This window comes from Streptomyces canus (assembly GCF_001514145.1).
In the GTDB taxonomy this organism is placed as follows: Bacteria; Actinomycetota; Actinomycetes; order Streptomycetales; family Streptomycetaceae; genus Streptomyces; species Streptomyces canus.
Genome location: NZ_KQ948672.1, coordinates 1 through 195,375, shown reverse-complemented (window position 1 = coordinate 195,375; position 195,375 = coordinate 1). Strand labels below are relative to the sequence as shown.

Genomic DNA, 195,375 nt, shown 5'->3' with positions numbered 1-195,375 from the left:
CCGGCGTCGCCGGCTTCCAGGTCGACGGCGTCGGTGATGATGCCGGAGCCGATGCGCAGCGCGAGGCGGGCGGCGATCTCCTTGCCCTCGGCGGAGGACGGCACCAGCACGGCGGCCGGGGAGACGGCCTCGACGGCGGCCTGCAGGGCGTCGACCTTGGGTACGACCAGGTAGTCGGTGTACTCGGAGGCGTCGTGGGTGAGGACCTTGACGGTGCCGTGCTCGCCCAGCACGGCGGCGGTGCCGGCGGCACCGGCACCCAGCGCGACGGCGACCGGCTCGCCGATACGGCGGGCCAGGGTCAGCAGCTCCAGGGTGGGCTTGCGGACGGCACCGTCCACGTGATCGACATAGACGAGAACTTCAGCCATGGGAAAGCAACTCCTACCGGATCAGATGAACTTCTGGCTTGCGAGGAACTCGGCGAGCTGCTTGCCGCCCTCGCCCTCGCCCTCGTCCTTGACGATCGTCCCGGCGGTGCGGGCCGGGCGCTCCGTGGCGGAGTCGACCGTGGTGTAGGAGCCGGCCAGGCCGACCTGCTCGGCCTCCAGGTCCAGGTCGGACAGGTCCCAGGACTGCACCGGCTTCTTCTTGGCGGCCATGATGCCCTTGAAGGACGGGTAACGCGCCTCGCCCGACTGGTCGGTCACCGACACCACGGCCGGGAGAGAGGCCTCCAGCTGCTCGGTGGCGGAGTCGCCGTCGCGGCGGCCCTTGACCGTGCCGTCCTCGACGGAGACCTCGGACAGCAGGGTCACCTGCGGGACACCCAGGCGCTCGGCCAGCAGCGCCGGGACCACGCCCATCGTGCCGTCGGTGGAGGCCATACCGGAGATCACCAGGTCGTAACCGGCCTTCTCGACGGCCTTGGCCAGCACCAGGGAGGTGCCGATGGCGTCCGTGCCGTGCAGGTCGTCGTCCTCGACGTGGATCGCCTTGTCGGCGCCCATCGACAGCGCCTTGCGCAGCGCGTCCTTGGCGTCCTCGGGGCCGACGGTCAGGACCGTGACCTCGACGTCGTCGTCGGAGTTCTCGGAGATCTGCAGCGCCTGCTCGACCGCGTACTCGTCGAGCTCGGAGAGCAGACCGTCCACGTCGTCCCGGTCGACGGTCAGGTCATCGGCGAAGTGCCGGTCGCCGGTGGCGTCGGGCACGTACTTCACAGTGACAACGATCCTCAAACTCAAGGTCTTCTCCTGATTCTTGCGGTGGGGAAAGCATCAGCGTCCGCTGCGCCGCAGCCGTACGCGATACGAGTAGTGCTCGGGCAGGAAGTGACTGACGGCCAGCTCCACGAGCCGTCCGGCCGCCGACTGGTAGACCCGGTCGATGCGCAGCAGCGCACGGCCCGGCTCGCACCCGAGGTGTCCGGCGATCCCGGCGTCGGCCGCCGCGACCGTGATGCTCTGCTCGGCCTCGGCGATCGGCTCGGGCAGCCGCTCGTCGAGCAGTCCGATGACGGTGGTGGCACCGGCGGTGCCGGGCTCGGCCAGTTCCGGGACCGACTCCAGCAGCCGGCCCACCTCCGGCGGCAGGAACACGGAGGTGTGGCAGAACGCGGTGTCCTCGTGCAGCCGCAGGAATGCGACCTTGTGCACCCGGTCGCTGTGCAGGCCCAGCCGTCCCGCCGCGTCGACGTCGACTCGTTGGTGCATGGGGGTGACGACCTGCATGCGGGTGTCGATGGACAGGCCCATCAGGTCGTCCACCGAGCCGAACTGACGCAGGTACTGCTCCTCGCGGGGGGTGGCGAAGGTGCCCCGGCCCGGCACCCGGTGCACCAGCCCTTCGGCGACGAGGTCCTGGAACGCCCGCCGTACGGTCTGGCGGCTGATCCCGAACCGGTCGGCCAGCTCGGCCTCGGTCGGCAGCCGCACCCCTTCCGGGAAGTCCTGGCGCAGGATCGCCGCCCGCAACTCCCGTGCCAGCCGCAGGTAGATGCTGTCCCGCTGGGCCTGCTCAACCATCCAGACCACCCCGCGCCACCAACTGGGCCGCGATCACGTTGCGTTGGATCTCGTTGGTGCCCTCACCGACGATCATCAGCGGTGCGTCCCGGAAGTACCGTTCGACGTCGAACTCGGTGGAGTAGCCGTAACCGCCGTGGATGCGGACGGCGTTGAGTGCGAGCTCCATCGCCGTCTCGGACGCGAACAGCTTGGCCATGCCGGCCTCCATGTCGACCCGGCGGCCGGCGTCGGCCTCTCTGGCCGCGTACAGCGTGAGTTGGCGGGCGGCCGTCAGCTTGGTCGCCATGTCGGCGAGGTAGGTGCCGATCGCCTGATGGCGCCAGATCGGCTTGCCGAAGCTCTCGCGTTCCTGGGCGTAGCGCAGCGAGTCCTCCAGCGCGGCCCGCCCCACACCGAGGGCACGGGCGGCGACCTGGAGCCGGCCGGTCTCCAGCCCCTTCATCATCTGGGCGAAGCCTTGCCCCTCCGTGCCGCCCAACAGGGCTTCGACGGGCGCTCGGTAGCCCTCGAAACTCAACTCGCAGCTCTCCACGCCCTTGTAGCCGAGCTTGGGCAGGTCACGGGAGACGACAAGGCCGGGACCGTGTTCGGCGAGCAGTACGGAGATGCCCGTGTGGCGCGGGTCGGCGGTCGGGTCCGTCTTGCAGAGGAGGGCGATCAGCCCGGAGCGGCGGGAGTTGGTGATCCAGGTCTTCGCCCCGTCGACGACGTACTCGTCGCCCTCGCGGCGGGCGGCGGTGGTGATCGACTGGAGATCGCTGCCGCCACTCGGCTCGGTCAGCGCCATGGTGGCGCGGAGCTCTCCGGTGGCCATCCTCGGCAGACAGCGCCTCTTCTGCTCCTCGGTCCCGAAGTGGAGGAGCAGCTTGGCGACGACGGTGTGTCCGCCCATCGCCCCGGCCAGGCTCATCCAGCCGCGCGCGAGTTCCTCGGTGACCAGGACGAAGCAGGGCGTGGAGACGGGGTTGCCGCCGTACTCCTCGGGGATCGCCAGGCCGTAGACGCCGAGTTCCTTCATCGTCTCGATGAGCTGCTCGGGGTAGGTGTCGCTGTGCTCCAGCTCCCGGACGACGGGCCGGACGTCCCTGTCGACGAACTCGCGCACGGTCCGTACGACGAGACGCTCGTCGTCGGAGAGGATGTCCAGGACGCTCATCGCACGGGTCTCCTCCGGTCCAGGGTCTCAGACGACCGCGTCGGCACGCAGCGCCGCGATGTCGTCGGCGGTACGGCCGAGCTCCGCGAGGATCGCCTCGGTGTGCTCGCCCACCGCCGGCACCGGGTCCATGCGGGCGGGCAGTCCCGCGAGGTCGGCCGGGGGCAGCAGCGCCTCCACCGTGGCCCCGCCGGGAACGGCGACCTCGTGCCAGCGGCCGCGGGCGGCCAGGACCGGGTGGTCGAGGAACGCGGCGACGTCGTTCACTCCGGCGCAGGCGATGCCGATGTCCTCCAGGTCCTTCAGGACCTCCGCGGCCTCGGAGCATGCGATCCGCTCGGCGACCACGGCGTTGAGTTCCTCGCGGTGGGCGACCCGGGCGGAGCCGGTGGCGAAACGCGGATCCTCGGCCAGCTCGGGCCGTCGCAGGAAATGCGCACAGAGGGCGAGCCACTCGCGTTCGTTCTGGATGGAGAAGAGCACGTCCTTGCCGTCGGCGGCGGTGAAGGCGCCGTACGGGGCGATGGTGGCGTGCTGGGTGCCCAGACGCGGCGGCTGGCTTCCGCCGTAACGCGTGTAGTTGGCCGGCTGGCTCATCCACTCGGCCAGTGCCTCGAACAGTGACACCTCCACCGGGTGGGCCCTGCCGGTGGTGGCCCGGGTGTACAGGGCGGTGAGGACGCCGCTGTAGGCGTACATCCCGGCCGCGATGTCGGCGACCGAGATCCCGACCCGCGCGGTCTCCTCGGCGGTCCCGGTCAGCGACACCAGGCCCGTCTGGCACTGTACGAGCAGGTCGTACGACTTGCGGTCCGCCCACGGCCCGTCGGTGCCGTATCCGGAGATCGTGCACGGGATCAGCCGCGGCCACCGTCCGGCGAGGACGTCCAGGCCGAGGCCCAGCCGGTCGGCCGCGCCCGGAGCCAGGTTCTGTACGAACACGTCGGCGCCGTCGAGCAGTTGGTGCAGGATCTCGAGGCCGCGCGGATCCTTGAGGTCCAGCGTGAGCGACTCCTTGGACCGGTTGAGCCACACGAAGTAGCTGGAGTGGCCGTGCACGGTCGTGTCGTAGCGGCGGGCGAAGTCACCCTCGCCCGGCCGCTCCACCTTGATCACCCTGGCGCCGAGGTCGGCGAGCTGCCGGGTGGCGTAGGGCGCGGCCACGGCCTGCTCCAGGCTGACCACCGTGATCCCGGACAGGGGAAGCTGCGGCACGCTCATGGGGCCTTTTGTACGGCCAAATCCAAGAGGGTGTCAACGGCCGCCGCAGCCCCACGACCTGTGCCCTTCGCCACCTCGGGACTGTCGGCGAGATCACCCCCGCCACTTTGTACGGCCTTTCGGCCGAGGGCACGGCTCAGCTCTGACGGCCCGGATGGCACAGGACCATGACCGCGCGGGCGACGAGCTCACCCGCCCCGCCGAGCTCCTGGCGGTAGCGGTCCGTGATGTCCCGTACGGCCTCCACGAAGCCGGGGTCGACGGCGCGGGCCCGGGCCGGGGCGGGGAGTTCCTGAGCCATCTCGCGTCGGCGCGCGAGCAGCGCGATGATCTCCTCGTCGAGACGCTCCAGCCGAGTGAGTGAGATGTCCTCGACCGGGGCGGTGGCCTGGTTCGTCGTCACGCTGAATCTCCGTTCGTCTGCGCGAAACGCGGCACTGTCCTTCACCGCTGGTCCTTCAGGACCTTGCCCGCGGCGGTCGGCGGCAATTCCTCGCGCCTTGGACCCGGCGCAACAGGTAGGTGGCCTCGGCGCCGCTGCTCCGGCCGATGTCGTGTGCCTCGTCCGCGCGGCAGCCGGTGTCGAGCGGGCACCAATACCCCGCTGGAAGCCCAAGGCCGCGATGATCCCGGAGGCGAGGCGCAGTGAGCCGTGGACGACCGCCTCGGCGTCCCGCACGGCGGCGGGTGTCTCGCCGGGCACCGTCGCGATGTCCGTGGACGAGGCGGTCACGTCGATGAACGGCGTTCTGGTCAGGCGGACACGCCGTGGGCTTCGAGGGCTCGTACGAGGGGGGCGAGTTCGGGGTTGGTGGCCGCCTGGTCGAGGGCTTCGCGGAGGGCCTTCTCGTTGGTGGGGCGGGCCTGTTCGAGGAGGGTGCGGCCGGCGTCGGTGACATCGGTGTAGATGCCGCGGCGGTCGGTGGGGCAGAGGTAGCGGGAGAGCAGGCCGCGGTCCTCGAGACGGGTGACCAGACGGGTGGTGGCGCTCTGGCTGAGGACGACGGCGTCGGCGACCTGCTTCATCTGCAGATGCCCGCCCTCGCCGTCGTGCTGGCGGCCCAGGACGTCGAGCAGGGAGTACTCCCGCACACTGAGGTCGTGTCCGGCCTGCAGGGCGCGCTCGATGTGGGCCTCGATCCGCCCGTGCAGCAGGGAGAGCGCGCACCAGCCCTGGGCGAGGGCGGTCAGTGCGGGGTCTGTGGCGGTCATGGTGCCTGTTTCCTCCGTCCCGGTACGGGTACGCCCAGGATATTGCATCGCTGAAACTTTCAGCGTCTGCTTCTATAGTGCGCGCGCAACTATCAGAACCCGCACCCGCAGAGAGCGACACCGATGACGACCCGGCCCTCCACCACGACCCTCTGGCGCCCGACCGGCCCCAAGGAGCTGGACCTGGTCCGGGAACTCGACTGGCGTGCCTGGCCGCCGAGGCTGCCCGAGCAGCCGATCTTCTACCCGGTCCTCAACGAGGACTACGCGATCAGGATCGCCAGGGACTGGAACGTCAAGCACGACGGTGCCGGCTTTGTGACCCGCTTCGAGGTCGGGTCGGACTTCCTGAGCCGCTATCCCGTCCAGCAGGCGGGTGGCCGCACCATCCTCGAACTGTGGGTCCCGGCCGAGGAGCTCGACGAGTTCAACGCGCACATCGTCGGCGTGATCGAGGTCGTGCACGAGTTCCGCTGACCCTCTGCGTTCCCGCTACGACCGTGCCAAGTGCCGCATCGTCAGCGCCAGTTGGAGCCGCAGTCGGCCCTGAGGTGTGCGCAACGGCCAGCCCAGCAGATGCTCCGCGTGGGACAGCCGGTCCTGCAGGGTGGAGTGGTGGACGTTGATCTCGGCGGCAGCCGCACGCAGGCTCGCCGTCGAGACCACGGCGTGCAGCGTGCCGAGCAGCCAGGGCGTGGCCGCCCCCGCCGCCTCGAGTGCCTGGACGTCGGGCGGCGGCTCGGCACCCGGTGCGACGAGGTCGGCCAGGAGCGCGACGCCGCCCAGTTCGTCGGCGTACACGATCTTCGGTCCGGGATCCTGAGCCGTGCCCTGCGCGGTGAACCGCAGCGCGGTGCGGGCGTCCGCCCAGGACCGCGGCAGATCGAGCACGGGCACGGCGGGACCCACCCCGACCCGCCCCGCAGGCAGTTCGGTGTCCGCCCGCCCGGCCACGATCCGGGGCCGCCCGTCGAACGGAGCCAGCGCACGCGCGGATGCCGTGATCTCCAGTCCGAGCCCACGCGCCGCGTGCAACCGAGCGGCCTCGGGAGCCGTGGCATCCAGCAGGGTCTCGACCAACGCCGGGTCATCGACGGGCGCGCGTCCCCGCGTACGGTCCAGTACGAGCCGTACCGCCCCCGCGGCCCGCTCCAGAATCACCGCGTCGACCACACTGGGTGCCGCCTCGGTCCGCTCCAGCCACAGAGCGGCAGTCCCACCGGGCGCGAGTGCGGTCGTGGGCCAGCCGGGATCCGGCGGCACCCCGGAGTCCCGGCGCGTCCCATCGGCTTCGACGCGAACCTGCACCCGCCGCTCGACATCGACCAGCCGGGCAGGCACTCCGGCCAGCACGGCGGCCCCCCGCACCAACGCCTCCAGCCCCGCGCGGGCCTCGGACAGCCGATCGAAGTAGGCGATGACCCGGACGGCGGCACCGGCATCCGGATCCAGCGCGGTGAGGCGCCCGGCCAGCTCTTTCATACGCCCATGGTGCGCCATGGGGAACGCGAAGCGCCCCCGTGAGGCGCGGGACTGTGACATGGGTGGCTCCGCCACGGGCAGACATGTGCGGATCCGCCCAGATCCGCCGCGCGGGCGCGCGGGCAGCGACGACTCGGCCGCAGCCGCCCGATGTCCGCACGGGGCGCTTCCTTCCGCGCCTCGGCCGGCGCCACCTCTAACTGCCCAGCAACCTCCGCAGCCACTCCACATGCGCCGCCCGCGCCGCCTGGGACAACGCCGCCTGCGGAGCGAACCCGTCGAACCCGTGGAAGCCTCCCGGCCACACATGCAGCTCCGCCACCCCGCCCGCCTGCCAGATGCGCGAGGCGTACGCGACGACCTCGTCCCGGAACGTCTCCGCAGACCCCACGTCGAGGAAGGCCGGCGGCAGCCCCGACAGGTCCTCGGCCCGGGCCGGGGCCGCGTAGGCCGGAACGTCGGGACCGCCCCGCAGGTCACCCAGCAACGCCGTCCAGCCCGTCTCGTTGGCCGTCCGGTCCCAGACACCCAGCCCCGCCATCTGATACGTCGACGGACTGTCATTGCGGTCGTCCAGCATCGGGCACATCAGCAGCTGCCCCATCGGCCGCGGCCCCTTGCGGTCCCGGGTGAGCAGCGCCAGCGCCGCCGACAGCCCGCCACCCGCGCTCGCACCGGCGATCACGATCCGCTCGGGGTCGCCGCCCAGCTCCTCGGCGTGCTCGGAGGTCCACAAGAGCCCGGCGTAGACGTCCTCGACCGGTGCCGGATGCGGATGCTCGGGCGCCAGCCGGTACTCCACCGACACCACCACCGCGTCCAGTTCCTTCGCCCAGGCCAGCGGACCGTCCACCCCGACCCGGTTGTTGCCGAGGACCATGCCGCCGCCGTGGACGTGGTAGATCACCGGCCGCCCGGTGCCCGCGGACGAGGGACCGGTGGGGCGGCAGATCAGCAGCGAGATCTCGGGGGCGCCCGCGGGTCCCGGCACCGACCGGTCCTCCACCTCGAAGAACCCGTCCAGCGTCAGGTCCAGGTCGGCCAGCATCTCGATGCCCGGTCCCTGGCGCACGATGTCGATCTCGTCCAGGGTGAGGCCGGGCGAGATCACGTCCTTGATCAGATCCAGGGCGGCGCTGAGCTCGGGGTCGAACGGGGGCGGCACATGGGTCATGGTTTCTCCTCACGCGGGGCGCGGCGGCTCGTGGCGTCATGATCGGGGCAACGGAGTCCGTCCTGGATGCCGCCGTACGGCGGAACCTGCCCGCCGTACGGCGGGTGGTGAGCGGCGAGATTCCGCCGTGCTCCTGTGTGACCTGCGATTCCTTGCCATCGCGTGACCTGTTGTTCACCTTTTGTAGGTGGAAGGGATCCCCAGTGGTGACAACGCTGTCGATGCCCCCCACGCATCAGGAGAACCAGTGAACGTCTCTCTCACCGTCTGGCTGCTGACCATCGTCGCCCTGTGCGTCCTGGTCGGCGCCGACTTCTTCATCGGCCGCAAACCCCACGACGTGTCGGTCAAGGAAGCCGGCATCTGGACCGTCGTCTGGGTCGTGCTGGCCTGCCTCTTCGGACTCGGGCTGCTCCTCTTCGGCGGTGGGAAACCCACGGGCGAGTTCTTCGCGGGATACATCACCGAGAAATCCCTGAGTGTCGACAACCTCTTCGTGTTCGTCCTGATCATGGGGAAGTTCGCGGTGCCCTCGCAGTACCAGCAGCGGGTGCTGATGGTCGGCGTCGTGATGGCGCTCGTGCTGCGTGCCGGGTTCATCGCGGCCGGAGCGGCGATCATCTCCGCGTTCTCCTGGGTGTTCTACATCTTCGGCGCCTTCCTGATCTGGACCGCCTGGAAGCTCGTCCAGGACGCCCGCAAGGACGGACACGACGAGGAGTACGAGGAGAACAAGCTGCTGAAGATCGTGGAGAAGCGATTCGGCGTGGCCGACCGCTATCACGACACGAAGCTGTGGATCGAGGAGAACGGCAAGCGGGTCATGACCCCGATGCTGGTCGTGATGCTCGCCATCGGCTCCACCGACGTGCTGTTCGCCCTGGACTCCATCCCCGCCATCTACGGGCTCACCCAGGACCCGTACATCGTCTTCACGGCCAACGCGTTCGCCCTGATGGGCCTGCGCCAGCTGTACTTCCTCATCGGCGGCCTGCTGAAGAAGCTGGTCCACCTCAGCTACGGCCTCTCGATCATCCTCGGCTTCATCGGCGTCAAACTCGTCCTGCACGCCCTCCACGAGTCCGGCGTCCACGTCCCCGAGATCAGCATCCCGTTCTCCCTCGGCTTCATCGTCCTCGTCCTGACGGTCACCACACTGACGAGCCTGCGGGCCGCGAAGAAGCAGGGGGAGGCGGAGGCGGAACGGGTGGCGTGAGAGGCGTGGTGGCCGGAGCACACACGCGCACGTCTCTCCCTTGACTTCGAGAGCGCTTCAAGTTCTACCGTCGGGCTGGTCGGCGGAAGTCCCGTGAACGGAGACGGACATGCGTGTGGGCGTGCACATCAACCGGTTCAACCACCCCGCCGGCGCACCGGCTCTCGGTGCCGAACTCGCCGCCACGGGTGCCGCGGCGGAGGCGGCCGGCGTGAGCTGGTTGTCGGTGATGGACCACTACTTCCAGATGGAGTTCAACGGCGGCGCCGAGGACCCCATGCTGGAGGCCTACACGACCCTGAGCTTCCTCGCGGCCCACACCGAGACCGTACGGCTCGGCGCGCTCGTGACCGGAGTGACGTACCGCCATCCCGGACTGCTCGCCAAGATCGCGACCACGCTCGACGTGCTCTCCGGCGGCCGGGCCACCCTCGGCATCGGAGCCGCCTGGTACGACCGCGAGCACGAAGGGCTCGGCGTGCCGTTCCCGCCCCTCGCGGAGCGCTTCGAACGGCTGGAGGAGACCCTGCGGATCTGTCTGCAGATGTGGGACCCGGCGGCGAACGGCCCCTTCGAGGGCACCCACTACCGGCTCGCCGAGACCCTGTGCGTACCGGCCCCGGTCAGCCGCCCGCACCCCGAGATCATGATCGGCGGCAGCGGCGAGAAGAAGACCCTCCGCCTGGTCGCCCGCTACGGCGACGCCTGCAACCTCTTCGCCACCTCGCCGGAAGAGGTCACGCACAAGCTCGACGTGCTGCGCGGTCACTGCGACACCGAGGGGCGGGACTACGACGAGATCCGCAAGACCGTCGCCTACATGGGCGAACCGGCCACCGAGGGCGACCTGGAGGCCTTCACCCGGGACATCACCGGCTACGGCAAGCTCAACATCGACACGGTCATCCTCGCCCCGCGCATCGACGCCCCCGCGGAGTGGATCGAACGCTTCGTCGCACCGGCCGTGGAGCGGCTCGCGGAACTGGACTGAGGGCTGGTCCGGCGGCTCATGCCGACTTCACGCGAGGGTGCCTGATCAATGCGGGTGAGCGGGGTAATGGGGGTCCCCCGCTCGAGCGAGGCCGAGACCGGGGGAGCGTGCGGCTGCGAGGCGGAGGAGGGAGCCGGCAACTGGGGCCCCTCTGGGGGAGTGCGTACGAAGCCCTGCGACTCGGCATGCTCCGCCGGACCGGCCCTAACCCGCCCGCGCGGCGGAGGGCCGGCTGCGGGAGACGACGCGGGTCCCGCAGCCGTCGGTCACGCGGACCTGCAGCGAGCCGCACGCGCAGCGGGTCCACACCGTCCCGCCCGTCGCCGTGGCGTGCCGGGACACCACCTGGAAGGGCTCGGCGCCGTCGGGCCAGCCGCAGTGCGGGCAGACGGCGCGGATCGTGCTGGTCATGGTGACTCCTCGTACCTCGTGGCTGTTCACGGCCGTCGCGACACAGCCCAGGGTGCAGCGGAGTCTTCGTTCACGTCCAGGTTGACTTCCTGGATCCGACCTTGAAGCGTGGGCTTCATGATTGACCTGCGCCGGCTCCACGTCCTGAGGGCGGTCGCCCACTACGGCACGGTCACCGCGGCCGCCCGTGCCCTGCACTTCACCCCGTCGGCCGCCTCCCAGCAGATCCGCCAACTCGCCCGTGACCTGGGCGTCGACCTCCTCGAACCCCAGGGCCGCGGGATCCGTCTCACCCCGGCCGCCGAGAGCCTGCTCGCGCACGCCGACGCCATCCAGGCCCGCTGGGACCAGGCCGAACTCGATCTGCGCGCCGACCACAGCGAGCCCGCCGGACCGCTCAGGGTGAGCGGTTTCCCGGTCGCCGTGTCCGTGCTGCTCGCCCCGATGGCGGTCCGGCTGCGCGAGCGGCATCCCCGACTGACCGTCGGCATCCAGGAGTCGGGCGTGACGGAGAGCTTCGACCTGCTCTTCGAGGGGGAGATCGACCTGGCGGTGGTGGAGGCGACCCCGTACAACCCGCCCATGAGTGACGTCCGCTACGACCAACAGCCCTTGCTGGACGACCCCTTCGACCTGGTCGTCCCCGCGGACCACCCCCTCGCCGGACGAGAGCGCGCCGACCTCGCGGACGCGGCGCACGAGGACTGGATCGCCCCGGTCCCCGACAGCCCCTGCCGCCCCCACGTGCTCTCGGCCTGCGGCGCGGCCGGCTTCACCCCGAGCGTGGTCCACCACGCCCTGGACTGGAACGTGACGGCGCACCTGGTGGCCCACCGCCTGGGCGTCGCCCTGATCCCCCGCCTGGCCCACCTGACCCCCCACCTGCCGATCGCAAGGGTGCGCTGCGAAGGCAACCCCCATCGAAAGCTCCTCACCTGCACCCGCGGCGGAGCGCACGAACGCCCGGCGGTCGCGGCGGCACTGGGAGCTCTACGGCAACTGGCACCCTCGGCAGTGGCGTGAGGAGGCGCGCCCCGAAGGGGCGCGGGGCTGTGTCGACATGCGGCTCCGCCGCGTGGGCGCGACCAGCCCCCACAGACCCGCAGACAAACGAGAAGGGGCCGGGACGCAAGACCCCGACCCCCGTTTCGCGCCGCAGGTCAGGCGGCAGCGACCTCACCCGCGTTGCTGTGCAGCTGCGCGACGACCTCGGCCAGCTGCGCGGCGACCTCGGCGTCGTCGGCCGGGTGCGTCTCGGCGAAGCGCACCAGCGAACCCGGGATGGACAGCTTGACTTCCTCGAGCACCTTGCCGCCGGCGATACCCACGGACTTGCGGGTCTCGTCCTGCGCCCACACACCGCCGAACTGACCGTACGCGGTACCGACCACGGCGACCGGCTTGCCGCCGAAGGCGCCGGCGCCGAAGGGACGCGACAGCCAGTCGATGGCGTTCTTCAGCACGGCCGGGATGGTGCCGTTGTACTCGGGGGAGAAGAACAGGAACGCGTCGGAGGACTGCGCGGCCGCACGCAGCTTGGCGGCGGCCGCGGGGACGCTGCCCTCCACGTCGATGTCCTCGTTGTAGAAGGGGATCTCGCCGAGGCCCTCGAAGAGCACGACCTCCGCGCCCTCGGGGGCGTGCTTGACGGCCGCCTCGGCGAGCTGGCGGTTGGTCGAACCGGCGCGAAGGCTTCCGACGAGCGCGAGAATGCGAACAGACATGCGAACTCCAAGGGAGGGTGAAACATTGCCGTAATGATGCGGACCGAGGTCCGCTTAAAGTTGTACCCCCATAACCGGACCCCGGTCCAGTTTTCTTCCCGCTGCTTTACGCTTAGTTCATGTCCGCCGTCCTGCCGCCCCTGCCCACTCCCCCCGATGCCCATGAGCCCGAGCTGCTCCAGCTCGGCCTTCCCGAGGACGAGCCATGCCTGCGCGCCGACGCCGCGCGCAACCGGGCCCGGCTCCTTGAGGCGGCCACCCGCCTGGTCGCGGAGCACGGGGCGGCCGGGGTCACGATGGAGGCGGTGGCCGCGGCCGCGTCGGTCGGCAAGGGCACCGTCTTCCGCCGGTTCGGCGACCGCACCGGGCTGCTGACGGCACTGCTCGACCACTCCGAGCGCAACTTCCAGGCGGCCTTCCTCAGCGGACCCGCCCCGCTTGGGCCCGGCGCACCGCCCGTCGACCGGCTGCGCGCATTCGGCCACGCGCTCCTGCGCCGGTCCGGCGACGAGATGGACCTGATGCTGGCCGCCGAGCCGAGCCCGGAGCGCCGCTTCACCCCCGCGCCCCGTCGGGTGCACCACAGCCATGTGACCCTGCTGCTGCGCCAGGCACGCCCGGAAGCGGACTCCGAACTGCTCGCCCAGGCCCTGATGGGCTACCTCGATCCCGCCACCATCCATCACCTCACCCGGAGGTGCCACATGCCGCTGGAGCGCCTGGAGAAGGGCTGGGACGACCTCGTCGCCCGGCTCACCTGCGCCGATCCGCCACGGTGAGTTCGGGCCGTGACCCGGTCCGGTACACCGTCACAGCTTCTGCAAAGATGACGACCGTCATGGTGCAGATACCGAAAACGCCCGCGCCCGTTTCCCCGGCGACGCGCTCGGTTCCCACGAGCGCCGACGTGGCCCGCCTGGCCGGCGTCTCCCGAGCGACCGTCTCCTACGTCCTCAACAACACCAGCGCCGTCCGGATCAGCGAGCCCACGCGCCGCCGCGTCCACGAGGCCGCGAAGGAACTCGGGTACGTGCCGCACGCGGCCGCCCGCAGCCTGCGCGCCGGCCACAGCCGGATGGTCCTGATGCCCGCCCCGTCCATCCCGGTGGGCCCGCTCTACAGCCAGTTCATCAGTGAACTCCAGTGGGCCCTGGGCCGGTTGGACTACACCGTCGTGCAGTACGGCAGCGTCGGCCTGCAGGGCGACGCTGCCGCCCGCGCCTGGGCCGAGCTGCGCCCGGTCGCGGTCCTGGTGCCCGGCACGGGACTCGGCCCGCAGGGTGTGGCCCTGCTCCGGCGCTCCGGTGCCCGGGCGGTGGTCACCCTCGGTCCCGACGCGGTCGAGGGGGCCCACGCCCTGCTCATGGACCACGCGGGCGTCGGCCACAGTGCCGCCACCCACCTGTACGCCCGCGGCCGGCGCCGCATCGGAGTGGTGGTGCCCGAGGAGTCCGGCCTGGAGGCCTTCTCGCTGCCCCGGCTGGCAGGTGTGCGCAGGGCCCTGCACGGCACCGACGCCACGCTGACCGAGCTGCCCCTCGCCTACGAGGAGCAGGCCGCGGCCAAGCTCGCCGTCCGCTGGCGTGACCTCGGCCTCGACGCCGTGTTTGCGTACAACGACGAGTACGCGATGCTGTTAATGCGGGCCCTCCAGGACGAGGGCATCCGCATCCCGGAGGACACGGCGGTGATCGGTGCCGATGACCTGCTCCTCGGCCGGCTGCTGCGCCCCCGGCTGAGCACGGTCCACCTCGAGCTGCCGTCCGGCCGCGACCTCGCCGAACTGGTCGACCGCGCGGTGCGCGAACCGGGCGCCGCGACCGAGACGCACACGGTGCTGGGTGCCACGGTGGTGCACCGCGACTCCAGCTGACGCAGGGAGGCCTGCCATGCGCACCACGGTCGGGATCATCGGCGGCGGCCCCGCCGGACTGCTACTCGCCCGGATGCTGCACCGCGCGGGGATCGACTGTGTGGTCCTGGAGAGCAGGACGCGGGAGTACGTGGAACACCGTCAGCGTGCCGGGATGCTGGAGCAGGGCACGGTCGACGCCCTGCGCGCGTGCGGCGCCGCCGGGCGTCTGGAGACCGAGGGGCTGGTCCACCAGGGCATCGAGCTGCGGTTCGCGGGGGAGCGGCACCACATCGACTTCCCCGTCCTCACCGGTGGCCGTACGGTCACGATCTACGCCCAGACCGAGATCGTGAAGGACCTCGTCGCGCTCCAACTGGCCGAGGGGCCACCGCTGTTGTTCGAGGCGGAGGCTCTGGCGGTCGAGAAGCCGGAGAGCGACGCCCCCGTCGTACGATTCCGGCACGGGGGCCGCGAACAGACGCTGACCTGCGAGTGGATCGCGGGCTGCGACGGCTTCCACGGCATCTCCCGGGAGGCCTTCCCGGCGGCGACGAGCCGGACGTACGAGCACGACTACCCGTACTCCTGGCTCGGGATCCTCGCCGATGTCCCGCCGTCCTGCGAGGAGTTGATCTACGCCCGTGGCGAGCGCGGCTTCGCTCTGCACAGCATGCGCTCGCCCGTCGTCTCCCGGCTCTACCTCCAGGTCCCGAACGGTACCGATCCCGACGACTGGTCCGACGAGCGGATCTGGGACGAGCTCGCCGCCCGCTTCGCGATCGACGCCGACTGGACCCTGGAACGCGGCCCGATCACCGCCAAGTCGGTGACTCCGATGCGCAGTTACGTCCACGAACCGATGCGGCACGGCCGTCTCCTGCTGGCCGGCGACGCCGCGCACATCGTGCCGCCGACCGGGGCCAAGGGCCTCAACCTCGCCGTGTCCGACGTATCCCTACTCGCCCGGGCCCTGACCGCGGTGCACCGCACGGGATCGACACAACTGATCGACAGATATTCAAAGTTGTGTCTTTCTCGTGTGTGGCAGGCCACGCGGTTCTCGTACGACATGACTAGGATGTTGCACGCTCAACCAAATGGGGATGCGTTCGAGAGCCGGATGCAGCTCGCACGGCTGCGCCGCATCACCGCATCCCACCACGCGGCCGCCGAACTGGCCGCGAACTACACGGGACTACCGCTCCCCGTGTGAGTCCCACCGGTGATCGAACGGAGAGCCGTCATGTCATTGCTCGACCCCAAGAGCTGGCAGCCCCACCCCCTGTCGGGACCTGAGTACGCCGTCACCGAGCCCGCCACCGGCGACACGCTCGCCACCGTCACCCTCGCCGGCGCCGAGGACGTGGAGCGCTCCGCGGCGGCCGCCCGGGCCGCCCAGACCGAATGGGCCCGGCTCCCGCACTTCGTGCGGGCCGGGGTGCTGCGCAAGGCCGGTGACCTGTTCTCCGCCCACGCCGACGAACTGCGCGAGTGGCTCGTCCGCGAGTCCGGTTCCATCCCCGGCAAGGCCGACTTCGAACTGCACGTGGCCGCCCAGGAGTGCTACGAGGCAGCCGCCCTCGCCTCTCGCCCCGCGGGCCAGGTCCTGCCCAGCGAGGCACCCCGCCTGTCCTACACGCGCCGGGTCCCGGTCGGCGTCGTGGGCGTGATCGCGCCCTTCAACGCTCCGCTGATCCTCTCGATCCGCTCCGTCGCCCCGGCCCTGGCGCTGGGGAACGCGGTGATCCTGAAGCCGGACCCGCGCACCGCGGTCTGCGGCGGCCTCTCGCTCGCCGCCGTCTTCGCCGAGGCCGGGCTGCCCGAGGGGCTGTTCCACGTCCTGCCCGGCGGCCCCGACGTCGGCCAGGCCCTGGTCGCCGACCCGCGCGTCCCCGTCATCTCCTTCACCGGATCGACCGCGGCGGGCCGCGCGGTGGGGGAGGCCGCGGGACGCCACCTCAAGCGGGCCCACCTGGAACTCGGCGGCAACTCCGCGCTGATCGTCCTGGAGGACGCCGACATCGAGGCCGTCATCTCCACGGCGGCCTGGGGATCCTTCTTCCACCAGGGCCAGATCTGCATGACGACCGGCCGCCACCTCGTCCACGCCTCGCTGTACGAGGAGTACGTCGAGCGCCTGGCCGCCAAGGCCGACTCCCTCGCCGTCGGCGACCCCAACCGGGAACAGGTCCACCTGGGCCCGATCATCGACGACAACCAGCTCGCCAAGGTGCGCGGCCTGGTCGAGGCCAGCACCGCCCAGGGCGCCAAGCTGGTCGCCGGCGGTACGCACGACAAGCTCTTCTACCGCCCGACGGTCCTCGCGGGCCTCGACGACAGCACGCCGGCCTACGCGGAGGAGGTGTTCGGCCCCGTCGCACCCGTACGGTCCTTCAGCACGGTCGACGAGGCCGCCGCCCTGGCCGCCACGGGGCCGTACGGCCTCTCGCTCGGCATCGTCACCGGGGACGCGGCCCGCGGTCTCGACCTGGCGGAGCGGATTCCCACCGGCATCGTGCACATCAACGACCAGACCGTGAACGACGAGGCGGTCGCGCCCTTCGGCGGTATCGCCGCGTCCGGCACCGGCGCCCGCTTCGGCGGTGAGGCCAACGTGGAGGCCTTCACCGACGTGCGCTGGACGACGGTACGCGCGGACGTGGCGACCTACCCCTTCTAGGGTTACTCGCCGTTCTGCTCGGCCTGGGCCTGCTGCTCGGCCACGGCCTTGCGGACCTCGGCCATGTCCAGCTTGCGGGCCTGCCCGATGACGTCCGTCAGGGCGGATTCGGGCAGCGCGCCCGGCTGGGCGAACACCGCGACCTGGTCGCGGACGATCATCAGCGTCGGGATGGACTGGATACCGAAAGCCTGGGCCAGCTCCGGCTGCGCCTCGGTGTCCACCTTGCCGAACACCAGGTCGGGGTTGTCCTCGGCGGCCTTCTCGTAGACCGGCGCGAACTGGCGGCAAGGACCGCACCAGGACGCCCAGAAGTCGATCAGGACGAACTCGTTGTCCGTGACCATCTGGTCGAAGTTCTCCTTGGTGAGCTCCACGGTGCTGCTCATGACGTGATCCCTCTTCCTGGTCTCGGAGCGAAGCCGTCGGCACAACACGGCCTGTGCGCCGGGTATTCCACAGCGGTCACCACTCGGTATTGCGGCGCGCGTACCCCTGGTGGCCCGAGCGCACACCACCCACCAGACTGGGCCCATGACGGAAACGGAAAACATCGCCTCCAGTACCTACGATGTAGTGGTGCTCGGTGCCGGGCCCGTGGGGGAGAACGTGGCCGACCGCACCCGTGCGGCCGGGCTCTCCACCGCGGTCGTGGAGAGCGAGCTGGTCGGCGGAGAGTGCTCCTACTGGGCCTGTATGCCCAGCAAGGCCCTGCTGCGGCCGGTGATCGCCCAGGCCGACGCGCGCCGCCTGCCGGGCCTGAGCGCCTCCGTACAGGGACCCCTCGACACGGCCGCGGTTCTCGCACGCCGGGACTACTTCACCTCGAACTGGAAGGACGACGGCCAGATCGGCTGGCTGGAGAGCATCGGCGCCGACCTCCACCGCGGCCACGGCCGTCTCACCGGAGAGCGCACGGTCACGGTCACCGGTCCCGACGGCGTACGGAAGGTGCTGACCGCCCGGCACGCCGTGGCCGTCTGCACCGGCACCCGGGCCGTCCTGCCGGACCTGCCGGGCCTCGACGAGGTCAAGCCGTGGACCAGCCGCGAGGCCACGAGCGCCCAGGCGGCGCCCGGACGGCTGGTCGTGGTCGGCGGGGGAGTGGTCGCCACCGAGATGGCCACGGCCTGGCAGGCACTCGGCTCGCAGGTCACCCTTCTCGTGCGCGGGAAGGGCCTGCTCAACCGCATGGAGCCCTTCGCGGGCGAACTCGTCGCCGAGGCGCTCACCGAAGCGGGCGTGACCGTCCGCACCGGCACGTCGGTCGAATCGGTCAGCCGCGAGAGCGGCACGGTCGTGGTCGTCACCGCCACCGGCGACCGTATCGAGGCGGACGAGATCCTCTTCGCCACCGGACGCGCCCCGCGCACCGACGACATCGGCCTGGACACCATCGGCCGGGAGCCCGGCACCTGGCTGGAGGTCGACGACAGCCTCCGGGTGACCGGCAGCGACTGGCTCTACGCGGTCGGCGACGTCAATCACCGCGCGCTCCTCACCCACCAGGGCAAGTACCAGGCGCGCATCGCGGGCGCGGCGATCTCCGCCCGGGCCTCCGGAGTCCCGGTCCAGGCGGACCCCTGGGGCGCCCACGCCGCGACCGCCGACCACGACGCCGTACCCCAGGTCGTCTTCACCGACCCGGAGGCCGCCGCGGTGGGCCTCTCCCTGGCGGAGGCCGAACAGGCGGGCCACCGGGTCCGCGCCGTCGACTACGACCTCGCTTCCGTGTCGGGCGCCGGCCTCTACGCCGACGGCTACCGAGGGCGGGCCCGCATGGTCGTCGACCTGGAACGCGAGATCCTCCTCGGCGTCACCTTCGTCGGCCCCGGCGTCGGCGAACTGATCCACTCCGCGACGATCGCGGTGGCAGGCCAGGTCCCGATCAGCCGGCTGTGGCACGCGGTCCCGTCGTACCCGACCATCAGCGAGGTGTGGCTGCGCTTGCTGGAGGCCTACCGGGACAACTAGGGCAGCGCGAAGCCGAGGGACGCGGCCGCCTGCTCCGGTGTCGGCTGCGTCCACCGCTCGGCCATCGCCTGGTTCGAGGACAGCGAGCGCAGCTCGGCGCGGTCGAGGTACAGCATGCCGTCGAGGTGATCCGTCTCGTGCTGGACGATCCGTGCCGGCCAGCCGCTGAACACCTCGTCGACCGGGCGGCCGTTCTCGTCCTCGCATGTCAGCCGTACCTGAGCGGGCCGCGCCACCACGGCCTGCCAGCCCGGCACGCTCAGGCAGCCCTCGAAGAACGCGGCCCGTTGTGTGCCGATGGGCTCGTACGACGGATTGACCAGCACGCGGAACGGCTGCGGCACCCGTCCACGCGCCTCCCGCACCTCTTCCGGTACGGGCGCCGGGTCCTCGACGACCGCGATGCGCAGCGGCACCCCCACCTGCGGGGCGGCCAGGCCCACGCCCGGCGCCGCGTGCATGGTGACACGCAGGGCCTCGACGAAACGGGACAGGAGCGCGGTGTCCAACTGGCCGTCGTACGGCTCGGTGGCGCGCCGCAGGACCGGTTCGCCGGCCGCCACGATCGGCAGCGGGCCGTCCGTGGCCAGGAGTTCCTCGACCAGCTCGGCAAGGGGCGCGCGATGACTCGGAGTTGCCATCGCGCCAGGATGCCATGGCACCGAGCGAGCCGCGTGCTTCCCGTGTGATGCGGGTCACTTCAGGTGCCGGGAACTCGATGCCCTCTTCCTCCGACTACTGGACCGCTACCGTCCCCAGCCCTCGGAGAAGCCGCCGATGTCCCTCGCCCCCTCGACGACCACCGACGAGGTACCCCAACCGGCCGCCTCCGCGCCGGTCCCCAGCAGATGGGCCCCGCTGCGCCCGCTCGTGCTGCGCCTGCACTTCTACGCCGGCGTGTTCGTCGCGCCCTTCCTCCTCATCGCCGCCGTCACCGGCTTTCTGTACGCCGGTGCCTTCCAGGCCGAGAAGATCGTCTACCGGGACCAGATGACCGTCGCCGCCGTCGGCGACAGCAAGCTGCCCATCTCCGAGCAGGTGGCCGCCGCCCGCAAGGCCCACCCCGAGGGCACCGTCTCGGCCGTACGTCCTTCTCCCGAGGACGACGCGACGACCAGGGTGCTGCTGTCCGGGGTGAAGGGAGTCGACCCGAACCACACCCTCGCCGTGTTCGTCGACCCGTACACCGGCAAGGTCCGCGGCGCGCTCGAGCAGTACGGTTCCACCGGCGCGCTGCCGCTGCGCACCTGGATCGACGAGTTCCACCGCGACCTCCACCTCGGCGAGAACGGCCGCCTCTACAGCGAGTTCGCCGCCAGCTGGCTGTGGGTGATCGCGGGTGGCGGCATCGCGCTGTGGTTCTCCCGCCGCCGCGCCCTGCGCAAGGTCCGCGGTACCAGCGGGCGGCGCCGCACTCTCGGACTGCACGGCAGCGTCGGCGTCTGGGCCGCGGCCGGCTTCATCTTCCTGTCGGCGACCGGACTGACATGGTCGACGTATGCCGGCGCCAACATCGACGAACTCCGCACCTCCCTCGGCCAGTCCACGCCCTCGGTCTCCGCGGCCGCGGGCGGCGACCACGCGGGCCACGGGGCGTCCACCTCGGCCGGAGGCGCCGAGCACGGCGTCGGCCTCGACAAGGTGCTGGCCGCCGCCCGCGCCGAGGGGCTCGGAGACCCCGTCGAGATGGTCCCGCCCGCCGACGAGTCGTCGGCCTATGTCGTACGGCAGGTGCAGCGCAGCTGGCCCGAGAAGCAGGACGCGGTCGCCGTCGACCCGACCACCGGCGAGGTCACCGACGTGCTGCGGTTCGCCGACTACCCGCTGCTCGCCAAGCTGACCCGCTGGGGCATCGATCTGCACACCGGAGTTCTCTTCGGGCTGGTCAACCAGATCGCCCTGATGCTCCTGGCGCTGTCGCTGGTCCTGCTGATCGTGTGGGGCTACCGCATGTGGTGGCAGCGCGGCCGCGGCTCCGCCTTCGGCCGGCCGATCCCGCGCGGCGCCTGGCAGCAGGTCCCGCCGCAGATCCTGGTGCCCGGCGTGGTGGTCGTCGCCGTCCTCGGCTACTTCGTGCCGCTGCTCGGCATACCGCTGGCCGGCTTCATCGTCGCCGACGTGATCCTCGGCGAGGTCGCCCATCGGCGGGGCAGGAAGGGCGTGGCGGCATCCTGAGACGTACGGGACGTTCCCCTACTTGTTCAGGGCGGCGAGCTCCTCGTCGGCCCGCTCGGTGATGAGGCTCAGTACGCGGCCGGCGACCGCGAGGTCCTCCGCGGGGATGCCGGCGTAGACCCGGGCGGTGAGGGGGGCGGTCTCGGCGGACGTCGTCTCGAACAGCGCCCGCCCGGTGTCCGTGATCCGCACCTGGGACGGCTCATGGGAAGCCAGCAGTCCCGCGGAGATCAGCTCGCCGACCACGGAGTGCGCCTCCGGCATGTCGATCTTCAGCGCGCCGACGAGGTCCTCGACGATGCGGTCACGCTCGACCGGGCCCTCCGCGACGGCGGCGAGCCGCAGGGTGACGGACTGCTGGAAGGTCGCGCCGTGGCGGGCCAGGACGTTCTCGAGAAGTGCACGGGCGGCGTAGTGGGCCAGGGCTATGACGCGGGGGTTGAGGACGGGAGTGGTGGTGGTCATGACTGCTCCTCGAGGTTCTCGTTCGTCGGGTCGAGAGGTGCGTCGAGCAAAATCGCCAGCTCGCGCTTGAACTCCCGCGTGCGCGCGCTGTCCAGGCCTCCGAGAGGTGCCAGCAGTTGCTCCAGGAGCCCCTGGACGACCTTGATGGCCCGCAGGGTCCGCTCACGGCCCTCCTCGGTCAGCGCCAGTTGCACCGCGCGCGGGTCGCGGGGGTCCCGGGTGCGTTCCAGAAGCCCGGCGCTCTCCAGGGAGCGCGCCAGCTTGGAGACGTAGAGCGGTTCGAGGCCGGTCTGGTCGGCGAGGCGTCGCTGGCTCGGGCGTTCGCCGCCGCGCTGCATGCCGTACAGCGACGCCACCAGCGAGTACTGGGCATGGGTCAGGCCGAGCGGCGCCATCGCGCGGTCGACCGCGACCCGCCACTTCATCGACAGTCGCCAGACCAGGAAACCGGGCGTTGCGCCCTCGGAAGTCGTACTCATGCTCGATACAGTACATGGCTACTATATCCATGGCTACTATTTTTGGGCAGGGCGCCTGACGGGAATTGCCTCACGGGTCTAGGTTGGGCGCCATGAGCAATCTTGATCGCGAGCCGGTTCCCGCCCTGTGCGGCGGCCGCGGCTTCGTGGTGGCGGAACCCGTGCGCGAACTCCTCAGCCCTCGGCGCGTCAAGCTCGGCGAGTCCAGTGAGGTACGACGGCTTCTTCCCAACCTGGGCCGCCGCATGGTCGGCGCCTGGTGTTTCGTCGATCACTACGGCCCCGACGACATCGCCGACGAGCCCGGCATGCAGGTGCCCCCGCACCCGCACATGGGCCTGCAGACGGTGAGCTGGCTGCACGAGGGTGAGGTGCTGCACCGCGACTCCACCGGCAGCCTCCAGACCATCCGCCCCCGTGAGCTGGGCCTGATGACCTCCGGCCGCGCGATCAGCCACTCCGAGGAGAGCCCCAAGTCGCACGCCCGCTTCCTGCACGGCGCCCAGCTCTGGGTCGCCCTGCCGGACGGCCACCGCCACACCGACCCGCGCTTCGAGCACCACGCCGAGCTGCCGCAGATCACGGCACCCGGCCTGACGGCAACACTCATCCTGGGCGACCTCGACGGCGCACGCTCACCTGGAACGGCGTACACCCCCATCGTCGGCGCCGACCTGGCCCTCGCCCGCGGCGCGGACGTACGCCTGCCCCTGGTACCGGACTTCGAGTACGCCGTCCTGTCCATGTCCGGCGAGGCCCACGTGGACGGGGTGCCGCTCCTGCCCGGCTCGATGCTCTACCTCGGCTGCGGCCGCACCGAACTCCCGCTGCGCGCCGAGTCGGACGCGGGCCTGATGCTCCTGGGCGGCGAGCCGTTCGAGGAGGAGCTCGTCATGTTCTGGAACTGGATCGGGCGATCTCAGGAAGAGATCGTACAGGCCCGTCAGGACTGGATGGAAGGCTCCCGGTTCGGCGAGGTGAAGGGGTACGACGGGGCGCCACTGCCTGCACCGGAACTGCCGCCGGTGCCGTTGAAACCGCGGGGAAGGGTGCGCTGAACTGCAGAAATGCCTGAAGTCACGTGGATGACGAGCGGGAAGCGGTCGGGCCCTGCTTCCTGCTCTTGGGTCGCTGGCGGGAGCGCGGCAAAACGGGTGTCGGGAGTGGTTTCGGGTGGCGGACGATTCCACGGTGTGGCTGTCTGCGGGTGGCTGTGGCAGGACGTTTGCTGACCTGATGCTGACTCTTCTGACGCCTAGTCAGCTGTCGCTAGGGTGCTCTTTTCGCAGCTCCGTCGAGTCCGGTGGTGTTTGCGGGTTCAGTGTGGGCCGGACTGACGCTGACTTTGGGACTGAGGGCGGTCTCGCCTGGACCGAGGCGCGAGGCATTCTCCGCGTGACGTTGTAGGGAGATGACAAGACTGCGCGATTGCCGTAGGGCGCTTCTCGAAGAAAGCCGCAGAGGCGGCTGAGCGGTACCAGCAGGTTCTTCGTCCGCTGGTGGTACACGGCTCAGATACAGTTTCACCAGCGAAAACAGCTCCGATCGCCGTAAGCCGCGGACGGCTGGTCCGGGTATGGGCCGGATCTTGGTCGGTCAGCGCTAAAACGGCATCGTCCGGCGGAGATCCTTCGCGAGCGCTTCCTGACTTGCTTCATCAGCGACCCGAGTGGCCCGACGCCCCGGAGGAACTCCATGAGGTGCTGACCGCGAACGCCGTTCCGGACAACGACATCAACAAGATGACGCACGAGAACGCGATGCGCTGGTACTCCCTCGACCCGTTCGCCCATGTGCCCTGAGACCAGGCCACCGTGGGGGCTCTGCGCAGGGCCGCGGGGGACCACGACGTGTCCGTCAGGCCCCGCAGCCATCAGGTCGTCGCCCCGGCCGAGAAACTCGCCGTCTACCGCAGGAAGGCCGCGGCGGCGCTCGTGGCCGCGCAGCGGAAGGAAGGCTGACCGGCGGCCGGGCGGCCCACCGAACCGCCGGCCACGGCCGGCGGGCCTCAGCCGCGCCGTTCCCCTGCGCGTACCAGGCCGGTCTCGTAGGCGATGACGACCAGTTGGGCCCGGTCGCGGGCGCCGAGTTTGGCCATGGCCCGGTTGGCGTGGGTCTTGACGGTGACGGGCGTGACGAAGAGGCGTTCGGCGATCTCGTCGTTGGCCAGGCCGGAGCCCACCAGCGTCAGCACCTCCCTTTCCCGGGGGGTCAGGGTGGCCAGGCGAGCGGCGTCGACGAGGTCGCCGTGGGAGGGCTGGGTGAGGACACGGGAGATGAGGCCCTTTGTGGCGGTGGGGGAGAGCAGCGCCTCGCCGGCGGCCACCAGGCGGACGGCGTCGAGCAGTTGCGCCGGTTCGACCCCCTTGCCCAGGAAGCCGCTCGCGCCGGCCCGCAGGGACTCGATGACCAGGTCGTCCTCCTCGAAGGTGGTCAGGACGAGGACCTTCACCCCGGCCAGGTCCTCGTCCTGGGCGATCAGCCGGGTCGCCTCGATACCGTCGACTTCGGGCATCCGGATGTCCATGACCACGACATCGGCGCGCTCGGTCCGGGCCAGTTGCGCCGCCTCCCGCCCGTTGGAGGCCTCAGCGACGACCTCCATGTCCGGCTGGGCGCCGATGAGCAGCCGGAAGGTGCCGCGGAGCAGGGCCTGGTCGTCGGCGAGAAGGACGCGAATGGGCATGAGTGGCCTTTCCTCACGGGGCGTCAGACAGGGTGGGGGCGAGCGAGAGGGGCAGTTCGGCGACGACCTGGAAGCCGCCCTCCGGCCGGGGTCCGGCGGTGACGGTACCGCCGATGGCGACGGCCCGTTCGCGCATGCCGATCAGACCGTGACCGGTGCCCGCGCCCTTGGGCGCGCCGGGGCGCCCGTCGTCCGTCACGGTGACCCTGAGCGCGTGCACGCCGTAGGCGAGGATGATCTCGCTCCGGGTGGCCGAGGCGTGCTTGTGGGTGTTGGTGAGGGCTTCCTGGATGATCCGGTAGGCGGTCAGCTCGGTGGCCGGCGCCAGCGGCGAAGGATCCCCGGTCCGGGACACGCACACGGGGAGCCCGCTCGCCCGGAACCCGCCCACGAGGCTGTCGAGATCGGCCAGGCGTGGGATGGGGGCCCGCGAGTCCGGCGCGTCGTCGGGCTGGCGCAACAGGCCGACGGTGGCGCGCAGTTCGTCGAGCGCGGCGCGGCTGTTGTCCTTGATGTGGGCGAGCGCCTCGTAGGCCTGGTCGGGGTTGGCGCGCATGAGATGGTGCGCCACACCGGCCTGGGCGTTGACCAGGGTGATGTGGTGGGCGACGACGTCGTGCGGATCGCGCGCGATGCGCACGCGTTCCTCGGTGACCCGGCGCCGGGCCTCCACTTCCTGCATGCGCTCGGCACGCTCCACCCGTGCCCTGGCCGCCGCGAGGTTCTCACGGCGGCTGCGGACGGCGCGGCCCAGCGTGGTGGCTCCGATCGCGAAGTCCAACCGCAGCAGACTGGCCCCCGCCACCACGGACTCTCCGTGGGTGGCGGCGTACACACCGGTGATCGCCACGGCCGCCGCTGTCCCGACCGTCCACGCGGTGCGCCGGCTGCCGAGGAGAGCGAGGGTGTACAGGGCGACCAGGCTCGCCACCGGGGTCGGCGCGATGTGCGAGGCGACGGCCATCAGCGTGAGGTCGCCCGCCACCGTGAACAGGGCGACCGCCAGTGGCCAGCGGCTCCGGAAGGCCAAGGGCACGCATGACAGTGCTGTCCATGCGACCTCATGCCACCGAGGCTCCTGCCAGCCGTCCTGACCGACGGCGGTCGCCGCCGCGGCAATCACGACCAGAGGCACCGCGGGCAGAGCGTCTGTGATGCGGTCATGACGGGCCAGCCACTGTCGCCACACCATGGGCAGTTCCATTCCCTCACTCTAAGCAGCGCCGGCCGGTGGAAGGCGAGGTCAGCACCCTTCCACCGGCCGATGTGCGATGTCGGTCCGTCGTGCTGACGGTCAGCGGGCCAGGCCGGTGGTCTCCGGCTCCCGCACGGCGTGCAGCGGGTGCCCGAACTCCTCGACGGGGCCTTCCACGGACACGTTGGGCAGCGCGCGGCCCAGGCGGCGGGGCAGCCACCAGTTGGCCCGTCCGCACAGGTGCATGAGCGCCGGCACGACGACCATGCGGATCAGCAGGGCGTCCACGGCGACGGCGACGGCGAGGCTGACGCCGAACTCGGAGATGACGCGCATGCCGCCGAACACAAAGGAACCGAAGACACACACCATGATCGTCGCGGCGACCACGATCACCTTGCCGGTCTCGGCCTGCCCGACCCGCACGGCCCGGTGGCTGTCACCGGTGTGGGCCCATTCCTCGCGCATCCGGCTGACCAGAAAGACCTGGTAGTCCATGGACAGGCCGAACATGATGCCGACGACCAGGATCGGCACGAACGACTCGATCGGTCCCGTGGCGCCGAGTCCGAGCAGTCCGGCACCGAAGCCGTACTGGAAGACCACGACGATCGCGCCGAAGGCGACGCCGATGCTGAGGATGTTCAGCAGCGCGCCGACCGCCGGGATGAGCAGGCTGCGGAAGGCGATGGTCAGCAGCAGGAAGCCGAGGGCGGCGATCACCAGCACGAAGATTGGAAGCTTGCTCATCAGCACCGACGCGAAGTCGTCGTTGCTCGCGGTGACACCGCCCACGTAGACCTTCATCGACGTGCCCTGCTCGGCCTCGGGGATCACGTCGTCACGCAGGTGGTGGATCAGGTCGGAGGTGGCTTCGGACTGCGGGGAGGTCGTCGGGACGACGGAGACCACTCCGACGGTCTGCCCGTCCGTCATGGGCGCGGCGTTGGCACTGGTGACACCGTCGACCTTTCCGAGAGCGGTGACCAGCTTCGCCTCGGCTGCCTTGTCGGCGGCGGTGGGTGCCTGGACGGCCAGGACGAGCGGGCCGTTGAAGCCGGGGCCGAAGCCGTCGGCGATCATGTCGTACGCCTGACGGTTCGTCGAGGACGTGGGCAGGTTGCCGTCGTCGGACGCGCCGAGGCGCAGGGAGAGCGTCGGGAACGCGAGCGCCGTCAACACGGCCAGGGCGACGAGACCCAGAGTCCTGGGCCTGGCCTGCACCCGCTCGGCCCACCGGCCCCACACGCCGGTGCGGCCCGAAGAGCGCGGCTGTGTCCGGCCGGCCATCTCGCGGCGCTCCTTGCGGCTGAGGACGCGCGGACCGATCATCCCGAGCAGTGCAGGCAGCAGGGTGATGGCCGCCAGGACGGTCAGCACCACGGTGACGGCGGCGCCGATCGCCATGCCGTTGATGATGCCGACGTTCAGGGTGAGCATGCCGAGCAGCGCGACGACGACGGTGAGCCCGGCGAAGACCACGGCCCGCCCTGAGGTGTTGAGGGACTTGGCGACCGACTCGGCGACGCTCATACCGGCCATCAGGTTGGCGCGGTGCCGGTTGACGATGAACAGCGCGTAGTCGATGCCCACGCCCAGGCCGATCAGCGAGCCGAGGGTCAGCGTCGTGTCGGAGAGTGTGATGACGTGGCTGAGCAGCATCACCGTGACCGCGGAGGTGCCGACGCCGATGACGGCCGTGATGATGGGCAGCGCCGCCACCCAGACCGCCCGGAAGACGAACAGCAGCACGATGAAGGCGAGGACCATGCCCATGGCGTCGGCGACCGCGTTCGGCTCCGGGTTGACGGTGAACGCCTGCCCGTTGAGGGCGATGTGCAGGCTCCCCGTCTCCGGTTCGGTGGCGAGTTCCTTCACGTGGTCGATCTGGGCGTCCGAGACGTCCTGGTCGAACGCGACCGTCGCGTAGGCGGTCCTGCCGTCCTTGCTGATCTGTCCCTTGCCGACGGGTGCGTAGGGGCTGGTCACCACGGCGACGCCCGGCGCGTCGGCGATGCCCTTGAGCGTGCCGGTCATCGCCTTCTCGACGGCGGGCTCGGTGACCTCGCCGCCGTCCAGCTGCCAGACCACCCGGCCGCTCTTGCCCGCGGCGCTGTCGGAGGCCTGCCGCAGCAGGGCCGTGGCCTTGGCCGAGTCGGTGTCCTGTGAGGTCGGGCTGTTGCCGAAGGCGCTGCCGGCGGCGCCGACCCCGGCTCCCAGGGCGAGCAACAGACCCACCCAGACCAGGACGACTGCGAGCCGGTGCCTATGACACCAGCGGGCGAGAGGGGACATCGACGTGCCTTTCCAGAAAATGCCATGCGACGGAGCCGGTGATCACGGCCCACCCTCACGCTCGCAGTTCTCCGGACTCTCGTCATTGGCCGTTCGCAGACACTTGCGTCTACTGCGATCGCAGCAGACGCGGTGGCGAAGAATGGGGGTGCCCCCTGTGGGCGGAGCGGAAGCCGCTGGTCCAGAAGTGGTGAGCAAACCTGAGGCGCGAGCCGAGGCGGTGAGATCGTCGACACGCCGCCGGGCAGGCGACCGATACGCCCCGACACCCCTACACCCAAGGCTGTTGTTGGTCGCCGCGCCCGTCCCCGACCCGGTCGCCCAGCGCGAGCACCGGGAGGAGCGGCGCGGGCTCCTGGCGCGTGAGCGGGCGGAACAGGGCGCTGCTCAACGCGTCGACCACTGCAGCGACCCGGGACAGTTCGGCACGGCCTGCCTCACATCGAGTTCAATGGCCCTGCCCGGCTTCCGTCGGGACGGGGTCCGTGCTCTCCCGCAACTCGCCGAGTATGCGCGCCTGCTCGGCCCGGTAGCGCTCAATGGCCGCGAGTTTGACGCCTTCGTATCCACGGACCGCATCGGGCAGTTCCGCGAGCCGGCGAACCTCGGCCAGGTTCTCCTCGTTCAGGAGCACGAGCGCGGTCTTGATCGACTCCCGGTACTCGGCGATGAGATCGCGCTCGATGCGTCGCATGTGCTGGAGTCCGAACACATCGAGGCGGCTTCCCCGAACGCGCCGCAGCCCACGCAGCAGTTTGAGGACCGGGCGGAACCAGCTTCCGAGAGCGACCTTCCTTTCCATGCCCAGGGTTCGCAGGACGGGCGGGTGCAGACGGTAGGAGCGTCGGCTCCCGCTTCCGAATGCCGCGGTGATGTGGTCGTCCACGGCTGGGTCAATGGCGAGTCGTGCGACCTCGTACTCGTCCTTGTATGCCATGAGCTTGTGGAGACAGCGGGCGACAGCTTCGGTCAGCTCGGTCGAGCTGTCGGCGGCAGCGCGCTCCGTGGCCGCCACCGTCTGGACGAAGTCGACGTAGGCGCGGGCGTAGCGCCTGTCCTGGTAGTCGATGAGGTCGGCCACACGCACCGTGAGGAGGCGATGCAGCTCCGATTTCTTATCATCGGTGACCAACGCCACGAGCTCGGTGGTCCCGGCGGGCAGCCGCAGTTCCACGTCTGGGAGCGTCGGGTCGGCAAGCGTGGCACTCAGCGCCTCGGGGTCGGCGACCGCCTGGCGGCCTCGCCGGAAGGCCTGCACATTGCGTTCCACGGCGACTGCGTTCAGGGTGATGGCCTCTTCGATGGCCGAAGCCGACATCGGCAGCAGCCCGGTCTGGTAAGCGGCGCCCACCAGGAGCATGTTGGCGTACTGCTCATCGCCGAACAGCTGCTCGGCCAGCGCGCCGGAGTCCAGAGCGATGAGCTGGCGCATCGCGTCGTGGACGGCATGACGTACGACATCGGGAGCCGGGAAGCCGACGGCGGTGTCGACCACCATCTGCCCGGTGGGTATCTCGGTCGTGGTCATGACGGCGACGGTGCGGTCCGCGGAGGCGACGGAGAGGTACTTCGGGTCGGTCGCGACGAGCGGATCGCACGCGAGGTAGAGGTCGCACTGCCCCTCGGCGATCTTGGCGCCCTGTTCGACGACACCCTCGGTGATCTTGATGTCGGAGACGACCGCGCCGCCCTTCTGGGCCAGTCCGGTCTGGTCGAGGCTGCGGGCGTGGCGGCCGTCGATGACGGCCGCGGTCGCCAGCACCTGCGAGGTGGTGACGATGCCTGTTCCCCCGATCCCGGTGATCCGCATGCCGAAGGAGTCGGCGCCGACCGCGCGGGCAGGCTCGGCGATGTCGGTGGCCCCCAGGGCGGGAAGCTCGGCGCGCTTCGGCTTGCCTGCGGGTGTGATGGTCATGAACGCCGGGCAGTCGCCGTCGAGGCACGAGTAGTCCAGGTTGCACGAGGACTGGTCGATCCTGGTCTTGCGGCCGAACTCGGTCGGGACCGGGTGGACGGACAGACAGTTCGACTTGCGGCCGCAGTCACCGCAACCCTCGCAGATGCGCTCGTTGATCCACACGCGCGTCTTCGGCGCCTCGGCCTTGCCGCGCCGACGCGCACGCCGTTTCTCGGCGGCGCATTCCTGGTCATGGATGAGGACGGTGACACCGGCAGCGGCCTTCAGCTCCGCCAGCGCCTCCTCGATCTCGGCCCGGTCGAGAACCTTCACCGACTTCGGAAGCCGGGCCCGGGGGATGCGGGCCCTGTCCTCGGTCGTGATGATCACCTTGGCGACGCCTTCGTCGAGGAGCGTGGCGGCGAGCCGGTCGACCGGCAGGGCGCCGACGGCGTCCTGGCCGCCGGTCATGGCGACCGTTCCGTTGTAGAGCAGCTTGAACGTGACGTTCACCCCCGCGGCGACCGCTGCTCGGACGGCCAGACTGCCCGAATGCATGAAGGTTCCGTCACCGATGTTCTGCACGAAGTGGTCGGCGTCGACGAACGGCTCCAACCCGATCCACTGAGCACCTTCCCCGCCCATCTGGGTCATGCCGACGACCGAGCCGACCTGTTCGGGATCCATGAACACGACCATGGAGTGGCAGCCGATCCCAGCGCCGACCAGTGAGTCCCCGCCGGCGGTGGTCGAGGTGTTGTGCGGACACCCCGAGCAGTAGTACGGGCTGCGGGCCAGAAGCGGCAGCGCCAACGTCGTACGCGCTTTGGGCCGCTGACGCCATGCGCGGGCGGCTTCGATGCCGAGCGGAGCGAGCACCCTGGACAGTCCGGTGGCGATGCTGTCCACGTCGAGCTCTCCTGAGCGACTGAACAGCGATCGCCCGTCCTGGTCCTGTTTGCCGTGGACGACCGGGGCGTTGGGGCGGCCGTAGAGGATCTCCTTGACGGCGGTTTCGAGGAACGGCCGTTTCTCCTCGACGACGACCAGCTGGTCGAGACCGTCCGCGAACTCGATGACGGCGTCGCGTTCGAGGGGGAAGATCATGCCGAGCTTGAGGATCCTGATGCCGTACCGTGCGAGGTCTGTGTCGGTGAGGCCGATGATGCGGAGGCCCTCGCGGACGTCGAGGTAGGTCTTGCCGGATGTCAGGATGCCGATGGTGTCCGACGGCCCGTGCTGGACCAGGCGGTTGAGGCGGTTGAGGCGGGCGTACGCCACGGCACGAGGGAGGCGGATGTCGTGCAGGCTGCGTTCGAGGGCCATGAGGTTGGCGCCCAGGAGCATGGAGCTCGGCTTGTGCGGGCTGGGGCTCCCGTCGCCCTCGGTGCCCGTGATCCGATCGCGTGCCACGACGGCCGTGGACGCTGAGTCCGCCACGGCGGTGGTGATCTTCAGGCCCGACCACAGGCCGCTGAACCGGGAGAGGAACTGCGCGTGGAGCCCGAAGTCGAGGACGTCCTGGGCGTCGGCCGGGTACAGCGTCGGGATCGCCAGGTCCGCGAGCGTCGCCTCGCTGGCACACGGCACGCTGGACGACTTGGCTCCCGGGTCGTCGCCGACCAGCGCGACGGCACCGCCGGAAGGGCCGGTTCCCACCAGGTTAGCGTGGCGGAGAGCGTCGGAGGCGCGATCGAGACCGGGGGACTTGCCGTACCAGATGCCCACGACGCCGTCGCACCGCGAAGCGCCGACCTGGCCGGCCAACTGGCTGCCCATGACGGCGGTCGCGGCGAGCTCCTCGTTCAGACCCGGTTTGTGGACGATGTCGTGCTCGTGCAACAACGCCCCGCGTCGGCCCAACTCGATGTCGTAGCCGGCGAGTGGTGATCCCTCGTATCCCGAGACGAATGTCGCGGTACGCAGTCCGTTCGCGTTGTCACGCCGGGAGCGGTCCAGCAGAACGCGGACGAGAGCCTGGATCCCGGAGAGGTGCACGACGCCTTCCTCGCGGCGGTAGCGGTCGTCCAGACGGAAGCGTCGGCTGCCCAGCTGCCCGGTCTCGGTGATGGGTGCAGTCATCGTCCTCTTCCTCACAACAATCTGGGGCTACTAAAGGTCCCGCCCGTCTGCGCGTGCGGAGAGACGGCTTCCTCGCGGTCAGGCTGGTTCGCCCAGCCGAGCAGTCGCCCAGCCGAGCAGCGCGCCGCGGAACGCCGATACCAGTCGGCGCGTGATCTGAGCGGGCGGCAGTGAGAGCGTGTCACGCAGGTCGAAGATCTCCCGAGGGTCGAAGAGGACGTTCCACAGGAAGGCGGCCTCGTCCTCGACGCCGGCGAGCTCGCCCACCCCGAGAATCGCCACGAGTTCGCGGATGGGGCGGGCGAGGGCCTCCGCCTGGCCTTCCAAGTACGGCTCCTGGGCCTTGTACCGCGCGAGGAACCCTTCCGAGGACCGGCGGTGTACCAGCGCCGCGCCTTCGGCGAGGATGAGGTCCACCCAGAAGCCGCAGACACTCTCGAGCAGGGCCAGACCGTTGCTCGGCTGCTCGAGACTGTGATCGCGGAACTTGCTCACGATGTCCCGTCGGTAGGCACCGAGGGCGTCGTCCGCGGACTCGAAGTGCCGGTACGCCGTCGCGACCGACACATCCGCCTGCCGAGCGATGTCGGCGAGGCTGATCGGCTGCTCGCAACGCTCGAAAAGCTCTGCGGCGGCCTGGATCAGCTTGGCGTTGTTCAACCGCTGATCCCTGCGCATGCGCGTCCTCTTCATGTATGCGGCTCATTTCGTGGGCGCCTGCTTGGCCTGCGTGCGCATGCCCTGTTCGGATTCCGCGATCCGCGCCAGCTCGGCGGCGATGTCGTACGCCTTCTTCAGGGGCACTGCGACGACGCCGTCCGCGTCGGCCACGACCACGTCACCGGGGTTGACGACGACACCGCCGATGGCGACGGGCGTCCCGACGGCTCCCGGGCCGTGTTTCCACGGCCCAGCCGGCGTGACCGAACGCGACCACACGGGGAATTGCTGCTGCCGGATCTCGTCGCGGTCCCTGACCGCTCCGTCGACGATCGCTCCCACGGCTCCCCGTGAGGAGAAGTACTGGCTGAGGATGTCGCCCATCACGGCCCGGCCCGGGTAACCGAATCCGTTGATGACGAGGAAGTCGCCGGGTTCGATGTGCGCGACGGCGTCGATCACGGCCAGATCGTCTCCGGCGACCGTCAGCACCGTCAGGGCGCTGCCCACGGCACGGCAGCCGTCCCAGAGAGGTGTGATGCCACCGTCGGGCATACCGAGGCGTCCGAGTGCGTCTCCGATGTTCGCGACCGAGTGCCGCTGGAACTGCGCGAGCAACTCCCCGTCAGGGCGCTGCCACTTCGGGCCGACCTCGATGTTGGGCGAGCCGGCCGATGTCGGCGCGTAGGTCATTTCTGTCCTTCCCCTGTCACGTGATGGATGGGTGCCTGGACGACGTCGATCTCGAGGGAGGCGTCCGGGAGTCCGTGTGCCCGGCCTGTGACGGTGATCCGTCCCGTTTCCCCGGTGGCCCGGACGATCGCCAGGGCACGTCCCTTGAACGACGTGGCGGAATCGTCGAGGAAGCTCTCCTCGGTGGCCGGAGCTCCCGTACCGAATCCCTGGAGGACCCCGGGACCGTCGACCCGGATCGTGATCTTTGTGTCCCGGGCCGGGTTGAGCACACCGTTGCCGTCGACCAGGGTGATGCTGATGTGGGCCAAACGCTGGGGATCGGCGGTGAGTTCGGAGCGGTCCGTCTCCAGGCTCAGGCGCGTGGGCTCGCCGGCGGTGCGCAGCGCCGAGCGTCCCACTTCCGCTCCGTCGCGGTACGCCACGACCTCCAGGACGCCGGGCTCGTAGGGCACGTCGGCTTCGGCGACGAAGTTCCGCTCGGTACCGACGGGCACGGTCGCGACGGTGGTGCCGTTGAGCCGGAACTCGACCTCCTCGGCCGCCGCGTACGCCTCGACATGGAGCGGCGAGCCGTCAGGAACGTCGAAGGTCCAGCTGGGGGAGACATCGGTCCAGGTCCAGGCCCTGGGCTTGATGACGTAGCCGTCCTCGCGGGGGCGTCGCACGGCGAGGTAGGGCGTCCGTGTGAGCCCGTAGACGATCTCGCGGTAGTACGAGATCGGGTGACGCTGTCCGACGATGTCGATGTCCCCGCATTCGGCGGTGAGCCACGGGTAGGGGGCGCGGTGTACCTGCTGGTCCTCGGGATAGACGTGCCGACCGGTTCCCACCTCGCCGAGGAAGTCCCATGCGGTCCAGGTGAAGTCGCCGATGACGTGGGGGTTCTCGGTGACGAGCTGCCACAGCCGGTCGATCTTCGTCGGGAAGGTCTCCGAGCCCACGACGACGCGGTTGGGGTACGCCTCCTCGTCCAGCACGTACCGGCTCTCGCCGTAGTTGAGCCCCACGACGTCGAGAACGGAGGCAGGTTCGGCGAGTCGCTCTCCGACGACCGGCGAGGCCATGAGGGCGTCGATCAGATGTGTCACCTGGCCCAGGTAGTCGTTCAGGCCCCGGACAGGGGCGGCGTCCTGGCCCAGTTCGGCCTTCAGCGCGGGGATCTTGTCGCGGGCGATGTACATGCCCTGGAGCGCGTGGGTGACCAGGCGGGTGGGGTCCTGCGCGCGCACTCGGTCGGCGATGTGGCGGCCCAGGCGCGTGCCGTGCGGGGTTCCGGCTTCGATGATCTCGTTGCCGATCGAATACATGATCACGCTGGGGTGGTTGAAGTCCTTCGCCACGAGCGAGTCGACGTCGCGTTCCCACCACTGCGGGAATCTGCGCGAGTAGTCGTCACCGGACTTCGCGACCGTCCACACGTCGAACAGCTCGTCCATGACGAGCATGCCGAGGCGGTCGCACGCGTCGAGCAGGGCGACGCTCATCGGATTGTGCGCGGAGCGTACCGCGTTGAAGCCCGCGGCCTTCAGCATCCGCACCCGCCGCTCGGCGGCGTCGGCGAAGTCGGCGGCACCGAGGATGCCGTTGTCGTGGTGGATCGCACCGCCCCGGAGCTTGACGGTCTCGCCGTTGATCCGCAGGCCGCGGATCGGGTCGGCGGTGACGGTGCGGATACCGAAGTGCGTGGAAGCCTCGTCGAGCGGGCCGCTGTCGTCGGAGAGGCGCACGGACGCGTGATAGAGGTGGGGTGATTCGACGCTCCACAGTGACGGCCGTTGGACGTACGCCCGCTGGTGGGTGGTGATCCTCTCGCCCGCCAGGAGCGTGACCCGGGCCCGGTCGGACGTCACGACCTCGCCCCCGGCGTCCAGGATCTCGAGAAGCACTCCGACGACGCGGGTGGAGACGTCCTCGTTGACGATCTCGGTCGCCGCCACCACGGTGGCGAGATCGGCGTCGATGTCCGGCGTGGTGAGTCGCAGCCCGGTCGGGGTGACGTGGACGAGGTCGCCGACGAGGACGCTGACGGGGCGGTGGAGGCCACCCCCCGAGTACCAGCGGGAGTCCTGGTGTGCCTGTGCGTCCACCCGGACGGTGTTGGCCCGGCCGTACTGCAGGAAGGGGTCCGCGCTGACGTGGAAGCGGGAGTATCCGCCTGCCCACTGTCCGGCGAGAGCACCGTTGATGTAGACCATCGCGTCGCGGTAGACACCTTCGAACTCGAAGGTGACTCGTTTCGACGCCCATTCCTCCGGCACGTCGAACTGCTTCTCGTAGGTCCACTTTCCGTCGCGGAAGTAGCCCGTCTGCGGTCCACCGGAGTTGTCCGCGGATCGCCCTCCCCCCAGCATGGCGTCGTGCGGCAGGGTGACTTCTTCCTCACCGGCGCCGGCGACCACGATCGCCTCGTGAACGGACACGAGGGGGCCGACGCGCCAGGCGTCGTTGAACGGGATGCGGATCATTGGAACTTCCTTGCTCGATCGTTCTAGAGGGTCGCGGCCGTGGGGTCCCAGTTCTCGTCCAGGGGAGCCGGCGATGCCACGGTGGATTCGAGGGTCAGCGGTGTCCCGGCCCGTGCTGCCTCCGCGATGGCGAGGAGCACGTCGAGAACGTGGCAGGCGAGAGCGCCGGAGGCGCGTTCCGGTACGTCGTCGCGTATCGAGCGAGCGAGCTCCAGCACCCCCACGCCCCGGCCGCAAGTGGACCCGACAGCGGGTACGTCTTCCGGTTCCGCATGGAGAGGGACGAACCTGCCTGTTCCAGCGAAGCGGTTGGGGTCGGGAATCTCGAGTGAGGCTTCCGTGCCGTGCAGTTCGAGGAGGTCGCGGCGGATGCCCGAATCGAAGCTCGTGACGAGGGTGGCCCGAGCGCCGGAGGCGAACTCGAGCAGAGCCATGTGCTGACTCGGTACGCGCACGTCGAACTCGGTCCCGGCTCCCGCGCCGACGAGGACGCGCCTGACGGCTCGTGCGGTTGAGGAAACCGAGCTCACGCGCCGGACGGCACCCAAGGTCTGCACGAGCGCGGTGACGTGGTACGGCCCCATGTCCAGCAGCGGTCCGGCTCCCTGGTCGTAGTAGAAGGCGGGATTCGGGTGGGTGCCTTCCGGTCCTGGGGACTGCATGATCGCGAGCGCGCTCTTCGGTTCGCCGATGCGGCCCGCGAGGACCGCTCGTTGTGCCGCCTGCAGGGCACCACCGAGGAACGTGTCGGGCGCGCAGGCCATGCGAAGTCCTCTCCGGCCGGCCTTGTCCAGCAGCAGTCGTGCGTCGCGGCGGGTGGTGGCGAGGGGCTTCTCGCTCCAGACGTGCTTGCCGCTCGCGAGGATCCGGGCCGACACGTCGAAGTGGGCAGCGGGGACGGTGAGGTTCAGCACGATCTCGATGTCGTCGTGGGCCAGGAGCTCGTGGACGAGCAGGTGCCGCAACCCGAACTGCCGCGCACGGGCACGGGCACGCTCCTGATCGAGGTCCGCTATCGCGACCACGTTCAGATCAGGGAACCGCGTCAGGTTCTCGAGGTAGTGGCTGCTGATGACGCCGGCGCCGATGACGCCGACACCCACTCGCTTGGAGTTCACCGGTCGACCTCCACCAGGTGACGCAGGCTCTGCTGCACGGCTTCGAACGGGTCGCCCGCGTAGTCGTCCAGTTCCACGACGCGGACCGCGTCCGGTGCGGCCTTCAGGATGTCCGCCACCGGCATCGCACCCTGGCCGACCGGCTGCTGCTCCAGGAGGGTTGTGGTGTACGGGCCGTCCTTGAGGTGCAGGAACCTGACGCGCGCCCCGAGCCGGGAGATCAACTCCACGGCGGAAGCGCCACCGACCTCGGCCCAGAAGGTGTCGAGTTCCAGGACGACGTCCTCGTCCAGCGCCTCCGCGAAGACTTCGAGGCCGGTCCTGCCGTCGAAGTCCTGACGGACCTCGTGGTCGTGGTTGTGGTACCCGATGGTGACGCCCTCATCCCGGGCAAGCCTCGCGACGCCGCTCAGACTCGCGGCCGCCGCTTCGATGTCCGCCCGCGTGGTCCAGCGCTGAGCGACGATGTGCGGTTCGATGAGCGTGCCGATTCCGAGCTCTGCTGCCGCGCGGACAGCCGCGGAAGCGTTTCCATCGACAAGGCTCGCGTGTGCGCTGAGCGGGCGCAGCGGTGTCTCGGTCAGCGCACGCCGGTACGCGTCGCGGTACTGCTCGAACCTCCACAGCTCCACGTTCTCGAATCCCATCGAGGCAACACGCGCGAGTGTCCCCGGGAGATCGGTCTCGATGGCGTTGCGCAGCGTATAGAGCTGCACTGAGTACAGGCGCTCCGTCATCCGCGTTCTCCCTGGTCCAGTCCGAGTTCTCCCGCATGAGCCGTTGTCACCGTCTCGGCGAGGACGGCGAGCGCTTGGTCGACCGGTTCCACTGAAGAGGGCAGGTTCAGGAAGCCGTGCAGCACGCCGGGCACCGTGACATGCCGTACGGGTACGCCCGACTTCACGAGTGCGGCCGCGAATGCCTCGCTGCTGGCGCGCAGATCGTCGTACTCGGCGTCGAGTACCAGGGTGGGACAGAGTCCGTCCAGGACGGCGCTCGCGGGGAAGGCGTAGCCGTGCGGATCCGGTGTGCCGCCCAGGTAGTTGGCCGTCATCCCGGCCACGTCCTCCGGCAGGATCCGGACCATGCGCGGCAACGGCGCGAACGCTTCGGCCAGTGCCGGCGCGAGGGGCGGGGAGACGGCGTGCATGGTCGCATAGACCAGTACCAGGGTGGTGGGCAGCCAGTTGTCGTCGTCCCGCAGGCGAAGCACGGCTCCTGCGGCGAGGTTCGCCCCCGCGCTCGCACCGCCGACGGTGATCCGCGCCGGTTCGATGCCGAGCACCGCGGCGTTCTCGCGCACCCATCGGACGCCCGCCACGACGTCGTCGTGCGGCACCGGATACGTCACGCCGTCGACCGCGAGCCGGTAGTCCACGCTCACGACAACGGCGTCGGTCCTGGCGCACACCTCGCGGGCGGTCCAGTCGGCCTCGTGCATGTCGAGGTCGCCGAAGACCCAGCCGCCGCCGTGCACCCAGACCAGGCCGGGGCGAGGCCGCTGCGGTGCTGACGGCGGCCGGTAGACGCGGACGGCTATCGGGCCGTGCGGGCCGGGAATGCTCTCGTCGCTGGTTTCGACGGAGGGCATTGCCGGTGCCGCCTTCCAGGTCCGGTATTCCTGCAGGCGCGGTTGCACAGCCGGATCGGCGAGTGCCTCGCGCCAGGACGGGAGGTCCTCGATCAGGCTGAGCCGTGCGGAGATGCTGGGATGCAGGGCCATCAGGGTCAGGTCTCCAGGGGTGCGGGGGGAATCGGGTGCAGCGCGCGTAGGCGGGAGGAGGTGGGGGATGTCCGCTCAGCCTCGTGGCCGGCCGGAATTGCCGGGCGGGCAGGCCTACTTCACGCTCCCGGCCGCCAGTCCGGAGCGCCAGAACCGCTGCAGGACGAGAAACGCGACGATCAGAGGGATCACCGAGAGGAACGCGCCGGTGATGGTGATGTTGTAGGGGATGCCTTGGTTCACCCCTTCCCGCCAGTTGGCCAGCCCGACGGTGACCGGCTGGAGTTCGTCGCTGTTGAGCATGAGCAGGGGCAGCAGGTAGTTGTTCCAGATGCTGACGAACTGGAACAGGAAGATGGTGACCAGCGCGGGCGACATGATCGGCATGGCGACCCGCCAGAAGATCCGGGCCTCGCCGGCCCCGTCGAGTCGCGCGGCTTCGATCAGTTCGTCCGGTACCGACGCTCCGGCGTAGATGCGTGACAGGTAGACCCCGAACGGGCTGACGACGCTGGGCAGGAAGACGGCCCAGTAGGTGTTGACGAGGTGGACCTGGCTGAACATCAGGTACAGCGGCAGCGCGAACATGACGTCCGGGATCAGGACGGCACCGAGGATGACGTTGAAGGTCAGGTCGCGACCGCGGAAGGGGTACTTGGCCAGCGCGTACCCGGCCATGGCGGACAGCGTCGTGCTCACCGCCGCGCCGCCGACGCTGTAGAGGGCGCTGTTCAGCAGCCACCGGGCGAAGATGCCGTCCTGTTCCTGGAAGACGTCACGGATGTTGGTCCACAGGTCGAAGTGGGAGAACCACAGCCCGTTCGTGGTGAACAGGTAGCCGCTGTTCTTCGTCGCGGTGACCAGCAGCCACCAGACCGGGATGAGCGTGTACAGGGCGAAGAGCGCCATGACCGCGAACACGCCCGCCCGGCCGGCCAGCGATGACGTACGCAGTCGGCCGGGAGGCCCGGCGGCGGCACGTGCTGCTGAGGGAGTGACGGTCGTCATGCGAAGGTGCCCTTCCGCTGGGTGAACTTGAGGAAGCCGAACGACAGCACGAAGGTCAGCAGGGCGAGGATGACCGACTGGGTGGCCGCGTAGTTGTAGTTGTTGATGTCCGCCGACTGCTGCGTGGCCAGGATCGGCGTGTAGGTGGGGGAGACGGTCGGGGCGACCTGACTCAGCACCGCGGGCTCGTTGAACAGCTGGGCGGTACCGATGATGGAGAACACCGTGGTGAGGATCAGCGCAGGCCGCACCGCGGGAATCTTCACGTGCCAGGCGACCCGCCACCCGGAACAGCCGTCCATCACAGCGGCTTCGGTCAGTTCGCCGGGGATCGCCTGCAAGGCCGAGTAGATGATCAGCATGTTGAAGCCGGTCCAGGCCCACGTCATCATGTTGCCGATCGAGGCGAGCACGAGGTCGTCGGACAGGAAGTTCACTTCGAGCCCGACGTGCCGCAGGGCAGCGGTGAACGGGCTGACGCTCGGCGCGTACAGGAACGACCACATGATCGCGGCGATCACGCCCGGCAGCGCGTAGGGCAGGAAGTAGATCTGCCGGAAGACCTTCTTGAACACGGCGCCACGCGAGTCCAGCAGCAGCGCCAGCAGAAGCGCCAGGCCCAGCATCACCGGCACCTGCACGATGCCGAGCGTGAACACCCGCAGGAACGACGACATGAACCGGCTGTCGTGCAGAGCCGTCACGTAGTTGCCGAACCCGGCGAAGACAGTCGTCGACGGTCCCAGTCCGAGGCCGCTGCGGTGCGTCCTGAAGAAGCTCTGGTACACCGCGTATCCGATCGGTGCGAGCATCATCGCCGTGAACAGCAGCCCGAACGGTGCCAGGAAGAGGACCGCGGAACGAGTGTGGCCACGGCCGGGGGTGCGCTTCGCTGCCGAGCCGGCGACGGGGTGGGCGAGAGCGTCGCCAGGCGTTCTTGTCGCCATGCCTGCTCCTTGCTCGAGAAGTGGTCCCGTGACGTGGGGACCGGCTGGTCATTGGTGCTGGTCGGGCTGGTCGTCGCCCTGCGGGGGCGCGGGCGGTGGTGGCACGGGGGAGGACGGACCCCCGCATGTCGGGGCCGAGGGCGTGGAGCGGCGGCGCCGGCGCCCGGCAGGTGAGGAAGGCCGCCGGGCACCCGCCGTCGTTCTCCGCGCGCGTCACTTCCCGACGCTCAGCCCCTGGCTCTTCATGGCCGCGACGGTGCTGTCCTGGACGGAGGTCACGGTCTTCGGGATGGTGCCCTGTCCGGCTCCGGCCTTCTTGAGCCCGTCCTTCATGTCGGACTGAACCTGGCTCATCGTCGGGCCCCACACCCAGCCCGTGCTCGTGTTCGCGGCCGCTGTCTTGAACACGTCGTAGATGTTCTGTCCGCCGAAGTACGCCGACGGCTGGTCCACGGCAGGCAGCTGCTGTCCGCTCTTCGCGGCCGGGTAGATGCCCGTGTTCTTGATCAGATTGGTGACACTGTCGCTGTCGGTGCTCATCCAGGTCGCGAACTCCGTGGCTTCCTTCGGGTGCTCGCAGCCCTTGAGCACCACGGTCGCCGAGCCTCCGCGGTTACCGGCCGCCTGCTGCCCGGCGGACCACTGGGGCATGGGCGCCACGGCCCACTTGCCGGACAGCTCGGGCAGGTTCTTGGAGATCAGCGGAGCCGCCCACACGGCGCTGACGAGCGACAGCAGCTGCCCGTCCTGCACCTTCTTGAACCAGGCCGTGTCCAGCATCGGGTCACTGGTGACCAACTTCTTGTCCAGCAGGCCCTGCCAGTACTGCGCGACCTTGCTCGTCTGCGGGTTGTCGATGGTCACCTGCCACCGGTCGTTCGCGGTACCGAACCACTTGCCTCCGGCCTGCCAGGTCAGCGCCCCCAGGTCATAGGCGTCCTGCGGCGTGGTCGTCAGGTAGGCCGAGGGGTTGGCGCTGTGCACCTTCTGCGCGGCCGCGGCGAAATCGTCCCAGGTCTTCGGGGGCGAGATCTTGTACTTCTTGAACAGGTCGGTGCGGTAGTACATCGCCATGGGCCCGGTGTCGACGGGGATGCCGAACACCCTGTCGCCGACGCTGGACATCTGCCAGGTCCACGGCACGAACTTGTCCTTGGCGGCGTCGGCGTACTGGGAGATGTCCTCCAGTGCGCCGGTGGCGATGAAGTTCGAGAGGGTGTCGTAGCCCACCTGTCCGAGACAGGGTGCGTTGCCGGCCTTCACCGCGTTCTGCATCTTGGCGTAGCCACCGATGCTGCCCGCGGGGATCTGGCTGTACTTGATCTTGATGTCCTTGTGCGTCTTGTTGAACAGCGCTACGGACTTGTCGAGGCCGACCGCCGCCCCCCAGAACTCCACCGTCACCGGCTTGCCGCCGGAACTCGAACCGCCCGAGTCACCGGACCCGCTGCAGGCGCTGAGCGTGACGAGCGAGGCAACGGTCAACATGACCCCAGCCCCCTTCACCCACCGTGAAGCCATGGGAACTCCTTCCGTCGGCCGTCCGCCTTGCGGAGCTTGCCGGTTGATCTGCGAGCGGCGTGTCGCGCACGGAGTCGTTGAGAGCTTCCCGTCATCGGGGACTCATCCCTACGAACACTGCCGAACGGCTTGCGATTGGGGTTTCACTTGAGGTGTGCGCCAGCGCTTGTTGGCCCGTCTGGCCTACGTGATGTGCTGGCCCCGCGGAGCAGGGTCCGAGGTTCGGAGTGCTTGCGTTCGAACCGAGCTGCTCACTCTGAAGTGCGAAGCGAATCTCAGTTGCGTTGACTATGGGGCCGGGTGTGCCGGCTGTCAACGCTTTCTCGTCGACTTTTGGTAAAGAGCTTGGCTCGTCACTGAAAGGGTTGCTGGGCAGCACGGACTTCGGGACCTCTGTGACGCACTCGAGATCTCCGGGGGTCATGCGTATGGGCGTTGTCGGTCAGGCCGATATGTGATCGAAATCGAGGGGGCAGTGCTAAAGCGCTTTGATGACGTGCGTAAAGCGGCGCAGACCTTCTTCGAGTGCCGCTTCGTCCGTGGCGAAGGACAGGCGTACGTGTCCCTCGCCCGACGGGCCGAATTCGGACCCGGCGCGTACGAGCACGCCTCCGTCGGCGAACCGTTGCACGAGTTCGACGGAGGGCAGGGCGCTGTCGATACGGGGGAATGCGTAGAACGCTCCGAGAGGCCGGACGACGCTCACCGCGTCGAGACCGTCGAGGTGCCGCATGACCAGATCTCGGCGGTGCTGGAAGCGCGCCGAGAGTGCGTGCAGATCCTTGTCGGGAATGCGTAGCGCCTCGATGGCCGCGTCCTGGACGAAGGTGTTCAGAGGCCCGTTGATCGTCCGGTGGACAAGGTTGATCTTTTCGGCGACAGCGGGGGCGGCGCAGATGAAACCGATGCGCCAGCCGGTCATCGAGTACGACTTGGAGAAAGTGCCGGAGAGCACCACGCGGTCCCGCACGGAGATCAGTTCGGATGCCGAGGTGAACGCGATCCCGTCGAAGACGATGTCGCTGTATGCCTCGTCCGACAGGAGGTAGAGGTCGGGGTGATCGCGGAGAATGGCACCGACTCCTTCGATATCGGCTTTGGAGAACACCATTCCGGTGGGGTTCACGGGATTGCACAGGATGAGCATCCGGGCACCGGGTGCCGCCGCCGCGAGTTTGTGCAGGTCGATCGAGCCGTCAGGTCGAGTAGAGATCCACTCGACCTCGGCCCCTGCCATGGCTGCGTGGTCCGCGTACAGGGAGTAGGTCGGTTCGGGGAGCAGCACTCGATCGCCCGGGTTGAGCAGAGCGAGGACGGTGGCGGCCAGGCCGGCGCTGCCTCCGTGAGTGACGATGACATTCGCAGGGTCGACCCCGGCGCCCTGGGAACGCGCCAGGTAGGAGGCGATTTCCTGGCGGAGATCCGGAGACCCCGTGATCTGCGAGTAACGAGTGCGACCGGCGCGCAACGCCTGGACGGCAGCTTCCACCACTGGCTGCGGGGTGTTGCTGTCCGGTTCACCCATGGCCAGAGAGATGGCGCCCGGCACCGCGCCGCCCAGCGTTTTGGGCCGCCTCGACGCTGCTCTGATGCGTTCCGGGAGAGAGCCGGCGGTTCGGGAGGGGAGGGCGCTCATCCGATCTCCAGGGAGTCACGAGATATAAAGTGCGAGAACGTTCTCACATCGCGATGGGCGGTTCAAGGGGTGGGGCGCGGCTGGATCTGCCGGAGGCAGGTGGTGGCACATTGCCCAAGCGGGTGCGCGGTGGGCGCTGTGGACGGGCTGGGGTCCGCTGGGCATGCCTGAAGCCCACCGGAGACGCCGTGGGTGGTTGGTTCCTGGTGCTGAGCTACGGCAACCGCGGGGGAGCCGCCCCTCACCGGCTGCCGATCGTGCGCCTCAGGCGCCGGCCCAGCCCTGGAGAGCCCCGTAGTAGGCCGTCGTCAGACGGCTGATCGCTTCCTCCTCCGGGAGGCCGGTGCTGATCAGGTCCAGGATCTCGCGTGGATCGAACATGGCGTTGTACAGGAACAACGCGTGATCGAAATGCTCGTCCGGCACGTCCAGGTGCCGCATCACGCTGCGAATGGGGCGCTCCCAGGCGTCCCGGACCGGGGTGATCACCTCATCGTTGCTGCGCAGGCGGGTGAGGAAGCCCGTGCGCGATCGGATCTGGACCATGGCGGGGCCGTAGCTGCGGACCAGACGAGCCCATTCCCGCACCACGTCCTCGAACAGGGCCGGGCCGGTCTTGGGGCAGTCGTGGCTGTAGTTGCGCAGCTGGACGATCACGCCGAGCAGGTAGGCCTTGAGGAGTTCCTCGACCGACGGGAAGTACCGGTAGGCCGTGGCCAGCGACAGGTCGGCCCGCTCCGCGACGACCCCCATGGTCATCGCGCCGGGCTCGGTCCTGAGGGCTTCCCCCACGGCCTCCAGGAGCTTGCGCCGGTTGCGGACCGCGTCGCGGCGCATGCCGCGCCCAGCACCCTGTTCCTCGTTCTTGACCGTCAGGGGGAGCCTCCCGGGATGCCTCATCGGAGAGAGGTGTCTCACCTCTGGGCAAGACGATAGTGAGGTCCGTCCGAGTCGCTCAAGCGGCGGGGCCCCGCCCGGTGCCGGGATGTGCGTGAAGGGCTTGGCCGATCTTCCTCGGTGTCTCCCCCCGGGCCACAGTCCCGGAGAGCTGGGCGAGCAGATCTCAACGCGGGAGGATCGTCACCTCGGCCCGGTAGAAACGGGAGCTGTTACCCCTGGTGTGGAACGGCACGTAGTCAGGGCTGGGGCTGCCGGCGCCATGGGAAAGATCCAGAAGTTTCTCCTGACACGGCGGATCAGTGACGGGAACCTGAAGCCGCTGCCCTGAGTAACCCGTCCGTCCCGCAGCGCGGGGTGCGCGAGGGGCAGGTGGCTACTTCAAAAGGCTCGACCGGCGAGTGTGCGCTCGCCGGGGATGTGCACACGCCCGCCGACCGCTCCCATGGCCGTGGGGGCGGTCGGCGGGCGTGATCGGCGCTGCCGTCGTACGGGTTACGCGGCGCTGCCCTGGGCTTGGGTGGAGATGTCGGCCCATTCCTGCCAGGTCTTGAGGCGCTCGGCGTAGACCTGGGGGACGAGGTGGAGGGGGGCGGTGCCGAAGAAGACGCGCAGGGGCGGGTTGTCGGAGTCGACGATCTTCAGCAGGGCGGGGCCGGTTGCGGCGGGGTCGCCGGACTCGACGTCACTCCAGGCGGCGGCGACGGCGGTGCGCAGGTCGTCGTAGGCCGGCAGCTGTGTGGCAAAGGTGGCGGAGGAGCCGGCCCAGTCGGTTTCGAAGCCGCCGGGTTCGACGAGGGTGACCTTGATGCCGAAGCCGGCGACCTCCTGGGCGAGGGCCTCGGTCAGGCCTTCCAGGGCCCACTTGGAGGCGTTGTAGCCGCCCAGGTTGGGGAAGGAGGTGACACCGCCGACGGTGGAGATCTGCACGATGTGGCCGCTGTTCTGGGCGCGCAGGAGGGGCAGTGCGGCCTGGGTGACCCACAGGGCGCCGTAGAAGTTGGTCTCCATCTGGCCGCGGACCTGCTGTTCCGTCAGCTCCTCGACCGCGCCGAACAGTCCGTGCCCGGCGTTGTTGACGATCACGTCCAGGCGGCCGAAGTGCTCGTGCGCCCGCTGGACTACCTCGAACGCGGCGGCCTTGTCGGTGACGTCCAGCTTCAGCGGCAGGACCGCGTCACCGTGGGCGGCCACCAGATCCGCCAGTGAGTCGGTGTTGCGGGCGGTGGCCGCGACCTTGTCGCCACGCTCCAGGGCCGCCTGGGCGAACTGACGGCCGAAGCCACGCGACGAGCCGGTGATGAACCAGATCTTGCTCATGGGAAAGCTCTTCTCTTCGAGCTGAAGTCTTATGGGAAGACTTTACATCTAGCTGAGACTGAGTATCAAGTCGAGTTGCGGGATCGGAATCGCCGGGGCAGTAAGAGTGGCCGCTGCCCATGCCTTGGTCAGTCGCGAAGGACCATCAGTGCCATGTCGGGGCGCCGCCCGCCCTGTTTGTCCGAGCGGTGCCCCGACACGTTCCGGTCAGACGCGGCGGCGGGTGAAGCGCTGGTTGGGGTTGCCGCTGTAGGTGTACTGGGCGATGCGCGCGCCGTCGGCGGTGGAGTACTCCCAGACATCCATGGCCAGGCCGGACTCCCGGTTGACGAGGCTGATCACGCCACCACCGTGATCGACCACGCGCCACTGCTGGCTGGTGGCGCCGGTGTCGGCTTGCTGGACGACATCCGCGCCGGTCGCGCTGCCGGTGGGCTGGAGGAACAGGCCACTGTGCAGTGCCATGACGCGGACGTGGCCGTTACCGGCGTCGACGAACTCGAACTGCTGGTTGGGGCGACTGCTGGTGGTCCGCTGGACGAATAGTGCGCCGGCGGCGGTGGAGGCCCCGTTGATCTCGGCGGCCTTGCCGCTGTGCTGGGCCAGCAGGGTGTAGAGGCCCGGGCCACCGGAGGAGTCGCCCAGCTGGGCTTCCCACCTGGTGTTGGACCCGGACGCGTCAGCGGGGAGGCGGTCCCGTGCGGCGGTGTCGCCGTACATGGTCCAGCGGGCCCAGTCGACGACGGTCCTCGGGAAGCGCTGGTCGCTCCAGAAGCTGGTGTGGCTGCCACCGACGAAGGTGAGGAACGCCTTGGGCCAGGTCATCTCCGAGTACGCCTGCCGGGCCGAGGAGTACGACGTGGTCGAGTCCCGGTCACCGTGGACGAACAGGACCTTGGCCGAGACCGAGGCGGCGGGGTTTCCCATGTCCACGCAGGACTGCGGGTTGGCGGAGACGATCCGGCTGTCGGGCCAGGAGGTCAGCAGACCGTGGGTGACCATGCCGCCCAGGGAGTGGCCAGAGACGCCGACGCCGTTGCCGGTGTTGAGGTGCCCGGCCAGCGGTCCGCTCGCGTTGAGCGCGAGGGTGTTGGTGAGGATCTGCGAGACGTCCTTCGAGGTGTTGCCGTTGTTGACGTCGGTGAAGTTGTGGTTGAAGTGCGGGGCGGGGACGACGAAGCCCGCCGAAGCCAGGGCCCGGATGATGAACAGGGAGTTCTGCGGGCTGCTTCCGTAACCGTGGGTGAAGTTGTAGACGGGGAAGACCCCGCTTGCGACCGGGGCGTCCGTCACCGGGCTACCGCCGGCCGTGCCGGTGGCCGGGTAGTAGACGTAGGTGGTGCACGGGCGGCCGCCGCGGGTCCAGTTGTACCGGCGCACGCCGACCGCGAACGGCGTGGTCGGCGCGGTGCCCAGCGGCCCGGCGGCGGCCGGTGCCTGTCCTGCCCCGAGCAGGGACAGGCCCACGCCCGTCGCTCCGGCCGCGCTCATGCTGAGGAAGGTCCGTCGTCGCAGGGTCATGGTGACTCCTTGGGTGCGGAGATGGGTGGGGGGTTCGGCGTTCGGCTGGTCCCGTGGCCGAGTGCGTCCCGTCGGCGACAGCGGCCGACAGGTCGACGGTGCGCACGGCGCAACTGCCACCGGGTGAGCGAAGCACTGCTGTGAAGCGCTGATGATGCGCCGGTGCCGTCGTCGTCCCGGCGGTGTGACTTCGGTGAAGCAGGCTATGAGGTGGTCACGTCGTGTTCGCTCTGCTGGGCATGACGTCGATGACTGCCGTGACCGGTCCTGCGGCGGTCGTCCCGGTGACTGTCACCTCACCGGGCCTGTCGATCGCGCCGGGTGGCAACGGCTGCCAGCGGACGGGGACATTGGTGATCTTGTTGTTGGCGGTGGTGAGCATGCGGACGGAGGAGGGCAGCTTCGGGGCGGCTCCCACCACGGTGGAGGTGTGGACGGTGTCCTGGAGGATGTGCTTGGCGCGGCTGGCGTTGAAGACGTTGATGGACGCGTGCGGCTCCCACGTGTTCGCCAGTCCGGGCACGGCCCGGAACATCGGCTGGTAACCGGCCGGCTCCCACACCAGTGCCTCTGAACCTCGGTTGTCGACCACGTCGTTGGCGGCCTGGAACACCCTCCGGATCGCGTCCGCCTGTCCCTGAACGGTCCGCGGGTACGGCGAGTTGGGCAACGGCGAGCCGTCGCCGCCCGACGCGGGGTAGGCGGTTTCTGCGATGTCGATTTCGTAGTCGGGGTAGGTGGTGGCCATGGTGTTGAGGTTGAGATCCAGCGCCTCGGGCGTGCCGTGCCATTCCGGGTAGTACGAGACGGCCAGCACGTCGGGGTTCTGCCCCTTCGCCTTCACCCGGGTGAGGAACTGGTGCCAGAACTCCATGGTTTTGGCGAGCTTGTCCTTGTCGACGATCACGTGTATCTCGACCTTGGAAGTCGGTGACGCGTCTCGGACGGCCTTGATCCCGGCCGCGGCCAGGGTGGTGAACCGGTCCCACGACTGGTCGTAGAGCTGCCGCTCCACCGGGTCGGTCGACCGCCAGTACTTCCACAGCAGGCCACCACCGGGCTGGGACTGGTAGATGTCGGCCTGGTCGACGAAGTACGGCGGATTCGTCGTGCCGATGCGGGCCGCCTCGCTGCCGTACATGAAGCCATTGATGATCTCGTTGCCGACGGCCACCTTCTCCGGCGTGGTGCCCTGCCGGATCAACCGCTTCAGATAGTCGGTGGTGAAGTCGTACACCGTCCGGGACAGGTCCGCGAACTTCAGCTCGGCCCAGGCGCGTGGTTTCGGTTGCTTGCTCGGGTCCGCCCACGAGTCCGCGTAGTGGAAGTCGATCCCCAGGCCCATGCCCCGCTGCTTGATCCACTTCGCTGAGGCCAGCGAGCGCTCCGGGCCCTGGCGCGGTACCGGCGTCGGTTGGCCGGTGCTCTCGCTGCGCGGCTCGTTGAATATCCGCAGCCGGCTGTACGCGATGCCACGGTCCTTGGCCACGTCGAGCAGGTGTGGCCCGGCGCCGCGGTTCTCGGCGAGGGGGTCGACCCAGTACTGCTGGTCCTGGACGTCGTCCATCCAGGACAGATCGGCGCCGAGGGTGAGGTCGTCGCGCAGGTAGTTGAAGACCTGGAGCTCGCTGACACCTGCCCGGGCCCGGGCAGGGCCACCTGTGAACGTCAGCCGGACGAAGCGCGTTCCCGGCCGTGTGAACAGGTGCACTTCCCCTCGCGACACGGCTCGGTTGTGGGACCTGTCGGCGATGGTGTTCCACCGGCGACCGTCGGATGAGGCCTCGATGACGTACTGGTGGGCCACGCCACGGTCCGGGAAGAGCACCTTGACCTTGCGCAGGTTGTCGTAGGTTCCACCGAGGTCGGCGGTGAGCCACTGACGGGCGCCGGCACGATCCGGGTGCCAGGACGTCGCCGGGTCGCCGTCGATGGCCAGACGGGCGTGGGACGAGGCGGTGGCGGCCGTCGCCGAGGCCCAGGGCTTGGCGGCGATATTGCTTTCGATCGGCTTGATGTCCGCGGTTCCGAAGGTCGCGTGGGCCGGCTCGGGCACCATGAGTAGATTCGCGGACACCATGGTGACCAACGTTGTCGTGACCGCGATGGCGCGGGGGAGACGCGTTCTGCTCATGTCCTTCTCCTGACGATGTCACGTACGGGCGGCATGGGCTGTTCCGTACGCTCTGCCGGTCGCAAAGGCCGGCAGAGCACGGAATGTCAGTCAGCCGACATCGAGGTAGTCGACGTTGGGCAGTCCGGCTGCCGTGGTCGGATCCCACCGGATGGTGTTGCTGCCGGCGTTCAGCGAGACGGTCACGGTCTTGGTCGTCCACGTCGTCCACGCACCGGTGGACTCGAACGACACCGTCCCCACCGTGGATCCGTTGACGACCAGGTTCGCCGGCCTCGCACCGCTGGTGGCGCCGTTGGCGAACCGGATCCCCAGCGTCGCCGTACGGGCGGTCTCGGAGTGCACGGTGAACTCCGCGAAGGCCCCCGCGGTGGCATTGCCGTTGCAGAACCCGCTACCGGAATAGCCCGCTTGGTTCGAGTCGATCGTGCCCTGGCACTGCGCCGGAGCGGTCTCTGCCTCGTAACGCCCCGGAGGTGCTGGTGTGCCGGCCGAGGTCTTGACGAGTGAGAGCTGGTCGACGGTGACGCCGCCCGAACCCGACGCCCGCACGGTGACGGTGGCGGCCCCGCCGGGCAGCTCGATGCCGGTGAGCTCGCGCTTGGCCCAGCCGCTCGACGACGGTATGCCGAGGGTGCGTTGGCTGCCGTCGGCGCCGGTGATCACGACCTGCCCGGCGCTGCCCCGAGCGTGCAGGGACAGGGTGTAGGTGCCTGCGGGCACCGACTCGATCCGCTGCTCGACGCCGCCGCTGTTGCTCACCTGGAGGGCGAAGCGGGACCCGTTCGCACCACCGTTGACGTTGGTCACCGAACCGCTGAGGTTCCGCCATCCCCGAACGCTGGAGACGATGACGCGGTCGGCCTGGATGTCGGGGTTGAGGATGTAGTTGTTCGCCGGTCCGACGCGCCACTCCCCGGTCGTGGCGTTGAACTGCCACTGGCTCACCGAGTGGAACTGTGGCCTCGCGCCGGTCTTGGTCACCGGCATCCACTGGTTGTACCCGATGCCGTTCCAGGCGAAGTCGGCCCAGCGGTCGCCGGCGAAGATCACTGTGTTCTGCTTGGTGCCCTTGACCGTCACGAAGAACCCGGTCTGGGTCACGTGGCTGTAGTCCATCTCGGTGCCGGGAAGCGTGTACTCGCCGGTGTAGGAACCCTGGATGTTGCCGCTGGTCGACTCCAGGACGTGCGCCACCGAACTGTTCCAGCCGTGCAGGTCCGACGCCGCGTGGTAGTACTTGCCGTCGAGTTTGAACATGGCGTTGCCCTCGCGGCCGGAGGAGTTCTGGCCGATCTGCACGCCGGGCTCCGCCCGCAGTGAGTCGGACTCCCTGAGCTTGCTGACGAAGGCGCGACCGCGGCCTTCCCGGTTGGAGAAGATCAGGTAGTCCTTGCCGTCGTCGTCGGTGAAGACGGTCTGATCGCCGGTGCCGGTCGTGGGCGAGTTGGTGATCTGGGTCTGGAAGTAGCCGTAGTCGAAGGCGTCGGTGGGGGAGTCACCCTGGAGGAACAGGACCCCGTGCCCGCCTCCGACGTAGGCCTGGGTGGCGAGCACGTACTTTCCGGTGTTCTCGTTGTACGAGACCCCGAGCCGCCCGACCCATCCTGCCTGCCCGAGGGTGGCGCCGTTCTGGATCCGGGTCGAGCGCGTCGCGACGTTGTTCTCGAACTTCCAGTTCACCAGGTCCTTGGACGAGTACACGGGGATCGAGACGAAGCTGACGTTCCCGTCGTACTTAGTCGTCGGATTGGCGCGGTAGAGCTCGGCGCCGGTGTAGTGCACGCCGTACCAGTAGTAGGTGTCACCGAACTTGAAGACCCCGCCGCCCTGCGAATAGATGGGGTTGCCGCTGGTGTCGTTCCAGAAGGTGTTGTTCGTGATGGTCTGGAACGTGCCTTCGTCAGCGGCCTTCAGATCGGCGGCGGCGGTCATCAGCGCCGTCTTCGCGTCGGCGACGTCCGACGTGGTGGCCGAAGTGTCGCCGGCGACCTCGGCCGCGGCGGTCAACGCCTTGGCGAAGGGCTTCCAGGAGTCAGCCGTGTACTTCGTCGGAGTGCGCGTCTGGTAGTCGGACACCAGGTACTCGAGGCCGCGATCCACCACCGGTCCAGCAGCCGCCCCCTGGTCCTGGAGCTCCGTTGCCTGTCTCTGCGGCGCGGGTGTCTCCGCCGCGGCGGTGCTCGCCGAGAGTGGTGCCGATAACGCCACGGACAACAGCGCGGCGGCAGCCAACTTCCAGTACTTCGAGACGACATGCGATCTCTGCTTCACGGGGTCACCTTCCGTCGTTCTCAAAGGCGCCGAGATCCGGCGCACTTCCGCTGAAGGGCAGTCCCACGTCGGCGCCCTTGTCGATCAGGGCACTGTTCGCCGCGAGACGGAGGTGGGGCAGCACGGGCAGGGCCCCGTCGCTCTGGCGGGGCGCGTCCCAGCCGGACGTCGACACACTGCGGAACTGGGAGTCCGACAGGGGAACGCCGAGGTTCCAGGAGTTGTACGCGGCGTTCGTGCCGCTCATGTTCGACGTCGCCGTTCCCGTGTAGGCGACGTTGTTGCGCAGGGTGCCCCGGCCGACGGCGGCGCCGCGCGAGTCGATTCCCAGCATGTTGAAGTTGGGGTGGTTTCCGTAGCCGGTGTTGTTGAAGAAGTCGTTGGCCACCGGGTGGTGGTTGGCGTAGAAGCCGGCCGCCTTGTTGAGGAACGCCACCGAGGAACGGACGGTGTGCTTCGGCGCGTTGGCCTCGTAGTCGCCCCCGTAGCCACCGGACTTGAAGCCGGCTCCGTTGCCGGAGGGCGTCGTCGTCCCCGGAACGTACCCGTTGCGCCAGGCCCACGAGTTCTCGATGAGCACGGGAGAGTAGGTGGAGATGAGGTCGAAACCGTCATCGGCGTTCCACCACGATCGGCAACCCCGGAACACATTCGTGGGGCGGCCGGCCGGCGTGTAGTGCGAACCGAGTCCGTCGGCGTTCTCGCCGGGCCCGTCGACGCTGCGCGGGTCGTAGTTGTCATGCGCGTCCGAGTTGAGGACGAGGTTGCCGCCCCCGCCGCTGATGAACAGGCCGGTACCCATGTGGTGGTGGGTGTTGATCTGATCGAAGACGTCGTTGCTGCCGGAGACCCAGATCCCCCAGGACTCGGCGTTGCGGTTGTTGTTCTGGGGAACGCCCTTGACCTCCAGTCCTTTGAGGTGGATCCAGCTGCCGGTGACGTCGAAGCCCTTGATGCGGCAGTTATCCGTCATCCGCGAGAAGTCGAAGACCGGTTTCTCGCCCGGCTGGGCCCAGTACCGGATCGGGATGCCCGAGCTGCCGCTCTTGTTGAGAGTGATCGCGTCGACCTTGGCGGTCTGGCTCGAACAGGCGCTGTTCGCGCGGGTGTAGGCGTAGGTGCCGCCCCGGAAGTAGACCGTGTCGCCCGCCGTGGCGACGGCCTGTGCACGGGCGATCGATGCCCACGGAGCGGCCTGCGTACCTGCTGCTCCGTCGTTTCCGTTCGGGGCGACGTAGTAGGTGTTTCCGGCCGCCGCGGCGCTCGCGGACGCCGAGCCGGGGATCATGGCGACGGAACTCGCCGTGACCAGCGAGAGCAGGAGGGCAGGGGTGCCGAACTTCGCGGTTCTCACAGTGTCATCTCCCGAGTCAGATGTCGTCCCGTGCGGCAGTGGGGCTCGTGCCTGCCTGGAGTACTCAGCGCAGGCGAAAGCTGTTTTCGAAGCGCGGGACCAGGCGCGTGTCTTTCAAGAACTTCATGGCGCCGGCGGCCACGTTGGCGATGAGGCGGCGCGAGTCGATCAGGAAGACCCCGACCAGTGGGATCACTGACACGAGGGCTCGGACCGTCCTGTCGGCCGGCGCCCCGGAGGGCTCCCGACATGTACGGAGTGATCATCAGCGTCCGCTCAGCCGGGCGGAATCGGCGCGATGTGGCGTTGCCTTCAGGGAGTTGGTCGCGCCGAAGACCGAGGGCACGTGGCGGGTGGCCGACCAGTCGGCGGCTTTTGGCAACGTATTGGCCGTCCCCGGCCATGAACTTGCTGCCCAACCGGCTCAGTTGGATGCTCCAGACGTGGCGGATGTTGGGGCAGATCACCGCGCGCTCCTGGGATTTCCGCAGGCTGATGCGGGGATTGCCTCACCCGTCGTACCAGAGTCCGGGCCCGCCTTCGTCGCACGCCGCGGCCCGGTCGGAGCCAAGCCGCTTCCGCACGCCACCGTCAGGTAGGGACGACTGCGACCTCGGTCTGCGGCACCGCTGTCATTGAGGGCACCCGCGAACCGACCGGTCCGGTTCGCGCCCACCGCCGCGTGCTACCTGAGATACGCGGCGAGCGGGAGGTTCTGGCGGCGCACGTCACCGGCGACGAGCCCTGCGATCCGCTGGGCGCCGTAGGTGTCGAAGTGGGTGTGGTCGTTGCAGAAGAAGGTGCCCAGGGGACCGCTGCCTCCGTAGTCGCCGTTGTTCGGGCAGAAGCGCAGGCTGTTGTAGAGCGAGACACTGAGCGTCTGCAGGTCGATGACGGGGGCCCTGGTGGCGGATCCGGCGGCGAAGGTCTCGGCGACGAAGCCGCGGTTCTTGGTCGCTGTGCCGCCGGAGCAGGTGATGGCGGCCACCGGGGTGAGCAGCACCGGGTGTGCGCCCCGGGCCAGGGCGGCCTGCGCCATCATGGTCATCAGCTGTTGGTACCTGGCCGGGCCGACGTGCCGGGGGCAGGTCGAGGAGGAGTCGTTGATGCCGAACTGGATGAACAGGTAGTCGCCCGCCTTCATTCCGGTGCTCGAGTTCAGCATCGCCTGCCAGCGGGACGAGTACGAGGTGGAGGTGAGGCGGCACTCGCCGTCCGAGCCCTTGGTGCTGCTCACGTTCCCCTCGTACAGCCAGGTCTGGATGCTCCGGCCTCCCACGGCCTGGTTCTTGACGGTCACGTCACTGTTGAACAGGGCGTCGAACTGGCTGCCCCAGCCGACCGGACAACGGCCGGAACTCGGGTTGGCCATGGTGGAGTCGCCGGCCAGCCACACGGTGACCGGCGCGGCGACCGCCCGTGTGGCCGAGGTCTGGGTGCCGGAGGCACTGGTGCAGTTCGTGGTGACGCGGCCCGCCGCGGATGCGGCGTTGACACAGAGGATCGACAAGGCGATCACGAGCGCGGTCGTGATGAGAATCCGTAAGTTCCTCAACGGGTCCCTCCTTGGGACTGGCGCCGGGCGGCGGTCAGCGCAGGTAGGCGGCCAGGGGCAGGCGCTGCTCGCGGATGCTCTGGAGCACCAGCCCGCCCATCTGGCTCGCGCCGTACTGCGAGAAGTGGGTGTTGTCGGTGACACCGTCGACGGACGAGCGCAGGAAGAGCTGCGCGGAGGCGGACGGGCCGAGGGACTCGACCAGCGTCTTGCTCTTGGTGGTCAGATCGATCACCGGAACCCTCTGGGCCGTCCCGACCGAGCGCATCTCGGCGGGCAGGTTCACGCCGACGCCGTTGACGTGCAGGGCTGTTGACGTGAGCCGGCTGCCGTCGAACAGCCGGCGGACCGGCGGGGTCACCAGGACCGGGACGCCGCCCTTCGCACGGACCTGCGTGATCATGGAGGTGAGGTTGCTCCGGAAGGCCGACGCGCTGGTCTGCTTGTCGTTGTGGCCGAACTGGATGAACACCGCGTCGTTTGCCTTGACCTTCGACAACAGCGCTGGGAGGAGCGCCGAGTTCCTCAGAAAGCTGCCCGAACTCTCCCCCGAGTCCGCGTAGTTGGCGACCGACGCTCCTGGCCCCACCGCCGGCGTGATCATCTGGCCCCATCCCGTGTACGGGGCCGCGGGCTGGTCGCACACGGTCGAGTCACCGGCGAGGTAGGCGACAAGCGGCTGGGTCGCCGGTTTCACGGAGACGGCCGACACCTGCGGGTTGGTGCCCGCGAACCGGATGTCCAGCCCGGGGTTTCCGGTGCCGCCCTGGCCGGTCGGCTGCCCTTCCGGCTGCCGTACGTTGACCGTGAACGAGTACGTGGCGTTGGCACCGGCCGCCGTTTTCGTCGCCGGAAGCATCAGGCGCCGGGCCTCCACCCACATGTCGGTCTCGGCGGCAGTGGCACCGCCGATGGAGACCGTCACGTCGTAGTTGCCGGGTGAGACCGCGTAGTGACACTTGATCGGCGCAGTGCCGGAGCAACCGGCCGGCAGCGCCCGCGTGGCCGCTTCGGCGTGCGGCGCACCGGTGCCGACCAGCGTCGCAAGAGTCAGCAGACCCGCCACTCCCAGCTTGACCCCGTGCCTTTCGAGACCTGATGTCATGCCCATTACAATCACCAATCCCCATCCTTGACCGGAGAGTTGCCCGGGTTGAGGTCCATGGCCCGTTGCTCACGCCTGGGTGAAGCCGTTCATGATCGCTGTGGGCCGTTTGCTGGAGGAGTCCCAGGCGCCCATGTTGTAGCCGGTGAACGGGGACATGCACTCCGGCTCCCAGTAGAAGATGCCCTGCCCGCCGTTGGCCTTGAGGGCCTTGATGTAGGCGACCAGCGAGGCCTGGGTGGCGGAGACCCGGTCCACCCGGCCACCGAACTCGCTCTGCAGGAACGGTTTGCCGTAGGCGGCGGAGATCTTCTTCATGTTCGCCACGATCCCGGGGGCGAGGTCGGCACTGCCGTAGGACGAGAACACCGACATGTCCCACTTGCCACCGCTCGCCGCGAAGCGGCTGAAGAACGTCGTCATCACGTCGTACTTCTGCGGCTGGGCCAGGTGGATGCACACCGTAGAGTTCGGCGACACCGCCTTGACCTGGTCGTATGCGGCGTTGAGCAGTCCGGTCATCTGCGCCCCATTGGAGACGCTGCCGACGGGGCGGCAGATCCCGCTGTTGATCTCGTTGCCGATCTGGACCCAGGTGGGGAGCACGTCGTTGCTCCTCATGACCGTCATGGTCTGGTTCACGTACGTGCCCATCGCGGTGCGCATCTGGCTGTAGCTCATGTTCCGCCAGGCCGCGGGCGGGTTCTGCACGCCGACGGAGTTCCAGGTGTCGCCGAACATGTAGTCGAGCATGATCGACATGCCGGCGGCCTTGACCCGCTTGGCGAAGGCGGCGACCTCGTTGATGCCGCAGTGCCCGTTGGCCGGGTCGTTGGACGGGTTGACGAAGGTACGCAGGCGTACGGCGGTGATGCCGTAGCCCTTGAGGATCGTCAGCAGGTCCTGGGTCTGCCCGCTCGCGTTCTTCCAGGAGTAGCCGCGAGCCTCCATCTGAGGTGCCCAGCTGATGTCGACGCCCTTGACGAAGCTCGCGGCGGCCTCGGCAGGCGTCTCGAGTTCAGCGAACGCGGCGGCCGTGACAAGTGCCCCGGCGGTCGCGGTGGTGGCCCTGAACAGGGTTCGCCGGCTGATGCGCCCGGCAGCTGGTGTGGGGGGGTGCGGGGACATGGTGGGTCCTTTCCTTCCGCCGGCCGTGGGTGAGACGTCGCGGTCGGCGGAGAGCTGATCAGTGAGAAGGAGACTTCCCGGAGCGCGGCGGGTGATGGGGGCAACTGGCGCTCAGGCTCAAGGAGTTGGTGTAGCGCGTGCGATCCAGCCGATGCTGCCTCCCTCGGTGCGGCGACAACTGAGGCAGGACTGTTGCGAGTGGCACGTGTCGGAGGGGGCGGCCTTGGCATGCCAGGGACGCTCCTCGAGGTCGGAGCTGTGAGCGATCACAGAGGTGTGGCGACGAAAGTGCGCAATCGCATCACAATGAACCGGAGGTGCATCACGCAGCTTCTCGATCGGGCACGAAGCTGTCAACCATTGCTCACCGATCCAATGGAAGAAGCGGTGCGATCCTGTGGGCGGGTGCTTGCCGTGCCTCGGCTGTGGGCCGTCTGAACCGGTTGGAGTCATCCCAGTTCAAGTGCCCTTTCAGAAGGAATGCGGCGACGGGGAAGAGGCTGCGTACGGGCGTCTCGTCGGCTCGCACTCGAACACACTCGAACAGGGAAAGCCCACAGAATGCTTGACGGGCTATCAGCGGATTCCTACCCTCGCAGCGAATGGGAGCGTTCCCACGATGGGTCAGGCCGCCCTCTCCGTGTCTTCACATCACCCCCCCACACATCGGAGGTCATCGTGACCGATCCGCACCGGCATCCGCGCACGGCATCGCCCCCGAGGCGATGCCAACGCCGTACGAGCAAGCGGCTGTTCCGCGGCCTGACGGCCGCGACCACACTGGCCCTCTCCGCACTCACCGGAGTGCCGCAGGGCGCGCACGCCGCCACCGCGCGGCAGGCGGAACGCCTGGATCGGGGCCTGACCAGCGTCCACACCGGCAGCGGGAACCTGGTGTCGTGGCGGTGGCTGGCCACTGACCCCAACGACGTGGCCTTCAACGTCTACCGTGGTGCCACCAGGCTCAACTCCGCGCCCCTGAACAGCTCGACGAACTACCTGGACGCCGGCGCCCCGGACTCGGCCGACTACACGGTGCGCGCGGTGGTGAACGGCATCGAGCAGGCGCCGTCCGAACAAGCCCTTCAGTTCCGCACCGGGTACAAGGACGTGCCGATATCCCCGCCGCCCGGGGGCACTTCACCGGGCAACTCGCCGTACACCTACGAGGCCAACGACGCCTCCGTCGGCGACCTCGACGGCGACGGCGCCCTGGACATCGTTCTGAAGTGGCAGCCGACGAACGCCAAGGACAACTCCCAGTCCGGGTACAACGGCAACACGGTCGTCGACGGCATCAAGCTCGACGGGACCCGGCTGTGGCGTATCGACCTGGGCCGCAACATCCGCTCCGGCGCGCACTACACCCAGTTCCAGGTGTACGACTACGACAGCGACGGCAAGGCCGAAGTCGCCATGAAGACCGCCGACGGCACGAAGGACGGCACCGGCGCGGTCATAGGCAGTTCCTCGGCCGATCACCGCAACTCCTCGGGCTACGTGCTGTCCGGCCCCGAGTACCTGACGATGTTCAACGGGCAGACCGGCAAGGCGATGCAGTCCGTCGACTACGTCCCAGCCCGAGGCACGGTGTCGTCCTGGGGCGACTCGTACGGCAACCGCGTCGACCGCTTCCTCGCTGGAACGGCGTACCTGGACGGCGCCCGTCCCTCCCTGATCATGGCCCGCGGTTACTACACCCGCACCGTGATCGCTGCCTGGGACTGGCGGAACGGGCAGTTCACCCGCCGGTGGACCTTCGACTCCAATGCCAACAGCGGCTACGCCGGCCAGGGCAACCACCAGCTGTCAGTCGCGGACGTGGACGGAGACGGCAAGGACGAGGTCGTCTACGGCGCTATGGCCGTCGACGACAACGGCAACGGACTGTGGACGACACGGAACGGCCACGGGGACGCGATGCACGTAGGCGACCTCGACCCGTCCCGTCCGGGTCTGGAGGAGTTCAAGGTCGACGAGGACAGCTCCAAGCCCTCCTCCTGGATGGCGGACGCGAGGACCGGCCAGATCCTCTGGTCCACCCCGGCCGGCGGTGACAACGGCCGGGGCGTGTCCGGTGACATCTGGTCCGGCAGCGCGGGCGCCGAGTCGTGGTCGTCGCTCGTGAGCGGCGTCCGCAACCCCAAGGGCACGGTGGTCGCCAGTCGCAAGCCCGGGTCCAGCAACTTCCTGGCGTGGTGGGACGGCGACACCACCCGCGAACTCCTCGACGGCACCCACATCGACAAGTACGGCACCTCCGGCGACACCCGCTTGCTCACCGGCTCCGGGGTCCACTCCAACAACGGCACCAAGTCGACGCCGTCCTTGTCCGGCGACATCCTCGGCGACTGGCGCGAGGAGGTCATCTGGCCGACGTCCAACAACACGGCCCTGCGGATCTACTCCACGCCCCACCAGACCAATACGCGAATCACGACCCTCCTCCACGACACCCAGTACCGAACGGCCCTGGCCTGGCAGAACACCGCCTACAACCAGCCCCCACACCCCAGCTTCTTCATCGGCGGCAACATGCCCACGCCACCTCGCCCCACCGTCGCGCTGCCGAACAGCCTCTGAGCTGGACAGCCGACTTCCCTGATGCTTGAGCGAGTTCAAGCATCAGGGATCTGGTGTTCGTCGAACGAGTGGAACCTGGCACGGGTAACGCAGCACTGGCAGTGGTGCACGCGCCACGCTGATGGTGTTCTTGGAGCGGGCGGCGCGGAGCGTAGTCACCTGGCCGTAAACACGTCTCAGTCCCAGGGCTCTATCTCTGACCAACCGGCATCCGCAAGACCTCCTCCGACCGGGATCCCGGTTCTGCGTGAGAGGGGTTCAGTCGCTTGCCCGAGACCTCACCGACCATCCCGCGCAGCTCACCTCATGCCGTGCCCGCAACCGGCGAAATTCTTCGCACGTCAACGGCCTCGCTAACTAGCGAAGAGAGTTGCACGTCGTCGGGCTCCTGCCGACACTCACCCGCAGAACGCCGGTGACTGTCGCAGCCATCCGGCCCGGTTCGGCGTATCGATCGCACGCCTCCTGCGAGAGGAAGATCTACCGGGCCACGTTCCGCTCCCCGGGCCGCAGTCGGGCTCAGTCCCCGAAGACAATGGTGGTGAGCCGGTTCCACCCGAGGATGTCCAGGCGCCGGCTGACGAAGAACGCGGGCACGCCGAGCGTGCCGCGGCGGTGCTGGGTAGCGGGCTGAAGCAGCTGCGGCAGGTGCGCCACCGCGGTGTGCAGTTCCGGTATCGGGCTGGGCCGGCCGGATCAGATGGCCCCGTTCCTCCTTGGCCAGGCGCACTGCGGTCGCTGCATGGGAAGGCATCGCAGTCCTCCGATTGCCGAACGTGCTCCCAGACGCGGAGCAGCGCGGCTTGTCCGGCTGGTGGGCGCGCAGTTGACCAGGTCGCAGACCAGGCGGCATCGCCATCCGGCCCAACTGCGCGCCCACGAGGATGCGGAGGTAGCACCCGTCGCCGAGACTCGGGTCCCTGCTACATGCCGGCCGGAAGGGCGGAGCCGACAACGCTGCTGTTGACGCCGCTCATGATGCCGTTGATGATGCCTTGCTGGGTCACCGCGAGGGAGCGCCTGTCGAACAGCCCGAACCCGTACCGGCCGGTTGCACCGTTGTCCCAGTAGATGCTGGACGCCCCGTACTTCTTGGCGGTGGCCGCAACGGCCCGTGCGAAGTCCGCACGATACCTGTTGTTCGAAGAATCGAACGACGACTTGTCGATCGCTCCGTATTCGCCGACGACCACCGGATATCCCTTCGCGACGAACACGTCGTGCATCATCTTGAGTTGGGCGTCCAGGTAGTCTTCCTGTCCCCAGGTCGACTTCCGCGATGGATTGGTCGCCGCTCGTCCCCACTGCGTGATGGTGCCGCTTTCCTCTCCGGCGAAGTCCCACGGAGCGTAGTGGTGGACGGAGATCATGATCCTCCGTTCACTGGCGGGAATGGAGGGAGAGCGATACTGGTCGGACGGAAGCCTGAAGCCGTAATTCCCCGCGGTGTAGTCGATGTTCGTGTTCCAGCCGGCCACGAGCAGCCACCTCGAACTGTTGTTTCCGCCCGTTTTCCGTACGGTGTCCACGAAGATCTGGTTGTAACTGTTGATGTTCGAGTAGCACGGTTGGGTCGGACGGCCGTACTGCCCGTCGAACTCCTCGTTCATGGACTCGAGGATCAGGCGCTGGTCGTAGTTCTTGAACCTGTTCGCGATCTGCTGCCAGGCCTTCTCGTACTTGGCCTTGATCGTCGTCTGGGAGGACGAATCGCAGATCAACCAGGAACCGCTGACGTTCTTGTAGCCGTCGCCGTGCATGTTGATCATCACATGCAGGCCCCTGTTGTAGGCGTAGTTGACGACCTCCTGGACCCTGTTCAGCCAGGCGGCGTTGATGGTGTAGTTCGGGCCGGGTCCTATGTATCCCAGGTAGGAGACCGGGATCCGGATCGTCTTGAACCCTGCCGCTCTCACCTTGTCGATGAGGGCCTGCGTCACGGTCGGCTGGCCCCATGCCGTTTCGCTGGGGTATCCGTTGGTGGTGGCTTCGAGTTGGTTCCCCAGATTCCATCCCGCGCCCATGTCGGCCACGATCTGCGAAGCGCTCGACTGTGCCACGGTATCGGCCGACGCCTGATGGGCCGTGCCGTACACAGCTGCGGCAACCGCCAACAGGACGGCAAGGAGAACGACTCTGATCTTCCCTGCTGGTGAAGCCATGGGCTTTCCTCTCTTGCAGTCTTGAGGGTGTCGAACCCTCAAGTGGACCTTTCTGACCGAGCGGGAGCGGCCTGAGCCGCCCGGCTTCTCGGGGGTGTGTTTTCTGGGGCCCGGGTCAACGTGCGCAGTTCGTGGGCGCTGCGGCTGACGCGCAGGCTTCCGGCAAGTGGTTCGGTGCAGCGAAGCGCTCGTGCTGTGACGAAGCCCCGGCCTCCCACTGGTGCGCGTCCGCGGACGGTCAGGCCATCCGGTCGGCCCGGGTGGGCTGCTCACGGCATGCGCGTCCCGGGGGGCCGTGCGTCGTTGCTTCTCAGCTCAGGGCGGATTCCCACGTGGTCGTGCCGGAGGTGGCGTCGGAGCGAAGGCGGCCGCGGGCCGCGGTGTCGCCGTACAGACTCCACCGCATCCAGTCCACGAAGGTGTTGACGGTGCGGGAGTCGCCGAAGTAGTTGCTGTGGCCGGCGCCGCGGAAGGTGAGGAACGCCTTGGCCGCGGGCAGTTCCCGGTACGCCTGACGGGCGGAGGAGATCGGGCACGTTCCGTCCCGGTCGCCGTGCGTGAACAGGACCTTGGCGCGGACCGACGGGCTCGGGTTGCCCATGTCCACACAGGACATGGGGATCGCTGCGGTGATCCGCGCGTCCGGCCAGGCCGTGAGCAGGCCGTGGGTGGTCATGCCGCCCATCGAGTGGCCGGAGACACCGACTCCGACCGCGGTGTTGAGGTGGCCGGCCAGCGGGTCTCCGGCCGTGTTCAGGGCGAGGGTCCGGGTGATGACCTCGGAAACGTCCTTGGACTGGTTGCCGTTGTAGACGTCCTGGCCACTGAGGTTGGCGAAGTGGGGGGCGGGGACCACGAAGCCGGCCTCGGCCAGAGGGCGGATGATCGCCAGGGAATTCTGCGGGCTGCTGCTGAAGCCGTGCATGAACTCGCAGACCGGGAAGACGCCTTGGGCGACGGGTGCGTTGGTGACCGGGGAGCCACCGGGAGTGCCGGTGGCGGGGTAGTAGACGTAGGTGGTCCACCGGCGGCTGCCGCGGCTCCAGGCATATGGCCGCACGCCGACCGCGAACCGCTGGGTCGGAGCTCCGGCGCTTGCGACGGCACCTGCTTGCCCTGTGCCGAGCAGGGACAGGCCTGCGCCCGCGGCTCCGGCTGCGCTCAGGGTCAGGAAACTACGCCGTTGCATGGTCATGAAGACTCCTGGTGTGGGGGGTGCGGAGCGCTGCTCGGTCAGGTGCCGGGAAGAGGCATCAGTGATGCCGGCGCGGTCGCACTGACCGAGGTGGTGGGGTCGTGGCCGTGGGGGTGGTCAGGTGGGCGTATCAGGAACGGTGGGGGACGTTCCGGTCCTGCCTGTGGCAGCGACCGTGGTGGTGATCGATGTGGCGTTGCCCTGCGGGCAGAGACACGGTGACGGCGAGCCGGTGACCACCTGTGCCGCGCCTCTGGGAGCGTTCCCACATCGGGTTGCAACAGTCAGAGTCCCGATCGGGTGCCGGTCTGTCAATCATCGGCGCCCAACTCTGTTGTCTTCGACGCGCATTCGACAGATCGAGGGGCGGGCGACGCGGTATCGCGTCTCCGTACATCGCCCCGTCACGCTCGCGACGGTCCCTCGTCAGCCGTGACCGATACCCGCACTCATGCCGGCGATCGTATGGGCCCGGATGTCGAGGTGCGGTCCCTCCGCGAATCGGGTCACCACGGCGCGGACATGGTCCTGGGCGGGCTGGAGCAGCCCGTCGTACACCGCGACGCAGACTTCCCGCGCCCGTGACCGGGGCCAGTCGGATGGCAGCAGCCCGATGGGGAGCAACGGGTCCAGGATGGGGAAGTGCCGGTAGGCGTGCAGGACCTCGGTCCGGGCGCGCACCGCGTCGGCACCGGTGACGCCGTCGGCGCTGATGTGCGGAAGCAAGCCGCTCCAACGACTGATGAACGCGTGGTAGTGCTCGGCGATGCCGGTGAGGTCCCACGCCTCGACCGGGTTGCGGTCGACAGCCGTGTCCAGTTCCTCCTGCCGCGCGCGGAACACGGTCACCGCTCCCCGCGCCAGGTCGGCCACCTCGATCCGCCCCTTGGGCGTCAGCGGATGCGGCGACACCCAGAGCGCGTCGTACAGCGGCGCGAACCCGCGCCAACGCAGCGCGGTGCGCAACGCCCGCCGCCGCGTGCTCTCCTGTTCCGGAACGGAGAAGGCGATCAGTGTCCACCGTCCGTCCCACGAGTCGGGCTGAGTGGTGAAGGTGGCGATCGAGCTGGCGCCGCTCCACAGATCGACGGCGGCCTGAGACGTGAGCCGGTAGGAGCTGTACCGCCCTTGCCGGCTGCCCTCCAGCACCCCACGGCGCATCAGCCTGCTGATCGTCGTACGGGCCGCGCCCGGGGTCACATGGAACTCGCCGAGCAGTGCCACGATCGCCGCCGACGGCAACCAGGACCGGACCGGGAACGTGTAATCGGCGATCAACGTCACCGCGAGGCCCTGTGGCGAGACGGTGCTCTGCCAGCCGGGCGACCGCACGGGGCCGGCGGCGCCGTCACCCTCGTCGGAGAAGATCTCCTCGAGGTGGGACAGGTTCGGCAAGGTCGGCTCCGACGCGGTGGACAGGATCGGCACCACTTTAACGGCTGGGAGATCGTCGGGTGGAGCTCCGACGGGATCGGCCCACCCGGCGGAACCTCCGCGCACCGGTGAAGCGAAGGCGCCCGGACAGTGCCCCGCGGGCTCGGCACCCTTGCCTCCCGCTGCGCCTCGCGCTTCCGCGTCGCCCACGTACTGCTTTCGCACGTCGAGGCCGGGAGTCCGTCCGCGGAGGGAGGTGACGGTGCGCTACGGCCTCAGCGAGGCCGGCAATGGATGGGAAGGGCTTGGCATCCCATGGTCGGCGGGCGCATCCGTCACCGCCGGGTGAGGGTGGACGGCGCCCCGGCGGACTGGTCCCCCTCGTCGCTCAGGCTCAGGGTGTCTCGGGCGGTCATCGTGACGACGTAGACATTGCCGTTGGGGCAGGCCAGTTCGGCCGACGGGTCGGTGGGTTGGCTGGTGACAGCCTTGAGGACCATTGAGGCCTTGCGTACCTCCCGCAATGTGAGGGTTTCGGTGCATCCCAGCTCAAGGCCGGTGTTCACTTCGGTCACGTTGCTGACCTGCTTGCCCGCCAGCTCACCCTGTTGTGCCGCGTGGAGAGTAAGAGTGACGGTGAACCGGTCGGTCCGTGGCTGACTGACACTGTCAGGGGTGGGATTGCCCGGCCCGGTGCCGACCCATGTACCTGCCCAGGCCGCGGGAAGCGATGTGGCAGCGGATGACGGCGAAGGTGTCCCGCCGGACGCGTCATCGCCGGAGAAGTGCTGCACGACGAACGAGCCTGCCGTCGCCATCAAGGCCGCGGCCGTCGTCCCGGCGACCACCCGGCCGGTACGGCTTGACACCCACCGTCGCACGGCGTCGGAAGGCGGCAGGACGGCGGTCCCCGCGTCGGGCGGAGCCGGGCCGAATTCGGGCTCATGGGACACAGCCGGAACAGATGGCGATGGCACTCTCGTGGAGACCAACGCGTCCGCCTCCTCCTCGCGCACGGCGAGATCTTTTTCCAGTGCCTCGGGCAGCAACTGCGGCCAGGTACCGCACCGGCCGCCCAGGCGTTCCAGCAGAACGCTCACATCGGCGGGCGTGGGCCGGTGCTCGGGGTTCTTGGCCAGACAGGACCGCAAGAGCGGGATCAGGGCCGCCGGTACGCCGTCGAGGTTCGGCTCCTGATGCACGATGCGGTAGAGCAGCACCGCAGGCGAGAACTCCTCGTTGGGGCGGGAAAACGGGCCCCGGCCCGTTGCCGCGTACACCAGCACCGCAGCCAGCGAGAACACATCACCGGGCGCACCCGATTCCCCGGCGCTCGCCTGCTCCGGCGCCAGATAGCCGGGGGTACCGATCACACCGCCGGTCCTCGTGTGACGCGTGTCCTCCCTCGCGCGCGCGATCCCGAAGTCGATGAGCAACGGACTGCGGCGGCCCAGCAGCACATTGGACGGCTTGACATCCCGGTGGGCCAGCCCGGCCCCGTGTACCGCTCCCAGCGCCCCGAAAAGCTCGGCCGCCAGTGCCAGTACGCTCTGCTCGGGCAGCGGGCCGTACTGCCGTACCCACTCCGCCAGGGACGGCGCGGCCACGTACTCGGTGGCGAGCCACTGCGGGCGCTGCCCCACCGGGCTGTAGTCCACCACCGCAGGCGTCCACGGGGAGCGCACCTGGTCGCTGTTACGGATTTCCCGCGCGAACCGCTCCTCGAACCCCGGCTCCCGTCCGAATTCGGCGCGCACCGTCTTGAGCGCCAGCGGACGCCCCGACACCGTCCGGGACAGATACACCCGCCCCATTCCGCCCTCACCGAGCCGCGCCAGCAGTGGATAACCCCCAACAGCCCCCGGATCAGACTCGTCCAGCAATTCCACGCCCCGCGCCCTCTCCCATGTGCACCGCCGATCAGGTTCAGCCCCCGGACCAGCACAACCAAGCACCGCATCCGTGGCGTCCGCGCCAAGCATCACCTTTTACACCCGCAACACACTATTCTCAGCGAAACTCCTGGCAGCGCGAGCCCCCTCACCAGCCGAAAGGCCAAGTGGACGGTCAGGTGGAAAATCCGGGCCGGGGGGCGGACAGGGTGGACGGTCTTCCAGCGAATGTGCCGGAAGTCACGGCGGACGCGGGCGAGGGAGAGTCCACCCGGGGACCCGGCCTTCCAGCAGGCTCGTGAGTCCCACCCACTCGGGTCCGACCCGGCGACCTGGACCGCGCTGCGAGCTGTGTCCTCAGGCGCGGATGCGGACGCGATACGTCACGTCCGGAAGAGCTACGGCCGGTACGGGCCCCGGGGAACTGAGCAGTGGACCGCACAGCTCTGCGCGAACTCATCCACGGCCACCTCGTCCGCTTTGAGGAGAGCAGAAACGGAGCAGCGTCAGGACGCCCGCCTAGTCCGTGCATCTGGTGTGCGTTCCGTTTCGGGATCGCCATCGTGCTCGTACGTGTCTGGTACTCGCTCGCCGCGGTCCACAGCACTTGCGTCTACGGCGATCGTGGCAGCCGGGATGGCGAGGAAGGCGTGCACTCCCCGGTGAGCGGGGAGTGCACGCGGCGTAGCACAGCGAGTGGGGTCGGATCACTCCGTCGCGAAGTGTCCTGAAGAGGACTCTGTGGATTCTGCGGCACATGCGGACGGCGTGTCCGGCCGTGTGAGCACCCGGCGTACCTCGTCGGCGAGTGCGGGAGCCGCGTCCGCGTCGGCATCGGCGATCCCGACGCCGTAGCGGAACCGCACGGTTGCGCCGTCCTCGACGGTCACCTCCTCGCTGAAGAACGGTGCCGGGTTGAGGCAGGCGAACTCCTCGGTCCGGGCGAACCACTGTGGCGGGTGACTCGGGTTGGCCGCGTCGTCGACCATGAGCACCAGCGACTGCGCGTCCGTCTCGTCATGGCGGCCCGCGAAGCCCATCCACTCCATGCGCCGCCCGCGGACCTCGTCGCCGCCCAGGCCTTCCTCGGTCACGAACTGTCCGCCGGTGAACGACCGGGGGCCACGCCAGAACAGGCCGCCGTAGCCGGCGTTCTCCCGCCCCTTGGTGGTCGGGGACCCCATGGAGACGTCCGTTCCGGAGACGTTGGTCATCTGCGTCTCGAACGTCAACGCCCAGGCGTCCGGGGCGATCAGGTGCGCCCGCAGCGTCCTGCGTTCCGTGAAGAACAGTGCGCCGGACTGGGTGATCCAGTCCAGGTCGTGAGCGAAGGTTGCCGTATCGGCGTCTCGGTTCATGGCGGTGATACGGCGGTGGGCCTGGGTTCCGTTGTTCTCCAGCTGGACGTAGAAGCGTCCGTGGATGTACGTGGGACCGCCCCAGAAGTTCTCCTCGCCCACGTGGGGCAGGGACCAAGCGATGCCCTTGTGCCACACGTGGTCGTGGGGACGGAACAGGCTGACCACCTTGCCGGCCCGGGTGCGCAGGGGGTGGATGTAGGGCTTGGGCGATTCCAGTTGGACGGTGTCCGGCCGGTACATGTAGCGGAACAGCTCGGTGCCGCCGTCGCGGACCGTGACCGAGGTACCCAGGTCGTGGCGGATCTCAAGAGTGTTCATACGAGGGCCTCCTTGACCCGTGCCCACGGCACGGCGCCGCCGTCCATGCTGAGCGCGAACGGATCGTCGTCGGTCAGTTCGCCCGCGGCGACGCGGACACCGCGGAAGGCGGAGGCGTAGGTCGCCGCCGCGAACTCCAGCGTGCGGCGCGCCTCTTGCAGGCAGACACCGGGTTCCTGTCCGCTCTCCCAGGCGTCGAAGACGGCCTCGATCTGGAGCCTGTGGCCGCTCGTGATGTCCGGCTGGGCACCGTCGGTCCAGAGGTCCGCGAGATCCTCGTGGCCGGGGGCCGGGGTGAACCGCCAGTGTTCCTCGCGGTAGCCGTAGAGGTGTTCGAGTTCGACCGTGGCGTGTTCGAAGTCGAAGCGCAGGCGCGAGGTCTCCCGGGGGGACAGCAGGGAGTTGACCACCGTGGCCAGGGCTCCGCTGTCGAACCGGACGGCGGCGATCGAGACGTCCTCGGTGTCCGTGGGCCGGGCCTGACGCTCGGCGAGGGCGGCGATCTGGGACCAGGGGCCGAGGACCGACAGCATGAGGTCGAACTGGTGGATGCCGTGTCCCATCGTGGGGCCGCCGCCCTCGACGTCCCAGCGTCCCCGCCACGGCACCTCGAAGTACGAGTCGGGCCGGTACCAGAGGGTCTCGCAGGTGGCGACCAGCGGCCGGCCCAGTGCGCCGGCGCGGGCCAGCCGGCGCAGGCGTACCGCTGCCGCGCCGTAGCGGTGCTGGAAGACGGTCAGAACCTTGGAGCCGGTCTGCTCCTGCACCGCGGCCAGTTGGTCCATCTCACGCAGGCTCAGGGCGGTCGGCTTCTCCACCAGGGCGGTGACGCCGGCCCGCATCACCATGGATGCCAGCGGTACATGGGTCTGCGGGGGCGTACAGATGTGTACGAGATCGAGGTCTTCGCTGTCCAGCAGAGCCTGCGGGTCGTTGAAGACGTGCGGCACGGAGAATCGGTCGGCGAACTCGGCGGCACGGGTGGGGTCGAGGTCGGCGACGGCGACCAGCCGGGCACGTTCGGAGAGTTCGGTGAGGGCTTCGGCATGAGCGTGGGCGATACCGCCGGTGCCGATGATGGCCACGCGGTACGGCGGCCGGGGGCTGGGCATGGGTGTTTTCTCTCTCTTGGTTCCTGACCCACGTCTCGTGGGGCTGCCGGGGGCCGCGGGCAGCGGCGACGGCCCCCGGCAGGAGGTCACTTGGCCGCGTCGATCTCGCCCTGGAGCTCCTTGATGAAGGCCTTCGCGGCGGCTTCGGGCGAGGTCTTCTTGAAGTAGACCTCCTGGCTGTAGCGCTGCAGCTCCGGTTCGATGCCGCTTCCGCCGTTGGGGGTCACGACCGGCGACTCACCCGGGGTCACGGCGTTCATGTAGTCGGCCGCCGCCTTGTCGGTCCCTGCCAGAGTCGGCTGGAGGTGCTTCAGCATCGCCTTGTTGGCGGGGATGCCGCGCTCCGTCTTGAGGATGTCGGCGGCCTTGGGGTCGTTGAGCATGAAGTTGATGAACGCGGCCGCCTCGGCCGGGTGCGCGCTCTGGCTCGAGACCGCCCAGTACATGGAGGGCTTGAAGAAGTTCGCCTTGGTGTCGCCGACACGAGGCATCTGCAGCAGTTGCACATGGGCGCCCGCGGCCTGCTGGATGGCGGTGATTTGGGTGTTGTACGCCCCCATCATGGCCGCCTTGCCGGTGGCGAAGCTGCCGGCGGTGACACCCGCGGTCAGGTCCTCGACCATCGTCGACGTGTTGACGCTGGCCCCGGAGGAGAGCAGGCCCAGGCCGTACTTCCACATGCCGGCGAGCGTCTCGGGCTTCAGGGAGACATTGCCGTCCTTGTCGAAAAGGTTCTCACCGTGCTGACGAGCCCAGTACTTGACATCGCCGGCGGAGAAGCCGGGCGCGCCGGCCGCACCGTGGATCTTGCCGCCGCTCTTGTCCGTCAGCTCCTTGGCGGTCTTGGCGTAGTCGTCCCACGTCCACGTCTTGTCGTCGGGAACCTGCACGCCGTACTTCTTGAACAGGTCGGTGTTCACGAGGACGGACATGACGCCGACGCCGACGGGAAGCGCGTACTGCGTTCCGTCGATCTGTCCGGTGGCCAGAGCCTGGTCGTCGAACTGCGAGGAGCTGAGGATCTTCTTGGCCTTGCCGAGGTCGTACAGCGCTCCGCGGTCGGCGTACGAGGCGAGGTACAGCTCGTCCATCTGGACGACGTCGGGGGAGTCCTTGGCCGCGGTCGTCGTGGCGAGCGCGTCCCAGTAGCCGTTCCAGTCCTTGTACTGGCCCTTGACCGTGATGTTGGGGTACTTCTTCTCGAACGCCTTGATGACCTCGTCGGTGAGCTGGGCGCGGGCGTCCGCACCCCACCAGGTGGCACGGATGGTGACCGGCTTGTCGCCGAGCTCGGGAGCGGAGCCGCTGCTGCCGCCGCTGCAAGCGGTCAGTACGAGCGAGAGTGAGGCGACCGCCCCGATCGCGACGCGTCTGAAGGGGCTGGGGTTCATGTGGTTCTCCTGTGGCTGATACGTGGGTCGGATCGGTTGCTGCGGTGCGCCCGAACGGCCATGACTCGGTCGCCTCCGCTTGTCCGGCAGTAGCCCCCGCGGTTACTTGCCGCCGGTGGTCGCGATGCCTCGCAGCAGGAAGCGCTGCCCGGCGAGGAAGACGAGGAAGACGGGAACGAGCGACACGACGCTCATGGCGAACACCGAGCCCCAGTCCGTCGCGCTCTGCTGGTCGACGAAGGTGCGCAGCGCGAGAGGCGTGGTGTACATGTCCGGGTCGGTCAGGTAGATCAGCTGGGTGTAGAAGTCGTTCCAGGTCCAGATGAAGGTGAAGATCGCGGTGGTTGCCAGGGCCGGGACCATCAGCGGCAGGATGACGTGGAAGAAGATCCGCGCATGCCCGGCGCCGTCGATCCGCGCCGCCTCGTCGATCTCGCGCGGGATGCCACGGATGAACTGCACCATGAGGAAGATGAAGAAGGCGTCGGTCGCCAGGAACTTCGGCACGATCAGGGGCAGGAACGTGTTGACCCAGCCGAGCTCCGAGTAGAGGACGTACTGGGGCACGATGATCACGTGGATCGGCAGCATGATGGTGACGAGCATGATGGCGAACCACACGCGCTTCGCCCGGAATTCCAGCCTGGCGAAGGCGTACGCGGCCAGGGAGCAGGCGAGGAGGTTCCCGAGGATCGCGCCGGTGACGACGATCGCCGAGTTGATCATGTAGTGACTGAACGGTTGGGAGAAGGCGTTCCAGCCGTGGCTGTAGTTTTCGAAGCGCGGGTGCGTCAGGGCGAGTCCCGCACTGCGGAAGATCTCACTGTTGGGACGCAGCGAGCTGACCACCATCCACAGGACGGGGTACAGCATCGTGAGGGCGCAGAGGGCCAATAGGCAGTGCTTGAGAGGGGCGCGCACGGCGCGCCTGACCCGGCGTATCGCGGGCGGGCGGGGGGCGGGCAGCGAGGGGGGTACGGCTTCGGTGCGGTCAGTCATCGTAGAACACCCAGTACTTTGAGGCCCAGAAGTTGACGGCGGTGAAGGCCGCGACGATGAGGAGCAGGAGCCACGCGAGCGCTGACGCGTATCCCATGTCGAAGTGGCCGAACCCGCGCTGGTACAGGTACAGCGAGAAGAAGAGGGTGGAGTCGGCGGGCCCTCCGGTACCGCCGGAGACCACGAAGGCCTGGGTGAAGGTCTGGAAGGCGTGGATGATCTGCAGCACCAGGTTGAAGAAGATGATGGGCGTCAGCAGCGGAATGGTGATGCTGCGGAACTGGCGCCAGCGCTTCGCGCCGTCGACGGAGGCTGCCTCGTAGAGGGAGGTCGGAATCTGCCGCAGCCCGGCGAGGAAGATCACCATGGGTGAGCCGAAGGTCCAGACGTTCAGGACGACGAGGGTCGACAGAGCCGTTCCCGGCTCCGAGATCCACCCCTGTCCTTGGACACCGACGAGGGCCAGGGCCTCGTTGACGAGGCCGTTGGTCCCGAACATCGCGCGCCACAGTACGGCGATCGCCACGCTGCCGCCGATCAGTGACGGCAGATAGAAGACGGAGCGGTAGAAGGCAAGACCCCGTACTCCCTTGTCCAGCACGAGGGCGAGCCCGAGGGCCATCGCCAGCTGCAACGGGACGGAGACGAGGACGTAGCTGAACGTCACTTCGAGCGACTTGTGCAGACGCTCGTCGTCGAGCATGCGCGTCCAGTTCTCGGCTCCGTTGAACTGGGGCGGCTGCAACAGGTTGTACTTGGTGAAGCTGAGGTAGAGCGAGGCCAGCATCGGGCCGAGAGTGATCCCGAAGAGCCCGACGAACCAGGGCAGTAGGAAGAAGAACGCCGCCTTGTTCTGCTGTCGCGCGCCCCGTTGGGACCCGCGCAGCCGGCGTAGTTCGTTGATGGAGCTCACGGCACTGCTCCCTTGAGCGGCGGCATCGGCACACAGTGGTGCGGGCCCGTCCCGGGCCACGCGTCAACCGAAAAGTGATCGTTCACTTTGTGGGTTGCGAGGACCATAGTGAACGATCACTTTTTGCGTCAAGAGTGTGTAGTCTCTGACTTCACCGAACGTTGGCGGAAGGGTGGGGGAAGCGGATGGACGGCGCTGACACGGCGCGACGACGGCCTACGATCACTGATGTGGCGCGGCTCGCCGGTGTGTCACCCCAGACGGTGTCGCGGTATCTGCGGTTCAACGGCGGACTGAAGCCGGCGACCCTGGAACGCGTGGAGAAGGCCATACGGGAGCTGGACTACCGTCCCAACCTGGTGGCGCGGTCGATGCGCACACGGAAAACCGGCCGCCTGGCGATCCTCATGCCCGCGATGGCCTTCAACCCCTCTCGCATGCTGGCGGGTGCCGGTGCGACGGCGCAGGACGCAGGGTTTTTCGTCGATGTCGTGAGCGCCGGGGGCGGCGTACGTGCCAGGAGCGACCGCCTGCTGGAGCTCGCCGATTCGGGACAGTACGAGGGCATCCTCTCCCTCGCTCCCGTGCTTCCCGCCGTGGAGAGCAAACTGCACCAGAGGACGACCGTGGTGATCTCGGCCGACTTCGACGACGAGATGCGCGGCATCGGTCAACTGGCCGACGCCACGCCCCTGGTGCGGATGATCGAGCACCTGGCGGCGCTCGGTCACTCCCGGTTCCTCCATGTGGCCGGCGACGCCCAGTTCGCCTCCGCGAGGGCGCGCAAGCAGAGCTATCTGGAGACCGTCGAACGCCTCGGGGTCGAGTCCGTCGGGGTCTTTGACGGAGACTGGTCGGGAGAGTCCGGCATCGAGGCGATACGGTCGCTCCCGAGCCATGCGCGGCCGACCGCGGTGATCGCGGCCAATGACCTCGTCGCCGCCGGTGTCGTCCGGGGCGCCCGCGAGCGCGGCTGGGACGTGCCCGGCGACCTCAGCGTGACCGGTTGGGACAACGCCGGGGTCGGGCAGTTCATGACCCCGTCTCTGACCACTGTCGACGTGGAGCTCGAACAACTGGGCAGTACGGCCATGGCCAAGCTGATCGCGGGTCTGAGAGACAGTGCGCCCGAGACGACTGAGGGCTCCCTGTTCCGGATCATCTGGCGGGAGTCGACGGCCGAGCCGCCTGCGACAGGGCGTCTCAGCCGCGGGCGGTGACCAGCGCCGCCGCCGGGGTGGGCGCGGAGCAGGCGGACCGTGCCCGTCCGCTGCGCCTGTACCGCCCATCCGGCCCAGCCTTGGGTGCGGGCCGAACCGGCCGCGAACACCGCGCGTCATCAGGTGCGCATCGCCCTCAGTTCGCGTAGACGTCAAGCCGGCCGCACATCCCGAACTTCCCACGGGCAGCGGGCTGTTCAGACCTCACGGCGGCATCTGCGAGGTGAGGGGAATCCCCCCGCTCCAGCCAGTCGAGCTGCGCCCCGGTGGCCGCGGCGGAGGCCTCGGCGCCGTGTCGCCACCGCTCGCGCCACTCGGCGATGCGGGGCCGTACGAGCGCGGCGGCAGCACGGTGGAACGCGGCCAGGGCCTGTGGCCCGTCGGCCTCCCGAAGTGCACGGTAGCCCTCCAGAGCGAGGTCCCGCCGGGCCCGGGCGACGCGCTCCTGCTCCTCCTCGGGCGCGTCGGCCGGGATGGCGGTGGCGCGGGCGTACGTCTCCGGATCGGTCAGGTACTCCGGGGGCAGCGTGAGGACCGCGTCCCCCGCCTCCGGCAGTCCGCTGTTCTGCATCAGAACGGTGATCCGCAGATCGCCCTCGTTGACCAGCCGGTGGATGGTGCCCGGCGTGAACCAGGCGACCGTGCCGGCCTGGAGGGGGGTGACCTTGTACCCGGAAGAGGTCAGCGTCTGCACGGCCCCGCGTCCGCCGGTGACGACGTAAGCCTCTGAACACGCCAGGTGCATGTGAGGCGTGCCGCCGCATGCCCCGTCGGCGGCAGGCCAGTCGTACACCGACAGATGCGAGATGGCGACGCCCCCGGGCAATCCGGTGTTGGTTGTGTTCATGCGTGTGTCAACTTTCCAGGTGTGTTCAGTAATCGCTTTCTATCTCTCTTGATTTACGCGCCGATCGCCCAACCGGTCAATGTTCTGTCTAAACTCAGACCCGAATGGTGAAGTTGCGAGGAGGGCGATGTGAAAAATGCGTTGGCAGGCAAGAGTGTCTATGCCTTCGGCGACAGCATTGTGTACGGACACGTGTATCCGCACAGTTTCGTGGACGTAGTCGCAGAGCGCGAGGGCATGGCCCTCACCAAGTTCGCCCGGAACGGCGCGACCATAGGCGTCGATCCCCATGCTTCCGGAGGACGGATACTCACGCAGGTCGAGCAGGCGACCGACGTCGCGCCGGACTTCGTCATCTTCGACGGAGGCACCAACGACGCGCAGTCCATCTTCCGGGACCGCGCGTACACCCTCGGCGCCTATGCCGAAGAGCTGGAGAAGACGCTGCACGCCATGGAGCGGAAGTGGCCGACCGCCCGCATCGTGTACGTCGCCGCCCACAAGCTCGGATCGCGGGACTGGGACACGCAGGTGGCGCTGCGCGAGGCGACCCTGGAAGCCTGCCGCAAGCGGGACGTCGCCGTTGCCGATGTCTTCGGAGAGACGACGTTCGACACGCGCGACGACATCCAGCGTGCGAAATACACTTTCGACGACCTGGTCAACGGTTTCCCTGGCACAGAGGGATCGGGAACGCATCCCAACGAAGCCGGTATCACCACTTTCTATGTGCCGGTGCTGAGTGCCACGCTGTATCAGATTTCATCACGTTGACCAGTCGGCAATCGGAGCTGCCTGGCCGATATCGGCCAGGCAGCTCCGATTCCTCTTTATCGTGACGTCATCCAGAGCTGAAAATCATGGCGGACGAGGAAGCGCTTACTAGGTCGGAAAGCTTGCCGAAATGCTCCCGCCACCACCCTGGCGCCGGCTGTCACTGGCCGAATCCGGTGCCGCGCGAGATCCGGACGTCGTCCACGTGCACCGCCCCGCGCTCACCCCCGTTCGAGTACCACGCGACCTTCGCGATCCCCGGCATCGAGGTGCGGAACGCCGCGTCGTTCAGCACACGGTGTCCGTCGATATCCAGGTCGAAGCGCTGGTTCACGGTGTCCACGGTGAGCGTGACCCGGTACCACTGTCCATTGGTGTACGTACCGAGCACCGTGTCCGTGGTCCCCTTGTACGCGTGGATCTGGCCGCGGGCGAAGGCGACGCTGACGGCTGGGGTACCGGAGGCGTTGTACAGGTAGGGCAGCCCGAACCAGCCGGCCTGTGTGTCGTTGCGCATCACCTGTGTGTCGATGGTCACCACGCCCTGGAGCGGGGTGCTGAAGAGGCGGGCGAGGTTGGTCCCGTCGGTCCCACCGCCTTCGATGGTGCGGGTGAGCCGGACGCTCTTGTCGGTGGCGGATGGCGTCTCCACCACGGAGACGTCGTTGTTGGTCGAGATGACTCGCCATCCGTTCGTCCCGTTGGCGAGCGCGCCGGTTGCCAGGCCGTCGAACGTGTCCGTGAACGCGATGTCGGGCGCGCCGCGCTCGAACGCGCCGATCTCCGGACCGTTGCCGATCGGCGTGGTTGCCCCGGCGTAGTCGAGGCCGCCGTTGCCGGTGACTGTGGCTCCGGCGTCGACGAACACCGATCCCGACTGGAGGGCGAAGTTCGCCGCCGTGCCGAGCCTCGGGCCGTTCTCGTCGCCGTACGGCCCCGTGACGGAGGCATTCACGAACTGCGGAGCGCCGACCACGGCGTTCGAGTCCGACGCCGGCCGAGTCGTCAGGTTGGACGAGTATCCGTTGTTGTTGTAGGTGATGCTCGACGGTTGTATGAACTGAGGCGCGGACTGACTGGAGACGAACAGGTTGTTGGTGAAGGTGGCCTTGCCGGAGACACCGCCGGTCACCATGTTCTGCGAATTGGTGTTGGCGATGGTGTTGTTGTAGATGTTCGCCACCGTGCCGCTCTGCTGCGACATGTGGATGTTCCACCGCGTGCTGCCGGTGATGACGTTGTAGCGGAGCACCACACTGCCGAACTTGACCGCGGAGTTGCACGCGCACAGCAGGATGCCGTCGCCGTTGTCGTGAAGGTAGTTGTACTGGAACACCTGGTTGGTGGTGCCGATGTCGGGGTCCAGGGCGTTCTGGTCGGCACCGCCCGAGGAGAGGTGGGTGCCCATGATCTCGTTGTGCTGGACGGTGACGCTGTCGGCCATGTTGGTCTCGACGCCGGAGACGCCGACCCGGTCGATCACGTTGCCCTCGACGAGTCCGCCGCGGACGCCGGTGAGGTAAATGCCGTTGCAGCCGTAGGGGGTGTTCGCCTGCGTGATGTAGTTGCCGCGGAACGTGACGTCGGTGTACGGCGTGTAGGCGGGGTCGGTGGCCGTGGCGCGCTTGCCCCAGCCGGTGAAGACGGCACCGGGCGCGTCACCAGCGTACTGCTTGGTGACGATCCCGCTGAACGAGGTGTTCTTGATGGTGGAGTTCTCCACGGTGATGCCGTCGAGGACCGTCGGGGCGCCGGGCGCGGTGATGTCCTGGACGCCGGTGAGGAAGGCGATGCCGCCGGTGTCCTTCGAGCGGTCCCAGCCCTGCGCGAAGGTGATGCCCGGCTTGTTGTCGGCGGTGCTGCCGCCGACCCATTTGACCTCGCCGGTGACGTCGTGCACGTCCACCGATTCGATCACGAAGTGGTGCAGGGTCTGGCCGTTGTCACCGTGCACGCCGATGCCGCGGAAGTCGCCGAGCTTCGACCCGTCTGTCGTCCCGGTGGGTACCGCGTTCGACACGTCGAGGTTGCGGATCTCCCAGTACTGCTGGTTGTTCAGCCGCACCGCGTCGCCGACCGCCCCCTGACCGGCGATCTTCGGCTTGGCGCCCGTTCCGTAGCTGTCGATGGCGATCGGGGCGCCGTCGGCGCCGGACCCCTTCGGCCAGAGCTGGCCGGTCCAGCTGTCACCGGCCTCGAAGCGAATCGTGTCGCCGGGCTGGAACGTCGTCGCGTTCACCTTGCTCAGCGAGCGCCAGGGCGCGCTGCTGCTGGTTCCGGCGTTGCTGTCGCTGCCGCTCGTGCTCACGAAGTACGTGGTGCTCGCGGCGAAGGCCCGCTGCGCGGGGATGAGCACGATCGACGCGAGCACGACTGCCAGCGCGCACAGTGCGGCGGCTGTCGCTCGTGACACAAGTCTTCGGTTTACGGTCATTGTCCTCTTCTTGTCGTCCGTGGTGGTGAGGTACCGGCTCCTGTCGTGACGCCTCCAGCCGAGACGTCGCGTAACGATTCGGGGCGCCGGCGGCTCGGGACCGTACGGTGGACGCACCAACGGGTGCGCGACGACATGGGCACTGGTCCGGCCGGACACGCCCCATCGGGGGCTGAGCTCGGCGGCGGTTCCAAGAGTCGTGCTTCCGATGTCACAGTGCCCTCCCGGATGTGCAGCGGGCTTTCGCGAACGTCATGCCTGCCCCTCGGGGCCGCATCGGGAAAACGTATTCCGCGCAGTGTGCCCAGCGGTGATCGAGTGCGTCAAGGTTTCGAGCAGATGAACGTCAGCGTTGTAGAGGCCCCTGCCGGAAAACCGACGGCGCCATGCGACAGCGAGCCGTGCGGCAGCCCGGCTGCTTCGGTAAGGCGCTTGTCACTGGCTGCTCAACCCGTCGCCCGGCGGGGGCCAGCAGCGCAGGCGGATCTCATGGCCCCCGGCGCACGGGGGGCAGGCCGGGGGTTCGGGCCTGCCCCACCCAAGGGCTCGGTTGCTCAGTCGGTCATGCCACCTTGACCAGCTTCCAGCGCTGGTTGCTGCCGCCGTTGGTGTACCACTGGTCGATGGGGGTGTTGTCGGTGGTCCCACCCTTGTACACGTCCACCTTGTAGCCGTTCGACCGGGACTCGATGGTGTAGCTGCCGTTGTCGCCCGGGGAGATCAGCCACTGCTGGCTGACGCTCCCGCTGGGGGTCTTCAGCTGCAACTGGGTGCCGGGCCAGGTCGAAGCCGCGTTGATGTCGAGGGACTTGCCGCTGGTGACACCCGTGACGGTGAGGTAGCCGCCGTTGGTGTAGGCCAGTTTCCACTGCTGACTGCCGCTGTTCCCGTCGGTCTTCTGAACGACGGGCGTGCCGTCGTTGGTTCCACCGTTGTAGGCGGTGAGCACCTTGCCGGTGCTGGCGCTGATGATCTTGTAGGTGCCGGACAGGTCGCTGACCGGCTCGTGGGTGACGGAGAAGTTGGAGTACTCGACGGGGTAGTAGCCGGCGGTGCCCAGGCCGGCCAGGCCAGCACCGTAGCTCGTGTCGGTGACCGTGCCGACGGTGTTTCCGTCGATCTTGGCGATGATGGTGCTGTCCTGGAAGGTCAGCGACAGGTTGTGCCAGGTGCCTGTGTCGGGAGCGGTGACGGTACCGCTGGCAAGGGTGGTCCAGTTCCATGCTTTGTTGCCGGCGGTGTCGGTCTTCAACAGCGACCAGGATCCGGTGTCGGACAGGCGCAGGTGATAGGCGTTCATCCCCCCGGCGCTGAACTTCGTCTGGGTGCCGACACGGCCGAGGAGCTCTGCGGAGCTGCCGCTCTTCTCCAGCAGGACGTCGGAGCTGACCGTGTAGTTGCTCCAGCCGACGTCGCCCATGAGGGTGTAGGGCTGGAGGGCATTCGTGGCCGGATACCACCAGACGATCGGCTTCTGGGGTGCGGTCTGTCGCAGGCACTGGCCGGTGCGGCCGCCGGTGCAGGGGGCGGCCTGGAACGCGCCGTTCATGGAGGCGAAGTACTTCGCCTCCTGCCCGGTGCTGTAGCCGGCGAAGGAGTCCGAGTAGGGCATGACGAGCCGGTTGCGCGCGGGCGAGGTGGCCGTTCCGGCACCCTGGCTGGTGGTGGTGGTCACGGTGTAGACGTGACCGGGGTCCAGGGTGAGGGTGTACGTGCCGTTGCTGGCGGTCAGGTCACTGTTCTGCACCATGCGCGGGGTGGCGCCGCCGGGCTGTGACAGGTCGGTGGACCACACGTGCAGGGTGCCGCCGGGCAGGCCGCTGGCGATGCCGAGGGTGACCGTCTGGGACGCGGTGGCGTCCATGGTCTCGAAGACGGTGCTCCAGGCGCTCTTGTCGGGCGCGGCGTAGCTGACGTAGCTGCCGTTGGCACGGTCGCCGCCGAGGTAGCCGGAGGCGGTGTCGAGGTACTTCCAGCCGGGCGAGGTGAACTGCGTGGTCTGGGCGATGGACCAGGCGGTGCGGGACACGCTGTAGGCGCCGGACCAGGGTTGGTTGGCGGTGATCAGGCCCTGGTCGTGGAAGAAGAGGTTCTGGTAGTCGGAGGCCAGCATGGGCCAGTTGATGTACGCGCTCATCTTGGCGTCGAGGTAGCCGCGGTTGATGGCGCGGGCGACCGGACCGGCCCCCGTCTCGGCGTTCTCGGAGCCGTTCTCGCTGGCCCAGATGGGCTTGCCCAGCGACTGGGCGTCGGCGGAGGAGGAGCAGGTGGTCATCGCGGACGCGTACGTGCAGGGATAGTGCGCGCCGACGATGTCCACGGCGTTGTTCAGGGCGCTGTCGGTCTTCATGGCGGTGGCGATGTTCCAGTTGGTCTCATCGCTGCCGACCAGCTTGGTCGAGGTGTAGCCGTTCGCCGTCAGGGCCGACTTCAGGTTCTCGTAGAAGGAGGCGCTGTACGTCTTCTCGTTCTGGCCGCCGAGGTAGTCGATGCTCAGGCCGTGCTGCTTGGCGCAGCCCATCCAGTCGATCAGGTAGTTGATCCCGTCCGTCGAGTAGAAGTTGCCGTTCCCTATCCAGCCGGGGGCGCCCCAGGCCAGGGCGAAGAGCTTGAGATTGGGGTTACGGGCCTTGGCCTGCTCCATCACCCACCACTCGTAGCCGGCGTCGCAGTCGATGTCGCCCTTCGTGTGCTCGAAGCTGATCTCGGAGCCGTCGGTGGAATTGACGTCGCCGCCGACTTCGACCTTGAGGATCTGCAGGGCGGCGCCGTAACCGGGCTTGAACAGGTAGTCCAGGATCTGGTTGCGCTGGGTGGCCGGGTAGTCGACCAGGAGGCGGGTGTTGCCACCGCCGCCGCTGATCGCGCCGACGCCGTCGAAGGTGCGTCCTGCGCTGGTGCCGTCGATGGTGATCGCCGTGTTGGTGACGGCGTACGCGGGCGACAGTGCTCGGCCGGTCAGCAGGGCCAGTCCCATGAGCAGGGCGGCCAGGGCCGCCAACCGTCTGAAGTGCCTGTCAGGCAGGCCAATGACGTGGTGCACGGGAGATCCTCCTGGGAGGGAGTGCGGGTGTGGGTGCGGCTTGCACTGAGACTCGGTGCGACCTGTCGCGTGGATCGCAGAGGGGGCCCGCCTGGTGGAGGCGTCTTTTCTCAGTGGGAAATCGTATTCCGCGCAGTGTGCCCGTCCGTGATCGGAGGCGTCAAGCGTCGGTCAGCGGGTAAAAAATGCGGCTTTGACGTGGCAGGTTCTGTTGCCCGAAGGCGCCGTGCGCGTCGGCGGGAGTGACTGGCTCAGGGCGGTTCAGACGACGCGGATCGCGGTGCTGTCGCGCACCACGACCTGGCCGCGCATCATCAGATGCTCTGATTCCGTACGGTCCGCGAGTGCGAGGCGGACCGCCTCGGCACCTGCCTGCGCAAGCGGCAACGACACGGTCGTCAGCCGTGGTGTCACGTCGGTCGCGAGCTCGATGTCGTCGAAACCGGTCACCGATACCTCGTCCGGTACTGCCACCCCGGCAGTACGGAAGGCGGACATCGCGCCGATGGCGATGGTGTCGTTGGCGGCGAGGACCGCGTGGGGCGGCTCCAGCCCCTCGGCGACCAGCCGCCGCGCCGCGTCGAACCCTCCCTGGCGGCTCACCGTGCAGTGTGAGACCCGGATGTGCCGCTCCTCGACGCCGCCGTCGCGGAGACCCGCGATGAAGCCCGCGGTACGGGCCGAGACGTTCCCCTGCCTGCGCGCCCCGGCGAGGATCGTCACGTGCCGGTGCCCCGCCCCGGCGACGTAGGTGGCCAACTCCTTCGCAGGGCCGTGATTGTCGAAGCTGATGGAGTCGAACGGCATGTCGGTGTCACCGACGATCACCACCCGGCCGCCCTCGCGTTCGTAGCCGAGCAACTCGTCGAGCAGGCGCCCGCCGAGGGCCTTCGTGTCGAGGCGGCTCGAGGTCAGAATGAGCGCACGCGGCCGCAGGGCACGCTGCAACCGGACGGTTTCGAGCTGGCGCTCGGCGGTGCCGTGGGTCGACGAGACGGTCACGAACGCACCTGCGTCGCGCGCTCGCCGTTCCATCGCCGCGGCGACCAATCCCATCGACGGGGTCGTGAGATCGTCGCCGACGACCGCGATCGAGTCGTTCGCGCGCCGCATCGCCCGGGCCGCGGCGTCCGCGGTGTAGCGCAACGCGGCCGCGGCGGAGACGACCCGCTGCCGGTACTCCTCCGCGACCGTCCGGGAACTGCCGCCCAGCACTCGCGACGCGGTCGAGACCGACACACCGGCGGCCGCCGCCACGTCACGCAGGGTGACGGTCGGCCTGGCTGAATGGGGCATCGCGCCGTCCCTCCCGCACCACGAAAACGAGCCGCCGTCGACGCTACCCGAGGATGTCCCCGGCCAGGCCGCCGAGGCGTGGACGAAGGTGCCGGTGACCGACTCAGGACACGGTCGGCCGGACCGAGTGGTGGGGCACGGTCGCTCGGACCGTCTCGGGATACGGTCGCCCGGCTGGTAGGTGGTCCCGTCGGCCCGGTTGGATTCCGTCCCGACGGTCACTCCCTGGGCCGGTGCGCTGCTGCGTCGCACACGCCTTGCGCGCTGGGCGGCTCGGGGCACAATGTGCGGCATGGAAGATGGAGCGGCAGCGCCTGCAGGGCGTCGCGGGGAGGCCGTATCCGAGGGGCGTCAGGTGACCCTGCACGATGTGGCGCGGACAGCGGGCGTCTCACAGGCGACGGCGTCGCGCGTGCTCAACGGCAGCGTCCGCAACGTCCGGCAGGAAAACGTCGACCGTGTGCTCACCGCGGCCGCGGAACTGGACTACGCACCGCACCTGTCCGCCCAGGCGATCGCGCGGGGTTCGACGAACATCGCCGCGCTGGTCGTCAGCGGTGTCGACGACCCGTACTTCTCCTCCATCGCGGCAGGCGTGACGCAGGCGGCCGAGGCCGCCGGACTCATCGTGACCATGGCGGTCGCGGACCGCTCCCCGGAGCGGGAACTCCAGATCGTCGGGACGCTGCGCGGCATGCGCCCCCGCGTCATCATCCTGACTGGCAGCCGCGTCGACGGGGCCGATGCCCGCGACGCACTCGTCGAGGAGCTCCAGGCCTACCGGGAAGCGGGCGGCAGCGTAGTCCTGATCAGCCAGCACGACCTGCCGTTCCACACCGTCAGCATCGACAACTACGGTGGAGCGCGGCAGCTTGCCCGCGCGCTGGTCGGGCTCGGCTACCGCCGGTTCGCGGTGGTCCGGGCGGGGACCCACCTCAGGACCTCCCGTGACCGGTGCAGCGGTTTCGTGGAGGGCCTGCGCGAGTTCGGCTTCGACGTCGACGAGCGGCTGGTGGTCGATGCCGAGCTCAGTCGCCGAGGAGGGTGTGAGGCGGCCCGGGAGCTCGTCCGGCGGGGACTGGACGGCACGGAACTCGTCTTCGCGGTCAGCGACGTCATGGCGATCGGTGTGATGACCGCATTCCGTGACGCGGGGCTTGTCCCTGGCCGGGACATCGCCGTCGCCGGCTTCGACGACATCGGCCCGGCGGTGGACGTCGTCCCGGAGCTGACGTCCGTGACCGTTCCTCTGCAGCACGTCGGGCTCCGTGCGATGGAGCTCGCGCTCTCCGACGACGACGCCCCGCGGATCGTACCGGTCGCCACGAACGTCGTTCTGCGGGCAAGCACACCCCCTCGATGACCGTGCCGGCTTTTCGCGCGGTGAGCGTCGGCTGTCCGGCCCTGAGCTGCTCCGCGACCCGGCCGACACCCTCGTGGCCGGCGACGGTCTTCCGGCATGCCGAGCGCGCCGTAGCCGATGAGCACGGCGCCGTCATCCGGAGAAATCCCGCTCACACCAGAGCACGACGTGTAGCCGAGCCGGGCGGCAGACCATGACCCGGTCCGGAGCGGGCTCAGAGCGATAGCCGCGAGCGGGCCGCGGTTCGGGGAAGCGCCCCAGCAGCTGTTCCAGGACGAGGCGGGACTCCAACCGGGTCAGTGGTGCGCCGAGGCGGCTGTGGATGCCGTGGCCGAAGGCCATCGGGAGTGGCCTGTTCGTCGAGGACGTCGGCCACGACTTCACGGGCGCGTGCTTCTTGCCTGCGGAGCACTGCAGGAGCGAACCTGCGCCTCAGACCGTGCGTACGAGAAGGGTCAACCTTTCGGGGCAGGTGCCGGCGTCGCCGGCGACCTCTTCGTAAGCGCTGCCGTCCGCGAGGACGGACTGGGTGCGGCCGAGCAGGTCCTCCGGGGCAAGTGGACCTCACCTCGCATCGCTGACGCGCTGCGAGGTGGAGCGTCTGAGCGAAAATCCCTTGCGACCAAGGGAGGTGATCGCTCTACGGTTGCTCCCCGTGACCATGGAGATGCCCTACCGGCCACTTCCGATCGACCAGTCCGACGTGCGCTACCTCCACGGACCCGATTCCGCACCACAGCTGGGTGTGCCCGCTGGTGAGACGGTCGAGTTCGAGTGGAGGGACAGCGAGGTCTACCCGGGAACCTTCCGGAAGTTCTGGGTACACGTGCCTGCACAGTACGACCCGGCGGAACCGGCATCCTTGATGGTGTTCCAGGACGGGTGGTGGTACCTGGACCCCGCGGGGGACGTACGCGGCGCGATCGTCCTGGACAACCTCGTCCACCGCGGCGACATCCCCGTCACCATCGGCGTGTTCGTCGATCCCGGCACCTTCACCGATGCGGAGAACCCGAAGAACCGCAACAACGAGTATGACGCCTTCGACGACCGGTACGTCACCTTCCTCCTCACCGAGATCATCCCGCAGGTTGCGGAGCGCTATACCATCACCCAGTCACCCGAAAGGTGGGGCATTTGCGGCGGGAGCAGCGGCGGCAACTGCGCCTTTACCGCCGCGTGGTTGCGGCCGGACAAGTTCCGCCGTGTCATCGGGTACCTGTCCAGCTTCGCGCAGATGCCGGACGGCAACCCCTATCCGGACCTCATCTCCCGCGTGCCTCGCAAGCCGCTGCGCATCTTCATGCAAGGCGGCCACCGCGACCTGCACTGGAACGAGCCACAGTGGAACTGGCTCGCCGAAAACCTGCGCGTGGCAGCCGCTCTCGCCGAAGCGGGCTACGACTTCCGCCTTGTCCTGGGAGACGGCGGACACAGCCCCAACCACGGTGGCGTCCTGCTGCCGGACGCGCTGCGCTGGCTGTGGCGGCCCAACGACGATTGATCGATACCTGCGTCATCCGGGTGCAGCCCATCTCACCGCAGCCGGCGCCAGAGAACACTCGCTTGACCAAGGGCGTCGTCGTGTTTGCCTACTCGTCCGCTATCGACCTGTCCAGCTGACACTCGCGCTGCGGTGACACCTGCACCGGCTCGCGGCCTCCTTCGGCACAGGCGTGGCCGCCACGGTCTACCGCTGCATCCGCGAGGCCGTGGGCCTCCGCCGCCCTGCCCGGTGTCGTACGCGACATCAACGCGGCCCGCACCCACGGCGTCATCGACGTCTACGCGTGCCCTTCCGCGGCAGACTCCGCGACCTTTCTGTCGGTCACCAGGCCGTCAATGTCGCCCGCGCGCACATCCGCGCCGTCGGCGAACAGGCCGTGGCCACCCTGAAGCTGACGTCTCCTGCGCAAACTGCAGTGCAGCTGCCGGGATCCCGTCCTTCTGATGCTCAGTATCAGATTGAGCCGCTGCTGTATTCTTTACTCATGACCGACTCTGCCCGCGCCTCCGCCCAGTCCGCGACCAAGCCGCCCGGCCTGCGGGAGCGTATGCGTGCGACGGTCCGGAAGGAAGTCGTCGAGGTCGCGCTCCGGCTCTTCATCGAGCAGGGATTCGACGGGACGACCGTCGACCAGATCGCCGGTGAGGTCGGGCTGTCGCGTGCCAGCCTGTTCCGGTACTTCGGCACCAAAGAAGACATGGTCCTGCAGGGTTTGGAGGAGACCGGCCTTCAGATCGCGGAGGCGTTCGCCGCCCGCCCCGACACTGAGCGTCCCTGGGAGGCGCTGCGCAGGGCGTTCGACGTCCTCACGCAGGCGAACGAGCAGGCTCCCGAGCAGACACTCGCCTACCTGCGCATGCTCCAGGAGACTCCGTCACTGCGCGCCCGGCACTTCGAGAAGCAGTTGAGCTGGCAGGCGATGCTGGAGCCGGAGATCGCCCGGCGGCTGGGCGTCAGCGCCGACCAGCCGGAGGAGGTCGGGCCGAACTCGCTTTCCGGAGCCGCGCTCGCCTGCCTGGATGCGGCCGCGACGGGCTGGGTGGCCTGCGAGGGCGCCGTGCCCCTGGCCGTCCTGCTCGACCGCGCGATGGACACGCTGACGGAATAGGTTCACCAGGGCCCCCGGCCTCCTGGAGCCACTGCGACGCGCTCCACCGTGGCTGCCCCGGGGTTTGCCGCCGACAACTCGCCTGGGGGCCGCGCTCGGCCACCTCCGAGCGGACCCAGCGATGCGCTGACCTGCCACGTGGTTCAGGAAGCGGTGTCGGTGTCATGTGTCTCGCCGAGGCCGAGGCCGAGGCCGAGAAGCGCGGTGAAGCGGGCTTCGGCCCGGTCGATCTCACCGAGCTGAGTGAGGATCGATACGGGGGTGGAGTCACCGACCACCTTCTGCATCAGTGGGGTGCGGTCCAGGATCGCGTCCCGGATCGGTTGCAGAGCGCGCGGCGCGTGATGGAAGACCTGCCCGAGGGCGTAGGCGTGCTGGGACTGCCGGGCGGTGTGCGGCTTGCGGGGGGCCTCGAAGGCGTCGAGTGCCTGGCGGACGGCGACGTGGTCGCTCAGGTCGACCCCTGCCAGTCGGCGGCCGATGAAATAGCCGTCCTCGGTGGCCATACCGGCGCCGTACCCGGCGTACGGGGAGGTGGGATGAGCGGCGTCGCCGACAAGGGTGGCGCGGCCCTTGGACCACTGCTTCAGCGGCTTGCGGTCGCGGATCACCCAGCGCTGAACGTGTGCGGGGTCGGTCGCGGCGATCAGCTGGGGGAGCGGAGGGGCGAAGGCCTGACCGAGGATGGTCGCGGTCGAGTGCAGGTCCCCGGTGAATTCCCGGCTTGCGTCGAACGCTTCGAGTACCCACCACTGGTGGCCGTCACGTCCCTTGTCGCGGATGGAGGTCCAACTGCCCTGCACCGTGCGGGTGTGGGAGAGGACGCACATCCCGGGCTCGGTCTCGACGCTGTGGTCGAAGGTGTAGCCGCCGAAGATGTGCAGGTTGTGCTCGCGCTTGGGGCTGTCGCCCCACAGGGTGCGGCGGACCAGGGAATCGATGCCGTCCGCGCCGATCACGAGGTCCGCCTCGTGGACTCGTCCGTCCGCGAGGTGCAGTCGAACACCGCTCTCGTCCTGTTCCACGCGCTCCACCGTGTGGTTGACCCGCAGGACTCCCTTGGGGAGCGCGTCGAGCAGCCGCTCGTACAACTCGGGGCGCAGCAGGCCGACGAAGCCGCCGCCGTAGTCGCGGACAACCTGCTCCGGAAGGGTCGCGCGGACCCGGCGGCGGCCGCGGGCGTTGCGGAACTCGGACGTGCAGGGCGCACCCAGGTCCTCGGTGTTCACTCCGAGCAGCCCGAGTGCCTTGATGGGGGGCGGCCACAGGTTGAGGATGTTGCCGGCGGGTCTGGCCTGCGGATAGCGCTCGAACAGTACGACGTCGTGGCCGGCCTGATGGACCGACAGCGCGGCGGCCATGCCACCGGGTCCGGCGCCGATGACGGCGACGCGGCCGCGCTGGGCGGGAAGCTTCTTCATGGTGGATTCCTCAGCCTTGGTCGTCGTTGACCTGGTGGTTGATGAGGGGCGGGCTTCTCCCGTACAGGGCCGGTGCCCGGCCAGGAAGCTTTGGGGTGTGCGCGGTTCACGGGCGCGTTCGCGGGCGCGTACGGGCACGAGGGACGGCCACCGGTTCGGCACCCGGTACCACAGTGTTGGAGACGGTGCCGATGCCCTCGACGGTGAGGGTGACGGTGTCGCCGGGCTTGAGCGGTGACGGGTCCTGGCGGCCGCGTACGCCCCAGAGTTCGGCGAGGCAGCCGCCGTTGCCGCAGGTGCCGGAGCCGAGTACGTCGCCGGGGCGTACGTAAGTGCCCCTGGAGGCGTAGGCGGCCATCTCCTCGAAGGTCCAACTCATATTGGACAGCAGGTCCTTGCCGACGACCTCGCCGTTGATCTCGGCGGTCAGTGCCAGGCGGAGGAATCCGTCGCTGTCGCGGTAGGGCTCCAGTTCGTCCGCGGTGACGAGGCAGGGGCCGAGGGTGGTGGCGGTGTCCTTGCCCTTGCAGGGGCCGAGGTGGACCTGCATCTCGCGGGACTGGAGGTCGCGCGCGGACCAGTCGTTGAAGATCGTGTAGCCGATGATGTGGTCGCGGGCCTGCTCGGGGGTGAGGTCGCGGCCCTCGCGTCCGATGACCGCGGCGACTTCGAGTTCGAAGTCCAGTGCCTGGCTGCCGGGCGGCACGGGGACGTCGTCGTGGGCGCCGATGACGGCGTAGGGGTTGGTGAAGTAGAAGGTGGGCGCGTCGTACCAGGCGTCCGGGGCGCCCGGGACTCCGTCGATGCTGCGTCGTACGCCCTCGACGTGTTCCTCGAAGGTGACGAAGTCGCGTACGGACGGCGGTTGGAGCGGCGGCAGCAGTCGCACCTGGGAGACGTGCGGCCCGCGCGGCACGTCCAGGCTTGCGTTGCCCGCCTCGCGCAGTGCCTCGGGACCGGCCTGGATCAGGTCGAGGAGTGTCCCCGTGACGGGGCAGGGGTAGAGGGTGCCGTCGTCCTCGACGGTGGCGAGACGGCTGCGGCCGTGCTGTTCGTACGTGGCGAAACGCATGGCTTTCCTAGGCTGCTGGGTGGGTTGACACAGGCCGGGGGCCCGGCGGCATGGCAGGCGGGGGAGTACGCCGAGCCCCCGGAGTCAGGGGGTCAGACCGGCGGAGCGACGAAGACGCCGCGGTCGACGTCGTTGAGCATCTCCTTGGCGACCATCTCGTTCATCGGGTTGGACGTGCCCCACTGGTCGGCGTTCTCGGGCTTCGTCAGGTCGTAGATGTGCGGGTGCCAGGTGTCCTCGTCCAGCTGTTCGAGCTCGGTGGTGTACTCCACGGTGTTGCCGTGCGGGTCGAGGAAGTACGTGAAGGTGTTGTCGCCCGCCATGTGCCGCCCGGGGCCCCAGATCTTGCGGGCGCCGGAGCGCATCACGCGGCCGGAGCCGCGCATGTACTCGTCGATGCCGCGCATCTCGAAGGAGAGGTGCTGCAGGGAGGTGTGCGGACCGCTGGCGATGGCCATGGAGTGGTGCTGGTTGCTGATCCGCATGAAGTGCATGACGTCGCCCATGTGCGGCAAGGTCATCGTGTCGGACAGCCGGAAGTCGAGGTGCTGCTCGTACCAGGCACGGGTGGCGTTGATGTCGGGGGAGTTCAGGACGACGTGCGAGAGACGGACGGGGATGGACTCCTTCTCCTCGATACGACGGTGCCGGCGCGCCTCGACGTCGGCCGAGACCTCGATGGTGCGGCCGTCGATGTCGAAGAAGCGGAAGCCGTAGCCGCCGCCGGGGGTGTCGACCTTGCCCGGCTGGGAGATCAACTGCACCCCACCTGCGAGGAGTTGCTCGGCAAGCGTGTCCACGTCGGCGGGGTTCGCCGCGCCGTAGGAGATGAGGTCGAGGCGCTTCTCCTCGGCCTTGCGGAGCCGGACGATGTACTGCTCGGGGGAGCCCTCGGCGGCCAGGAAGGAGATGCCGGAGTCCTCGGCGACCTTGGTCAGGCCCCAGACGCCGGCGTAGAAGTCGAGTTGCTTGTCGTAGTCCGGCACGGCGAGGTCGACGTGGCGAAGGTGGGTGAGCAGACGTGTGCTCATGGTGGGGGTTCTCCTCTGTGAGGTTCAGACGGTTCCGACAAGGCGGAGCAGCGCTGCCGCATTGCCGCCGCGTACGGCGTGGAAGTGGGGGGCGGGCAGGTCCGTGACGTCGCGCAGAGCGCCGAGCGGGTCGTCGGTGCCCATGTCGAAGGGGAAGTCGGAGCCGAGCAGGACCCGGTCGGGGCCGGCCACCCGGATCAGTTCGCGCAGCACGTCCGGGTCGTGGACGAGGGAGTCGAAGTACAGCTGCTTGAGGTAGCTGCTGGGCGGGTGCGCGCAGCCGCGGGTGTCGGTGCGGGCGAGCCAGGCGTGGTCGGAGCGGCCGATGTGGGTGGGCAGATAGCCGCCGCCGTGGGCGGCGACGATACGCAACCCCGGGTGCCGGTCCAGGACTCCGGAGAAGATCAGATGGGACAGCGCGACGGCGTTCTCGGTCGGCTGGCCGACGGTGTTGGACAGGTACCACCGATTGAGGCGCTCGTCGAGCGTGCAGCCGAAGGGATGCAGGAAGAGGATCGCGCCGGTTTCCTCGGCCCGGGCCCAGAACGGCTCGTACGCGGGGTCCGACAGTTCGCCTCCCGGCGCGTGGCTCGAGATCTCGACACCGCGCAGGCCCAGGCCGAGGGCGTGATCGAGGGCTTCGACGGCGAGGCCCGGATGCTGGAGCGGGACGAGGCCGAGGCCGTGCAGCCGCTGCGGAGCCTGGGCGACGTGCGCGGCGGTGCCTTCGTTGGCCAGTTCCCACACCGTACGGGCCAGGTCCTCGTCGGCCCAGTAGTGGTAGTGCGAGGGAGACGGCGAGACCAGCTGGACGTCGACCCCGGAGGCGTCCATCGCGGCGAGCCGGGCCTTGACGTCGGTCAGCCTCGGGAAACAGTCCCGGAACATCGGGCCGCTGACGGCGATGGCCTCGGGGCCGTTGCGGCGGGCGTCGAGATCGCGGGCCGCGGCCAGACCGGGGTGCCCGGCGACGGCGTCCTCGACCTGAGGGAGCAGGACGTGCGCGTGGACGTCGATCGTGGGTGCGCTGTTCTGGTGACTCACGGGGTTCACGGGGTCTCCTGCAGGGCGGACATCGTGCGGCTCATCAGACCGGGTGCGTCGGCGTCACGGACGCCGTCCAGCTGCCACTGACCGAGTTGCACGGATGCCTCGACCACCATGCGGACACGGTTGATCCGGCGTTCGTAGAAGCCGGTCAGCAGGGCGTCGAGGGAACTCCAGTCCTGCTCCTGGCTCAGCATCTCGGCCAGTACGGAGGCGTCTTCCAGCGACATGGCCGCGCCCTGGGCGAGCGTGGGAGGACAGACATGGGCCGCGTCACCGATCAGGACGACCAGCCCGCGGTGCCAGGAACCCTCGACGAGCAGCCGGTCGAACCAGGTGTAGTTGACCTTGGCGGTGTCGGTGATGCTCGCGGCGATCTCCGGCCACGCACCCCCGTAGGGCGCGGCCAGCCGTCGCATCTCGTCCGCGTACGAGGCCGGGTCGATGGAGGCGCGGTCGCGGTTGGCCTCGACGAGGTAGGCGTAGATGGTGTTCTTGCTGGTCGGGCAGTAGCCGGCGATGTAGCACGGACCGCCGTAGGCCAGGGTCATGCGCTCCACGCTGTCGGGGCGGGGCACGGGGACGCGCCAGATGGCCATGCCGGTCGGTTCGGGCTTGTCGCTGATGCCGATCATCGCGCGCGTGCGGGAGCCGACGCCGTCGGCGGCGATGACAAGGTCGTAGCGGCCCTCGGTGCCGTCGCTGAACCGGGCGGTGACGCCGGACGCGTCCTGGACCAGTTCCTCGGCGGTGGTGCCGAGGCGTACCACCGCGCCGCTCTCGCGAACGGCCTCACACAGGATCTCCTGCAGCCGGGGCCGCTGCATGCCGAAGATCGAGGGCAGGTCGTCCCCACCGGTGCGGAAGTCCTGCTGGACGTGGAACACGGTCCCGTCGGGCGCGGCCATGCCGACGGCGTCGACGGCGTAACCGCTCTCCCGGACCTCGTCCCATACGCCCACTTCGCGCAGTACGCGCAGCGCGTTGCCCTGGAGGGTGATGCCGGAGCCGAGCACGTTCCAGTCGGGTTTGGCCTCGATCAGTTCCACAGCGATGCCCGCCCGCCGCAGCAGCACGGTCACGGCGTTGCCGGATGCGCCGCCGCCTATGACGAGGACGGTCGGGGGACGGGGGTCGTTCATGGGTTCTCCCTGAGATGGTGCCGCGCGACTGCGAGCGGCAAGGGGGTGTCGCGGGCCGGGCGGGCGAGGGTGGCGTAGCCGTCCGGCCGCGGCCCGCCCGGCCGTCCAGGGCGTTACTTGACGGCGATGGGGTTAACCGGTGAGCCGACGGACCCGGTGATGGGCAGCGGCGCGGCGGTGAGCCAGAACGCGTACCGGCCGTCCCCGGCGCAATGTGCGGCGAGGGCGTCGAGGTCCCACATCTCACCGATGAGCAGGCCGATGTGGGGGATGGCGACCTGGTGCAGCGGCTGGAAGGCGTGGTCGAACTCGTTGGGCCGCACCTCGAAGCCCCAGGTGTCGGTGGCGATCCCGGCGATCTCGCTCCGGTGCAGCCAGCCGGCCGTACTGAAGCTCAACCCCGGCGCCGGTCCGCCCGCGTAGTCGCCCCAGCCTTCGTGGCGGGCGCGGGCCAGCCGTCCGGTGCGCACGAGGACCAGGTCACCACGCCCGACGGTCACGCCGTGCGCCTCGGCTGTTGCGGTCAGGTGCTCCTCGGTGATGGCGAAGCCGTCGGGCAGTTCGCCGTCCTGGCCGATGACCAGGCCCACGTCGAGGAGGACGCCTAGCCCGGCGACGTGCGGCGCCATGCGCTCGATGCCGGTGACCAGATCGCCTTCGCAGGTGACGACCTTCTCCGCCGGGCGGCCGTTCCACGCCTTGCCGTGATCGAAGATGTGCCCGAGCCCGTCCCACTGGGTGGAGCACTGCAGGGGCATGGCGATTACGTCGTCGGCGCCACCGAAACCGTGCGGGAAGCCCTGGCCGCCCAGAGCCGCGTCGGTGCCGGTGGCGAGCATCGTGTGCACCGGGTTGGTACGCCGCCGCCAGCCCCTCTGCGGGCCGTCCATGTCGAAGGCCTGTGACAAGGAGAAGCTGATGCCGTCGCGGATCAGGGCCGCGCCCTCGCGGCGCTTGGCCTCGTCGAGGAAGTTGAGCGTGCCGAGCACGTCGTCCTCGCCCCAGCGGCCCCAGTTCGAGTACGCCTTCGCGGCATCGGCGATCGCCGCCTCGGGATCCGTACGGTCGATACGGTCGGCGCTCATCTGGCTGATCTGGCTCATCGGGCCACCTCCGTGACACAGCGGGTGCGCTGGGCGCCGAGCCCGGTGACCGACCCGTCCATCACGTCGCCGTCGCGCAGCAGCCGGCCCCAGTGGATGCCGTTGCCGGCCGGGCTGCCGGTCAGAACCAGGTCGCCGGGGAGGAGCCGGGCGACCTGGGAGATGTACGAGACCAACCGTGCGACACCGAAGATCATGTCCTTGGTGGACTCGTCCTGCATGGTCTCGCCGTTGAGTTTCAGTGTGACCTGCAGGTCGGACGGGTCGGCGATGGAGCCGGCCGGGACGATCCACGGGCCGAGCGGGGTGAAACCGGGGGCGTTCTTGCTGCGCAGCCAGTCGGTGCCGATCGGGGGCATGTCCCGGCGGAAGACACTCGCGCGGTCGGTCAGGTCGTTGGCGATGGTGTAGCCCGCGACGTGCTCCAGCGCCTCCTCCACGGTGACCCGGTAGGCGGGGCGGGAGATCACCGCGGCCACCTCCAGCTCCCAGTCGGGCTTCTCGGCCCAGGCGGGCAGCACGACGTCGTCGTAGGGGCCGCTGATCGTGGTCGGCAGACCGATGAAGACGTACGGCAGATCCTCGGCGGCCCTCTTGTCCATGACCGCCGCGACCTCGGCGCGGGCCTCCTCGACGGTGCCCGGGGCGTCCGGGGCGCGGTGCGCGACCGCCAGGTCGATCACGTGCTGCCGGTAGTTGGCGCCGGACTGGAAGATCTGCCGGGGCTCGACGGGCGCGTGCACCGTCATCTCCGCCAGCGGCCGCCAGTCGCGCGTCGGGTCCCCGGCGAGGGTGTGCAGCCGCGGCAGCTCCTCGTCCCAGCGCTCCAGGAGCGTGAGCGTGGTCAACGCGGGTGCGTCCAGTGCCGTGCGCAGATCGAGTGCTCGGCCCTCCGGTGTCACGAGGCTCGGGAACCTGGTCCCGCCCGGTGCCGAAAGGGTGCCGATGGCGAACGGTCCGGAGAAGGGGGTGAAGGGTGCCGACGTGGCTGCGGATGTCACGGAGATTTCCTCCCGATTGCGGTGCCACTAATCTGGCCCGGTAGATTGCAATCAGGGAAATCGATTTCATGTATAGGTGAATCCAGCCGGTGAATACCGATGGTGCCGGCTCCGGAATTGGGATGCTTCGTGAACTTGGCCAGCCTGGACCTCAACCTCGTCGTTGCCCTGCGCGCCCTCCTGCAGGAGCGCAACGTCACCAGGGCCGGCCAGCGCATCGGGCTCAGTCAACCCGCGATGAGCGCGGCCCTGGCCCGGCTGCGCCGCCACTTCGACGACGACCTGCTCGCCCGGGTGGGCGGAGGGTACGAACTGACCGCCCTCGGGCGGGCCCTCCTCGACCGGACCACCACCGCGTGCGACCTGCTGGAGCGCGTCTTCGCCAGTCAGGCAGAATTCGACCCCTCCCGCGAGGAACACGAGTTCACGCTGATCGCCTCGGACTACGCGGTCGCCGTCTACGGCACCGAGCTCGCCCGCACCATCCAAGCCGAGGCACCGGGCATCCGGCTCAGGTTCAAACAGGTACCGAACGAAATCATCGATGACACCGGGTCGCTGCTCAGCACCGTGGACGGGCTGCTGCTGCCCCACGGCATCATTCGTGGCTTCCCCATGGTCGAGCTCTACCAGGACAGCTGGGTCTTCCTCGTCGCGGACGACAACCCGGAGGTCGGCGAGCGGCTCACCCTCGACGACCTGGCCCGAATGCCCTGGGTGACGTACCAACGGGCCTACGACGCCCCTGCTGCCCGCCAGATCGCCATGCTCGGCATCGAGCCGCGCGTGGCGGTCTCCGTCGACAGTTTCCAGCTGATGCCACTTCTGGTCGCGGGCACCCGCCGGGTAGCTCTCCTTCAGAGGCGTCTCGCCGACGAGCTGGACGGACTCGCACACGTCCGCATCATGGAACCGCCCTATGACGCCGTGCCGATCCAGCAGGCCCTGTGGTGGCATCCGGTCCACATGCACGACGCGGCGCACATGTGGCTGCGGGAGACGATGGCCCGGGTCGCCGAGATGATGGAGGCCGGTCGGCCTGCGCAGTCCCCTCCGCCGGAATGAGGGTGGGGCCATGCCCTGCAGAGGCGGATGGCACTCCCAGGCCCCAGCCGACCCGGACGGGCGGCCGCCGCGTGGACCCGATGTGAACAGCTGCTGCGACTCTGGCCGGTTCGCCGGGCCGTGCCCGCACCGCAGGTTCCGCTCCGCCGTCAGGGAGGAGGGCCGCTGCTGCCCCGCACGACCAGTTCGGGCCGCAGCGCGACCAGGATGGCGTTCGGTCGGCGGCGACCAGGGCCTCTCGCCAGGCGCGTTCGCGGGCTCGGGCCGATGGCTGGTCGCTCGGCCCTGCGACGTCCCACACGGTGTCATGGCCGAGAGCAAGCAGGTGCTCCGTGGCCTGGCGTGCTCCTGTCGTCTGTTCGAGTCCGATCACCGGGCCGCCCTCCTGCTCGATGCCGACGTCGAGTGCGACCGCGGGCCGGTCGGCGGGAAGGTGCCGCCATGCCTGTGCGGTCCAGTCGTGCCGCGCCGCGAGCGAGAATGAGGCCGGCGACTGCTTGGGAGACGAGCCCCTCCACGACGGCTCGGGCGGGCAACGGGTCGCTGGAACGCAACGTGGTGATCTGCACGGCGTAGCCGGCCTGGCGCGCCGCCTGTTCGACGCCGAAGACCGTGGCCGCGGAACCGTACTGGGCGGTGTCGAAACTCACCACCGACAGCACCTGCGACCTGCCGGTCACCAGTGCGTGCGCAAGCCTGTTGGGTCGGTAGCCGAGTTCGGCTGCGATGGCGAACACGCGGACGCGGGTGTCGTCCCCGACCCCGGGCCGCTCGTTCAGTACGCGGGAGACGGTCATCGCCGAGACACCCGCTCGCCGTGCCACCTCGCCGATCACCACCGGTCGGTCACTGGCCGTGGCGGACGACGGGATGCCGTTCGCGTCGGATCCGGCACCAGGTCGAGGAGCGTTAACGTTAACGTGCCGTCTTCACAAGCCCTTGGTGGGACATCAATTTTTTAGCCTGGCGCCTGTTGTCATGGCTGCGGCATGACTTTATCTTCTCGTCTGGAAGAAGCGGAACCAGATCATCGAATTTTCCGTCGAAACGCTTCGACGGGAAATTCGACAAACGCGCTCGCCATATCTGCGCTTAGGGAGCGGAATGGCTCACCATCTCACGGCCGTCGAATTCAATTCGATTGGCCCTCGCGTCACGCGCACCGTTCCCGGCTCCGGTCGGCGCGCTCGATCATCGATCCGATCACAGAAGGTGCGAACGGAGCGATCGACAAGTCGTCGTTCGACTCGGCGAACAACGGATATCGTGCTGACTTCGCGCACACCGTCGCGGCCACAGCCAAGAAGTACGGAGAAGTCAGCGTCTACTGGGACAACGGTGCGAACGGACAGTACGGGTTCGGCCTGTTCGACCGACGTTCCTACACCGTGACCCAACCGGGCATCGTCAACGCCATCATGAGCGGCGTTGGGCAGTGACCACGGCGTGGGCCTGCCGTCGGGAACGCAACAGATGACCGGCCGTCGCTCATCTGGAGTCCGAGAGGTCTCAACTCATCAACGCAGGAACCCTGTTGGCTTCCCATCCTGTTCGTACTCGGTCTCCCGAGGGTGTCGGCGACCGCGCGGCCGTCCACACCCCGGGACCGCAACTCGGAGAGGTTGAATCCAAGGGGCGCGAGTCGCCCGACGTACGCGATGGCCGGCATGCGGCGATCACCGTTGAGGGGAGGTGAGGACGCCGCGTGACAGGGCGACGGTGACGGCAGCGGTGCGGTCGTTGACACCCAGTTTGACGAAGGTTCGCAGCAGGTGCGTCTTCACCGTCGCCTCGCCGATGTACAGCTGCCGACCGATCTCGGCGTTGGACAGACCCCGCGCGACGAGGCCGAGTACCTGAACCTCGCGTGGGGTCAGCTGCTCCCCGGCCGGAGCCTGAAGGTGAGTCACCAGCCGGGCGGCCACCGGCGGGGCGAGGACGGTCTCACCGCGGGCCGCCGCCCGGATCGCGTCGGTCAGGGTACCGATCGGGGTGTCCTTCAGGAGGTAGCCGGTGGCGCCGGCCTCGATCGCGGGCAGGATGTCGGCGTCACCTTCGTAGGTGGTGAGCACGAGCACGCGAATGCCGGGATGCTCCTGACGGATGCGCGCCGTCGCGGTGGTGCCGTCGGTACCGGGCATCCGCAGGTCCATCAGGACGACGTCCGGGCGCATCGCGGCGGCGAGGACGATCGCCTCGTCGCCGGAGCCGGCCTCGCCGACGACCCGCAGGTCGTCGTAGGCCTCGAGCATGCCGCGGAGGCCGAAGCGTACGACGGGATGGTCATCGACAATCAGGATCTGGACAGTCATCGAGCCGGTTCCGCCCGCTCAGTGGTCGGGTGTGGAGCTGAGATCAAGCACAGGCTGCAGGCTACGCGCCGCCTGCTCGGCCGGTGCCGGCGGCAGCTCGACCCGCACCGTGGTGCCCTGGCCGTGAACCGATCGCACCGTGCAGGTTCCGCCGAGGCTGGAGGCGCGGGTGCGCATGCCGAGCAGGCCGTATCCGCCCCGGACGGTGGCCGGGTCGAAGCCCTGGCCGTCATCGGTCACCGCCAGCGCCATGAGGTCGGGATCCTGGCGCAGCTCGATCCGCACCGCCGTCGCGGCGGCGTGCTTGGCGACGTTGGCCAGGGCCTCCTGCGCGGTGCGCAGCAGGGCGATGTCGATGCCGGTGGATGTGCCGGACCGCTCACCGACGATCGAGACCTCGACGCGCGTACCCGTGTCGCGAGCATGCCGGGCGGCGAGCCGGTCCAGCGCATCCGCTAGCCCGCGGCCGGTCAGGTCGACCGGGGCCGATGCGGCGATCAGCGAGCGTGCCTCCGCGAGGTTCTCGCGCGCGGTCTTCTCCAGGATGTCGAGCTGGCCGTCGGCGGCCGTCGGATCACGGAGCAGGGTCGTCCGTGCGACCTGGGCGAGCATGAGGATGCTGGTGAAGCCCTGTGCCAGGGTGTCGTGGATCTCGGCAGCCAGACGTTCACGTTCGGCATGGACGCCTGCCTCGTGGCCCGCACGTTCCAGTGCGGCCCGCGTCCGGGTCAGTTCCTCGATCAGCGCGGCCCGCTTGCGGTTCTGCTCGCGGATGCCGGTCAAATAGGCGCCCACGAGGATCGTCACGGCCATGGGTACCAGAACGGTCACGCCGACCATCGCCAGCGTGTAGCGGCTGACTCCCGCCCGCGCCACCATGGCCCAGGCGAGCTCGGCGTAGAGGACCAACAACAGCGGTAGGCGCACCCGCCACCTTGCGACCATCACGAACAGCTGTGGGCAGAGCGCGAACAGCAGTGCGCCGGCGATCGGGGCGATGGCGAGCAGGAGCGGGAACGCGACCGCCAGGACGGCGAAATAGGCCGCACCCCAACGCTCGTCGCGGTTTTCCATGGCCCGCGGAGCGACCAGGGCGTAGCAGGCGACGATGACAGCGAGGGTGCCGAGGGCCAGCAGGCGTTGTCCGAGCGCCACCGAGACGTCGGCCGCTATGGCGACGGCAAGCGGTATAGCGACGGCGCCGACAAGGACATGCCATCCGACGCGGTAGCGGTGTCCGAAGTCGACGGTGCTGCGCACTGCCACGACCTGCCCACCTTCGCCCACCGAGATCTGGCCGCCAGTCTACGGGCGCCCGGATCCACAGTGCCCGACTCGGTGCCGAGGAGCGTCCACGCACCAGTGGAGCCGTGGGTACGTCGATCGGTTGACGACGGGGTCCAACCAAGCGTTGTCGCCGCCGCGGCCACAGAGCCGTCACGCTCGATGTCGAGCACTTCGGCTCCACACCTGGAGATACCCCATGAAGAAGAACTGGTTCGTCCTCGGCCTCGGCGCACTGCTTGCCTTTGTCGGCGTCGGCTGGACCTTGCAGGGACTCGATGTCATGAAGGGCTCGGCGATGAGCGGCGTGACGCTGTGGGCGGTCGTCGGGCCGGTCGTGGCGATCGTCGGTCTGGTCGTGCTGAGTGTCGGCCTCGCCCGGCTGCGCCGGGTGAGCCGATAAGCGCCGATCAGATGTCCGGTATCGACATGGAGACGCGGAAGACAGATCGGCCGGCACCGGGAAGACCGCCCAAGCAGTGGTACGGCGAGCTTGCCGGCGTCGCGGCCACCGCACTCGCCCTGGGCCTCGGTGAGTTGGTGGCAGCCGCGACGGGTGGGCCCTCGGCGCCCCTGGTGGCGGTGGGGGGCGTCGCCGTGAACGCAGCGCCGACCCCGGTCAAGGAGTTCGCCGTCGCGGTGTTCTACACGTACGACAAGCTGGCACTGCAGGCGGGAATCGTGCTGGTGTTGGCGGTGTTCGCCGCGTTCATCGGTGTACTGGCCATGCGCCGGCTCTGGTACGGGCTGGCCGGCGTCGCCGTGTTCGGGATGATCGGTGTACTCGCGTCAGCCACCCGGCCCAGCGCCACGTGGGCGTACCCGCTGCCGACAGTGGCCGGTGCACTGGCCGCTGCCGGCCTTCTGGTGCTGCTGCGCCGGACCCTGCCGCGCCGTGCCGCGGTATCGGCGCAGGACCTGGGGGACGACACCGGCCTGGGGGACGACACCGGCCCGGATACGGACGTGGCGGCACAGGGAACCCACACCCCCGTGCGGGGAGCCGGCTCACCGTCGTCGGACACCGGCAAGTCAGTGCTGGACTGCGCGGGACAGCCACCGGGCCGACGACGGTTTCTCGCGCTGGCGGTCGGGGCGATCGGCGCGGCCGCGGTGGCCGTACCGGGCGGACGTCGGCTCTGGGCACAGCGGGTGGCCGCGGCCCGGGCCGCGGTGGTTCTCCCGACGCCGTCGAGCCCGGCAGCACCCTTGCCCGCCAAGGTCTCCGTCGGCGTGCCTGGGGTGGATCCGTTCGTGACCAGGAACGCGGACTTCTACCGGATCGACACCGCTTTGACGGTGCCGCAGATGGAACCGAAGGACTGGCGGCTGAGGATTCATGGCCGGGTGAAACGGCCGCTGACGCTGACGTACGAGCAATTGCTGGCACGGCCGATGGTGGAGCGCTACATCACGCTGGCGTGCGTGTCCAACGAGGTCGGCGGCGAGTTGGTCGGCAACGCGCGGTGGTTGGGGGTACCGATCAAGGATCTGCTGGATGAAGTCGATCCTGTTGACAGCGCGGATCAGGTGGTGAGCCGTTCCGTGGACGGCTACACCGCCGGCACACCGACGGCAGCGTTGCGCGACGGGCGAGACGCGTTGCTGGCGGTCGGCATGAACGGGGAGCCACTGCCCATCGAGCACGGATTTCCGGTCCGGATGGTGGTGCCCGGGCTGTACGGGTACGTATCGGCGACGAAGTGGCTGACGGAGCTGGAGCTGAGTCGTTTCTCGGACTTCAGCGCCTACTGGGTACGCCGGGACTACGCGGCGCTGGCTCCGGTGAAGACACAGTCGCGGATCGACACACCGGCCGCGGGCAGGCGTCTGAAGGAAGGTCTGGTGGTGGTGGCCGGGGTGGCATGGGCGCAACATCGTGGGGTGTCCGCGGTGGAGGTCCGTGTGGATGACGGGCCATGGCAGTGGGCACAGCTCGCGGCGGTGCCGTCGGTGGACACATGGCGGCAGTGGAGCTGGCCGTGGCAGGCGACGCCCGGCGAGCATCGGCTGCAAGTACGCGCCACCGACAACACCGGCCAGGTGCAGACAGGACAGGTGCACGAGCCGTTGCCCGACGGGGCGACCGGCCGGCACACGATCAAGGTCACGGTTGCCTGAGCATTCCCCGCCGGGCGGGAGTTCCCGCCTGACTCGGAATCGTCAAAGGGCTGCGACCGTCGGCGCCGTGGGCGACTGGGCTGCCGACGGCGGCCCTCGTACCCACGGACACCGAGGTGGCCCGCCGACGGATGACCTTGGGTACTGAACAACCGCTCGCTGCCGGCAGGAGTGGGAGATCCACAGTGGCTCGCAAGCCTGCCCCGACCTGGTCGGCACCGGGGGCGGCGGTCTCGCCGTCGAGCCGGAGCCGGGGCCCTAGGGGCGACCGCGCAGGTACGCGCAGGCGGCGGAGGCGCCCGCCTGCGCGGGTGCCCGGCGGCCCCGGCCCTCCCTCACATACCGAGCCGCGCCGCGATCACCGGCGCAAGCCGGTCCGCGATGACGCGGTGCCCCTGGTCGTTGGGGTGGACCGAGTCCGTCAGGTCGCCCGAACCCAGCCAGCCGGTGGTGTCGACGAAGGACACCCGGGAGTCGCCGCCGTCGACGGCCGCCTTGACCGCCGCCTGGGTCTGCGGGACGTACCGGCCGCGGAAGGTCTCCAACGCGAAGATCCACGCCTGGGGGTACGCGGCGCGGACCTTGCGCAGCAGGCTGGTGTACGCCGTCTGGAACTGCGCGGAACTGACCCCGTGCCCCACGTCGTTGGTGCCGAGGTTGATGACGACGGCGTTCGCCTGGTACCGGGAGAAGTCCCAGTCGGGGGTGGCCGCGTTCGGGTTGAGCTTGGTGAACTGCCGTTCCAGGCCGACGCATCCGTCCGCCGCGGCGACCAGGCAGGCGCCGCCCTGGGCGATCTGGGTGTGCTCGGTGCCGAGCCGTTCCCCGATCAGCCAGCCGTACGCGGTGCGGGCGTTCTGCGACGACGTCGTCCCCACCGTGATCGAGTCGCCGACGAACTCGATCAGCTTGCCGGGCGCCGACGGTGCGAATGTCGTGGCGCCGCTGTCGAGGACCAGCCCCTGGAAGACGGCGTCACCCCGGTAGGAACCGGCGACCACCTGGTAGTTGACCTGCAGGGTGTGGTTGCCGGCGGACAGCGGGGAGGGCGTCAGGTTCACCGTCCCCTTGACGTCGTCGTAGAACTTCACCGGGCCGTTGTCGATCCGCGCCCAGAAGTCGATCGTCCCGCGCTGCTTGAGCTGGACGGTCCGGCCGGTGAAGCCGACCCGGTAGTAGGCGCCGGCCCAGTACGGGGTGTAGGCGGTGGAGGTCCTGGTGTCCCAGCGGCCCACGAACTTGATGTTCGGGTCGCCGGGTTGGCCGGGAGCGGCCGCCAGGGTGGATGCAGGGTCGCCGAGTCGGGCGGCGATGACGGGGGCGAGGCGGTTCGCGAACTTGGTGTGGCCCGCCTCGTTGGGGTGCCCGTTGCCGTCCTCGTAGTCGGTGCCGTCGGTCAGCCAGCCGGTGGTGTCGACGTAGTGCACCCTGCTGTCACCGGCGTCGGCGCGGGCGGTGACGGCCGCCCTGGTCTCGGTGACGTAGCGCTTCTTGAGCGTCTGCACGGCGAAGAGCTGTGCGTTCGGGTAGGTGGCGCGAAGGTCGGCGAGGAAGGTGGTGTACGCCGACCGGAAGGCGGCGCCGGTCACGCCGTGGCCGATGTCGTTGGTGCCCAGGTTGATGACGACGGCGTCCGCCCGGTAGCGGGAGAAGTCCCAGTTCTGGCCGCCCGTGCTCGCCGTCCTGAAGAACTGCGTGCTCAGGCCCGTGCATCCGGACTGGGCGACGAGGCAGTGGCCGGATCGGGCGATCTGGGTGTGGCGCGCCCCCAGATGCTCGCCGGTCTTCCAGGCGTACGAGTCGAGTGCGAGTCGGTCCGTGAGGGCGCCGGCGGTGATGGAGTCGCCGACGAACTCGACGAGCCGGGACGGGGTGTTCGGCGCGACCGTGTGCGCGCCGGGGTCCAGCACCAGGCCCTGGAAGACGGTGTCGCCGGAGCGGTACGCAATGCGCAGGGTGTGGGTGCCGGCGGACAACGGCTGGGGAGTGAGGTTCACCGTGCCTCGCACGCCGGGGTGGAAGACGTCGGGGCCGCCGTCGATGCCGGCGTACAGGTTGACCGCGTCTCTCGCCTTGACCTTCACCGTGGTGCCGGTGAAGGCGGTCTGCAGGTAGGCGCCGGTCCAGGAGGGCACCGCCGCCGTGCCGGCGCTGGTGTCCCAGCGCCCGACGTAGACGATGTTGGGGTCGGAGACCGAGCCGTCACCCGGCGCGGCCTGGGCGGGGGAGCTCCCCGTCCAGGACAGCAGGCAGGCGATGAGAACGGCCGTGACGAGCGCAGCGAGGGTACGGGCGAGGCGGCGTAAGGAGGTGGCGTGGGGGGTGGTCTGCACAGGGGTCCCTTTCGGCGTGGGATGGGAGCGCTCCCAGAAGCAGCCTTTCGAGAGAAGCAATGAAACGGTTCAGCGTCAAGGGTTCGCGTGAGGCAGGCAATTCACCGGCAGGCAGTGGAGGTTGATCGAGCCGTTCTCTGCCGATCGGCGAGTACGGCCCGTACCTCGGACGGTTGTGGGAGCAGTTCGTGGGGGTGATCCGGCGGTTCCGTTGCAGTAGTCAGTGGCGGGAGATGCCGGGCGAGTTCGGCCTGTGGTCTACGGCCGCTTCCGGGCCTGGAGGGACGCCGGCGTCTGCACCGCACTGCTGGAAGGCGTGATCGCCGAGGCCGACCGCCAGAGGAAGACGGACTTGTCTCTGGTCAGTGCGAGCTGCACCACCGCCCGGGTCCATCATGACGCCGCCGGGATGAGCATCGGTGAGGAGGTCATGGACGCCGGTTGAGGAAGTCGCCGCCGACCCAGGAACAGTCCCGGCAAAAGGGGCGGCCCGCCGGTGCAAGATGGGCGTCGGTCGGCGACGTCCTTCAGCAGCTGCTGGCTGTGCCGTCAACCGGGTGGCCTTCCGCCAAGGCTGTGACCGTGAGCGGGCTACTGGACGCATGTCGCCGGGAGGCGCCTTGGCTGGCTGGTCTTGAAGACTTCGTTCCGGCGGATCCTCGTCAGGCTGTGCTTTCGCGGCTCGGTGACAAGATGACGTGGCGTTGGCGCGAACAGCACCGCCTTGCGGGTCACACGGCCATGGGCTGGCATGAGGGAGCCGGCGCCTCTGGGAGGCGCCAGCCCGGGTAGGGGGGAGGAGGATGCTGCTCAGCGGCCTTCTACGCCGGGCCCGTTGATGGAGATGCCGTCAGTGGTGGCGACGGGGCCCGGGTCGGGGATCACGAACATGCTCTCGGTGGTCAACTCGGAGCGGAACTGGTCGCGCATGTTGATGTGGCGGTGAATCAGCGGGGAAAGCTGGCAGAGCTTGTTCTCGGAGATGACCTGACCCTGCGCGCGGAGTTTGGCGATGATCTTCTGGATGTAGTCGTGTTGAAGATGGCCACGCAGTTGCGCATGAGACCCAGGGCGCCGAGCCGGTCTTCGAGGCCCGGCTAGTACTCGGGGAAGGGGCCGTCGAGTCGTGGCAGATGCGCTTGGCGGGTTCGTGGCGCTCATAGTGAAGGCGGCTCTGGGCCTCGATCCGCCGCCGGAAATCGGGGTTGTCGTAGAGGCCCAGCATGGCGGGTCTTCGCGATGCGTCCGAAGGCGATGATCGCTGTTCCGAGGCTGGTGGGCTTGCCGTTGATGGTGAGGATCCGCAGGGCGGTGTGTGCACTGACGGTGCCGTAATGCATCAAGCCGATCACGTGAAGGACCTCCTCTCAGTGTTCGTCGACCGGTGCGAGGTCGATGTGTCGCTGTGTCGCGTTTTGGAGAGGCGTGATGGGGGTGCGGCGCGGCCGGGGCCGCGCCGCGTGGTTCAGCGGCCCCGGCCCCACAGCAGCGGCCGTCTCCGTGGTGGGTGCCGGCGCGGGACGCGTGGTCGGTGCGCTGCTGCGGCGGGCCTTGCGGGCGTCGACCCGGATGACCAGATGGGAGTGCGGGACGTCGTAGTGGCCGCGCGGCACGGGCGCGGGGTCGGTGAGGGCGGTGGCGAAGGCGAAAAAGTGCCGGAAGCTGTAGACGACCATTCCCTCGGGGATGTCCCTCTGCCCGGCTTTCTTGATCCGCTTCCACTGGTTGGCGATGTGGTAGTGGGGAAAGGTGCGCGACGGGTCGCCGGGATGACGCAGCACGTAGCCGTCGACGGTGCCGTGCTTGTCCGCGTACCACTCGATGGTCCGCCGCGTGCGGGCACGCAGGGGCACGTCCCGGTATTCGTCGGGCCGGCGGTGTTTGAGCCGGTCGTACCGACACGTGGTCCGATTGACCTGTTCGGTGATCCGGTAGACGTCGTCGGCGACGATGTTGTTGACGTTCACGGCGAACGCCTCACCGTTGCGCATCCCGCATCCCGCATCCCGCATCCCGCATCCCGCATCCCGCATCCCGCATCCGCTCATCCGGTCGGTGACGAGCGTGAAGCTGTCGTCGTCGGCGGAACGTATCTGCTGCAACTGGGCGGGTGAGGGGATCACCACCCGCTTGGGGTCGTACTGCGGCGCTTTGATGCCGGCCACCGGGTTGCCGTCGAACAGCCCCAGCCGGTGCGCGTCCAGCAGGATCGCCTTGAGCTTGTCGAACGCGTTGGACTGCGCCGCCAGTCCCACCCCGTTGCGCTCCATCGTCTGGAGGAAACCCTCGACGACCTTGTGGTCGAAAGTCTCCATCCGACGGCTTCCCAGCTGCGGCAGCAGATGAATGTCCAGCAGCGACTCCAGGTGCCTCACAGACGCCGGCCCCAGGTCACGCTGGGCGGCCTTCCATCCCGCCGCATACTCCCCGAACCGCATCGCCCCGTACGTCGCGACCCGCTCCGCCCTCACCCGCCCCCGCGGAGCAACCTTCTTCCCGTTGTAGATCTCCACCAACCGCTCGGCGGCCCGATCCTGGGTCGCGAACCCCGACTCCTCCCTCTGACCCCACCCGCCGCCCGGTAACGGATCTTGTAGAAGTGCGGACACTTCGACCACCGCGACCGCCGATGCTCACACTCCTTAAAAAACGAACCCATCCCACGCTTCAACACAACCGAAGGCATGACCTGCTGACCCCATACGCCCGATGCTGACAGTTTGCTGACCGCCAGAGCCTCAGATCGTTGCTGACCTGCGAATATGCGCACAGGGCCAGCTATGTTCTGGAACTGGATCGGGCGGTCCCAGGAAGAGATCGAACAGGCGCGGGCGGACTGGATGTCGGGTTCCCGCTTCGGTGAGGTGAAGGGGTACGACGGTGATCCGCTGCCCGCTCCGGAACTTCCGCCCCTGCCGTTGAAGCCGCGGGGGAGGGTGCGCTGACCTGCGCGGATGTTGTCGGCCGCCTGCTGGAGGGCGGCCGCGGGCAGCTGTGGCAGACCTCTCGCTGACCTTTGCCGACTCTTCTGACCCTTGGTCAGGCCAGGTTGGGCAGGTCCTCCCGAAGCCCAGTCGCTTGCGCGGAGCTTCGCGGGTTTGATGGCGGCCCGGGTGAACGCTGACCTGACGCGTAGTTGAGCCAGGTGCTGGTGCTGATCGGCGGGCCTCGGTCACGTCCGCGGAAGTGGTGTATCGACGGCCACTCGGTGATCTCGTTTTGAGGCTATGCGGTGAGTTCGGTGGGCAGGGTGGTGTCGTTGGTTTCTGACTCGATCGGGTGGAGGCGGGCCTTGCCAGCTGGTCGAGTCCCATGTAGCGGCGGGCCTCGGTCCACTCGTCGTTCTGCTCGGCCAGCACGGCGCCGACCAGGCGGATAACGGCGGCACGGTCGGGGAAGATGCCGACCACGTCGGTGCGGCGGCGGATTTCCTTGTTCAGGCGCTCTTGCGGGTTGTTCGACCAGATTTGCCGCCAGATCTCACGCGGAAACGCGGTGAAGGCCAGCAGGTCGTGCTGGGCGGTGTCCAAGTGGGCTGCGGCCTTGGGAAACTTGGCCTCCAGTGCGTCCAGGACGTGCTGCATCTGGGCCTTCACGGCGTCGGTGTCGGGTTGTTCGAAGACGGTCCGCAGCAGCGTGGCCACCCACGGCTGGGCCGATTTCGGGACCTGGCTGAGCAGATTGCGGGCGTAATGAGTGCGGCATCGCTGCCATCCTGCTCCGGGCAGGACCGCGCCGATGGCGTCAACCAGGCCGGCGTGCGCGTCCGAGATGACCAGCTGGACGCCGGACAGGCCGCGGGCGATCAGAGAGCGCAGGAAGGCCAGCCAGCCGGCGCCGTCCTCGGCGGTGGCGACGTCGATGCCGAGGATCTCGCGGTGACCGTCGGCGTTGACACCGACCGCGATCAGGGCGTGGACGTTGATGATCCGGCCGCCCTCGCGGACCTTCTGGGTCAGCGCATCGACCCAGACGAACGCGTAGGGGCCCTGATCCAGGGGCCGGTTGCGGAAGGCAGCGACCTGCTCGTCGAGGTGCCGGGCCATCGCCGAGACCTGCGACTTGGACAGCTGAGTGACGCCGAGCGACTCGGCGAGCTTCTCGACACGGCGGGTGGACACGCCCAGCAGGTAGGCGGTGGCGACCACCGAGATGAGGGCCTGCTCGGCTCGGCGACGTCGTTCCAGAAGCCAGTGCGGGAAGTAACTCCCGCTCCTGAGCTTGGGGATGGCGAGTTCGACGGTGCCGGCCCTCGTGTCCCACTCGCGCGGGCGATATCCGTTGCGGTGGTTGACCCTCTCGTCGCTGACCTGCCCGTATTCGGCGTTGCAGAGAGCGTCGGCCTCGGCGGACATGAGGGCATCGGCGAACGTCTTGATCATCGCGCGCAGCAGATCGGGACTCGCCGCGGCGAGGTTGTCCTCGGCGAGGGCGTGCAGGGGCAGACTGTCGGGTGCGGTCATCGTGCTGATCTCCTTCGAGGCTTCGACACCTCGAAGATCAGCCGGTGGCCGTTCATCTATGCGGGCATCATCCTGACGCCGGAGCAAACCCCCGGATCAGGTCGAACCCGTACACCATCTCCATGGACGCAACCCGGGCCTCGCGCTGCGTGTGCGGGCGTTGTCCAGGGCTGGAAGGTAGTTCCGCCTGGCCGGGCGCACAGTCAATCGCACCTTCGGTGTCTGCCGCGACGAGGGCGGTGTGCAAGCCGGGCGCCGCCTCGAATCGGCAGAGCGGTGGCCTTGACAGGGGGCCCGCGGGTCGGGCTTCCTTAGGGCTGTTGCGTATCAAGATACTGTTGTGTAATTAGCAACAGGCCTATCTCTGGTGGGGCGGCTCCCCGAACGGCGGCCGCGATGCCCGGCGATGGAATGGCTCTGTTTCCCCTATTACCGCGGAGTAGCGCTACAGATGACTCGCAAGCCACCTGCCGAGGACCCCGGCGACGCCCGACTGCGGGTCGGCCCGCCGAAGGAGTACGCCGCCGGTCTCCCCGCGGTCACCTCCTCGTTGCGGCATGCCGGCGAACAGATGGGGGCCCGTCGCAGCCTCCTCACTCTGCTCCGGGTCAATCAGAAGCAGGGCTTCGACTGTCCGGGCTGTGCCTGGCCCGAGCCCGACCACCGGCACAGGGCGGAGTTCTGCGAGAACGGTGCCAAGGCGGTGGCCGAGGAGGCCACCGTGCGCCGGGTGACCCCGGACTTCTTCGCCGAGCACACCCTGGAGGATCTGCTTCCGCGCAGCGACTACTGGCTCGGGCAGCAGGGACGTCTCACCCACCCCATGTACCGCCCGGCCGGCGCCGACCGCTACCGGCCGATTTCCTGGGACGACGCGTTCGCCGTGATCGCCCGCGAACTCGACGCGCTCGACAATCCGGACCAGGCCGCCTTCTACACCTCCGGACGGGCGAGCAACGAGGCCGCGTTCCTCTACCAGCTCTTCGTGCGCGCCTTCGGTACCAACAACCTGCCGGACTGCTCCAACATGTGCCACGAGTCCAGCGGCTCGGCCCTTGTGGAGACCATCGGCATCGGCAAGGGCAGCGTCAGCCTGGAAGATCTCTACGAGGCCGATCTCATCCTCGTGGTGGGCCAGAACCCCGGCACGAACCACCCCCGGATGCTCTCCGCGCTGGAGAGGGCCAAGCAGCAGGGTGCCCGCGTCATCGCCGTCAACCCGCTGCCCGAGGCGGGACTGATCCGGTTCAAGAACCCACAGAAGCCCTCCGGTGTCATCGGCGGCGGCACCAAGCTGGCGGACCAGTTCCTCCAGATCAGGCTGGGCGGCGACCAGGCGCTGTTCCAGGCTTTCAACCGCATGCTGCTGGAGGCGGAGGACGAGACGCCCGGCACCCTGGACGCCTCCTTCATCGAGCGGTACACACATGGCTTCGAGGAGTTCGCCGAGCACGCCCGCAAGGCGTCGTGGGACGAGATCCTTCAGGCCACCGGGTTGCCCGAGGCGGAGATCCGGGAAGCGTTCGACCACGTGCTGGCCGCCGAGAAGATCGTCGTCTGCTGGGCGATGGGACTCACCCAGCACAAGCACTCCGTGCCCACCATCCGCGACGTCGTCAACTTCCTTCTGCTGCGCGGCAACATCGGTCGCCCCGGCGCCGGCCTCTGCCCGGTGCGCGGCCACTCCAATGTGCAGGGCGACCGCACGATGGGCATCTACGAGAAGCCGGACGACCCGTTCCTGGACGCGCTCGGCGCCGAGTTCGCGTTCACGCCCCCGCGGCACCACGGGCACGACGCCGTCGACAGCATCCGCGCCATGCGCGACGGTGACGTACGGGTCTTCGTCGCGCTGGGCGGCAACTTCGTCGCCGCGGCCCCCGACACCGAGCTGACCGAGCAGGCGCTGCGCCGTTGCCGCCTCACCGTCCAGATCTCGACCAAGCTCAATCGCTCGCATGTCATCGCCGGAGAGCAGGCCCTCATCCTTCCGTGCCTCGGACGGACCGAAGCCGACCTGCGGCCCAGCGGGCCCCAACTGGTCACGGTGGAGGACTCCATGGGCATGGTGCACCTCTCGCGAGGGCGGCTCGCGCCCGCGTCCGAGCACCTGCTGAGCGAGGTCGCGATCATCTGCCGGATGGCAGCGGCCACCCTCGGGGAAACAGGTCCGCAGATGCCATGGGGCGACTTCGCGTCGGACTACGACCGCATCCGCGACCGCATCGAACGCGTGATCCCCGGCTTCGAGGACTTCAACACCCGGGTACGGCAGCCGGGCGGCTTCGCCCTGCCGCACCCGCCCCGCGACGAGCGCCGGTTCACGACCGCCACCGGCCTGGCCAACTTCACCGCCAACCCGCTGGAGAGCCCCAAGGTCCCGCCGGGCCGGCTGTTGCTGCAGACGCTCCGGTCCCACGACCAGTACAACACCACCATCTACGGCCTGGACGACCGCTACCGCGGTGTCCACCAGGGCCGCCGGGTCCTCTTCCTGCACTCCGACGACCTCGCCGAGCGCGGCCTCGCCGACGGGGACCTCGTCGACATCGTCAGCGAGTACGGCGACGGCGTGGAGCGCAGGGCGCCCGCCTTCCGGACCGTGTCGTACCCGACGCCCCGAGGGTGCTGTGCCGCCTACTTCCCCGAGACCAACGTCCTCGTACCGCTGGACTCCACGGCGGCCATCAGCAACACCCCCACGTCGAAGTCCGTCGTCGTCCGGCTGGAACCGCGATCCGCCGACTCATAGCCCACTTCTCGCCCGGCGGATGTGCATCGGCCCGCCGGCCGACCGTTCCCTGCCGGAGAGGCGGTGACCGATGATCGGCCCGCTGTACGACCCTGCCCCGATGGCCCGCTTCGGCGACCTCCTCGCCACCGATCTCCGGGACGTGACCAGCGATCCCGCGGCCCTGGACTCCACCGGTTTCTGGGCCGTGGTCGCCGACTTCGAGGGGCGCCTGGTGTGCGCGCGTTTCGGGGACGTACGCCGTGCGCCCGTGCCCGCCGCCGAGCCCGCGGCGTGGCGCGGCCCGCATCCGGACACCTGGACGTCCTCCCTCGACCGGACCGCCTGCATCGCCGGGGTCCGGCCCCGCGGCGGAGCCGCATAATCGATGCTGCCGCGAGCACATCGCGGCCGGTGAGGTGTACCAGGCGAACCTGTGCCGGGTCCTGTCCGCGCCGCTGCCCGACCCGGAACGGGCGGACGCCGACGCTCTCACGGCGTTACTGGCCCGGGACAACCCGGCGCCTTACGCCGGCACGGTCCGCCTTCCGGCGCACGGTGTGGAGATCGCCACGGCCTCGCCCGAGCTCTTCCTCCGCCGCGACGGCCGTACGGTGGAGTCGGGCCCCATCAAGGGCACCGGCCGGACCGCCGCGGACCTTCTGGAGAGGGACCACGCCGAGAACGTCATGATCGTCGACCTGGTCCGCAACGACCTGGGACGTGTGTGTGCCACCGGCTCGGTGACCGTTCCCGACCTGTGCGCCGTCGAGGAGCACCCCGGCCTGGTGCACCTGGTGTCCACCGTGCGCGGCGAACTCGCCGACCACGCCGGATGGCCGGAGCTGCTCGCGGGAACCTTCCCGCCCGGCTCCGTCACGGGCGCCCCCAAGTCCAGTGCGCTGCGCATCATCGCGGCGCTGGAGACCGCGCCGCGCGGCCCGTACTGCGGTGCGGTCGGCTGGGTCGACGCCGACCGCTCCACGGCTCAACTCGCCGTCGGTATCCGCACGTTCTGGATCGACCGCGCTGCTGTCGGCGGCCCGTCACTGCGCTTCGGCACCGGGGCGGGGATCACCTGGGGTTCCGACCCCGAGCGCAAGTGGGCCGAGACGCAGCTGAAAGCCCGGCGGTTGCTGGGGGTGGCGTCGGGCGGGTATCTGCCCAGCCCCGGAACGCCCTCGCGCGCAGGCTGCTGACTGCCCTCCCTGCCGGGTCTTGTCTCGCTGCCTTCGTCGTCTTCTGGGGCGTGCTGAACGATTCTCCCGGCAGCCCCCTTCACCCTGGTGATGGTCGGCCTGTGTATCGCACACACCCGAGATCTGCGCCAGGATCCGCTCATCATCCGCGGGCCCATAGGCGAGGAAGCCATCGAATCTGCCGTCATCGCCGGCCATGAGAAGTACGACGGCGACTTCGAACTCCGCATCGGTCCCTGCGCGCCCTCCGATGGCACGGAGGCCGACCACTCGCAGCAGTCCACACAACCTACGCAGTCCACTTCCACCTCCGCTCCCTGAGCCCCGCCGGGCGTTCGTGCTGCTCCGGCCGCGATCCCGACCGGCTGCGGGAACCTTGTCGCGCTGCTTGACCCCCGGTCGGCACTCAACGATGCTGTGTTGCGACACGTGAGATGTGTGCCGTAATGAGCAACATCTGATTCAAGTCTCGACCAGCCGAGGAGTGGCCATGACGCACCAGGTCCGTGCTGTCGTCGCGCGGGGCAAGGGCGCCCCCGTCAGCCTGGAAACGATCATCGTGCCTGACCCGGGTCCGGGTGAGGCGCTGGTGAAGATCGAGGCCTGCGGGGTCTGCCACACCGATCTGCACTATCGCGAGGGCGGCATCAACGACGACTTCCCCTTCCTGCTGGGCCATGAGGCCGCGGGTGTCGTGGAGTCGGTGGGGGAAGGGGTCACCGACGTCGCGCCGGGCGACTTCGTGATCCTCAACTGGCGTGCGGTGTGCGGTCAGTGCCGTGCCTGCCGGCGCGGGGAGTCGTGGTACTGCTTCAACACCCACAACGCCAAGCAGAAGATGACCTTGCTCGACGGCACCGAGTTGTCGCCGGCGCTGGGTATCGGCGCCTTCGCGGAGAAGACACTGGTCGCTGCCGGGCAGTGCACCAAGGTCGACCCGACCGCATCGGCGGCCGCCGCCGGTCTGCTGGGATGCGGCGTGATGGCGGGCATCGGCGCGGCCATCAACACCGGCAACGTCGGGCGAGGTGACTCGGTCGCCGTCATCGGCTGCGGTGGTGTCGGGGCCGCGGCGATCGCCGGGGCGAACCTGGCGGGGGCGGCGAAGGTCATCGCGGTCGACATCGACGACCGCAAGCTGGAGACCGCCGTGAAGCTGGGCGCGACCCACACCGTCAACTCGAAGAACGCCGACGCGGTGGAAGCGATCCGGGAGCTGACCGGCGGCCACGGCGCCGACGTCGTCATCGAGGCGGTCGGCCGCCCGGAGACGTACAAGCAGGCGTTCTACGCCCGCGACCTCGCCGGCACGGTGGTCCTCGTCGGGGTTCCCACGCCGGAGATGAAGCTCGAACTGCCGCTGTTGGACGTCTTCGGCCGCGGCGGCGCCCTGAAGTCCTCCTGGTACGGCGACTGCCTGCCCTCCCGCGACTTCCCGATGCTCATCGACCTCTACCTCCAGGGCAGGCTCGACCTGGACGCCTTCGTCACGGAGACGATCGCGCTGGACGACGTCGAGAAGGCCTTCGAGCGGATGCACGGCGGCGACGTGCTGCGCTCGGTGGTGGTCCTCTGATGGCCGCCCGCATCGAACACCTCGTCACCTCGGGAACGTTCTCGCTGGACGGCGGCACCTGGGACGTCGACAACAATGTGTGGATCGTCGGCGACGACAGCGAGGCGATCGTCGTCGACGCCGCGCACGATGCCGACGCCATCGCCGAGGCCGTCGGTGACCGGCGCCTCATCGCGATCGTGTGCACCCACGCGCACAACGACCACATCGACGCCGCTCCCGAACTCGCGGCGCGCACGGGCGCCCCGGTCCTGCTCCACCCGGACGACCTGCCGCTGTGGAAGCAGACCCACCCCGACCGGGCGCCGGACGCCGAACTCACCGACGGCCAGGGCCTGGCGGTGGCCGGTGTCGAGCTCACCGTGCTGCATACGCCGGGGCACGCCCCCGGGGCGGTCTGCCTGTACGCCCCGGCCCTGGCGGCGCTCTTCAGCGGCGACACGCTGTTCGCCGGCGGGCCAGGGGCGACAGGGCGGTCGTACAGCCACTTCCCTACCATCGTCGAGTCGATCCGGGACCGGCTGCTGACGCTGCCCACGGACACTGTCGTGCACACCGGCCACGGGGACACGACCAGCATCGCCGCCGAGGCCCCGCACCTGCAGGAATGGATCGACCGCGGCTTCTGACGCCCCCCGTGCGACCTGTTGAGCGCCCGCCCTCGGCTCGCCGCGCCGCGAGCCGATGCGGCGGGCTGCTGTTGCTCTATGCGAGTTGAGTTTTTTATAACGCAACGCAATGAACGGCCTCGGAGTGGCCTCTGAATGCCTTGACAAGGGTTCAGGCCAACCTCAGACTGGTGTTGCGCTTACCGCAATCCGTTTCGTTATACGCACCCGAGGTGTCATGATGATTCCCGCGTGCCGTCTTGAGGATCTCCCCCCGGGCGAGGCCCACCGGCTCGACATCGATCCGCCGGTCTCGGTGTTCCACACCGACGACGGCGAACTCTTCGCCATCGACGACACCTGCACCCACCAGGATGCGTCGCTCGCCGACGGCTGGCTGGAGGGCTGCGAGGTGGAATGCCCGCTGCACGCCTCGAAGTTCGACCTGAGGACCGGCGCGGTCGACGCCCCGCCGGCCAAACTCCCGGTCCGGACGCACGAGATCCTCGTAGAGGACGGCATGATCTATGTCCGCGTGTCCACCGACGCGCCCAACCTGCCGCCCTGCATCTCGGCCCGGCTCGCCGGGGGTCCCGCGTGAGGACGGTCGCCGTGGTCGGCGCCTCGCTGGCCGGACTGTCGGCGGCGCGCTCACTGCGCAAGCAGGGCTACGACGGCCGGCTGGTCGTCATCGGAGACGAACTCCACCGCCCGTACGACAGGCCCCCGCTGTCCAAGGAGTTCCTGGCCGGCACACTCGGCGAGGCCGAACTCGCCTTGGAGGCCGACGGCGAGGACCTCCGGGCGGAGTGGCTGCTCGGCGTCCGTGCCACCGGACTCGACCACGCGGCGCGCACCCTGCGGCTCGCCGACGGACGGAAGGTGCAGGCCGACGGCGTCGTCATCGCGACGGGCGCCGCGGCACGCACACTGCCCGGCTCCGAGGGTCTGGCCGGAGTGCACACCCTGCGCACCCTGGACGACGCCCGCGCCCTGCGGGACGAACTGTCCCGCGGAGGACGGCTGGTGGTGATCGGTGGAGGCTTCATCGGAGCCGAGGTCGCTTCCACCGCGTACGCCCTCGGCCTCGACGTGACCGTCGTCGAGGCCGCCCCGACACCGCTCGCCGGACCGCTCGGCGAGACCATGGGTGCCATCGTCTCCTCTCTCCACACCGACCACGGCGTACGGCTGGAGTGCGGTGTGGGCGTCAAGGGGCTGAGCGGGGAGACCCGCGTCGACGCCGTCCTGCTGGAGGACGGCCGCGGCATCCCCGCCGACATCGTCGTCGTCGGTGTGGGCGCACGCCCTTATGTCGAGTGGTTGGAAGGCTCCGGCATCGCCCTCGACAACGGCGTCAAGTGCGGCGCCGACGGCCGCACCAGCCTGGCCGGCGTGGTAGCGGTCGGCGACTGTGCCAACTGGTACGACCCGCGCGCGGGTCACCATCGCCGCATCGAGCACTGGACCGGCGCGCGGGAACGGCCCGATGCCGCGGTCGCCACCCTGCTGGCGGGCGGTGCGGTGGATCCGGGGGTGCCCCGGCCGCCGTACTTCTGGTCCGACCAGTACGGCGTGAAGATCCAGTTCGCGGGTTACGCGGTCGGCGCGGACACCGTCACCGTCGAGGCCGGCACCGCGGACCACCGCGACGTCCTGGCCGTCTACCGGCGGGCCGGGAACCCGGTCGCCGTGCTCGGGATGAACCAGCCGCGGCTGTTCACACGCTGGCGCAAGCAGCTCGCCACAGCAGCCTGACGCGGCCCGCATCTTGACACCGCCCCGGCGGCATCCCATGCTGCGTTGCACATAGCACGCAGCGTTGCTCTATGTACAACACCGTCCGGAGTCGCTCTTCCCGGCGCGTGAATGACCCCTCCACGACGTTCTCCCGAGGAGTGCACCGTGACCTCGACCAGCCTGCCGGACAGCCTGATCGCCACTCTCCCCGGGTCCTCCTACACGGACCCGGAGTTCTTCGCCCAGGAGCAGGAGCACATATTCGAGACCATGTGGTTCTGCGTCGCGCGGGCCTCCGAGCTGGCCAAGCCCGGCGCCTTCCGCACCGTCGAGGTGGGCCGCGAGAGCATCCTCGTCACCCGGGCCCGGGACAACGGCATCCGTGCGTACTTCAACGTGTGCCGACACCGCGGCGCCAAGCTCTGCACCGAGGAGACCGGCGAGGTCAAGCGGGCCTTCCAGTGTCCGTACCACGCCTGGACGTACGATCTGAACGGCAAGCTCGTCGCGGCGCCCAACCTCACCAAGATGCCCGACGTGGGCCGTACCGAGTACGGACTGGTGAGCGTGGCCGTGCGCGAGTGGCTCGGCTATGTGTGGGTCTGTCTCGCGGAGAACCCGCCCTCCTTCGAGGAGGAGGTCATCGGTGAGGTCGTCGCCCGCCTCGGCGACGTCGAGTCGATCGAGCGCTACGGCATCGACAACCTCTCTGTCGGCAAGCGGATCGTCTACGACGTGAAGGCCAACTGGAAGCTCATCATCGAGAACTTCATGGAGTGCTACCACTGCGCCACGATCCACCCCGAACTCACCGAGGTGCTCCCGGAGTTCGCGGACGGCTACGCCGCCCAGTACTACGTGGGTCACGGCGCGGAGTTCGGTGACGAGGTCCAGGGCTTCACGGTCGACGGCTCGGAGGGGCTGGACCGCATTCCCGGGGTCGCCGACGACCAGGACCGCCGCTACTACGCGATCACCGTCCGGCCCCAGGTCTTCATCAACCTCGTGCCCGACCACGTGATCTTCCACCGGATGTACCCGGTGTCCGCGGACCGCACGATCGTCGAGTGTGACTGGCTGTACCTCCCGCACGTCGTCGAGAGCGGCAAGGACGTCAGCCGGTCCGTGGAACTCTTCCACCGGGTCAACCAGCAGGACTTCGACGCCTGCGAGCGTACGCAGCCCGGGATGAGTTCGCGGATGTATGCCAAGGGTGGCGTGCTGGTGCCCAGCGAGCACCACATCGGAGCTTTCCATGACTGGGTGAACGAGCGCCTGGGTACCCCTCAGGGGTGACTCAGCCCAGATAGCCCATCCGGTGACTGATCTCCTCGGCGCCCTTGATCAGCACCGGGGCGAGCTCGCGCATCCGCTCCTCGGTGAACCGGTACGCGGGCCCGGAGGCCGTGACCGCCGCGATGGCCTCTCCGTCCCGGTCGAGGACCGGTGCAGCCATGGCGTGCAGGCCGAGCTCCAGCTCCTCCTTGGTCCAGGCGTAGCCGGCGTCCCGCGCCTCGGCGAGGTTCTTCTCGAGCTTCGCCTTCGAGGTGATCGTGTGCGGTGTGACCTTCTTGAGGCCGGCCTCTGTCAGCAGTGCGGCGCGTTCCTTGGCGGGCAGGTACGCCAGCAGGATCTTGCCGCTCGACGTCGCGTGCAGCGGGGTCAGTTGGCCGACCCAGTTGTGTGCGGTGACCGCGCCCGGGCCGCGCACCTGGTAGAGGTTGATCGCGTAGTGCTCCTGCATCACCGCGATGTTGACCGTCTCGCCGATCTCCTCGGCGAGACGCTCGCACACCGGGCGGCCCTGCTGAGTGATGTCGATGCGCCCCGTGACCGCGCCGGCCAGGCGGACGATGCCGAAGCCGAGGCGGTACTTGCCGCGCTCGCCGGCCTGCTCCACCAGACCGCGCGCCTCCAGAGCGCCGAGCAGCCGGAAGGCGGTCGACTTGTGCACCTCGATCTCGCCCGCCACCTCACTGACGCCCGCCTCGCCACGCTGAGCGAGGATTTCCAGGACGCTGATGGCGCGGTCCACCGACTGCACGCCGCCGGCATGTGAATTCGACGTTTCAGTGTCAGGGCTGTAGTTGCTCACAGTGAAACTATACTCGTAGTAAACAACACCGCTGCAAGTAACGTTCCCGAAATCAAGATCCTGAAGTTGCGCTCTTCGCAACCTGGTGCGTATGGCGCTACCGGGTTTAGCATGCCTCGCATATCTACGGAGCGAGCGAGACGAGGCACCATGGCTCCTCAGCAATACGACTTCGTCATCGTCGGTGGTGGATCGGCCGGCAGTGCACTGGCGAACCGGCTCTCCGCCGACCCGGGCAACCGGGTGCTGGTCCTGGAGGCCGGCCGGTCGGACTACCCGTGGGACGTCTTCATCCACATGCCCGCGGCGCTGACTTACCCCATCGGCAGCCGGTTCTACGACTGGAAGTACGAGTCCGAGCCCGAGCCCCACATGGGCGGCCGACGGGTCTACCACGCCCGCGGCAAGGTGCTGGGCGGCTCCAGCAGCATCAACGGCATGATCTTCCAGCGCGGAAACCCCCTGGACTACGAGCGTTGGGCCGCCGATCCCGGCATGGAGAGCTGGGACTACGCGCACTGTCTGCCGTACTTCAAGCGCATGGAGAACTGTCTGGCGGCCGATCCGGACGACGAGTTCCGCGGCCACGACGGCCCCCTCGTCCTCGAACGAGGCCCGGCGTCCAACCCCCTCTTCGGCGCCTTCCTCAAGGCCACGCAGGAAGCGGGTTACGCCCCAACGGACGACGTCAACGGCTACCGGCAGGAAGGCTTCGCCAAGTTCGACCGCAACGTCCACCGCGGTCGCCGGCTCTCGGCGTCGAAGGCCTATCTCAAGCCCGCGATGAAGCGGCCGAACCTCACCGTCAGGACCCGCTCCCTGGTCACCCGCGTCCTGTTCGAGGGCAAGCGGGCGGTCGGCGTCGAGTACCGGCGAGGCCGGGGCGCACTCCAGCAGGTCCGCGCCAAAGAGGTCATCCTGTGCGGCGGCGCGATCAACTCCCCGCAGCTGCTGCAGCTGTCCGGCGTCGGCAACGCCGGGGAACTGCGCGCGCTCGGCATCGACGTCGTCCACGACCTGCCGGGTGTCGGCGAGAACATGCAGGACCACCTGGAGGTCTACATCCAGTACGCCTGCAAGCAGCCCGTCTCGATGCAGCCGTATCTCGCGAAATGGCGTGCCCCCTTCATCGGCCTGCAGTGGCTGTTCCGCAAGGGCCCCGCAGCCACCAACCACTTCGAGGCGGGTGGCTTCGCGCGCAGCAACGACGACGTGGACTACCCCAACCTGATGTTCCACTTCCTGCCCATCGCGGTCCGTTACGACGGCTCCGTGCCCGCCGGTGGACACGGCTACCAGGTGCACGTCGGGCCCATGTACTCCGACGCCATCGGCTCGGTGAAGATCAAGAGCAAGGACCCTCGGGAACACCCGGCGCTGCGCTTCAACTACCTGTCCACCGAACAGGACCGCCGCGAGTGGGTCGAGGCGATCCGGGTGGCCCGCAAGCTGCTCAACCAGCCCGCCCTGGCCCCCTACAACGACGGCGAGGTCTCGCCCGGCCCGGCCGTGGAGTCGGACGAGGAGATCCTCGCGTGGGTGGCCAAGGACGGCGAGACGGCCCTGCACCCGTCCTGCACCTGCAAGATGGGCACCGACGAGATGTCCGTCGTCGACCCCGCCAGCATGCGGGTGCATGGCGTGGAGGGCCTGCGGGTCGTCGACGCGTCCGTGATGCCGTACGTCACCAACGGCAACATCTACGCCCCCGTGATGATGGTCGCCGAGAAGGCCGCCGACCTGATCCTCGGCAAGGAGGCGCTCGCGCCGTCGAAGGCCGCGTACTACCGCCACAGTCACGTCCAGAAGCAGGCGGAGTAGGAGTTGGGCGCCACAGGGCTCCGGGCGCTGCTGAACAGCGTCCGCTACGAGGTGCTGCCCGCGAAGTCGACCGAGGACAAGGTTCTCGCCCATGTCCCGCGCGATGTCGTCGTGACCGTGACGGCGTCGCCGGTCAAGGGCCTGGAGCCGACCCTCGACCTTGCCGGCCGGCTCGCCGCGCACGGCTACCGGGTCGTCCCGCACGTGCCCGCGCGGCTGCTGCGGGACGACGTCCACCTCAAGGAGGTCACGGCCCGGCTCCGCGAGTCCGGCGTGGACGACGTCTTCGTCCCCGCCGGCGACTCCGACCCGCCGGCGGGAGTCTATGACGGGGCCCTGCCGGTGCTGCGTGGGCTGAGCGAGCTGGGCAGGCCCTTCGCCAGGGTCGGCGTCACCGGCTACCCGGAGAGCCATCCGCTCATCCACGACGACCTCACCATCCAGGCGATGTGGGACAAGCGCGAGCACGCCACGTACATCGTGAGCAACCTGTGCTTCGACCCGCGAGTGCTGGGAGAGTGGCTCGGTCGTATACGGCGCAGGGACGTCACCCTGCCGGTTCATGTAGGCGTCGCGGGACCCGTGCAGCGGGCGAAACTGCTGGCGATGGCCACGAAGATCGGGGTGGGGGAGTCGACCCGCTTCCTTACCCGGCACGCCTCGTGGTTCGTGCGTTTCGCGGCCCCCGGTGGTTATGGGCCCGAGCGGCTGCTGTCCCGCATGGAAGAGGCCCTCACCGCGCCATCGGCGGGGGTGGCCGGGCTGCATCTGTTCACGTTCAACCAGATCGCCGAGACGGAACGGTGGCGCCGGGCGCTGCTGGACCGGGTGGACGGCTGAACCGGGAGAAGGATGACAACGGACACCGAATCGGCAGCTGACCCGAACGTTCACCAGCACCTCGGGTGATGTCCGCCGGGACCGGCTGGGGCACCCCGGCCGGCCGCCGGTCGTCCTGCTGCACGGCACGCCCTTCTCGTCATACGTCTGGCGCGCCGTGGCCCGCTCGTGGTCGCCCACGACTTCGGCGGTGCCGTCGCGTTGCGGGCGCACCTGCTGCACGCCGCCCTGGTGCTCAGTACGTCACCTCCGCCGGCGGTACCGGCTGGGGCGAGGACGACACCTGGATCCCGGTGGTGAAGGGGCGCGAGCTCGCAGCTCTCGTCCCCGGCGCGCGTTTCCGACCCGCCGCGCTCATCGCGTCTCTCCAGCAGCCCCTGTGACCTGTTCCGGTGCCCCCGGCGTCGTATACGAGAAGGGCGGGACCGGAATCCGGTCCCGCCCTTCTCGTATACGGTTCAGCGGAAGACCACCGTGCGGTTGCCGTCCACCATCACGCGGCTCTCGCTGTGCCACTTCACCGCGTGCGCGAGGACCTGCGCCTCCACGTCCCGCCCGACCGTGACCAGGTCGCCGGGGTCGAGCGAGTGGTCCACCCGGACCACGTCCTGCTCGATGATCTGCCCCTCGTCCAGATCCGACGTCACATAGTGCGCCGTCGCGCCGACCAGCTTGACTCCGCGCTGGTACGCCTGGTCATAGGGGCGCGCGCCCTTGAAGCTGGGGAGGAAGGAGTGGTGGATGTTGATGGCGCGGCCCTCCAGCTGCTTGCACAGGTCGTCGGAGAGGACCTGCATGTAGCGGGCCAGCACCACCAGGTCGACGTCCAGTTCGCGCACGAGTTCCATCAGCCGTGCCTCGGCGTCGGCCTTGGTCTCCTTGGTCACCGGGATGTGGTGGAAGGGGACGCCGTACGTCTCCGCGAGCTTCTCGAAGTCGCGGTGGTTGGAGACGATCGCCGGGATCTCGATGTTGAGCGCGCCGGTGCGCCGGCGGAACAGCAGGTCGTTCAGGCAGTGGCCGAACTTCGACACCATGATCAGCGTCCGGGTCGGTGTGGCCGCTTCGTTCAGGGTCCAGGAGATGCCGTAGGCCTGGGCGACCGGGCCGAACCTGGAGCGCAGAACCTCCAGCTTGAAGTTCGGATCGGAAACGTCGAAGTGGACCCGCATGAAGAAGCGCCCTTGAAGTCGGTCGTCGAACTGCTGGCTTTCCAGGATGTTTCCGGAGTTCCTCACGAGGAAGCCGCTCACGGCGTGAACCAGTCCCGCGCTGTCAGGACAGGAGAGGGTGAGGACGTACTCACGGCCAGGTTGCGGGCGAGGGGACATGTGCGGCCTCCGTCGGTGCGTATTGCACAACAAGGTGAGCGATACGCAACATGGTCGGCGCGGTGTCGCCCGTGGTCAAGGGTGGGCGAGTAAAGCTGCGCATGGTGAAATCGTCATCCGCCAACCTCTTGACGCCGGTCTGTCCATTCGCCACTGTGTTCCACCACAAGCAATACGGTGCACGATGCGCAACGATTCCAATGAAAGGCTCGGCGCGTGGCAGACCTGTATGTCGATGGCGAATGGCGGGATCCGCTCGCCGGTGGGTACCGGGACATCCGATGTCCCGCCGACGGTACCCTCGCGGCGACCGTCTCGGAGGCGACCCGCCCCGACACCGAGGCCGCGATCGCCGCGGCCCGCCGCGCCTTCGACGCGGGCCACTGGCCGAACACCCCGGAAGGTGAGCGCGGCGCGCTGTTGCTGCGCACCGCGGACATCATCGAGCGGGACGCCAAGGCGTTCGCCCGCGCCGAGTCCCTGGACACCGGCAAGCGGCTGGTGGAGAGCGAGTACGACATCGCCGATGTCGTCTCCTGCTTCCGCTACTACGGCGGCCTCGCGGGTACCGACGCCGGCCGCGTGATCGACACCGGCCGCGACGACGCCGTGAGCCGGGTCGTCTACGAGCCGGTCGGTGTGTGCGGGCTCATCACCCCCTGGAACTACCCTCTGCTGCAGGCGAGTTGGAAGGTCGCCCCGGCGCTGCTCGCCGGAAACACGATCGTCCTCAAGCCCAGCGAGCTCACCCCCTCCAGCTCGATCCTGCTGATGAAGGCCCTGGAGGAGGCCGGGCTCCCCGCCGGCGCGGCCAACCTCGTCCTCGGCACCGGGCCCGAGGTGGGCGCGCCGCTCTCCGAGGACCCCGCCGTGGACATGGTCTCCTTCACCGGGGGCCTGGAGACCGGCAAGCGGATCATGGCGACGGCGGCCGCGACCGTGAAGAAGGTCGCGCTGGAGCTCGGCGGCAAGAACCCCAACGTCGTCTTCGCCGACGCCGACTTCGAGACGGCCGTCGACTTCGCTCTCACGGCCGTCTTCCTGCACTCGGGTCAGGTCTGCTCGGCCGGCGCCCGGCTGATCGTGGAGGACTCCCTGCACGACCGGTTCGTCGACGAGGTCGTCCGCCGGGCCCGGCAGATCCGGCTCGGCGGCCCCTTCGACGCCGAGGCCGAGACGGGAGCGCTGATCTCCGCACAGCACCTGGCGAAGGTCGAGGAGTACGTGGCCGCGGGGATCGCCGAGGGCGCCGTACTGCGCTGCGGCGGTGCACGACCGGATGATCCCGCGCTGGGAGACGGCCACTACTACCCGCCGACCGTGCTCGACGAGTGCACGCAGGACATGCGAGTGGTGCACGAGGAGTCCTTCGGACCCGTGCTGACCATCGAGCGCTTCACCGACGAGGACGATGCCGTACGCATCGCCAACGACACCGAGTACGGTCTCGCCGGAGCCGTGTGGACGCAGGACGCCGGGAAGGCCCAGCGTGTCGCCCGGCGGCTGCGCCACGGCACGGTGTGGATCAACGACTACCACCCCTACGTGCCGCAAGCGGAATGGGGTGGCTTCGGGCACTCGGGCGTGGGCCGGGAGCTGGGACCGACCGGCCTGAACGAGTACCGCGAGCCCAAGCACATCTGGCAGAACATCCAACCCCGGCCGCAGCGTTGGTTCCGCGGCTGAACGCCGAAAGAAGGTCGAACGTGACCACACAGACCGAGGTGCCGCAGCGGCGCGGCACGCCCCAGGACTCGGGCTCCACGCCGGTCATCTCCGTGCGCAGGCTGTGGAAGGTGTTCGGGCCGAAGGCCGACCAGGTACCGGACTCCGAGGAGCTGTGCGGCCTCACCCGCCGCGAGCTCATGGACCGCACCGGATGCACCGCCGCCGTACGAGACGTTCACTTCGACGTCTCGCCCGGCGAGGTCTTCGTCGTCATGGGCCTGTCCGGCTCCGGCAAGTCCACGCTGGTGCGATGTCTGACCCGGCTGATCGAACCCACCGCCGGCGAGATCGTCTTCGAGGGCGAGGACATCCGTCAGGCCGACGAGAAACGCCTGCGCGACCTGCGACGCCGCAAGTTCTCCATGGTCTTCCAGCACTTCGGACTGCTGCCCCATCGCCGCGTCCTGGACAACGTGGCGTTCGGTCTGGAGATCCGCGGCATGGGCAGGGCCGAGCGCACCAAGCGGGCCCAGGAGGTCGTCGAGCTGGTCGGCCTCGCGGGTTACGAGAACTCCTACCCCGACCAGCTGTCCGGCGGCATGCAGCAGCGCGTGGGCCTCGCCCGGGCACTGGCCGGCGACCCGGACGTGCTCCTCTTCGACGAGCCGTTCTCGGCGCTCGACCCGCTGATCCGCCGTGACATGCAGAACGAGGTCATCCGCCTGCACCACGAGGTCGGCAAGACCATGGTGTTCATCACCCACGACCTCTCCGAGGCCCTCAAGCTGGGCGACCGCATCCTGATCATGCGCGACGGCAAGATGGTCCAGTGCGGCACCGGCGACGAACTCGTCGGCGCCCCGGCGGACGACTACGTCCGCGAGTTCGTGAAGGACGTGCCGCGGGGCGATGTGCTCACCCTGCGCTGGATCATGCGCTCGCCGGAGGACGGGGACGCCCTGGACGGCCCCGAGCTCGGCCCGGACGTCGTGGTGAAGGAGGCCACCCGGGCGGTGCTCGCGGCCGACAAGCCGGTCAAGGTCGTCGAGAACGGCAAGCTGCTCGGCATCGTCGGCGACGAGGAGATCCTCGCGGTGGTCGCCGGGCAGGAAGGCGACGCGTGATGACCGTCGTCATGGAGAAACCCGAGAAAACAGAGGCAGCGGAACCGGCCGCGCCCGCCAAGAGCGTGCGCAAGGTCAGCCGGCCCGTGATGATCGGCGCGATCCTCGTCGTCTGGCTGGTGCTTTTCGCCCTCCTGCGCGGCAAGCAGACCCTGTCCCTGGCGGTGGCCGATCTGACCGATCTGCACCGGTGGATCAACGACTTCAACGACTCCATCGGCGCCAACCGCAACTCCAACCCGCTCTTCCTGTACTTCTTCAACGAGATCCGGCTGGTCATCGACAACCTGGTGACGTTCGTCCAGCACCTGATCTCCCAGCCGTCCGGGGCCCGCCCGGTCCCGGAGATCGGCTGGCTCGGCGTCGTGGGCCTGGCCGGATTCGTCTCCTGGGCCGTGGGCAACTGGAAGGTCGCGCTGCTGGCCGTGGCCGGCTTCACCTTCTTCGGGCTGCAGGGCCTGTGGCAGGAGAGCATGGACACCCTGGCGCTCATCCTGTGCGCGGTGTTCGTGGCCCTGCTGTTCGCCATCCCGCTCGGGGTGTGGGCCGGTCTCTCGGACCGGTTCAACCGGCTCATGACGCCCTTCCTGGACCTCATGCAGACGATGCCGACCATGGTCTACCTGGCGCCGCTGACCCTGTTCTTCCTCATCGGCGGCGCGTCCGCCACGATCGCCACCGTGATCTACGCGGCCCCGCCGACGATCCGCATCACGGCGCACGCCATCCGCAACGTGTCCAGGACGACGGTCGAGGCGGCCGACTCACTGGGCGCCACGCGCCGCCAGTCGCTGCTGAAGGTCCTGCTGCCGATGTCCAAGCGGACTGTGGTCATGGGCGTCAACCAGACCATCATGGCCGCCCTGGCCATGGTGACCATCGCGGCCCTGATCAACGCACCGGGCCTCGGCGTGAACGTCCTGCAGGCACTGCAGTCGCTCGACGTCGGCACGGCCTTCAACGCGGGCCTCGCTATCGTGATCATGGCGATCGTGCTGGACCGGGTCACGACCGCGGCCAGCGCACGCGAGGAGCACGCACGCAACTCCAAGAACCGCTTCGAGAAGTGGCGCAGGCCCCTGCTCGGCGCCGGCGCCGTGGTCACGGTGATCCTGATCTACCTGTCGCGCACCTACCTGTGGGCGGCCGACTTCCCCGGTGACGGCACCGTCGGCAGCCATATCGCGAGCGCGACGGACACCGCGGCCACCTGGGTGCAGGACAACCTGTCGGGCCTGACCAACGCCTTCCGCGACGCCATCACCAACGGCCTGCTCAACCCGTTCCAGACGCTGCTCACCGACTCCCCGTGGTGGCTCGTCGGCGCGGTGCTGGTCGCACTGGCGGTGGTGCTCGGCGGCTGGAAGTCCGGGATCACCACGGCGGTGTGCGTGGGCCTGCTGGTCGCCACCGGCGTGTGGTCGGACGCCATGACGACGATGGCCTCGACGATCGTCGCGACGGTGCTCGTGATGATCCTCGGCATCGTCTTCGGGGTGTGGATGGGCCGCAGCATGACGGCCGACCGCATGATCCGGCCCACCCTGGACGCGGCCCAGGTCATGCCGCCGTTCGTCTACCTCGTGCCGTTCCTCGCACTGTTCGGGCCCACCCGCTTCACGGCCATCGTCGCCGCGATCGTCTACGGGGCGCCCGTCGCCATGAAGATCATCGCCGACGGGATCCGGGCCGTGCCCGCGACCACCGTGGAAGCGGCCACTTCCGCCGGGTGCAACACCTGGCAGATCATCACCAAGGTTCAACTGCCGATGTCACGCAGTGCCCTGACGCTTGCCACAAACCAGGGTCTGATCTACGTGCTGTCGATGGTTGTTGTGGGCGGCCTGGTAGGCGCGGGCGCCCTCGGCTACGACGTCGTGGCCGGTTTCTCGCAGGGAGAGCTGTACGGCAAGGGGCTGGCGGCAGGACTCGCCATCGTACTGCTCGGAGTCATGTTCGACCGGATCACTCAGGCAGCGGCGCGACGCGCAGGCGCTTAAAGGAGCACGACACCATGGCAAGACACTGGCGAGCCGGCGCGGCCGGCCTGGCCGTCCTCGGCCTCACCCTCACCGCGTGCGGCGGGGCGAAGGTCGGAGACAGCTCCTCCGCAGGCTCGGGAAGCTCGGGCAAGTGCGGCACCTTCAACCTGGCCATCAACCCGTGGGTGGGCTACGAGGCCGACGCGGCGGTCGTCGCGTACGTCGCGCAGCACGACCTCGGCTGCACGGTCAACAAGAAGAACCTGAAGGAAGAGATCGCCTGGCAGGGCTTCGGCACCGGCGAGGTCGACGCGGTCCTGGAGAACTGGGGCCACGCGGACCTGGTGAAGAAGTACATCGACCAGCAGAAGACCGCCGTGGACGCCGGCCAGACCGGCAACGAAGGCCTGATCGGCTGGTATGTGCCGCCGTGGCTGGCCAAGGCGCACCCGGACATCCTTGAGTGGAAGAACCTCAACAAGTACGCGTCGAAGTTCAAGACGTCGGAGTCGGGCGGCAAGGGCCAGCTCCTGGACGGTGACCCGTCGTACGTCACCAACGACGCGGCGCTGGTGAAGAACCTGAACCTGGACTTCAAGGTGGTGTACGCGGGCAGTGAGGCCGCCCTCATCACGGCCTTCCGCGACGCCGAGAAGAACAAGAAGTGGGTGATCGGCTACTTCTACGAGCCGCAGTGGTTCCTGTCCGAGGTCCCGCTGAAGAAGGTCAGCCTGCCCGCGTACAAGGACGGCTGTGACGCCGTCGCGGCGAAGGTCGCCTGTGACTATCCCGTGTACAAGCTCAACAAGATCGTCAGCGCGAAGTTCGCCAAGTCCGGCAGCCCCGCCTACAACCTGGTGAAGAACTTCAACTGGACGAACGACGACCAGAACGAGGTCGCCAAGTACATCGCGCAGGACAAGCTGTCCGACGAGGCGGCGGCGAAGAAGTGGGTGGAGGCCAACCGCGACAAGGTGGACGCCTGGATCAAGTAGCGCCGGAGCCAGGGAGCAGGAAACCGGTCGGATCATGCCCGGCGGGCGGTGCGCACACCACGTGCACCGCCCGCCGGGCATCGCCTTGTTCAGGCCTTGTCACGGGCCTTGTCGCGGTGCGTGTCCCGGCTTGTGTTCCGGCCCGTTTTCCGAGGTCCCGCAACTCTTGACACCCACCGGCGCGACAGGCACATTGAGTTGCGCAACCTGAATCAAGTTGCGTAGACAGCAACTCGATCGGCTCGACTGGTGAACAAACCGGAGGTGCGGCGATGGCGGGACCGCGTGTGGTCATCATCGGAGCGGGAGTCGTCGGCGCGGCTCTCGCGGACGAGATCTCGGCGCGGGGCTGGACCGAGGTGACCGTGGTCGACCAGGGGCCGCTCCCGGCCACCGGAGGCTCGACCTCGCACGCCCCAGGCCTGGTCTTCCAGACGAACTCCTCGAAGACCATGACGGAGCTGGCCCGCTACACCGTCGAGAAGTTCTGCTCTCTCGACGTCGACGGCAAGCCCTGCTTCCTCCAGGTCGGCGGCCTCGAAGTGGCGACCACGCCGGAGCGCCTCACCGAACTGCACCGCCGCCACGGCTGGATCACCGCCTGGGGCATCGAGTCGCGGATCCTGAGCGCCGACGAGTGCGTCGAGAAGCACCCGCTGGTCGACCGTGACAAGGTCCTCGGCGGCCTCCTCGTCCCGACCGACGGCCTCGCCAAGGCGGTCCTCGCCGTCGAGGCACAGATCCGCCGGGCCACCGAGCGCGGTGTGCGCTTCCTGGCCCGCCACGAGGTCCTGGACGTCCTGAAGGCCGACGGCGAGGTGACCGGCGTCCTGACCGACCAGGGCGAGATCCCCGCCGACATCGTGGTGTGCTGCGCCGGCATCTGGGGCCCGAAGATCGCCCGCATGGTCGGCATGAACCTGCCGCTGACCCCGCTGGCCCACCAGCTCGCCTGGACCGGCCCGATACCCGCCCTCGCCGGCCAGACGGAGGAGGCGGTCCGCCCGATCCTGCGCCACCAGGACGCCGACCTCTACTACCGCGACCGCTACGACGGCATAGGCATCGGCTTTTACGGCCACCGCCCGATGCCGATCTCCGCGGACGACATCCGCGCCTTCGACGAGAACGCAGAGATGCCCTCGGTCCTGAAGTTCACCGAGGATGACTTCGAGCCGGCCTGGGCGGAGACCCAGTCCCTGCTCCCCTCGACGCGCGAGGCGAAGGTCGAGGAGGGCATCAATGGCCTGTTCTCCTTCACTACCGACAACTTCCCGCTCCTCGGCGAGTCCCAGGACGTCAAGGGCTTCTGGGTCGCCGAGGCGGTCTGGGTCACCCACTCCGCGGGCGTCGGCCGGGCCATGGCCGAATGGCTGGTCGACGGGCACTGCTCGTCCTTCGACCTGCACGAGTGCGACCTCAACCGCTTCGAGCCGCACCAGCTCTCCCCGGAGTACGTCCTGGCCCGCGACTGCCAGAACTTCGTCGAGGTCTACGACATCCTCCACCCCCTCCAGCCGTCCGGCGCCCCGCGCCCGATCCGCACCAGTCCCTTCCACACCCGCCAGCAGGAGCACGGCGCCTTCTTCCTGGAGGCGAGCGGCTGGGAGCGCCCCCAGTGGTACGAGGCCAACGCGAAGCTGGTCGAGGGCCGCAACATCCCCACCCCGAACGACTGGGCCGCGCAGTTCTGGTCGCCGATCGTCGGTGCCGAGGCGCAGGCCACCCGCGAGTCCGTCGCGATGTACGACATGACGGCCCTCAAGCGCCTTGAGGTGAGCGGGCCCGGCTCCGCCGAGTTCCTGGAGCGCCTGTGCACCGGCAAGGTCGCCAAGTCGGTCGGCTCGGTCACCTACACCCTGCTGCTGGACCACGACGGCGGCATCCGCAGCGACGTCACCGTCGCCCGCCTCGCCCCCGACCTCTTCCAGGTCGGCGCCAACGGCAACCTGGACCTCGACTGGTTCAGCCGCCACCTCCCGGCCGACGGCACCGTCCAGGCCCGCGACATCACCCCCGGCACCTGCTGCATCGGCCTGTGGGGCCCGCTGGCCCGCAAGGTCCTCCAGCCGCTGACGGACGAGGACTTCTCGGGCGACGGCCTGAAGTACTTCCGCGCCAAGCGTGCCTACATCGGCTCGGTGCCCGTCACCGCGATGCGCCTTTCGTACGTCGGCGAGCTCGGCTGGGAGCTCTACACCACCGCCGACCAGGGTCTGAAGCTGTGGGACACCCTGTGGCAGGCGGCGAGGCCACTCGGCGGCGTCATCGCCGGCCGCGGCGCCTTCAACAGCCTCCGCCTGGAGAAGGGCTACCGCTCCTTCGGCACCGACATGACGTACGAGCACGACCCCTACGAGGCCGGCGTCGGCTTCGCCGTCAAGGCCGACAAGGAGGACTTCATCGGCAAGGCGGCACTGGAGCGGCGCAAGGCCGACGTACGGCGCAAGCTCACCTGCCTCACCATCGACGACCCGCAGGCGGTCGTCCTCGGCAAGGAGCCGGTGTACGACGGTGACCGCCCGGTCGGCTACGTCACCAGCGCCGCCTACGGCTACACCATCGGCAAGGGCATCGCCTACGCGTGGCTCCCGGCCGAGCTCACCACTCCCGGCACGCCCGTGCAGATCGGCTACTTCGACCAGCGCGTCGAGGCGGTCGTCGCCGAGGAGCCCCTGTTCGACCCCACCATGTCCCGCCTCCGTGGCTGACATCTCGCGTCGACTCCGATGGAAGGAACACCGCCGGTGAACGCACAGCTGCTCGACGGCAAGGCGACCGCCGCCGACATCCGCCGCGAACTCGCGGAGCGGGTGGCCAAGTTGACGGCCACGGGCGGCCGCCCGCCGGGCCTCGGCACGGTCCTGGTCGGCGACGACCCGGGCAGCCGGGCCTACGTCGGCGGAAAGCACCGCGACTGCGCCCAGGTCGGCATCTCCTCGATCCGCCGGGACCTGCCCGCCGACGCCTCACAGGAGCAGGTCGAGGAGACGATCGACGAGCTCAACGCCGACCCTGCCTGTACCGGCTACATCGTCCAACTCCCGCTTCCGCGCCACCTGGACGCAAACGCCGTACTGGAACGAATGGACCCGGCCAAGGACGCCGACGGACTGCACCCCGTCAACCTCGGCCGGCTCACCCTGGGCGTCGAGGCACCGCTGCCGTGCACCCCGCGCGGCATCGTGGAACTGCTCCGCCGCCACGACGTACCGCTCGCCGGAGCGCGCGTCTGTGTGATCGGCCGGGGCATCACGGTAGGACGCCCCATCGGCCTCCTCCTCACCCGCCGCTCCGAGAACGCCACCGTCACCCTGTGCCACACCGGCACCAAGGGTCTCGCCTGGCACACCCGAGAGGCGGACATCGTCATCGCCGCCGCCGGCTCGCCCGGACTGGTCACCAAGGACATGCTGCGCCCCGGCGCCGCGGTCCTGGACGTCGGCATCACCCGCACCGACCAGGGCCTGGTCGGCGACATCCACCCGGACGCCGCCGAGGTCGCCGACTGGATCGCGCCGATGCCCGGCGGTGTGGGCCCCATGACCCGGGCGATGTTGCTGGCCAACGTCGTCGAGGCCGCTGAGAGGAACGCCACCGCCGTATGAACGCGCACGTCCCCGAGCACCCGCAGAATCCGCACCTTTCAGAAGACGGAGACGTCCGATGAGCCCCCGCATCCCGGGCGCAGAGCTGCCCGACCACCCCGACTTTCTGTGGCGCAATCCCGAGCCCAAGCGGTCGTACGACGTGGTGATCGTCGGCGGCGGCGGACACGGTCTGGCCACCGCGCACTACCTGGCGAAGAACCACGGCATCACCAATGTCGCCGTACTGGAGAAGGGGTGGCTCGCGGGCGGCAACATGGCCCGCAACACCACGATCATCCGCTCCAACTACCTGTGGGACGAGAGCGCCGGCATCTACGAGCACGCGCTCAAGCTGTGGGAGGGCCTCGGGGAGGAGCTGGACTACCCGATCCTGTTCTCCCAGCGTGGCGTGCTGAACCTGGCCCACAGCCTCCAGGACGTCCGCGACAGCGTGCGCCGGGTCGAGGCGAACCGCCTCAACGGCGTGGACGCGGAGTGGCTCGACGCGGACGGTGTCAAGGAAGTCTGTCCGATCGTCAACATCTCTCAGGACGTGCGCTACCCGGTTCTGGGCGCCACGTACCAGCCGCGCGCGGGCATCGCCAAGCACGACTACGTCGCCTGGGGCCTGGCCCGCTCGGCCGACGCCGCCGGCATCGACATCATCCAGAACTGCGAGGTCACCGGCCTCGACGTGGTCGACAACCGGGTAGTCGGAGTCCAGACCAACCTCGGCCCCATCGCGGCCGGCAAGGTCGCCCTCTGCTCGGCGGGCCACACCTCGGTCCTCGCCGCCATGGCGGGCATCGAACTGCCCATCCAGAGCCACCCGTTGCAGGCGCTGGTCTCCGAGCTCCTGGAGCCGGTGCACCCCACGGTCGTCATGTCCAACGCCGTCCACGTGTACGTCAGCCAGGCGCACAAGGGTGAGCTGGTGATGGGCGCGGGCATCGACGCGTACAACTCGTACACCCAGCGTGGTGCCTTCCACATCATCGAAGAGCAGATGGCGGCGGCCCTGGAGCTCTTCCCGGTCTTCGCCCGCGCCCACGTGCTGCGCACCTGGGGCGGCATCGTCGACACCAGCCCCGACGCCTCACCGATCATCGGGCTCAGCCCCGTCGACAACCTCTATCTCAACTGCGGCTGGGGTACGGGCGGTTTCAAGGCCACCCCGGGCGTCGGCTGGGTCTACGCCCACACCATCGCCCACGACACCCCGCACGCCCTCAACGCCCCCTTCTCGCTCGACCGTTTCACCACCGGCGCGCTCGTCGACGAGCACGGCGCTGCCGCGGTGGCCCACTAGGGATCCTCAAGGAGCCGAACGACATGCTGCTGATCCCCTGCCCGTGGTGCGGGCCCCGCGACGAGGCCGAGTTCCACTACGGCGGCCAGGCCCACGTGCCGTACCCGGAGAACCCGGCGTCCCTCCCCGACGAGGAGTGGGCCCGCTACCTCTTCTTCCGTGACAACCCGAAGGGCCCCTTCGCCGAGCGCTGGAGCCACGCGGCGGGCTGCCGACGGTGGTTCAACGCGGTACGGGACACGTCGACGAACGAGATCCTGACGGTGTACAGGTCGGGCGAGAACCGCCCGGCACCCGTTGAGCCGAGGTCGGCTGTCGCAGCCTGTCCGGCGCTTGAGGACGAGGCCCCTTCAGGGCCGACGGGGGTCCAGGGGGCAGAGCCCCCTGGCGGGGTCGAAGGGGCGGAGCCCCTTCAGGACGGGACGGGTAGGGGCGGCGGGGGCGAGGAAAGTCCTTACCGCCACCCCACCCGCGGCCGCATCGACCGCGACACCCCCCTCACCTTCACCTTCGACGGCACCGAATACCAGGGCTACCGAGGCGACACCCTCGCCTCCGCCCTCCTCGCCAACGGCGTCATCCAGGCCGGCACCAGCATCAAGCTCGGCCGCCCCCGAGGCATCTTCTCCGCCGGCGTCGAAGAACCCAACGCGGTAGTCCAGATCGAGGAACCCTTCCCGGAGCCCATGCTCCCCGCGACGACCGTCGAGCTCTACGACGGCCTGGTCGCGAGCAGCCTCCCCGGCCAGGGACGCCTCGCCACCGAACCGGACCCCGCCCGCTACGACGCCGTACACGCCCACTGCGACCTGCTGATCGTCGGTGCTGGCCCGGCCGGCCTCGCGGCAGCGGCGGCCGCAGCGAAAAGCGGCGCCCGCGTCATCCTCGCCGACGACCAGCCGGAACTCGGCGGGAGCCTCCTCGGCACGGCCCAACACCTGGACTGGGTACGGGAGGTGACGGAGCAGCTCGACGCCGCCCCCGAGGTCCGTGTCCTGCGCCGCACCACCGTCTTCGGCTACTACGACGACAACCACCTCCTCGCCGTCGAACGCCGTACCAACCACCTCGGCGCGGCCGCCCCAGAGAACGTCTCCCGCGAACGCGTCTGGCGCATCCGTGCCCGCCGGGTCGTCCTCGCCACCGGCGCCCACGAGCGTTCGCTGGCGTTCGCGAACAACGACCGCCCCGGCGTGATGCTGGCCTCCTCGGCCCGCACCCACGTCAACCGCCACGGCGTTCTGCCCGGCCGTCACGCTGTGGTCTTCACGACCAACGACAGCGCGTACGCGGCGGCCCTGGACCTCGCCTCGGCGGGCCTGGCCGTCGCGGCGATCGTCGACACCCGCCCCGAACCGGGGGAGTGGGCCGAGCGCGCGAGGGCGGCCGGTATCGAGGCGCTCGCCGGGCACGCCGTCACCGGCACGCAGGGCGAGGCCCGCCTCACCGCCGTGACCGTCGCCCCGTACGGAGAGTCCGCGGGGCAGCGGGAGTTCGCCGCCGACCTGCTGCTGGTCTCCGGCGGCTGGAACCCGGTGGCGCACCTGTTCAGCCAGTCCGGCGGCAAGCTGCGCCACGACGAGACGCTGGGCTCCTTCGTCCCCGACACCTGCCGCCAGGCCGTCGAGGTCGCCGGCAGCGCGAGCGGCGTTCTCGACCCGGCCACGGTCCTGGCACAGGGCGCGGCCGCCGGTGCCCGCGCCATCGAGGCCGAGGGCTACCCGCCCGAGGCGCCCCGCCTCCCCGAGGTGCCCGCGCAGCCGCGGCCGACGCCGCCGATGCACGTGTACGTCGTCCCGGGTGCCGCGGACGGTCCCCGCTTCGTCGACCTCCAGCGCGACGTCACCGTCGACGACCTGGCCATCGCGACCGGCGCCGGTCTGCGCTCGGTCGAGCACACCAAGCGCTACACGACCGCCGGCACCGCCAACGACCAGGGCAAGACCTCCGGCATCCTGGCCAGCGGCGTCGTCGCCGAACTGCTCGGCGTGGACATCTCGGCGCTCGGCACGACGACCTTCCGGCCGCCGTACACGCCGGTGTCCTTCGCCGCTCTGGCCGGCCGCGACCGGGGTGTGCTGAGCGACCCGGTCCGCACGACCGCCATCCACGAGTGGCATGTCGCGCACGGCGCCCTCTTCGAGAACGTCGGCCAGTGGAAGCGCCCCTGGTACTACCCGCGAGACGGCGAGGACATGGAGGCGGCCGTACTGCGCGAGTGCGCCGCCACCCGCGAGAGCGTCGGCTTCATGGACGCCTCCACCCTCGGCAAGATCGACGTGCAGGGCCCGGACGCCGGAGTCTTCCTCGACCGGCTCTACACCAACATGATGAGCACCCTGAAGGTCGGCATGATCCGCTACGGCGTCATGTGCCGCCCGGACGGCATGGTCTTCGACGACGGAACGGTCATCCGCGTCGGCCCGGAGCGCTTCCTGGTCACCACGACGACGGGCAACGCCGCCGCCGTACTCGACTGGATGGAGGAGTGGCACCAGACCGAGTGGCCCGAGCTGAAGGTCCACTGCACCTCCGTGACCGAGCAGTGGGCCACGGTCGCGCTCGTCGGTCCGAAGTCCCGTGAGGTCCTCGCCTCCCTCGCGCCCCAACTTGCCGTGTCCAACGACGACTTCCCGTTCATGGCCTGGCGGGAGACGACCGTTGCGGGCATCGAGGCCCGGGTCTGCCGGATCAGCTTCTCCGGCGAACTCGCCTTCGAGATCAACGTGTCACCGTGGCAGGGCCTCGCCCTGTGGGAGGCCGTGTACGAGGCCGGCGCCCCGTACGGCATCACCCCGTACGGCACGGAGACGATGCACGTCCTGCGTGCCGAGAAGGGCTACCCGATCATCGGCCAGGACACCGACGGCACGGTGACTCCGCAGGATCTCGGCATGAGTTGGGTGGTGTCGAAGAAGAAGCCGGACTTCGTCGGCAAGCGGTCCTACGCGCGTGCCGACGCCGTCCGCCCCGACCGCAAGCACCTGGTCGGCCTGCTCCCCGAGGACCCGGGCACCTTCCTCCCGGAGGGCACCCATCTGGTCGCCGACGGTGTGCTGCCGGCCCCGCCGGTCCCTATGCTCGGCCATGTCACCTCCAGTTATCGCAGCGCCGCACTCGGCCGGACGTTCGCGCTCGCCCTGATCAAGGGCGGCCGGGACCGCATCGGCGAGCGGCTGTACGCCCCCGTCGGCGACCAGCTGGTGCCGGTGACCGTCGCCGGTCCTGTCCTCTACGACCCCGAGGGAGCACGCCGCGATGGCTGACACCGCCCTTACCGTCCCGCTCCGCAGCCCGCTGTCGCAGGCCGCGGACCGCCTGGCCGCCGCGACCCGCTCGTCCGGGGGTGCGATCAGGCTGGCCGAACTCCCCTTCCTGGCGCAGCTCAACGTGCGCCTGGACGCCAAGGGAGCGGCGGCGGCAGCCGTCGGGCTCGCGCTGGACCTCCAGCTTCCACTCCAGCCGAACACCGTCGTCCGCGCGGGGGAGTTGACCGCGCTGTGGCTCGGCCCGGACGAGTGGCTGCTGGTGGGACCGCCGGGGAGCGAACGGGACCTGGAGAGCCGGATCCGGGAGGCCACGGGCGACGAGCACGTCTCCGTCACCGACGTCTCCGCACAGCGCACGACGCTCCTCGTCGCGGGCCCGCGCGCCCATGACCTGCTGGCCCACGGCTGTTCGCTGGACCTGCATCCGCGGGTCTTCGGCCCCGGCCGCTGTGCCCAGACGACACTGGGCCGCACACAGGTCGTCCTGGTCGCCCGGGACGAACCCGGGGCCGGATTCTGGGTCCTGGTGCGCTCGACGTTCGCCGGCTATCTGGCGGACTGGCTGCTCGACGCGGCGACCGAGTACCTCTGAGGCTCTGAGGAAAACCCGACGGGCCCGCACCCCGTCGGCCCCTGTGGGAGCTCCGCTGAGGAGCTCCCACAGGGCTTTGCCCAGCACGTTTCGTCATACGCATCGAAAATGGGACGCCTGTGACCGCCACCGCCACCGCCCACACCACCGGTGACCCACTCGGGCTGCCACGCCCCGCCAGGACGCTGGTCATGGGTGTCGTGAACGTGACGCCGGACTCGTTCTCCGACGGCGGGCTGTCGTTCGCGGCCGACGCCGCTGTCACGCACGGTCTCGCGCTGCTCGAACAGGGCGCGGACATCGTGGACGTGGGCGGCGAGTCGACCCGCCCCGGCGCGGTACGACCGTCGGTCGAGGAGGAGCTGCGACGCGTCCTGCCCGTCGTCCGGGAACTCTCCGCGGCGGGCGCGATCGTGAGCGTCGACACGATGCGGGCGGAGGTCGCCGCACGCGCGCTGGACGCGGGTGCGCGGTTGGTCAACGACGTCTCGGGGGGCCTCGCCGACCCCGCGATGCTGCCGCTGATGGCCCGGGCGGGCACGCCGTACGTGCTGATGCACTGGCGTGGCCACTCCGCCGGCATGCAGGCGAACGCCGTCTACGACGACGTCGTCACCGATGTGCTCGACGAGCTGCGGCTGAGGATCGACGCCGCGCTGGAGGCGGGGATACCGCCCGACTGCCTGGCCGTCGACCCCGGCCTTGGCTTCGCCAAGACGCCCGACCACAACTGGGAGCTGCTGGGCCGCCTGGGGGACTTCATGGCCCTGGGACACCCCGTCCTCGTGGGCGCGTCACGCAAGTCTTTCCTTGGCAGTCTGCTGGCCGACCGTACGACGGGACAGCCCCGCCCCGCGCGGCTGCGCGATGCCGCGACCACCGCCGTGTCCGTACTCGCCGCCGCCCAGGGCGTCTGGTGTCTGCGCGTGCACGACGTCGCGTCGACGGCGGACGCGGTACGTGTGACGGCCCGCTGGGGCGTCGAGGCGGCGGCGTCGGAGCGGTGGCCGCTGGGCTGAACGCGGCGGAGGCCGGAACGCGGCGGATGTCGAACGCCGCTGGGCCGAGCGCCCTTGTGGACCTTCAGCCCAGATAGCCCATCCGGTGGCTGATCTCGTCCGCGCCCCTGATCAGCACGGGTGCGATCTCGTGGATGCGTTCCTCGGTGAAGCGGTACGCGGGGCCGGAGGCGCTGAGCGCGGCGATGACATCGCCGTCGCGGGAGCGGATCGGGGCGGCCAGGGCCTGGAGTCCGATCTCGAGCTCCTCCAGCGTCACGGCGTACCCACGCTCCCGCGCCTCGGCGAGGTTCTTCTCCAGCTTCGTCCTGACGGTCAGGGTGTGCGGCGTGTGCTTCTGCACCGTGGACGCCGCAAGCACGGCATCGCGCTCCTCCGCCGACAGATGGGCCAGCAGGATCTTGCCGCTCGACGTGGCGTAGACCGGGGTGAGCTGGCCGACCCAGTTGTGCGTGCCGACGGCGCCCGGACCGCGCACCTGATACAGGTTGACCGCGAAGTGCTCCTGCAGGACGGCGATGTTGACGGTCTCGCCGATCTCCTCACTGAGCCGCTCGCACACCGGACGGCCCTGCTGGGTGATGTCGAGGCGGTCCGTGACCGCGCCGGCCAGGCGTATGATCCCGAAGCCCAGCCGGTACTTGCCCCGCTCGGTCGTCTGCTCGACGAGTCCGCGCGCCTCCAGCGCCCCGAGCAGCCGGAACGCGGTCGACTTGTGGACGTCGATCTCGGCGGCCACCTCGCTGACGCCCGCCTCGCCGCGCTGGGCGAGGATCTCCAGGACGCTGACGGCGCGGTCGACGGACTGCACCCCGTTCACCGCGGGCCCCGCTGTTTCGCTATCTGCGGTGTAGTTGCTCATAGCGCAACTATATGCACGGGTCTCCGTGGGGCTTCAAGGGGATTCACGGGCCCTGTGGAGGCCGTGGGAGACGGGCGGCGACGGCTGGATCCGGCCGCCCGCATGGTCGCACGGCCCACCGGGTCAGCGGAAGACCACGGTGCAGTGGCCGTTCACCAGTACCCGGCTCTCGCTGTGCCACTCGACGGCGCGGGCGAGTACCTGGGCCTCGACGTCACGGCCCATGGCGACCAGCTCGTCAGGGGCGCGGGAGTGGTCCACGCGCACGACGTCCTGCTCGATGATCGGGCCTTCGTCGAGGTCGGAGGTGACGTAGTGCGCTGTGGCCCCGACGAGCTTGACGCCGCGTTCGTGCGCCTGGACGTACGGCTTTGCGCCCTTGAAGCTGGGGAGGAAGGAGTGGTGGATGTTGATGGCGCGGCCGTCGAGCTGCTTGCACAGGTCGTCGGAGAGGATCTGCATGTAGCGGGCCAGCACCACCAGGTCGACGTCCAGTTCGCGCACGAGTTCCATCAGCCGTGCTTCGGCGTCGGCCTTGGTGTCCTTGGTCACCGGGATGTGGTGGAAGGGGATGCCGTAGCTCTCCGCCAGTGGCTCGAAGTCGCGGTGGTTGGAGACGATCGCGGGGATCTCGATGTTGAGCGCGCCGGTGGACTTGCGGAACAGCAGGTCGTTCAGGCAGTGGCCGAACTTCGACACCATGATCAGCATGCGCGTCGGGGTCGACGCGTCGTGCAACTGCCAGGTGATTCCGTATGCCTGGCTCACCGGCCCGAAGCCGGTGCGCAGGTCCTCCAGGGAGATGCCGGGGTCCGAGACGTCGAAGTGCACCCGCATGAAGAAGCGGTTCTGCAGTCGGTCGTCGAACTGGTGGCTCTCCAGGATGTTGCCCGAGTGGCTCACGAGAAAGGTGGTCACGGCGTGGACGAGGCCGGCCTGGTCGGGGCAGGAAAGGGTGAGGATGAACTCACGGCCGGGCCGCGGTCGAGGAGACATGTCTTCCTCCGTCGTCGAGTGGTGCGAATTGCGCAACATGATGAGCAATACGCAACATGATTGATGGGTGCGACCGCGTGGTCAAGGGGTGATCCTGTGGAAGTGGCCCCGGCGTTCCTCGACGCTGTAGGCGCAGCCGTCTGCGCAGGCGTGCTCCAGCTGGCCCCGAGGGTCTCGGGATCGGTGACGGTGCGCGGCGTGCTGCGCTCCAGGGGTACCGCGAGTCTCCTCGCGAGCTTGGAGTCGGGCGGACGGGCCGGTTGTGGGTGGTGGTGGCCGAGGCACCGAGCACCTTCGACGGCGTGCCCCGCTCCTCCGTCTGCTGGACGAGCCGGCGCCTCTCCAGGGCGGTGGCCGGCCGGGGCGCCGCTCGAAGGCGTACGCCAAGGGCGGCGTGCTGGTGCCCAGCGAGCACCACATCGGCGAGTTCCACACCTGGCTGCAGAACAAGCTCGAGGTGCGGCTCACGCGCTGACCCCACCCCAGTACCGCCCGCTCACCTGCTGTTGTGGCCCCTCCGGCAGGTGGGCGGGCCATTGGGGTGTCCTCGAGCGCCGGCGCCGCAACCGTGAACTCTCGGATTCCCCCTCGCATGTAAGTTGCGAATCGCGCAACGAAGAGCATCATTAGAAATTGATTTGCGACACCTCCCTTGACAACGCCCGCACCGCACCGAAAACATGTTGCGTATAGCGAGTGTCGTTGTGTTATGTGAGACAACTCCCCGTCTGGAGCCGGCATGAGGAGCATCACCGTCGTCGGAGCGTCGCTGGCAGGACTGAGCACGGTCCGCGCGCTGCGGGCAGAGGGATATGACGGCGAGATCGTCGTCGTGGGGGAGGAGCGCCACACCCCCTACGACCGGCCCCCGCTGTCCAAGGACTTCCTCAAGGGGGACATCGACGTCGAGGGGCTCGCGCTCGGCGACGCGGACGAGTACGAGGTCCTGGACGTGCAGTGGCTGCTCGGTGAGTGCGCCGTGCGGCTCGACCCCGTAGCCCGCACCGTCACCCTGGCCGGAGGACGGCATGTGCGCACCGAAGGTGTCGTCATCGCGACCGGCGCCGGCCCCCGCACCCTCCCCGGCACCGACGGGCTGGCGGGCGTCCACACCCTGCGCACCCTGGACGACGCCCGGGCCCTGCGCGCCGAACTGCTCGACGGCCTGCCCCGGGTCGTCGTCATCGGTGCCGGGTTCATCGGCGCCGAGGTGGCCTCCACCGCGCACCGGCTCGGGCTCCACGTGACCGTCGTCGAGGCGCTCCCCGTGCCCCTGGAGCGTCAACTCGGGCGTGAGATGGGGCTGGTGATCTCCTCGCTCCACAGCGATCACGGGGTTCAGCTGCTGTGCGGAACCGGTGTGGCGGAACTGATCGGCGAGGACCGGGTCACGGGCGTACGGCTGGCGGACGGGCGGGTGCTGCCCGCCGACATCGTCGTGGCCGGCGTGGGCGTGCGGCCCAACACCGACTGGCTGGCCGGTTCCGGAGTGCAGGTGGCCGACGGCGTGGTGTGCGACTCCGGCTGCTCGACCGGCATCCCGGGCGTGGTCGCCGTCGGTGACGTCGCCCGCTGCCCCAACCCGTTCACCGGGCGGCACGCCCGTATCGAGCACTGGAGCAACGCCACCGAGCAGGCGAAGACCGCCGCCCGCACCCTGCTGACCGGTGTGTCGGCCCCCGCCCCGCCGACCGCGCCGTACTTCTGGTCCGACCAGTACGAGTCCCGCATCCAGGTCGCCGGGTACGTGGCCCCCGGCGCCGAGCCCGAGGTCGTCGAGGGCGACGTCGACAGCCGCACCTTCACGGCCCTCTACCGGCGTGAGGGCACTCCCGTCGCCGTCCTCTCCCTCAACCAGCCGAAGATCTTCAACCGGCTCCGCCGTACCCTCGTCCCCGCCGCCGCGGCCGTCGTGTCATGACCTCCGTGCCCCAACTCTCCCTCGAACCCGCAGCGGAGAACGACACGAGCATTCCTCGGCACCTGCGTTACACCTGGGACCACGAGTGGCTCGTCGTGGACGAGGGCAACGCCACCGTCGGCATCACCGCGTTCGCGGCGAAGGTCCTCGGTGACGTCGTCCACCTCCGACTGCCCGCGGTCGGCTCCTGGGTCGAGGCGGGGGAGAGCTGCGGACGGATCGAGTCACTGACCGCCGTCAGCGGCCTGTACGCCCCCGCCTCGGGCCGGGTCCTGGAAGTCAACACCGCGCTGGCCGACGACCCCGGTGTCGTCAACGCCGCCCCTTATGCCGACGGCTGGCTGTTCAGGCTGCGAGTCGAGAACATCGCCGGCGCGCTGACCCCGGATGCCTACGCCGCCCACTGCGCCCACACCCAAGGAGATCGCCGATGACCCTGTTCAACCAGGCCCTGCACGAGCTGGACCCGGAGATCGCCGCCGCGGTCGACGCCGAGCTGGAGAGGCAGCAGTCCACCCTGGAGATGATCGCGTCGGAGAACTTCGCGCCGGTCGCGGTCATGGAGGCGCAAGGTTCGGTCCTGACGAACAAGTACGCGGAGGGCTACCCGGGCCGGCGCTACTACGGCGGCTGTGAGCACGTCGACGTGGCCGAGCAGATCGCGATCGACCGGGTCAAGGAGCTGTTCGGCGCCGAGTACGCCAACGTGCAGCCCCACTCCGGCGCTTCCGCCAACCAGGCCGCCCTGTTCGCCCTCGCCCAGCCCGGCGACACCATCCTCGGCTTGGATCTGGCGCACGGCGGTCACCTCACCCACGGCATGAAGATCAACTTCTCGGGCAAGCAGTTCAAGGTCGTCCCGTACCACGTGGACGACGCAGGTCTCGTGGACATGGCCGAGGTCGAGCGGCTGGCCAAGGAGCACCGGCCGAAGGTGATCATCGCCGGGTGGTCCGCCTACCCGCGGCAGCTGGACTTCGCGGAGTTCCGCCGGATCGCCGACGAGGTCGAGGCGTATCTGTGGGTCGACATGGCCCACTTCGCCGGGCTGGTGGCGGCCGGGCTGCACCCGAACCCCGTCGAGTACGCCGACGTGGTCACCTCCACCACCCACAAGACGCTGGGCGGCCCGCGCGGCGGGATCATCCTCGCCAAGCAGTCCTTCGCCAAGAAGCTGAACTCCTCCGTCTTCCCGGGCTTCCAGGGCGGCCCGCTGGAGCACGTGATCGCGGCGAAGGCGGTCTCCTTCAAGGTCGCCGCGTCGGAGGAGTTCAAGGAGCGCCAGCGCCGCACGATCGACGGCGCCCGCATCCTCGCCGAGCGTCTGACGGCCGACGACGCCCGGGAGGCCGGGGTCAACGTGCTCTCCGGCGGCACCGACGTCCACCTCATCCTCGTCGACCTGCGCGAGTCCGAACTGGACGGCCGGCAGGCCGAGGACCGCCTCCACGAGGTCGGCATCACGGTCAACCGCAACGCCGTACCGAACGACCCGCGCCCGCCGATGGTGACGTCGGGGCTCCGGATCGGCACGCCCGCCCTGGCCACCCGCGGCTTCACCACCGAGGACTTCGCCGAGGTCGCGGACGTCATCGCCGAGACGCTGAAGCCGTCCTGCGACGTGGAGTCGCTGAAGGCCCGCGTGAAGACGCTGGCCGACAAGCACCCGCTCTACCCCAGCCTGTAACCGACACCCTCCCGCAGGGGCGTGCCGCATTTCGCGCACGCCCCTCCAAGTCGCACGGAGTATGGCGTGGCAATCAGCGTCTTCGACCTGTTCTCCATAGGCATCGGACCGTCCAGTTCGCACACCGTCGGTCCGATGCGCGCCGCCGGGATGTTCGTTGCCCGGCTGAAGCAGGACGGCGTGCTCGCCCAGACCGCCGCGGTGCGGGCGGAGCTGTTCGGCTCCCTCGGCGCCACCGGCCACGGTCACGGCACCCCCAAGGCGGTGCTGCTCGGCCTGGAGGGCAACCAGCCGCACACGGTCGACATCGCACGGGCCGACCTGGACGTCGAGCGAATCCGCTCCACCGGACGCATCCGCCTCCTCGGCACCGAGATCGGTACGGCCCACGAGATCGACTTCGACGCCTCGACCCAGCTGGTCCTGCACCGTCGGCGATCACTGCCGTACCACGCCAACGGCATGATCCTCTTCGCGTACGACGGCGACGGTGTGCCGCTGTTGGAGAAGACGTACTACTCCGTGGGCGGCGGCTTCGTGGTCGACGAGGACGCGCTCGGCGCGGACCGGATCAAGCCCGACGACACGGTATTGGCCCACCCGTTCAGCACCGGCGACGAACTGCTGCGCCTCACGAAGGAGACCGGCCTGTCGATCTCCGCGCTGATGCTGGAGAACGAGAAGGCCTGGCGCACCGAGGAGGAGATCCGTGCGGGCCTGCTGGAGATCTGGCGGGTCATGGAGGCATGTGTCGCACGGGGGCTGGGCCGCGAGGGGATCCTCCCCGGCGGTCTGAAGGTCCGTCGGCGGGCGGCTGCGGCGGCCCGGGCGCTGCGCAGCGAGGGCGACCCGGCGGCCCGAGCCATGGAGTGGGTGACCCTCTACGCGATGGCCGTGAACGAAGAGAACGCTGCGGGTGGCCGGGTCGTCACCGCCCCGACGAACGGTGCGGCGGGCATCATTCCCGCCGTCCTGCAGTACTTCCTCCACTTCGTGCCGGGCGCCGACGAGGACGGCATCGTCCGCTTCCTCCTCGCGGCGGGCGCCATCGGGACGCTCTTCAAGGAGAACGCGTCCATCTCCGGCGCCGAGGTCGGCTGCCAGGGCGAGGTCGGCTCGGCCTGCTCGATGGCCGCCGGTGGTCTCGCCGAAGTGCTCGGCGGCAGCCCCGAACAGGTCGAGAACGCTGCCGAGATCGGCATGGAGCACAACCTCGGTCTTACCTGCGATCCCGTAGGCGGGCTCGTCCAGATCCCGTGCATCGAACGCAACGGCATGGCCGCGGTCAAGGCCGTCACCGCCGCCCGGATGGCGCTCCGCGGCGACGGCCGCCACCACGTCTCCCTCGACAAGGTCATCAAGACCATGAAGGAGACCGGCGCCGACATGAAGGTCAAGTACAAGGAGACCGCGCGCGGCGGCCTCGCCGTGAACGTCATCGAGTGCTGAGGAGCCGGACGGAGCGGACAGGGACGAAGCCGGAGAAAGGGCGGCAGCCATGCTCATCGACATCCACGGTCGCGTCGCCATCGACCTGCGGGTCTCGCTCACCGATGTGGGGGAGCAACCTGCGCCGCACGTACCGCATGCCGGAAGAGGGCCTGCGGTGGCCGGCCAGGCCCGATCGCCCCTTCTGCCGCGCCTGCGACCGCACTCGGCTCACCGCCGACGGCAGGCGTGCACCTGCCTGTTCGCACGGGACGAGTCCGATCTGCGCGGGGCGTTGCGCTCCGGGGTGCCGGACGAGGACATCGCGGGGCTGGAAGCGCGCGATGCGGGGAAGAGGGCCGGCTCCGGCCTCGACGAGCCGTCCATCCTCCAGCCCGGCCGGCCGATGTCGGCCGGCGGCGGCTGACACCCCGGGCGTAGAGCGCAACGACGTCCACAGACAGAACCAGGAGTGAGGCCATGGGACGGGTCACTGAGCGACGGCGTGTGGTCCGGGTACGGGACGGTGCGGTGAGCACGCGTCCGGACACACTGGTGGCGGAAGAGCCAATGGAGATCCGGCTCGGCGGCAAGCCGCTGGCGATCACCATGCGCACGCCCGGTGACGACTTCGCGCTCGCCGCCGGTTTCCTGGTGAGCGAGGGCGTCGTGAGCCGGGCCGATGACGTGGCGAACATCGTGTACTGCGCGGGTGCCACGGACGACGGTTCGAACACCTACAACGTGGTGGACGTGCAGCTCGCCCCCGGTGTGCCGCTGCCCGACATCACGCTTGAACGGAACGTGTACACCACGTCGTCGTGCGGCCTGTGCGGCAAGGCCGGCCTGGACGCCGTACGGACCACGACGAGGTGGCCGATCGCCGACACGCCACCGGTCCGGGTCACCCCCGGGCTGCTGGCCGCCCTGCCCGACCAACTGCGGGCCGCGCAGAGGGTGTTCGACCGCACCGGCGGACTGCATGCCGCCGGACTGTTCTCGCCCGAGGGCGAACTGCTGGACCTGCGGGAGGACGTCGGCCGGCACAACGCCGTCGACAAGCTGATCGGGCGCGCGCTCCAGTCCGGCCGACTGCCGTTGTCCCGGAGCATTCTGCTGGTGTCCGGGCGGGCGTCCTTCGAGCTGGCGCAGAAGGCGGTCATGGCGGGCATCCCCGTCCTGGCGGCGGTCTCGGCGCCGTCCTCCCTCGCGGTGGACCTGGCGACGGAGACCGGGCTCACTCTTGTCGGCTTCCTGCGCGGCGGTTCGATGAACGTGTACGCGGGCGAGCAGCGTCTCGACCTGTATGCCGGGGCCCCGGACGGAGGGCCGGCCAGGTGACCAAGTCCGTGACCCGTTTCGACGGGCTCCGCAGCCGTACCCTCAGCCCCACCGCCGGCCCCACCCACAGCGACACCCTCGTCGGCCCGCCCCGATCGCGGCCACCCGGCGCCCACAGCCGGCCCCGCCGCGTCGCCATGCTCAGCGTGCACACCTCACCCCTGCACCAGCCCGGCACCGGGGACGCCGGTGGGATGAACGTCTACATCGTCGAGCTCGCCAAGCGACTTGCCGTCACCGGTATCGAGGTGGACATCTTCACGCGGGCGACCTCCACCGCGCTCCCGCCCGTCGTCGAGCTCGCCCCCGGCGTCCTGGTCCGGCACGTGGACGCCGGGCCCTACGAGGGCCTGGCCAAGGAGGACCTCCCCGCCCACCTGTGCGCCTTCACGCACGGCGTGACCCGCACCTGGGCCGACCACCACCCCGGCCATTACGACCTGGTCCACTCCCACTACTGGCTCTCCGGCCACGTCGGCCGCCTCGCCGCCCAGCGCTGGGGCGTCCCGCTCGTGCACGCCATGCACACCATGGCCAAGGTCAAGAACGCCAACCTCGCCAAGGGCGACACCCCCGAGCCGACGGCCCGCGTTCTCGGCGAGGCTCAAGTCGTACGGGCGGCCGACCGGTTGATAGCGAACACCGAGAAGGAGACGGAGGAACTCCTCCGTCACTACGACGCCGACACCGGCCGGGTCGCCGTCGTGCATCCCGGTGTCAACCTGGAGCGTTTCCGCCTCGACGCCTCCGGTGTCGAGGCCGGCCGGGCCGCGTCCCGGTCCCGCCTCGGGCTGCCGCAGGACGCGCTCATCCCCCTGTTCGTGGGACGCATACAACCGCTGAAGGCCCCGGACGTCCTGCTGCGCGCCGTGGCCCGGCTGCTGGAGCAGCGACCACGGCTGCGTGAGCGGATGGTGGTGCCGGTCGTGGGAGGGCCCAGCGGCAGCGGTATGGCGAGGCCCGAGGGACTGCAGAAGCCGGCCGCTCACCTCGGCATCTCGGACGTCGTGTTGTTCCGGCCGCCGGTCGGTCAGGACCAGCTCGCGGACTGGTACCGGGCGGCGTCCGTCCTGGTCATGCCCTCCCACAGCGAGTCCTTCGGCCTGGTGGCCGTCGAGGCGCAGGCCTGCGGCCCCCCGGTGATCGCTGCCGAAGTCGGCGGCTTGCCGGTGGCGGTGCGGGATGTTCGCCGAGGCCGGTGAGGTGTTCCGACAGGAGCCGGCGGAGTCGGTGCCCGGCAACCCGGCGGACGCGCCCCCCGGCGACCCGGCGGACGCGTCCCCGGCGATCCAGTGGATGCCCCGTCGGCGATCTAGCGGGTGGCCCCGGTGTGCTCCCGCACAGTGGCCGCCTCGCTCGCCGTCGTCCCGGCCCCCGGCTCGGCGCTCTGCTTCGCGAAGCCGCGCCGGCCCGGCAGGACCGCGAGGACGATCAGTGTTCCGGCGGCCATGATGATCCCGCCGATGAGGCTGGTCTGGGCGACTCCGTGGGCGAAGGCCTGGTGGACGGCGTCCACGGCGGCCTGTGCCTGCTGGGGCCCGGCGGAGGGATCCTGCGCGACCCGCTCCGCGACGGCCAGGCCGGCGCCGACCGAGTCCTTGGCGGTCTCCATCGCCTCGCCCGGGAGCCGGTTGCCCACCAGGTCGGTCAGCTCGTCCCGGTAGGCCGTGCCCAGCAGCGAGCCCAGCACCGCGATGCCCAGCGCCCCGCCCAGCTCCAACGCGGTGTCGTTGACACCACCGCCGACGCCCAGCTCGGACTCGGGGAAGGAGCCCATGATCGTGTCGGTCGCCGGGGAGATGGCCAGTCCGAGCGCGAGGCCCAGCATCATCAGCGGCGCCAGGAAGTCCCCGTACGTCGACCCCTTGTCGATCTGGGTGAGCAGGAACATGCCCGCCGTGCCGACGGCCATGCCGGTCACGGCCATCACCCTCACCCCCAGCTTCGGGGCGAGCACCCCGGTCACCGCGGACCCGAGGAACACCGCACCGCCCAGCGGCAGCAGCCGTACACCCGTGTCCAGGGCGCCGTAGCCGAGGACGAACTGCAGGAACTGCGTCGAGTAGTAGATCACGGCGAACATGCCGAAGAAGAAGAACATCACCGCGAGCATCGAGCCGGTGAAGGGCCGCAGCGCGAACTTCCGGACGTCCAGCATCGGGTGCGGGTGCCGCAGCTCCCAGGCGACGAAGGTGACCAGACCGACACCGGCGACCACGGCGGCGGTGACGGGGCCGGCGCCCCAGCCGGAGTGCGGGCCCTCGATGGCGGCGTAGATCAGGGAGCCGACAGAGACGATCGACAGCAGACCACCGACGTAGTCGATCCGGCCCATGCCCTCCGCCTTGGACGGCGGTACCAGGGCGAGCGCGCCGAACACGGCGGCCACGGCGATCGGCACGTTGATCAGGAAGGTCGAGCCCCAGGCGTGGTCCTCAAGCAGCCAGCCGGAGACCAGCGGGCCGACGGCTACCGCCACCCCGGAGGTCGCGGCCCAGGCGGTGATGGCCTTGGCCCGCTCGCTCCGGGGGAAGGTCGCGACCACCAGGGACAGCGTGGCCGGCATCACGACCGCGGCACCGACACCCATGATCGCGCGGGCCACGATGACCAGCGAGGTCTCGTCGACCATGCTCCCCATCACCGAACCGCCGGCGAAGATCAGCAGACCCAGCACCAGCGCGCCACGCCGGCTGTACTTGTCGCCGATCGCGCCCAGCACCAGCATCAGTGCCGCGTACGGAACGGTGTAGGAGTCGACGACCCACTGCAGATCACTGCTGCTCAGGCCCAGGTCGGTGGTCATGTCGGGGGCGGCGACGATCAGCGACGTGTTCGCCATCACCGTGATCAGCAGGCTCAGGCACAGCACGAGCAGCGCCCACCAGCGCCGCGCGTAAGGCCCGGTCATTTTCTCCACGGGGGTGTTCGCAAGGAAGGGCATCAGTAGCTCCTGAGAGGGACGGGCGGATGAGCGGAAGCACTTAATTGCCCATCAATGTGCAGACTAGTTTATTGCCCTTCGGTGTGCAACTATCGCGATGACTCCCTCCTCCCACCCGCCCTCGAGGTACCGACGTGACCAGCCGACCAGCACGAACACCGACGATGAGGCCGAGACGGTCTCCGGCCCGGCCCCACGAGACGCCGCCCCCTCCTGCTCCGACTTCGTCCCCCTCGCCGACTTCGACCTCGACTTCGGCGCAGCGTCGCGACGCGCGGGCCACCCGTGCCCGGATCCTCGACGCGGCTCGGCGGGAACTGACCCGCGACCCCGACAGCAGCCTGGAGGGCATCGCCGGTGCCGCCGGTGTGGCCCGGCGCACCGTGTACGTCCACTTCGCCAGCCGGGCCGCGCTCGTCGAGGGCCTGGCCGCCGAGGCCGCGGAGGCGATCCGGCGCGCCGTCGCGGGTGCCCCGGCCCCGACCCCCGACGCCGTCGCGGACCTGGCGCGATTCGTCCTCATGGTGTGGCCCGTCGGCGACCGCTACCGCGCCCTCATCCGGCTGGCCCGCGGCCATGACCTCGCACGCGCACGCGTCGACGAACTGCTGACGCCCGCCCGCGACATGGCCACGAGGGTCTTCGCCCACGGCCGCCGACAGGGCGTCTTCCAGACCACCGTCCCGCCCGACCCGCTCGGCCGAGCCATCGAGGCCCAACTGCTGGCCCTGCTCGACTGCGCCGACTGCGGCCTGTGGTCCGACGACGGCACCGGCGCCGCCACCGCCGCCCTCATCGCCGCCGGAGTCGCCCCGGACACCGCCGCCGCGAAGGTCGACCAGGTACGGAAGTCCGGGTCGGCCCCGAGTCCTGTCTGAGACCCCGTGCCCGTACCCCACTCGCTCTCACACATGTCCGCCCCCAACTACTCGTTCCCCGAAGCCCTTTGGCGGAGGGCCGATCTATCGCGCCCCCACCCCGAGCGCGACTGTGACCAGGAGTGCGAGTCGTACTCGTACTCGCACGAACCCGCCGACGGCTCCGACCGCCGGCTGCCGGTGAGCGAACTCGCCCTGCGGATGGACGGGTTGACGAATCGGACGACGACAGCGAGGCCCGGCCCGCTCAGCGGAGGCGACCGTCTTCCTGTCGTACGCGGACCTGTCCGACGCCCTGGGCCTGGAACTGACCCGGGGCTACGGTTCCGACCGGATCCGCGCCCGCGTCCTGACCACCCTCGGCTTCGAGGCCACCGCGACGACGACCGTCTCGGCGGCCTCCGGCAACCGCGTCACCTTCAAGGACTTCAAGGTCGCGGGCCGCGTCGCCCGGCCCGAGGCCGGTGAGACGTTGCTCGGCCAGGTCTTCGCCGAGCCGATCGCGCCGCGGAAGATCCCCGACGGCCTCCGACCGCGCTCGGTCGCCACCACGGAGCAGGGCCTCACCGCCCACTTCTCCGGCAGGTCGGTCACCTTCCGCCGCGACGACGCCCGGGACACCTCGTCGAACGGGTCGGCCGGAGAGACATCAGGTGCCGTGGGCCGGAAGAGCCGTAGCCATCGCCGACGCAACCTCCTCGACCACCGCGCTCGCCCGCTCCTCCGGCACGCCGGCCGCGATGAGGGTGGCCGTGGCGATCCGGTGCCCGTCGTCCTCCAGCGCGCCGGTGTTGACGGACTCCACCAGAGCTACGATCAATGCCATCAGGCCTGTGCTCTGCACGGCCGGCGGCAGATGGGAGTGGAAGACGCCGTCCCGCTGCCCGCGCTCCAGGATCCCGGTGACGGCCTCCCGGGCCGGCGCGAGCACCTCGGCGACGCGCTCGGAGCCGAGGTCCCGCCGGGTGAGCGCCAGCAGCATGCGGTAGCGGTCGCCCACGGGCCACATCCGGAGTACGCACCGCGCCAACGCCCGCTCGGCCGACTCCCCCGGCTCCGGCCCGGCCTCCACCGTGTTCCGCAACGTCTCGGCGGCTTCCTCGGCGAGCGCCTCCACCAGCGCCGCCCGCCCCGGGAAGTGCCCGAAGAGGGTGCGCCGGACGACCCCGGCGGCCCGCGCCAGCTCCTCCAGCGTGACATCGGGGTTCCGCCCCAGCTCCTCACGGGCCGTGGCCAGGATGCGCGCCCGGTTGGACCGCGAATTACGGCGCAGCGGCTCGCGGCCCACGGGCTTGCTCACGGAGAACCTCGCAGCATCAAAGGACGGACGAACGGCCTCCCATTTTGTCACGCCGAGCCGAAGCCCCCGTATCACGCCCCAGCGGCCGCTGCCTCACGCGGGACCCGTCCCACCTCGTGGCCCCGAAGCTCGGCCGACGCGGAACCGAGCGCGCCCGGTGCGGCCCTCGCGCTTGTTCCTCCACGAGAGCCCCGGCGCGCCGGGCGCCGCCGCCGACCTCGTCCGTGGCGGCCATCCCACCGGCCACCCCCCGTCGGATCAGATCGCGATCCCCCGGATCACCATGTTCCGGAACACCGCCTGCCCGTCGATGGTGAGCAGGGCCGGCCCGGTGTCGGACACGTCGGGGAAGAGACCACGGTCCAGTGCGCGTACCGGCCGTCGTCGACGAACATCTCGACGGACGTGCGCTCGACGGGGACGCGCAGGCGGACCGTGCGGGCGGACAGGTCGAAGGGTGTCCGGCTCTCCTGCCAGCGGTCCGAGGTATCGAGGCCGGCGGTGTAACCGCGGTTGACGAAGGCGTAGTCGCCGTAGACCCCCACGTCGACGTGCCGTCCGCCGTCCGCCGAGCGCCGCAACTGCCGGCCCGGCACCCGTCAGTTGGTCCCAGGTGATGTCGCAGGTCAGTCCTTCTGGTCCCTGTCGGGAACGCCCTGCCGGCGTGAAAACATGATCGCGCCCGCTCACGCCGCCTCAACCGCGACCACGAAGGCCGCCCCGACCACCACCAGCGTGGCCGTGCCGTCCTTGCGGTCGCCGGAGTCATCGATCACCAGTACCCCGCCCGGGTGCGGGGCGGTGGCCGGGTCGGCCAGTACCAGTTCCAGGCGGCGGGCATCGACCTCTTCCTGGCTCCAGGTCGACTCGGACAAGAAGAACTGCAGCCGCTGCACGGCCGCATGCTGGGCACCGGCCACCGGTTCGGCGTCGGCCGGACAGGTCAGCGTCTTGTGGCGATCACGGGGCAGCAGCAGCCCGGCGAGGTAGTCACGAAACCCCCTCCGCTGGGCCGGTGTCCCGAAGAGATCATCGCGGACGGCGTACGCTTCCAGCGGACCGGGCGCGGGGGGACACGGCAGCCGTTTCGTCATCTCAGGCTCCCCAGAACGTAGTTGACGCCTTCACCTCACGGCCTGCTCCCCGACGAATCCGCCGTCAGCAAACCACCGCTAGCCGACTACAACTGCGCGCCGGCGTACTTCGACGACCCTGACGTAGGGTCCGTGATCACCTTCCCGTCGGACTACGCCTGGGATGTCCCCGCCGTCCTGGCAGACGCCGACCGACTGGACCGACTCCGGGCAGACACCGACGAGCCGGCCCAACCCCGTCACCGTGAAGAGCCGGCCGTTCACCGCCGCAGAGGATGCCTGTCGCTCCCCGGCTCCTCCGCGTCACCCGTTGGATGCCAGATCGCGTCCGATGAGCTCCTTCATGATCTCGGTGGTGCCGCCGTAGATCGTCTGGACTCTTGTGTCGACGAACGCACGGGCGACCGGATACTCCGTCATGTAGCCGTAGCCGCCGTGCAGTTGCAGGCAACGGTCGATGACCCGCTTCTGCAGTTCGCTTACGTACCACTTGCCTTTCGCCGCGTCCACGGCGGTCAGTTCACCGGCGTTGTAGGCGTGTACCGAGCGGTCGACGTAGGCCTCGGCGACGTCGATCTCGGTGGCCATCTCGGCGAGTTCGAAGCGGATGTGCTGGAGGTTGCCGATGGGGTGGCCGAAAGCCCGGCGCTCGAAGCAGTAGGCACGGGTCAGATCGAAGACCGCTCGGCTGGTCGCGATGGCCGTGGCCGTCACGCCGAGACGCTCCCGGGGAAGGTGGCTCATGAGCTGCTGGAGGCCCGATCCCACCGGGCCGAGGACGTTGGCGGCCGGTACCCGCACGTCCTCGAAGAACAGTTCGGCCGTGTCCTGGCCGGGCAGTCCGATCTTGTCCAGTTTGCGGCCGCGGGTGAAGCCGGGCATGTCCCGCTCGACCACCAGGAGAGTGAAGCCCCGCGAGCCGCCTTCGGGATCCGTACGCGCGGCGACGATCACCAGATCGGCCATGATGCCACTGGTGATGAAGGTCTTCTGTCCGTTCAGGACCCAGTCGTCGCCGTCGCGGCGGGCCGAGGTGCGGATGCCCCGCAGGTCGCTGCCGGTCCCGGGTTCGGTCATCGCCAGCGCGCCGATGATCTCGCCGGAGGCGAAGCCCGGCAGCCAGCGCCGCTTCTGTTCGTCCGTGGTCAGGTCCAGCAGATAGTGCAGCACCAGGTCGTCCTGGAGGGAGACGGTGAGACCGAAGGAGAGCGCGTGGACGCGGGCGATCTCCTCGCAGACGACCATGCGATAGCGGTAGTCCCGCTCGCCGGCGCCGCCGTGCTCCTCGCCGATCTGCAGGCCGTAGACACCCTGCCGGGCAGCCGCGGCGAACACCTTGCGGTCGATCCACCGGTCGGCCTCCCACCGCTGGTTGTGGGGGACGACCTCACGCGCGAGGAACTCGCGGACGGTCTCCCGGTACTGCTCGTGATCGTCTGTGTACAGGCCCCGTCGCATCAGGTCAGCCGAGCCTCTCGATGATGGTGACGTTGGCCTGACCGCCGCCCTCGCACATGGTCTGCAGGCCGTAGCGGCCGCCGGTGCGCTCCAGCTCGTGGAGCAGGGTGGTCATCAGCCGTGTCCCGGTGGCCCCGAGCGGGTGACCGAGGGCGATGGCACCGCCGTTGACGTTGACGCGGGCCGGATCGGCGCCGATGTCGGCCTGCCAGGCGAGCACCACGGAGGCGAACGCCTCGTTGATCTCGACGAGATCGATGTCGTCGATGCTGAGTCCGGACTTCTTGAGGGCGTGCTCCGTGGCAGGGATGGGAGCGGTGAGCATCATGACCGGGTCGGAGCCGCGCACCGACATGTGGTGGATGCGGGCCCGGGGTGTGAGGGAGTGAGTGCGTACGGCGGCCTCGGAGGCGATCAGCATCGCGGAGGAGGCGTCGGAGATCTGGCTGGCCACCGCGGCGGTCAGGCGCCCGCCGGGCGTCAGTGTCGCGAGTCCCGCCATCTTCTCCAGTGTGGTGTCGGGCCGTGGACCCTCGTCCGACACGACCCCTTCGAACGGAATGATCTCGGCGTCGAACCGGCCCTCCCGCTGGGCTGTCAGGGCCCGGCGGTGACTCTCCAGCGCGAACTCCTCCATGACCGCGCGCTCCACGCCCCACTTCTCCGCGATCATCTCCGCGCCGCGGAACTGGGAGATCTCCTGGTCGCCGTAGCGGGCGTGCCAGCCCTTGCAGTCGGTCCACGGATCGGTCGACCCATAGGGCTCGCCGGCGGTGAACCCGGACAGGATGGGGAACTGGCTCATCTTCTGCACACCGCCGGCCACGATGAGGTCGGCCGTGCCGGACATGACGGCCTGCGCGGCGAAGTGGACCGCCTGCTGGGACGAGCCGCACTGCCGGTCGATGGTCGTACCGGGCACCGACTCGGGCAGCCCGGCGGCCAGCGCGCTGGTCCGCGCGATGTCGCCGGCCTGCGAGCCGATCTGGTCGAGGCAGCCGAGAATGACGTCGTCGACGGCGGCAGGGTCGAAGTCGTGGCGTGCGACCAGTGAGCGGATGACGTGGGCGGCGAGATCGGCCGGGTGCGTTCCGGCGAAGCCGCCGCCGCGTTTGCCGACCGGGGTGCGTACCGCGTCGACGATGTAGGCCTCGGGCATGACGGTCCTCCAGTGTGCTGTGCGAAGGGGTGATGAGGGCGGGCCCGGGGTCAGGGCACACCCAGGCCGTGCCGCACCAGGCTCTGCGCGGTGCGGATGACACCGGTCAGCGAACCCTGCCGCGGGTTCCACCACTCCGGCGTCCAGTTGAGGGCTCCCATGACGAGCATGCGCGCCGCTCGCAGGTCGATGTCGTTCCTGATGGCGCCCGCGGCCCTGGCTCTCGCCAGCAGGTCCCGCCACAGGTCGAAGTAGGCGCCGCTGTCCGCCCGCAGGCGGGCGCGGATGTCCTCGGGCAGCTGTCCGCTGTTGCGGCTGACCGCGGTCGCGAAGTCCGACAGGTGCAGCTCGACCTGCAGATGCGCCTCGACGGCGGCACAGATCCGGTCCATCGGGGGAGTGTCGTCGGGCAGCGCGGCCAGCGCGGTTTCGACGTGCTCTCGAAGCCGCAGCTGGCCGACCGCCATCACCTCGGCGATCAGCTCCTCGCGGGACGGGAAGTAGTAGTACACGGCGGGCGGACGCACACCGGCCCGTTCGGCGATGTCGGACAGCCTGGTCGCGGAGTAGCCCTTGAGACTCAGCGTCCGAGCGGCCGCGGCGAGAATGCGGTTTCGGGTCGCCGCCGCCTTGACGGCCGGTGTCCTGGTGCCGTGTGCGCTGGTGGTGTTTCTGCTGGTGGTGTTCACTGAGCGCGCCTCCTACGGCATCGAGTAGCCGCCGCTGACCGAGAAGACCTGTCCCGTCACCTGCCGGGCGCGGCGCGCCGAGGAGACCCAGACCACGGCGTCCGCGATGTCTTCCGGCGTGGTGAGCCGGCGCAGTGGGATGTTCTTGCGGACCGCCTCGATCTGCCGGTCGTCGAAGACGGCGGCCTGGTCGCCCCGGGTCCACAGGCTGCCCGCCCCGATCGCGTCCGGGCTCTGGGGGACGACGAGTCCCGGGCAGACGACGTTCGACCGGATGCCGTCCCGGCCGTGCTCCCGGGCGACCGTGCGGGCGAAGGCGATCACCGCGGCCTTGGTCGCCCCGTACACCCCCTGCCGTATCTCCCCGAAGGCGGCGTCGCTGGAGATGAACACGATGGATCCGTGGCCCTCGGGCCGCATCGCGTCGAGGGCCGCACGGGTGCACTCGACGGAACCGAACAGATTGAGGTCCACCATCCGCCGCCAGCCGTCGCGGTCCGCGTCCTGGGCGACGAACCCCGGCAGGCTCAACCCCGCGTTGTTCACGAGCACGTCGATTCCGCCCCAAGCGGCGACGATTTGTTCGACGGCCGTGGCGCCGGCACCCTCGGCCGTCAGATCGATGACGGCGACCTCAGCCCCGGTCGCTCCCCGCTCCAGCGCTTCGGCACGAGTCTTGGCGGCCTGCTCCGCGTCGATGTCGCAGATCAGTACACGGGCGCCTTCCGCGGCGAAGCCGTGCACGATGCCCCGGCCGATGTTCGAGGCGCCACCGGTGACCAACACCCGTGCCCCGCCGAGTTCCAGATCCATCCACTCGCTCCCTCGTGGTGCGCGGCCCGCTGCCAACCGTTGACCCGTCGCACAACCGTTGACCCGTTGCGATTTATGAATCTAGATTAGATTCAAAATTCTGACCAGCCCCGGAGCGCGACATGAAGATCTTCAACGGACTAGCCGGACTCGCAGCCGCGGCAGGCGAGTCGCTCGGCACCACCGACTGGATCGAGGTGGACCAGGAGCGCATCGACCAATTCGCCGACGCCACGGGGGACCACCAGTGGATCCATGTGGACGCCGGGCGCGCTGCCCAGGGGCCCTTCGGATCCACCATCGCGCACGGCCTGCTCACGCTGTCCCTGCTGCCGGTGTTCCTGCAGCGGCTCTACCAGGTCGAGGGGGTGAGCATGGCCGTGAACTACGGGCTCGACAAGGTGCGCTTCCCCGCCCCGGTGCCCGTCGGTGCCAAGCTGCGGGCCACCTCGACGATCACCGAGGTCACACCTCTCGACGGCGCGGTCCAGCTGAAGCTGTCGACGGTCATCGAGATCGAGGGCGGCGCGAAGCCGGCTTGCGCCGTGGACTCCGTCGTACGGTATCTCGGCTGATGGGCGGGCTGATAGCGGGCCGGTCTGCGATCGTCACGGGCGCCGGCCAGGGGATCGGTCTGGCGATCGCCCGGCTGCTGCACGAGCACGGCGCACGGGTGACCGTGGCCGACGTGGACGCCGGACGCGCGGAGCGGGCCGCAGCCGACATCGGCGGTGACGACCCGGCTTCCGTACTGGCTCTCGGCTGTGACGTCACCGACGAGACGGCGGTCGAGAACATGGTGGGGCGGGCCGTCGAGCGGTTCGGCGCCCTGGACGTCCTGGTGAACAACGCGGGGATCACCCGTGACGCCTCGCTGAGGAAGATGACCGCGGAGGACTTCGACGCCGTGATCGGCGTGCACCTCAAGGGGACCTGGCTCGGCGTCCGGGCGGCCGCGGCGGTGATGCGCGAGGCCAAAAGCGGCTCGATCGTGAACATCTCCTCGCTGTCCGGGAAGTCCGGCAACCCCGGCCAGACCAACTACAGCGCCGCCAAGGCGGGGATCGTCGGCATGACGAAGGCGGCGGCCAAGGAACTCGCCCACCACGGGGTGCGGGTCAACGCGGTGCAGCCCGGCCTGATCCGCACCGCCATGACCGAGGCGATGCCGCCGGACGTCTTCGCGGCCCGCGAGGCCGACGTCCCCATGAGGCGGGCGGGACGGCCCGAGGAGGTCGCCGGGGCCGTCCTGTTTCTCGCGAGCGAGCTGTCCAGCTACACGACCGGCGCGGTTCTCGAGGTGGGGGGCGGGCGGTCGATGTGAGTACTCAGGTCACCCAGGTGGTGCGTACGCGCGTGGAGGGTGCGGTCGGCCATGTCCTGCTCGATCGCCCCGAGGTGATGAACGCGATCACGGTCGAACTCGGCGCACAGCTGGAGCGCGCCCTGACGGAGGTGGCGTCAGCGGCACGGGTCGTCCTGATCCGGGGCGCGGGAGGCAACTTCTGCGCCGGCGGCGACTTCAAGGAACTGCAGCGGCTGCGGGCCGGCGGACCGGAGGCGATGGCGCCGCTGTTCGACAACTTCGGCCGGGCCTGCGCCCTCATCGCGACCCTTCCGGTCCCCGTGGTGGCCGTCGTCGAGGGGTACGCCATGGCCGGCGGCTTCGAACTGATGCAGTCCTGCGACATCGCTCTGGTGCGCGAGGACGCCCGGATCTCCGACACGCATGCCAACTTCGGCCAGGTACCGGGCGGCGGCAGCACCCAGCGGCTGCCCCGCCTCGTGGGCCGTCAGCGGGCCCTGGCCCACATCCTCACCGGGGACCGCCTGTCCGGCGCGGAGGCCGTGGCCTGGGGGCTGGCGTACCGGTGCCTGCCGGACAACGGGTTCGAGGAGGCGGTCGCCGCGTTCGCCGAACGGCTCGGCGGCATGGACCCCCGGGCGCTCGGCACCGCGAAACGCCTGGTGTACGAGGGGCTGCGGCTGCCGCTGGCGGACGGCCTCGCCCTGGAGCGGGCCGCGGTGCTCGACCACCTGGGCGGGGCGGCGGCCGGTGCCGGAATCGAGACCTTCACGGCGAGAGGTGAGTGAGATGACGGACAAACTGATCGACTCCGGGCCGGTGCTCCTGGACCTGGACACGGACGGAGTCGCACGGCTGCGGCTCAACCGTCCGGAGGCGTCCAACGGCATGGACGTGCCCTTCCTGCGCGCACTGCACGCGGCCGTCATGCGCTGCCACGCCGAGGACGGGGCGCGCGTGGTGCTGATCACCGGGGAGGGCCGCAACTTCTGCGCGGGCGGTGATGTCCACACCTTCGCCGACCAGGGGGAGAAACTCCCGGAGTACCTGCGGGAGGCCACCTCCTGGCTGCAGATCACCACCTCCGCGCTGCTCCAGCTGCGTGCCCCGGTCGTCGCCGCGGTGCACGGCTTCGCGGCCGGAGGCGGTGGCTTCGGGCTGGTGTGCGCGGCGGACTTCGTCATCGCCGCGGAGTCGGCTCGGTTCATGTCGGGCGCGGTCCGGGTCGCAATGGCCCCGGACGCCGGGGTCTCGGTGACGTTGACCCGGCTCGTGGGTCTGCGCAAGGCCATGGAGATCCTGCTGACCAACACCACTCTGACGGCCGCCGAGGCGCTGGACGCGGGGCTGCTCACCCGGGTCGTGGCGGATGACCGGCTGCTCGACGAGGCCCTCGCGTTCGCCGGCGGCCTCGCCGCGGGGGCGCCCCTGGCGCTGGCGGCGACCAAGCGGCTGGTGTGGAGCGGGGTGGGCGCCGGCGTCGAGGAACGACTGGCCGAGGAGGCCCGTACGGTCGCCGAACTGTCGGGCACGGCGGATTCCAGGGAGGGGCTGGCGGCGGTCATCGAGCGCAGGCCCCCGGCCTTCACGGGACGGTGACAGGGGATGAGACGCCATGACTGAGCAACACAGCGGCGAGGACATCGTGCTGGCCGAGGACCACGGCGCCGTCCGGGTACTGACCCTGAACAGGCCCGAGAAGCGCAACGCGATCGACCTCGCGCTGCGGGTGGTGCTCGCGGAGATGCTGGAGTCCGCGATGGCCGACGACACCGTACGGGCGATCGTGCTGACCGGCAGCGGCGGCACCTTCTGTTCGGGCGGGGACATCTCCACGATGCGTCGGCAGAGTCCCGAGGAGACCCGCCCCAGGGCCGAGGCGGCCCAGCGGGTGATCCGGGCCATCTGGGACGGGCCCACACCGGTGGTGGCGGCCGTCGAGGGTTTCGCGTACGGCGCGGGGGCGGCGCTCGCGCTGGCCTGCGACCGGGTGGTCGCCGCGACCGACGCGTCGTTCAGCACGGCGTTCACCGGCGTCGGTCTCGCCGGTGACATGGGGATCACCGTGTCCCTGCCGGCCAGGACCGGTCCGGCAGTCGCCCGGCAGCTGCTCCTACTGCCTCGCCCGGTCCAGGGCCCGGAAGCGCTCACCCTCGGCCTCGCCGACGTACTGACCGAGCCCGGGGCCGCGTTGGACCGGGCGCTCGCCGACGCCGAACGCATCGCCGAGGGCCCGCCCCTCGCGCTCTCCGCTCTGCGGGCGATGCTCGGCGTCCGCGCCGGGGGCGACCCGCTTGCGGCACTCGACCACGAGGTCGAGCACCAGATCCGGCTCTTCGACTCGGCGGACTTCGCCGAAGGCGTCGCCGCTTTCCGCGAACGGCGCCGCCCCGAGTTCAAGGGATGCTGAACATGACAGAACCACTGGTGTCCTCACTGTGGCCCAGGGACGACAGTGTGCCCCTGGTCGACCACACCGTCGGTTCCCTGCTGGCGGAACGGGCCGTGACCCACGCCGACGCCACGGCCCTGGCAGGCGTCGCGCACGGTGGTGGTGCGGAACGCCGGCTGACCTACGGGCAGCTGTACACCGAGGCCCGGCGGGTGGCCGCCGCCCTGCTGAGGCTGGCCGAGCCGGGGGAGTTCGTCGCCCTGTGGGCGCCGAACGTCGTCGAGTGGCCGATCGTCCAGTACGGCGCGGCGCTGGCGGGAGTGACCCTGGTCGCCCTCAACCCCGTACTGCGGCCCGAGGAACTCGTCCATGCCCTCAACCACTCCGGAGCCGTCGCGCTGCTGCACGCGGACGTCAGCCGCGACTACGACCTCGCGGCCGTCGCCTCGGCCGTCCGGCCCCGGTGCCCCGGGCTGCGGCACGTGGTCTCCCTCGCCGAACACGACCGGTGGAACGCCGAGCCGCAGGATCCGCCGGACGCGGCTGTCCTGGACCCCGGTGCACCGGTGATGCTCCAGTACACCTCGGGCACCACCGGCCTGCCCAAGGGCGTGCTGCTGACCCATCGGTCTCTGGTCAACGTCGCGCGACTGAACCTGGAGACGGTTCAGGCCGAGCCGGGCGCGGTGCACGTCAGCCCGCTGCCGATGTTCCACACGGCCGGGTGTGTGGTCGCCACCCTCGGCACCCTGTGGCTGGGAGGCTGTCTCGTACTGGTCGAGCAGTTCCGGCCCGGCCCCGTACTGGAGGTGATGCGCGAGGAGCGGGCCTCCCTCCTGTTCTGCGTGCCCGCCATGTTGTCCGCCCTGAACGAGACCGCCCGGGAGACGGGTGGTCCGGCCCCCGCCCTGCGCAAGGTCCTCGTGGGTGGCGCCAATGTGCCCGCCCCCCTGATCGAGGCGACCCGGGAACGGTTCGGCGCCCGCGTGCACAACCTGTACGGCCAGACGGAACTGGGCCCCACCCTGACCGCCACCCGGGTCACGGACGACGACACGGACGTCAGGGACACCGTGGGGCGGCCGCTGCCGCAGGTGGAGTGCAAGATCGTCCACCCGGTGACCGGCCAGGTGCAGCCGCTCGGCACGCCGGGTGAGATCTGCGCCCGCGGCTACCAGCAGATGATCGGGTACCTGCACGATCCGGAGGCGACCGCGCGCACGGTCGACGCCGAGGGCTGGGTGCACACCGGTGATCTCGGCGCCATGGACGCGCGCGGGGTGATCACCATCACCGGACGGCTGAAGGACCTGATCATCCGCGGTGGCGAGAACATCGCGCCGGCCGAGATAGAGACCTGCCTGCTGGGGCACGAGGCCGTGCTGGAGGCAGCGGTGGTGGCCCTGCCGGACGAGAGGTGGGGCGAGGCCGTGGCAGCGGTCGTACGTCTTCGAGGACAGGTGTACGACGGCCTGCACGATGCCCTGGTCGAGCACTGCCGCGGCCGCCTGGCCAAGTACAAGGTCCCGCAGTACTGGTACGTCGCCGACGAGATGCCGGTCACCCCGGCCGGCAAGGTGCGCAAGTTCAAGCTGCGTGAGGCCGCCTCCGCGGGGATCCTGCGCCGACTGGGGTGAGTCCCGTGAACCGGTGGTTGCCTATCTCTGCTCTCGTCATTTAATCTAACATCAATTAGAAAAAGGAGGTGTTTCGTGACATCGGAAATCGAGCGGCGCCGCGAGCACCTGAGTGCCCGGTTCCCGCGCTGGACCCCACGCACCCTCGACGACTGGCTCGACCACTGTGCCGCGCGGTACGGAGACCGCCCCTTCGTCATCACGGACGAGCGGACCATCGGCTATGCCGAGACGGCCGAGTGGGCCGCCCGCCTCGCGGACGGTCTTGCCGCGCTCGGTGTGCGCCCCGGCGACCGGGTGGGGCTGCTGATGGCGAACTTCCTGGAGTTCGCCCCGCTGAAGTTCGCCGTCGCCCGGACCGGTGCCGTGGCGATCCCGTTCAACTACCTCTACCGGCAGGAGGAACTGGCCTACGTCCTGGCCCAGTCCGAGTGCTCCGTCCTGATCTCCATGACCGCGTTCGGCGACCTCGACTACCAGACCATGCTCGACGCCGTCGCACCCGGCTGGGACACCGGCGCGGCGACCACGCTGCCTCACCTGCGGCAGGTCGTCCTGCTGCCCACCGAAGGCAGCGAGCCGCGCGACGGCGTGCCGACCGTGGACTCGCTCGCGGAATTGGGTGACCGCCACCGAGGGGAGTGCCCCGGCGGAGCGGCCCGGCCGGACGAGATCGGGGACCTGCTCTACACCTCCGGCACCACCGGCTCGCCCAAGGGTGTCCTCGTCACCCATGACTCCGTGCTGCGGACCGCCTACGCCTCGGCCTTGACCAGGGCATTCCAGGACGGCCGGAGGATTCTGTTCTCGCTGCCCTGTTACCACATGTTCGGCTACGTCGAGGGGATGCTCGCCGCGATGACGGTCGGCGGCGCGATCGTCCCGCAGACCGCCTTCGACCCGGTCCGTTACCTCGCCGGGATCCAGCGGCACCGCGCCACCGACATCCTCTGCGTTCCCACGATGACCGTGGCCCTGCTGGAACACCCCACACGCGTGGACCACGACCTCTCCTCGCTCACCGCGCTGCTGTCCGCCGCGGCCCCGGCCCCTGTCTGGCTCTGGGAGCGGGTGCGTGCGGAACTCGGCGTGGAGGAGATCACCACGGGATACGGCATGACCGAGTGCGGCGGCGCGATGACGTTGACCCTTCCCGAAGATCCGCTGGAGCGGCACGCCGGCACCGTCGGCAGACCCAAGCCGGCCGGTCCGGCCGGACTGCCCGACGGCACGCTCGCCACGTACAAGGCGATCGACCCGCTCACCGGTGAGGACCTTCCTCCCGGAGCCGAGGGCGAACTGGTCTCCCGGGGCCCGACGCACATGCGGGGCTTCTGGAAAAAGCCCGAGGAGACCGCGAAGGCCCTGCGGGACGGCTGGGTGCACTCCGGCGACCTGGGCCGGGTCCGGGACGACGGCTACCTCGAACTCACCGGCCGTACCAAGGAGTTGTACAAGAGCGGCGGCGAACTGGTCATGCCCAAGGAGATCGAGGACCTGCTCACCGCCCACCCCGCGATCAGCCAGGTCTACCTGGTGGGCGTGCCCGACGAACGGTGGGGCGACGCCGGCTGCGCCTGTGTGGTCCGTGCTCCCGGCGCGGACCTCTCCGCCGCGGATGTCGTCGCGCTGTGCAAGCGGCGGCTCGCGCGGTTCAAGGTCCCCAAGCACGTGCTGTTCCTGGACGCCGCCGAACTGCCCACCACCCCCACCGGCAAGGTGCAGAAGTTCCGGCTGGCGCAGTACGCCCAGAAGCGAATCGAGGATGGCGAAGCATGACGGCCACGCTGCCGGAGACGGCACACCAGCAGACGGACAAGGCGGACAAGTACGCACGGCTGATCCAGCCGACCAGGGTGCACGGATCGCTCTACACCGATCCGGAGGTCTTCGCCGAGGAACTGGAGCGCATCTGGTACCGCACCTGGGTCTATGTCGGGCATGAGAGCGAGGTACGCCGACCGGGCGACTACGTACGCAAGAACATCGGTCCGCAGGACGTCGTCATGACCCGGGACCGCGACGGCGAGGTGCACCTGCTGCTCAACCGCTGCGCCCACCGCGGCAACCTGGTGTGCGACGCGCCGAGCGGCAACTCCAACTCCTTCCGCTGCCCCTACCACGGCTGGACCTACCGCAACAACGGCGACCTGCTGGGCTACCCCTACAACAAGGGCTACGGCGGCAAGGGCAAGCTCGCCCTCGGCCTCGGCCGGCTCCCCAGGGTCGCCTCTTACCAGGGCTTCGTCTTCGGCAGCTTCGCATCCGACGGCCCGACGCTCACCGAACACCTCGGCGCCGCCGCCGGAGAACTGGACCGGCTCGCACGGCTCTCCCCGGAGGGCGAGGTCGAACTCACCGCCGGCTGGCTCAAGCACCGCACGCGCGCCAACTGGAAGCTCCTCGCGGAGAACGAGACGGACGGCTACCACCCGCAGTTCGTGCACGGCTCCATCTTCAGCGTCACCGGCAGCCCGATCGGCGCCCTGTACAGCGACAACTCCACGGCCGTGACCCGCGACCTGGGCGGCGGCCACAGCGAGAACGACCTGCGCCCGGAGTTCCGCCGCTTCGGCGAGCCGATGCGCTGGTTCGGCACCACCGAGGACCGGGTGCCCCAGTACGTGGCGCGCATGAGGGAACTCCACGGCCCCGCCGCCGAGGAGATCCTCGTCGAGGGGTCCCCGCACGTGATGATCTTCCCCAACCTCTTCATCGCCGAGATCCAGCTCTTCGTCATCCAGCCGCTGGCGGCCGGCGAGTGCGTCCAGCACGCCACCGCCATCCAGCTCAAGGGCGCCCCCGAACTCAACCGGCGCATGGTGTCGCAGTGTGTCGGCTCGGCCGGGCCGGCCGGGATGCTGCTCGCCGACGACACCGAGATGTACGAGCGCAACCAGCGCGGCGTCGCCCTGCGCGAGCCGGAATGGGTCGATATCCGGCGCGGAGTGGACCGGGAACGCACCGACGACAACGGCTTCCGTATCGGCACCGCGACCGACGAGACGGGCATGCGGGGCTTCTGGTCGCACTACCGGAACCTGATGGAGGCTTGAGAAGTGACCGCACCGGCCACCACCGACGACACCGCCCTCGACCTGCGCCAGGTGGAGCAGTTCCTGTACCGCGAGGCCCGTTACGCGGACGAGCACGACTACGACGCGTGGGAGGCGCTGTGGACCGACGACGCCCTCTACTGGGTGCCCGCCGGCGCCCCGGACGGTGACCCCGTACAGCAGATGTCGGTGATCAGCGACAACCGCAGTCGTATCGCCACCCGGCTGGGGCAGCTCAGGACCGGCAAGCGGTACGCCCAGTCACCGCCCTCCCACCTGCGCCGGATCGTCTCCAACGTGGAGATCCTCGACGACGACGACGCCGCCGGTCCGGGCCGGGTGCCCGGAGACCTGACCGTCGGCGCCAACTTCGTGCTGGTCGAGTCCCGCGAGCGCGGCAAGGAGATATGGGCCGGGCGTACCACGTACCGGCTGCGTCTCGTCGAGGGGCGGCTGCGGCTGGCGTACAAGAAGGTCGTCCTGGTCGACCACGACCGTGCGCTGCCCACCCTGTCCTTCCTGATCTGAGGGCGGCACCGATGAACGGGAACGAGATCGTGGGCAGCGAGTTCGCCGAGGTCGCGGTGAGCGTGGACACCACCGCCAACGGTCCCCGGCTCCGGCTGGAGGACCGGCGCACCGGGCGGGTCAGACACCTGGACGCGCTCGAACTGGAAGCCCTGGTGTGGCTCCCCGACGGACACCTGTCCAGGCTGCTCGACCCCTCGGCGGACCGCTGGCGCGAAGACGCCGGCAGCTGACGGGCCGGCACATGGATGTCATCGCACCCGACGAACTCGACCTGTGCCGGTACGTCCGGGCGGGCGACACCGTTGCCTGGGGCCAGGCGTGCGCCGAGCCGCTGACCCTGACCGAGCGGCTGATGCGTCAGCGCGCCGGGATCGGGCCCTTCAGATGCTTCCTCGGGATCCCGGCCACCGACACCGTGCGGCCGGACCACGCGGACATGGTCTCCTTCGTCTCCTACACCGGCAGCGGCGGCAACCGGGCCCTGCACCGGGCGGGGAAGCTCGACGTGCTCCCCGCCCCCTATTCCAGCCTCCCCGGTCTGCTCACCACGGGCTCCGTCCGCGCCGACGTGGTGCTTCTCCAGCTCCCTCCGGCGGACGAGCACGGCCGCCACAGCCCGGGGCTGGCCGACGACTACCTGAGCGCGGCCCTGCACACCGCGCGGGTGGTGATCGCCGAGGTCAACGACCAGGTCCCGCAGACCTGTGGCTCCCGCACACTGGGTGCCGCCGACCTCGACGTCGTGATCCACACGTCCCGCCTGCCCGCCGAGGTCCGGCCCGCCGCGTCCGACGGCGTCACCGCACAGGTGGCGGCCCGGGTGGCCGGCCTGGTGGAGGACGGGGTCACGCTCCAGTTCGGCGTCGGCGGGCTTCCGGAGGCCGTGCTCGGGCTGCTGACGGACCGCCGTGACCTGGGCATCCACTCCGGCCTGATCAACGACGCGGCCATGGACCTGATCGAGACGGGAGTGGTGACGGGCGCCCGCAAGACGCTCGACCGTGGCCGCTCGGTCGGCGGCCTGCTGATGGGTACCCGGCGGCTGTTCCGCTACGCCCACCGCAACCCCGCGATCCAGTTGCGTGACACCGCCTACACCCACGACCCGCGGACGCTGGCCGCCCAGCACCGGCTGGTCGCGATCAACTCGGCCATCGAGGTGGACCTCACCGGCCAGGTCAACTCCGAGCTGGCCAGGGGGAGTTACGTCGGTGCGGTCGGCGGCGCCGGCGACTTCCTGCGCGGAGCCGCCCAGTCACCGGGCGGCCTGCCCGTCATCGCCCTGCCCTCCACCGCCGGTACCGCCAGCCGCATCGTGGCCCGGCTGTCCGGCCCGGTCAGCACCTCCCGCAGCGACGCGGGACTCTTCGTCACCGAGTACGGCGTCGCCGACCTGCGCGGACAGCCGCTGAGCGTACGCCGTGAACGCATGCTCGCCATCGCCCACCCCGACCACCGAGCGGCGCTCGAAGCCGCGCTCGAAGAGCAAGGAGCCCCGGCATGACAGCCCTGCGCCGCGCCGCGATCGTCACACCGCTGCGCACCCCCGTCGGCACCTTCGGCGGCACCCTGCGCCCCGTACCCGCGCACGACCTGGCCGCCACCGTCATCAAGGCCGTGGTCGAGCGCTCCGGTGTCGACCCGCACCGTATCGACGATGTCGTCTTCGCCCAGTCGTACGCCAACTCCGAGGCCCCGTGCATCGGCCGCTGGGCCGCCCTCCGGGCCGGTCTGCCGGTCGAGGTGCCCGGCTTCCAGCTCGACCGGCGCTGCGGCGGCGGACTCCAGGCCGTGGTCACCGCCGCGATGACGGTCCAGACCGGAGCCGCCGACGTGGTCCTGGCGGGCGGCGCGGAGAGCATGAGCAACATCGAGCACTACTCCCCGGACGTCCGCTGGGGCAGCCGCTCCGGCACCGTACAGCTCTACGACCGCCTCGACCGGGGCCGGGAACGGTCGCAGCCGCAGGAGCGGTTCGGCCCGATCAGCGGAATGATCGAGACGGCCGAGAACCTCGCCGAGCGCTACGCCATCACCCGCGAGGAGGCCGACGCGTACGCGGCCAGCAGTCACCGGCGGGCCGCCGAAGCCCGGGACGCCGGACGCTTCGCCGACGAGATCGTGCCGGTCGACCTCCCTCGCCGACGACCCGGTGACCCCCTGTCGTGCCACCGGGACGAGGGCATCCGCCCCGGCACCACCGAAGAGATCCTCGCCGGACTCCGTCCGTTGACGCCCGGCGGAACCGTCACCGCGGGCAACTCCAGCCAGCAGAACGACGCCGCCGCGGCCTGTCTCGTGGTCGCCGAGGACAAACTCGGCGAACTCGGCCTGGAACCCATGGGTTTCCTGCGCGGCTGGGCGGCCGCCGGCTGCGAGCCCTCGGTCATGGGCATCGGCCCGGTGCCGGCGGTCGCCAAACTGTTCGCCCGGACCGGGCTGGGCTTCGACGACCTCGACCTCGTCGAGCTGAACGAGGCGTTCGCCTGCCAGGTGCTCGCCGTCGTGAAGGAATGGGGATTCAAGTACGACGAGGACGACGACCGGCTCAACGTCAACGGCTCCGGCATCTCACTCGGCCACCCCATCGCCGCCACCGGGGTACGCGTCCTCGCCACCATGCTGCACGAACTGCGGCGCCGCGGCGGCCGGTACGCCCTCGAGACCATGTGCATCGGCGGCGGCCAGGGCATGGCCGCGATCTTCGAGGCGGCGTGACCACCATGACGACCACTCTGACCCGCAGCCCCTACGGCATCGTCTCCTACGCCACCTACCTTCCCCGGCACCGCGTCATGCGCGACGAACTGGGCACCGCCCTCGGTGTCCGCGCGGGCCGCGGCGCCCGCGTCGCCGCCTCCTTCGACGAGGACAGCACCACCATGGGCGTCGAAGCCGCCCGCCGCCTGCGGCCCGCCCCGCCGGCACCGTCGTCGCTGTACTTCGCGACCACCTCTCCCGCCTACCTCGACAAGACCAACGCCTGCGCCCTGCACGCCGCACTCGGCCTGCCGCGCGACACCTTCGCGGCGGACCTGGCAGGCTCCGCGCGCTCCGGGATCGCCGCGCTGCGCTCCGCCGGGCTCGACGGCGGTCTCGCCGTACTGTCCGACGTCCGCACCGGGCGCCCCGGCTCGGCCGACGAGCGGGACGGGGGAGACGGCGCGGCGGCCTTCCTCTTCGGCGCGGCGGACGCGGCGGTCGCCGAGATCCTCGCCCACACCTCTGCCACCGCCGAGTTCCTCGACCGCTGGCGCACCCCGGGGAGCCCGTCCGGCGAGCAGTGGGAGGAACGGTTCGGCCTGGAACGCTACCTGCCGCTGATCGAGGACACCGCACAGCGCGCTCTGAAAGCCGCCGGCACCGGACAGCCCGACCATGTGCTGCTCGTCTCGCCGAACGCGGCCGTCCGCAAGCGCGCCCCCAAGGTCTTCCCCGCACGCCTGTCGGCGAGCGGCTCACCCCTCGGGTATTCCGGGGCGGCCGACGCCGGGCTCGCCCTGGCCGATGTCCTCGACCGCGCCGGCGCCGACGAGACCATCCTGCTGCTCTCCGCCGCCGACGGCTGCGACGCCCTCCTGCTGCGGACCACCGACCGCCTCCCCTCGGCCAGGCAACACGACTCCCTCGCCCGGCAACTCGCCGAGGGCCGGCCCGTTCCGTACCCGACGTATCTGACCTGGCGCGGGTGGCTGGAGCGGGAGCCGCCGCGCAGGCCCGAGCCGGACCGGCCGGCAGGACCGCCGTCGGCACGCGGGGAGGGGTGGAAGTTCGGGTTCACCGGAAGCCGCTGCGAGAGCTGCGGCTTCGTCCACCTGCCGCCCGCCCGGGTGTGCAAGGACTGCGGCGCGGTGGACGCGATGGCGGCCGTGCCGCTGGCCGGGACGACCGGCACGGTGGCGACGTACACCGTCGACCGGCTCGCCCACTCGCCCTCGCCCCCGCTGATCGACGCGGTGGTCGACTTCGACGGCGGCGGGCGCTGCACGCTGGAGATCGCCGACACGGTGGCCGATGAACTCGACGTGGGTGTACGGGTCGAGCCGGTCTTCCGGCGGCTGCACACCGCGGGCGGCGTGCACAACTACTTCTGGAAGGCCCGCACGACGGCCGGTACGACGGCTCGTGCGACGGCCGGTTCCAAGGCCTCCGCTGCGGCGGACACGAGTGAGCGGGAGGGCACGGCATGAGCAGCAACGGGATCCGCGACAAGGTCGCGGTGGTCGGCATGGGGTGCACCTCCTTCGGCGAGCACTGGGAGCGTTCGGCGGACGACCTCCTCATCGACGCGACCCAGGAGTGCTTCGCGGGGGCACCGGCCCTGACGGCCGAGGACGTGGACGCCTACTGGCTGGGCACCCTCGGCTCCGGACAGTCCGGCCTCACGCTCAGCCGCCCGCTGGCCCTGGACCACAAGCCCGTCACCCGGGTGGAGAACTACTGCGCCACCGGATCGGAGGCCTTCCGCAACGCCTGCTACGCGGTCGCCTCCGGGGCGTACGACCGGGTGATGGCCGTCGGTGTGGAGAAGCTGAAGGACTCCGGCTTCTCCGGGCTGCTGCGCTCCGACCCGCCGGGCGACGGCACGGCGCCCGAGCTGTCACTGACCGCGCCGGCCGCCTTCTCCCTGCTCGATCCGGCGTACTGCGCACGGTACGGGGTGGATCCGGCCGCCATGCGGGAGGCGATGACGCACGTCGCGTGGAAGAACCACGCCAACGGCGCCCGCAACCCCAAGGCCCAGTTCCGCTCCGTGGTCGCCAAGGAGACCATCGAGCGGGCGCCGCTGGTGGCCGGACGGCTCGGGGTCTTCGACTGCTCCGGGGTCTCCGACGGCGCCGCCTGCGCCCTGATCGTCCGGGCCGAGGACGCCCTGCGCTACACGGACCGGCCGATGTACGTGAAGGGGCTGTCCCTGGTCGCGGGGGCCGTCAGGGGAGCCATGGACCCCGGCTACGACTACACCACCTTCCCGGAGGTGGTCCACGCCGCCGCCGACGCCTACCGGCAGGCTGGCGTCACCGATCCGGGCACGCAGATATCGCTCGCCGAGGTGCACGACTGCTTCACCCCGACCGAGGTGGTGCTGATGGAGGACCTGGGGTTCGCCGAGCGCGGCCAGGCGTGGAAGGACGTCCTGGACGGGGCCTTCGAGCTGGACGGCCGGCTGCCCGTGAACCCCGACGGCGGGCTGAAGTCCTTCGGTCATCCCGTGGGGGCGAGCGGCCTGCGGATGCTGTACGAGTGCTGGCTGCAGTTCCGCGGTGAAGCGGGCGAGCGCCAGCTGACGGATCCGCGTCTCGGCCTCACGCACAACCTGGGCGGGCGGCCGGGCGGATGTGTCTCGTTCGTCTCGGTCGTGGGTCCCGACCCGGGGTGACCGGTCCCGCCCGGCGAAGGGGCGTTGACCCGGAGTCGGAATCTTATTTATATTAGATTCAAAACTGGAGGCTGTGAGCGTGCGACACGATGGGAAAGAGGCGGTGGCGGCCGAGCTCTACCGGGCATTGGCCCACGGAGACCGCGAGCGGCTCGACCGGATCCTGCATCCCGCGTTCGAGGGCCGGACCACCGAAGGACTCCCGCTGGGCCTGGGCGGGACGTACACCGGAAGCGACGCCATGCGCCGCGGGTTCTGGGGCCGGATCGCCAGGAGCTACGACGCCCGGGCGGAACCCGCCGGTTTCCGCCACCTCGAAGACGGCGACCTGCTGGTCACCGGCCGGTACGTGGGCGAGGCGAGACAAGGCGGCGGCAAGCTCGACGCGGAGTTCTCCCACCTCCTGAGCTTCGAGGGTGAGCGGATCACCGGCCTCGTCCAACTGACGGACAGCGCACGCTGGTCCGAGGCCCTGGGGGCCGATCGGGCCCTGTCGACCGTGGATTTCCGCGTCACCGACGGACTCGCCGAGCTCCGGCTCGACCGCCCGCACGCCCGCAACGCCCTCGACCAGGCCATGGCCGACGACCTGTACGAGGTCGCCCAGCGCCTGGCCGCCGATCCGGACGTGCGGGCGGTACTGATCACCGGCGACGGTCCTGCCTTCACCGTGGGCGGCGACATCGCCGTCTTCGCGGACAACGCCGGCGCCGGACTGCCCGGCGCGTTGCGCAGGATGATCTCGCCCTACCACGAGGCGCTTCGTCTGCTCAGCAGGCTCGACGCGCCGATCGTGTGCGCCGCGCACGGCGCGGTCGCGGGCGGCGGGCTGGGGCTGCTGTACTGCGCCGACATCGTGCTGGCCGCCGAGGGCACCAAGTTCGCCTCCGGGTTCACGTCGCTCGGGCTGTCCGGTGACGGTGGCAACTCCTGGTTCCTGCCGAGGCTCGTGGGACCCCGCCGGGCAGCCGAGTTCTACTTCGAACAACGGGTGCTCGACGCTCACGAGGCCGTCGAATGGGGCCTGGCGACGCGCGTGCTGCCGGCCGGTGAACTGGCCGACGAGGCCCTCGCGGTCACCCGGCGACTGGCCGACGGCCCCACCCGCGCCCATGGCGAGATCCGCCGCCTGCTGCGCGAAACCTGGTCGGCCACGCTGGCCGAGCAGTTGGCGGCCGAGGCGGACGCGATCGCCCGCACCGCCCGGACATCGGACGCCTCGGCGGCCGTCGCCGCCTTCATCGACAAGCGCAAGCCCACATTCCAGGGACGGTAGCGATGACAGCACTGATCACGGACAGCGACGAACATCGGCTGATCCGGGAGAGCACCGCCAAGATCGCCGCCCGCTACGGGCACGCGTACTACAGCGAACGTGCCCGGACGGGCGCGGGCGTGGAGGAGCTGTGGAGCGAACTGGGGGAGGCCGGGCTGCTGGGCGTCCACCTTCCCGAGGAGTACGGGGGCGGGGGCGCGGGTCTCGCCGAACTCGTCGTGGTCCTCGAGGAGTTGTCGGCCCATGGCATGCCGCTCCTCAGCAGCGTCATCTCGCCCGCCATCTGCGGCTCGATCCTCGCTGCCCACGCCTCGCCGGAGATGAAACGGGCCTGGCTCCCGGACATCGCCACAGGCCGCCGGAGGATGGCGTTCGCCATCACCGAGCCGGACGCCGGGTCCAACAGCCATGCCATCACCACCACCGCACGCTCCGACGGCGAGGGGTGGCGCATCTCGGGCTCCAAGTACTTCATATCCGCCCTGAACGAGGCGGACGCCGTGCTCGTCGTCACCCGGGACGGCGATCTCGCCCCCTCGGCGTCCGGACGCGGCCCGCTGTCCCTGTTCGTTGTTCCCGTCGACTCGCCCGGCCTGCAGTTCCAGCCCATCGAGACCGAACTGGTCTGCCCGGACAAACAGTTCACCCTGTTCTTCGACGACGTCCGGGTGACCGGCGACGCCCTGATCGGGGAGCGCGGCAAGGGCTTGCGGCAGGTCTTCGCCGGCCTCAACCCCGAGCGCATCACCGCATCAGCGCTCAGCAACGGCATCGGCCGCTACGCGGTGGGCAAGGCCCGCGACTACGCCCGCGAACGCACGGTGTGGTCCGCTCCGATCGGAGCTCATCAGGGCATCTCCCACCCCCTCGCCGAAGCGCACATCGGGGTGGAGCTCGCCCGGCTCGCCACCGCCCGCAGCGCGGAGCTGTTCGACGCGGGACAGGACGCCGCGGCGGCGGCCAACATCGCGAAGTTCACCGCCGCCGAAGCCTCTCTCAAGGCCCTCGACCAGGCGATCCAGACCCATGGCGGCAACGGCCTGTCCCGCGAGTACGGCCTGGCCGACCTGTGGTTCGTCGCCCGCATGCTGCGCACCGCCCCGGTCAGCCGGGAGATGGTGCTCAACTTCGTGGCCCAGCACAGCCTCGGCCTGCCGAACTCGTACTGATCCCCCTATCCGAGCAACGAGGAGTACCCACATGGCAGGAGTACAGGACCGGGTCGTCGTGGTGACCGGCGCGGGCGGCGGGCTGGGGCGCGAGTACGCGCTGCTGTTGGCCCGGCACGGCGCCCGCGTCGTCGTCAACGACCTCGGTGGCGCGCGGGACGGCACCGGATCGGGCAACGCGATGGCCGACGCGGTCGTCGCCGAGATCCGGGCTGCGGGCGGCCAGGCGGTCGCCAGTTACGACAGCGTGGCCACCGAGGAGGGCGCCACCGGCGTGATCGGCACCGCCCTGCGGGAGTACGGGGCCGTGCACGGCGTGGTCAACAACGCGGGCATCCTGCGGGACGCCTCCTTCGCGAAGATGACGGTGGACCAGTGGGAGGCCGTGCAGCGCGTGCACCTCTTCGGCGGGTACCACGTCACCCGCGCCGCCTGGCCGCACTTCCGCGAGCAGGGACACGGCCGGGTGGTCATGGCCACCTCCACCTCCGGGCTGTACGGCAACTTCGGACAGGCCAACTACGGCGCCGCCAAGCTCGGCCTGGTCGGCCTGGTCAACACGCTCGCGGTCGAGGGGCGCAAGTACAACATCCTCGCCAACGCGGTCGCACCGCTGGCCAGGACCCGGATGAGTGAGGACGCCGCCCCTGCCGAGCTCCTGGAGCGGCTGCCCGCCGAGTTCGTGGCACCCGTCGTCGCCCATCTGCTGACCGACGAATGCGCCGACACCGGCACGGTGCTGATCGCCGGCGGCGACCGCGTCCAGCGGGTCGCGTACTTCGCCTCCAAGGGGGTGACCTTCACCGGCACCCCGAGCCTGCGGGACGTCGCCGACCGCTGGTCCGACATCACCGACATGGACGGCGCCGCCGTCGGCACCAATCCGCTGGCCTGAGCCCGGAAACCTGAGCCCGGAAAGGAGACAGCCTTCGTGAAATCCTTCGACGCCCTCGTCATCGGCGCCGGCGCGGGCGGCCTGTTCACCGCCGCCCGCCTGACCCACCACGGTTACCGCACCCTCGTGGTGGAACGTCTCGACCGTGTGGGCGGGCGCGCCTCCACCCACGACATCGACGGCTTCAAGGTCAACAACGGGGCCATCGTCATCGAGGTGGGCGGCATCACCGAGCAGACCTTCCAGGAGGTCGGCGCCAAGTTCGACGTCCGCCGGGCCAACCCGCCCATCCTGTACCGCATCGGCGGCAAGGACATGGATGTGACCGGCGGCGGCTGGGGCATGCTGCTGTCCAAGCTCACCCGCCAGGGCGCCAAGCTCCTGGGCGGCCTCGGTGCCGCCCGCGAGGACAGCGGCCTGCCCGACGCCGAACTGTCCACCGCCGACTGGATCCGCCGGTACACCAAGAACGAATCCGTGCACGGTGTCTTCCGCAACATGTGCGGATCGGTCTTCGCGGTGAGTTCCGAGGAACTGCCCGCCCGCGTCTTCCTCACCTACTTCACCCGCAAGAGCGCCTTCAAGAAGTTCGGTTTCTGCCCCGACGGCACCATCGGGATCTGGCGCGCGCTCGCCGACGTGGTCACCGCCGGCGGCGGAGAGGTCTGGCTGGACAGCGAGGTGCGCAGGCTGACGGTGGACGCCGGCCGGGTCACCGGCGCCGTCGTCGCCCGCGACGGCCAGGACACGGAGGTCGCCTGCCGGTTCGCGGTCAGCGATGTCGGGCCGGCCGCCACCGTGACACTCGCCGGCGAGGAGCACTTCTCCGAGGAGTACCTGACCTCGGTACGGCGCGGCGACCGGCCCTGCGCGATGATCTCGGTCAACTTCGCCAGCCGGGAGCGCCTGGTCGAGGCCCCGGGCCTGCTCAGTTTCGCCAGCACCCGCCGCATGTGCTACGTCGCCAACTTCACCGCCACCTGCCCGGAGATGGCGCCGGAGGGCTGGCACCTCTACGTGGGTACGGCCGTCCCGCAGCCGGCTGTCGGCGACTTCGACGAGGCGGCCGAGACCGAGCTGCTCATGGCCGATCTCCGCGACCAGATCCCAGGTTTCGACCGCGCCCGGATCCTGTCCACCGTCGTCACCCGCGACGGCTGGCCCCCGCAACGTGCCGTGGCGGGCTTCGACCTGCCGAACACCACTCCCGTCCCCAACCTCTGGAACGTCGGCGACGCGGTCAAGGAGTACGCCAACGGCGGCACCACGGCCTGCGCGGAGACCGCGAAGCTCGTCGTCGAACAGATCCTGCGACACCACCCGGTCGGCGTCGCGGCCGAGCCGACCGGAGCCCCGAGGGAGCACTGATGAAGATCACCGTTGACCGTTCCAAGTGCACGGGTCTGGGCATCTGCGAGTCCCTGGCACCCGACGTGTTCGAAGTGAACGACGAGGGCGAACTCGTGCTGAAGACGCAGACCGTCCCCCCGGGGACCCTTTCCGACGTCGAGGAAGCCATCGCGGGCTGCCCGACCGAGGCCCTCCGGCTGGAGCCCTGATGGGGACCCGCCGACTGGTCGTCGTCGGCGCGTCCCTGGCCGGGCTCCGGGCCGTCGAGGCCGCACGCAAAGGCGGCTTCGAGGGGCGGATCACCCTCGTCGGGGCCGAGCCGCACCTCCCGTACGACCGGCCCCCGCTCTCCAAGCAGTTCCTCGACGCGAACGGTGCGGACGTGCCACCGCCGACCTTCCGCACCGAGGAGATGCTCCGCACCGACCTCGGCGCGGAACTCCTGCTCGGCGCACCCGCCACGTGCCTGGACACCGCGGCCCGCACGGTCGTCGTCGGCGAACGGCCCATCGGCTACGACGCCCTGGTCATCGCCACCGGCGCGATCGCCCGCCGGCTGCCCGGCACCGAGGGCCTGGCAGGCGTTCACACGCTGCGCACCCTGGACGACGCGGCCGCCGTCCGACGTGCCCTCGACGCCGGGGCGCGGACCGTGGTGATCGGCGCCGGTTTCATCGGCGCCGAGACCGCTGCCGCCGCCAGGAAGCGCGGGCTGGACGTCGTCGTGGTCGAGGCACAGGCGACGCCGCTGGTACGTGCCGTCGGCCGGACCATGGGAGGCGCTCTCGCCTCCCTGCACCGGCGCCACGGCACCGATCTGCGGTGCGGGCTGAGCGTCACCGCGCTGGAGGGGGACGGCCGGGTCGAAAGGGTCCGGCTCTCCGACGGGAGCGTGCTCGACGCCGACCTGGTCGTCGTCGGCACCGGTGCGGTACCCGCCACCGACTGGCTGGTGGGTACCGGTCTGACCCTGGACGACGGCGTGGTCTGCGACGAGACGCTCTTCACCGGAGCCGAAGGCGTGTATGCGGCGGGTGACGTCGCCCGCTGGCACAACCCCGTCTTCGACCGGCCCATGCGCCTGGAGCACTGGACCAGCGCGGCCGAACAGGGGGCCCTCGCCGCCCGCAACGCGCTGAACCCCGGGGCGGCGAAGGGCTACGCGACAGTGCCGTACTTCTGGTCCGACCAGTACGACACCCGTATCCAGTTCGTCGGCGTCCCCGACGCGGAGGAGATCGTCGTGGCCGACGGTGACATCGAGCGCGACCACCAGGGCGTCGCCCTGTACCGCGCGGGTGACCGGCTGGTGGGGGCCCTGGCCGTCAACAGGCCCACCGAGATCATGAAATACCGGCGACTCGTCGCCCGGGGCGCCTCGTGGGAGGAAGGGCTCGCGTTCGCCCGGTCGCGGAGCGACTCCCGGCAGACCGCCGACGTATGAGAGGGAAGACGATGGCAGACGGCCCGCTCGCGGGATGCAGGGTGCTGGAACTCGCGGGCATCGGCCCGGGCCCGTTCGCGGGCATGACCCTGGCGGACCTGGGCGCCGAGGTGGTCCGGGTCGACCGCCCCGGCGGCAGCGGGCTGTTCCCGGGCTTCGAGCACGTGGACGTCCTCAACCGGGGGAAGAAGTCGGTCCTGCTCGACCTGAAGCGACCGGACGCCGTGCGGGCCGTACTGGACATGGCGGCCCGGGCCGACGTCCTCATCGAGGGTTACCGCCCGGGAGTCGCCGAGCGGCTCGGTCTCGGCCCCGACGACTGCCTCGCCAGGAACCCGCGCCTGGTCTACGGCCGTATGACCGGCTGGGGCCAGGACGGGCCGCTGGCCCAACTGGCCGGGCACGACATCGGATACATCGCCCTGACGGGTGCCCTGCACGCCGTCGGTCGCGCCGGCGGCCCGCCGCAGATCCCGCTCAATCTCGTCGGCGACTTCGGTGGCGGCGGGACGTACCTCGTCATCGGAGTCCTGGCCGCCCTGCGTGAGGCCGAGCGCACCGGCCGGGGGCAGGTCGTGGACGCCGCCATCGTGGACGGCACGGCCCATCTGCTCGCCGGCACCCACATGATGCTGGCGACCGGAACCTGGCAGGACGCGCGCGGCGTGAACCTCCTGGACGGCGGAGCGCCGTTCTACGCAGTGTACGAGACCTCCGACGGCCGTCACATGGCGGTCGGCGCCCTGGAACCGAAGTTCTACGCGGAACTGCTCGCCGTTCTCGGACTCGACGAGGACCCCGCCGCCCAGCACGACCGCGCCGGTTGGCCGCGGCTGCGCGAGCGCCTCGCGGCGGCGTTCGCGAGCCGTACCCAGGACGAATGGGCCGAGGCGTTCTCCGCGTCGGACGCGTGCGTGGCGCCGGTGCTGAGCCTGCGCGAGGCGTCGGACCACCCGCACATCAGGGCCCGCGGCACACTCGTGGAACGCGACGGCGTCCTCCAACCGGCGCCCGCACCCCGCTTCTCGGCGACGCCCACCGCTCTCGGCTCGCCCCCGCCGGTGCCGGGCCGGCACACCGCCGACGTCCTCGAGTCGTGGGACGTCGAGGACGCCGAGGGCCTGCTGTCGTCGGGCGCCGCCGTGCAGGCCTGACCCTTCGTCACGGTAATTCTCTAATTTACATTAGATTACGCTCTGGAGCGGGGAAGTCCCTGAGGCCCCTGCATGCGCCTCTCAGGCCGTTCGGCCCGCCGACGTGGCCGTCCGACGGCCCCGGGAACCCCCTGACGGCCGCGCGCCGCCCTGCTCCCGCGTGGTAGGCACTTCCAGGCCGTGCCGCACCAGGGATTTCGCGGTGCGTACCACGACGTCCAGCGAGCCCTGGCGGGGATTCCACCACTCGTTCGCCCAGTTCAGGGCGCCCAGGACCAGCATGCGGGCGGCCCGGGGTTCGAGGTCGGCGCGGAGTTCACCCGCCTTCTGGGCGTCGTGAAGGAGCGTGCGCCAGATGTCTCCGTACTTGCGCTCCTCGGCGAGCTGCCGGGTGCGGATGTCCTCGGGGACCTGGCCCGCGTTGCGGATCGCGGCGGTGGCGAAGTCGGAGATGGCCAGCTGAAAGCGCAGGTGTTCCTCCACGGCGGTGTCGATGCGGTCCATGGGGGCGGTGTCCGGCGGGAGCGCTTCGAGCGCCTCCGCCACATGCTCCCGCAGGCGGGCCACACCGACCCACATGACCTCTTCGATCAGTACTTCCCGGGAGGAGAAGTAGTAGTAGATGGCGGGAGCCTGGATCTCCGCCTGCTCCGCCACGTCACCCAGCCGTGTTCCGGCGTAGCCCTTGCGGCTGAGGACGTGGGCCGCCGCGTCCAGGATGCGTTCGCGCGTGCGCGCCGACTTGGAGTCGGACGGATCGGCCGGCGGCTTACCCGCGGATTTTCTAGGCACGGGTCAACTATAGGTCGTCGACCAGCCGCCGGACGGCCTCCACCGTGCCGGCCGGGTCCGGCCCCACCGGGTCCAGGTTCAGGGTCGTCACGCCGGCCTCCCGGTACGCGTGGATCCGTTCCGCCACCAGACCCGGCGGACCGATCAGCGTGGTCCGGGCCAGCCACTCCCGGGGGACCGCGGCCTCGGCCTCCTTCTTCTTGCCGTCCAGATAGAGGTCCTGGATGAGCTCGGCCTCGGCCTCGAAGCCGTATCGGCGGGCCAGGTCGTTGTAGAAGTTCTTGTCGCGGGATCCCATACCGCCGATGTACCGGGCGGCCGTCGGCCGTTCCAGGTCGAGCAGGTCGTCGACCGGGAGGTTCTCCCCGACGGCGACCGGGCCGCCGGCGACGATGTCGAGCGGCGGCAGTTCGGGGGAACGGCGTGCGGTTCCCGCGGCGAGGGCGGGCCCGAAGACCTCCGCCGCCTTGTCCGGCATGAAGAACAACGGAAGCCAGCCGTCCGCCAGTTCGGCCGTCGCGGTCACCGAACGTTCCATCAGGGAGGCCCAGTAGACGGGGATGTCGGCGCGGTACGGATGGTTGATCAGCCGCAACGGTTTGCCGAGCCCGGTCCCGCGGTCGGCGGGCAGGGGCAGCTGGTAGACCCGGCCGTCGTGGGTGAGGGGTTCCTGGCGCCGCCACGTCTTCCGGCAGATCTCGATCGTCTCGGTGATCCGCCGCATCGGCCGGTCGAACGGAACTCCGTGGAAGCCCTCGACGACCTGCGGCCCGGAAGCGCCGAGACCGAGGGCGAAACGGCCCCGGGAGAGGCTGTCCGCGGCGGCGGCACTCATGGCCAGGAGGGCGGGGGTGCGACTGAAGACGTTGACAATGCCGGTGCCGATCCGGATCCGGTCGGTCGTCGCGGCGAGATAGCCGACGAGCGTCATGGCGTCGAAACCGTAGGCCTCGGGGACCCACACCAGGTCCAGGCCCGCGGACTCCAGGTCGCGCACGAGGCTGGCGGTGGCCACCGGATCGCCGGTGTATCGGGACAGCAGCATCGAGAGTTTCACGTGGTCCTCCGGTCGGTCGTGGACTGCGGTGTCCGGTTCACGTCAGTCCGCCCCTGTCGACCAGCTGGGCGGCGATGACGTTGCGCTGGATTTCGTTGGTGCCCTCGCCGACGATCATCAGGGGGGCGTCGCGGAAGTAGCGCTCGACGTCGTACTCGGTGGAGTAGCCGTACCCCCCGTGGATCCGGACCGCGTCGAGCGCGATCTCCATGGCTGTCTCGGAGGCGAACAGCTTGGCCATGCCCGCCTCCATGTCGCACCGGTCCCCGGAGTCGTGGCGTTCCGCGGCGTACAGCACCAGCTGTCGTGCCGCGACGAGCTTCGTGGCCATGTCGGCGAGACGGTGGCCGACCGCCTGGTGCCGCCAGATCGGCTTGCCGAAGCTCTCGCGCTCCCGGGCGTAGCGCAGGGCGTCGTCGAGGGCCGCCTGACCGACGCCGAGTGCCCGCGCGGCGACCTGGATACGGCCCGTCTCCAGGCCCTTCATCATCTGTGCGAACCCGTGTCCTTCGACGCCGCCCAGGAGCGCGTCGCCCGGCGCCCGGTAGCCGTCGAAGGAGAGTTCGCAGCTCTCGACGCCCTTGTAGCCCAGCTTGGGCAGGTCGCGGGAGACGGTGAGGCCGGGGCCGTGCTCGACGAGCAGGATGCTGATGCCCTTGTGGCGGGGCGAGGCGTCGGGGTCCGTCTTGCACAGCAGCGCGATGAGTCCGGAGCGGCGGGCGTTGCTGATCCACGTCTTGGCGCCGGAGACGACGTAGTCGCCGTCCGGCCGCCGACGGGCGACGGTGCCCATCGCCTGGAGATCGGAGCCGCCGCCCGGCTCGGTGAGCGCCATCGTGGCCCGTACTTCCCCTGTCGCCATCTTCGGCAGGTAGCGGTTCTTCTGCTCCTCGGTGCCGAAGGCGAGGAGGAGCTTGGCGACGACCGTGTGGCCGCCCATCGCCCCGGCCAGGCTCATCCAGCCGCGGGCCAGCTGCTCGGTCACGCCGACATAGCAGGGCGTGGACACCGGCGCCCCGCCGTAGGACTCCGGGACGGCCAGGCCGTAGATCCCGAGCGCCTTCATCTGCTCGATCAGCTTCTCGGGGTACTCGTTGGCGTGCTCCAGCTCCCGCACCACGGGCCGCACATCCCGGTCGACGAACTCCCGGACGACATCGACGACGTCCTGTTCCTCCTCGGACAGGGTGGGCATACAGGTCTCCTCACTCGGCTACCGGACTCACGTCGATCGATTATAGTCTAATTTAGATTAGATAATGAGAGGGGATCGAGGTGACCGCGAATATTTCGGCGGGTGCGCTCAGGGCACGTCTGTCGGTACCCGGCTCGGACGAGCACAAGATGGCGAAGGCTGTCGCGTCAGAAGCGGACGAGATCGTGCTCGACCTCGAGGACGCGGTCGCGGCCACGGCCAAGGCGGACGCACGGGAACGTGTCACCGCCTGGCTGGCCCGTGCGCCGGAGGCCGGTCCGCGGATCGCGGTCCGGGTGAACGCGCCCCGGACGCCGTGGTGTCACGAGGACGTCGTCGCGTGTGCGCGGCAGGGCGCGCGGGTGTCCGTGGTGCTGCCCAAGGTCGAGTCGGCCGGCGACCTCGCCTTCGTGGACCGGCTGCTGGCGGGCGCGGAGGCAGCCGTCGGCCGCGTTGATCCGGTCCCCGTCCAGGCGCTGATCGAGACGGCGGCGGGACTGGCCAATCTGCGCGAGATCGTGACGGCGACGCCCCGGCTGACCACCCTGATCATCGGCTACGCCGACCTGGCCGCGTCGCTCGGGCGAGCCGCCGACGCGCCGGCGGAGACCTGGCTGCGCACGCAGGACGAGATCCTGACGGCGGCTCGCGGGGCAGGCCTCGCCGCCGTGGACGGTCCGTATCTCGGGGTGGCCGCCGACGAGGAGTTCGCCGGGCAGGTGCGCCGTGCCGCGCGCCTCGGCTTCGACGGCAAATGGGTCATCCATCCACGCCAGATCGCGCAGGTCAACGAGGCGTTCACACCGTCGGCCGAGGAGGCCGCGAGGGCCCGGACGGTGCTGGCCGCCCTGGAGCGGGGGCACGCGCGCGCCGAGGGCGCCGTCGTCCTGGACGGACGGATGGTCGACGAGGCCGTGGCGGTCGCCGCACGCCGGATACTCGGCCGGGTGGAAAGGGCAACAGTGTGAGCACCGCTCCTGAAGGCGGGTCATCGACGGCCGAGGAAGAGAGGGGCACGGGAGTGAGTGCGGCGATCCCGAAGGAGACGGCACGTACGGCCGAGGGGCCCTACTTTGACGAACTCGCCGTGGGGCAGGTGTTCGGCGGGGCGCCCGGGGTGACCCTGACCTCCGGTCACGCCGCCACCCACCAGTCGATCGTGGGGGACCGGCTCGCGCTCCCGCTGGACGAGGAACTGAGCCGCGCCGTGACGGGCCAGGCCCCCCTCGCCCACCCCGCCCTGGTCTGGGACATGGCGATCGGCCAGTCCACGCTGGCCACCCATCATGTGAAAGCCAACCTCTTCTACCGCGGCCTGGTCCTGCGCCGCACCCCGCTCATCGGCGACACGCTGCGCACCTCCACAGAGGTCGTCGCCCTGCGTCGCAACAAGGACCGTCCCGGGCGCCGTCCCACTGGTCTGGCCGCCCTGCGGATCACCACCACCGACCAGCATGATCGCCCGGTACTGGATTTCTGGCGGTGCGCCATGTTGCCCCTGCGGGACCCGGACGCCGGTACCGGCCACGCGGCCGACCTCGACACCGTGGGTGCGGAACCCGACCACGCGTCGCTCGCCGCGGTGGTGCGGGGATGGCGACTCGACCGGTTCGCTCGGCGCGTGGCCGGGCCCCGGTTCGCCGATCTGGCCGAGGGTATGGCCTGGGAGGTCGGCGGCGGGGACGTCGTGTCGGGCGCTCCCGAATTGGCCCGGCTCACGCTCAACGTGGCCATGGTGCACCACGACCAGCATGCCGCGGGCGGGCGGCGGCTCGTCTACGGCGGCCACACGATCGGCGTGGCCCTCGCGCAGGCCGCCCGAGCCCTGCCGTCCATCGTCACCGTGGCGGGTTGGCAGGGCTGCCACCACCTGGGTCCCGTCCATGAGGGCGACACCCTGTACAGCACCGTGGCCGTGGAGCGCCTGCGGTCGCTGGGCGAACACGGCGGGCTGGCGCACCTGCGCTCGCGGGTCCGCGCGGTCGGCGGCGACGAGCCCGCCCGCTCCGTCCTGGACTGGCGCTGTGCGGTCGTGCTCGCATGAGGAGCACCGTCACGCGGCCGACGTGAACCGCCGGACCCCGTCGACGCGTTGCGGGCTGACCGCTCCCAGCTGGGCCAGGACGTCCAGGTGGGCGTCGATCTCCAGCACCGCGGTCATCCGGTGCACCGGCGGGAGTTCGTCGAGCCCGCTCCGGCGACGGGTCCACGGCATGGCGCGGGCCACCGCGTGGGCCGTGTCCGCGCCGGCCGCGACCTGCCGGAGGACCTCGTCCAGCCGCTCCTCGTGATGCGCGATCAGCTGGTCCACCCGGGTGTGGACGCTCCTGGTCACGGGGCCGTGGGCGGGCAGGAGCAGCGCGTCCGGCAGCTGTCGGGTCAAGCGCAGGGAGGCGAGATAGGACCGCAGCGGGTAGCGCTCGGGCGAGCGTTCGAAGCCCAGCGACGGAGTGATGTGCGGCAGCACGTGGTCACCGGAGAACAGCAGGCCGTCGGTCGGGTCCCCGACCACGACATGCCCCCGCGTGTGGCCGGGCGTGGCCCGTATGTCCAGGCGGCGGCGTGCGAGATCGATCCGCTCACCGTCCCTCAGCCACTCGTCCGGAGGCCCGAACGGCATGTCCCGGTCGCTCTGTTCGACCGGTACGGCGGCGATCAGGGCCGCCAGCTCGGGGGCGCCGCACTCGCGCAGCAGCTCTACCTGGCGGGGCCATACCCCGTCCTCCAGATCGAAGCCCTCGATCGTGTGGCGCTCCTCCCAGCCGACCCGGACCCGGCTGCCGATCGACTCACGCAACGCCAGGGCCTGGGTGTAGTGGTCCCAGTGGGCGTGGGTCACGATGATCTGGCGGATGTCGTCCAGGCGGTGTCCGAGGCTCTGCACCGCCTCGGTCAGTGCCTTCTCGGTGTCGGGCCCGGCCCAGCCCGAGTCGATCAGCACCAGGCCGTCGTCGTCCTCGATCAGGTAGACGTTGACCGCCGCCAGCCCGTCCAACGGCAGGGTCAGAGGGATGCGGTACACGTGGTCCACCACGGGGTGGGCACCGGGTTCGGTCCAGTCGTCGGGTTGTTCGAGCAGTGGGGGCGCCAAGGTGTGCTCCTGCAAGCTGACGGCGGAAGGTTTTTATCTACCGTATATTAAAATTCGCAGGTGGGTCAGAGGCGCTCCAGCCGGCCGGGTGGGTGGCGGCGCGCCGGATGCGGGCGTGGCGGGACCGGTCAGCGTGGCGCGGAGCGCGGTGCCGCTCCCTTGGTTGCCGTCCTCTTGAGCTCGTGCAGCGCCCACGAGAGCGCTTCCGGGTCGCGGAGGGACTCGGCCTGCTCGAACCCGATCAGAAGGTACATGCCGAGCGTGGCGAGTCGGTCGGCCTCTTCTGCGTCGACCAGAGCGGCGAACGCCTTCCGGACGAAGCTGTGCCGCTCCAGGTCGACGCTCTCCTGGATCCGGTGGACCGCCGGGTCGATCGTGCTCCACACCCGGATCGCGGCTTCCGCGCCGTGCGGGAGTTCCATGGCTGCGTCGAGGAGGACCTGGAGCCGGTTCAGCGGGTCCGGTTCGCGTCGGGCCAGCTCGACGAGCCGGTGGGTGCGCTCCTGGTGCCAGTGGTCCAGCAGCGCCTCCGTGAAGGCGCCCCAGTTCGCGAAGTGGTGATAGAAGGCGCCTGTCGTCACGCCCATTCGTTCGCACAGGGGGGCGAGCTTGAGTCCGCCGTAGCCCTGTGCGGCGAGGATGGCGAACGCGCAGTCGAAGTAGCGGGCGGCATCCTTGCGTGCGGGCATGCGCGGACTCCTGGTCGGGGGTGTGGGAAGTCATGGTAGGCGCCCCGCGGGCACGAGTTCGGTGCCGGGCTCTAGTCGCCATAAGAAGACTTATGTTACGTTCCCGAAACGCACCCCCCCTTCGAGACCGCGGCACGTGAAGTGCTGTCCGTCGGACCCGTTCGGGTGCAGAATCTAATCAAACTTATATTTGAATCGCTCATCGGATTCGGGCGATCTTCCTCGCGGACGTCAGGAGGAACCGTGGGATTCAGGGACGCGGACGAGGTCAGGAAGTACATCGGCGGCATCTTCGAGGCGGCGTTCGCCGACGCGGAGATCGGGCCCAAGCTCCGGGACACCGCAATGGTGCTGCAGTTCGCCTTCACCGAGCCGGACACGGTCGTGGAAGTGGACACGACCGCGGGCACCGTCGGGGACGGCACCGGCGGTGCGCCCCCGCAGGCCGTCATGAGAATGGCGGCCGATGTCGGCAACGCCTACTGGCAGGGAAAGGTCAACCTCCCGCTGGCGATGGCCAAGAGCAGGATCAAGGTCGAGGGCAACGTGGCGAGCCTGCTCAAGCTGGCGCCGCTCGGCAAGAAGCTCTTCCCCCTCTACGTCGACAGCCTGCGCGGCGACGGCCGGGACGACCTCGTCCTCTGAGCCCGCCCGGGCCCGCCACCCCACCCACGGAGGAAAGATGGCCATCCAGTCCACCGAAACCGCGTCACGGGCGTACGACCCCGTGAGCATCTCCCCGTTGTCCTTCTGGGCCGGCACCTGGGAGGAACGGGAGAAGGCGTTCCGCACACTCCGCGACGAGCGCCCGGTCAGCTGGCACCCGCCCCTCGAAGGCGCCCTGATGCCCCCGGAGAACGACGGCGTGTGGGCCGTCACCCGGCACGAGCACATCGCCGAGGTCAGCAAGAGTCCGGAGATCTACTGCTCGGCACGCGGAGTGATGGTCGAGGAGATCCCCGAGGACATCCTTGAGGCGGCGTCGTCGTTCCTCGCCATGGACGCTCCACGCCACTTCCAGCTCAGGCGCCTGGTCAGCTCGGCGTTCACGCCCAAGCAGGTCGCGAGGATCCACGACCAGATCAGGAGCCAGGCCACGACGATCGTCGACGACCTCCTGGCCACGCGGGAGGGCGACTTCGTCAGCCAGGTCTCCAAGCGGCTCCCCATGTGGACCATCTACGAGATGATGGGACTCCCCGAGGACCAGCGCGAACTGGCCGCCCATCACGCCGACGGCATGGTCTCCTGGGCGGACGAGGACGTCGCCGCGGGGCGCGAACCGGGTGAGGTGCTCAACGAGGCCCTGGTCACCCTGTTGCAGATCGGCCTGGAACATGCCGAACGCCGCCGGGCGGAGCCGAAGGACGACCTGTGGACCAGCCTGGTCCAGGCCGAGGTGGACGGCCGGCGGCTGACCGACGACGAGATCGCCGCCTTCTTCGTGCTGCTGTCCGTGGCCGGCAACGACACCACCCGCAACACGATCAGTGTGACCGCCCGCGCCCTTCAGGACTTCCCCGACCAGAAGGCACTGCTGCTGGAGGACTTCGGGGGCCGGATCGCCCCGGCCGTCGAGGAGTTCGTCCGGTACGTCACCCCCGTCCAGACCTTCCGCCGTACCGCCACCCGCGACACCGTGCTGGGCGGGCAGGAGATCAGGGAGGGCGACTGGGTCCTGATGATGTACGCGTCCGGGAACCGGGACGAGCGCGTCTTCAAGGACCCGCACCTCCTCGACATCCTGAGGCCGGCCAACAACCACCTGGCCTTCGGCGGCGGCGGTCCGCACTACTGCATGGGCAACTTCCTGGCGAAGATGCAGCTCACCGAGATCCTCGACCAGCTGCTGCACCGTGCGCCGACCCTTCGGGTGGGCGAGCCCGTGTACCTCGCCGGCAACTTCGTGCGTGCCGTCAAGAGCATGCCGTACACCCTCTGAGCGCGTTGAGAGGCAGTCAGATGTCACAGTTCGCGGGAAAGCGTTACCTCGTCACCGGGGCCGCCTCCGGCATCGGTCACGAGGTCGCGGAGAAGCTGGTCGCCGCCGGCGCGGAGGTGTACAGCCTCGACCGTAACCAGCCCACGGCGAAGGTCCATGCCCACATCGAGGTCGATCTCTCCGGCCCCGCCTCCATCGACGAGGCGGTCGGCCGGCTCGACGGCACCTTCGACGGGCTGCTCAACATCGCCGGCATCCCCGGCACGGCTCCGGGCGACACCGTGTTCGCCGTGAACTTCCTGGCCGTACGGCACCTGACGGAGTCGCTGCTGGAGCGGCTGAAGCCGGGCGGCTGTGTCGTGATCGTGTCGTCGACCGCCGGCTTCGGGTGGTCGGAGCGGCTCGGGGCCATCAGGGAACTGCTGGCCACCGACACCTTCGAAGAAGGCGCGCGATGGTTCGCCGACCATCCCCAGCAGGGCAACGCCTACAACTTCTCCAAGGAGGCGACGACCGTCTACACGATGGCGATGGCGCTCGCCCTGGGAGAGATGGGCCTGCGTATCAACGCCGTACTGCCGGGGCCGGTCGAGACGCCCATCCTGGCCGACTTCGAGCAGTCGATGGGCAAGGACCAGCTCGACGGTGTGAAGGCGCTGCTCGGCCGGCACGCCACACCGGACGACATCGCCGGCGCCGCGCTGTTCCTGCTGACGGACCAGGCCCGCTGGATCAACGGTCACCCGCTGACCGTCGACGGCGGCATCACCGCCTCGGTCCTCTCCGGCAACGTCCCGGCGCCCCAGGTCTGAGGGGCGGACGGACATGGCCACCTCACCGAGCACCGAGGCCGCCCAGGAGGCGGCCGGACTCGACGCACTGATGGCGACCCTGCGGTCGGTCCACGCCGACGGCCGCACCCGGAGCCTGGAATGGCGCAAGCGGCAGCTCGACGGCATCGCACGGCTTGTGGAGGAGCGCGAGACGGAGATCGCCGAAGCCCTGGCCATGGACCTCGGGCGCGGCGCCGCGGAGTCCTGGCTGGGCGACATCACCTCCACCCGGGGAGAGGCGCTCTACGCCCGCCGGCATCTGCGCTCGTGGATGAAGCGGAAGCGACAGCGCATGCCGCTGAGCCAGCAGCCGGCGTCGGGCTGGGTGCAGTACGAGCCGCTCGGGGTCGTGTTGGTCATCGGGCCCTGGAACTACCCGGTGTACCTCAGCCTGGGCCCGCTGGTCGCGGCGGTCGCCGCGGGCAACTGCGCCGTGCTCAAGCCGTCCGAACTGGCCCCGGCCACCTCCGCGCTGCTGGCGCGGCTGGTTCCGCGGTACCTGGACCCCGAGGCGGTCAAAGTGGTCGAGGGGGACGCCATGGTGACCCAGGACCTGCTCGCCCTGGGCTTCGACCACGTGCTGTTCACCGGCGGCACCGAGATCGGCAAGAAGATCATGGCCGGAGCGGCTCCCACGCTGACCCCGGTGACCCTCGAACTCGGCGGCAAGAGCCCGGCGATCGTCCTGGCCGACGCCGACCTCGACGTCGCCGCGCGCCGGATAGCATGGGTCAAGCTGATGAACTCGGGACAGACCTGCATCGCACCGGACTACGTGCTCGTGGAGCGTACGGTCCGGGATGCTCTGGTCGACCGCGTCGTCGCGTCCATGAAGGCCTTCCGCGCCGACCAGGACGGCGGGATGCGCATCGTCAACGAGCGTCAGTTCGAGCGGATCGCCGGTTACCTCGACGCCACCGAAGGCTCGGTCGTGGCCGGGGGCGGCACCGACCGCGCCGCGCTGACCGTCGAGCCCACGGTCGTCGTGGACCCGGCCCCCGACGAACCCCTCATGACCGACGAGATCTTCGGACCCGTCCTGCCCGTGCTGACCGTCGACTCGCCCGACGAGGCCATACGCTTCGTCAACCGTCGCCCGAAGCCGCTGGCCCTGTACGTCTTCACCAGAGGCAGGGCGGCACGCACCCGGCTCGTCGACGAGATCCCCGCCGGCGGCGCCGTGGTCAACCACGTCGCGATGCACTGCCTCGTCCCCTCCCTCCCGTTCGGCGGGGTCGGCGCCAGCGGTATCGGCGCCTACCACGGGGAGTGGGGCTTCCAGCGGCTCAGCCACCGCAAGGCCGTACTGGCCAAGACCTTCAGACCCGACCCCCGCGTGATGTACCCGCCGTACACCGAGAAGGCGCTGAGCATGATGCGCCGGATCCTCTGACCCGCAGCCGGACCGACACCCCAGTGAGGACGCCATGCCCAACCCAGCGCCAGACTCACCCATGTGGTACCCCGGAGCGCACCGGGGGGACAAGGAGACCAAACCGGCGGTCGTCATGGCGGACACCGGCGAGGTCCTCACCTACGGCGAGCTCGACGACGCCGCCAACAGGATCGCGCGCGTGTTCGGGAGCCGCGGGCTCGCCCCGGGCGACCACGTGGCGATCTGCGCGGAGAACCGTGTCGACTACCTCGAGGTGGTGTGGGGCGCGCACTACGCGGGCCTCTACTACACGCTGATCAGCACCCACCTCACCCCGGACGAGGTGGCGCACATCGTCCGGGACTGCGAGGCCGGCGCCGTGGTCCTCTCCGCGACGACCGCGGGGGTTTACCTCGACGCGGTACGGGCGGCCGTCCCCGGCGTCGCCGTCCTCACCCTCGACGCGACGCCGTACGACGGAGCCGAGGAACTGTCCGTCCTCATGAGCGGCCGGCCCGCCGAACCGCTCCCCGGCGCGGTCGAGGGCTCCGAGATGCTGTACTCCTCCGGTACGACGGGCAGGCCCAAGGGCATCAGGCCGACCTCGGTCGGCGCTCCGCTCGGCACCACGCCCCCGATCCCCGCACCGGCCCTGGCCATGTTCCAGGTCGACGAGGACACCGTGTACCTCTCCCCGGCCCCGCTCTACCACGCGGCGCCGGCCAGATGGACCCGCAGCGTCACGGCCGTCGGCGGGACCGTGGTCCTCCTGCGGAAGTTCGACGCCGCCCTGGCCCTGGAGTCGATCGCGAAGCACCGCGTCACGCACAGCCAGTGGGTGCCCACCATGTTCACCCGCCTGCTCCGGCTGCCCGAGGAGGTACGGCGCGGGTACGACCCGTCCTCCCACCGGTTCGCCATCCACGCTGCGGCGCCGTGCCCGCCGCAGGTGAAGCAGGCCATGATCGACTGGTGGGGGCCGATCCTCGTCGAGTACTACGCGGGCTCCGAAGGGCACGGCATGACCGTGTGCACCACCCCGCAGTGGCTGGAGCACCCGGGCACCGTCGGCCGGGCGGTGGTCGGCCGTGTGCACATCGTCGGCGCGGGCGGAGAGGAACTCGGCCCCGGCCAGGAGGGTGTCGTCTACTTCTCCGGCGGGCCCCCGTTCGAGTACCACAAGGACCCGGACAAGACCATGTCGGCACAGCTGCCCGGCGGTCTGGCCACCATGGGCGACATCGGCAGGCTGGACGAGGACGGCTACCTCCATCTCACCGACCGGCTCAGCAACACGATCATCAGCGGCGGGGTGAACATCTACCCCCAGGAGATCGAGAGCCTGCTGGCGAGCCACCCCGACGTCGAGGACGTCGCGGTGATCGGCGTGCCGGACGAGGAGTTCGGCGAACAGGTCAAGGCCGTCGTCACACGGGTGCCGGGCCCCGACTCCGACGAGGCCGTGGCCGCACGGCTCATCGCCTACTGTCGCGATCACGCGGCGCACGTGAAATGCCCGCGCTCGGTGGACTTCCGCGCGGAACTGCCCCGGCACCCCAACGGCAAGCTCCTGAAGCGCCTGCTGAAGGACGAGTACTGGGCGGGTCAGGCCACCCGACTGGTCTGACCCGCGCGCAGCCGGTCTTTTACCGAGGGGCCCACCCGCCGGAGCCTCCTACAGCATGGGCCGGAAGCCGCCTGTGGTCACCTGGACCCATGTTTTCTAATCTATCCAAGATTTAAATCTACTGCCGGGAAGGGCCGCCGCCTGTGACCACCGAAGCCTTTGTCTACGATGCGATCCGCACTCCGCGAGGCCGCGGCAAGAACACCGGCGCCCTGCACGGCACCAAACCGGTTTCCCTGGTCGTCGGGCTGATCGACGCCCTGCGCAAGCGCAACCCGACCCTGGACCTCGACCGTCTCAGCGACCTCGTCCTCGGCGTCGTCACGCCGGTGGGGGACCAGGGCGCCGACATCGCGCGCACCGCCGCCCTCGTGGCCGGACTGCCGGACACCGTGACCGGCGTCCAGCTCAACCGCTTCTGCGGCTCCGGCCTGGAGGCGGTCAACACCGCGGCGCAGAAGATCCGCTCCGGATGGGACGACCTGTTCCTCGCGGGCGGCGTGGAGTCCATGTCGCGGGTACCGATGGGCTCGGACGGCGGAGCCCTGGCGGCCGACCCGGCCACCGCCTACGACCTGGGATTCGTGCCGCAGGGCATCGCCGCCGACCTCCTCGCCACCATGGAGGGCTTCACCCGCGCGGATCTCGACCAGTACGCGGCGGGCTCGCACGAGCGAGCGGCACGGGCCTGGCAGGAGGGCCGGTTCACGGGCTCCGTGATCCCGGTGACCGACCAGAACGGCCTGGTCGTCCTCGACCGCGACGAACACCTGCGGCCCGAGACCACCGCGGAGAGCCTGGGCCTGCTGCCGCCCGCGTTCGCCAAGGCGGGCGAGGCGGGCGGATTCGACGCGGTCGCCCTGCAGAAGTACCACCATGTCGAGTCCGTCGACCACCGGCACACGGCCGGCAACTCCTCCGGCGTCGTGGACGGAGCCGCCCTGCTGCTCCTCGGCTCCGCGCAGGCGGGAGGCGACCTCGGGCTCACCCCCCGGGCCCGGATCACCGGCGCCGCGACCTCCGGGGCGGATCCCACGATCATGCTGACCGGCCCGATCCCGGCCACCCGCAGGCTGCTCGCCCGTGCCGGGCTGACAGTCGATGACATCGACCTGTTCGAGATGAACGAGGCCTTCGCCTCCGCGGTCCTGAAGTACGCGGGGGACTTGGGCGTGCCCATGGAGAAGCTCAACGTCAACGGCGGCGCCATCGCCCTGGGACACCCCCTCGGCGCGACCGGCGCCATGCTCGTGGGCACCGCCCTCGACGAGTTGGAACGCCGTGGCGCCCGGCGGGCCGTGATCACCCTGTGCGTCGCCGGCGGCATGGGCGTGGCGACCCTCGTCGAACGCGTCTGACGCCGTCCACCACGTCGTAGGGAAGAGGAAGACGAGACATGAGCGAGCAGGACACCATTCACTGGTCCCGTGACGAGGACGGCGTCGTCGTACTGACTCTGGACGCCCCGGGCCAGTCGGCCAACACCATGAACGCCGCCTACGTCGCGTCCATGGGCCGGGCCGTCGACCGGCTGGAAGCGGAGCGCGACACCATCACCGGAGTCGTGATCACCTCCGCCAAGAAGACCTTCTTCGCCGGTGGCGACCTGCACGACATCATGGCCGCACGCTCCGAGGACGCGCGGTCGGTCCTCGACACCGCCACCCGGGTCAAGGACCAGCTGCGCAGGCTGGAACGGCTGGGCAGGCCCGTGGTCGCCGCCATCAACGGCAGCGCCCTCGGCGGCGGCCTGGAGATCGCCCTGGCCTGTCACCACCGTATTGCCGCGGACACCCCAGGCTGCCGGATCGGCCTGCCCGAAGTCACCCTCGGCCTGCTGCCCGGTGGTGGTGGCATCGTTCGCACGGTCCGCATGCTCGGCGTCCAGGAGGCGCTGCTCAAGGTGCTGCTCCAGGGGCAGCGGCACCGGCCGCGAGCGGCTCTGGCCATCGGACTGGTGGACGAGGTGGTCGACACGGCCGCGGAACTCCTGCCCAGGGCCAGGGCGTGGCTCCGGGCGAACCCGGAGCCGGTGCAGCCCTGGGACACCAAGGGACACCGCATCCCGGGCGGCACCCCGTCCACCCCCTCCTTCGCCGCCGTCCTGCCCGCCCTCCCCGCGAATCTGCGCAAGCAGCTCAAGGGCGCACCGGTCCCCGCACCGCGGGCCATCCTGTCGGCGGCGGTCGAGGGCGCGCAGGTGGACTTCGACACCGCACTGCGCATCGAGTCGCGTTACTTCGTGGAGCTGGCGACCGGACAGACCGCCAAGAACATGATCCAGGCGTTCTTCTACGACCTTCAGCACATCCAGTCCGGCGGCTCCCGGCCCGAAGGCCACGAGAAGACGGTCGCACACAAGGTCGGTGTCCTCGGCGCGGGCATGATGGGGGCGGGCATTGCCCACGTCTGCGCCCTGGCCGGACTGGAGGTCGTCCTCAAAGACGTGTCGGCCGAGGCCGCGGAGAAGGGCAGGGACCATTCGGCAGGGCTCCTTGCCAAGGCGGTACGGCGGGGCCGGATGACCCGGGCGGACGCCGACACCGTCCTGGCAAGGATCACGGCCACCGCACTCCCCTCGGACCTGACCGGCTGCGACGTCGTGATCGAGGCGGTGTTCGAGAGTCAGGAGCTCAAGCACAAGGTGTTCGCCGAGATCGAGGAGATCGTGGCCCCTGCCGCGCTGCTGGGCTCCAACACCTCCACCCTGCCGATCACCGGGCTGGCCGAAGGTGTCGAACGCCAGACGGACTTCGTCGGGTTGCACTTCTTCTCGCCGGTCGAGCGGATGCCGTTGCTGGAGATCATCCGGGGCGAGCGGACCAGCGACGCCACCTTGGCCCGGGCGATCGACCTCGCGGGCCAGATCGGCAAGACTCCGATCGTGGTCAACGACAGCCGGGGATTCTTCACCAGCCGGGTGATCGGGGCGTTCGTCAACGAGGCCGTGAGCATGGTGGGGGAGGGGCTGCCGCCCGCCTCCATCGAGCAGGCGGGCGCCCAGGCCGGGTATCCCGCGCCGCCCCTGCAACTGGTGGACGAACTCTCGTTGACCCTCTGGCTCAAGGTCCGGGAGGAGACGATCGAGGCCCTGGAGAAGGAGGGGCGGGACGCGCCCGTCTTCGGCGCGGACGACGTCGTGCGCCGCATGGTGAGGGACTTCCACCGCGGAGGCAGGACAGCGGGGGCCGGCTTCTACGAATACGCCGAGGGCAGGCGCCTTCGGCTGTGGCCCGGCCTGGCGGAGCACTTCGGCTCCGGCCGGCACCGGATCCCCTTCGAGGACATGCGGGAAAGGATGCTGTTCGCCGAGGCGTTGGAGGCTGCGCGGTGCTTCGACGAAGGAGTGATCCTCTCCGAAGCGGACGCCAACATCGGGTCTCTTCTGGGGATCGGTTTCCCGGCCTGGACCGGGGGCGTCGCGCAGTACGTCAAGGGCTACCCGGGAGGCGTGGCGGGCTTCGTGACGCGTGCCAGGGAACTGGCCGACCGCTACGGTGAGCGCTTCCTTCCGACGCCGTCCCTCGTGGCCAGGGCCGACGCGTCCGGCGACCGCGCGTGAAACGACGGCGAAACGGGTTGACTTGAGGCTGCCTGACCCGGCCGCCGTCCTGCGGTCGGCCGGACCGGCCGGAGCGAGGTCGTGAGCCGCGGCTACATGCTCAGCGGACAGAGGAGGACGGCGATCAGCCGCGGGCGTCGGCGTCGAAGACCGATGCCCGCGGGCCGTCGATCACGCCTGGAGGACTGCCAGATACGCGTGTGCCGCGTGCCGCCGGAGACGGTGCCGAGGGGCAGCCGACGGGTTCGGTGGTCTGCGGCCCGCCGTGAGGCCGGAGGCCGCGGAGCGGGGCAGCTGGATCTTCTGCGCGAGCTTGTCGCCCTCGACGTCCAGGTCGGGCAGTAGACGGTCCAGCCAGGCGGGGATCCACCAGGACAGCGCCGCACGCCCACTCGCGCGAGCACTCGGTCGGGACCGCAAAACGTTCGGCTCTGCCACGTATTCGGTGGTAGCGAAGGGTGGCGGTCGTCGTTGCCGTCGTGTGCGCGATGTCAATGAGCTTGTGGGCGTGGTGTTTTCGGGCCTATCGCCCTCGTAGTCGAGGGCGTGACGGACGAGTGTGAGGTGTCGATCTCAGAGAAGCCGCCGACCTCGCGGCTCAGCGCCTCCACTCACGCACACAGCCATCTCCCGGCAGCCCGTGCTCCATCTGCTCTCTAGGCGGAGGCGGCAGCCACGAAGAACGGAATGGCGATGAGGAAGCGGTCGGCCTCGGCGCGTCGGTGCTGTTCGGCGAGCCACTCATCGGCCTGGTCACGGCCGACGGCACCGCTCATGCAGGCCGACTCGGCGAGCCCGGTGAGCAGCGACAGCATCGCGGGATCGGTGAACACGCTGGTGTGCACCTCGACGGTGACGTCGTTGAAGCCGCCGTCCAGGAGCAGGTTGCGGTACTGGCGGGCGGCACGGGGAGTGCCCAGGAGGTCGGCGCGGGCGTGCACGATCGTGCGGGTGAGCGCCGCGTCATCAGAGTCGACCATGATGGCGTCCCAGTCCTGCCCGACCAGGACGATCCTGCCGCCCGGGCAGAGGACGCGCCGCGCTTCCGCCACCGCGCGCCATGGCTCCTGAAGTGCGTGGAAGACCTTGTCGGCACGGTAGCCGCGCACACTTCCGTCGGCGAACGGCAGATCCTCCGCCCCCGCTTCCCGGAACTCGGCCGCCGGCCACCGTTTCCGGGCCTCGGCCAGCATCCACGGATCGGGATCCACGCCCACCGCGTGGACGCCCCGCTCGGCCAGCTCGGCGACGGCCCGCCCGGCACCGCAGCCGATGTCCACGACAGACGAGCCCGGGACAAGAGACAGCAGCTCGTAGGAGCGGGCCCGCAGCAGGCTGGCGCTCGGCATCTGGTCCATCGCGTCGAGGAGGGCCAGCATGGCCTCGGTGCCGCGGTGCTTTTCCACGAAAGGAGTCGTCACAGCCATGGCCTCCTGCCTTTCCTTGTCAGTCATCGTTCGGTCAACCCTTCGAGTTCTGGGTGGTTGGCGGGGGGCAGTAGTTCAGGAAGCCCAGGATGTGGTTGGCGACCGGTGCCCTGTGCCGGGTATGACGATGCGTTCGAAGCCGTTCGTGAACAGGTCGTCCATGCCGTCGCTCATCTTCACGGAAAAGCAGTTGTCGTCGGCCCCGTGGAGGTAGAGCGACGGGACGGTGATGGCGCCGGGCGTGCACGCAGCCTGTCCGGTGAGCTCAGGACGGTTGTGTACTGAACGGTCAGAAACCTAGGCGGTTCTGTACTGGGTTGTCAAGTACGTCGGACGGTGGTGCCGGCGACCACGGCGGGCGCGTTCACCGGGCCGGGGCCGGCCTTCACCGTGCCCTTGCGCCGAGACCCCGCGCGAACGGGCAGGGAAGCCCATTGCCGTCAGCTC

General features: G+C 69.6%; 160 protein-coding genes and 11 pseudogenes. 85 read left to right on the top strand and 86 right to left on the bottom strand.

Annotated elements, in window-relative coordinates; translation table 11 throughout:
• The 7 genes and pseudogenes from AQJ46_RS40330 to AQJ46_RS40300 all read right to left on the bottom strand — a co-directional run.
• A pseudogene (locus tag AQJ46_RS40330) lies at nucleotides 1–371 on the bottom strand (electron transfer flavoprotein subunit alpha/FixB family protein); the annotation flags it as partial.
• A 21-nt stretch (nucleotides 372–392) separates the two neighbouring features.
• A complete protein-coding gene (locus AQJ46_RS40325) occupies nucleotides 393–1,187 on the bottom strand; it encodes an electron transfer flavoprotein subunit beta/FixA family protein (RefSeq protein WP_059210295.1) in 795 nt (264 codons plus the stop codon).
• Between the two features lie 33 nt (nucleotides 1,188–1,220).
• Nucleotides 1,221–1,967, bottom strand: a complete 747-nt coding sequence (locus AQJ46_RS40320) for a GntR family transcriptional regulator (protein ID WP_059210294.1) — start codon at nucleotides 1,965–1,967, stop codon at nucleotides 1,221–1,223.
• Nucleotides 1,960–3,126 (bottom strand): acyl-CoA dehydrogenase family protein, encoded by a 1,167-nt coding sequence (locus tag AQJ46_RS40315; RefSeq protein WP_059210293.1) that lies wholly within the window; start codon nucleotides 3,124–3,126, stop codon nucleotides 1,960–1,962. The genes AQJ46_RS40320 and AQJ46_RS40315 overlap by 8 nt, the downstream gene beginning before the upstream one ends.
• Nucleotides 3,127–3,153: 27 nt before the next feature.
• Entirely contained in the window at nucleotides 3,154–4,347 is a 1,194-nt protein-coding gene (locus AQJ46_RS40310) for a CaiB/BaiF CoA transferase family protein (protein ID WP_059210292.1), read from the bottom strand.
• Between the two features lie 136 nt (nucleotides 4,348–4,483).
• Entirely contained in the window at nucleotides 4,484–4,750 is a 267-nt protein-coding gene (locus AQJ46_RS40305) for a hypothetical protein (RefSeq protein ID WP_059210291.1), read from the bottom strand.
• A gap of 350 nt (nucleotides 4,751–5,100) precedes the next feature.
• Entirely contained in the window at nucleotides 5,101–5,559 is a 459-nt protein-coding gene (locus AQJ46_RS40300) for a MarR family winged helix-turn-helix transcriptional regulator (protein WP_057618085.1), read from the bottom strand.
• A 123-nt stretch (nucleotides 5,560–5,682) separates the two neighbouring features.
• On the opposite strand from AQJ46_RS40300, the gene AQJ46_RS40295 reads away from it, so the two are divergent.
• Complete coding sequence (locus AQJ46_RS40295; protein ID WP_059210290.1) at nucleotides 5,683–6,036, top strand: hypothetical protein; 354 nt, start codon at nucleotides 5,683–5,685, stop codon at nucleotides 6,034–6,036.
• 15 nt (nucleotides 6,037–6,051) lie between these two features.
• Here AQJ46_RS40295 and AQJ46_RS40290 read toward each other — a convergent pair whose 3' ends face one another.
• Together AQJ46_RS40290 and AQJ46_RS40285 are read right to left on the bottom strand one after the other, a co-directional pair.
• On the bottom strand, nucleotides 6,052–7,041 hold the full coding sequence (locus AQJ46_RS40290; RefSeq protein ID WP_059210351.1) for a helix-turn-helix domain-containing protein: 990 nt from the start codon (nucleotides 7,039–7,041) through the stop codon (nucleotides 6,052–6,054).
• A gap of 196 nt (nucleotides 7,042–7,237) precedes the next feature.
• The gene (locus AQJ46_RS40285) at nucleotides 7,238–8,215 is read right to left on the bottom strand and encodes an alpha/beta hydrolase (RefSeq protein ID WP_059210289.1); all 978 of its coding nucleotides are present in this window, start codon (nucleotides 8,213–8,215) and stop codon (nucleotides 7,238–7,240) included.
• A 247-nt stretch (nucleotides 8,216–8,462) separates the two neighbouring features.
• Here AQJ46_RS40285 and AQJ46_RS40280 point away from each other — a divergent pair, with 247 nt between their 5' ends.
• Both AQJ46_RS40280 and AQJ46_RS40275 read left to right on the top strand, forming a co-directional pair.
• Complete coding sequence (locus AQJ46_RS40280; protein ID WP_059210288.1) at nucleotides 8,463–9,431, top strand: TerC/Alx family metal homeostasis membrane protein; 969 nt, start codon at nucleotides 8,463–8,465, stop codon at nucleotides 9,429–9,431.
• A gap of 109 nt (nucleotides 9,432–9,540) precedes the next feature.
• Entirely contained in the window at nucleotides 9,541–10,422 is an 882-nt protein-coding gene (locus AQJ46_RS40275; protein WP_057618089.1) for an LLM class F420-dependent oxidoreductase, read from the top strand.
• A gap of 204 nt (nucleotides 10,423–10,626) precedes the next feature.
• Here AQJ46_RS40275 and AQJ46_RS40270 read toward each other — a convergent pair whose 3' ends face one another.
• Complete coding sequence (locus tag AQJ46_RS40270) at nucleotides 10,627–10,833, bottom strand: hypothetical protein (RefSeq protein WP_059210287.1); 207 nt, start codon at nucleotides 10,831–10,833, stop codon at nucleotides 10,627–10,629.
• 117 nt (nucleotides 10,834–10,950) lie between these two features.
• On the opposite strand from AQJ46_RS40270, the gene AQJ46_RS40265 reads away from it, so the two are divergent.
• Entirely contained in the window at nucleotides 10,951–11,856 is a 906-nt protein-coding gene (locus AQJ46_RS40265) for a LysR family transcriptional regulator (protein ID WP_059210350.1), read from the top strand.
• Nucleotides 11,857–11,993: 137 nt separating this feature from the next.
• Here the strand turns inward: AQJ46_RS40265 and AQJ46_RS40260 are convergent, their stop codons facing one another.
• Nucleotides 11,994–12,557, bottom strand: a complete 564-nt coding sequence (locus tag AQJ46_RS40260) for an NAD(P)H-dependent oxidoreductase (RefSeq protein WP_059210286.1) — start codon at nucleotides 12,555–12,557, stop codon at nucleotides 11,994–11,996.
• A gap of 119 nt (nucleotides 12,558–12,676) precedes the next feature.
• Here AQJ46_RS40260 and AQJ46_RS40255 point away from each other — a divergent pair, with 119 nt between their 5' ends.
• The 4 genes from AQJ46_RS40255 to AQJ46_RS40240 are packed head-to-tail and all read left to right on the top strand — an operon-like array spanning nucleotide 12,677 to nucleotide 17,092.
• A complete protein-coding gene (locus AQJ46_RS40255) occupies nucleotides 12,677–13,336 on the top strand; it encodes a TetR/AcrR family transcriptional regulator (RefSeq protein ID WP_059210285.1) in 660 nt (219 codons plus the stop codon).
• Nucleotides 13,337–13,383: 47 nt separating this feature from the next.
• A complete protein-coding gene (locus tag AQJ46_RS40250) occupies nucleotides 13,384–14,430 on the top strand; it encodes a LacI family DNA-binding transcriptional regulator (protein WP_208617066.1) in 1,047 nt (348 codons plus the stop codon).
• Between the two features lie 16 nt (nucleotides 14,431–14,446).
• Nucleotides 14,447–15,625 carry a 4-hydroxybenzoate 3-monooxygenase gene (locus tag AQJ46_RS40245; protein WP_059210283.1) on the top strand — a complete coding sequence of 393 codons (1,179 nt, stop codon included), beginning with the start codon at nucleotides 14,447–14,449 and terminating at the stop codon, nucleotides 15,623–15,625.
• 30 nt (nucleotides 15,626–15,655) lie between these two features.
• Nucleotides 15,656–17,092, top strand: coding sequence for a benzaldehyde dehydrogenase (locus AQJ46_RS40240; RefSeq protein ID WP_059210282.1), 1,437 nt, complete (start codon nucleotides 15,656–15,658; stop codon nucleotides 17,090–17,092).
• 2 nt (nucleotides 17,093–17,094) lie between these two features.
• Here the strand turns inward: AQJ46_RS40240 and trxA are convergent, their stop codons facing one another.
• A complete protein-coding gene (gene trxA, locus AQJ46_RS40235) occupies nucleotides 17,095–17,481 on the bottom strand; it encodes a thioredoxin (RefSeq protein WP_057618095.1) in 387 nt (128 codons plus the stop codon).
• Nucleotides 17,482–17,626: 145 nt separating this feature from the next.
• Here trxA and AQJ46_RS40230 point away from each other — a divergent pair, with 145 nt between their 5' ends.
• Nucleotides 17,627–19,066, top strand: coding sequence for a dihydrolipoyl dehydrogenase family protein (locus tag AQJ46_RS40230; protein ID WP_059210281.1), 1,440 nt, complete (start codon nucleotides 17,627–17,629; stop codon nucleotides 19,064–19,066).
• Here the strand turns inward: AQJ46_RS40230 and AQJ46_RS40225 are convergent.
• Nucleotides 19,063–19,707 (bottom strand): peptide deformylase, encoded by a 645-nt coding sequence (locus tag AQJ46_RS40225; RefSeq protein ID WP_059210280.1) that lies wholly within the window; start codon nucleotides 19,705–19,707, stop codon nucleotides 19,063–19,065. The two genes, AQJ46_RS40230 and AQJ46_RS40225, sit on opposite strands and share 4 nt — an antisense overlap.
• Before the next feature lie 136 nt (nucleotides 19,708–19,843).
• Between AQJ46_RS40225 and AQJ46_RS40220 the strand changes: the two genes are divergently transcribed.
• Nucleotides 19,844–21,241, top strand: a complete 1,398-nt coding sequence (locus AQJ46_RS40220) for a PepSY-associated TM helix domain-containing protein (RefSeq protein ID WP_059210279.1) — start codon at nucleotides 19,844–19,846, stop codon at nucleotides 21,239–21,241.
• A gap of 18 nt (nucleotides 21,242–21,259) precedes the next feature.
• Here the strand turns inward: AQJ46_RS40220 and AQJ46_RS40215 are convergent, their stop codons facing one another.
• Together AQJ46_RS40215 and AQJ46_RS40210 are read right to left on the bottom strand one after the other, a co-directional pair.
• Nucleotides 21,260–21,706 carry a winged helix DNA-binding protein gene (locus tag AQJ46_RS40215; RefSeq protein WP_059210278.1) on the bottom strand — a complete coding sequence of 149 codons (447 nt, stop codon included), beginning with the start codon at nucleotides 21,704–21,706 and terminating at the stop codon, nucleotides 21,260–21,262.
• Nucleotides 21,703–22,185, bottom strand: coding sequence for a MarR family winged helix-turn-helix transcriptional regulator (locus AQJ46_RS40210; RefSeq protein WP_059210277.1), 483 nt, complete (start codon nucleotides 22,183–22,185; stop codon nucleotides 21,703–21,705). Before AQJ46_RS40210 ends, AQJ46_RS40215 begins: the two co-directional genes overlap by 4 nt.
• 92 nt (nucleotides 22,186–22,277) lie before the next feature.
• On the opposite strand from AQJ46_RS40210, the gene AQJ46_RS40205 reads away from it, so the two are divergent.
• Both AQJ46_RS40205 and AQJ46_RS53005 read left to right on the top strand, forming a co-directional pair.
• Nucleotides 22,278–23,243, top strand: a complete 966-nt coding sequence (locus AQJ46_RS40205; RefSeq protein ID WP_059210276.1) for a pirin family protein — start codon at nucleotides 22,278–22,280, stop codon at nucleotides 23,241–23,243.
• A 591-nt stretch (nucleotides 23,244–23,834) separates the two neighbouring features.
• On the top strand, nucleotides 23,835–23,987 hold the full coding sequence (locus tag AQJ46_RS53005; RefSeq protein WP_208617065.1) for a hypothetical protein: 153 nt from the start codon (nucleotides 23,835–23,837) through the stop codon (nucleotides 23,985–23,987).
• Between the two features lie 206 nt (nucleotides 23,988–24,193).
• On the opposite strand, the gene AQJ46_RS40200 is transcribed toward AQJ46_RS53005, so the two are convergent.
• The 24 genes from AQJ46_RS40200 to AQJ46_RS40090 all read right to left on the bottom strand — a co-directional run bounded on the left by AQJ46_RS40200 (nucleotide 24,194) and on the right by AQJ46_RS40090 (nucleotide 57,402).
• Entirely contained in the window at nucleotides 24,194–24,871 is a 678-nt protein-coding gene (locus AQJ46_RS40200; protein WP_059210275.1) for a response regulator, read from the bottom strand.
• A 13-nt stretch (nucleotides 24,872–24,884) separates the two neighbouring features.
• Nucleotides 24,885–26,075: a sensor histidine kinase gene (locus AQJ46_RS40195; RefSeq protein WP_059210274.1), complete on the bottom strand. Its 1,191-nt coding sequence runs from the start codon at nucleotides 26,073–26,075 to the stop codon at nucleotides 24,885–24,887.
• Between the two features lie 90 nt (nucleotides 26,076–26,165).
• On the bottom strand, nucleotides 26,166–28,361 hold the full coding sequence (locus AQJ46_RS40190) for an MMPL family transporter (protein WP_059210273.1): 2,196 nt from the start codon (nucleotides 28,359–28,361) through the stop codon (nucleotides 26,166–26,168).
• A gap of 448 nt (nucleotides 28,362–28,809) precedes the next feature.
• Nucleotides 28,810–32,340: an indolepyruvate ferredoxin oxidoreductase family protein gene (locus AQJ46_RS40185; protein WP_059210272.1), complete on the bottom strand. Its 3,531-nt coding sequence runs from the start codon at nucleotides 32,338–32,340 to the stop codon at nucleotides 28,810–28,812.
• Between the two features lie 78 nt (nucleotides 32,341–32,418).
• On the bottom strand, nucleotides 32,419–33,033 hold the full coding sequence (locus AQJ46_RS40180; RefSeq protein WP_079072628.1) for a TetR/AcrR family transcriptional regulator: 615 nt from the start codon (nucleotides 33,031–33,033) through the stop codon (nucleotides 32,419–32,421).
• Between the two features lie 9 nt (nucleotides 33,034–33,042).
• Nucleotides 33,043–33,693, bottom strand: a complete 651-nt coding sequence (locus AQJ46_RS40175; RefSeq protein WP_059210270.1) for an RraA family protein — start codon at nucleotides 33,691–33,693, stop codon at nucleotides 33,043–33,045.
• Nucleotides 33,690–36,161 (bottom strand): glycoside hydrolase family 2 TIM barrel-domain containing protein, encoded by a 2,472-nt coding sequence (locus AQJ46_RS40170; protein WP_063803897.1) that lies wholly within the window; start codon nucleotides 36,159–36,161, stop codon nucleotides 33,690–33,692. Before AQJ46_RS40170 ends, AQJ46_RS40175 begins: the two co-directional genes overlap by 4 nt.
• 23 nt (nucleotides 36,162–36,184) lie before the next feature.
• Nucleotides 36,185–37,279 carry a Gfo/Idh/MocA family protein gene (locus AQJ46_RS40165; RefSeq protein WP_059210269.1) on the bottom strand — a complete coding sequence of 365 codons (1,095 nt, stop codon included), beginning with the start codon at nucleotides 37,277–37,279 and terminating at the stop codon, nucleotides 36,185–36,187.
• Nucleotides 37,276–38,016, bottom strand: coding sequence for a sugar phosphate isomerase/epimerase family protein (locus AQJ46_RS40160; protein ID WP_059210268.1), 741 nt, complete (start codon nucleotides 38,014–38,016; stop codon nucleotides 37,276–37,278). Before AQJ46_RS40160 ends, AQJ46_RS40165 begins: the two co-directional genes overlap by 4 nt.
• Nucleotides 38,013–39,002, bottom strand: a complete 990-nt coding sequence (locus AQJ46_RS40155) for an alpha/beta hydrolase (RefSeq protein ID WP_059210267.1) — start codon at nucleotides 39,000–39,002, stop codon at nucleotides 38,013–38,015. Before AQJ46_RS40155 ends, AQJ46_RS40160 begins: the two co-directional genes overlap by 4 nt.
• A gap of 114 nt (nucleotides 39,003–39,116) precedes the next feature.
• Nucleotides 39,117–40,010, bottom strand: a complete 894-nt coding sequence (locus AQJ46_RS40150) for a carbohydrate ABC transporter permease (RefSeq protein WP_059210266.1) — start codon at nucleotides 40,008–40,010, stop codon at nucleotides 39,117–39,119.
• Nucleotides 40,007–40,957, bottom strand: coding sequence for a carbohydrate ABC transporter permease (locus AQJ46_RS40145; RefSeq protein WP_059210265.1), 951 nt, complete (start codon nucleotides 40,955–40,957; stop codon nucleotides 40,007–40,009). Before AQJ46_RS40145 ends, AQJ46_RS40150 begins: the two co-directional genes overlap by 4 nt.
• Before the next feature lie 213 nt (nucleotides 40,958–41,170).
• Nucleotides 41,171–42,445: an ABC transporter substrate-binding protein gene (locus AQJ46_RS40140; protein ID WP_079072627.1), complete on the bottom strand. Its 1,275-nt coding sequence runs from the start codon at nucleotides 42,443–42,445 to the stop codon at nucleotides 41,171–41,173.
• A gap of 511 nt (nucleotides 42,446–42,956) precedes the next feature.
• Nucleotides 42,957–44,114, bottom strand: coding sequence for a pyridoxal phosphate-dependent aminotransferase (locus AQJ46_RS40135; RefSeq protein WP_059210264.1), 1,158 nt, complete (start codon nucleotides 44,112–44,114; stop codon nucleotides 42,957–42,959).
• A 264-nt stretch (nucleotides 44,115–44,378) separates the two neighbouring features.
• Nucleotides 44,379–44,951 carry a TetR/AcrR family transcriptional regulator gene (locus AQJ46_RS40130; RefSeq protein WP_079072626.1) on the bottom strand — a complete coding sequence of 191 codons (573 nt, stop codon included), beginning with the start codon at nucleotides 44,949–44,951 and terminating at the stop codon, nucleotides 44,379–44,381.
• 555 nt (nucleotides 44,952–45,506) lie between these two features.
• Nucleotides 45,507–46,331: an SDR family oxidoreductase gene (locus tag AQJ46_RS40125; protein ID WP_059210262.1), complete on the bottom strand. Its 825-nt coding sequence runs from the start codon at nucleotides 46,329–46,331 to the stop codon at nucleotides 45,507–45,509.
• Nucleotides 46,332–46,538: 207 nt separating this feature from the next.
• Nucleotides 46,539–47,852, bottom strand: coding sequence for an RICIN domain-containing protein (locus tag AQJ46_RS40120; protein ID WP_059210261.1), 1,314 nt, complete (start codon nucleotides 47,850–47,852; stop codon nucleotides 46,539–46,541).
• Between the two features lie 214 nt (nucleotides 47,853–48,066).
• The gene (locus AQJ46_RS40115; RefSeq protein WP_059210260.1) at nucleotides 48,067–49,986 is read right to left on the bottom strand and encodes a glycosyl hydrolase 53 family protein; all 1,920 of its coding nucleotides are present in this window, start codon (nucleotides 49,984–49,986) and stop codon (nucleotides 48,067–48,069) included.
• A gap of 90 nt (nucleotides 49,987–50,076) precedes the next feature.
• The gene (locus AQJ46_RS59160) at nucleotides 50,077–52,260 is read right to left on the bottom strand and encodes a family 43 glycosylhydrolase (RefSeq protein WP_404828517.1); all 2,184 of its coding nucleotides are present in this window, start codon (nucleotides 52,258–52,260) and stop codon (nucleotides 50,077–50,079) included.
• Nucleotides 52,261–52,264: 4 nt separating this feature from the next.
• Nucleotides 52,265–53,614: a right-handed parallel beta-helix repeat-containing protein gene (locus AQJ46_RS40105; protein WP_107117414.1), complete on the bottom strand. Its 1,350-nt coding sequence runs from the start codon at nucleotides 53,612–53,614 to the stop codon at nucleotides 52,265–52,267.
• Between the two features lie 64 nt (nucleotides 53,615–53,678).
• Nucleotides 53,679–53,810: a hypothetical protein gene (locus tag AQJ46_RS58555; RefSeq protein ID WP_263972894.1), complete on the bottom strand. Its 132-nt coding sequence runs from the start codon at nucleotides 53,808–53,810 to the stop codon at nucleotides 53,679–53,681.
• A gap of 489 nt (nucleotides 53,811–54,299) precedes the next feature.
• Nucleotides 54,300–55,169 carry an SGNH/GDSL hydrolase family protein gene (locus AQJ46_RS40100; protein ID WP_059210258.1) on the bottom strand — a complete coding sequence of 290 codons (870 nt, stop codon included), beginning with the start codon at nucleotides 55,167–55,169 and terminating at the stop codon, nucleotides 54,300–54,302.
• 34 nt (nucleotides 55,170–55,203) lie between these two features.
• The gene (locus AQJ46_RS40095; RefSeq protein ID WP_059210346.1) at nucleotides 55,204–56,274 is read right to left on the bottom strand and encodes a rhamnogalacturonan acetylesterase; all 1,071 of its coding nucleotides are present in this window, start codon (nucleotides 56,272–56,274) and stop codon (nucleotides 55,204–55,206) included.
• Nucleotides 56,275–56,343: 69 nt separating this feature from the next.
• The gene (locus tag AQJ46_RS40090) at nucleotides 56,344–57,402 is read right to left on the bottom strand and encodes a glycosyl hydrolase 53 family protein (protein ID WP_059210257.1); all 1,059 of its coding nucleotides are present in this window, start codon (nucleotides 57,400–57,402) and stop codon (nucleotides 56,344–56,346) included.
• Between the two features lie 678 nt (nucleotides 57,403–58,080).
• On the opposite strand from AQJ46_RS40090, the gene AQJ46_RS40085 reads away from it, so the two are divergent.
• Nucleotides 58,081–59,985, top strand: a complete 1,905-nt coding sequence (locus AQJ46_RS40085) for a rhamnogalacturonan lyase (protein WP_059210256.1) — start codon at nucleotides 58,081–58,083, stop codon at nucleotides 59,983–59,985.
• Nucleotides 59,986–60,908: 923 nt separating this feature from the next.
• Here AQJ46_RS40085 and AQJ46_RS40080 read toward each other — a convergent pair.
• The 9 genes from AQJ46_RS40080 to AQJ46_RS40040 all read right to left on the bottom strand — a co-directional run bounded on the left by AQJ46_RS40080 (nucleotide 60,909) and on the right by AQJ46_RS40040 (nucleotide 72,702).
• Nucleotides 60,909–62,147 (bottom strand): glycoside hydrolase family 5 protein, encoded by a 1,239-nt coding sequence (locus AQJ46_RS40080; protein ID WP_059210255.1) that lies wholly within the window; start codon nucleotides 62,145–62,147, stop codon nucleotides 60,909–60,911.
• Between the two features lie 310 nt (nucleotides 62,148–62,457).
• Entirely contained in the window at nucleotides 62,458–63,342 is an 885-nt protein-coding gene (locus AQJ46_RS40075) for an alpha/beta hydrolase family protein (RefSeq protein ID WP_059210254.1), read from the bottom strand.
• 426 nt (nucleotides 63,343–63,768) lie between these two features.
• Nucleotides 63,769–64,737: a PaaX family transcriptional regulator gene (locus tag AQJ46_RS40070; protein ID WP_059210345.1), complete on the bottom strand. Its 969-nt coding sequence runs from the start codon at nucleotides 64,735–64,737 to the stop codon at nucleotides 63,769–63,771.
• A gap of 314 nt (nucleotides 64,738–65,051) precedes the next feature.
• Nucleotides 65,052–66,698, bottom strand: a complete 1,647-nt coding sequence (locus AQJ46_RS40065) for a serine/threonine-protein kinase (RefSeq protein ID WP_107117418.1) — start codon at nucleotides 66,696–66,698, stop codon at nucleotides 65,052–65,054.
• 617 nt (nucleotides 66,699–67,315) lie between these two features.
• On the bottom strand, nucleotides 67,316–68,287 hold the full coding sequence (locus AQJ46_RS40060) for a DUF6807 domain-containing protein (protein ID WP_063803895.1): 972 nt from the start codon (nucleotides 68,285–68,287) through the stop codon (nucleotides 67,316–67,318).
• Nucleotides 68,284–69,399, bottom strand: coding sequence for a Gfo/Idh/MocA family protein (locus AQJ46_RS40055; protein WP_059210252.1), 1,116 nt, complete (start codon nucleotides 69,397–69,399; stop codon nucleotides 68,284–68,286). Before AQJ46_RS40055 ends, AQJ46_RS40060 begins: the two co-directional genes overlap by 4 nt.
• A gap of 86 nt (nucleotides 69,400–69,485) precedes the next feature.
• Entirely contained in the window at nucleotides 69,486–70,790 is a 1,305-nt protein-coding gene (locus AQJ46_RS40050; protein WP_059210251.1) for an ABC transporter substrate-binding protein, read from the bottom strand.
• 102 nt (nucleotides 70,791–70,892) lie between these two features.
• Nucleotides 70,893–71,789, bottom strand: coding sequence for a carbohydrate ABC transporter permease (locus AQJ46_RS40045; protein ID WP_059210250.1), 897 nt, complete (start codon nucleotides 71,787–71,789; stop codon nucleotides 70,893–70,895).
• On the bottom strand, nucleotides 71,782–72,702 hold the full coding sequence (locus AQJ46_RS40040; protein ID WP_079072623.1) for a carbohydrate ABC transporter permease: 921 nt from the start codon (nucleotides 72,700–72,702) through the stop codon (nucleotides 71,782–71,784). Before AQJ46_RS40040 ends, AQJ46_RS40045 begins: the two co-directional genes overlap by 8 nt.
• 230 nt (nucleotides 72,703–72,932) lie before the next feature.
• Between AQJ46_RS40040 and AQJ46_RS40035 the strand changes: the two genes are divergently transcribed.
• Nucleotides 72,933–73,922, top strand: coding sequence for a LacI family DNA-binding transcriptional regulator (locus AQJ46_RS40035; protein WP_208617064.1), 990 nt, complete (start codon nucleotides 72,933–72,935; stop codon nucleotides 73,920–73,922).
• 136 nt (nucleotides 73,923–74,058) lie between these two features.
• Here the strand turns inward: AQJ46_RS40035 and AQJ46_RS40030 are convergent, their stop codons facing one another.
• A complete protein-coding gene (locus AQJ46_RS40030; RefSeq protein ID WP_059210248.1) occupies nucleotides 74,059–74,769 on the bottom strand; it encodes a cupin domain-containing protein in 711 nt (236 codons plus the stop codon).
• Between the two features lie 129 nt (nucleotides 74,770–74,898).
• On the opposite strand from AQJ46_RS40030, the gene AQJ46_RS40025 reads away from it, so the two are divergent.
• Entirely contained in the window at nucleotides 74,899–75,543 is a 645-nt protein-coding gene (locus tag AQJ46_RS40025; RefSeq protein WP_079072622.1) for an SGNH/GDSL hydrolase family protein, read from the top strand.
• Between the two features lie 160 nt (nucleotides 75,544–75,703).
• On the opposite strand, the gene AQJ46_RS40020 is transcribed toward AQJ46_RS40025, so the two are convergent.
• From AQJ46_RS40020 to AQJ46_RS40010, 3 genes are all read right to left on the bottom strand, one after another.
• A complete protein-coding gene (locus tag AQJ46_RS40020) occupies nucleotides 75,704–77,956 on the bottom strand; it encodes a right-handed parallel beta-helix repeat-containing protein (protein WP_225887514.1) in 2,253 nt (750 codons plus the stop codon).
• A 583-nt stretch (nucleotides 77,957–78,539) separates the two neighbouring features.
• Nucleotides 78,540–81,020 carry an RICIN domain-containing protein gene (locus AQJ46_RS40015; protein ID WP_225887513.1) on the bottom strand — a complete coding sequence of 827 codons (2,481 nt, stop codon included), beginning with the start codon at nucleotides 81,018–81,020 and terminating at the stop codon, nucleotides 78,540–78,542.
• Nucleotides 81,021–81,281: 261 nt separating this feature from the next.
• The gene (locus AQJ46_RS40010) at nucleotides 81,282–82,316 is read right to left on the bottom strand and encodes a LacI family DNA-binding transcriptional regulator (protein ID WP_059210246.1); all 1,035 of its coding nucleotides are present in this window, start codon (nucleotides 82,314–82,316) and stop codon (nucleotides 81,282–81,284) included.
• A gap of 355 nt (nucleotides 82,317–82,671) precedes the next feature.
• On the opposite strand from AQJ46_RS40010, the gene AQJ46_RS40005 reads away from it, so the two are divergent.
• The 4 genes and pseudogenes from AQJ46_RS40005 (at nucleotide 82,672) to AQJ46_RS39990 (ending at nucleotide 86,294) form a co-directional block, all read left to right on the top strand.
• Nucleotides 82,672–83,679: a LacI family DNA-binding transcriptional regulator gene (locus tag AQJ46_RS40005; RefSeq protein ID WP_059210245.1), complete on the top strand. Its 1,008-nt coding sequence runs from the start codon at nucleotides 82,672–82,674 to the stop codon at nucleotides 83,677–83,679.
• Nucleotides 83,680–84,340: 661 nt separating this feature from the next.
• Nucleotides 84,341–85,183: an alpha/beta hydrolase gene (locus tag AQJ46_RS39995; RefSeq protein WP_225887517.1), complete on the top strand. Its 843-nt coding sequence runs from the start codon at nucleotides 84,341–84,343 to the stop codon at nucleotides 85,181–85,183.
• A 209-nt stretch (nucleotides 85,184–85,392) separates the two neighbouring features.
• Nucleotides 85,393–85,674, top strand: a pseudogene (locus AQJ46_RS57680) (IS5/IS1182 family transposase); the annotation flags it as partial.
• A complete protein-coding gene (locus tag AQJ46_RS39990; RefSeq protein ID WP_059210242.1) occupies nucleotides 85,671–86,294 on the top strand; it encodes a TetR family transcriptional regulator in 624 nt (207 codons plus the stop codon). The pseudogene AQJ46_RS57680 and the gene AQJ46_RS39990, both read left to right, overlap by 4 nt.
• Nucleotides 86,295–86,437: 143 nt before the next feature.
• Here the strand turns inward: AQJ46_RS39990 and AQJ46_RS39985 are convergent, their stop codons facing one another.
• The 7 genes from AQJ46_RS39985 to AQJ46_RS39955 all read right to left on the bottom strand — a co-directional run bounded on the left by AQJ46_RS39985 (nucleotide 86,438) and on the right by AQJ46_RS39955 (nucleotide 94,111).
• Entirely contained in the window at nucleotides 86,438–87,715 is a 1,278-nt protein-coding gene (locus AQJ46_RS39985; RefSeq protein ID WP_059210241.1) for an FAD-dependent oxidoreductase, read from the bottom strand.
• Between the two features lie 106 nt (nucleotides 87,716–87,821).
• On the bottom strand, nucleotides 87,822–88,787 hold the full coding sequence (locus AQJ46_RS39980; RefSeq protein ID WP_059210240.1) for a fumarylacetoacetate hydrolase family protein: 966 nt from the start codon (nucleotides 88,785–88,787) through the stop codon (nucleotides 87,822–87,824).
• 92 nt (nucleotides 88,788–88,879) lie between these two features.
• Nucleotides 88,880–89,818 (bottom strand): VOC family protein, encoded by a 939-nt coding sequence (locus tag AQJ46_RS39975; RefSeq protein ID WP_059210239.1) that lies wholly within the window; start codon nucleotides 89,816–89,818, stop codon nucleotides 88,880–88,882.
• Nucleotides 89,819–89,842: 24 nt separating this feature from the next.
• On the bottom strand, nucleotides 89,843–90,871 hold the full coding sequence (locus tag AQJ46_RS39970) for an amidohydrolase family protein (protein WP_225887512.1): 1,029 nt from the start codon (nucleotides 90,869–90,871) through the stop codon (nucleotides 89,843–89,845).
• Nucleotides 90,868–92,007, bottom strand: a complete 1,140-nt coding sequence (locus AQJ46_RS39965; protein ID WP_059210238.1) for an FAD-dependent oxidoreductase — start codon at nucleotides 92,005–92,007, stop codon at nucleotides 90,868–90,870. Before AQJ46_RS39965 ends, AQJ46_RS39970 begins: the two co-directional genes overlap by 4 nt.
• 113 nt (nucleotides 92,008–92,120) lie before the next feature.
• The gene (locus AQJ46_RS39960; RefSeq protein WP_225887511.1) at nucleotides 92,121–93,110 is read right to left on the bottom strand and encodes a cyclase family protein; all 990 of its coding nucleotides are present in this window, start codon (nucleotides 93,108–93,110) and stop codon (nucleotides 92,121–92,123) included.
• A complete protein-coding gene (locus tag AQJ46_RS39955) occupies nucleotides 93,107–94,111 on the bottom strand; it encodes a fumarylacetoacetate hydrolase family protein (protein WP_107117412.1) in 1,005 nt (334 codons plus the stop codon). Before AQJ46_RS39955 ends, AQJ46_RS39960 begins: the two co-directional genes overlap by 4 nt.
• A gap of 129 nt (nucleotides 94,112–94,240) precedes the next feature.
• On the opposite strand from AQJ46_RS39955, the gene AQJ46_RS39950 reads away from it, so the two are divergent.
• The gene (locus AQJ46_RS39950) at nucleotides 94,241–95,176 is read left to right on the top strand and encodes a LysR family transcriptional regulator (RefSeq protein WP_059210236.1); all 936 of its coding nucleotides are present in this window, start codon (nucleotides 94,241–94,243) and stop codon (nucleotides 95,174–95,176) included.
• A gap of 305 nt (nucleotides 95,177–95,481) precedes the next feature.
• Here the strand turns inward: AQJ46_RS39950 and AQJ46_RS59155 are convergent, their stop codons facing one another.
• Complete coding sequence (locus tag AQJ46_RS59155; protein WP_159064110.1) at nucleotides 95,482–95,973, bottom strand: LacI family DNA-binding transcriptional regulator; 492 nt, start codon at nucleotides 95,971–95,973, stop codon at nucleotides 95,482–95,484.
• Between the two features lie 192 nt (nucleotides 95,974–96,165).
• Here AQJ46_RS59155 and AQJ46_RS56645 point away from each other — a divergent pair, with 192 nt between their 5' ends.
• Nucleotides 96,166–96,615: a hypothetical protein gene (locus AQJ46_RS56645; protein ID WP_208617063.1), complete on the top strand. Its 450-nt coding sequence runs from the start codon at nucleotides 96,166–96,168 to the stop codon at nucleotides 96,613–96,615.
• Nucleotides 96,616–96,852: 237 nt separating this feature from the next.
• Here the strand turns inward: AQJ46_RS56645 and AQJ46_RS39945 are convergent, their stop codons facing one another.
• A complete protein-coding gene (locus AQJ46_RS39945) occupies nucleotides 96,853–97,488 on the bottom strand; it encodes a response regulator (RefSeq protein ID WP_059210235.1) in 636 nt (211 codons plus the stop codon).
• An 18-nt stretch (nucleotides 97,489–97,506) separates the two neighbouring features.
• Entirely contained in the window at nucleotides 97,507–98,754 is a 1,248-nt protein-coding gene (locus tag AQJ46_RS39940; protein ID WP_059210234.1) for a sensor histidine kinase, read from the bottom strand.
• 217 nt (nucleotides 98,755–98,971) lie between these two features.
• Here AQJ46_RS39940 and AQJ46_RS39935 point away from each other — a divergent pair, with 217 nt between their 5' ends.
• Both AQJ46_RS39935 and AQJ46_RS39930 read left to right on the top strand, forming a co-directional pair.
• On the top strand, nucleotides 98,972–99,175 hold the full coding sequence (locus AQJ46_RS39935; protein ID WP_059210233.1) for a hypothetical protein: 204 nt from the start codon (nucleotides 98,972–98,974) through the stop codon (nucleotides 99,173–99,175).
• A 26-nt stretch (nucleotides 99,176–99,201) separates the two neighbouring features.
• Nucleotides 99,202–100,893 carry a molybdopterin-dependent oxidoreductase gene (locus AQJ46_RS39930; RefSeq protein ID WP_079072634.1) on the top strand — a complete coding sequence of 564 codons (1,692 nt, stop codon included), beginning with the start codon at nucleotides 99,202–99,204 and terminating at the stop codon, nucleotides 100,891–100,893.
• Between the two features lie 335 nt (nucleotides 100,894–101,228).
• Here AQJ46_RS39930 and AQJ46_RS39925 read toward each other — a convergent pair whose 3' ends face one another.
• Nucleotides 101,229–103,226, bottom strand: a complete 1,998-nt coding sequence (locus tag AQJ46_RS39925) for a GDSL-type esterase/lipase family protein (protein WP_059210232.1) — start codon at nucleotides 103,224–103,226, stop codon at nucleotides 101,229–101,231.
• A 253-nt stretch (nucleotides 103,227–103,479) separates the two neighbouring features.
• On the opposite strand from AQJ46_RS39925, the gene AQJ46_RS59150 reads away from it, so the two are divergent.
• On the top strand, nucleotides 103,480–103,671 hold the full coding sequence (locus tag AQJ46_RS59150) for a hypothetical protein (RefSeq protein WP_063803892.1): 192 nt from the start codon (nucleotides 103,480–103,482) through the stop codon (nucleotides 103,669–103,671).
• A 712-nt stretch (nucleotides 103,672–104,383) separates the two neighbouring features.
• On the opposite strand, the gene AQJ46_RS59145 is transcribed toward AQJ46_RS59150, so the two are convergent.
• Both AQJ46_RS59145 and AQJ46_RS39915 read right to left on the bottom strand, forming a co-directional pair.
• Nucleotides 104,384–104,578: a Tn3 family transposase gene (locus AQJ46_RS59145; protein ID WP_107117411.1), complete on the bottom strand. Its 195-nt coding sequence runs from the start codon at nucleotides 104,576–104,578 to the stop codon at nucleotides 104,384–104,386.
• 15 nt (nucleotides 104,579–104,593) lie between these two features.
• Nucleotides 104,594–105,835: a tyrosine-type recombinase/integrase gene (locus tag AQJ46_RS39915; RefSeq protein WP_225887508.1), complete on the bottom strand. Its 1,242-nt coding sequence runs from the start codon at nucleotides 105,833–105,835 to the stop codon at nucleotides 104,594–104,596.
• A 171-nt stretch (nucleotides 105,836–106,006) separates the two neighbouring features.
• On the opposite strand from AQJ46_RS39915, the pseudogene AQJ46_RS52980 reads away from it, so the two are divergent.
• A pseudogene (locus AQJ46_RS52980) lies at nucleotides 106,007–106,171 on the top strand (pirin family protein); the annotation flags it as partial.
• Nucleotides 106,172–106,516: 345 nt separating this feature from the next.
• Here AQJ46_RS52980 and AQJ46_RS39910 read toward each other — a convergent pair.
• Nucleotides 106,517–107,689 (bottom strand): annotated as a pseudogene (locus tag AQJ46_RS39910) (IS256 family transposase); the annotation flags it as partial.
• Between the two features lie 451 nt (nucleotides 107,690–108,140).
• On the opposite strand from AQJ46_RS39910, the gene AQJ46_RS39905 reads away from it, so the two are divergent.
• The 8 genes and pseudogenes from AQJ46_RS39905 (at nucleotide 108,141) to AQJ46_RS39870 (ending at nucleotide 116,839) form a co-directional block, all read left to right on the top strand.
• Complete coding sequence (locus AQJ46_RS39905; RefSeq protein ID WP_059210231.1) at nucleotides 108,141–110,441, top strand: FdhF/YdeP family oxidoreductase; 2,301 nt, start codon at nucleotides 108,141–108,143, stop codon at nucleotides 110,439–110,441.
• A gap of 100 nt (nucleotides 110,442–110,541) precedes the next feature.
• Nucleotides 110,542–111,619: pseudogene (locus AQJ46_RS39900) on the top strand (chorismate-binding protein).
• A 57-nt stretch (nucleotides 111,620–111,676) separates the two neighbouring features.
• Nucleotides 111,677–111,940 (top strand): annotated as a pseudogene (locus tag AQJ46_RS57670) (BCCT family transporter); the annotation flags it as partial.
• A gap of 169 nt (nucleotides 111,941–112,109) precedes the next feature.
• Complete coding sequence (locus AQJ46_RS39890; RefSeq protein ID WP_059210229.1) at nucleotides 112,110–113,195, top strand: S-(hydroxymethyl)mycothiol dehydrogenase; 1,086 nt, start codon at nucleotides 112,110–112,112, stop codon at nucleotides 113,193–113,195.
• Complete coding sequence (locus AQJ46_RS39885) at nucleotides 113,195–113,824, top strand: MBL fold metallo-hydrolase (protein ID WP_059210228.1); 630 nt, start codon at nucleotides 113,195–113,197, stop codon at nucleotides 113,822–113,824. Before AQJ46_RS39890 ends, AQJ46_RS39885 begins: the two co-directional genes overlap by 1 nt.
• A 217-nt stretch (nucleotides 113,825–114,041) precedes the next feature.
• Nucleotides 114,042–114,404 carry a bifunctional 3-phenylpropionate/cinnamic acid dioxygenase ferredoxin subunit gene (locus AQJ46_RS39880; protein WP_059210227.1) on the top strand — a complete coding sequence of 121 codons (363 nt, stop codon included), beginning with the start codon at nucleotides 114,042–114,044 and terminating at the stop codon, nucleotides 114,402–114,404.
• Nucleotides 114,401–115,561 (top strand): NAD(P)/FAD-dependent oxidoreductase, encoded by a 1,161-nt coding sequence (locus AQJ46_RS39875; RefSeq protein ID WP_208617062.1) that lies wholly within the window; start codon nucleotides 114,401–114,403, stop codon nucleotides 115,559–115,561. Before AQJ46_RS39880 ends, AQJ46_RS39875 begins: the two co-directional genes overlap by 4 nt.
• 147 nt (nucleotides 115,562–115,708) lie before the next feature.
• Nucleotides 115,709–116,839, top strand: a complete 1,131-nt coding sequence (locus tag AQJ46_RS39870; protein WP_059210225.1) for an aromatic ring-hydroxylating oxygenase subunit alpha — start codon at nucleotides 115,709–115,711, stop codon at nucleotides 116,837–116,839.
• 1 nt (nucleotide 116,840) lies between these two features.
• Here the strand turns inward: AQJ46_RS39870 and AQJ46_RS39865 are convergent, their stop codons facing one another.
• Nucleotides 116,841–117,587, bottom strand: coding sequence for an IclR family transcriptional regulator (locus tag AQJ46_RS39865; RefSeq protein ID WP_059210224.1), 747 nt, complete (start codon nucleotides 117,585–117,587; stop codon nucleotides 116,841–116,843).
• 201 nt (nucleotides 117,588–117,788) lie between these two features.
• On the opposite strand from AQJ46_RS39865, the gene betA reads away from it, so the two are divergent.
• The 3 genes and pseudogenes from betA (at nucleotide 117,789) to AQJ46_RS57665 (ending at nucleotide 120,682) form a co-directional block, all read left to right on the top strand.
• Complete coding sequence (gene betA / locus AQJ46_RS39860; RefSeq protein WP_059210223.1) at nucleotides 117,789–119,459, top strand: choline dehydrogenase; 1,671 nt, start codon at nucleotides 117,789–117,791, stop codon at nucleotides 119,457–119,459.
• 3 nt (nucleotides 119,460–119,462) lie between these two features.
• The gene (locus tag AQJ46_RS39855) at nucleotides 119,463–120,299 is read left to right on the top strand and encodes a methylenetetrahydrofolate reductase (protein ID WP_059210222.1); all 837 of its coding nucleotides are present in this window, start codon (nucleotides 119,463–119,465) and stop codon (nucleotides 120,297–120,299) included.
• A 37-nt stretch (nucleotides 120,300–120,336) separates the two neighbouring features.
• A pseudogene (locus AQJ46_RS57665) lies at nucleotides 120,337–120,682 on the top strand (hypothetical protein).
• 75 nt (nucleotides 120,683–120,757) lie between these two features.
• On the opposite strand, the gene purU (AQJ46_RS39850) reads toward AQJ46_RS57665, so the two are convergent.
• A complete protein-coding gene (purU, locus tag AQJ46_RS39850; protein ID WP_059210221.1) occupies nucleotides 120,758–121,630 on the bottom strand; it encodes a formyltetrahydrofolate deformylase in 873 nt (290 codons plus the stop codon).
• A 216-nt stretch (nucleotides 121,631–121,846) separates the two neighbouring features.
• On the opposite strand from purU (AQJ46_RS39850), the gene AQJ46_RS39845 reads away from it, so the two are divergent.
• From AQJ46_RS39845 to folP, 10 genes are all read left to right on the top strand, one after another.
• Nucleotides 121,847–123,316 carry an aldehyde dehydrogenase family protein gene (locus AQJ46_RS39845; protein WP_059210220.1) on the top strand — a complete coding sequence of 490 codons (1,470 nt, stop codon included), beginning with the start codon at nucleotides 121,847–121,849 and terminating at the stop codon, nucleotides 123,314–123,316.
• Nucleotides 123,317–123,336: 20 nt separating this feature from the next.
• On the top strand, nucleotides 123,337–124,422 hold the full coding sequence (locus AQJ46_RS39840) for a quaternary amine ABC transporter ATP-binding protein (RefSeq protein ID WP_059210219.1): 1,086 nt from the start codon (nucleotides 123,337–123,339) through the stop codon (nucleotides 124,420–124,422).
• The gene (locus AQJ46_RS39835; RefSeq protein ID WP_059210218.1) at nucleotides 124,422–126,422 is read left to right on the top strand and encodes an ABC transporter permease; all 2,001 of its coding nucleotides are present in this window, start codon (nucleotides 124,422–124,424) and stop codon (nucleotides 126,420–126,422) included. Before AQJ46_RS39840 ends, AQJ46_RS39835 begins: the two co-directional genes overlap by 1 nt.
• A gap of 14 nt (nucleotides 126,423–126,436) precedes the next feature.
• Nucleotides 126,437–127,399, top strand: coding sequence for an ABC transporter substrate-binding protein (locus tag AQJ46_RS39830; RefSeq protein ID WP_059210217.1), 963 nt, complete (start codon nucleotides 126,437–126,439; stop codon nucleotides 127,397–127,399).
• A 272-nt stretch (nucleotides 127,400–127,671) separates the two neighbouring features.
• Nucleotides 127,672–130,110: a GcvT family protein gene (locus AQJ46_RS39825; RefSeq protein WP_059210216.1), complete on the top strand. Its 2,439-nt coding sequence runs from the start codon at nucleotides 127,672–127,674 to the stop codon at nucleotides 130,108–130,110.
• A gap of 36 nt (nucleotides 130,111–130,146) precedes the next feature.
• The gene (locus tag AQJ46_RS39820; RefSeq protein ID WP_059210215.1) at nucleotides 130,147–131,007 is read left to right on the top strand and encodes a bifunctional methylenetetrahydrofolate dehydrogenase/methenyltetrahydrofolate cyclohydrolase; all 861 of its coding nucleotides are present in this window, start codon (nucleotides 130,147–130,149) and stop codon (nucleotides 131,005–131,007) included.
• A gap of 58 nt (nucleotides 131,008–131,065) precedes the next feature.
• Complete coding sequence (locus AQJ46_RS39815) at nucleotides 131,066–132,298, top strand: sarcosine oxidase subunit beta family protein (protein ID WP_059210214.1); 1,233 nt, start codon at nucleotides 131,066–131,068, stop codon at nucleotides 132,296–132,298.
• 23 nt (nucleotides 132,299–132,321) lie between these two features.
• Nucleotides 132,322–135,564, top strand: coding sequence for a sarcosine oxidase subunit alpha family protein (locus tag AQJ46_RS39810; RefSeq protein ID WP_059210213.1), 3,243 nt, complete (start codon nucleotides 132,322–132,324; stop codon nucleotides 135,562–135,564).
• A complete protein-coding gene (locus tag AQJ46_RS39805) occupies nucleotides 135,557–136,159 on the top strand; it encodes a sarcosine oxidase subunit gamma (RefSeq protein WP_059210212.1) in 603 nt (200 codons plus the stop codon). Before AQJ46_RS39810 ends, AQJ46_RS39805 begins: the two co-directional genes overlap by 8 nt.
• A 191-nt stretch (nucleotides 136,160–136,350) precedes the next feature.
• On the top strand, nucleotides 136,351–137,178 hold the full coding sequence (folP, locus tag AQJ46_RS39800; RefSeq protein WP_059210339.1) for a dihydropteroate synthase: 828 nt from the start codon (nucleotides 136,351–136,353) through the stop codon (nucleotides 137,176–137,178).
• A 64-nt stretch (nucleotides 137,179–137,242) separates the two neighbouring features.
• Here the strand turns inward: folP and AQJ46_RS39795 are convergent, their stop codons facing one another.
• Entirely contained in the window at nucleotides 137,243–138,040 is a 798-nt protein-coding gene (locus AQJ46_RS39795; protein WP_059210211.1) for an IclR family transcriptional regulator, read from the bottom strand.
• 123 nt (nucleotides 138,041–138,163) lie between these two features.
• A complete protein-coding gene (purU, locus tag AQJ46_RS39790) occupies nucleotides 138,164–139,036 on the bottom strand; it encodes a formyltetrahydrofolate deformylase (protein ID WP_059210210.1) in 873 nt (290 codons plus the stop codon).
• Between the two features lie 355 nt (nucleotides 139,037–139,391).
• On the opposite strand from purU (AQJ46_RS39790), the pseudogene AQJ46_RS59140 reads away from it, so the two are divergent.
• From AQJ46_RS59140 to mshA, 8 genes and pseudogenes are all read left to right on the top strand, one after another.
• Nucleotides 139,392–139,511 (top strand): annotated as a pseudogene (locus tag AQJ46_RS59140) (SRPBCC family protein); the annotation flags it as partial.
• Between the two features lie 264 nt (nucleotides 139,512–139,775).
• Complete coding sequence (locus AQJ46_RS39780; protein WP_059210208.1) at nucleotides 139,776–140,957, top strand: NAD(P)/FAD-dependent oxidoreductase; 1,182 nt, start codon at nucleotides 139,776–139,778, stop codon at nucleotides 140,955–140,957.
• The gene (gcvH, locus tag AQJ46_RS39775) at nucleotides 140,954–141,391 is read left to right on the top strand and encodes a glycine cleavage system protein GcvH (protein WP_059210207.1); all 438 of its coding nucleotides are present in this window, start codon (nucleotides 140,954–140,956) and stop codon (nucleotides 141,389–141,391) included. Before AQJ46_RS39780 ends, gcvH begins: the two co-directional genes overlap by 4 nt.
• Nucleotides 141,388–142,644 carry a serine hydroxymethyltransferase gene (glyA, locus tag AQJ46_RS39770; protein ID WP_059210206.1) on the top strand — a complete coding sequence of 419 codons (1,257 nt, stop codon included), beginning with the start codon at nucleotides 141,388–141,390 and terminating at the stop codon, nucleotides 142,642–142,644. Before gcvH ends, glyA begins: the two co-directional genes overlap by 4 nt.
• Nucleotides 142,645–142,710: 66 nt before the next feature.
• Nucleotides 142,711–144,093: an L-serine ammonia-lyase gene (locus AQJ46_RS39765; RefSeq protein ID WP_059210205.1), complete on the top strand. Its 1,383-nt coding sequence runs from the start codon at nucleotides 142,711–142,713 to the stop codon at nucleotides 144,091–144,093.
• 176 nt (nucleotides 144,094–144,269) lie between these two features.
• Nucleotides 144,270–144,499, top strand: a pseudogene (locus AQJ46_RS52970) (GTP 3',8-cyclase MoaA); the annotation flags it as partial.
• Between the two features lie 53 nt (nucleotides 144,500–144,552).
• Nucleotides 144,553–145,413: a formate dehydrogenase accessory sulfurtransferase FdhD gene (fdhD, locus tag AQJ46_RS39755; RefSeq protein ID WP_059210203.1), complete on the top strand. Its 861-nt coding sequence runs from the start codon at nucleotides 144,553–144,555 to the stop codon at nucleotides 145,411–145,413.
• Nucleotides 145,410–146,615: a D-inositol-3-phosphate glycosyltransferase gene (gene mshA / locus AQJ46_RS39750; RefSeq protein ID WP_225887507.1), complete on the top strand. Its 1,206-nt coding sequence runs from the start codon at nucleotides 145,410–145,412 to the stop codon at nucleotides 146,613–146,615. Before fdhD ends, mshA begins: the two co-directional genes overlap by 4 nt.
• 110 nt (nucleotides 146,616–146,725) lie before the next feature.
• Here the strand turns inward: mshA and AQJ46_RS39745 are convergent, their stop codons facing one another.
• Nucleotides 146,726–148,357, bottom strand: coding sequence for an MFS transporter (locus tag AQJ46_RS39745; protein ID WP_059210202.1), 1,632 nt, complete (start codon nucleotides 148,355–148,357; stop codon nucleotides 146,726–146,728).
• 164 nt (nucleotides 148,358–148,521) lie between these two features.
• On the opposite strand from AQJ46_RS39745, the gene AQJ46_RS39740 reads away from it, so the two are divergent.
• Entirely contained in the window at nucleotides 148,522–149,235 is a 714-nt protein-coding gene (locus tag AQJ46_RS39740; RefSeq protein ID WP_079072618.1) for a TetR/AcrR family transcriptional regulator, read from the top strand.
• Between the two features lie 318 nt (nucleotides 149,236–149,553).
• Here the strand turns inward: AQJ46_RS39740 and AQJ46_RS58550 are convergent, their stop codons facing one another.
• The 8 genes and pseudogenes from AQJ46_RS58550 to AQJ46_RS39700 all read right to left on the bottom strand — a co-directional run bounded on the left by AQJ46_RS58550 (nucleotide 149,554) and on the right by AQJ46_RS39700 (nucleotide 155,748).
• Nucleotides 149,554–149,829 (bottom strand): hypothetical protein, encoded by a 276-nt coding sequence (locus AQJ46_RS58550; protein ID WP_263972893.1) that lies wholly within the window; start codon nucleotides 149,827–149,829, stop codon nucleotides 149,554–149,556.
• A 55-nt stretch (nucleotides 149,830–149,884) separates the two neighbouring features.
• Entirely contained in the window at nucleotides 149,885–150,535 is a 651-nt protein-coding gene (locus AQJ46_RS39730; protein ID WP_059210200.1) for a TetR/AcrR family transcriptional regulator, read from the bottom strand.
• A gap of 258 nt (nucleotides 150,536–150,793) precedes the next feature.
• Nucleotides 150,794–151,165 (bottom strand): annotated as a pseudogene (locus tag AQJ46_RS39725) (GH32 C-terminal domain-containing protein); the annotation flags it as partial.
• A 104-nt stretch (nucleotides 151,166–151,269) separates the two neighbouring features.
• Nucleotides 151,270–151,629, bottom strand: a pseudogene (locus tag AQJ46_RS39720) (transposase); the annotation flags it as partial.
• A gap of 303 nt (nucleotides 151,630–151,932) precedes the next feature.
• A complete protein-coding gene (locus tag AQJ46_RS39715; protein WP_059210197.1) occupies nucleotides 151,933–153,087 on the bottom strand; it encodes an acyl-CoA dehydrogenase family protein in 1,155 nt (384 codons plus the stop codon).
• A gap of 4 nt (nucleotides 153,088–153,091) precedes the next feature.
• Nucleotides 153,092–154,246: an acetyl-CoA C-acetyltransferase gene (locus AQJ46_RS39710; RefSeq protein ID WP_059210196.1), complete on the bottom strand. Its 1,155-nt coding sequence runs from the start codon at nucleotides 154,244–154,246 to the stop codon at nucleotides 153,092–153,094.
• 50 nt (nucleotides 154,247–154,296) lie between these two features.
• Entirely contained in the window at nucleotides 154,297–154,935 is a 639-nt protein-coding gene (locus AQJ46_RS39705) for a TetR/AcrR family transcriptional regulator (RefSeq protein ID WP_059210195.1), read from the bottom strand.
• A 12-nt stretch (nucleotides 154,936–154,947) separates the two neighbouring features.
• Nucleotides 154,948–155,748 carry an SDR family NAD(P)-dependent oxidoreductase gene (locus tag AQJ46_RS39700; protein ID WP_059210194.1) on the bottom strand — a complete coding sequence of 267 codons (801 nt, stop codon included), beginning with the start codon at nucleotides 155,746–155,748 and terminating at the stop codon, nucleotides 154,948–154,950.
• Nucleotides 155,749–155,870: 122 nt separating this feature from the next.
• On the opposite strand from AQJ46_RS39700, the gene AQJ46_RS39695 reads away from it, so the two are divergent.
• From AQJ46_RS39695 to AQJ46_RS39595, 21 genes are all read left to right on the top strand, one after another.
• A complete protein-coding gene (locus AQJ46_RS39695; protein WP_059210193.1) occupies nucleotides 155,871–156,323 on the top strand; it encodes a MaoC family dehydratase in 453 nt (150 codons plus the stop codon).
• Nucleotides 156,323–157,072: a 3-oxoacyl-ACP reductase FabG gene (gene fabG, locus AQJ46_RS39690; protein WP_059210192.1), complete on the top strand. Its 750-nt coding sequence runs from the start codon at nucleotides 156,323–156,325 to the stop codon at nucleotides 157,070–157,072. The genes AQJ46_RS39695 and fabG overlap by 1 nt, the downstream gene beginning before the upstream one ends.
• A complete protein-coding gene (locus AQJ46_RS39685; protein WP_059210191.1) occupies nucleotides 157,069–157,842 on the top strand; it encodes an enoyl-CoA hydratase/isomerase family protein in 774 nt (257 codons plus the stop codon). The genes fabG and AQJ46_RS39685 overlap by 4 nt, the downstream gene beginning before the upstream one ends.
• 1 nt (nucleotide 157,843) lies before the next feature.
• Entirely contained in the window at nucleotides 157,844–158,653 is an 810-nt protein-coding gene (locus AQJ46_RS39680) for an enoyl-CoA hydratase/isomerase family protein (protein ID WP_059210190.1), read from the top strand.
• Between the two features lie 16 nt (nucleotides 158,654–158,669).
• A complete protein-coding gene (locus AQJ46_RS39675; RefSeq protein WP_059210189.1) occupies nucleotides 158,670–159,464 on the top strand; it encodes an enoyl-CoA hydratase/isomerase family protein in 795 nt (264 codons plus the stop codon).
• Nucleotides 159,465–159,466: 2 nt separating this feature from the next.
• Nucleotides 159,467–161,083: a class I adenylate-forming enzyme family protein gene (locus tag AQJ46_RS39670; protein WP_208617061.1), complete on the top strand. Its 1,617-nt coding sequence runs from the start codon at nucleotides 159,467–159,469 to the stop codon at nucleotides 161,081–161,083.
• A 75-nt stretch (nucleotides 161,084–161,158) separates the two neighbouring features.
• A complete protein-coding gene (locus AQJ46_RS39665) occupies nucleotides 161,159–162,862 on the top strand; it encodes a class I adenylate-forming enzyme family protein (RefSeq protein ID WP_059210187.1) in 1,704 nt (567 codons plus the stop codon).
• A complete protein-coding gene (locus AQJ46_RS39660) occupies nucleotides 162,859–164,139 on the top strand; it encodes an aromatic ring-hydroxylating oxygenase subunit alpha (protein WP_059210186.1) in 1,281 nt (426 codons plus the stop codon). Before AQJ46_RS39665 ends, AQJ46_RS39660 begins: the two co-directional genes overlap by 4 nt.
• Before the next feature lie 3 nt (nucleotides 164,140–164,142).
• Nucleotides 164,143–164,667 (top strand): aromatic-ring-hydroxylating dioxygenase subunit beta, encoded by a 525-nt coding sequence (locus AQJ46_RS39655; RefSeq protein ID WP_059210185.1) that lies wholly within the window; start codon nucleotides 164,143–164,145, stop codon nucleotides 164,665–164,667.
• A gap of 11 nt (nucleotides 164,668–164,678) precedes the next feature.
• Nucleotides 164,679–164,900 (top strand): hypothetical protein, encoded by a 222-nt coding sequence (locus tag AQJ46_RS39650; protein WP_177262142.1) that lies wholly within the window; start codon nucleotides 164,679–164,681, stop codon nucleotides 164,898–164,900.
• A gap of 11 nt (nucleotides 164,901–164,911) precedes the next feature.
• The gene (locus AQJ46_RS39645) at nucleotides 164,912–166,174 is read left to right on the top strand and encodes an acetyl-CoA hydrolase/transferase family protein (RefSeq protein ID WP_059210184.1); all 1,263 of its coding nucleotides are present in this window, start codon (nucleotides 164,912–164,914) and stop codon (nucleotides 166,172–166,174) included.
• A complete protein-coding gene (locus tag AQJ46_RS39640) occupies nucleotides 166,171–167,388 on the top strand; it encodes an acetyl-CoA C-acetyltransferase (protein WP_208617060.1) in 1,218 nt (405 codons plus the stop codon). The genes AQJ46_RS39645 and AQJ46_RS39640 overlap by 4 nt, the downstream gene beginning before the upstream one ends.
• Nucleotides 167,389–167,393: 5 nt before the next feature.
• Nucleotides 167,394–168,860 (top strand): OB-fold domain-containing protein, encoded by a 1,467-nt coding sequence (locus AQJ46_RS39635; protein ID WP_079072632.1) that lies wholly within the window; start codon nucleotides 167,394–167,396, stop codon nucleotides 168,858–168,860.
• The gene (locus AQJ46_RS39630; RefSeq protein WP_059210183.1) at nucleotides 168,857–170,050 is read left to right on the top strand and encodes an acetyl-CoA acetyltransferase; all 1,194 of its coding nucleotides are present in this window, start codon (nucleotides 168,857–168,859) and stop codon (nucleotides 170,048–170,050) included. Before AQJ46_RS39635 ends, AQJ46_RS39630 begins: the two co-directional genes overlap by 4 nt.
• 79 nt (nucleotides 170,051–170,129) lie before the next feature.
• Nucleotides 170,130–171,326: an enoyl-CoA hydratase-related protein gene (locus AQJ46_RS39625; RefSeq protein ID WP_213084259.1), complete on the top strand. Its 1,197-nt coding sequence runs from the start codon at nucleotides 170,130–170,132 to the stop codon at nucleotides 171,324–171,326.
• Nucleotides 171,327–171,328: 2 nt separating this feature from the next.
• Nucleotides 171,329–172,495: an acyl-CoA dehydrogenase family protein gene (locus AQJ46_RS39620; RefSeq protein WP_059210181.1), complete on the top strand. Its 1,167-nt coding sequence runs from the start codon at nucleotides 171,329–171,331 to the stop codon at nucleotides 172,493–172,495.
• A gap of 31 nt (nucleotides 172,496–172,526) precedes the next feature.
• A complete protein-coding gene (locus AQJ46_RS39615; RefSeq protein ID WP_059210180.1) occupies nucleotides 172,527–173,390 on the top strand; it encodes an SDR family NAD(P)-dependent oxidoreductase in 864 nt (287 codons plus the stop codon).
• 36 nt (nucleotides 173,391–173,426) lie between these two features.
• Nucleotides 173,427–174,758, top strand: a complete 1,332-nt coding sequence (locus AQJ46_RS39610) for a phytoene desaturase family protein (RefSeq protein ID WP_059210179.1) — start codon at nucleotides 173,427–173,429, stop codon at nucleotides 174,756–174,758.
• Complete coding sequence (locus AQJ46_RS39605; RefSeq protein ID WP_059210178.1) at nucleotides 174,758–174,949, top strand: ferredoxin; 192 nt, start codon at nucleotides 174,758–174,760, stop codon at nucleotides 174,947–174,949. Before AQJ46_RS39610 ends, AQJ46_RS39605 begins: the two co-directional genes overlap by 1 nt.
• Nucleotides 174,949–176,184, top strand: a complete 1,236-nt coding sequence (locus AQJ46_RS39600) for an NAD(P)/FAD-dependent oxidoreductase (protein ID WP_059210177.1) — start codon at nucleotides 174,949–174,951, stop codon at nucleotides 176,182–176,184. The genes AQJ46_RS39605 and AQJ46_RS39600 overlap by 1 nt, the downstream gene beginning before the upstream one ends.
• Before the next feature lie 11 nt (nucleotides 176,185–176,195).
• Nucleotides 176,196–177,338, top strand: a complete 1,143-nt coding sequence (locus tag AQJ46_RS39595; RefSeq protein ID WP_059210176.1) for a CaiB/BaiF CoA transferase family protein — start codon at nucleotides 176,196–176,198, stop codon at nucleotides 177,336–177,338.
• Between the two features lie 81 nt (nucleotides 177,339–177,419).
• Here AQJ46_RS39595 and AQJ46_RS39590 read toward each other — a convergent pair whose 3' ends face one another.
• Genes AQJ46_RS39590 through AQJ46_RS39580 form a run of 3 tightly spaced genes read right to left on the bottom strand, consistent with a single transcriptional unit; the run spans nucleotide 177,420 to nucleotide 180,382 of the window.
• Nucleotides 177,420–178,130 carry a TetR/AcrR family transcriptional regulator gene (locus AQJ46_RS39590; RefSeq protein WP_059210175.1) on the bottom strand — a complete coding sequence of 237 codons (711 nt, stop codon included), beginning with the start codon at nucleotides 178,128–178,130 and terminating at the stop codon, nucleotides 177,420–177,422.
• Nucleotides 178,131–178,137: 7 nt separating this feature from the next.
• The gene (locus AQJ46_RS39585) at nucleotides 178,138–179,187 is read right to left on the bottom strand and encodes an LLM class F420-dependent oxidoreductase (protein ID WP_059210174.1); all 1,050 of its coding nucleotides are present in this window, start codon (nucleotides 179,185–179,187) and stop codon (nucleotides 178,138–178,140) included.
• Between the two features lie 37 nt (nucleotides 179,188–179,224).
• Nucleotides 179,225–180,382, bottom strand: coding sequence for an acyl-CoA dehydrogenase family protein (locus AQJ46_RS39580; RefSeq protein ID WP_059210173.1), 1,158 nt, complete (start codon nucleotides 180,380–180,382; stop codon nucleotides 179,225–179,227).
• Between the two features lie 80 nt (nucleotides 180,383–180,462).
• Here AQJ46_RS39580 and AQJ46_RS39575 point away from each other — a divergent pair, with 80 nt between their 5' ends.
• Both AQJ46_RS39575 and AQJ46_RS39570 read left to right on the top strand, forming a co-directional pair.
• On the top strand, nucleotides 180,463–181,350 hold the full coding sequence (locus AQJ46_RS39575; RefSeq protein WP_208617058.1) for an HpcH/HpaI aldolase/citrate lyase family protein: 888 nt from the start codon (nucleotides 180,463–180,465) through the stop codon (nucleotides 181,348–181,350).
• A 53-nt stretch (nucleotides 181,351–181,403) separates the two neighbouring features.
• A complete protein-coding gene (locus tag AQJ46_RS39570; RefSeq protein ID WP_208617057.1) occupies nucleotides 181,404–182,426 on the top strand; it encodes a MaoC family dehydratase in 1,023 nt (340 codons plus the stop codon).
• A gap of 9 nt (nucleotides 182,427–182,435) precedes the next feature.
• Here AQJ46_RS39570 and AQJ46_RS39565 read toward each other — a convergent pair whose 3' ends face one another.
• Both AQJ46_RS39565 and AQJ46_RS39560 read right to left on the bottom strand, forming a co-directional pair.
• On the bottom strand, nucleotides 182,436–183,473 hold the full coding sequence (locus AQJ46_RS39565; RefSeq protein ID WP_059210171.1) for an MBL fold metallo-hydrolase: 1,038 nt from the start codon (nucleotides 183,471–183,473) through the stop codon (nucleotides 182,436–182,438).
• Between the two features lie 128 nt (nucleotides 183,474–183,601).
• A complete protein-coding gene (locus AQJ46_RS39560; protein ID WP_059210170.1) occupies nucleotides 183,602–184,162 on the bottom strand; it encodes a TetR/AcrR family transcriptional regulator in 561 nt (186 codons plus the stop codon).
• A 243-nt stretch (nucleotides 184,163–184,405) separates the two neighbouring features.
• On the opposite strand from AQJ46_RS39560, the gene AQJ46_RS39555 reads away from it, so the two are divergent.
• The 7 genes from AQJ46_RS39555 to AQJ46_RS39525 all read left to right on the top strand — a co-directional run bounded on the left by AQJ46_RS39555 (nucleotide 184,406) and on the right by AQJ46_RS39525 (nucleotide 193,501).
• Complete coding sequence (locus tag AQJ46_RS39555) at nucleotides 184,406–184,807, top strand: SCP2 sterol-binding domain-containing protein (RefSeq protein WP_045557809.1); 402 nt, start codon at nucleotides 184,406–184,408, stop codon at nucleotides 184,805–184,807.
• A 37-nt stretch (nucleotides 184,808–184,844) separates the two neighbouring features.
• Complete coding sequence (locus AQJ46_RS39550; protein ID WP_059210169.1) at nucleotides 184,845–186,104, top strand: cytochrome P450; 1,260 nt, start codon at nucleotides 184,845–184,847, stop codon at nucleotides 186,102–186,104.
• Between the two features lie 20 nt (nucleotides 186,105–186,124).
• Nucleotides 186,125–186,916 (top strand): coniferyl-alcohol dehydrogenase, encoded by a 792-nt coding sequence (locus AQJ46_RS39545; protein WP_059210168.1) that lies wholly within the window; start codon nucleotides 186,125–186,127, stop codon nucleotides 186,914–186,916.
• 13 nt (nucleotides 186,917–186,929) lie between these two features.
• Nucleotides 186,930–188,330 carry an aldehyde dehydrogenase family protein gene (locus AQJ46_RS39540; RefSeq protein WP_059210167.1) on the top strand — a complete coding sequence of 467 codons (1,401 nt, stop codon included), beginning with the start codon at nucleotides 186,930–186,932 and terminating at the stop codon, nucleotides 188,328–188,330.
• A gap of 61 nt (nucleotides 188,331–188,391) precedes the next feature.
• On the top strand, nucleotides 188,392–189,939 hold the full coding sequence (locus AQJ46_RS39535; RefSeq protein WP_059210166.1) for an acyl-CoA synthetase: 1,548 nt from the start codon (nucleotides 188,392–188,394) through the stop codon (nucleotides 189,937–189,939).
• Nucleotides 189,940–190,082: 143 nt separating this feature from the next.
• Nucleotides 190,083–191,297, top strand: a complete 1,215-nt coding sequence (locus tag AQJ46_RS39530; protein WP_059210165.1) for an acetyl-CoA C-acetyltransferase — start codon at nucleotides 190,083–190,085, stop codon at nucleotides 191,295–191,297.
• 38 nt (nucleotides 191,298–191,335) lie between these two features.
• Nucleotides 191,336–193,501, top strand: a complete 2,166-nt coding sequence (locus tag AQJ46_RS39525) for a 3-hydroxyacyl-CoA dehydrogenase NAD-binding domain-containing protein (RefSeq protein WP_059210164.1) — start codon at nucleotides 191,336–191,338, stop codon at nucleotides 193,499–193,501.
• A 171-nt stretch (nucleotides 193,502–193,672) separates the two neighbouring features.
• Here the strand turns inward: AQJ46_RS39525 and AQJ46_RS52965 are convergent, their stop codons facing one another.
• Both AQJ46_RS52965 and AQJ46_RS39520 read right to left on the bottom strand, forming a co-directional pair.
• Entirely contained in the window at nucleotides 193,673–193,939 is a 267-nt protein-coding gene (locus AQJ46_RS52965) for a hypothetical protein (RefSeq protein ID WP_159064109.1), read from the bottom strand.
• 218 nt (nucleotides 193,940–194,157) lie between these two features.
• On the bottom strand, nucleotides 194,158–194,880 hold the full coding sequence (locus AQJ46_RS39520) for a methyltransferase domain-containing protein (RefSeq protein WP_107117416.1): 723 nt from the start codon (nucleotides 194,878–194,880) through the stop codon (nucleotides 194,158–194,160).
• Nucleotides 194,881–195,375: the final 495 nt, after the last annotated feature.

Excerpts from the sequence above, each read along its gene's own strand:
- AQJ46_RS40250 (WP_208617066.1), top strand. The coding sequence starts at position 13,384 with ATGACGACCGTCATGGTGCAGATACCGAAAACGCCCGCGCCCGTTTCC.
- AQJ46_RS40115 (WP_059210260.1), bottom strand. The coding sequence starts at position 49,986 with ATGAGCAGAACGCGTCTCCCCCGCGCCATCGCGGTCACGACAACGTTG.
- AQJ46_RS39645 (WP_059210184.1), top strand. The coding sequence starts at position 164,912 with ATGGATGTCATCGCACCCGACGAACTCGACCTGTGCCGGTACGTCCGG.
- fdhD (WP_059210203.1), top strand. The coding sequence starts at position 144,553 with ATGGGACGGGTCACTGAGCGACGGCGTGTGGTCCGGGTACGGGACGGT.
- AQJ46_RS39545 (WP_059210168.1), top strand. The coding sequence starts at position 186,125 with ATGTCACAGTTCGCGGGAAAGCGTTACCTCGTCACCGGGGCCGCCTCC.
- AQJ46_RS39980 (WP_059210240.1), bottom strand. The coding sequence starts at position 88,787 with ATGCGTTTCGCCACGTACGAACAGCACGGCCGCAGCCGTCTCGCCACC.
- AQJ46_RS39905 (WP_059210231.1), top strand. The coding sequence starts at position 108,141 with ATGACTCGCAAGCCACCTGCCGAGGACCCCGGCGACGCCCGACTGCGG.
- AQJ46_RS40055 (WP_059210252.1), bottom strand. The coding sequence starts at position 69,399 with ATGCCCAGCCCCCGGCCGCCGTACCGCGTGGCCATCATCGGCACCGGC.
- AQJ46_RS39885 (WP_059210228.1), top strand. The coding sequence starts at position 113,195 with ATGGCCGCCCGCATCGAACACCTCGTCACCTCGGGAACGTTCTCGCTG.
- AQJ46_RS39835 (WP_059210218.1), top strand. The coding sequence starts at position 124,422 with ATGACCGTCGTCATGGAGAAACCCGAGAAAACAGAGGCAGCGGAACCG.
- AQJ46_RS40130 (WP_079072626.1), bottom strand. The coding sequence starts at position 44,951 with ATGCGCCGCGACGCGGTCCGCAACCGGCGCAAGCTCCTGGAGGCCGTG.
- AQJ46_RS40050 (WP_059210251.1), bottom strand. The coding sequence starts at position 70,790 with ATGAACCCCAGCCCCTTCAGACGCGTCGCGATCGGGGCGGTCGCCTCA.
- AQJ46_RS40320 (WP_059210294.1), bottom strand. The coding sequence starts at position 1,967 with ATGGTTGAGCAGGCCCAGCGGGACAGCATCTACCTGCGGCTGGCACGG.
- trxA (WP_057618095.1), bottom strand. The coding sequence starts at position 17,481 with ATGAGCAGCACCGTGGAGCTCACCAAGGAGAACTTCGACCAGATGGTC.
- AQJ46_RS39560 (WP_059210170.1), bottom strand. The coding sequence starts at position 184,162 with ATGCCCGCACGCAAGGATGCCGCCCGCTACTTCGACTGCGCGTTCGCC.
- AQJ46_RS40220 (WP_059210279.1), top strand. The coding sequence starts at position 19,844 with ATGTCCCTCGCCCCCTCGACGACCACCGACGAGGTACCCCAACCGGCC.
- AQJ46_RS40260 (WP_059210286.1), bottom strand. The coding sequence starts at position 12,557 with ATGTCTGTTCGCATTCTCGCGCTCGTCGGAAGCCTTCGCGCCGGTTCG.
- AQJ46_RS39795 (WP_059210211.1), bottom strand. The coding sequence starts at position 138,040 with ATGAGCAACTACACCGCAGATAGCGAAACAGCGGGGCCCGCGGTGAAC.
- AQJ46_RS39630 (WP_059210183.1), top strand. The coding sequence starts at position 168,857 with ATGAGCAGCAACGGGATCCGCGACAAGGTCGCGGTGGTCGGCATGGGG.
- AQJ46_RS40175 (WP_059210270.1), bottom strand. The coding sequence starts at position 33,693 with ATGACCTACGCGCCGACATCGGCCGGCTCGCCCAACATCGAGGTCGGC.
- AQJ46_RS39700 (WP_059210194.1), bottom strand. The coding sequence starts at position 155,748 with ATGGATCTGGAACTCGGCGGGGCACGGGTGTTGGTCACCGGTGGCGCC.
- AQJ46_RS39995 (WP_225887517.1), top strand. The coding sequence starts at position 84,341 with ATGGAGATGCCCTACCGGCCACTTCCGATCGACCAGTCCGACGTGCGC.
- AQJ46_RS39930 (WP_079072634.1), top strand. The coding sequence starts at position 99,202 with ATGGAGACGCGGAAGACAGATCGGCCGGCACCGGGAAGACCGCCCAAG.
- AQJ46_RS39985 (WP_059210241.1), bottom strand. The coding sequence starts at position 87,715 with ATGAAGAAGCTTCCCGCCCAGCGCGGCCGCGTCGCCGTCATCGGCGCC.
- AQJ46_RS39680 (WP_059210190.1), top strand. The coding sequence starts at position 157,844 with ATGACGGACAAACTGATCGACTCCGGGCCGGTGCTCCTGGACCTGGAC.
- AQJ46_RS39805 (WP_059210212.1), top strand. The coding sequence starts at position 135,557 with ATGGCTGACACCGCCCTTACCGTCCCGCTCCGCAGCCCGCTGTCGCAG.
- AQJ46_RS39620 (WP_059210181.1), top strand. The coding sequence starts at position 171,329 with ATGACAGCACTGATCACGGACAGCGACGAACATCGGCTGATCCGGGAG.
- AQJ46_RS40155 (WP_059210267.1), bottom strand. The coding sequence starts at position 39,002 with ATGGCCCTGCATCCCAGCATCTCCGCACGGCTCAGCCTGATCGAGGAC.
- AQJ46_RS40290 (WP_059210351.1), bottom strand. The coding sequence starts at position 7,041 with ATGAAAGAGCTGGCCGGGCGCCTCACCGCGCTGGATCCGGATGCCGGT.
- AQJ46_RS40170 (WP_063803897.1), bottom strand. The coding sequence starts at position 36,161 with ATGATCCGCATCCCGTTCAACGACGCCTGGCGCGTCGGCCCCCTCGTG.
- purU (WP_059210210.1), bottom strand. The coding sequence starts at position 139,036 with ATGTCTCCTCGACCGCGGCCCGGCCGTGAGTTCATCCTCACCCTTTCC.
- AQJ46_RS39525 (WP_059210164.1), top strand. The coding sequence starts at position 191,336 with ATGAGCGAGCAGGACACCATTCACTGGTCCCGTGACGAGGACGGCGTC.
- AQJ46_RS40135 (WP_059210264.1), bottom strand. The coding sequence starts at position 44,114 with ATGAGCGCCCTCCCCTCCCGAACCGCCGGCTCTCTCCCGGAACGCATC.
- AQJ46_RS40310 (WP_059210292.1), bottom strand. The coding sequence starts at position 4,347 with ATGAGCGTGCCGCAGCTTCCCCTGTCCGGGATCACGGTGGTCAGCCTG.
- AQJ46_RS40190 (WP_059210273.1), bottom strand. The coding sequence starts at position 28,361 with ATGTCCCCTCTCGCCCGCTGGTGTCATAGGCACCGGCTCGCAGTCGTC.
- fabG (WP_059210192.1), top strand. The coding sequence starts at position 156,323 with ATGGGCGGGCTGATAGCGGGCCGGTCTGCGATCGTCACGGGCGCCGGC.
- AQJ46_RS39780 (WP_059210208.1), top strand. The coding sequence starts at position 139,776 with ATGAGGAGCATCACCGTCGTCGGAGCGTCGCTGGCAGGACTGAGCACG.
- AQJ46_RS40195 (WP_059210274.1), bottom strand. The coding sequence starts at position 26,075 with ATGGAACTGCCCATGGTGTGGCGACAGTGGCTGGCCCGTCATGACCGC.
- AQJ46_RS40150 (WP_059210266.1), bottom strand. The coding sequence starts at position 40,010 with ATGACGACCGTCACTCCCTCAGCAGCACGTGCCGCCGCCGGGCCTCCC.
- AQJ46_RS40295 (WP_059210290.1), top strand. The coding sequence starts at position 5,683 with ATGACGACCCGGCCCTCCACCACGACCCTCTGGCGCCCGACCGGCCCC.
- AQJ46_RS40240 (WP_059210282.1), top strand. The coding sequence starts at position 15,656 with ATGTCATTGCTCGACCCCAAGAGCTGGCAGCCCCACCCCCTGTCGGGA.
- AQJ46_RS39550 (WP_059210169.1), top strand. The coding sequence starts at position 184,845 with ATGGCCATCCAGTCCACCGAAACCGCGTCACGGGCGTACGACCCCGTG.
- purU (WP_059210221.1), bottom strand. The coding sequence starts at position 121,630 with ATGTCCCCTCGCCCGCAACCTGGCCGTGAGTACGTCCTCACCCTCTCC.
- AQJ46_RS39635 (WP_079072632.1), top strand. The coding sequence starts at position 167,394 with ATGACGACCACTCTGACCCGCAGCCCCTACGGCATCGTCTCCTACGCC.
- AQJ46_RS40230 (WP_059210281.1), top strand. The coding sequence starts at position 17,627 with ATGACGGAAACGGAAAACATCGCCTCCAGTACCTACGATGTAGTGGTG.
- AQJ46_RS39825 (WP_059210216.1), top strand. The coding sequence starts at position 127,672 with ATGGCGGGACCGCGTGTGGTCATCATCGGAGCGGGAGTCGTCGGCGCG.
- AQJ46_RS40275 (WP_057618089.1), top strand. The coding sequence starts at position 9,541 with ATGCGTGTGGGCGTGCACATCAACCGGTTCAACCACCCCGCCGGCGCA.
- glyA (WP_059210206.1), top strand. The coding sequence starts at position 141,388 with ATGACCCTGTTCAACCAGGCCCTGCACGAGCTGGACCCGGAGATCGCC.
- AQJ46_RS40140 (WP_079072627.1), bottom strand. The coding sequence starts at position 42,445 with ATGTTGACCGTTGCCTCGCTCGTCACGCTCAGCGCCTGCAGCGGGTCC.
- AQJ46_RS39710 (WP_059210196.1), bottom strand. The coding sequence starts at position 154,246 with ATGCCCGAGGCCTACATCGTCGACGCGGTACGCACCCCGGTCGGCAAA.
- AQJ46_RS40210 (WP_059210277.1), bottom strand. The coding sequence starts at position 22,185 with ATGAGTACGACTTCCGAGGGCGCAACGCCCGGTTTCCTGGTCTGGCGA.
- AQJ46_RS59155 (WP_159064110.1), bottom strand. The coding sequence starts at position 95,973 with ATGACCGTCTCCCGCGTACTGAACGAGCGGCCCGGGGTCGGGGACGAC.
- AQJ46_RS40215 (WP_059210278.1), bottom strand. The coding sequence starts at position 21,706 with ATGACCACCACCACTCCCGTCCTCAACCCCCGCGTCATAGCCCTGGCC.
- AQJ46_RS39695 (WP_059210193.1), top strand. The coding sequence starts at position 155,871 with ATGAAGATCTTCAACGGACTAGCCGGACTCGCAGCCGCGGCAGGCGAG.
- AQJ46_RS40010 (WP_059210246.1), bottom strand. The coding sequence starts at position 82,316 with ATGCCCCATTCAGCCAGGCCGACCGTCACCCTGCGTGACGTGGCGGCG.
- AQJ46_RS39615 (WP_059210180.1), top strand. The coding sequence starts at position 172,527 with ATGGCAGGAGTACAGGACCGGGTCGTCGTGGTGACCGGCGCGGGCGGC.
- AQJ46_RS40160 (WP_059210268.1), bottom strand. The coding sequence starts at position 38,016 with ATGACGGAGCGCCTGTACTCAGTGCAGCTCTATACGCTGCGCAACGCC.
- AQJ46_RS40060 (WP_063803895.1), bottom strand. The coding sequence starts at position 68,287 with ATGAACACTCTTGAGATCCGCCACGACCTGGGTACCTCGGTCACGGTC.
- AQJ46_RS40245 (WP_059210283.1), top strand. The coding sequence starts at position 14,447 with ATGCGCACCACGGTCGGGATCATCGGCGGCGGCCCCGCCGGACTGCTA.
- AQJ46_RS40315 (WP_059210293.1), bottom strand. The coding sequence starts at position 3,126 with ATGAGCGTCCTGGACATCCTCTCCGACGACGAGCGTCTCGTCGTACGG.
- AQJ46_RS40270 (WP_059210287.1), bottom strand. The coding sequence starts at position 10,833 with ATGACCAGCACGATCCGCGCCGTCTGCCCGCACTGCGGCTGGCCCGAC.
- AQJ46_RS39540 (WP_059210167.1), top strand. The coding sequence starts at position 186,930 with ATGGCCACCTCACCGAGCACCGAGGCCGCCCAGGAGGCGGCCGGACTC.
- AQJ46_RS39745 (WP_059210202.1), bottom strand. The coding sequence starts at position 148,357 with ATGCCCTTCCTTGCGAACACCCCCGTGGAGAAAATGACCGGGCCTTAC.
- AQJ46_RS39740 (WP_079072618.1), top strand. The coding sequence starts at position 148,522 with ATGAGGCCGAGACGGTCTCCGGCCCGGCCCCACGAGACGCCGCCCCCT.
- AQJ46_RS39890 (WP_059210229.1), top strand. The coding sequence starts at position 112,110 with ATGACGCACCAGGTCCGTGCTGTCGTCGCGCGGGGCAAGGGCGCCCCC.
- AQJ46_RS39535 (WP_059210166.1), top strand. The coding sequence starts at position 188,392 with ATGTGGTACCCCGGAGCGCACCGGGGGGACAAGGAGACCAAACCGGCG.
- AQJ46_RS39975 (WP_059210239.1), bottom strand. The coding sequence starts at position 89,818 with ATGAGCACACGTCTGCTCACCCACCTTCGCCACGTCGACCTCGCCGTG.
- AQJ46_RS40090 (WP_059210257.1), bottom strand. The coding sequence starts at position 57,402 with ATGTCCCCGCACCCCCCCACACCAGCTGCCGGGCGCATCAGCCGGCGA.
- AQJ46_RS40265 (WP_059210350.1), top strand. The coding sequence starts at position 10,951 with ATGATTGACCTGCGCCGGCTCCACGTCCTGAGGGCGGTCGCCCACTAC.
- gcvH (WP_059210207.1), top strand. The coding sequence starts at position 140,954 with ATGACCTCCGTGCCCCAACTCTCCCTCGAACCCGCAGCGGAGAACGAC.
- AQJ46_RS40180 (WP_079072628.1), bottom strand. The coding sequence starts at position 33,033 with ATGAAGAGGACGCGCATGCGCAGGGATCAGCGGTTGAACAACGCCAAG.
- AQJ46_RS40225 (WP_059210280.1), bottom strand. The coding sequence starts at position 19,707 with ATGGCAACTCCGAGTCATCGCGCGCCCCTTGCCGAGCTGGTCGAGGAA.
- AQJ46_RS40065 (WP_107117418.1), bottom strand. The coding sequence starts at position 66,698 with ATGCTTGGCGCGGACGCCACGGATGCGGTGCTTGGTTGTGCTGGTCCG.
- AQJ46_RS39520 (WP_107117416.1), bottom strand. The coding sequence starts at position 194,880 with ATGCTGGCCCTCCTCGACGCGATGGACCAGATGCCGAGCGCCAGCCTG.
- AQJ46_RS39595 (WP_059210176.1), top strand. The coding sequence starts at position 176,196 with ATGGCAGACGGCCCGCTCGCGGGATGCAGGGTGCTGGAACTCGCGGGC.
- AQJ46_RS40095 (WP_059210346.1), bottom strand. The coding sequence starts at position 56,274 with ATGACATCAGGTCTCGAAAGGCACGGGGTCAAGCTGGGAGTGGCGGGT.
- folP (WP_059210339.1), top strand. The coding sequence starts at position 136,351 with ATGGGTGTCGTGAACGTGACGCCGGACTCGTTCTCCGACGGCGGGCTG.
- AQJ46_RS39640 (WP_208617060.1), top strand. The coding sequence starts at position 166,171 with ATGACAGCCCTGCGCCGCGCCGCGATCGTCACACCGCTGCGCACCCCC.
- AQJ46_RS40080 (WP_059210255.1), bottom strand. The coding sequence starts at position 62,147 with ATGGCTTCACCAGCAGGGAAGATCAGAGTCGTTCTCCTTGCCGTCCTG.
- AQJ46_RS40200 (WP_059210275.1), bottom strand. The coding sequence starts at position 24,871 with ATGCCCATTCGCGTCCTTCTCGCCGACGACCAGGCCCTGCTCCGCGGC.
- AQJ46_RS39880 (WP_059210227.1), top strand. The coding sequence starts at position 114,042 with ATGATGATTCCCGCGTGCCGTCTTGAGGATCTCCCCCCGGGCGAGGCC.
- AQJ46_RS40045 (WP_059210250.1), bottom strand. The coding sequence starts at position 71,789 with ATGACTGACCGCACCGAAGCCGTACCCCCCTCGCTGCCCGCCCCCCGC.
- AQJ46_RS40125 (WP_059210262.1), bottom strand. The coding sequence starts at position 46,331 with ATGAGCAAGATCTGGTTCATCACCGGCTCGTCGCGTGGCTTCGGCCGT.
- AQJ46_RS39715 (WP_059210197.1), bottom strand. The coding sequence starts at position 153,087 with ATGCGACGGGGCCTGTACACAGACGATCACGAGCAGTACCGGGAGACC.
- AQJ46_RS40185 (WP_059210272.1), bottom strand. The coding sequence starts at position 32,340 with ATGACTGCACCCATCACCGAGACCGGGCAGCTGGGCAGCCGACGCTTC.
- AQJ46_RS39600 (WP_059210177.1), top strand. The coding sequence starts at position 174,949 with ATGGGGACCCGCCGACTGGTCGTCGTCGGCGCGTCCCTGGCCGGGCTC.
- AQJ46_RS40075 (WP_059210254.1), bottom strand. The coding sequence starts at position 63,342 with ATGACCATGCAACGGCGTAGTTTCCTGACCCTGAGCGCAGCCGGAGCC.
- AQJ46_RS39960 (WP_225887511.1), bottom strand. The coding sequence starts at position 93,110 with ATGAGCCAGATCAGCCAGATGAGCGCCGACCGTATCGACCGTACGGAT.
- AQJ46_RS39965 (WP_059210238.1), bottom strand. The coding sequence starts at position 92,007 with ATGAACGACCCCCGTCCCCCGACCGTCCTCGTCATAGGCGGCGGCGCA.
- AQJ46_RS39650 (WP_177262142.1), top strand. The coding sequence starts at position 164,679 with ATGAACGGGAACGAGATCGTGGGCAGCGAGTTCGCCGAGGTCGCGGTG.
- AQJ46_RS39605 (WP_059210178.1), top strand. The coding sequence starts at position 174,758 with ATGAAGATCACCGTTGACCGTTCCAAGTGCACGGGTCTGGGCATCTGC.
- AQJ46_RS39990 (WP_059210242.1), top strand. The coding sequence starts at position 85,671 with ATGACCGACTCTGCCCGCGCCTCCGCCCAGTCCGCGACCAAGCCGCCC.
- AQJ46_RS39580 (WP_059210173.1), bottom strand. The coding sequence starts at position 180,382 with ATGCCCACCCTGTCCGAGGAGGAACAGGACGTCGTCGATGTCGTCCGG.
- AQJ46_RS40300 (WP_057618085.1), bottom strand. The coding sequence starts at position 5,559 with ATGACCGCCACAGACCCCGCACTGACCGCCCTCGCCCAGGGCTGGTGC.
- AQJ46_RS39815 (WP_059210214.1), top strand. The coding sequence starts at position 131,066 with ATGAGCCCCCGCATCCCGGGCGCAGAGCTGCCCGACCACCCCGACTTT.
- AQJ46_RS39675 (WP_059210189.1), top strand. The coding sequence starts at position 158,670 with ATGACTGAGCAACACAGCGGCGAGGACATCGTGCTGGCCGAGGACCAC.
- AQJ46_RS39935 (WP_059210233.1), top strand. The coding sequence starts at position 98,972 with ATGAAGAAGAACTGGTTCGTCCTCGGCCTCGGCGCACTGCTTGCCTTT.
- betA (WP_059210223.1), top strand. The coding sequence starts at position 117,789 with ATGGCTCCTCAGCAATACGACTTCGTCATCGTCGGTGGTGGATCGGCC.
- AQJ46_RS39945 (WP_059210235.1), bottom strand. The coding sequence starts at position 97,488 with ATGACTGTCCAGATCCTGATTGTCGATGACCATCCCGTCGTACGCTTC.
- AQJ46_RS40120 (WP_059210261.1), bottom strand. The coding sequence starts at position 47,852 with ATGACCCTGCGACGACGGACCTTCCTCAGCATGAGCGCGGCCGGAGCG.
- AQJ46_RS39830 (WP_059210217.1), top strand. The coding sequence starts at position 126,437 with ATGGCAAGACACTGGCGAGCCGGCGCGGCCGGCCTGGCCGTCCTCGGC.
- AQJ46_RS39660 (WP_059210186.1), top strand. The coding sequence starts at position 162,859 with ATGACGGCCACGCTGCCGGAGACGGCACACCAGCAGACGGACAAGGCG.
- AQJ46_RS40255 (WP_059210285.1), top strand. The coding sequence starts at position 12,677 with ATGTCCGCCGTCCTGCCGCCCCTGCCCACTCCCCCCGATGCCCATGAG.
- AQJ46_RS40030 (WP_059210248.1), bottom strand. The coding sequence starts at position 74,769 with ATGAACACAACCAACACCGGATTGCCCGGGGGCGTCGCCATCTCGCAT.
- AQJ46_RS40145 (WP_059210265.1), bottom strand. The coding sequence starts at position 40,957 with ATGGCGACAAGAACGCCTGGCGACGCTCTCGCCCACCCCGTCGCCGGC.
- AQJ46_RS39670 (WP_208617061.1), top strand. The coding sequence starts at position 159,467 with ATGACAGAACCACTGGTGTCCTCACTGTGGCCCAGGGACGACAGTGTG.
- AQJ46_RS40205 (WP_059210276.1), top strand. The coding sequence starts at position 22,278 with ATGAGCAATCTTGATCGCGAGCCGGTTCCCGCCCTGTGCGGCGGCCGC.
- AQJ46_RS56645 (WP_208617063.1), top strand. The coding sequence starts at position 96,166 with ATGACTTTATCTTCTCGTCTGGAAGAAGCGGAACCAGATCATCGAATT.
- AQJ46_RS40285 (WP_059210289.1), bottom strand. The coding sequence starts at position 8,215 with ATGACCCATGTGCCGCCCCCGTTCGACCCCGAGCTCAGCGCCGCCCTG.
- AQJ46_RS39810 (WP_059210213.1), top strand. The coding sequence starts at position 132,322 with ATGCTGCTGATCCCCTGCCCGTGGTGCGGGCCCCGCGACGAGGCCGAG.